We start from the raw sequence: 230686 nt of genomic DNA on the forward strand, positions 1-230686 counted from the left end.
ATCTCCACGCATTTGCCAAACAAACTGGTGAAGAAACTCAGATAGGCTGGCTGGCGCGCTGGATGCAAAAACGGAAAGCCCGTTCCAAGCAGTGCATGCTCCACGCTATTGACTCCGCTGACCCGGATGCGCCGGTCATTGAGCTGTGCGCCTTCGCCGCGTGATGCGCTGAACATCTCCTGCCGAATTGGATCGTAAACCAGCCCCGCTTCGAGCCGGTTTTTATGGCGAAAGGCGATGGAGATGGCGAAGTGTGGGATGCCGTGCAGGAAATTAGTGGTGCCATCCAGTGGATCGATGAGCCATTGATATTCATCCTGCCCGGTTTGCGCGCCGCTTTCTTCGGCCAAGATGCTGTGGTTGGGGTAGGTCTTGTGCAGGATCTGGATAATCTCCCGTTCAGATTGTACGTCCGCTTCACTAACGAAATCATTGCGTTTTTTTTCAGTGACGTTGAGCCGCTCAAGATGGTCAAAATGGCGGAGCAGAATACGGCTAGCGCTCAGTGCGGCGCGTTTGGCGATGGTCAGGACTGGATGCATAGCAGGCTAGGGGTGGTTGAATAACAAGAGCAGCCGGAATATCCGGTGTGGAACTTCATGATAGCAGAACAGGGTCGTCCTCGAACGCCAAAGGCATGGTCTTTCTCCCGAAACAGAAAATTTTGACACAAGAGTCGATTTGAACCAGTTCTTCAGACTGTTTATCGCTTTTGAAGCCATCTATTTCAGATGATATTCGATTATACAAATTTGATTCAGCCACTAATATGCTACGATAATAATGAATGATAGGAATCTCATAAAGTTGAGATTTTTGAAGTTTGATAATTTATGTGGCATGTAGATTGCTTACATACAACCTGACACAATGTCTTGATTCAATCCAGATTTAACCTAGGTTAGGGAGCGTATCGATGAAACTGAATAACATCATGATCACCGTATTGTGGATTTCTCTACTGGCTATTCCCCCTTCCACCCAAGCAGGCAATGATGAAATACTGCGGGGATTCATGGGCATCATGCAGGAGATGCAAAAACAGTCGGGAGCTGACGCGGATCCAAACAGTAAGGCGATTATGGACGCGTTCGGTAAGGCAATGGGGGGCAAAGGCGACCGTGACCGTCAGAGAAAAGGCAAAGGTGACCGTGACCGTCAGGGCAAAGGCAAAGGTGACCGTGACCGTCAAGGCAAGGGCAAAGATGACCGTGACCGTCAGGGCAAAGGCAAAGGTGACCGTGACCGTCAAGGCAAGGGCAAAAAACGTCAGGCAAAAGGCGACCGGCAACGTCGTCAGAATTAACTCCTACCACAAAATTCGCCATCCCGGCGAATTTTTTCAAAGTTTTAATTAAACACTGTTCATATAAAAATTTCCCCACTATACTCAAGACTGTTTCCTTCCCCTGTTACTTAAAGCGCCCGGAGGTGTTCCATGGCTAATTTATTCAAGCGTATTAGTGATGTACTCACCGCAAATCTGAATGATCTGGTTGATCGGGTCGAGGATCCGGAGCGGATGATCAAGCAACTCATTCGTGAAATGGAGGAGAACGTCAACAGCGCTCGCGAAGGCGTTATCGACGCCCTCGCCAGTGAGAAGCAGCTTGCCAAGGAGTTGGATCACCAGCGCCGGCAGGCGGATGACTGGTACAACCGGGCGCGACGAGCAATGGAGAATGGCAATGAGATCCTGGCGCGGGAAGCGCTGATGAGGAAAAAAGAACACGATGACATTGCCAGTAACCTCCAGGCCTCCTGGGAATCCGCCAAACGGACCAGTGAACGGCTAAAAGCCCAAATGCGGGCGCTGGAAACCAAGTTGGAAGAGGCGCGACTGAAAAAAGGCAGTCTGGTGGCGCGACAGCGGGCTGCCCAGGCTCGTGAGCAGATGGATCGAATTAATGACCGGTTTCAGACCGGTCTTGATCTCAATCTTTCTTTTGATCGAATGTCGGGGAAGGTGGATGAAATGGAGGCGCGGATGGAGGCGCGAGCGGATCTGTATGGGGAATACAGCCAGGTTGAAAAGGAATTCCTGAAAATGGAAGTAGATAACGAGGTTGAAACGGAACTGGCGATTCTTCGGCAGGAAGTGCGAAAGGCAAATTAGGAGTTTTCAGTTTTAAGGGTTTTCTCACCTGATGGGGGTGATCATGGACTGGACGATTCTCATTGTTTTGGTCGGGCTATGGCTGGTTTCGCCGATTGTGCTGTTGATCGCCCTTATCATCTCGCGCCATCAATTGGCCGAGGCGCGGCGGCAGTTGGCAGCCTGGAAGCAACAGGTGCGGGATGAATTGCTCGATAGGGAACGATCTTCCAGCCCGGCAAACGCGCTTCGATCCAGCGCCAGCGTCACAGAGCCTTCACAACCCATCCCGCCTATACCTCGTTCGCTGCCGATTCCACCCGCTCCCGTTATTCCATCGCAGCAAACTGAAGCTGCTCAGTCTCCTCTTTCAACCCCTCTCCCGTCTGCACCCAACGAACAACTAGATGCCGATTGGCGTCCGGCGGAACCGGGGCCTTTGGAAAAGGCGTTGCAGACGGTGTCCGGTTGGCCGGGATTGATCGCGCCATTTCTGGTCCAGAATATTGGCTGGTTTATCGGCGGATTCTGTTTCGTAGCCGGAGCGCTGTTTCTAGTGGCTAACACCAGCGGTTTTATCAATGCCTTGGTCGTGTTCGCCAGTCTGCTTACAGCGACTATTTTTCTCATTTGGGCGGGTTACCAGTTCCGTCGCGCCCGCCCGGAATTGGTTGTCGCCAGTAACGTATTGCTCACTCTGGGTTTAATGTTGGGGCCGCTGGATTTGGCGGTCACCGTGCGCTTGTTCAACGCCAGCAATGGACAAATTTTATGGCTGGCCCTCAGCGTGGGGTTAGCGTTGTTGGCGCTGGCCGCATTTGCCTGGATGGCGCGGTTAGCCAGCGCACTGATGGATCGGGCATTGCCGGGACGCTACACCGGTTTATTGACCGCGCTGGCGGGGATGCAGCTCGCTGCGCCCCTGGCGGCGATCCTGCCGGATTGGCGGGCGTTGGCGGTGTTGCATATTGCGTTGCTGGGTCTGCTGGGTGACGGGTTACGACGCTTCGTCAGCGAATGGCTGCGACAGATCTTTCTGGATCGTCAATGGACGGGCTATTTCGCTGCCGGGATGCTGGTGTATGCGGGGACGGTCTCTTTCGTCCATTTGACCTGGATTTGGCCGGATTCATTGCCGGTGGGCTATTCAGGGCCATTTCTGATGGTGTTATGCCTGCTGCTGTTCCCGGTGGACGCTGCACTCAAGGAATGGATGCGCCAATACGCCTTCCTGTCCCGATTCAGCTTTGCCCTGTACGGCTTGTCGGTGGTTGCCATCGTTATGGCCATTCCGGCGACCCCGACAGCGCTGTTAACCCTGGCGCTGGGGAGTGCGTTGTATGGCTGGATGACCTGGCGCTATTTGACCCTGTTGCCGCTCTATCTGCTGTTGGGCTGCGTCGTAGGACTGTACGGATATGGAATTTTGCAGTGGTTGCCTCCGGGCTGGCATTTACTGGCGAGCCTGCCGGGCCTGTTCGCCTTGCTGGCGCTGAGTCGCTGGGCGCACCTGAAAATATGCTCCTCGCAGAATTCCGGTTTCCTAACCATCGCCTGGCAATGCCTGCTGGTATTTGGGGCGCTGCTGATCGGCTTAACCATCTGGAGTCTGGTTTGGAGTGCGCCAAGCTGGCTTGGATTTGCCACTGCCGCGGCCGCCGCGCTACTGGGTTATGGCGCAACCCGCTGGGCGCTGGGATGGCCGGACGCTGATCCGCAATGGGCGTATGCCGATGCCGGCGTTGCGGCGCTGGCGGCAATTGCGATCGCTTACACGCCAGACGGATTGTTGTTCGGTTGGGTCCTGCAAACCGCGCTGGGTTGGCTGGCGCTGGCGGCGTTATGGACGGGGTTGGGTTTGCATGATCAACGACAGTCGCCGATCAGCCGGCGGGTTTGGATCAAGAGTGCCCTATTGGCTATCGTCGCGGCGTTGACGTTAGCAGGCGTCAATCTTTGGCCATTCTGGCTGGGCCGGTTGGAACCCATCTTCTTGCTGGCGTTGGCCAGTGGAATTTTATTATGGATGAGCCTGGGTTTGCGCCAGCAATCGTTGTTCTATGGTACGTTGGCGCTAATCGCTGCAATCGGGGTTTTGCTGAAACGCGGCTATTTTCCCGCTCCCGGCGCCGGACTCATCGAGTTCCTACTGGTTTTTGCGCTGTGGTCGATTTTGTGGTGGCTGGACTGGCGCGCGGAGATACGTGAAATTTTGCGCGCTGAGGTCGGAGTCGATGAAAACCAACTGGAAGTCAGTGTAACTTCGATTATTCGCGGACCGCTGGAACAAGCGATGGCCTTGTTATGGACCATCGGATTGATGCATCTGGGGTCACGCTTGCTGACGGGCTATCCGTCGCCAACATGGCCTTGGATCGCTGGACTGGCGGCGATCAGCGGCTTGTTGCTCATCGGGTGCCTGCGCTGGTTTTATGGAGTCGCGTTACCCATGCTGCTGGGTTTGGCGGGATGGCTGACGGGATTGGTGTATCTGGAGCTATCGTTGCCCGGAATAGCTGCGGCGGGGGTTCTGTACGTCCTGGTCGTCTGGCGCTTGAGCGTTGTCGCGCTGGATCAGCCATTGACCTGGCGATGGGCGCGGCTGCTGCGTTTCACCGTACCGGGCGGCGCAGGCGGTCGCCAGCGCGTCGAGGCGAGTTTGCACGCTTGCGCCATGCTGGTCGCCACCATACCCGTGGCGGTCAGTCTAGCGCTGGGGATACTGGGTCATGTTGCGCCGCAACTGTGGCCGGCCCTGGGTGTCAGTCTGACGTTATTCGTGCTGGCGGGTAATCGTTACCGGACTGCAACGCATGTTGGCGCGGCATTGATGACATTGACGCTCGGTGTCTGGTTGGTGAGCGCCTGGCTGAACCCGCCTGAGTTATTCATTCTGGGTCAACCGCTGGTCAATGTAAGTTTAAGTCTGCTCATGGCGCTGGCGGCGGTCAAGTTGCAATCGCAGCGCGCTGCGCCTTTCGCCCATTACCGTCACCCCTTGTGGATGATGGGCGGACTGCTGTATGGACTGGCGCTGGCCGGAGCTACACTAGGCATTTTGGTCAAAGCGCCCGGTCTGCCGCTGCTATTGGCGTTGCTCTGTGTCGCGTTGTTCCCGGTGACGCGTCCGCTCGCGAAGGGCGCTATGTGGCGTGGCCTGGGATTAGTGATCTTGATCAGCGCCCTGGCGTGGCGCGTTGCTGATCTGGTTGGATTTGCAGTCTGGGACGAAGCCTGGTTCAGTCTGAGTTGGGGCTATGCGCTCTGGAGCATCGGCAAATTTCTGTTGCCGTCCTGGAACGCGCGCTTTCCCGACTGGAAGGTCACAGTCAATCCCTGGCCCTGGCTGGGACTGATAGCTGTTTTATTCGGCGCATGGACGGGGTTCGTCGCTGGGGAACCTGCGCTGGCCATATTATTGGCAGGATTGGCGCTTTACACCTTCCTGATGGGCTGGCAACGGCAGGAACGATTCTGGTTTAAGGTTGGACTATGGTTTGCGCTGGCCAGCAGTTATGCGCTCTGGTTGTGGGATCAACCCTTGACTTGGCCAGCGGTGATCGCGGTGTTGCCCTGGCTGGCCTTGCAAAGCGGTTTGCTGTGGCTGTTACTCATACGGAGTCAGCGGACGTTGACCGTTTGGCTCGATGCCCACGATCTTCAAGCCGGCGCCAAACGGTTTCGGCGCTGGCCGGATATCGCGGAAGCGATTGGCGAAACGACGTCCTGGCTATGGCTGGCGACTTTGCTGAGCTTAGGGCTGCATATCGCCGCCGTGGCGGCCTGGCAACTGGGACTTGGAGTCTGGCCGTGGTATTTCGGCCTCTTCACCGATGCGCTGGCGGTGGGCGCGACGTTAACCCTGTTGCTAATTTTGACTGGGTTAAGGGCTTGGCGGAGTCGGGATGAACCGAACCGAATTTACACGACCGTGTTGTTGCTTTGGGTGTTGGCGGGTTACGGGCGACTGGTTGTATTTGGCCTGACGCCCTGGACGCCTTGGGATACTACTGGATTGCTGGCCGGGGCGGGCGCGGCTTTCCTGTTGTACCAGTGGACCGGGTTACGGCCCTTTTATCATCTGGCCCTGGGATTGCCGTTGCTGGCTTTGACGACCGCGCCCTGGCAACTCGCCTCGCCGTGGACGGGTGGGACGTTGTTGGCCGGAGGTCTGCTCTACTTGTCGCTGGCTGGGACAATGCGCAATCCATTGCCCTTTTATCTGGGCGTGTTAGCTTTGAATGGCGCGATTTACCTCTGGGCGCCGCTTTGGGCGCAACAGTATGGATTGTGGCAGTTCTATCTCATCCCGGCAGCGGTGTCGGTGCTGGCCTTGCTGCATCTGCATCGGCGGGAGTTGCGGCCCCGGGTGCTGAATGGGGCGCGACTGGCGGCGTTGAGTGTGTTGTATGCCGGGGCAGGACTGGATGTGTTCCTGCAACCGCAATTGTGGGTGTTCGCGCTGGCGTTGGCGTTGGCGCTAGCCGGCATGTTAATCGGTATCGCCTTGCGTATCCGCGCTTTTCTCTATGCGGGTGTGGCGTTTCTAGTGCTGAATATCAGTGGGCAACTGCTGCGCTTTTATCCGGAACAAGGCATGAGTCGGGCGCTGATTCTGCTGGGTCTGGGTGCATCGATTACCATGGGGATGGTGCTGTTCAATCTCAAACGCGAGGCGATTTTGCAGCGAATTCGGATTGCGCGGGCTGATTTGGCCGGGTGGGAGTAGCCGATCCATAGGCTTGCCAACGATTATCCCTACATTATCAACGAACTGAGCGTTAATCAAATTGTCTAATAACTATAGAAGACCTCTTTAGAGACTCTAAATTTATAGAGGAGGTGCGGCAATGAACGCGGAATGGATGTTTGATGCACGTAAAATACCGGATGAAGTGATGAATTACATCCGGCGTATTGCGGTTCGCGCGGTCGAAGAGAAGCATTATGGTCCGGAGCTTGTTGCTGATTTTTTGGGTATCGACCGAACGAGTATTTATGATTGGCTTCGCAACTATCGTTATGAAGGAGAAGAAGCCCTGGATACCCGGAAAGCGCTCGGCGCCACGTGTGTGATGACTCCGGATATTGATCGATGGTTAAAAGAAACGATACTCAATACGACGCCGGCGGATCATGGCTATGATACGGTTTTATGGACTTTAGAGATCATGGTTAATTTATTGAAAGAGTACTTTGGTTTATGGGTATCGGATGCCACGGTTCGTCTGCATTTACATCAATTAGGACTGAGTTGTCAAAAACCTTGTTATCATGCCTTAAACCAGGATCAGGAGGAAGTTAAAAAGTTTATTAATGAAGAATTTAAAGAGATTCAGAAGCGGGCTCAAGAACTTGGAGCGGATATTGCGTTTCAGGATGAGTCATGGGTTCAAGGCCATACGCGTTCTGGACGGACGTGGGGCTTAGTCGGTCATCCGCCTGAAATTAAAGTGAGTGATGACCGGGGTGGGTTTCACATTTTATCGATGGTTACGGCGACGGGCGAGTTAATATTTGAAGTGACCACTCAAAAATGAGTGAGTGGGGTTTTCATTGCCTTTTTAGAGAAGGCATTAGAGGGTCGAGAGCGCCCATTAATTGTCATCACGGACAATGCGTCTTATCATACCTCGAAAGAAGTCAAAGCCTTTCTTGAGACGCATCGAAAACAAATCCGCTTGTTCTTTCTTCCCCCCCACTCGCCAGAGTTAAATCCGGATGAACAGGTTTGGAATGAGATCAAAAATGATCATCTGGAAAAGGAGCCAATTAAAAACCGGGCTGATTTCAGAGCGCGCGTTTATTCTGCTTTGGAAAAGCTAAAAGAATTTCAGGAAAGGGTCAAATCATTTTTTAGGCTCCCTGATACTCAATACGCTAATCCTGAAAAAGCTCCAGCATGATTTTTGTGGGGATAACTATTAGCAAGACAACAGCAACAGATGGACTCACGGCCAGCGGTCACGATCGCACACCCGCCCGATTACATCATCGGCCCGGGTAGTGCTCTAGATTTGGATATGCTATATTTTAGTCTAAAATTGTATTAAGTATTTTAATATTTTTTTAAGGAATTTAAATATGGTTTTAAATCCTGTCCTTTGCCCTGTTTGTCGTCATGAAAAAATCGCAAAGCGTGGAAAAACGGAGAATGAAAAACAACGCTACCTTTGTCAGAATCCAGAATGCTCGGTCAAAACATTTATTTTAGACTACGATTACAATGGCTATTTGCCAGAAGTTAAAAACCAGATTATTAATATGGCGATCAATAGCAGTGGAATTTGGGATACTGCGTGAGTTTTAGAAATCAGTCCGACCACCGTCATTAACGAATTAAAAAAAAAAGAATCTTGCCTTGAATCAATCAATCGAACAGTGCTGAACGGCTTAAATCCATACGAAGTCATCGTTGAGATTCAAAAAGTTGAAGATCAAGAGGCGGAGTTAGACAAGATGTGGAGTTACGTCCAGAGCAAAGCACATCCGCGTTGGCTGTGGCATGCCATCGATCACACGACCAGAAAAATTCTCGCTTATACCCTCGGTGATCACAAAGATGAAGTGTTTTTAAAGCTTAAAGAGCTTCTAGAACCTTTCGGAATAACCCGATTTTACACGGATGACGGGGGAGCCTACGAACACCACTTGCCACCCGAACAGCATACGGTTGGTAAGGCGAATACTCAAAAAATTGAACGGAAACACCTCACCCTACGGACGCGCATTAAAAGATGAGTCAGAAAGACCATTTGCTTCTCCAAACTCGATAAGATGCATGACATCGTTATTGGTCTATTTATTAATCGGTATGAATTCGGGGTTTTAGAGACTAATGGAATGGTCCGCCCCGCTCCTCCAACGAGCCCAAAGCGGGCGAAATAGTGAATGCTGACTCACATCATATTAACCGAGATAACGGAGCGGACCCATGAAAGAGTATACCAATGAGCGCGTCATTAAGGTTGTCGGCATTGATCTGGCCAAGCGGAGTTTTCACGTTTACGGCGTGGACGAGAACGGTCAACGGGTGATCCGCAGGACCTTCAACCGGGTACGTCTGAGTGAATTCATGGCGAATCTGCCCGCCTGTACGGTGGCCATGGAAGCCTGTGGCAGTGCGCACTATTGGGCGCGGCAGTTCCGGGAGGACGGCCATGAGGTACGGTTGATCGCGCCCCAGTTCGTGAAGCCCTTTGTGAAATCCAATAAAAACGACGCCGTCGATGCCGAGGCGATTTGCGAAGCGGCCCAGCGGCCCAGGATGCGGTTGGTGGCGATCAAGAGCGTGGAACAGCAAGATATCCAGGCGATTCACCGGATGCGCAGTTTGGGGGTGGAACGCCGCACCGCCCAGGTCAATCAGATTCGCGGTTTTTTGTTGGAATACGGCATTGAAATCCCGCAGGGGCGTGTGGCGGTGAACCAGCGCCTGCCGGAGATTCTTGAGGATCCAGAGAACGGCCTCAGCGAGCGCTTCCGGGCTGAGCTACGCGAGTTGGCTGACGAACTCCGTCACTTGGATGAACGGGTTGCTCATTATGACGCCCAGATTGAGACCCTGGCGGAAAGCCATCCGCAGGCGCAAGCGTTGATGACGATCCCCGGTCTGGGCGCCAAGGGCGCGACCGCGTTGGTAGCGGCCGTCGGCGAGGATCCCCGACTCTTTAAGAACGGGCGGGGTTTGGCGGCTTGGCTGGGCCTGGTGCCGCGCCAGCACTCCACCGGTGGACGGGACCGCTTACTGGGTATCAGTAAACGGGGGGATGTCTACCTGCGGCAGTTGCTGATTCATGGCGCCCGCGCCGTGTTGCGCTGGGTCGAGCGCAAGGACGATCCGACGAGCCGCTGGGCCCGGGGACTGAAAGGCCGTCGCCATGCCAACGTGGCGGCCGTCGCGTTGGCCAACAAGATCGCCCGGATCGCCTATGCGGTGATGACGACCGGCCAGCCCTATGATGCGGCCAAAGGCGCTCTGGCTCCGGTTTGAGTCTTTCTACGCTTCATCCGCGACCCGGTCGCTACGACCACCCCAGTACCTCCCACCATAAGTTGCGAAGAGTGAATCTCACGGTGATGGCATGAAAGACCAGTTCTGCATTTCCGAAAACCTGATTCGTACAAAAGCCGGCTCTGCCGAGACTGCGAGACTGATAAGGACGGAGATGCGCGCGAATTCCATCAGGGCACGAGGGCAGGCGAGCGCCTCAACACGATGCCGGATATATGGCCGCAACTTTTCCTTCAGCCAAACGGCGATTTCCTCTTGCATCGCGGGGCGGACCATATATGTACGAAAACTTAATATCCTACGCAGCCTCTAAAATGGGTTCCTGCAATAATTCACGATTCTTAAATATTTTTCGCAACATTAATCGAATTGAAGCAAGGTAGACTTGACTTTGACTCGATGCAGGCTTCCTTTCGTAATCTCTACTTAATCGACGAGATCGCCCCAACCAAGCGAGGCTTCTTTCAACAACCCATCGCCGAGGTAAAACCTGAAATCCTTTCTCTTCTTTATTTTTGTTAACAACTTCAATCGTGCAGTTAAAGTTTTTCTCAAGCCATTGAGCCAGGGACTCACCTTGATAAGCACCATCGGCCCAAACTTTCCGGATCGTATTGGCGATGGATAGCCCACCTTGTAATACCTGTGGTGCGCCTTTTACATCCGGAATATTCGCGGCATGCACCCCGACATAAATTAGACAACCCATTGTATCCACTAGAATATGCCTTTTTCTTCCTTTAACTAACTTGCCTCCATCCAATCCTGTTTCATCCGCACATTCCTGGGTGCCTTTCACCGATTGGCTATCAATGATCGCGGCGCTTGGGGTCTCATTTCGCCCTACTTCTTGACGAAATTTTTGGTGAAGCGCCGTGTTAATTTTCTCGAAAACACCGTTATTGATCCATTGATGATAATAAGTGCTGACGGTGGTATACGCCGGAAAATCTTTGGGAAGATATCGCCACTGACAACCCGTTTTATTGATGTAAAAAATTGCATTTAAAATCTCGCGGAGATCCACTTCTCGGGGACGTCCTCGCGTATTTGGCTCGCGTTCTTCCAAAAGGGGTTGAACCCTCTCCCATTCCGCATCGGTGAGATCACTGGGATAGCGATTAAACGGTTTTTCCTTCGGCCAAGACATCGCGTACCTCGAACAAAAATTTCGAAACTAAAATAATTTGGGCTTTTTTGGGTAATTCTATCAAAAAAACAATAAATAAAATAAATATGTTATTTTTCGTACATATATGGTCCGCCCCGCGATGCAAGAGGAAATCGCCGTTTGGCTGAAGGAAAAGTTGCGGCCATATATCCGGCATCGTGTTGAGGCGCTCGCCTGCCCTCGTGCCCTGATGGAATTCGCGCGCATCTCCGTCCTTATCAGTCTCGCAGTCTCGGCAGAGCCGGCTTTTGTACGAATCAGGTTTTCGGAAATGCAGAACTGGTCTTTCATGCCATCACCGTGAGATTCACTCTTCGCAACTTATGGTGGGAGGTACTGGGGTGGTCGTAGCGACCGGGTCGCGGATGAAGCGTAGAAAGACTCAAACCGGAGCCAGAGCGCCTTTGGCCGCATCATAGGGCTGGCCGGTCGTCATCACCGCATAGGCGATCCGGGCGATCTTGTTGGCCAACGCGACGGCCGCCACGTTGGCATGGCGACGGCCTTTCAGTCCCCGGGCCCAGCGGCTCGTCGGATCGTCCTTGCGCTCGACCCAGCGCAACACGGCGCGGGCGCCATGAATCAGCAACTGCCGCAGGTAGACATCCCCCCGTTTACTGATACCCAGTAAGCGGTCCCGTCCACCGGTGGAGTGCTGGCGCGGCACCAGGCCCAGCCAAGCCGCCAAACCCCGCCCGTTCTTAAAGAGTCGGGGATCCTCGCCGACGGCCGCTACCAACGCGGTCGCGCCCTTGGCGCCCAGACCGGGGATCGTCATCAACGCTTGCGCCTGCGGATGGCTTTCCGCCAGGGTCTCAATCTGGGCGTCATAATGAGCAACCCGTTCATCCAAGTGACGGAGTTCGTCAGCCAACTCGCGTAGCTCAGCCCGGAAGCGCTCGCTGAGGCCGTTCTCTGGATCCTCAAGAATCTCCGGCAGGCGCTGGTTCACCGCCACACGCCCCTGCGGGATTTCAATGCCGTATTCCAACAAAAAACCGCGAATCTGATTGACCTGGGCGGTGCGGCGTTCCACCCCCAAACTGCGCATCCGGTGAATCGCCTGGATATCTTGCTGTTCCACGCTCTTGATCGCCACCAACCGCATCCTGGGCCGCTGGGCCGCTTCGCAAATCGCCTCGGCATCGACGGCGTCGTTTTTATTGGATTTCACAAAGGGCTTCACGAACTGGGGCGCGATCAACCGTACCTCATGGCCGTCCTCCCGGAACTGCCGCGCCCAATAGTGCGCACTGCCACAGGCTTCCATGGCCACCGTACAGGCGGGCAGATTCGCCATGAATTCACTCAGACGTACCCGGTTGAAGGTCCTGCGGATCACCCGTTGACCGTTCTCGTCCACGCCGTAAACGTGAAAACTCCGCTTGGCCAGATCAATGCCGACAACCTTAATGACGCGCTCATTGGTATACTCTTTCATGGGTCCGCTCCGTTATCTCGGTTAATATGATGTGAGTCAGCATTCACTATTTCGCCCGCTTTGGGCTCGTTGGAGGAGCGGGGCGGACCATTCCATTAGTCTCTTAGTATAAAAACCATGTCTGGAACACTACCCGGCTAACCTCCGGTAGTCCTCCGGCAGTTCTTGCAAGAAATCTTCAAATGTCGTATCCATGTTTCCAAAGGGCAGGCTCATGGCGGTCGGTCTTCCGGTCGCTCGGGTTAAAAGGAACCTTGAGCCTGCCATTATTTCATATGTTTTTCAATCATTTAACCATTAAGTTGGCGCGTATGGGGAAAAACACCGGGTCCTCTATAACCTTCACCAGAAAGCGGATGCTTCATTCCTCGTTGAAGAGATTGAAGGGATCCGTTCCAGTTCCTTCAGGCGCCACGACGGGCACTGGATGATACACCCGACCGACCGCTTTCTCACCCAGTTGACCCACAGAGTTGTCACCCCAAGTCCAGACCCTCCCGTCGCTGCGCAGGGCGGCGGTATAGCCATTACCCGCGGTGACCTGGATCACGTCGGTCAGTCCCTCCACTGGCGCTGGATCGTTACGCTCGGCGTTGCTTTTATCAACGCCGAGCTGACCGGCGTAATTACTACCCCAAGTCCAGACCAAGCCATCGTCCCGCAAGGCCGCCGCATGATTGTCGCCCGCCGCGATTTGGCGAACATGCGTCAAATCAGGAACAGGTGTCGGCATGGCGTATTGAGTATTTCCACGCTGACCCCATTGCCAAACAGCACCGTCCTGGCTTAATGCCAAGGTTTGATTCGGCCCGGCAGCGACGCTTTTAATCGCCTCCAGCGAGGGTGCCCGGTAAGGCGAAAGGCGGTTTATATTGCTGCCATCCCCGATTTGCCCAGCGTAATTACCGCCCCAGGTCCAAACGGTTCCCTGATCGTCGACAGCCGTCGTGTGAATGTCTCCCGCGGCGATCGCCACGCTGCCCGGCAACTCGGGGACCACGCCAGGGATCGCCCGGTTCATGGTCGACCCATCGCCCAACTGCCCCATGAAGTTGGCACCCCAGGTCCAAATCGTTCCATCTTGGCGCAAGGCTACGCTATGTCCCGCACCCGCGGTGATGGTAGTCACTTCCGTCAGCGCCGTGACGGCGACCGGATCGGCGCTCAGGGTCCCGCTGTTTCCATCGCCCAGTTGGCCGTCGAAATTAGCGCCCCATGCGCGGAGGGTGCCATCGCGGCGCAACGCCAGCGTATGATTCGCGCCGGCGGACACCGCAACCACGTCATCCAAACCTTCTACAGAGCCGGGAAGGAGACCCTCCCAAGTCTGTATGCCATGACCTAACTGAAAAGTGTCATTCGATCCCCAGGACCACACGGCGCCGTCACGCCGCAGGGCCACCACATGCCTTGCCCCACCGTCCAGGGCGATCACTTCCGTCAGACCCGCGACCGGTTGGGGGGTATGGCGGGCGAAAACTGACCCATCGCCTAGTTGGCCATTGTAATTAGCACCCCAGGCCCACACCTCGCCATTGGCGCGAACCGCCAGCGTACTGTCGCCACCGGCGGTCGTGAGCACGATATCCTCCAGCGCCGTAAAGGACGTCGGCAGCAAGAGACTGTTTGGCTGTTCGTTCCCCAACTGGCCACTATAATTGGCTCCCCAGACCCAAAGCGTTCCTTCGTGATCCCGTGCGACGGTATGAGAGGCGCCTGCAGCGATCGCGGCGATCGGCGGTAAGCCTAAGGCGCGGACCGGCCTCGGTTGTCTCCGAGCTGTTGTGCCGTTGCCTAACTGACCGTCCCAATTGGCGCCCCAGCCCCACACGGCGCCATTGCGACGCAAGGCCATGGAATACTCAACGCCGGCCGTAATCCGGGCCACCTGATGGATGCCCCGCACGCGCGCCGGGATCGCGCGGCTGGTGATCCCCCGTTCCCCCAACTGTCCAGAATTATTGGATCCCCAACTCCAAACTGTCCCATTGCGACGCAACGCCAGAGTATGCATAGAACCAGCGGCAATCGCTACGACATCGCGCAAGCCCGCGACTGGCATCGGGGAAGGATGCGCAGTCGTTGTGCCATCGCCGAGTTGACCCATGTCGTTAGCGCCCCATACCCACACGGCGCCGTCCCGGGTCAAGGCCACGCCATGGCGATCCCCCGCGGCAATGGCTGTAACATTGGTCAAACCAGCGATAGGTTGTGGCTGTAAGCGAAGATCTCCGTTCGCATCGCCCAATTGACCGCTGAAGTTGTCACCCCATGCCCATACCACGCCATCCCGGTGCAAAGCGAGGGAATACCCACTGCCTGCCGAGACAGCGACGATCCCCTGCAAGCTCTGTACAGGCGCGGGGATCGCACGACTGTTCGTCGTGCCATCGCCGAGTTGGCCCCTGTCATTACCACCCCAGGTCCAGACTGTACCGTCTGCACGCAAGGCAATCGTATGCGTCCATCCCGTAGCAATGGACGCCTCTATCCGGGTTGAAGCGATCGATTCACCCACCCCCGCCGTTTCCACCGTGACCGGAGCGGCAACGAGTACGACCGCGAACAGCGTCGTTAGCAGACGCGCCAAATAGGATGCGCAAAGACACTTCTCTTGAGGCTGCTGACCAGAAACTGTTTTCATGACCTATCCTCCATAAGCAGGCTCCCACCGTGGCTATATGAACGCTCGTCAGAACCACCGGGGATGAAATCAGCGCATTTCGACCTGGCCCTGCCGGTTGGTTTCGTCTTGCGTCCTTTAACCCGGCAGAGGGTTCCTTGCTCCGTCGCTCCCATCATTCGCCCGATAAAAAAGCCGAATCATCGAGAGCCACCCCTCACAGGCCGCTCACGGCAATCCGGCTGTCCTGGCATCGCGTCAGGATCCGCGACTTTCCGCCCCTACCTTACAGTAGGTTTAGCTTTTAACGTATCATTTATATAGCACAAAATCCCATAAAAAGCATCAGGATTTTTCGCATTTCGAATGGTTGCAAGACAGATCGCTGCTATGCCGATTTCAGCAGGGTAGGGTATCGTCCGGTCGCTAGCGATTGGAGCGGCGACGGCGTTGCCAGGATTGGGGTCTTCCGTAACGGTAACTGGTATCTGAATGCCAATGGCAACGGCCAGTGGGATAGCTGTTGGCAGGATGGTGGCCAAGATGCCTGCTTCAATTTCGGCCAAGCCGGAGACTGGCCAGTAGCGGGCAAGTGGTAACCAAAAAGGTAAAAAGGCCCGCCGACTCACATCGACGGACCTCTTGCTAACACGCCTGAGCTACAGCGCCTCGAAAATCCCTGCCGCGCCCATGCCGGTGCCGATGCACATGGTCACCATGCCGTACTTGCCCCCACGCCGGCGCATCCCATGCGCCAGCGTCGCCACGCGAATCGCCCCGGTCGCGCCCAGCGGGTGACCGAGCGCAATTGCGCCGCCCAGAGGATTGACCTTCGCCGGATCGAGATTTAGCTCACGGATCACCGCCAGACTCTGCGCGGCGAACGCTTCGTTTAACTCGATCCAGTCCAAATTCTCCTGACGCAATCCCTCTAGTTCCAGCGCCTTGGGAATCGCCGCGATCGGCCCAATGCCCATGATCTGTGGCGGCACTCCAGCCACCGCGTAACTGACAAAGCGAGCCAGCGGCTTCAGATTCAACTGCTTGACCATCCGTTCGCTCATCACCAGCACTGCCGCCGCTCCATCACTCATCTGCGAACTGTTGCCAGCGGTCACGCTGCCTTTCGCGGCGAACACCGGTTTCAATCGGGCCAGCGCTTCCAGCGCACTGTCGGGACGCGGGCCTTCATCATTCTCGATCACCCGCTCGCGCACCTTGACCTGAACCGCCTGTATATCCGGCGACCGGTCCAGCACGGTATAAGGCAGAATTTCCTGGCGGAACTCGCCATTGGCGATCGCGGCGACGGCCCGGCGGTGACTTTCCACGGCAAAGGCGTCCTGATCCTCGCGCGATACCTTCCACTCTTGCGCCACCTTCTCGGCGGTCAACCCCATGCCGTAGGCGATGCCGACATTTTCATCGGCGGCAAAGACCGCCGGATTGAGGGCGATCTTATTGCCGCCCATCGGAATCATGCTCATGGTTTCCGTGCCGGCCGCCAGCATCACATCCGCTTCACCCAAACGGATGCGATCGGCGGCCTGCGCCACCGCCTGCACCCCGGAAGCGCAGAAGCGATTAATGGTCATGCCCGGCACACTGTCCGGCAATCCGGCCAGCAGCAGACCGATGCGGGCGACATTCATGCCCTGTTCGCCTTCCGGCATGGCGCAACCGACGATGACATCACCAATCTGTTGCGGGTCCAAACCTGGGCACTGGGCCACGACCCCACGCAGGACATGGGCTAGCAGGTCGTCCGGGCGGGTGTTGCGAAAAACGCCGCGCGCCTTGCCCACCGGAGTGCGTACCGCGGCAACGATGTAAGCATCCTGAATCTGTTTGCTCATAGCGTATTTCTCCTGCAATCAGTTGCGCAACGGCTTGCCGGTGCGGAGCATGTGCTCGATCCGGGCATGAGTCGGCGGGGCCTTGGCCAGCGCCACGAAATTGCGCCGCTCCAGACCGAGCAGCCAGTTTTCATCGACCAGCGTGTTAGGGTCGAGGTCGCCGCCGCACAGCGCCTCGGCAATGTCCAAACCCAGGCGGTAATCGTGGGCGGAAATGAAACCACCGTCGCGCATGTTGACCAGCACCATCTGGCAGGCGGCGATGCCGGTGCGACCGGCCACGCGAATCTGACGCGGTTGCGGTGGGCGGTAACCCGCTTCCGCCAACGCCCGGACCTGAGCCTTGGCGACGTGCAACAGTTCGTGGGGATTGAAGATGATGATGTCGGACGGCTTGAGATAGCCGAGTTGCTTGGCCTCCTCGGCGCTGCGCGAGACCTTGGCCATGGCCATGGCTTCAAAGTACGGCCGCAGGAACGGCAGCAGGTCGCTGCCCTTGGCCTCAGTCATGGCGCGCAGGGCGAACTCCTTGCAGCCGCCGCCCGCCGGGATCAGGCCCACGCCGACCTCGACCAGACCGATATAGCTTTCCAGCGCCGCCACCACCCGGTCGCAGTGCATTAAAAACTCGCAGCCGCCGCCCAGCGCCAGGCCCTGCGCCGCCGCGACCACAGGAATCGCGGAATAACGCAAGGCCGCGGTGGTTTGCTGGAATTGCGCGACGATGCGCTCGAAGGCGTCGAAATCGCCAGCCAGCGCCACCGGCACCGCCTCGGCCAGATTCGCTCCCGCGCTGAACGGCGCGCTGGTCTGCCATAGCACCAGGCCGCTGAACCGCTGCTCGGCGATCCTCAAGGCTTCCTGTACCCCGGACAACACATCGTTGCCGATGACATGCATCTTGGTCTTGAAACTGACGATGCCAATATCATCGCCGGTGGTCCACAACCGCACGCCGGGATTCTCGAACACCGTTTCGCCGTAGTGATGCGGCGCTTCGCCTAACACCTGCTCAGGATAGAGTTGACGCTGGTAAACCGGTAGCGTGGAGCGCGGTTTGTAGGCATCTTCCGCTGCGGAGTAGGAGCCTTCCGGGCGATGCACGCCATCGACTTGGCGCACCCAGGCCGGCAGCGGCGTTTTGGTCATGGTCTTGCCAGCGGCGATGTCGTCCTCGATCCAGGCGGCCACCTGCTTCCAGCCAGCGACTTGCCAGATTTCAAACGGCCCCATGCTCCAGCCAAAGCCCCAGCGGATAGCGAAATCAACATCGCGCGCGTTGTCAGCGATTTCCGCCAGCAGCACGGCGGCGTAATGGAAGACATCGCGATGAATGGCCCACAGGAATTGCGCCTGGGGATGGTCGCTGGCGCGCAAGGCGGCGAATTTTTCCGCTGGGTTCTTGATCTTGAGAATGGCCTGCACGGCTTCATCCGGTTTGGCGCCGGCGTCCCGATAATCCCCGGTCGCTGGGTCCAGCACCTGTTTGCCCTTGTTGGCGTAAATGCCGGTTTTGGTCTTTTGCCCCAATGCGCCTTTTTCAATCAGCGCCTTCAGCCAGTCCGGCGCAGTGAAATATGACCGCCACGGATCGTGTTGCAGCGCCAGCGCCGAACCCTGGATGACATGGCCCATAGTGTCCAGGCCCACCAGATCAGCGGTGCGATAAGTCGCGCTCTTGGGTCGGCCAATCGCCGGACCGGTCAGCGCATCGACCAGATCGAGACTCAAGCCAAACGCCTGGGTATGATGCATCGCCGCCGCCATGGAAAAGACGCCGATGCGGTTGGCCACAAAATTCGGCGTGTCCTTGGCGCGCACGACGCCCTTGCCCAAGGTGCTGACCAGGAAAGTTTCTAACTGATCGAGAATCGCCGAATCGGTGGCAGCGCAAGGAATCAGCTCGGCTAGGGCCATGTAGCGCGGCGGGTTAAAGAAATGGATGCCGCAAAAGCGTGGACGCACGCTTTCCGGTACTGACTCAACGAGCAGGTTCAGGCGCAGACCAGAAGTGTTGGTGGCCAGAATCGCCCGGTTATTCAGATAGGGCGCGATGCGCTGGTAGAGATCGGCCTTCCAGTCCGGGCGCTCGGCGATCGCTTCAATCAGCAGGTCACAGCTTCGCAATTCCTCCAGATGCTGATCGTAGTTGGCCGGTTGAATCAGCGCCGCCCGTTCCGAAACAGCCAACGGCGCAGGGTTCATTTTCGTCAGGTTAGCGATGGCTTTGGTGGCGATCCCATTGGAATCGCCGTCCCTGGCCGGCAGGTCGAACAACATTACTGGCACATCGGCGTTGGCCAGATGGGCGGCGATTTGCGCGCCCATTACACCTGCGCCCAGAACCGCCACCCGGCGGATCGATGCGGCACTCGTCATGGGTTGAAATCCTCGTTAGGGCAGTCATGAGTTTAAAAAATAAAGCCGGGAATGCGTCCCGGCTTTCTCAATTTGGCTAATCCTCCCTTTACGACCTTACATTCCCCATACTTGAATAGAGTGGGAGCCATAGGATTCGCGGCGCTGAAATATTTTTTCTTCCCATGAGACGCCCGGTCTCCGATCGAAAATCAGGAGATGACCATCAGTCGTTCCCACCTGATCCAGGTAAGCAGCGGTCTGCTCCAAACCTTGTTGCAGGGTGGCGTCGAGCGATTTATTCAGCAGTTTCAGCTCAAGCACGACCCACTGCATCGGGCCGAGAAAACCCTGCTGCGCATCCAGCGGCCATTGCAGCAACAGGTCGGTGCGCCGCCGCCCTAGCCCGTATTCCCGGTCAATCCGCCCGCCACCGTTGACGATCCGTTGCAAAAAGGCTTGCAGCAACAGTTGTGGCCCGGCTTCTTTGTATTGGAAACGCTCGACCCAATGTTCGGCATGTTCCCGGAAAAATTGCTGGAATGCGGTCAGCAATTTATGCATATCCAGCCGATGATCGGGTTGTAAATACCAGACGCTCTCCTGGACGGTCATCTCTTCGGTGCTGGCGGTCAGTTGCCGGGGGATCACTTCCCGATAAATCGGGTTGGCGATGCGCAAGGGTTTGTCCAGGGCGACCAAGCCCAGGTCCCGGACATAGTCAATATCATCCAGCGGCAGGTCTAGCGCGCTGTCCTGGCCGGTCAGCAGCGGTTCGATCACGCGCTGCACCCGTTCCTCACGCAGTTTGTCGGCCAATTGATCCAGGTGAGTTTCACGACGCAAGATCAAGTTCTCCTTCGCTTGAACGATCTGCTCCACCGTGATCGGCTGTGTTCGATCTCGCCCGGCTTTCATCTTGAAACAGGCTTCGTAGCCCAGGGCATTGACCAACCACGGTTGCCCCTGCGTCAAGTCCCATACTTGCGCCAACACGCCCTCTGCAAATTTCTGGCTCGTGGCTTCAGTATGTTGCTGATAGAGCAGGGTGACCTCAGCGGCGCTAAAACTGCCTAAGCGCAAAGATTCCGCCTTGATGTTGAAGGCCGACCCTCCAGTGATAATCGCCTGGCCTCCCGTGTGGATGCGGTAATCGCGCACATCGCGTACCCCGCATAGGACAACAGTCTGTGGGAAAGCATGGGGTCGTTGAACGTAGCCAGCGCGAATTTGCCGCAGCAGGGAAATCAGGGTATCGCCTACCAGGGCATCGACTTCGTCCAGTAATAACACAATTGGCTTGTCGTTCTGCTGCGCCCAATTTGATAGCAGTACGTTTAACGCACTGCCGCCTTGTTCCGCCCATGCCGTTGGCGCCCAGGCTCGGAGTCGGTCATCCTGCAAGTAGAGAGCAGCAGCAGCGGTGATTTGCGTCACAATCGTATGCATTGCCGCGTCGACGTTGCCGCGATACGCTTGCGCCGCTTCGATATTGGCGTACAGACAGCAATAACGTCCCTCGCGATTCAGGCGTTCCATCAGCGCCAGCAGCACCGAGGTTTTACCAGTTTGGCGGGGCGCATGAAGGACAAAATATTTTTGCTGCTCAATCAGCATCAACACATCGTCAAGATCAATGCGGGAGAGCGGCGGCAAGGTGTAATGCCGAATGGCATCGACTGGACCAGCCGTATTGAAAAAGCGCATGGCGGATTTTCCGTACAATGAATGAAGAAAGCGCAGGTCCACGAGTCATGGTGGTTCAGTCTTCGGCCAAATCCAAACGGTGCTCGATATGTTCGGCAAGACGATCAATGTTATAATTTTAATCCTACTTGCGCATTATCCGCTCACTCCCTAGTTTTATAATCATCGGAAGCTGCTGATTTGAACACTTCGGAATCGGACAACGCTTCTTCTTAGCAATCTATCCCCACGGGCGAGACTAAGCAACCGTAAAAAAGTAAGGTTCTTCGAGGGTTCTTGTGGAATTAATGCAGCAAAGCTGCAGGTCAGGCCTTCGCGCTGTGGATAATCTATCCACAACAAGTAATATAGAGAATTATGATTAAAAATCAAGAATCAGTTTATTGCTCTGGTGCTGGGAGCGTGGTGATGGCGACGACTTGCCAGAATCTGGAGACCATGGGCCGGGAAAACCACCTGGAGGATACGATGACTGCCTTTACCGATTTGGAACAGATCTTTGCGCAAGCCTGTGAAACGTTGATCACTTTGCCCGAGACCCCAGAACTATCCTTACCATATGTGTGACATTTAATCTCACTCTCAGGCCGCCAAGGGACCCATCACATGAACGCCAATGCCTCTTCCCAACTCTCCAGGGTTCTGGTAGTTGACGACGACGACACGATTCGTTTTCTGGTGAGCTTGGCGCTCGAACAAGCTGGATTTCAAGTTGAGCAAGCCGTAAATGGTCGCCACGCCTTGATGGTCTTCGAAACTGTGGTTCCCGACCTGGTCATCATGGATGTGATGATGCCTGAACTGGATGGATTTGCCGCCTGCGCCGAACTGCGCCGGCGCCCAGACAACACGTTGCTGCCGATTTTGATGATGACCGGTCTGGATGACCATGAATCGATCGATCAGGCGTTCAATGTCGGGGCTACTGACTTCATCACTAAACCGATCAGCTATCCATTGCTTGGACATCGGGTGCGATACTTGCTGCGCGCCAGCGCCGCGATGATGCGTCTGCGTGAAAGCGAGCGGCAGCTTGCGACTGCTCAACGCATGGCGCAACTGGGATACTGGCAATGGAGTCATGGACAAGAATGTCTTCGCCTCTCGGCTGGCGTATGCGCAGTCCTGGGCTTTGACGCCGCGACGCCCGATATTCCATTATCCGTGCTGCTCAACTTCGTTCACGAGGAAGACCGACCTCGGGTCTGGCAGTGGTTTACCGACGTTTGCGAACATGGAAACTCTCAAGAGATCAATTATCGGATTCTGGATGCACGGGGCGTCATGCGTTATGTGCGGCAACAGGTCGAGACATTATTTGATGAAAAGCGCCGCACTCTCCAGTTGTACGGCACTTTGCAGGATATCACCAAACTGCGACAGGCTGAAGAGCGTATCCGTGAACTGGCTTTCACCGACAGCCTGACTCAATTGCCCAATCGCGCCTTATTCAAGGATCGCCTCGGTGAAGCGATCAAACTCGCTAAACGGCATGATCGCCTGCTCGCGCTGCTGTTTATGGATTTGGATAATTTTAAACGCATTAACGATACGCTTGGCCATCACATCGGCGATCTTCTGCTCCGGACCATTGCTGAACGCTTGAGAGAGAGCTTGCGCACCAGCGACTCGATTGGTCGTAAAAGCATGGACAGTCTGGATGACGGCGTGGCGTGGCGGCAATGTAATATCGCACGACTTGGCGGCGACGAGTTCACCGTGCTGCTTGCCGAGATTCGCCGCTACGAAGACGCTGCAGTCGTTGCCGAGCGTATCCAGAAACAACTGTCGCGACCGCTGATGCTCGACAGTCATGAAGTTTTCATCACGCCCAGCATTGGCATCGCTATTTTTCCTCCTGTAAATTTTCCTGTGATGCTCTATGCGTTTGAAACTAACCGCAAGTTTGACGGATCATTCGCGGCTTCTTGAGGAAACCAGACAGAATCCCATTCATTATTGAGTTCGATCACCTTTAAAATGCCTAAACTTCGACTTCCTGCAGGACGCCAACTCATCCCTTTTTTCTTCTGACGACGTCCGATAACTTGATCACAGCCTTTCTCGATAGAACCACTTCCGATGGGTTTGCCTGCAATCTGACGACTTCGATAATCGATAATTTCATGCTGATGTTTTTCAAGATAATTGATCAGTTCAAGATGCTTTTCTGCATTTTTGGGTTGCACCTGCTCGACTAAGTAATTCAAAACCGTGACAACATCACCACGCCAGAGGTGATAGAACATAAACTTTAGATGCTGATTCTTCTCATCCTTATTCAAGGCAATCATACTCATTAAATCACGAATTTTTTTACCAAGATGGTACCAATCCAGGATAATCAGCACGGTGATACCAAATACCGCCCAAAGATGCTCACGAATGATTTTTGCGCCATCTGTAATCGCGATAATCGGCAATGGCTTTTCTTCTTTCCCATAATCTTCAATCACCCGGCTTTTCAGAATATCAGCAACCGGAATGATCGCTTTCCCCTGTCGATCAATCGGTGCGGTCAGGTATTCAAGATCGCCGTCTTTATTTTCAAAGAGAATGACGTCACTCGATACGGCAGACGTCTTCTTCGGTGCGGATTTCTCTGGCACTTCTTCCTTTATAACTGATTGTTTTCTTATACGATTTTCTTTCTGACCACGGACTTGAATGGCATCTTCGAAAATCAGAATTTCCCGACTTTCTGGGTCGTAAATATCAACATCAGGGTCAATGTTGATGACAGAACCACTCGTCTTCGATAAGGTTTCTTCCACTTGCGCGACGCACGCTTGACTGAGCGCTTGCGCCTTTTCAACCACCACATGGTGGATTTTTTGGTCACTGAGTTGTCGGAACCCGGTGACCCTCTCTATTAAATCGGATACATCGATATAGCTTAAGCGATTGCTATAATAAGCGGAGAATTCTTTTAACCGATCACTCACATAATCTTCCTGAAATTGATCCGTCAAATCAAAGTAGGTTCGATGAGGCAAACTAGGGTATTCTCGATCAATAAATCGCTGAAGTCTAAATTCAAAAGGTCCATGAAGCGTCTTAATCTTGATGGGTGTTGTCCCATTGCAAATCAAGTCTTTTTTTTATCCTGAATAAAGATGTTTTGAGCCGCTTCTAACAAATCAGCCTGAAGATCCGGTAGTGCATTTTTCTTAAATTCTTCAACTGCACCTTCAATACAATGCAAGCTTTGATTTCTCCAATCCAAAGAATATGTTCGTGTGGATCGATGATCAATAATACGACCTTCATCATCACGAAGAATCAATTCAACGGTCGGCATGGCGCTTCTCCAGATCAAAGAGGAGGCGTGGTTTTTTACAGAATTTCTGGACGCATCCTCAGCCGCCGCCCGATCGGCAGCCTTCCATGGATTTCGCCCTTTTTCAAAATCAATCAATGCCCTAATAGGCCGGCTCCAAAAGAGTTCTTGAAAAAGCAAAAAGTTAGATATCAGTATACCCTATGGTTTGTCTATCACAGGAAAATTTACAGGACCCTATTTTTCCCCGCGATGGTGATGACGCGGAAGCCTTGCTCAAGAACGCCGACATGGCTATGTATTCGGCCAAGCATCAGGGCAGAAACCTCTATTGCTTTTATGATGTTTCCCTGAATGAAACCGCCTTGCAGCGTTTAAGCATAGAAAACCAGTTGCGCAAGGCCATTGATCGGCATGAATTGTCCTTGCACTACCAACCGCAACTGGACTTGCCCAGCGGTCGTATCTGCGGTGTCGAGGCGTTGGTGCGCTGGCAAAATCCGGTGCTAGGTTTTGTTTCCCCTATCGATTTCATTCCACTGGCGGAGGAAACCGGTCTCATTATTCCCATCGGCGAATGGGTGTTGCGCACCGCCTGCCAGCAGGCCCGCATCTGGCAGGATGCTGGCTGTGGTTTATCACGCATGGGCGTCAACATTTCGGTCCTGCAATTTATGCAACCCGATTTTCCCAGTCTGGTAGCGCGAATTCTGCAAGAGACCGGTCTCAAGGCTGAAGCTCTGGAACTTGAGATTACCGAAAGTCTGTTGATGAGGGACCCTGATGGCGCTAACCGCACTCTCCAGAAACTCAAGGCATTAGGCGTGCAACTGGCCATCGATGATTTTGGAACCGGCTATTCCAGCCTGAGTCGACTCAAGCAGCTTCCTCTGGACCGACTTAAGATTGACCGGGTTTTTGTGCAGGAAGTCAACACTCGTCCCGATGACGCCGCTATCACTACTGCGGTCATTGCCATGGCGGAAAGCATGGGATTACGCGTTATCGCAGAGGGTGTGGAAAACGAAGCGCAACTAGGCTTTTTGCGGGACAAACAATGTGATGAAATCCAGGGGTACTACTTGAGCCGGCCTCTGCCGGCTGATCAGCTCACCGCACTGTTGCATCAATATCAACGGATGTAGCAAATCAGTACAGACTCAACCCGCCCGCGTTCAGCGGGCGATCGTTGAGTCACCCTATTTCGTGATATCAGGATTTTTCGGGGGTTTGCGCGGGGAGGAAGCGGGAGGACGGGCAAGCCAGGGCGTGCGTGGCATGGGAGCATCCTGGCGTGAATGACCCTGTGATCGCTCAGGCCGACGTTCCGGTGTCAGCCCAACGGCCCTCAGTAATTCATCGATTCCCGCCTCATCTAATTCGTCCCAGCGTCCCGGATGCAGGCCGCGCCGCAAGGACACTGGCCCATAACGCACCCGGATCAGCCGGCTGACTGCAACGCCCTGGGATTCCCATAACCGGCGTACTTCACGGTTACGGCCTTCGCTCAGGATAACGTGATACCAGTGATTCGCGCCCTGACCGCCGGCCTCGACGATCTCGTCAAACTGCGCTACTCCATCATCCAGCGGGACGCCTTGCCGGAGTTGTTGCAGCATGGCCGGCGTGACCTCGCCCAGAATCCGCACCGCATACTCACGTTCGATTTGCGAAGAGGGATGCATCAACCGATTCGCCAGCTCACCGTCAGTGGTCAACAACAACAAGCCCTGGGTGTTGAGATCGAGCCTGCCAACTGCGATCCAGCGCCCGTCATGCAATTGAGGAAGCCGCTCAAACACGGTAGGCCGCTCGGCGTCATCACGGCGGCTGGCAACCTCGCCCACCGGCTTGTAATAGGCCAGCACCCGGCGCCGTTGACCAAAGGCGCGCACCTGCACCGGTTGGCCATCGACGGCGATACGCTCGGCGCCGTTCACTTGAACGCCGAGTTGCGCCGGAGCGCCATTTACGGTGATGCGGCCCTGGCGAATCCAGTCTTCGATCTGCCGTCGAGAGCCGAAGCCGACCCGGGCCAGAAATTTTTGCAGGCGTTCAGACATCGGGAAATTCCGTTTGCGGTCGAGCCTGAGCAGTGCGTTGTTCGAGCGTGGCGCCGATAGCGTCCAAATCGCGCGGCGCAGCTAATGGGGGCAGTTCGCTCAGGCTTTTAAGGTTGAAATAGTCCAGGAAAGCGCGGGTTGTGGCGTACAAGGCCGGGCGGCCTGGGACTTCGCGATGACCGATCACCTTGATCCAGTCGCGCTCCTGCAAGGTTTTCATGATACTACTACTGAGGCTGACGCCACGCACTTCTTCGATTTCGCCCCGCGTGATCGGTTGACGGTAGGCGATTAACGCCAGGGTTTCCAACAACGCCCGCGAATAGTGGGCGGCGCGTTCTTCCCACAGCCGCGAAACCCAGGGCGAATAGAGGCCAGGCACCTGCAAGCGAAAGCCGCTGGCGACTTCGATCAGCTCCATGCCCCGCTCGGTATAGTCGCGCATCAATTCCAGCAATGCCTTGCGCACAGCGTCGCGTTCGGGGCGCTCGCTTTCAGGAAAAACATCCAGCAATCGCTCCAGCGACAACGGTTCGCCAGCCGCCAGCAGCACGGCTTCCAGGATCATTTTGAGTTCCGGCATGGCGACGGTTCAGATGCGGCGGCGCAAATGAATAGATGCGAACGGCTCCACCTGGACCAACTCCAAAAGCGCTTCACGCAACAATTCCAGCACGGCCATGAAAGTGACGACCACGCCGCGCCGCCCTTCCTCCGGGTGAAACAGTGCGGTAAAGGGGGTAAATTGCAGGGCGTCGAGACGTTCCAGCACCTGGCTCATGCGCTCGCGCACCGACAGGGCTTCCTGCTGAATATGGTGGCGACCGAACAATTCGGCGCGGGTCATCACCTCGCGTAAGGCATTCAGTAAATCGGCCAGGCTGACCGGAGGCGGTTCGCGCTGGAGTTGTCGTTCCGGCGGCGCGGCGCTGGCGGTGAATAGATCGCGCTCCAGGCGCGGTAAAGCGTCCATTGCCAAGGCGGCCTGCTGGAAGCGCTCATATTCCTGGAGACGACGGACCAACTCAGCACGGGGGTCCAGTTCCTCGGCTTCGGCCTGCGCCGGACGCGGTAGCAACAAGCGTGATTTGATTTCGGCCAGCCAGGCGGCCATCAATAAATATTCCGCCGCCAGTTCCAGTCGCATGGTCTGCATCAGCGTTAGATACTCCATGTATTGCCGGGTGATCTCGGCAATGGGAATATCGAGAATATTGATGTTTTGACGGCGGATCAGATACAGCAGCAAATCCAAGGGGCCTTCAAACGCATCCAGGAATACTTCCAGGGCGTCGGGCGGAATGTAGAGGTCCTGCGGAATCTGGGTCCAAGACTGGCCGCCGACTTTGGCGACAGGCGAACTATCGGCGACGGCATTCATTACTCGTTTGTTGGTTTACCCCTGACCCAATGGCCAAATCCCCACGGCTCGCCGCAGCTCTTGCAAAAACGGCGCGCTGTATTCCCGCGCCCGAGCTGCGCCGCGTTTGAGAATCTGCTCGATATAATCCGGCGTTTGCAAAAGTTCCAGATAGCGCTGGCGCGGTTCGCTCAATCGCGCGTTCAAATACTCGAACAACAGTTGCTTCATTTCACCCCAGGCAATGCCTTGCGCATAGCGTTCACGCAAGGCAGCGGTTTCTTCCACGGTCGCAAACGCTTGGTAAATCTGGAACAGCGTACAAGTATCCGGGTCCTTGGGCGCTTCCGGCGGCAATGAATTGGTTTTAATCCGCATAATCAGCTTGCGCAATGCCTTCTCCGGTTCAAAGAGCGGAATAGTGTTGCCATAGCTCTTGCTCATCTTGCGCCCATCCAGCCCGACCAGCACCGCCGCCCGTTCATCCACGACCGCCTCGGGCAGCACAAAATGCTCACCATATAAGTAATTGAAGCGGGCAGCAATGTCACGAGCCATCTCCAGGTGCTGCACCTGATCCTTACCCACAGGGATCTTACTGGCCTTGAACATAAGAATGTCCGCCGCCATCAGGATCGGGTAACAGAACAGGCCCATCGTCACGCCCTTGTCCGGGTCCTTGTCGGGATCAGCCATATTTTCGGCGACCGCTGCTTTATAAGCATGGGCGCGGTTCATCAAGCCCTTAGCGGTTACGCAGGTGAGCATCCAGGTCAATTCCAGAATCTCCGGAATGTCGGTCTGGGCGTAGAAAATGACGTTCTCGACATCCAGGCCCAGCGCCAGCCAGGTCGCAGCAACCTCCAGGCGGGAACGATGCACCAGCGCCGGGTCCTGGCATTTGACCAGAGCGTGATAATCCGCCAGAAAATAGAACGATCGCACATCCGTGCGCCGGCTGGCCTCGATAGCCGGCAGGATCGCGCCGACATAGTTGCCCAGATGGGGGGTTCCAGTGGTGGTAATGCCAGTCAGGGTAATTTCCATGGGATGACGATGAGACTTAAATGCAATCAGAAAAAGAACAGGGTCAGAATGAAATGACGGATGCTGGTGATAATCGGCATCAGTGCGTTAAACAGGCCCAGCGCCATCAACCCCACCAAGATGATCAGTCCATAAGGCTCCATCCGCGCCATGGCTTCGCCAGCTCGATTTGGCAACATTCCCGCTAACACCCGTGAACCATCCAGCGGCGGAATCGGCACCAGATTGAGGACACCGAGCATGACATTGACGTCAATACCGGCGACGCCCATCATCAACAAGGGTTCACCCAGCCAGGGTAATCCAGCCTGCAAGTGATAGCCAAGCGTCATAACCAGCGCCCAGCCGATCGCCATGACCAGATTGGCGCCTGGCCCAGCCAACGCTACAAACGCCATGTCGCGCTTGGGCTGGCGCAGGCGATGGTAATTGACCGGCACCGGCTTAGCCCAGCCGAAAATGAAGCCGCCGAAAATCGCTAGCAGCGCAGGCACCAGCACCGTACCAATTGGATCGATATGCCGCAATGGATTGAGGCTGAGCCGGCCCTGAGACTTGGCCGTGTGGTCGCCGCAGCGCAGCGCAATCCAGCCGTGGGCTACTTCGTGCAGAGTGATCGCCAGCAGCAACGGCGGCGCCAGCACAATCAGGAGTTGAATCGTATTGAGTTCTTGCATCGTATGATTATACGCAGCCTATCCAGTCGTGGACTATAGCGTTTGTAGAAATTCAGACGCGTCGCTGGACAGCGGCGCATTTTTCAAGCGCCTTCTCGCGCCCAGGCGATCAATTCGAGGGGAGTGCCTTCAGCCCTTCCGAATCAGCTTGGAGACGGAAGCATCTCGTGATCATCCAGCTTGAAGAATGCCATGAGGCGTTGGAGGTTGCGGGCTTGCTCACCCATGGCCTGACTGGCCACAGCAGTCTCTTTCACCAAGGAGGCATTCCGTTGGGTAGCCCGATCTATTTGCAAAACGGCTTTGTTGACTTGCTCGATCCCCAGGGCTTGCTCCCGAGCCGCCACTGTCATCTCGGCCACGATATCACTGACTTTCTTGACGGACGTCACGATTTCCTGAAGCGTCTTGCCAGAACGCTCGACCAGTTGGCTCCCATCTTCCACCTTGGTCACGCTGTCGGTGATCAGCGCTTTGATTTCCTTAGCGGCATCGGCGCTGCGTTGGGCGAGTTTGCGCACTTCGCCGGCGACCACGGCAAAGCCACGCCCTTGCTCGCCGGCGCGGGCTGCTTCCACGGCGGCGTTCAGGGCCAGCAGGTTGGTCTGGAAGGCGATGTCATCAATCACGCCAATGATGTCGACAATCTTCTTGCTACTGTGGTGTATGGCGCTCATAGCGGTGACCGCCTGGTCGACGATCTGGCCGCCTTGTTCGGCTTGGGTGCGAGCGGCGCTAGCCAGTTGGTTGGCTTGTCCGGCATTGTCGGCGCTGTGCTTCACGGTCGAGGTCAGTTCTTCCATGCTAGAGGCGGTTTCCTCCAAGGCGGAGGCTTGCTCTCCGGTGCGTTGCGATAGATCGGTGCTGCCTTGGGCGATCTCCGCTACCGCCACATTCATTTGCACCGTCATTTGCTTGATTTGGCTGACCGTGTTCTTTAGCTGAGCGCTCATGGCCTGGATAGCCTGGGCCTGTTTACCGATTTCATCGCCTCGGGCTATGAGTTCGGTAGGTATTTCGCAGCGCATGTCTCCCTCGGCAAGCGTACCCAGGATCGCGTTGCACCGATGGAGCGGAACCGTCACACCACGGGTTATGAACCAGCCTAACAGTGCGGCAATGACAACACTCAAGGCTATGGCGGCTATTGATTGAATTTCCAATTCCTTTGCCATGGCGCGATCTTCATTGATCATTTTTGTCGTTATCATAGCGTTTTGTTTGATGATCGCGTCGAGAGATCCTCCCATCGCGTTGGATATAGGCACCATGCGGTTCACGGCTTCGCGGTATTGGGCATGCAGCGCATGTCGTTGATCGGCACCGGCGGCTTCGACGAGGCGGGCAATGAGGTTGTCCAGCTCTACATAGATGGCTCGCCAGGCGTGGTACTCTCCTTTGAGCTGCTCAACCATGGCCCGACCCCGTTCACTGCCCCGTGGGATCGCGATGAATGTATCCCACGCTTGATCAATGGCTTGCCAACTTGTTCGGCGTTCTTTCTGGATATCGCGAAATCGCTCGCGTGCGTCGTCTTGTGTTTCCTGTGCGAGGACCGCCAATGTCTGAGCGCGAATCGCGATGCGCTCGCGGCTGAGTTCAGCCAGCAACAACATTCCTGGAAAACGATTCGCGGTGATATTGTGCATACCAGCAGACAGCGTTTGCATCGCGAATATCGCCATAACGCCAAGCAGCAATACGATGATGGCCATAGCGCCAAACCCCATGGTCAGTCGTACGCCGATTTTTAGACGGTTGATGTTCATGTTTGCCTTATCTGTTTGCCTTATCTTATGGACTCAGCCTTTCTTTTTGGATTTCTCTGGAGCATTGACGCGAATTTTCATCAAAGCGCCTGCGGGAAGGAGTCATTTCAGCGCTTTACTCAGTTCTCCAGGTGGTTAGGGTTAATGCCCAGTGTGCGCAAGCGTTCAGCCAATCGTTGCGCACGTGAGTGTTCTTCCGTGGCTCGTTGGGCTTCCTGCTCGGCCCGCGCCTCTGCAGATTGCGCCCAGCGAGCCAGCTCCACAGAATTCAAAAAGGGGCGACCGTCCGGGTTATAAATTTCGAGGGTCTGCGGCGTCAAGGCCAAGCGGATGCCCAGGCGCGGACTTACCCAGCCTTTCAGGTGCGTCGCCCGTTTCAGGGATTCTCCTTGCCGCAGCCAGATTTCCAGATGATTCTTTTCTGGATCATACAGATAGTATTCTTCGACGCCAAATTGGTCGTAAAAGCGCAGCTTGTTGGCCATCTCCACTTGGCTATTCGATGGCGACAACACCTCGAAACGACTTGCGGCGCGATCCCTTCTTCTTGCCACTGCAAGTAGGAACCACGCCGTCCTTTGGGTCGGCCAAATGCAACCAGCACATCCGGCGCTATGGGTCCAGACAGTCGCCGATCCGGCACGGGATACCACAGCAGGTCTCCGGCGATGAATACATCGTCGTCATCGGCGAAGAGAATTTCCAAATTCTCCTTGATTTTGACAATCCAGTCATACTGTTCTGTGTTCTCTGCCATAGGCTGGCCATCGCTCTCAGGATAGGGGTCGCCAGGATCAATGTAGGATAAAGGATTCATCGGTTTACCTCCATCTCAACAGGGGACGGACGGTCGCCTTCATGATCTCATGTTGCTGCAATTGTGGACTGAGCGGCGCTGAAAGAACGTCAGGTTAAAGGAACGGACTAGCGTCGCCCAGCCCTTGGCGGATCAACTGCGGCGCATCGCCGGTCAAATCGAGAACCGTGGTGGGTTCATGCTGGCCAGCACCGCCGTCAATAATCAGATTGACCTCATTAGCCAGACGGTCGGCAATTTCTTCCGGGTCGGACAGTGGCCAGTCATCGCCAGGCAGCATCAGCGTACAACTCATGATCGGTTCGCCTAACTCCGCCAGCAGGGCGCGCACAATGACATGATCGGGAATACGGATGCCGATGGTCTTGCGCCGAGGGTGTTGCAAACGGCGCGGCACCTCGTGCGTCGCTTGCAAAATGAAGGTAAATGCCCCCGGCGTGGCGGCCTTGAGCAATCGGTAACGGCGATTGTCGACTTTGGCGTAAGTGGCGATTTCCGAAAGATCGCGGCAGACCAAAGTGAAATTGTGGTGACGATCGGTTTGGCGAATGGCGCGAATCCGCTCCGCCGCTGCCTTGTCGCCGAGTTGGCAACCGAGCGCGTAGCTGGAATCAGTCGGATAGACGATGACGTTGCCTTCCCGCAACCGGGCGACCGCCTGCGCAATCAATCGCGGTTGCGGATTAACAGGATGAATTTGTAAAAAATGGCTCATGGCCTTATATTCTCATAACAGTATGCAATGCAAAGCGACCCGGCAATCTGCCTGTCTGGCGCTGTCCAGTCAAGAGAATGGCCGCAAGGCCGCTTTTCTTTTGTCCCGTTTTCCTTCCGGTACGCAACAGAAATTAGCAACCCGTATGAAATTGCTCTTCGACTTCCTGCCCATCCTGTTGTTCTTCGTCGCCTACAAAATGGCCGATATTTATGTCGCTACTGGGGTGCTGATCGTCGTGACTCTCGCGCAAACTGGCTGGATCTGGTGGCGGCGGCATCGGGTTGAGAAGCTGCCGCTGATTACCGCCGGACTCGTGCTAGTGCTGGGCGGCGCGACCCTGCTACTCAAGGATCCGATGTTTGTCAAATGGAAGCCGACCGTAGTGAACTGGTTGTTCGCAGTGGCGTTTCTGGGTAGTTGCTTTATCAGCCAGAAAACGCTGTTGGAACGGATGCTGAGCGGACAGTTGGAACTTCCCGCATCTGTTTGGGTCAAGCTGACACTGGCCTGGGCGGTTTTCTTTATCGCCATGGGCGTGGCCAATCTTTATGTCGCCTTCACGTTTGACGAGAACACCTGGGTGAACTTTAAGCTGTTTGGCATGTTGGGCCTGACCGTGGTGTTCGTACTGGCGCAGGCGGCCTACATGAGCCGTCATCTTAAACTTGACGATACCCCCCCGGAGGAGTCCTGAACATGCTCTACGCCATCCTGGGCCGCGATGCGCCTAACAGTCTTGAGCAGCGCTTGGCCGTTCGTCCCGCTCATCTGGAGCGTCTGCATCCATTGCTCGCTGAAGGCCGCCTGATTCTGGCTGGCCCCCTGCCAGCGATTGACAGTCCCGACCCCGGTCCGGCGGGCTTCCACGGCAGCCTGATGGTTGCCGAATTTGCCTCTCTCGAAGAAGCTTGCGCCTGGGCGAACGCCGATCCTTATGTTAGCGCTGGCGTGTGGACGACGATTGAAGTCTATCCTTTTCGCAAGGTGTTGCCCGCATGAGCGAGCGGGTTGCGTTAATTGAGGAACGGCTGCGGGCCGCGCTGGCGCCGGATGCGTTGGAAATCATCGACGATAGCGCAACCCACGCCGGCCATGCCGGAGCGCGCGAGGGCGGCCACTTCACTGTCCACATTGTCTCCACTGCCTTCGCGGGCAAAACCCTGATTCAGCGCCACCGTTTGGTCTATGCGGCGGTGGCCGATCTGATGCGCGGGGACATTCACGCCTTGAGCATCGCCAAGGCCCGAACCCCCGATGAAACCCGACCCTAAACCTGTAACCGAGCCTGTTCCTGGAAATGATGATGAATAAACCGAACAAACTGACCTTCCCGCTGTTGGCCTTCTCTTCGGCGCTCCTGCTGGCTGGGGCCGCACTGGCCGCTGACGACAAAAAGCCTGAAGCCGCGCCCGCTCCAGCCGCTACGGCTGCGCCTGCTGCTGCGCAACCGGTTGAGTTTAACATTCCCGATCCCGTCGCCGTGGTTAACGGTAAACCGATTTCCAAGGCGACTTTTGAACAGTACGCTCAACAGTTGCGCAATCGGGCTAAAACGGACACGCCAGAGGCCAGTAAGGCGCTCGTTGATCAATTGGTCATGGAAGAATTGCTGGTGCAGGAAGCCAATAAGGAGAAGCTGGCGGATGATCCGCAGATCAAGCAGCAGCTGGAGATCGTCAAGCGTAGCCTGTTGGCCAGCACCGTGGTGCGGCGGATGCTGAGTGAGAATGCGCCTAGCGAAGACGCTATCAAGAAGGAATATGAAACCGCCACTGCGGCGATGAAAGGTAAGGAATACAAGGCGGCCCACATCCTGGTGGATTCCGAGGACAAGGCTAAGGAAGTCATTGCCGAACTGAAAAAAGGGGGTGATTTCGCTGAGTTGGCCAAAACCAAATCCAGCGACAGTTCCGCAGCCAATGGCGGCGATCTGGGCTGGTTCACCCCAAGCATGATGGTGCCGCCCTTCGCGCAGGCGGTCGCCAAGATGGAAAAGGGCAAGTTCAGCGAGGAACCGGTGCAGACGCCCTTTGGCTGGCATGTCATCCTCCTGGAAGATACTCGCGACGCCACGCCGCCGTCACTGGATGAACTGAAACCACAGATTCAGCAGATGTTGCAAAGCAAGATGGTCAATGATTATCTGGAAAAGCTGAAGTCCGGGGCCAAGATCGAGATCAAGGAAATCCAGGTCAGCGAAGCCAAGCCGGCGGCAGCCCCGGTAGCGGCTCCAGTGGTTAAGGAAGAGAAGAAGTAGTACCTAATATCCATAAGCATAGAAGCCGGCTTGTGGGCGATAACTTGTCGAATCGCCGACAAGCCGGTTCCTACATGTGTGTATTCACCCATGCCCTCTTTCTCCACCCAGTCCGCTTTATGGCAGGCAGCTCTCCTGTCCTTGGGGCTTTACCTGACCCCTGCAATGGCCTCTCCCGATTCAATCACCGTTCCGTCTCCCGCGACTGAAACCTCTTCTCGAAAAACGCATCTCCTCGACAATTTCGAGGACTTAAGTGGCTGGAGCGTCGTGACCTCGCCCGGCGCCCGGCTGGAAATTGCGCAGGATGATGGCCTCGATGGCCGGCGGGCCATGCGCCTGGATTTCGAGTTTGCGGAAGGCGCTAGTTTCGTGATCGCTCGCAAGGTCTTCCGATTGCCGTTGCCGGAAAACTTCGTCTTTCGCTATGCCATACGCGGCGCGGCTCCACGTAGTGACATCGAATTCAAGATTGTCGATTCCCGCCAGAATGTCTGGTGGTTCAAGCAACGCGATCATGTTTTTTCCACCGACTGGCAGCCGGTCGCCGTCCGGAAACGGCATCTCCAGCGCGCCTGGGGACCCGGTGGACCGTTGGAAGAGGTTGCAGTCATCGAGTTCGCCCTGTCGGCGAATGAGCTAGGTAAAGGTTCGATTTGGATCGATGATCTGACCTTTGAGGCGCGCGAACCCTTGCATGCGTACACCCTGAATCCCACGGTGCGCGCTTCGACCTCGACCGAAGGCCATCCGCCAGCGGCAGCGCTCAATACCGATCCTGCGGCATCCTGGCGCAGCGGCGCACTTGCGGAAAATCAGTGGTTGTTACTGGACTTTCTCACGCCTCGTGAATATGGCGGATTGATCATCGACTGGGATGCCGACGACTACGCAACGGATTACCAGGTGCAGATCTCCGACGATGGCGAGCAGTGGGAGACTCGCTACACGGTGCGCGATGGCAACGGTGCGCGGGATTATCTCTACCTGCCCGATGTGGAATCCCGTTATCTGCGCCTTAACCTGGAGCGCAGCAGTCGCCGACAGGGCTACGCTATTCGCCAGGTTGCCGTGCAATCCTACGAATTTTCCACTTCACCAAACCGGTTTTTCGAAGCCATTGCTCGCGCCGCGCCGCGTGGCTGGTATCCTCGCTACTTTCAGGGCGAACAAAGCTATTGGACCGTGGTGGGGGTCAGCGGCGACGGCAAGGAAGCCTTGCTCAATGAGGATGGCGCGCTGGAAATCGACAAGAGCAGCTTCACCATTGAACCTTTCCTGTTCGCCAATGGCCGATTGATCACCTGGGCGGATGTGGAGCCGGTTCAGGACTTAGCCGAGGGTTATCTACCCATTCCCACCGTGCGCTGGGAACTCGAACACTTCTGGTTCGCTGTGACGGCCTTCGCCGCCGGCTTGCCGGAAAAGTCAGCGCTGTACGCCCGCTACCGGGTCGAGAATCTGAACACTGAAACCCGACATCTGACGCTGTTTCTGGTTGTGCGACCGTTTCAGGTCAATCCACCCTGGCAATCGCTGAATATCAGCAGCGGCGTTTCACCCATTCGCGGTCTGCATTACGCCGACCGCGTGCTCCAGGTGAATCCTTCCGGCAAGAAGATCTTCGTTCTGACAACACCGGACCGATTCCGCGCCGCCACCTTCGATCAGGGGCCGATTCTCGCAGACCTGGCGACCGGTCGTCTGCCCCGTCAGGAGCGGATTGAGGATGCGCCGTTTGGTTATGCTTCCGGGGTTTTGGAATACGGCTGGGATTTGCCGCCCGGCGAATCTCGGGAAGTCTACCTGCACATTCCCTTCCACGACCGTCCAGACCCCGCGCCCACGTTGCCGGATGCGGACGCTGCTGCAGAAGCGAATCAACTGCTGGAACAGACCCGTCGCGACTGGGCAACGCGGCTGGACCGCGTCGCGCTGGAACTGCCGCCGGTTGCTCAACGATTGGCGAACAGCATCAAAAGCAATCTGGCCTACATTCTGATCAACCGCGATGGCCCCGCGATCCAGCCCGGTTCGCGCGCTTATGCCCGCTCCTGGATCCGCGATGGCGCGTTGACCTCCGCAGCCTTGCTGGGCATGGGTTACACCGAAGAAGTGCGGCAATTTTTGCAATGGTATGCGCCTTATCAGTTCCCGGATGGCAAAGTGCCTTGCTGCGTGGACGGGCGCGGCGCTGATCCGACTGCTGAGCATGACAGTCATGGCGAGCTGATCTATGCCATTATGGAGTATTACCGCTATACCCGCGATGTCGGCTTTTTGCGCGAGATGTGGCCCCATGCGCTCAAGGCGGTCGGTTACATCGACTTCCTGCGCCAGCAACGCTCGAACGGCAAGTACCGCACCGACCCCACGTATATTCCCTACGGCGGGCTGGTTCCCGAGTCGATCAGTCACGAAGGCTACGCCAACCAGCCGCGGCATTCCTACTGGGACAATTTCTTTACTCTGCGTGGATTAAAGGACGCCGCCGCCATGGCCACGATTCTGGGCGAGGATGCGGAAGCAGAACGGATTAGCACCCTGCGCGATGCGTTTCGTCGGGATTTGTGGAACTCGCTGGACGCTACGCTGCACCTGCGCCAGATCGACTTTATTCCTGGTGCGGTAGAGTTGGGCGACTTCGATCCGACGTCAACGACCATCGCAATCGATCCGGGAGGAGAACTGGGCTGGTTGCCACAGCCAGCCCTGAATCGTACTTTTGAACGTTATCTTGAGTTTTTCGATCAGCGTCGCCAGAACCCGACCTGGGAAGCCTATACCCCTTATGAATGGCGGTCAGTGGGCACGCTAGTCCGGCTTGGTCTTCGCGACCAGGCGTTGGAAGCATTAAATTTCTTCCTGGAAGGCCAGCGCCCCGCGGCTTGGAATCACTGGGCGGAAGTGGTCTGGCGCGAACCGCGTCTCCCGCGCTTTATCGGTGACATGCCGCATACTTGGGTCGGTTCCGATTTCATTCGAGCGGTGCGCAGTCTCTTCGTTTACGAGCGCGAGATGGATCAGGCGCTGGTGATCGGCGCGGGCATTCCTGCTGCTTGGGTGGAAAGTCCGGAGGGTGTTGCGGTCAAGCGGATGCCAACCTGGCATGGCGCCCTGAATTACCGGATGGCAATGACCGATTCGAACACACTAAAGGTGCGCTTGTCCGGCGATGTCATTGCGCCGCCAGGCGGAATTATTCTGCATTCTCCAGTCGACCGCCCGTTGCAGGAGGTGACGGTCAACGGTCGGCCAATCACAACCTTCACCGATCACACGGCAACGCTGCATCAGTTCCCGGCGGATGTGGAGTTGCGTTATTAAGTATGCGAGAAGTAATAGCGATGACCGATGACAATTTAACTCGCTTCATTGCGCTGGACGGACTGGACGATAGCCGACAGGCCCTACTGGAGTTGCTGGAGAGCATGCAGCGCACCCTTTATTGGTACACGCCGCTGGTGCGTCCGGAATTGTATGATGATCCCGAGATCATCGACGCTATCCGCGCCCGGGTAGTCGAGCAGTCTAAGGTGCGGTTGCATCTGATTTTGCCGCCGGCGCAGGAATGGCGCAATGGTTGCCCTCGCCTGGCGCGATTGGGTGAGCGGTTGACTACCGCCCTGCTTCTACGCACCCCAAACCGGGAGGAAGTCCCAGCCCGATTAGAATTGAGTCAAGCTTTTGTTATTTCGGATGAACAAGCCTTGCTGCGCTTTAGCGATCCCCGCCGCTTGCTGGGCCGTTACGAGCCGCAACCCAGCGAACGTATGAAGGAACTGCTGGAATTATTCCACGCGGTTTGGAATCGCTCACAGCCCGATCCCGATTTGCGCTGGCTGGGGATTTAATCGAAGTCCGTCACTAACGCTCCAGCAACTATTGTCCGGTTCCACGGTGTGCGGCAACAGCGCATCCAGCTCGAACCAAAGGCTTTGCAGCCAGGGAACGATGTTGGGGGTGAGCGCAGGACCAGCACAGGCTGTAGAGTCATTCTCCATTTCGAGTGAAATGAACAATGCGCCGACGATCCTGCTTAGTGGGACGCCCCTCGAGTCGAGGAACGGTCATGGCGTTCAAGCGGCGCTGTTCAGCGTATTCCTCGCGTCGTTGATGGCTTTCAGCCGTTTCCTCGTACAACAGGGCCGCTTCTTTAGCCGGTCCACGCCGGTCGCTAAGTGCGCGGACTATCACAACATATTCACTGGCATCGCGCTGAATACGCAAGGTTTCGCCTGGATGAATCGCCCGGGCGGGTTTAACCCTTTGACCACCGACATGAACCCGCCCGCCATTCACGGCTTCGGTCGCCAGGGCTCGGGTTTTGAAGAATCGCGCTGCCCATAACCATTTGTCGAGGCGAACCCGAACCTCTTCGCTGGCCTCAGCCCGATGTTGATTCTTATGTGTATCGGTCACGGCGCCACCCGTCTATGCTCCACCACCATTCGGACGCGGTTGAGCCACACGCTGTTCTTCTTCCGGCAGGGTAATGTTCAACTCCAACACCTCATAGCCATCCTCACGATCCAGATGCACTTTGACCTGACTTTGATCGATAGGCACATACTTGCGCACGACCTCTAGCAGTTCCTTTTTGAGCGCTGGCAAATAGTCAGGACTGTTGCGTCGATTACCCCGCTCATGGGTCACAATGATTTGCAACCGTTCTTTGGCGAGCGCAGCGGATTTGCTGGGAGGCGCGCGGAATATCGAGTCTAGCAGTCTCATGACTCAGCTCCCGCCAAACAGACGCCGAAGAAAGCCCTTTTTTTGGGCCGAGGTAAATCGATGCGGCAGATCCTTGCCAAGAAAGCGATCCACCAGATCGCTATAGGCTGCGCCGGCTTCACTGCTGTCTTCCAGAATCACCGGAACCCCGGCATTCGAGGATTGCAAGACGGTCTGAGATTCAGGGATAACGCCTAGCAGTGGGATCCCCAAAATCTCCAGCACATCGTCCACGCTCAGCATATCGCCACGATCGGCTCGTTCCGGCGCATAGCGGGCCAGCACCAGATGCTCCTTGACCGGCTCATCGCCCTGTTCAGCACGCAGCGACCGACTGGCCAGAATGCCGAGAATCCGGTCAGAATCACGCACCGACGAGACTTCCGGATTAGTCACCACTAGCGCTTGATCAGCAAAGTACAGCGCCATCAGCGCGCCGCGCTCAATGCCTGCCGGTGAGTCGCACACAATATAATCGAATCCCACCTTAAGTTCGTTCAGCACCCGCTCCACACCTTCCTTGGTTAGCGCTTCCTTGTCGCGCGTCTGCGAAGCCGGCAGGATATACAGATTTTCCACGCGCTTGTCACGAATCAGCGCCTGATTGAGGTTAGCTTCGTTGTTGATGACATTAACAAAGTCATACACCACCCGCCGTTCGCAACCCATGATCAAATCCAGGTTGCGCAATCCCACATCGAAGTCGATGACCACAGTCCGATAGCCACGCTGAGCCAGACCGGTAGCGAAGCTTGCGCTGGTCGTTGTCTTGCCCACGCCTCCCTTGCCGGAGGTCACGACGATAATGGTTGCCAAGCGATTATCCTGCTAAGGTTGTATGCCATAATCAAATAACCGGTGAGTCTAATCCGATTTTGTTACAACGTGACTCATTAGCGGTTTAAATGTTCAATAATCAATCGGTCTTCCACCAGATGAATCTGTGCGGCCTTACTTCGGTCAGATGATTCGATCTGTTCGCTGATTCGATAGCGACCGGCGATAGAAACCAGCTCTGCCTCTAGACTTTGACAGAAAATCCGGGCCTCGGCATCGCCCCTGACGCCAGCAAGGGCGCGTCCACGCAGCACGCCATAAATATGAATATTGCCATCAGCAATCACCTCAGCCCCAGCGCTGACCGCTCCCAATACAATCAAATCACCTTCTGGCGCGTAAAACTGCTGACCCGAACGAATTGGATGATTGACGATCCGGCTGTGCATCGGCGCGGCTTCAGCTCGTTCGGTTTTTTTGCCATTGTTAGCGGCGCGACTCTCCGGTAGCACAGGCAACCCGGCCAGGCGGGCGGCGGCCTGCTGCATCGGCGTCCCATTGCGAATCCCGACCGGCACCATGCCATGCGCACGCAACAGTTCGTACAAGCCATTAAAATCCAGACCATCCGGCGAATCGGTCATCCCCTCCAGATCAATTACGACCGGAGTATTGTTGAAAAAGCTGGGGGCTTGCTTGATCTTCTCCGCCAAGTGCCGCTCGATAGCAGCTCGATCCAGTTGGAAAAGATGCAGAACCGTTAGCGTGAACAGGCTCCCTTTGAGTTCAAAGGGCGGTGCTTCCTCGCCGGCGAAATGAAAGGATCGCAGCAACATGATGGCGCGAGAGACCTCAAACTGAACGCTTAATTTTCCAGGTTTATTCTACATATCCATTCACACAAGGGAACAGTCCCCGCGCGTTGGATCAGGTGAACGCCTAATGGTCGTGGCCATGCGCATGCACATGGCGATGGGCCAATTCCTGATCAGTCGCCTGCCGCACTTCCAGCACTTCGACTTCAAAATTTAGGGTTTTGCCAGCCAATGGATGATTGGCGTCCAGCATGACGCCCTGATCGTTTGCGCTTAAGACCGTGAAATTTACGATTCCCTGGGGACCTTCGGCTTGGACGCGCATGCCGGCCTGAATATCTTCGCCCGGTGGGAACTGATCGCGCGGCGCCTCGAACACTCCTTGAGGATCGTATTCGCCGTAAGCATCCGCTGGCGGCACCCTCACGGATCCGCTGAAACCTGCTTCGCAACCCTCGAGCGCAGATTCCAGGCCCTGGATGATATGACCATGACCATGCAGATAAGCCAACGGGTCGCGCCCACGACTGGAGTCGAGTAGCAGACCATGGTCATCAGTAAGCGTGTAGTGCAATGATACGACTCTATCTTGAGTTGCCTTCATTCGTTCCTCTCGGAGGGATTGGCGAGAACGCGTGTGTTGGATTAAGGTGTTTTTACTATAGATGATCTTGTCCGTGTCCGCGCGAAAAGTATATGCCTGACTCCTGGAATATCCAGTTCTATATTTTGGCGAGATGCGAATCGCCTTCTATAATAGGCGAGGCAATACGGATGGTCACCCCTTTGGGTGTGGTGATCGACCCTGAAACCAACCGGAATAGCCCTTATGTCGATACCGCTGCATTCTAACCGCCTCTCTATTATTCTGCTGCTGCTTACCGGGCCGTTGTGGCTTGGTGGATGCGCGACCCCTTCGGTTTCTACACATGATCCTCATGCGGTAGTTCGCCAACGCATTGTTGCCACAGCGGAACGGTTGATCGGTGTGCCTTATGTCCTTGGCGGCGAATCGCCAGACGGGGTCGATTGCAGTGGTTTGGTGCAATATGCTTACCTGCAGGCGGGCATCTCGTTACCGCGCACCTCGGTGGCGCAATTCCAGGCGGCGCAACCGCAGCGTCGGGTGCTTCCGGGCGATCTCTTGTTCTTTCGCACAGGACGCAGCGGCCAAGTCTCTCATGTAGGTATCTATGCAGGCAACGGCCAAATGATTCATGCCTCCTCGAGCAGCCGAAAAGTGCGCAAGGTCAAGTTGAATCAGCGCTATTGGCGCCAGCGTATGGTCAGTGGCGCGACGTTCCTTGGCGTTGGCGACGTTCCCGTCGCGCGCCGCACATTGGTTAGCGACAAGCCGAGTGGTTAGCGGTTCAGCTCCAACGCGGTCCGAGCGACAGTAATCCGCTGGATGGCGCTTCGATGTCTCGTTCGCGACGGAGGTAATCCAGATAGGGATTGGTTTTTAATTCCTGTTCCAGCGTGGTCACTGGTCCATGTCCGCTGCATACCATTAGATGACCGGGCAGTTCCAGCAAGCGGCGAAGGCTCCGCCACATTAATTCCGGATCGCTTAGAGGAAAATCGGTGCGGCCGATGCTGCCCGCAAACAGAGTATCGCCAACAAAAACATAGGTGTCGTCGTAATAGCAACCCTGGCCAGGCGTATGACCGGGCGTGGACAGAAATTTGAAACGCAGGGGACCCACGTCAACCGTTTCCCCATCCTGCGTTTCCCGGTCGATCCGCCCACAGGGCCGATCGAAATCCGGCATCCCGAACAGTAGCGAACCTTGCTGGGGCAGGGCGTCGAACATTGGCCGCTCCAGCGCAGGCAACCAGGTGACCGCCGCGGGGAATTCCTGTTGCAGGTCCGCCAATCCTCCGGCATGATCGAAGTGGGCATGGGTCAGTAAAATCGCCTGTAGATTCGGACGCGGCGTCATACTGGCCAGGGCATGAGCCAATTGCGGCCCTTCGCCGGTATCCACCACAGCGCAGGCTCCAGTTGCCGGGTCTTCCAGCAGATAAGCGTTGACCTGGAATGAACCCAGCGTCAGACAACGGACTTTCATGGCGCTCGCTCCAAAATATGATCTTCCAAACGACGGACCCGTCGTTCCGGCGCCGCCCAGTGAATGATGCTCATGCCGGCGCGCTGCGTGGAGTGTGGATCGCCGGTTCGCAGTGGATGCCAGTCAGGCAAGGGTTGGCCCTCTGCCCGAAGGCGGTAGGCGCAGGTGGCCGGCAGCCAGCGAAGTTGTCGCACTTCGGCAGGGGTGAGTTGCACACAATCCGGAACCCAGCGGAACCGCTCGGCATAGTGGGTGCAACGACCGCTGCGCAGATCCAGCAAACGGCAAGCGACGTTGGTGTGGAACAGCTGGCCAGTTTCCTCCTCTTCCAGCTTATGCAGGCAGCATTTACCACACCCATCGCATAGCGCTTCCCATTGAGCTTTGGTCAGATCAGCGAGTGTTCTGGTTTCCCAGAAACGCTCTTCACCGGTGGTTGCCATTGATTGACGCGAAGAACCGGTGGTCATGTTCCAGTCCATGCCTCTGGAGGGGTTTCAGGCCGTGATGTATTCACGCAGCGCTTGCGCTTCCTGGGCGGTTTCCTCCAGTTTAGCCTTGACTAGGTCGCCAATGGAGACCACGCCTGTGAGTTTACCATCTTCCACCACGGGTAGATGGCGGAAACGTTTAGCCGTCATGACCGTCAATGCGGCGCTGATGGTCTCCTCGGGTTGGCCCATGGTGATATCGCAGGTCATGCAGGGCCGGATCGACATTCTGGCGAAATCGGTCCGGTTTTCGGCGCACAGGTTCAGTACGTCGCGCTCGGTGAAAATACCCGCTGGCGCGCCGCTGGCTTCCAGCACCATGACCGAACCGACCTTACGCTCGTTCATGGCGTGAATGGCGTCGGCGACGCTGGCGGTGGTGGGTACGGTGACCGGCTGGTCGCCTTTTCTCTTCAGGATTTCCTTCAGCTGCATCATGTTCGGACTTCTCCCTGGGTTGATTAATTGGGATCGACTGGCGATGGTCGATAATAATTTAGCAAAACTGTCGGTTTTCGCCCACCGATCTGATAAAAAAGCCCCGGCTTGCCGGTTTGCTGCAGGCCGGGGTTTTATTCAGGAACGCTAAATTAGCTGATGATCAAACGCTTGTAGCGCCTGAAGCAAACGTTCGTGAATGCCGCCAAAACCGCCGTTGCTCATGATCAGAACATGAGTTCCCGGTTTGGCCTGCGTCTGGATCGCCGCCAGGGTCTCATCAAGAGAGTGGCTGACTTGTCCCTTTGATCCAAGCGCTGCCCCTACCTCCGCGAGATTCCAACCCAATTCCGGCGCCTGGTAAAGCACGACCACATCGGCGACTGCCAGCGCTGGGGCGAGGCTGTCCTTGAATACACCCAGTTTCATGGTGTTGGAACGCGGCTCCAGCACGGCGATGATCGGTTCTGCGCCAACTCGGGCGCGCAATCCGGAGAGTGTAGTAGCAATAGCCGTTGGATGATGGGCAAAGTCATCGTAAACCGTGACCCCATGAACCGCGCCACGCACTTCCAGACGGCGCTTGACTCCCTGAAAACCCCGTAACGCCTCAATGGCGGTCGCGGGAGGGACGCCCGCATGGCCGGCGGCGGCGATGGCCGCCAGCCCATTGTGGATGCTGTGCATTCCCAACTGACTCCACTCTACGCGACCCTGTGACTTGCCTTGCAAGACCACATCAAAAGCACTGCCATCGGGGACAATCTCACGCGCTTCCCAGTCGCCGGTTCCGAATCGTTGTACCGGGGTCCAGCAACCCATGGCCAGCACCTCGGCCAGATGAGCGTCCTGGCCATGGGTGACGATGAGTCCGGCGCCAGGCACCGTGCGCAGTAGATGGTGAAACTGCCGCTGGATCGCCGCCAGATCGGGGAAAATATCGGCGTGATCGAACTCCAGGTTGTTAAGAATCAGGGTGCGTGGTCGGTAATGCACAAACTTCGAGCGCTTGTCGAAGAATGCCGTATCGTACTCGTCCGCTTCGACAACAAAGAAAGAGGCTTGACCCAACCGCGCCGAGACGTTGAAGTTGGCGGGAATGCCGCCAATGAGAAAGCCTGGCTCCAGCCCGGCGTATTCAAGAATCCAGGCCAGCAGGCTGCTAGTCGTGGTTTTGCCGTGGGTGCCAGCGACCGCCAGGACTTTCCGGCCTTGTAATACATGCTCCGCCAGCCAGGCCGGTCCAGATGTATAGGGCCACCCCTGGTTTAGCAGTTCCTCGATAATCGGCCGTCCCCGGCTCATGACATTGCCGACTACGACGGCATCCGGTCTGAATTCGGTCAGCTGCCCGGGATCGTAGCCTTCTCGCAACGCAATGCCGGCTTCCGCCAGTTGAGTGCTCATGGGTGGATAAACGCCGGCATCGCAACCGGATACGGTGTGTCCCGCGGCGCGGGCCAGCAGGGCGATTCCGGCCATGAAGGTCCCACAGATGCCCAGGATGTGAATATGCATTACGGAAAAATCTCGCTGTCCGGGTTGATAACGTCGCAAAGACCTGTTCAACCGGCTTCCGGGCCGATCCAGCCGGTCAAGGTCCACGACAGGAAGGTATAGCCCAACGCATATAACGCGCCAATCCAGATCGAGGTCTCGAAAGCGTAGCGCAGGATGTGAGCCATGATGGCGATGCTCCAGACCATGAGCACCAGCAACAGCAACAAAGGCAGTTGGGTATCGCCGTCCGGTTGCTGATGGACGATCCAACTCATCAGTGGTAGGGCCAGCAATCCTATCAGCGCGCCCGCGCCGGTCAGGGCGCTCAGCGTTTGCTCAAAGCGTCGAGGGCGTCGATACAGTATTAATGCTAAATACAGTAATCCGCTGAGCAGCACTAAATCCAGCAGAATTTGCAGGAGCGCGACCGGAACGGGAGTGCTGAGAATTAGGACCACCAGACCGGATAAGCCATAGGCCAGCAGACACATTTTGAGCAACGCCACCGAGAAAGGCACATGTTGCGGACCTTTACGGAACAGACAGATATCCAGGAACAGGTTGAACAAGGCTTGCATGGAAAATTAACGATGAATGGCAGATAGCATGAAATTACCTGGTAGTCACAACTTTAACAAGACATGACGAGGGTTAAGGTTGTTATGTCGGCTAACGGGCTGTTTTGGAATTGTCGCATATTCGGGTGGTGTCCCTCAGTTTACGTGATGAGCATCGTCGAGTGCGGGGAACAAGTGTTTGATGGTTTCCAAGGTATTCAGAAACGGTGCGGGTACCCGAAAGCCCAGCAACTCCGCCGTGGTCCAGATATGATCGGTCATCCCCGCCGCCATGGCCGGCGTGACAGGCCGCCATTTACGGGGCGATCCGTTGCCTCGGGTCGGTTCCGGGGTGGGCAATTCCTCACGCAGGCTCAGGTGGGGCAAGCAGAAATGGTAGTAAGCCAACGACAGCCACACCTGCTTTTCCATCCACGACCGTTGCTTGGAAAACGCGGTCGTCTTGCGAGCCAACCGCCGATTGTGTTCGCGCCAGGCCAGGTTATCCCGCTCCACAAAGCTCGTGTTGATCGTCGTGCTGGTGGCGGATGCGGCCAATCGCGCCTGAAGCTCGTCCGCGCTTCCCCAGACCCTCTTACGGGTCACCTCGACCACCCGTCCTTTTTCACGTCGCTTAACCACTTGAGCATACAGCAAATTCGGCGGTGGGCGGCACCGTGGGGCCGGATATCGTCCTCGCGTCCCTTGGCGCTCGGGCTGATACCATTCCCCATAGGCATGGAGCAAGGCGCTGGGATAGCCCGGCCATTGGTCGCTAGTAAAGAAGGGGACGTGATCGTCGGTCACATACACCACGCGCTCCAGGAGCAGGTTCGCCTGAGCCTGCGTGCGCTGGCCCACGACAAACCCTACCACCAGGCGCCATTCGGGCGCAAAGGCGACCCACACCCAAGCATCGCCATCCGTCTCGCACCATTGCTGCGCCATCGGCAGATTCTGGTCCTTGGTATGGACAAAGCTCCACAATTCATCCAGTTGACACTCGGTCACCGTCAGCTCGCGCCAATGGGACAAAACCACCAAACGACATTGCTGGGCGGCCCGAGTCAACCACGCACAAACCGTATCCTTGTCGATCTGGACGATTCGTGCCGTACCCTGGATGGAATTTCCCTCCGCCAACGCCCGCATCGCCAGTTCGAAAACGGCGGGGTCGGCCTCGAGGTCAAAATACGCAGTTCCGTACGTCAAGGACACTCTCCTCCCGCACGAACGACACAACGCCTGCTTTTTCCCGTGACTGGAACCATTTTTGACCAACAACCCTTGACCAAAGGGCCGACCGTAGTGGTGACAGGAACGATTGGGGCAGTAGAGCGTTTCCCACTTCATAAGATCCCCGGTCAGTGATTAACACCACAATCACAATGAGGATACATGTTGTCGTCGTCACTGGCTTAGCTCATCACGTAAACTGAGGGACACCACCCATATTCGGATAATTTCAGGGTCGTAAAACATTTCGAGTCGGATCGCTTAATGAAAAATTTGCTGGCTACTGATTGTTAATCAATGTAACTGATTATATATAAAGTTTTTTTGATAAATCGACTACATGGATTTTCTTGACAGTATAGGGTAACCCTTCCTATAGTTTAGTGGTAGAAAGTGGGGGGAAGTGGGGCGCACGGGCGCCTAGGCGGGTGAGAGGGATGGGCGTATTTCGGGGTATCACTCCACTATCGCTGGATGCCAAGGGCCGGTTGTCGATGCCGGTTCGCTACCGTCAATCTCTGCTGGATGCAGCCGAAGGTCGATTGATTCTGACGGTGGATATCGATCGTTGCCTGTTGCTGTATCCATTGCTGGCCTGGGAAGACGTTGAGCGTAAGCTCCTTCAGCTCTCAAGCACCCACCCGCGCGCCCGTGCCCTGAAACGACTGCTGTTGGGGCATGCTGAGGAATGCGGTATGGACGCCAGCGGCCGAATTCTGTTGCCAGGGCCATTGCGGGAATTTGCCCATCTGGATAAGCGGGTCGTGTTGGTGGGGCAAGGTAACAAATTTGAAATCTGGGATGAACCCGCCTGGAATACCTGGCGCGAGATGCTGTTAGCGGGGGGTGGAGATGATGGCAACGAACCGTTGCCAGATCTGGATTCACTGGCGTTCTGAGGCGTGAATACCACCGGAGAACGGCTGCATCGTCCGGTCCTGTTGACCGAGACGCTGGAAGCCCTGGCAATCCTGCCTGACGGGCGCTACGTGGATGGCGCCTTTGGCCGGGGCGGTCATACGGAGGCCATTCTGGAGCAGCTGGGTCCGGATGGACAATTGCTGGCCCTGGACCGGGATCCCGCGGCGGAAGAGTACGCATACCTCCGTTTTGGCAAGGATCGCCGACTGATCTTCGCGCGGCGCCCCTTCAGCCAGTTGGTTGAAGTGGTGGCTGAACGGGGGTGGATCGGTCGGGTAAACGGCATCCTGTTTGACCTCGGCGTATCGTCACCGCAGCTGGACGACCCAGCGCGCGGCTTCAGCTTTACCCGCGATGGGCCGCTGGACATGCGCATGGACCCGACGAGTGGCTATAGCGCGGCGGAATGGTTGGCGTGCGTCACGGAAGCTGAACTGGCGCAAGTATTGGCGCAATTTGGCGAGGAGCGGTTTCACCGACGCATTGCTCGCGAGATTATCGCCGCCCGTCAGCAGTCGCCGATTACGACGACAGGGCGTTTGGCCAGGATTGTTGCAGCGGCGGTCCCGACCCGCGAACCCGGCAAGCATCCGGCGACGCGCGTTTTTCAGGCGATACGGATTGTGGTTAATGACGAATTAAGGGAGTTATCGACAGCCTTGCCGCAGACGGTGCGGATTCTGGTGCCGGGTGGACGATTGGCAGTGATCAGTTTTCATTCGCTGGAGGATCGATTGGTTAAGCAATTCATGCGGGAACAGGCGCATGGGCGGGAATGGCCGCTCGATTTGCCGGTCACCGGCGAGCCGGAAGGCAAAACTTTGCGGTTGGTGGGGCGACCCTTGCGGCCCGGCAAGGTCGAGGCGGCGGCCAATCCACGCGCGCGCAGCGCGCTCCTGCGCGTGGCGGAGCGACTGGCATGATCAGTCCATTCAGTCAGATTGTGTTATTGACTGGCGCCGTGTTCGCTTCTGGAGTGGGTGTGGTTTACACGCAACATACGAACCGGCAACTATTCATTCAACTTCAGAAACTGCAAGGGGAACGGGATCAGCTGGAGATCGAATGGGAATTGTTGCAGCTCGAGCAAAGCACGCTGGTGACCGATATCGCTGTGGAAGATGCAGCGCATACCCGGTTGAACATGCGGATCCCGGACCCAGGTGAAGTTTTATATATCGCGCCCTATGAACCCAATCAACCGAAGCGCCCAAATGAAACGGGCAAAAAATAGCGTCTTTAATCGCTCTGGAAGCCGGATGCCCAGAGTTCTTTCAGGAGAAACTCTGTTCCGGATGATGACCCGCGCCGGACTGGTTTTGAGTTTATTAGCGCTGGCGACCGGGGGCATTTTTGCGCGTGCGGCTTACTTGCAACTGTTCCACAAGGATTTTCTGCAGGGGCAGGGCGATGAGCGCTTCCTGCGAGTCGTCGAGGCGCCCGCCCACCGGGGCATGATCGTCGACCGTAATGGCGAACCGCTGGCAGTGAGTTCACCGGTGGATTCCATTTGGGCGGAACCGAAGGATTTTCTCGAGCAGCGCGCCCGCTGGCCACAACTGGCAGCGGCGTTAGGGATGACGACAGGCGATCTGGAGAAAAAACTGGCACCGGATATTGAACGACAGCAGACCAATGAAAAACCGCGCCAGTTTGTTTATCTGCGCCGGCATCTGGCGCCTGACGAGGCGCAGCGCATTCTGCAACTCAACATTCCTGGAGTCTATGCGCAGCGCGAATACCGCCGTTTCTACCCCGACGCCGAAGTGACTTCACATCTCTTAGGATTTACCGATATCGACGACGTGGGGCAGGAGGGTTTGGAAAAAGCCTTTGACGCTCAGTTGCGAGGCATTCCTGGCCAAAAGCGAGTCATCAAGGATCGACTGGGGCGGATTGTCGAGGATGTCGAGAACATCCGGTCGCCGCAACCGGGCCAGAAACTGACGTTGAGCATCGACCGGCGTTTGCAGTACCAGGCGTATCGCGCCCTCAAGGAAACCGTTGTCGAGCATAACGCCAGCGCTGGTTCCGCAGTGATCGTGGACGTGAAGACCGGAGAAATTCTGGCGATGGTCGATCAACCGGCCGGCAACCCCAACAATCGCGCCGATCTCAAGAGTAGTTTATTGCGCAACCGGGCGGTTACGGACGCTTATGAACCGGGATCAACCATCAAGCCCTTTACCATCGCGATGGCCCTGGAGAGTGGTAAATGGACGCCGACCAGTCTGGTCGATACGCGGGGTCCATTGCGGATTGGCCGCTTTGCGGTGCGCGATGTCCATAATTACGGAACTCTCGATGTGACCCACATCATCAGCAAATCCAGCAATATCGGCACCACCAAGATCGCCCTGTCGCTGCCGGCGGAACGATTGTGGAAAGTGTTTAAGGATGTTGGCTTTGGCGCGCTGACCGGTTTGGGGCTAGTTGGCGAACAGCCGGGCGTACTGCGCCATCCGAGTAAGTGGGGCGGCGAAATCGGCCATGCCAACCACTCTTTCGGGTATGGCCTGTCGGTTAATATGCTGCAATTGGCTCAGGCTTATACCGTACTGGCGGCGGATGGCGTCCGCCGACCGTTGACCATTCTCAAGCGCGAGAAGCCGCTTGATCCAGCCGATGAACGGCGGGTGCTGTCGGCCAAGGCCACACAACAAGTGCGAGTGATGCTGGAGCAAGCGGTAACGACTCACGGCACCGGTGCCAAGGCCGATGTCCCTGGCTATCGGGTGGCGGGCAAGACCGGCACGGTGCATAAGATTGTCAACGGTCGCTATGCCAAACACCGCTATTTTTCGCTGTTTGCCGGGATGGTTCCAGCCAGCGATCCCCGGCTGGTGATGGTCATCATCGTGGATGAACCTAAGGGAGGCGCGTACTACGGCGGCGCAGTGGCGGCGCCGGTGTTCGGTCGAACCATGGGCGGCGTGCTGCGCATTTTGAACATCACGCCGGATGATATGCCGACCATGAAAATCGCTGGGACGGATCAACCCGTAGCAAGGACGACCCCATGAGCCGCTTGACTTCGCTGACATTGGGCGAATTGCTGACGGGGTTTGTCGAGACGCCAGCGTCATGGGCTGACCAGCGCGTGGCCGGTTTAGCGACTGATAGTCGGTTTGTCCATCTGGGAGAGGTGTTTTTCGCAGTGCGCGGCGGACAGCGTCATGGCCTGGAGTTCCTGGAGACAGTACGTTCCGCCGGGGCGCTGGCGGTGCTTTGGGAACCGCCCTGGGATGAGGTATTGCTGGTAGACGATTCGTTACTGCTGCTGGCCGTGCCTGAACTGCGACGGAAACTAGGCCGGATCGCCAGCCGGTTTTACGGTGAACCCTCCCGGCATATCCCCGTGGTAGGCATTACCGGCACTGACGGCAAAACCTCCTGCGCACATTTTCTTGCCCAGGCGCTGAGCGATGCTGAAACCGGACCCTGCGGTATTTTGGGTACAGTCGGCGGTGGCGTTTACGGTCAGACGCAACCTTTGACGCATACCACGCCGGAAGTGCTGACAGTGCAGTGCTGGTTGGCGGAGCTGGTCGCAACTGGTCGACGCCATGCGGTTATGGAAGTCTCTTCCCACGCGCTGGATCAGGGCCGAGTGAACGGCGTCGAGTTCGCCGTGGCGGTGCTGACTCAGTTGAGTCGTGATCATCTCGATTACCACGGGACGCTGGAAGCTTACGCCGCCGCCAAGCGCCGGTTGTTCGTTGAACATCAACCGGCCTGGGCGGTGGTGAATGGCGATGATGCTTTTGGTCGGGAACTGGCGCTGGAGGCGCGGGCGCGCAGCGGAATCATTGTTTATGGTCTCGGCGTGCGTCCGGCCTCGGTCGAGCGCTTTGTTTGGGGCGAGCATCTGGAACTGACGGCCAACGGCTTACGTCTGCAAATCCATTCATCCTGGGGCGATGGCGAGTTGCAGGCAGGATTGCTGGGCCGGTTCAACGCCAGCAATCTGCTGGCGAGCCTGGCCACGCTGCTGGCGCTGGACCTACCCTTCGCCGAGGCGCTGGCGCGGCTGGCGCGGACCGAAACTGCGCCGGGGCGGATGGAACGATTGGGCGGTCAGGACGGCCAGCCGCTGATCGCGATCGACTACGCCCACACGCCATATGCCCTGGAACAAACCTTGCGCGCCTTGCGCGAGCATGGCGGTCGTAACCGGTTGTGGTGCGTATTCGGCTGCGGCGGCGACCGCGATTCCGGCAAGCGGCCCTTGATGGGCGCGGCGGCTGAACAGTGGGCGGATCGGGTGATCGTGACGAACGATAACCCACGCACTGAAGACCCGGCGCGTATCGTCGCGGACATTCTGGCCGGGATGCAGCATCCCTCTGCGGCCCTGGTCATCCATGATCGGCGCGCTGCGATTCACCGGGGGCTGGCTGAGGCGGGAGCCGGCGACATCGTGCTGATCACCGGCAAGGGTCATGAAGACTATCAAATTATTGGCGGCGAGCGCTTGCCGTTCAGCGATCAGGCGGTGGTGTGTGAATCTTTGTATGCAACCGAGCGCGAGGCCGCCTAAGTGACTGACATTTTTTCACCATTGCGCTTGCGGGAGGCGGCGGAACTGCTGAATGGGCGGTTAACCGGCGACGATTTAGCTTTTTCCGGAGTCAGCACCGACACTCGCCAGTTACCCTCCGGCGCATTGTTTGTCGCGCTGACCGGGCCAAATTTCGACGGCCATGATTTTGTTTCCACTGCTCGTGAGCGGGGTGCCTGCGCAGCGCTGGTCAGCCGTCCAGTGGTGGACTCATTGCCCCAGATGCAAGTCGCCGACACTCGGTTAGCACTCGGGCAACTGGCGGCGGCGTGGCGTTCCCGGTTTACGCAACCCCTGATCGCATTAACCGGCAGCAATGGCAAGACCACGCTCAAGGAAATGATCGCCGCTATTTTGCGGGTGCGCGGGCCGACCCTGGCGACCGAGGGCAATCTGAATAACGACATCGGCGTTCCCCTGACCCTGTTGCGTTTGCAAGGAGAACACGCTTACGCGGTGATTGAAATGGGCGCTAATCATCACGGCGAAATCGCCTACCTGACCGGATTAGCCCGGCCAGATGTGGCGATTATTAATAATGCCGGCCCCTGCCATTTGGAGGGTTTTGGCGATATCGCTGGCGTGGCGCGCGGCAAGAGCGAGATTTTTCAGGGACTGGGCACAGACGGTGTAGCGATCATCAATCGTGATGATCCTTATGCGAATTACTGGCTGGATTTGAATACAGGACGGCAGGTCATCGATTTTGGACTGGATCAAACAGCCGTGGTGCGTGGGCGGATTCTGGATGCGGCGACGGCGCGCTTTCAATTGACCACGCCTGCAGGTGAGACCGAGATTCATTTGCCGATACCCGGCGCGCATAACATCCGTAATGCCTTGGCGGCGGCGGCGGCGGCACTGGCGGTGGGCGCGACCCTGGATGAGATGCGTCAGGGTTTGGAAGAGTTGCAGGGCGTTAGCGGCCGGATGCAGCGTTTGCGCGGCCAGCATGGCGGCGTGGTGATTCATGACGCCTACAATGCCAATCCCGCCTCGCTCGCGGCGGCGTTGCAGGCGATCGGCGCTGAACCCGGCAACAAATGGCTGGTGCTGGGCGATATGCGGGAATTAGGTCCAGCAGCGGAGGCGTTGCACGCGCAATCCGGACAGGATGCCCGCGCGGCAGGGTTCAAGAAAATGTATGCGCTGGGCGAGTATAGCCGGGCGGCGGTCGATGCCTTCGGCGTGGGCGGAGCGCATTTTACAACGGTGGAGACGCTGATCGCGGAACTGGATCGCGCGCTCCAAAATGAAGACGAAGCGCCAGTGGTGCTGGTAAAGGGTTCACGGGGGATGCGAATGGAACGGGTAGTCATGGCGCTGGCAGCGCCGGGTGAATACAGGGAACAGGGGGGACACGGCTGATGCTGGTCTTGCTCACCGAGTGGCTGACAGAAAATATCTATACCGGTTTCAATGTTTTTCAGTATCTGACCTTACGGGGGATTCTCGGTACGCTGACAGCGCTGTTCATTTCCCTGATCATCGGGCCGGCCATGATCCGGCGCTTGAGCCGTTATCAGATCGGCCAGCACATCCGCGAGGACGGACCCAAGAGCCACTTTTTCAAGGCAGGCACGCCGACCATGGGTGGGGCGCTGATTTTGGTGGCCATCGCGGTGGCGACGTTGCTCTGGGCGGATCCGCGCAACCGCTACGTCTGGATTGTGCTGCTGACCACGCTGACCTTCGGCGCAATTGGCTGGGCGGATGATTACAAGAAGTTAATTCTTCGCAACTCCAAAGGCTTGTCAGCGCGCACTAAATATTCCTGGCAATCCTGCGTCGGCTTGTCGGCGGCGTTGTTGCTGTATTTCACTGCGCAGACTCCGGTGGAAACCGATTTGATCGTCCCTTTTTTCAAGAGCGTGGCGGTTAATCTCAGCTGGCTGTTCATCCCGCTGACTTACTTCGTGATCGTCGGCTCCAGTAATGCCGTCAATCTCACCGACGGTCTGGATGGCCTGGCGATTGTGCCGACCACGATGGTGGCCGGGGCGCTGGCGGTCTTTTGCTATGCCTCGGGTAACCGGATTTTCGCCGAATATCTGGGAATTCCGCATGTACCAGGCGTTGGCGAACTCATGGTGTTCTGTGGAGCGCTGGTGGGCGCCGGATTGGGATTTCTCTGGTTCAACGCCTATCCAGCCCAAGTGTTCATGGGTGATGTTGGCGCACTAGCATTGGGCGCAGCGCTGGGTGTGGTCGCGGTGGCGGTGCGTCAGGAACTGGTGCTGTTTGTAATGGGCGGGGTGTTTGTCATGGAGACGGTGTCAGTGATCCTGCAAGTCGCCTCGTTTAAGCTCACCGGTCGGCGCATCTTCCGCATGGCGCCTTTGCATCACCATTTCGAGCTGGAAGGTTGGCCGGAACCTCGGGTGATCGTTCGCTTCTGGATTATCACCATTGTGCTGGTGCTATTTGGGCTGGCGACGCTGAAAGTTCGATAGCGCCTTAAAACTCAAAACTTGAAGTTTTTATCCATGTTGCAACTGGACGGAATGACCCTAGTGGTTGGACTCGGCAAGAGCGGTTTGTCGATGACGCGGGCGCTACAGGCGTTGGACGCATCGTTCGCCGTGGCCGACAGCCGGGTTGCTCCTCCCGGTCTGGCTGCTTTTCAGACAACGTTTCCCAAGGCCCCCTGCCATCTTGGAGACTTCGATCCAGCGCTGTTTGCTCAAGCGACGCGGTTGCTGGTTAGTCCCGGCGTCTCGGTGAAAACACCGGTCATTGCTGAAGCGGCGGCGCGCGGCGCGCCCGTTTGGGGAGACATCGAATTACTGGCGCGTTTGACCGATGCGCCCATCGCGGCGATTACCGGCTCCAATGGCAAGAGCACCGTGACGACTCTGCTGGGCTTGATGGCCGAACGGGCCGGGGTGCGGGCGTCGGTGGGCGGCAATCTTGGAACGCCAGCGCTGGATTTGTGGTTAGAGACGGGTCGACCTGAATTATATGTGCTGGAGTTGTCCAGCTTTCAACTGGAGACGACGCATAGTCTGAATGCGCATGTGGCGACGGTGCTGAATATCAGTCCCGATCACCTGGATCGCTACGACAGTCTGGACGATTACATCGCCGCCAAGCAGCGGATTTTTCGGGGCCATGGCGCGATGGTGATGAATGCCGATGATCCGGTGGTCATGACGATGATGGAGCCGGGTCGTAAGAAAGTGTGCTTCACGTTGGAAGAACCGGATGAAGGCGGCTTTGGTCTGCGCCGGGCGAGCGGCGAGACCTGGCTGGCTTGCGGTCAGGAACTGTGGATTGAAGCGTCGGCGTTAAAAATCAGTGGCGACCATAACCTGGCTAACGCCCTGGCGGCCCTGGCGATGGGACACTCACTCGGCTTGGAGCGAAACGGAATGCTTGCGGCGCTGCGGGAATTCACGGGCCTAGCGCACCGCACGGCTCTGGTGCGGGAGCGTGATGGCGTGCGCTGGTTCGACGATTCCAAAGGCACGAATGTTGGCGCAACTGTGGCGGCGGTGCGCGGTCTGCCAGGTCAGGTGGTGCTGATTGCCGGGGGCGAAGGCAAGAGTCAGGACTTTACGCCATTACGCGCAGCGTTGACCGGCAAGGCGCGGGCCGTGGTGCTCATTGGTCGTGATGCGCCGCTGATCGCTACCGCGTTGGGTGACAGAATTCCGCTGCATCGCGCTACTGATATGCAACAAGCGGTGGCGCAGGCGGCGGCGCTGGCTCAACCCGGCGATAGCGTACTCCTTTCCCCCGCCTGCGCCAGTTTCGACATGTTCAGCGGTTACGAGGAACGCGGCGCCGTGTTCGCTCATGCGGTGAGGGAGCTTGCGTCATGCTGAATGTCGCTGCGGTCTTGCGCCGAGACAAAACGCCGCCAGCCGGTGAGAGCCGGGCCGCGTTACCGTTTCCCGATCCGTGGATTCTAATGGCAGCCCTGCTGTTGTTGACGCTGGGCCTGTTAATGGTGACTTCGGCGTCGATGCCGATTGCCTCTCGCGAGACCGGCCAACCGTTCTATTTCCTGATTCGCCAAGGCGCTTTCGTCCTGATTGGCCTGTTCGCGGCCAGTGTGATCTTTCAGATTCCGCTGGTGCGCTGGCGGCAGGTCAGTCCCCTGCTATTAATGGCGGCCATAAGTTTACTGGTGCTGGTGCTGATACCAGGCATTGGCACGGAGGTAAACGGTAGTCTGCGCTGGATTCGCATCGGTCCGATCAATATCCAGGTATCGGAAATCGCCAAGCTGTTCACAATGATTTATGTGGCCGACTACCTCAAGCGGCATGGCGAAGAATTGCGGACCGCCGATTTTCGGGTTTCGGCGCTGGCGCTCCTGCGGCCCATGGCGGTGCTGGCGGTGCTGGCGGTGTTGCTGTTGCTGGAGCCGGATTTTGGCAGCGTGGTGGTGTTGATGGCGGCGGCGATGGGTATGGTGTTTCTGGCCGGAGTTAATCTCTGGCAGTTCGGAACCCTGATGATCGGCACTTCGGCGGTGATGGCGGTGCTGCTTTGGTCTTCGCCTTACCGGCGGGCGCGGCTGGTGAGCTTTCTTGATCCCTGGGCGGATCCTTTCGCGAGCGGCTTTCAACTGACCCAGTCATTGATTGCGATCGGGCGCGGCGAACTGTTCGGGGTTGGACTGGGCGAGAGTGTGCAGAAATTGTTTTATTTGCCCGAGGCTCATACCGACTTCCTGTTCGCGGTGTTGGCCGAAGAGTTAGGACTAATGGGTATTTTGACCATCATTGCGTTGTTCACGATTCTAGTCTGGCGGGCGTTTCATATCGGCCAGCGAGCGGAGCGGTTGGGGAAAAAATTCTCGGCCTGGTTGGCTTATGGCATCGGCTTATGGTTCGGCATCCAGTCGCTGTTCAACATGGGCGTCAATATGGGCGTCTTGCCGACCAAGGGTTTAACTCTGCCCTTGATGAGTTATGGCGGTAGTAGCGTCGTGGTGATGTGCATGACGCTGGCGCTGTTGTTGCGGGTCGATACGGAAACCCGGGCTGGCAAAGTGGTGCTTGAGGAATGAACAGGCAACCGGCGATCCTGATCATGGCGGGCGGTACAGGCGGGCATGTGTTCCCGGCGCTGGCGGTGGCCGAGCGGTTGCGGGCGCGTGGCGCAGCAGTGACCTGGATGGGCGCCCAGCGTGGTTTGGAGGCGACTCTAGTTCCAAAGGCCGGCATCCCCATGGAATGGATTGAGGTCGCAGGCTTGCGCGGCAAGGGTCTGCGCCAGTATTTATTAATGCCCATCATGTTAAGCCAGGCGTTGTGGCAAGCCGGTGGAATCCTGCGCCGTTTGCGGCCTGCCGTCGTGTTGGGCATGGGTGGGTTCGCGAGTGGTCCCGGTGGCATCATGGCGCGGTTATTGGGAATTCCATTGGTCGTGCATGAACAGAACGCCATTGCCGGTTTGACGAACCGCTGGTTAGCGCGGGTCGCCGGACGAGTATTCGAGGCGTTTCCAGGGACATTTCCCTCGGCCCGGCAAGCGGTGACCGTGGGCAATCCAGTGCGGGAAGTCATTGCCAACCTGCCGTTGCCGGCAACGCGATTCGCCAGTCGTGCAGGACAGCAGCGCTTACTGGTGTTGGGGGGCAGTCAGGGCGCGTTGGCGCTGAATCAACGGGTTCCGCAAGCTTTGGCGTTACTGGAGGAGCGTGAACGCCCGGAGGTCTGGCACCAGGCGGGGGGGCAGTTGCATGAAGCCGCTGAGGCTGCGTATCAGGAAGCAGGGCTTATCACTCGCCACTCGCCGCTCGCCACTCTCTATCGGCTGACGCCGTTTATTGAGAACATGGCCGAGGCTTATAGCTGGGCCGATTTAGTGCTGTGTCGAGCCGGAGCGTTGACGATTGCCGAACTGGCGGCGGCGGGCGTTGGCGCGGTGCTGGTGCCGTTCCCCTTCGCAGTGGACGACCATCAAACCGCAAACGCCCGGTTTCTGGAGAAGGAAGGCGCAGCCCTGATTGTTCAGCAGGCGGAATTGACGGCTGAACGATTGGCCACGCTACTGCGGGAATTATTGAGCGACCGTGATCGATTGTTACGGATGGCCGAAGCGGCGCGGCGCTTGGCCAAGGTAGACGCCGCTGAACAAGTGGCGCTGGCTTGTTTGAAATCCATTGCCTGACTCCTGACTCCTGACTCCTGACTCCTAAAAAAAAATGGACAAACCCGTACTAGCCACTATCCCGGAAGCTTGGCGCGATATGCGCCGGATTCGCCATCTGCATTTCGTGGGCATTGGCGGATCAGGCATGAGCGGCATTGCCGAAGTATTGCTGAATCTGGGCTACAGCGTATCCGGTTCAGACCTGCGCGCTAGCGCAGTGACCGCCCGTTTAGCGCAACTAGGCGCGACCATCCGTCCGGGCCATGTCGCCGAGCATATTGCCGGTTGTGACGCTGTGGTGATTTCCAGCGCAGTGGCCGAGGACAATCCCGAAGTCGTTGCGGCGCGAGCGGCCCGGATTCCTGTAGTACCTCGCGCCGAAATGCTGGCTGAACTCATGCGCTTTCGCTATGGCATCGCCGTCGCTGGCACGCATGGCAAGACGACCACGACCAGCTTGATCGCCAGTCTGCTGGCTGAAGGCGGATTGGATCCGACCTTCGTTATCGGTGGACGGCTGAACAGCGCGGGGGCGAACGCTCGATTAGGCGCAGGTCATTTTCTGGTCGCCGAGGCGGATGAAAGCGATGCTTCATTCCTGTTCCTGCAGCCGATGCTGGCGGTGGTTACTAATATCGACGCCGATCATTTGCCGACGTATGGCGGCGATTTTGAACGGTTGCGCGAGACGTTCATTGAATTTCTCCATCACTTGCCATTTTACGGACTAGCGGTGCTGTGCGCTGATGATCCCCAGGTGCGGGCGATTTTGCCGTTGTTGAGCCGTCCGGTGTTGAGTTATGGCTTTGATGAAGATTGCGATGTGTGGGCCAGCGACATCATGCGGGAAGGGCTGCGCACCCGATTTCTGGCGCACTTGCCGCACCTCACGGGGCCATTGCCGATCACTTTGAATCTGCCAGGCCGGCATAGCGTACTCAATGCGCTGGCGGCCATCGCAGTCGCGCATGAACTGGGCGTATCGGAAACCGCTATTCGCCGGGCATTGATGAATTTTCAGGGGATCGGGCGGCGTTTCCAGCAACACGGCGAACTGACCCTGCCGGATGGCGGCTGCGCGACAGTGATGGAAGATTACGGGCACCATCCCCGGGAAATCCAAGCCGTGCTGGAGGCAGTGCAAGGCGCCTGGCCGGAGCGGCGGCTGGTGCTGGCCTTTCAACCACACCGCTTTACCCGCACCCGTGATCTGTTCGACGACTTCGCTCAGGTACTTTCCGAAGTGGACGCGCTGATTTTGCTGGAGGTGTATCCCGCCGGGGAAAAGCTGATCGCTGGCGCTGATGGACGCAGTTTGAGTCGGGCGATCCGCACCCGGGGCAAGGTCGATCCGGTGTTTGTGGAACAAGCGGCTGATCTGTCAACTGTGTTGCCGGACCTGCTGTGCGACGGTGATTTGCTGTTAATCATGGGCGCAGGCGACATTGGGGCAATGGCGGCGCGGCTCGTGAATGGCTAGGGGGATCAATGCAACAGAGACAACAACGCACAGCGACCTACCCGACTGAGTTCGGCAAAGTCGCTGTTTTAATGGGTGGCTGGTCGGCGGAACGGGAGGTCTCGCTAAAAAGCGGCCAGGCGGTGCTGAACGCCTTGCAGGCGCGCGGCGTGGATGCTCATGGGATCGATGCTGACCGGCAAATTTCCCGAGTGCTGGCCAACGGCGGCTTTGATCGCGTTTTCATCGCCCTGCACGGGCGCGGCGGCGAGGATGGCGAGATTCAAGGCGCGCTGGAAATCCTGAACCTGCCCTATACCGGTAGCGGGGTGCTCGCCTCGGCGTTGGGGATGGACAAATTGCGCACTAAACAGATTTGGCGAGGCATCGGGTTGCCGACCCCTGCTGGTCGGTTAGTGGAGAGCGTGGCGGATTTAACCGCCGCCGCCGATGAACTCGGTCTGCCGCTGGCGGTAAAGCCGTCCCGCGAAGGCTCCAGCATTGGCATCAGCCGGGTCAACGCGCCGTCGCAGTTCCAAGCGGCCTGGGAACGGGCAGCCGGCTGTCACTCGCCGATCCTGGCGGAACCGTGGATTCAGGGCCAGGAGTACACTGGCGCTTGGCTGCAAGGCGAGACACTGCCGCTGATCCGGTTGGAAACGCCCCGAGAATTTTATGACTATCAAGCCAAGTACCACGCAAATGACACTTGTTATCGCTGTCCCTGCGGGTTGCCCACGGCGCGAGAAGCCCAATTGCGGAATTTAGTGGACCAAGCCTTTGTCGCGGTCGATGGTTCGGGTTGGGGACGGGTGGATTTGATGGTGGATGATCAGGATCGGCCCTGGCTGCTAGAAGTCAACACCGTGCCCGGCATGACCGATCACAGCCTCGTGCCCATGGCGGCTCGGGTCGCCGGCCTGAGTTTCGAGGATCTGGTCTGGCGGATTCTGGAAACCAGTTTGTCATCATCGGACTGAACGGAGTGCATTATGTGGTTCGCCAAGAAGCGGCGCCGACGGGGCGCAACCACGCTTAAGTCCCGGTCAGTGAATGCGCCCGGTCAGTGGAAAGCGCTTTGGGGAGCGCCGTTGCGTTGGTTGGGCGTGGCGCTGGTGCTGACCGGCGTGGGTTATGGTTTGTGGGTCGGCGCTGAGAAATTGCGCGATCCCAATGCTTTTCCATTGCGCCATGTGCGCATTGAAGGCGAGTTGCGCAACCTGGCCGAGACGGATTTGCAACCGGTCGCTGCTGGAGTGCTCGGACAGAATTTTTTCATGGCGGATCTGGATACGCTGCGCGCGACGCTGGCCGAAAATCCCTGGGTGGAAAAGATTACCGTCCGCCGCTGGTGGCCGGATGTCGTGGAAATCGAACTGCGCGAGCGGATTGCTTTTGGTTATTGGGGCGAGGATGCGATGGTGGATGTGAACGGTCAGCGCTTCCAGCCGCCAGTGGTGCGTCAACCGGGTCCCTGGCCGCGTTTGTCAGGTCCTAGCGGTCATGAAAAGGCGTTGATCAAAGCTTACGAGGAAATTCGCGCGCTGTTTGAGCCGATGGGGTTGCGACTGGCGACAGTGCGGCAGGATGAACGACGGGCCTGGTGGCTGACTTTTGATAATGGCCTGGAGGTGTATGTCGGGCGCGATCAGTTTGAACAACGTTTACAACGGTTAGCACAACTTTATCCGCGCATTCTATCGGCCCGGATCGACCAGATCGCGGTCGTGGATTTGCGTTATGGCAACGGCTTTGCCGTGCGGTGGAAAGCCGGGAAAGCGCCAGCAGCCCCGACCGCCAGCTAGGTTGTTGCGCAAAATGGAGCGGTTATGTCTAAAAAAGAAGATAAGAGTCTGATTGTCGGTCTGGATATCGGCACCTCGAAAGTTGTCGTGATCGTCGGCGAAGTTGATGTGGATGGTCGTATCGAGGTCGTCGGCATCGGTAGCCATCCTTCGCGGGGTTTGAAAAAAGGTGTAGTGGTCAACATCGAGTCGACCGTGCAGTCGATCCAGCATGCGATTGATGAAGCCGAACAGATGGCGGGGTGCCGCATTCATTCAGCCTATACCGGCATTTCCGGCAGTCATATTCGCGGGCTGAATTCGCATGGCGTCACCGCGATCAAGAGTCAGGAAGTCACCCCGGAAGATGTGGAGCGGGTTATTGAAGCGGCGCGGGTGGTGGCGATTCCAGCGGATCAGAAGATTCTGCACATCCTGCCGCAAGAATTCATCATCGACAATCAGGAAGGTATCCAGGACCCGGTCGGCATGTCCGGCGTACGGCTGGAGGCACGGGTGCATATTGTCACTGGAGCGGTCAGCGCCGCTCAGAATATCGTCAAGTGCGTGCAGCGCTGCGGACTGGAGGTGGATGACATCATTCTGCAACAACTCGCTTCCAGCCGGGCAGTGCTGAATCCGGACGAAAAGGAATTGGGCGTTTGCCTGCTGGATCTAGGCGGCGGCACCAGCGATCTGGCGGTGTTCACTCACGGCGCGATCAGCCATACCTCGGTCATTCCCATCGCCGGCGATCAGGTGACCAACGATATTGCCGTCGCTTTCCGCACCCCGACCCAGTCGGCGGAGGATATCAAGATCAAGCACGCCTGTTGCCTTAAGCATTTGACCGGACCCGATGAGCGGATCGATGTGGCTAGCGTTGGCGACCGGGCGGCCCGGTCATTTTCCCGGTACGACCTGGCCGAAGTGGTTGAACCGCGCTATGCCGAATTTTTCGAGTTTGCCCAGAAGGAGCTGCAGCGCAGCGGTTTTGAAAATTTGATCGCGGCGGGCTTGGTGTTGACCGGCGGCAGCGCCAAGATGGAAGGTGTGGTGGAATTGGCCGAGGATGTGTTTCACATGCCGGTGCGCTTGGGATTGCCGCATGATGTAACGGGCATGGAGGATCGGGTGCGGAATCCAGTGTACTCCACCGCGGTAGGGTTATTGCTGTTTGGTAATGAGAACCGGCCACTTAAAGTGGGGCCGGTGTCGAGAGTGGGCCGCAAGGGTCTGTGGGCGCGGATGAAAAGCTGGTTTCAGGGGAATTTCTAGCGGTTGGGTCGACGAACGTTTGGGTTGAGAACCATTGATTGAGGAGAGTACGGTTATGTTTGAGCTGGTGGATAGTAAATCGCAGAATGAGGTTATCAAAGTGATTGGCGTGGGCGGCGGCGGCAGCAATGCCGTGCAGCATATGCTGGGCGCTAACATTGAAGGCGTGGAGTTTATCTGCGCCAATACCGATGCACAGGCGCTGAAGACCTCGTCGGTGCCAGTAACTTTACAAATTGGCGGAAATATCACCAAGGGACTGGGCGCCGGGGCTAATCCAGAGGTCGGTCGGCAGTCGGCCCAGGAAGATAGCGAACGCATCCGGGAGATCCTGCAAGGCGCCGACATGGTGTTTATTACCGCGGGCATGGGCGGCGGCACTGGAACAGGCGCGGCGCCGGTCGTGGCGGAGCTGGCCCGGGAAATGGGCATTCTGACCGTGGCGGTGGTGACCAAACCGTTTCCGTTCGAGGGCAAGAAACGCATGGAAGTCGCGGTGCGCGGCATTGCCGAACTGAGCAAGGCGGTCGATTCCCTAATTATCATTCCTAATGAGAAATTGCTGACGGTGCTGGGCAAAGCCGCCAGTCTGCTGGATGCTTTCAAGGCCGCCAATGACGTGCTGTTGGGCGCGGTGCAGGGCATTGCCGAACTGATTACCAAGCCGGGCCTAATCAATGTGGACTTTGCCGACGTGCGCACGGTGATGTCGGAAATGGGCATGGCGATGATGGGCACTGGTCGGGCTGTCGGCGATGGCCGCGCCCGCGAAGCAGCGGAATCGGCCATTAACAGTCCATTACTGGAAAATGTGAATCTGGCGGGCGCGAAGGGATTACTGGTCAGCATCACCGGCGGCATGGATATGACCATTGGCGAGTTTGATGAGGTGGGGAACACGATCAAGGAACTGGCCTCTGATGACGCCAATGTAGTGGTCGGCACGACGATTGATCACGAGATGCAAAACGAGTTGCGCGTAACCATTGTCGCAACCGGCATTGGTCAGGGTGCTCCGGCGGCTAAAACGGCGACGGGGCGTGAGCGGGAATCGAGAATTCCCCACATTAATCTGGTTCGCGATCCGGATTCGTATCCACCGCGTGAGTCGGCGCGGTCGCCGTCAACGCTGCCTCGGGCCGTTGGAGATGGGTTGAGTCCGCAACGCAATACTACTGGTGAAGCTGATCTGGAATATCTGGATATTCCAGCGTTCCTGCGCCGTCAAGCTGAATAGTTTGGTGTCCCTTGTCCCCCGTTATTGTTCGGCCATGGTCGTGTAAATCGTGCGATCATGACCGGATAACGACTTGAAGCATAGAATTTTCGCAAGTTAACAACAAATGCCGTTGCGAAAGAGAAACAAAAGTTGCCGTCTCGCCACGTAATGTGGTAGATTCGTTGCAGTGCATGAAGGTACGGTGACAGCGAACTGGCGTTACTAACCGCCCGGGTTCATTGAGCAAAGACCATCGATATCCGGGACGATCATTTACGGCATCATGCTTCAGATCAATTGACGTGTTGGGGGACCTAAGATGATTAGGCAGAGAACCTTGAAAAACGCCATTCGGGCGACCGGGGTCGGATTACATACCGGCGAAAAAGTCTACTTGACCTTGCGGCCAGCAGCACCCGACGCTGGTATTGTATTCCGGCGCACCGATCTGCCTGAACCGGTAGAAATCAAGGCCTGTCCGCAGAATGTTGGAGATACGCAGCTTTCCACATCACTGATCAAGGGAAAAGCCCGCATTTCTACGGTCGAGCATCTGCTGTCAGCTTTTGCAGGATTGGGCATCGATAATGCTTACGTTGATGTGAGCGCCGCCGAGGTGCCGATCATGGATGGCAGCGCTGGGCCGTTCGTCTTTTTGATTCAGTCCGCCGGTATTCAGGAACAGAACGCGCCCAAGCGGTTTATCCGCATCAAGCGGTCTGTCCTGGTTGATGACGGCGACAAACAGGCGCGGTTTGATCCCTTCGATGGCTTCAAGGTCGAGTTTACCATTGCCTTTGATCACCCGCTGTTCCGAGGGCGCAATCAAAACGCCGTGGTGGATTTTTCAACGACGTCGTTCGTCAAGGAAGTCAGTCGGGCGCGTACTTTCGGGTTCATGCGCGATATCGAGTACCTGCGCGAGCAGCGGCTGGCGCTGGGCGGCACCCTGGACAACGCCATCGTGGTGGATGATTACCGGATCCTCAATGAGGATGGGCTGCGCTACGAGGACGAATTCGTTAAGCATAAGATTCTGGATGCGATTGGCGATTTGTATTTGCTGGGCTGCAGTCTGATTGGCGCATTCACGGGCTACAAATCCGGTCATGCGTTAAATAACCGGTTGCTGCGCACCTTGCTGGCTGATCGCGCCGCCTGGGAAGAAGTGACGTTCAGTGACGAACGGCAGGCGCCGATTTCCTACCTTCAACCGGCCCAGGCGACGCGCTGAACACGGCTGGCTAGTGTCTTTAACTTCCCCCCATTTTTTAACGGCTTTCCGGGAACCAATCCCGGAAAGCCGTTTGTCTTTTTATGCGCATTTCAGCCAAAAACCCGCTATTGGGGTATCATTGCTCCCTGCCTGACCCGTGATCTTTCGTAGCATGTCAATTGTCGCCCCCGCCACGCTGAACCCCCTCTTTGCGAGAGTCTTTGATGAATATTTTGAAAACCCTGTTTGGTAGCCGCAATGACCGCGTACTCCGTCGGATGCGTAAGGTCGTTACGACCATCAACGCCCTGGAATCGGGCATTGCCGCCCTGAGCGACGCTGATTTGCGCGCCAAGACCGACGAATTCAAGAACCGTTACACCAAAGGCGAAACCCTCGATGCTCTCTTGCCCGAGGCCTTCGCCGTAATACGTGAAGCCAGCAAGCGCACTCTGGAAATGCGCCATTTCGACGTGCAGTTAATCGGCGGTATGGTGCTGCACGAAGGCAAGATCGCCGAAATGCGCACCGGCGAAGGTAAAACCCTGGTGGCGACTCTGGCGGTTTACCTCAATGCGCTAACGGGCAAAGGCGTTCATGTCATCACGGTCAACGACTACCTGGCTCGCCGCGATGCGGACTGGATGGGCCAGATCTATCGTTTTCTGGGCATGACCGTCGGCGTGGTGATCGCTGGCATGAGTCCCGAGGAAAAACGCGCTGCTTATGGTTCCGATATCACCTACGGCACCAACAATGAATACGGCTTCGACTACCTGCGCGACAACATGGCCTTCAGTCTGGAGCAAAAGGTGCAACGGGAACTGCACTACGCGCTGGTGGATGAAGTGGACTCGATCCTGATTGACGAAGCGCGCACTCCACTGATTATTTCCGGTCCGGCGGAGGAAAGCTCTGAAATGTACCGGCGGATCGATGCGCTGATCCCGGCGCTGACTCGCCAGAAAGAGGAAGAGGGACCGGGCGACTACTCGGTGGATGAGAAAGTCAAGCAGGTCTACCTCACTGAGGACGGCCACCAGAAAGTCGAGGAGTTACTGCTGGAAGCCGGCTTACTCCGTGAAGGCGAAAGCCTGTATGACGCCGCTCATCTTGGCGTCTTTCATCACCTGAACGCCTGCCTGCGCGCTCATTCCCTGTTCCACCGTGATGTGGAATACATCGTGCGCAACGGCGAAGTGATCATCGTTGATGAATTTACCGGGCGCACCATGCCAGGCCGGCGCTGGTCAGACGGTTTGCATCAGGCCATCGAAGCTAAAGAGGGCGTGCCGATTCAGGCGGAAAACCAGACCCTGGCCTCGATCACCTTCCAGAACTACTTCCGCCTGTACGGCAAACTGGCGGGTATGACCGGCACCGCTGATACGGAAGCTTTTGAATTCCAGCAAATCTACAACCTGGAGGTCATCGTTGTACCCACGCATCTACCGATGATCCGTAAAGATATGGGCGATCTAGTGTTTCTCACCCAGGAGGAGAAGTACCAGGCGGTGCTGGAAGATATCCGCGATTGCCAAAAGCGCGGTCAACCGACCCTAGTGGGAACCACCTCGATCGAGGTGTCTGAACTGCTTGCCAAGATGCTGGATAAAGCGAATGTTCCTCACCAGGTACTGAACGCCAAGCAACACGAACGGGAAGCTGAAATTATTGTGCAAGCCGGTCGGCCCGGCGCTGTTACGATTGCCACCAACATGGCGGGTCGCGGTACTGACATCGTCTTGGGCGGTAACCTGCAAGCTGAACTGAAGGCGCTGGGACTGGACGCGAATCAATCAGCCCACGACGACGTTCGCCAAGCCTGGCAGCAGCGCCATGAACAAGTGGTGGCCGCTGGCGGTCTCCATGTTATCGGCACCGAACGTCATGAATCGCGGCGCATTGATAACCAGTTGCGCGGGCGTTCCGGTCGCCAGGGCGATCCAGGATCGAGCCGCTTCTACCTGTCGCTGGAAGACAATCTGCTGCGCATCTTCGCGTCTGACCGGGTCGCCGGGTTGATGCAAAAGCTGGGCATGGAGAAGAATGAGGCCATTGAACATCCCTGGGTGACCAAGGCGATTGAAAACGCCCAGCGCAAGGTCGAGGCGCACAACTTCGATATCCGCAAGAACCTGCTGGAATTCGATGACGTGGCCAATGACCAGCGCAAGGTCATGTACCGCTGGCGCAACGAATTAATGGAAGCGGAAGACATCTCGGCAACTTTGCAAGAGATGCGCGCCGATGTGCTTAAACAGACGATTGATCACTATGTCCCACCACAGAGTCTGGAGGAGCAGTGGAATATCCAGGGTCTGGAAGAAGCGCTGGCCAGGGACTTTGATTTGCAGTTGCCTCTCCGCGCCTGGCTGGATGCGGATCATGATCTGCATGAGGAACCCCTTCGAGAACGCATTCACGCCGAACTGGAACAAGCATATACTGCGAAGGAAGCGCAGGTCGGCGGAGCCTGGATGCGGCAATTTGAGAAGGCCGTGTTGTTGCAAGTGCTGGATAGCCATTGGCGCGAGCATTTAGCGGCGATGGACTATTTGCGCCAAGGCATTCACCTGCGCGGCTATGCCCAGAAGAATCCCAAGCAGGAGTATAAGCGCGAATCCTTCGAGATGTTCCAGGCGTTGGTGCAGCGTATTCACCAGGAAGCGGTCAGCTTCCTGGTGCGGGCGCAATTCCAGGCCGAACCGGAACCGATTCCCGAACCGCGCCGAACCGCGCCAGGCGCCATGCATTTTGTTCATGCGGAGGCTTCAGCCCTGGCGGAAGGCGACGAAGACGATTCCGGCATTGAAATCCACCAGCAAACGGAGGAGGCCGCGCATACTCCATTTGTTCGCGATGGTCGCAAGATCGGACGCAACGAACCCTGTCCTTGTGGTTCGGGCAAGAAGTACAAGCATTGCCACGGACAGTTAGACTAATTGCGCCCCTCTTTGCCGGGAGAGTTTATGGAACCTTTATCGGTTGCTGGCATTCGGCTGGGCACAGCTTGCGCTGGCATTAAATATCCTGATCGGGGCGACCTGGTGATCATTGAGGCCGCTGCTGAAACCCAAGCCGCTGCTGTATTTACGCAAAACGCCTTTTGCGCCGCCCCGGTTACCACTGCACGGGCGCATTTGCATCAGGCTGCGCCGCGTTACCTGGTCATTAACACCGGCAACGCCAATGCGGGTACTGGCGTTAAGGGCGTAGCCGACGCTGCAACGACCTGCCAGGCGTTGGCTGAACATGCGGGTTGCCGGGCTGAAGAAGTCCTGCCCTTCTCCACTGGAGTGATCGGCGAACCTTTGCCATTGGAACGATTGGTTGCAGGGTTGCCAGCGGCGCTAGCGGCGCTGCGACCGGATGGCTGGACAGAAGCAGCGCAGGGCATCATGACCACCGATACCCGGCCCAAGTGGGCGTCACGGCGGATAAATTTTGGCGAACATGACGTAACGGTGACCGGCATCGCCAAGGGCGCTGGCATGATCTGCCCGAACATGGCCACCATGCTGGCCTTCGTCGCCACAGACGCCGTTGCCGATCAGGCATTGCTCCAGCAGACGCTGAATGAGGCGGTCGCTAATTCCTTCAACGCGATCACCGTGGATGGCGACACCTCGACCAATGACGCTTTGGTGCTGCTGGCGACCGGCCAATCCGGGGTGAACATCCCCCTGGAAGGCGAGGACCGCGACCTTTTTGCCCGCACCGTGCGTGAAGTGTGTATTGAATTGGCTCAAGCGATTATCCGTGATGGTGAGGGCGCAACCAAGTTCATCGCCATTCAGGTTGAAGAGGGACGGGATGTCGCTGAATGTCGGCAGGTGGCTTACACCATCGCCCATTCGCCGCTGGTTAAAACCGCTTTTTTCGCCTCCGATCCCAACTGGGGACGAATCCTGGCGGCGGTAGGCCGCGCCGGGCTGGCCGATCTCGATCTGGAGCAGGTGACCATCTATCTGGACGAGGTCTGCATCGTTCGTGCTGGTGAACGAGCCGTCGATTACACTGAGGCGCGTGGACAAGAAGTCATGGCGCGCTCCGACATCGCTATTCGGATTGAGCTTGGGCGTGGGATGGAAACAGCGCGGATTTGGACGACCGACCTGTCTTACGATTATGTGCGCATTAATGCCGAGTATCGGACGTGAAGGCGGTTCATGTCGCGGTGGGAATTCTCATCAATGCCGCCGGCGCAGTGCTAATTACCCGCCGACCGGAACACGTCCATCAAGGTGGATTATGGGAATTCCCTGGCGGCAAGGTGGAGGAAGGCGAACCGGTCGCCGCGGCGCTGAGCCGGGAATTGCATGAAGAACTTGGCGTCACGGTGGAATCCGCTGAACCCTGGCTGCACGTGCGGCATGATTATTCCGACAAGCGTGTATTCCTGGATGTGTGGCGGGTCATGACCTGGCGGGATGAGCCGCAGAGCCGCGAAGGTCAGCCGTTGCTCTGGGCGTCGCTGATGGAACTGGAAAAGTTTGCGTTTCCTGCCGCCGATGAACCGATTATTGCGGCGCTTAAAACTTAAAACTTGATGCTTTCACCTTCAAATCACGCAGCAGGCCAGGTCAAACGCGACGTTGTCTGAGCAGGAAGCGGCCCGGTGGTGAGGATCAGGCTGTTTCAGAAAATGGATGGTGAAACGATGGCGGCCCCCGCTGATTTCGGGAAAAAGGGGATCGCCACAGGGCAACCAGACCCGGATTAATTGATTCGGCGCATTCGCGTCCAACCCGCGTTGAAAAAAACCCCGGATGGCAGTTTCCGGATGGGGCGTTGCGCTGTCGCGAATCAGCCGCAAAACCAGGGACACCGCATTTCGCATGGGCGTAAACGGCGCCAACCATTCCTGCAAGTCATGATGCCGTATCTCCGGTTCCTGCTGCAGCCAGCGATGGAGCGCAGGCAGGTCAAAGCGGCAGGTGCCGCCGGGAATTTGAATCCGGTTCTGAATGGCGCCGAGAAATTCGTTTTGCCGTACAGTATCCAGCGCCAAGTTGTTCGGACGATGGATCTGGCTGATGACTTCACTGATTTCCGTCAATACTGAAGATAGAGTCATCGCATCGATGCCCGGGGTCTGGCGTAATCGCCCAAGTGCGACCGCGTGTCGCTCCAACTCCTTGAGCAATTCCTTCTTGAATTCATTGCGCCCGGTCACAGCAAGAATGTCGAATAAACCATGCAATGCCGCGCGACTGTCCCAAGTCGATGGACCCGTTAGCGTATGATTGATTTTCTGGAACAGAAATTCCAATCGCAACAGGGCGCGGGCGCGCTCATTGAGTGGCTGTTCGTAGCAGATAGACTGGGACACGGGAAACCCTCGTAGGAACGATGATCGGTCACCGCCGACCGCACGTCATCATGCCAGCGGGTAAGGTTTACAAAGATTGCGTAGCGGCCAAGCATAGATAATGCTGATGGAGTTCGGCGATCGGTAATTCCAGTTTTGCCAGGTCCCCAGAATTTTCCAGTACGTCGTCGGCCAGCGCCAGCCGTTGGTCGCGGCGAGCTTGTGCGGCCAAAATGCGTCGCGCCTGAGCTTCTTCAACTTGATCACGGGTCATTACCCGACGGATTTGTTCCGCCTCGGGCGCATCGACCACCAACACCCGATCGACCAGGTCCGTCATTCCAGTCTCCGCTAACAAAGGGATGACCAGCAGGCAGTAGGGCGTAGACAGCGCCGCAATTCTGTGCCTGGCGACGGCCCGGATGCGGGGGTGCAGGATTTCTTCCAGTTTGCGTCGCCCGGCGTCATCCACGAACACTCTTTCACGCAAGCGACCGCGATCCAGGCGACCCTGATCATCCAGGCAATCCGCCCCGAATTCAGCGGCAATTTCCGCGAGCGCGGGCTGTCCAGGTTCGACCAGTTCGCGAGCGATCAGATCGGTATCAATGATTGGAATGCCAAATAGGGCAAACCGGTCGCTGACCGCGGTCTTGCCGCTGCCGATGCCGCCGGTTAAGCCAACCACCAACACCCTCAGCCTCCCAGCCAGCGCAAGTAGGCGCTGTTGATCGGTCCGCCCCATAGCAACGCAATCCAGCCGGCGGCCGCCAGAAAGGGACCAAAAGGCATCGGAATCTGGCGATCCCGCTGGCGAAACAGCACCAGCGCCAATCCGCACAGCGCGCCAACCAGCGATGACAGAATGATGATGATAATCAGGTATTGCCAACCAGTCCAGGCGCCCAGCGCCGCCAGCAGCTTGAAATCGCCAAACCCCATGCCTTCTTTGCCGGTGAGCAGGCGAAATGCCTGATAAACCGACCAGAGCGCCAGATAACCGGCCATCGCGCCGATCACTGCGCTGGGTAAATCGGCAAACAGCCCAAACAGTGCGATGCCCAATCCCAGCCAGAGCAACGGCAAGGTTAGATCATCGGGCAGCAATTGATGGCGAAAATCAATCACACTGGCCGCCAGCAGCGTCCAGGTGAAGATCAGCGCTGCTGCTGCTGGCCAGCCAAAACCGAACTCCCAGGCGACGATACCTGCTAACAGTCCACTTGCTGCTTCCACGAGCGGATACTGAATACTAATCGCCGCCTGGCAGTGAACACAACGGCCGCGTTGCAGCGCGTAACTCAGCAGCGGAATATTCTCCATCGCTCCAATCAAATGCCCACAGTGCGGGCAACGCGAGCGAGGTCGCCACAAATTGAGAGGTGTTTGATCGCTTTTTGGCGCCGGCTGGCTCAGTAACTCCGCGCATTGACTCCGCCATTCCCGCTCCATCATGAGTGGCAGACGATGAATGACCACATTGAGAAAGCTGCCAACCATCAAGCCTAGCAGAACAGCCAGTAATACGAACAACCCCGGCGAGTCAGCCAGAAGTTCCATAATCGTCATGGCCAGACCGGCGTCAGACCGCTGCAGCCAGCTTGAAGATGGGCAGGTACATGGCAATGACCAACGTACCCACCACACCCGCCAGGAACGCCATCAGCAACGGTTCGATCATGGTCGTCAACGTATCCACTTTCTGATCGACTTCAGCCTCGTAGAAGTCGGCTACCTTGGCCAGCATGTCGCCCAAAGAACCCGCTTCCTCGCCAATGGCCACCATCTGAATGACCATATCCGGAAACAGACTGCTCTGGCGCATGGCGAAATTGAGTTGCTGGCCGATGGAGACTGCTTCGCGCATCTCCAGCACGGCTTTTTCATAGACGTAGTTACCGGTCGCGCCGGCCACGCTTTGCATGGCGTCGACCAGCGGCACACCGCCGCTGAACAGAGTGGACAGGGTGCGGGCGAACCGCGCGTTGGCGGAAGTAGCGACCAGATCGCCAATCAGCGGCAATTGCAGAACGATGCGGTCCAGCCACTGATAGAAGGTCCGCGAGCGTTTGCGGGCCTCCAGAAAGCCGACAATGGCGACCACCGGTCCACCGAGGATGAGATACCAGTATTCTTGGAAAACCCCGGAAACTTCGATCACAAACTGGGTGAGCGCTGGCAACTCTGCGCCAAAGCCCTTGAACAGATCTTCGAAGGTAGGAATGACGAAAATTAGCAAGATAGCCGTGACGACGAAGGCGAATATCAGCACGATGGCCGGATAGGTTAGTGCTTTCTTGACTTTGGCTTTCAGCGCTTCGGACTTTTCCAGATAGGTCGCGATCTTGTCCAGCAACACTTCGAGAACACCGGCTTCCTCGCCGGCATGCACCAGACTGCAATACAGATCATCAAAATGGAGATGATGCTTGGCAAAGGCTTTTGACAGCGCGGTGCCGCTTTCTACTTCGGCCTTGACATCAAGAATAAGCTCTTTGACCTTAGGTTTGCGGTTACTGTGTCCGACCATGTCCAGCGCCTGCACTACGGCAATACCCGATTGCAACATGGTGCAAAGCTGGCGGGTGAACAGCATAATGTCCTTTGGAACGATGTTGTCGCCAAAGGTGAAGAGTGGCTTGGGCTTTTTTTTAACGCTCAGCGGGACAATACCCTGCCGGCGTAGTTCGGCCTTGATCAGACTTTGATTAGCGCCGCGCAATTCGCCCTTGATCCGGACGCCCCGCTTGTCGGTGCCTTCCCATTTGAAAGTTGGTTCTTCGTCTTTCTTCTTGGCCTTTTTCGCTAACGTCGGTTGTCTAGCCACAGCGATTATTCCGTTGTTACTCGGTTGATTTCTTCGAGACTGGTCATTCCCAGGCGGACCTTGTTCAGTCCCGACTGGCGCAGATCGTTGACCCCCTCGCGTCGCGCCTGATCGGCGATCTGGATCGAGTTGCCGCCTTCCATAATGATTCGGCCCATCTCCTCGGAAAGCGGCATCACCTCGTAGATGCCAACCCGGCCTTTGTAACCGCGATTGCATTGGTCACAACCTGCGGCTTTGTAAATAGTGAGGGTTTTGAGTTCATCTTCGCGGAAGCCTTGATGGATCAGTTCCTCCGGCGGGATGTGGATTTCCTCCTTGCAGTTGGCGCATAGCCGCCGTCCTAACCGTTGGGCAATGATCAGCGTGACGCTGGAGGCGATGTTGTAGGCGGCTACCCCCATGTTCATCAAACGGTTCAGGGTTTGCGGCGCACTGTTGGTATGTAGGGTGGAGAGCACCATGTGACCGGTTTGCGCTGCCTTGATGGCGATCTCGGCGGTTTCCAGGTCACGGATTTCACCGACCATCACAATGTCCGGGTCCTGGCGCAGAAAAGCGCGCAGGGCGCTGGCGAAGGTCATGCCCACCTTGGGGTTGACATTTACCTGGTTGATGCCGGGGAGATTGATTTCCACGGGGTCTTCGGCAGTAGAGATGTTGACCTCGGCGGTGTTCAGAATGTTAAGGGCGGTGTAAAGCGACACGGTTTTACCGCTGCCGGTCGGGCCGGTAACCAGCACCATGCCCTGCGGTTTGTGAATCGCCTTCAGGAATAATCCCTTTTGATGTTCCTCGTAACCGAGCGCGTCGATGCCCATCTGGGCGCTGGACGGATCGAGCAGGCGCAGCACCACTTTTTCGCCCCACAAGGTGGGCATGGTGTTAACGCGAAAATCGATGGCCCGTTGTTTGGTCAGGTACAGTTTAAGGCGTCCGTCCTGGGGCACCCGACGTTCCGCGATATCGAGTTGCGCCATAATTTTGAGGCGAGCCGCCAAGCGCGGCGCCATAGTGACCGGCGGTTTATAGATTTCATCCAGCATGCCGTCCTGACGGAAGCGCACCCGGTAAATTTTTTCATAAGGCTCAAAGTGAATATCGGACGCGCCGCGATTGATGGCTTGCAAAATGACCTGATTGATGAAACGTACGACCGGTGCGTCATCGGCATCCGATTGCGTCAGGGTTTCGACCTTGGAAGTATCGCTTTCGGTGCTAAAGTCAAGATCACCGATGTCCTGGTCGACCATTACTGCGCCTTGGCTGTCGATGACGTTCTCGATCGCCTTGGCCCACTGTGTCTCGCTAATGATGACTGGTTCAATATCCAACCGGGTTTGGAACTTGATATCTTCGAGCACCCGCTGGTTGGTGGGATCGCTGACCCCGACAAACAACCGCCGCCCGCGCAAGTGCAACGGCAGTGCGTGATGTTGACGAAGCAGTTTTTCATCGACTTTCTGGACAATCGCCTTATCGATTTCCAGAGTGTCGATGTCGAACAGCGGCAGATTGAAGCTGCGCGCCGCTAGGCGGGCAATGTCCTTATCCCGGGCCAGTTTATTTTCAACCAGGTAGGCGACAAAAGGGAGATTTTCCCGGCGGGACTGCTCAAGGGCCTTAAGCGCGGCGGTTTCGTCAAGTAAATGATTCATGACGAGTTGCCGGGCGAGCCCACTGAGTTGGCCACCGGGCTGGGTCATAACAGTGTTGGGGTTGGTCGCCATGGCTTATCTGCGAGGTGATGTCCGAGCCACATCGAAACGGTTGTCTCCGTCGATTCGACGTTTCAACTTTAGACCATATGAAGCGGGTTGGAAAGGGGAAAAACGCTGCGCGCCAACTTGCGGGCGATAACCCTTAAGGATCGCCCGCTGTGAAATTTCATCGTAACAAGTCTATCGTTTAGAAGCGGTGCGTTAGACTGCTTCTCAGTCATTTCATTGCTTTCGCCACGCAAGGTGACAGATGTGGAGCTTGCAGCAGGGCCTCGCGGTCGATGCTAACGCTTTTCCACTTCGGGTGACCGGTGCGACCCAGTTCTTCCAGATTGTCATACACCATCCTGGCAAACTGTCCGATAGCCTGGCAGCTTCCCTCATCTTGCGCATGATTGCTGGTGAAAAGTATGGTGCCGACCGCCAGAGTGGGAACCGCCTGTTTCTGCCAGGTATAGGTTCCATCTGCAAGGGTTGCAGGGTGGTAGAACGTCTGGAAGAGTTCATTTTTGGCCAGATCCGCCGGAGCTTCGATAGGAACCAGGTGTAGCGTGTCACCCACGGCTAAGGGGCCGGTAAACAGCTTGGCCGGCGCCCCTACCACGTAGATCAGCGCATCGATTTCGCCTCGTTGCAACGCCTCCAGTGCGGTCACAGCATCCATTTCCAGTTGCTCAGCCGGTTTGATCTGGAACAGGTCCAGTAAAATCGTCGCCGTGCCGTAGGTGCCGCTGATCGCATCGCCAATCGCAACCGTTTTTTCGTTCAGGTCGGTCAGTTGCTTGATCTCCGGCGCCTTGGCTAAAACATGCACCTCCTCATAGTACAGTGGCAGCACCAGCTGTAAGGAGTTAACCACTTTGTTTAATTCATCAGCATCTTCATCATCGCCGACAGAGGCTTCGAGCGCGACCAAGCTCAGGCTGTCAAACTGACTAAACCCGAGTTGCAGGCTGGGGTATTCATAGACCTTGAAAATGTTTTCCAGCGAACCGGCCGAGGGAACCACCGACAGATCGATCTGATGTCGACGGGCCAGTGTTTTCAAATCCCGGCCCAGTTGATAATAAGCGCCGGCTTCGCGGCCGGTCACCAGACCGAGTTCGGTGTTGGTGGGCGCTGTTGCAGCTTCCTCAGCTTGGAGTGGACTGGCCAGCCAGAAAAGACTCAGGCAGAGACTAGCGTTGATAAGTAAGCATTTAATCGAAAAAACTTTCATTGGATGTGACACCTTGGTTAGTTGTTACCCGGCTATTTGAACCGCCGCCACTTCTACCGGTATTAAAGTGTGGGGAAAATCAATCCTCGATTAAAAATCAATTATAGTGTGGCACTGCGGATCGCCAGCACCGGGGTTCGTGCGGTAAATAGACTGATGGAGGTTAGGAACCATGCCAAAAACTGCCATTGTAAACGTGATTGGATTTCCAGAAAGGGATCGCCGGATGATCCGCAATATTTTGTCGGTAGCCAGTAACCAGGATGTAGCCTACCAGATGGCGGACGACGGTGGAAAATCGACCGGTATTTTTATCGTTAATGCTGACGATCCAGGGGCTATGCTGTTTTGGAATGAATTCCAGCAGGATGCGCCAGGGGCTCACAGCATTCTGGCGTCAGCGAATCCAATGCTGGAATCCGAGCATGTGTGCATCAAGCGGCCGTTGATCGCCAGTCAGCTACATGGAGCGCTGACCCTGGAAAGCACAGGGGCGGCGCCTAAGCAACAACGGACCGATATTCTGCGTAAATGTTTCCTGTTCCGCAACTTCTCGTCAAGCCATGTGGAAAAAATCGTAGCGATGTCGCGTGTAGTGACCTTGCCCAGCAATTATGTCATTTTCGAGAAAGGCTCCAGCGGCGATGAAATGCTGGTCGTTCTGAATGGGCGACTCAAGGTGAGCGTAGCCGATGGAGAGGGACGGGAGATTGTATTGGGCACTGTTGGAGCGGGGGATATTGTTGGCGAAATCGCCATGCTAGATGGGCGGGGCCGCTCGGCGACTGCGACTACTCTGGCGCCCTGCGAACTGATGGTTATTCATCGCAAGGATTTCATGCCCTTTCTGGAGCAGAATCCCAAGGTAGCTATCGATCTGGTTATGGTGCTGGCGTTGCGGCTAAGACTCAATACCGAGCAGTTAGCTGACCTGCTTGATCAGTAATGTCCCCTTTTGCTCCCGCATCCTAATCAAACAACCGGTTTATGCAAGTATACAAACCCGCGAACCACAGGAGATTCTTATGGAACTGGCTTGCCTGGACCTGGAAGGGGTCCTGATTCCCGAAATCTGGATCAATGTCGCCGAACGCACTGGTATTGAGGGATTGCGACTGACCACCCGCGATATTCCCGATTATGACCAACTCATGCGGGGACGGTTGGAACTGCTGGATCAGCATGGATTAAAGCTTTCAGACATCCAGCAGGTGATCGCCGGGATGGGGCCGCTGGAAGGAGCGCGCGAGTTTCTCGACTGGTTGCGTGAGCGGTTTCAGGTAGTGATCTTGTCGGATACCTATTATGAGTTTGCGCTGCCATTGATGCGGCAGCTGGACTGGCCAACCTTGTTCTGCCATCGCCTGGAAGTCGTCGATGACCATGTGGTGGGGTATGTCCTGCGGCAGCCTGACTCCAAGCGGCAGGCGGTGCGGGCTTTTCATCAGCTCAATTTCCGGGTGATCGCCGCCGGGGACTCCTATAACGATACCGCGATGCTGGCGGAAGCGGAGGCCGGAATTTTGTTCCGTCCACCGCAAAATGTGATCGACGAATTTCCGCAGTTCCCGGTAGCGCGAACGTTTGCTGAGATGCGCGAGGCGTTTCGCCAAGCTAGTGTACGGTCGCTTTGAGTCCGAATCACGCATTCATCGGATGATGCGGATTTCGCTGTTGACTTCCTCCCCGACCTGAAGGCCGGGGTCTCTCGCAGAGAAAGATGAGCGGCGACGCCTTAACCATCACCTCAACTGCGGTGGCACTGGTTTTAGCACCACCCCACCGAGTGGCGGCAGATCCAGCACTAGCGAGAACGGAAAACCGTGACTTGAATATTCCTCTGCCTGAGCTTTGCCGCCTGGCAGGGTCAAACCGGAGCCGCCAAACTCTCGGGCGTCGCTATTCAATAATTCCCGATATTCCACCGGATAGGGTACGCCGATCCGGTAATGTGGACGCGGCGCATCAGCGAAGTTGAGCACGAATACCAGCGCATCGCGCGGGTCGCGAGCCTTGCGCTGGAATGCCAGCACATTGGTCTCCGCACCACTGGGATCGATCCAGTCAAAGCCCGCCCCGTGGAAATCCACCTGGTAAAAAGCCGGCTCCCGGACATACAGCTTGTTCAATGCCGCCAGAAAGCGCTGTAAGCCCTGATGCGGGGGCAGGTTGGCCCGGCTCCAGTCCAGTTCGCCGTCATGGTTCCATTCGCTAGGTTGGCCAAACTCGCCGCCCATGAACAGCAGTTTTTTGCCGGGATGGCTATACATGAAAGCGTATAGCAATCGGAGATTAGCGAACTGTTCACGTTCGCTGCCCGGCATCTTGCCCAATAGCGATTTCTTCAGATGCACTACCTCGTCGTGCGATAGCGACAGAATAAAGTTCTCATTGAAGGCGTAAACAATGCCAAAGGTCAGCTTGTCGTGGTGGTAGCGGCGATGCACGGGGTCTTTTTGCATGTAGAACAGCACATCATGCATCCAGCCCATGTTCCATTTGAAACCAAAGCCCAGTCCACCGATGTCCGTGGGCCGCGATACATTCGGCCAGGCGGTCGATTCTTCGGCGATCATCATCACGCCGGGGAAGCGAGCGTGAACCACTGAGTTGGTATGCCGTAGAAATTCAATCGCCTCCAGATTTTCGTTGCCGCCGTACTTGTTGGGAATCCAGTCCTTTTTGGAATAATCCAGATACAGCATGGACGCCACCGCATCGACCCGCAGCCCGTCGAAGTGGAAAGTATGCAGCCAGTACAGGGCGTTAGTGATCAGGAAATTCTCCACCTCATGCCGGCCATAGTTGAAAATCAGCGTCCCCCAATCAGGATGTTCGCCCTGACGCGGATCGGCGTGTTCGTAAACACAGGTGCCGTCGAACCAGGCCATGGCATGGGCGTCTTTCGGGAAATGCGCCGGCACCCAGTCGAGAATCACCCCGATGCCATTCTGGTGGCAACGGTCGATCAGTTCCATCAGATCATCCGGGCGGCCAAACCGGGCGGTGGGCGCGTAGAAGTTGGAAATCTGATAGCCCCAGGACGGACCGTAGGGATGCTCAGCCAAGGGCAGGAATTCGATGTGAGTAAAGCCCATCTTTAATACGTAGGGAATCAACTGATCGGCCAACTCCCGGTAGGAGAGGAACTCTCCATTGGGCTTATGTCGCCAGGAACCGGCGTGAACCTCGTAAATCGCCACCGGTCGGCGCCAGACCGGTTCCCGCATCCGTTGCTGCATCCACTCGCCATCGCGCCAGACATGTTTACCGGCCTGGTCATAGACCACGCTGGCGGTGCCGGGCGGCGTTTCGGTATGGAAGGCAAAGGGATCAGTCTTCAGAAAGACATTGCCGTTGCGGGCCAGGATTTCAAATTTGTATAAATCGCCTTCCGCCAGACCCGGCACGAACAATTCCCAAATCCCGGAACCCGGACGCAGGCGCATGGGGTGGCGGCGGCCATCCCAGTGATTGAACGTTCCCACCACGCTGACGCGCTGCGCATTGGGCGCCCAAACCGCGAAATTGACGCCGCGCCGCCCATCGACTTCGCAGGGATGCGCGCCCAGATTCTCGTAAATCTGGTAATGATTGCCTTCCGCAAACAGGTAGCAATCCTGGTCGCTGAGCATTGAGAAAGTCGTCGCATAAGGATCGGCGAAGGTATGGAATTGCCCATGCTCGGTAGCGCCGATCTGGTAGCGAAACGGTTCCAGACCAGCGACCACCGTGGTTTCAAACAGCCCGCCGGCATACAGCGGCAGCAGGGGATACAACCGTTGTGGGCAGTCGTCGGGTAACAGATAGGGCGATTCCGCATCGGGCAAGAAGGCGCGCACCACATTCAAGTCGGTCTCGCCAAGTGGGTGGGGTCCCAGAACTTCATGAGGATGGGAATGCCGCCCCTGGATCAGCGCATCTCGCGCGCCGGCCTCCAGCGTGGGCCAGGCCGGATCCTCCTGCAGCAGGTACAACAGGTCTTGTGCGATCGGCGATTGCGCCAATCGAGCGGTAAAGGTGCGGGCATCCGTACGCAGCGCGTCCACATGATAAACCTGCCGCCAGAATCGGGCATTGGCTGCCAGGAAATTGCGGACTGCCGGCTTTTCCAGGTCGAAGGCCAGCTTGTCCGGTTGATCCGGTGCGTCCGCGTCATAAATGCGCGTCCCATCGAACCAGCTCAGTTCCTGCCCCTCGCGCGGAATGAGCGGCGGAATCCAATCGAGAATGACGCCAATACCCTGCTGGTGGCAAGCGTCAATAAACGCCATCAATTCTTCGGGTCGACCATAACGGGGATTGGGCGTGAAATAGCTGGCGACCGTTTCGCCGGGTGCCCAACAGACGAATTCAACATGAGTTGGCTTGCTTTCCCGCCACTGGGGAAGTAGATCGTTCAGTAGTTGGCGATAGCCAGTGCTTTCATCCAGGGTGACCCGATGAATAGTGACCGGCAGTTTCCAGGCTGATGTTTCACTGGCCTGCGCCATCCAGACGTGGTCACTCCATTGGTGAAACTTCTGAAGATCACAGACCAGCGCGGCGGTGCTGGGATAGACTTCGGTCTGAAACGCTAGCGGATCGGTCTTGAGGAATACTGCGCCTTCGGCGTTGCGGATTTCGAACTTGTACAGGTCGCCGGGACCGACCCTCGGCACAAACAACTCCCAGACGCCGGAGGCGTGATGCTCCATTGGATGGCGACGCCCATCCCACTGGTTGAAAGTTCCCACCACGCTGACCCGGCTGGCGTGCGGCGCCCACAGCGCAAAATTGACCCCGGCGATCCCGTTCTTACTGACCGGATGTGCGCCCAATTGCTCATACAAGGCGTTCAGCGCCCCCTGTTGCAGCGCCCGCCCATCAGCGTCGGTAAAGGAGGAGGCATGGATAGCGTAGGGATCGTGGAGTGTGCAGGATTGGCCGTCGGCCTCAACAACCATGAACTGATAATCCAGTTTTGCAGTCCCCGGAAGCTGGAGAGTGAAGAAACCGTCAGGGTGCAGCCGCTGCATCTCACGCTTGCCGGTCCCATCCGCCAGCAGGACGTGAACGCGCGCTGCCTGGGGTAGAAAAGCGCGAATCGTCAGCGTCCGCTCCCGGCTATCGTAGTGAGGTCCCAGAACCTCATAGGGTGCGTCGTGACGCAATTCAATTATTTTCCGAATATTTTCTTCCAGCATCATCCTTACCTTCTCATGAGAGGGAGCGGGTTCAGGCTCAAGATGAAAGATCAGCCCGAGACCTGTTGCGCCGCTTGTGCCGCCAATTCGATTAACATAACAAATTTGCGGATTTATGTGGACTGCCAGATGCGCTTTAAACCCGGTGGAGCAAGGAAAAATTCACAGGGTCGACAAAAAATCAGGGGAAGCGCCCGAAAGCACCTCCCCTGTTAACGCCTCCACCCCCCACCCCGCGCCCATCTGTGGGCGGGGGAAGTGAGCGGTCACAAATCAGGTTAGTCGTTGTCGTCTGCTGGTTCGGCGGGAGCATTTGCCGATGGCCCTGGGCCAGCTGCCGGACCACGTCCGCGCCCCATCGGTCGGTCGGTGAAAAATTTGTCCATGACCTGTTTCTGGTGAGGATCCAGGGCGGCGTACAGGTCGCTGGTCGCCTTGATCATCTCTTTCATGCTGGCCAGATTCTGCTCCATGAATTGCGCCTGTTCCTCAAAATGAGCCAGCGCGGTCTCATCCTGGTCGCGCATTGCCTGTTTAGTTTTGAACATCATCGCATGATGGGCATCCTGTGCGGCCAGAAAACCTTTCCAGGCGGCTTCCTGTTCGGGTTTCAGTTTGAGCCGCGCTTCGAGCAGCTCCATCCGTTCAGCGTGATATTGTTGCATCATGGCATAGCGCTGACCATGACCACCGCCATGACCACCGCCGCCCTTCATCATCGGGCAATCACCACCACCGCCCATCATCGGGCCGTGACCACCCCAAGGGCTGGCAAACGCAATAGTGGATAAACCCAGACCAGCGACAACAGCGGCAGCTAATAGATTCTTGTGCGATTTCATGATTGAACTCCGTGGTTTCTCGTTGAAGATGGGGTTATTAGACGCCTTTCTTGTAACCAGAGTTTTGCTGAGAGGGAAGTTTTGTATCAAATTGTAATACCAATTCCCGGTAGGTTTTATATTCCCCGCGTAGAGCGGGTTAGCGGAGCGTAACCTGCCGAAATCACAATTGAATTGGCGGGTTACGGGCTGACGCCCTAACCCGCCTGTAACCGTTCAGTCCCCCCTTTTTCAAAGGGGGGAGACTCCGCAGTAACGTCATTTAACACAATGGGAATTGGTATTAGAGCGTGAGGACATTTGCGCTCAAAACCCCAGATACCCCATGAAGTCGGTGAATTCCTGAGAGTAGAGGAAGAAGGTCATGACATCGTTGCGGGGGTTGCCGCGGGCCAGGTCGGCCAGCCAGAAGGCCAGTCCGTCCTCTTCGGGGTCGCGCTGGAAGAAGGTACGGTAGAGGTTGTCGATGAAGGCGGGGTTTGTGGTGTGGCGCGCCAGGTATTCGGGGCTGTTGAAGAAGAAGTAGGCCATGTTGCGAAACACCGGTTTGGCGTCTTGTCCCTGGGCTTGCAGGGCGGTGATTTGGTCTTTCCAGAAGGCGACGCCGTCGTCCTCGGGGGCGCGGTCGAGGATGGAGCGGTAGTAGTGGGTGATGAGGGTGACGGCGGGGTCGTCGGCGATGACTTCGATGCGATAGTCTTGTTGGACGAAGACCTGGCCGTGGGTGGGGTCGATGACCTGGAGCGTGAAGAAGTAAACGCCGACTTGGGTGGGGACGCCGCTGAGCAGGGCGTCGAGGCCGTCGGGGGTGGCGGTTTCCAGGGTGAGACCGGGCGGCAGTGCGCCTTCCGTCACACTCCAGCGGTAGGCGGGGTCGTCCGCTGCGGTAGCGGGTGGGGCAGGGCCTTCGTAGCGCGCTTGCAGGGTCGCACGGTAGGGTTGGTTGACCGGGGTGCGGCTGAGGATGCCGCCGCTGATGGCGAGGTTGGGTAGGCCGCGCCCGCCGGGGTCGGTGATGTGGGCGTCGGTGAGTCCGTCGGCGTCGCCGAGGTGACCGTCAATCAGGGTGAAGGTGGCGGTGTTGCCGGCGAGGTCGGCACCGTTGAGGAGATACCAGTGCGGGTCGGGGTCGGTGGCGGTGGGGCCGTATTTCCAGTATTGCGCGCCGGCGGGCAGGGGGTCGCCGTAGGCGAGGGTGACGGTGGCAGGGATGCCGTTGGTGGTGCAGTTTTGCAGGACGACTTGCAGCAGGCCGTCGGTGAGGGTGATGCCTTGGGGGCCGGTGGCGGGGGCATTAGGGCTGCCGAGAGGGACTGTGAAGATGTTGGGGTCGTCGAGTTCGCAACTGCGGCCATCGGGGTACTGGACGGCGGCGCTGAGGGTTTGGCCGGGTTTGACGGGATTATCGCGGGTGAAGGCCACTTCACGAATGGTCAGCCCGACCGGTGACGTGATGGTTTGCTCGTCTTGATCCTGGACGGTGACTTGAATCGGGGCGTTGTAGGCTTCAGTCGGCGTGCCGCTGATCGCGCCATTAACTGCTAAGGTCAGGCCGGGCGGTAAACCGGTGGCGGTGAAGGTGTACGGCGGTTGGCCGCCCAGGGCGGTGAGGGTTTGTTCGTAGGGTGCATCCCGCACGCCAATCGGTAAGGTGCGCTGCGCCAGCACCAGCGGGGCGACGGTGATCGCGTAGTCGCGGGTTCCGGTGTGGCTTTGGGCGTCGGTGACGGTGATGGTGACGGTGTAGTCGCCGGCGGTGTCGGGCAGGCCGCTCAGAAGGCCGTCGTCCGCAGTCAGACGGAGACCGGGCGGTAGGCCGGTGGCGGTGAAAATGTAGGGAGCCGTTCCGCCGGCGGCGGTGATCACCGTGGCGTAGGGGACGTTCGTGACTGCGCCGGGGAGGTCGCGGGCGGTGGGCACGGGGAGCGTGGCCGTGGGGGTGGGGTCAGCACCGAAACTAACTTCTACGAGATCCGTAAAATCATACCAGAAGCCAGCCGGAAGCTGACCATCTATATACGGTGTTCCGGGATTATTTACACGAATACCGAATCGAGTAGAATCAACAATGTCCGCTTCTATTTCGTACCTTTCAAATGCAAATTCCCAAATTCGATGTGCCGTAGGATAATCTGGAGTAGGATCAAATCCTTCGCTATACAACGAAAGCGGTTGACTACAACCGGTCCAGGTACCTCCTGAAATATAGTATTGGATGCATAATGAAATACCAAATGTTCCATAATTAACATCAACATAGGGAGTTATAAAGCTATCCTGATCGACGTCAAAGGAGAACCAAAAATAGTCTGATGAATCGTCAACCGTGTGCCCGAAAAAATCGACGAGTGCATATAGAAAGTGATCGTCGTAATATAGCGAAAGCGAGCTGTTATTGAGGTGGATAACATAAGCGCCAGACCATTCAGTAGTTCCTACGTTACCGTCTATAGTGGGAGGATTTGTCGCGTAGGGAACCTGAGCATGCACCGAAATGCTAGCGGATACAATCGTACTCGCGATAAGTAACTGAAAACGAGTCATTGGATTTACCTCACAATTAGGGTTGGGCGAGGACCTGGCCGTGGGTAATTTGCGAAAATGGGTTTCGATAAAAACATGGGGTCAATGCTCTAGATGGACGATGAGACAAGTCTGGAATTTGGATTCTGTCCTGATCGATGGCGTCACTTGACGCAGTCTTTTCCATGACGTTCGGAGAGTCCACCCCTAATTGTTGGTGTACTCGCGTAATTGGGTGACAGGCCAATTTCAGCCATTGCGCGCTTCGCCGCTTCGTGTGAGCGCTGAAAATAGTCATGGATATCCGTCGCCGACTCCGAGAGCATGGTTTGAACCCGATACTTTTCTCTTAATGCTTCATCAATACTCATTCTTTGTCCTCCACCAATTCATCACATTTCACGGTTGCAAATGCGAAGCCCGAGGCTTGAACCAGGTGAACGCCTGCGCGAAGCCGTGGCTTCCCGGTTTACAACGCCAACGACCAAGTTAGCCCACACTATCAGGGTTATTAATGTCACTTATCTGAATTACGGCGCTACGGCACTTATTTTTTGCGAAGTGCGTTAATCCATGAGGTGCTTAACAGTAGCAGCAACCACAGGATTCTCGAGTAACTGCTTGTCCCCAAAGTACTCCAGCTTTTGCTCTGATCGAAATACAGCAAGCAACCCGCCCTGCTTGCTATAAAAGGCAGCTCCAGCGTGACCGTTAGCATGGGGAATGCTTCCTAAAACAATCAGAACGTCGTTTTTTATTTCTATGGGAGCCTGAGTCTCCATATTGTTCATAAAATCCGAGTACTTGGCTCCCAACAATTTTTGGAGCGAGGGCTTCAAAATAGCTGCTGCGTTCATTTCATCATCCTCGGACCAATACTCGCTTTTATCGTATAGCACTTTCCCTTTCTGTTGCACCAAAGTTGCCCAAGGAATGCCATGTCCGTTATTGCTTTTTTGTGCAACGGGTTGACGAGTTGGAGCTGTCGAAACGTTCATCAACACGCCCTGCCGGCATTCCCGAAACAACTGCCGCCGCTCTTCACGGTTGCGCCCCTGTTGAGCTTGCGCCCGGCAGGTTACCCGCTCTTCCGGGGTCAACCGTTGTCGCGCAGGCGCTGAAGAGTGAGTGTTTGAAGCCGTTGCCGGTGGTGTGGCGGCGGTCGATACTGTTGCAGGCTGAGCGGTTACGGGTGTCGTCGCCGTCACCGGTTGCCATTGGTTGCCGCGTAAAGCCACCCGCATCCAGCCGATGTGTTGAGATTCCAGCGTACCTTCATCCACGGCTAATAATTGAGGAAATTCAAAAGTCGTTTCATTCAACCAGTACACTAGCCCCGGCCCCCATTTTGCCGACTGGCTACCTTCATCGAGGTTCATCCCCCAGACTTTTTTGAACGAAGTCGCCCTCGAAGCCCGGACGATTTCCCAGAGTTCAATTTTGTTGTCACTAAGACCGACGGTATTCCAATTTGAAGCAGCTACATAGCGACGATTTGGAGAAAATACCGGGGGGCCGGGCATATCAATTTTGCTGCCTGAATCGCTCACCAGAATGTACCATTGCGATTCAACGGCATAGCCTTTGACAAGATAGCCGGGCAATTCAGGAATGAATTTGCAAAAGGCGTATGAAGTGGAAGACTCAAAATTTTCTTTGTTATCCACAAACTTCACAGGTTTCTTGCTTGTGGTGATCGTTAGAACCTTTCCCCGCCGCGAAACTGCGTTTTGTCCATCGGCTCGGATCCGACCGGCTTCATTATCGTCTTCGCACAATTCAGGGTTGACCAGACTCCTGCTGTTACCCCCGGCTTGTTGAGCGTGACTCGAATCCTGGGCAAAGGATGTGGATTGAGCACATCCAAAAAACCCTGCAATCGATAAAGAAACGGCAAAGGGTAATAAAATACGGTGGGTCCGATTCGACATGCCTTGCTCCTGTAAAGATTGTGAAATGTGCTTTGTGACTGACTTGCAAAAACTTTTGTACCACTATTGCACTCATTACAGTATTATCAATGTAGTATCATCTCATCACTCATAGATTACATCAAGTCATTGGAAATTCCCCGCCTCGGATAAGGAGGGATACCCGCCGCAAGCTGCTGATTGGCATTCAGACCTTTACTCACATCATTAGCGAAGGCTACTACTACGTGGATAAAACCCCGCTGGCCTGGCGTCTCGCTGAAGACGGCAAGTATTACTTTCTCTCCCGTCCGCGCCGCTTTGGCAAGAGCCTGTTTCTCGATACCTTGAAGGACTCACCACCGGTTCCTCATCCCGACCGCTCTTTTAGCGGAAACTCTTGACAGACAGCCCATCATTTTCAAAATAGTGAAAGTATGAAAAAGCTGGATGTATTGAAAGCGCTCGGCGCGCTGGCCCAGGAAACGCGCCTGGATATCTTTCGCTATCTGGTCGGAATCGGCGCGGCGGGCGCGTCAGCCGGGCAGATTGCCGAACATTTTGGTCTGCCGCTACCGACCCTGTCATTTCATCTCAAAACCTTGCAACACGCCGGCCTGGCGCAACGCACCCGGCAAAGCCGTCTGCTGATCTATTCCGCCAACTTCACCGCCATCAACGCCGTGCTGGGGTATTTGACCGAAAATTGCTGTGCTGGACGTCCTGAAGACTGTGGGATACCGGCCCCCCGTAAAACGCGGTCGCCCCGGAAGTCTTCCTCCTGAAAAATCCTCACTATTCACTGGAGCCGCTATGACCCAAAACACGTTTAAAGCCTTGATGCTGACCCAGGAAGATAAGAAAACGATCGCCACAATCAAGCCACTCACCGTTGATGATCTGCCCGAAGGCGACGTGCTGGTGGCGGTGGAATACTCCTCGCTCAATTACAAGGATGGTCTGGCGGTAACCGGCAAGGGCAAGATCGTGCGCCAGTTTCCGATGGTGCCGGGCATTGATCTAGCCGGTACGGTGCTGGAATCCTCTTCAGCCGATTACCACCCTGGTGACAAAGTCGTGTTGACCGGTTGGAGCGTCGGCGAGCGTTACTGGGGCGGCTACACCCAGAAAGCCCGCCTCCAGTCGCGCTGGCTCGTGCCGCTACCGGCGGGAATGGACACCCAAACCGCCATGGCCATTGGCACCGCCGGCTTCACCGCTATGTTGTGCGTCATGGCGCTGGAAGACGTGGGCATGACGCCCGGTGGCGACAAGCCCCTTCTGGTAACCGGCGCCAGTGGCGGCGTCGGTAGTGTAGCGGTCGCGCTGCTGGCCAAGTTGGGTTACACAGTGCATGCGGTCAGTGGTCGTCCGGAAACCGAGAGTTATTTGCGCGAACTGGGCGCGACCGGTTTCATCAGCCGTGAAGAAATGAGCCAGCCACCCAAGCCACTGGAAGCGCAGCGCTGGGCGGGTGCGGTAGACACCGTCGGTAGCACTCTGCTGGCGCGGGTGCTGGCGGAAGTCGACTACGGTGGCGCAGTGGCGGCCTGTGGCTTGGCCGGCGGGGCGGATTTGCCGACAACCGTGATGCCCTTTATCCTGCGCGGCGTCAAACTGCTCGGCGTGGATTCGGTGATGTGCCCAGTAGCCCGGCGCAAGCAAGCCTGGGAACGCCTGGTTCGGGATCTGCCCAGCAACGCCCTGCAAAGCATCTCCCATGTCGCCTCGCTGGAAGCAGTGCCCCAATTGGCTGCGGACATTATCGCCGGTCGGGTGCGTGGCCGGACGATTGTGGATGTCAACGCTTAAGCCTGTATAAACGTGGAATCCCCCAGCCCCCCTTTGAATGATCTTTAAAAATTTAATCCGGTATAGTAAGGGAGCGATTCTACCCCTGTCCGAGGAGCCGATGATGCCGCGACGCCAGCTTGTGTTGAATGAGACCGAACGCCAGGAATTGGTTCAGATGCGGGATCATGCCCGTCAGCCCTATCTGCGCGAGCGGGCGGCCGCGCTGTTGAAAATCGCCGATGGGATGCCGGCGGCATTCGTAGCGCGACATGGCTTGTTAAGGCCGCGGCGACCCGATACGGTTTATGACTGGTTAGATCGCTATCAAGCCACCGGCAGCGCCGGCATGAAGGTCCATCCAGGCCGCGGGCGAAAGCCTGCTTTTTCCCCCTCAGCATTCGACGGCGGCGGTGGCCCATACGGAGTTGCAACACCTTTGTCAACGGGATCCGCGGGTCTGCGGCGTGGCGCAGACCCGCTGGACCTTGGCGGGCCTCCAGCAGGCGTGTGCGTGGCTGGGCGGTTTGACGCTGGCGGGGGTGCATACGGTGCTGCGGCGCGCCCGCATTGTGTGGAAGCGGGCGCGGGCGGCCATCCGCAGTCCTGATCCCGACGATGATGCCAAATTGGCCGATGTCCAGGCGGCGGTCGCCGCGGCGCAGGCCCAACCGGGGCGGGTCGTGACGGTCTACCTGGATGAAGTGACGGTGGAACGGCAACCGACGGTCGCGAATGCCTATGCACCCAAGGGGTCATCCGAGCAAGCCCAGGCGGTGCGCAGTCCGAAATCCAATACGGTCACCCGGGTGCTCGGGGTCTTGAATGCGCTGACCGGTGCGGTCTTCCATCAGCGTGCCAGCAAAATCACCGTCGCCTTTTTGGTGATGTTTTATCAGGCCCTGTGCCGGGCCTATCCCGACGCGGAGCGTATCTACGTCATTCAGGATAACTGGCCCGTGCATACCCATCCGGACCTTCTGGTGGCCTTGGAATCTCAAGAGACCCGCTGGCCGTGGTATCGCCCACCGAATTGGCCCACGGAACCGAGTGCCGCGGCGATCCGACGATGGGGCGAACTGAAACTGCCGATCCAAATCGTTCCCCTACCCACCTATGCCCCCTGGTGCAATCCGATCGAAAAACTCTGGCGCAAATTGCGCCAGGACGTGACCCACCTGCATCGCTGGGCGGAGGACCTCGACACCCTCCGCACCGAGATCGACCGCTTCCTCAATCAGTTTGCCCAAGGTTCCTTGGAACTACTGCGCTACGTGGGGCTAGAAGTACCGGATTAAATTTTTAAAGATCATCTAAAGGGGGGTAACCGTTCAGTCCCCACCTTTAGCAAAGGGGGGTGAAGGGGGATTTTGGCCCCGTCGCTCGTGCGAAATCCCCCCCGGCCCCCCTTTTTCAAAGGGGGGAGCTTCTGCGCTGACCCTATCAGCTATATTCGCTAACATAACGAGAATTGGTATAAGATTACCGGCAAGCAGGCTCCTCAAAGGGAATATTCATTATGGCCTACAGCGACTTCACGTTAAAAAGGGTCAAATCGGAATTAAACCTGAAAGTTATTGAAAATCAATCCATATTCTTCGATGTTCAGAGTATCGGAATCAGTGATTACCTCAAGGAAACTTTGAAGAGAAATGTACCTTTAGCATTGGCCATCAATACTGAAAAGGCTCGATCAGAACTGATTATTATCAACATTCTTATGGAAGTTAAGCAGATGTTTTCAGATCGGGTCAGCCTGTTTTCTGGAATTGATTTTAGTATCGATAAAGAGAGAGGATTAGCAGGGTTCTGTGATTTTATCCTCAGTAATTCCCCCGAACAATTGTATTTGGATAGCCCGGTCATCGCCATTGTGGAAGCCAAGAATGAAAATATCATCGCTGGCTTGGGACAGTGCATTGCCGAAATGTATGCTGCTAAAATTTATAATGAAAAGGAAGGACGCGATTTGTCCTGCCAGTATGGAGCCGTCACCACCGGGGATGAATGGAAATTCATCAAATTGGAAAACGACATGGCAGCTATTGATCTGGATTTTTATTATGTCATTGAAATAGATAAAATCATCGGGATTTTAGCTGCGATGGCTCAGCAGCGCGTTTAACTGGCCGTCCGTATTCTTCTCGCATCACCTCCGCCGCTGGCGCATGAAAAACCGGTACAGCACCGGCACGACAAAGAGCGTTAGCACTGTCGAGAACGCCAATCCCCAGACGATGCTAGCCGCGACCGGTCCCCACAGCAGCGACTTGCCCGCCAAACCGAACGCCAGCGAGAACAGCCCGGCGATGGTGGTGCCGGTGGTCATTAAAATAGCGATCACCCGCCGCCGCGCTGCATAGAGCGTGGCGTGCAATGTTCTCATGCCACTGGCCCGGCGGGCGTTGGCTGCGTCGATCAGCACGATCGCCGCGTTGACCGCGATTCCGGTCAGGGCGATCACCCCATAAAGGGTGTACAGAGACATGGGATTACCGGAAACCAGCAGGCCCAGGGTGACCCCGGTGAACGCCAGCGGCACGGTGACCAGGATCAGGAAGGGTTGGAAATAGCTGCGGAACTGGGCAGCCAGGATCAGGTAGATCAAGCCTACTCCGAGCAGAAACAACGGCCCCATGGCGTCCAGCGATTCATTGATGTCGTCCAGTTCGCCCGAAAAATCGAGATCAGCATTGGGATAGCGCGCCCGAATTTTTTCCCACTCGGCGCGTAGCTCGTTATTGGCCGACAGGGTGTTGTTCAATTCCGGGTCGAGATCAGCCTCCACGGTAATGGCCCGGCGCAGGTTCCAATGCCGGATCAGGCCGAGACTCTCGCCTTCCTCGGCGATCAATAGCGCTCCTAAGTCCGTGATTCCGCCGCTGGGCAGGGCGATGGGGTCGTCCAGCAATTCCTCGACTCGAACGACAGTGCGTGGCGCGGCGCGCACTCGCAGTTCCACTTTCTCACCCTGGTCGCGCAGATCAGCGACGACTTCACCATCCAGATGTAACCGCACCAATTGAGCGACCAACCCCGGATCCAGCCCGGCGTTCCGCGCGGCGTTTACATCGACTTTTAAACTCAATTCCGCCCGTCCGGTGATGTCGTTATCCACTACGTCGCGAGCGCCGGGAATCCGGGAAACAATCGTTTTGACCGCATCGGCGGCGGCGCGCAGTTCCTGACGATCGTCAGCGCGCACCTTGACGCTGATCGGCTTGGCGGTGGGCGGACCGCCGGACAGCTTGAGAAAGGAAATCGTCGCCCGGCCCGGAGTGCTGGTGACCATTTCGCGCATGTCTTCGATGATGGCGTCCAGTCCACGCATACCCGGTTTCGCCGGATTGAGCGACACGGCGATTTGGCCATACTGATCGCCATATAGCACCTCGGTCTCCGTGAACTGAACGCCCGCCAGCGAGATGACCGAACGCGCCTCACCCGCGCGCAGCTCAGAACGCACCCGCGCTTCCACCACCTGGGCCTGGCGCAAGGTCTCCTCCAGCGGAGCATCTGCCGGCATGTCGACATTGACGTAGTACAGGCGGATGGGATCGAAGGCGAAAAACTGGAACTTCACCCATCCTGCGCCGACCGCCGCGCCCGCGCCGATAAATAACGCTAAGGCCAGACCCAGATAGCGCACCGGATAGCGCATAACCCGTATCAACATCCGGGTGTATTTGAGACGCACCCAGTGAGTTCCTCGTTCGCGCAACCGCTGGGTTTTTGAATGACTGATGGCGCGACGACCGAGCGCGCTCACATGGGCGGGCAGCATCCAGAATGCCTCAATCAAACTGACCGCCAGTCCCACCGTTACCACAAAGGGAATAACAAACATGAATTTGCCGACGATGCCCGTGAGCAGCATCAAGGGCAGAAAGGCGGCGATGGTCGTGGATACCGCAGCGGATACCGGCAACCCGACCTCGCGCAACGCATCGAGCGCGGCGTCAAGGGCCGCCATGCCGCGCTCCATGCGAAAATAAGTGGCTTCCACAATCACTACGGCATCGTCCACCAACATGCCAAGCACGATGACAATACCGAGCAATACCGAGACGTTCAGCGTCGATCCCACCGCGTCCAGAATCACAAAAGCACCGGCCACGGAAAACACCACGCCCAGCGCCACCAGGGCGGCGATCCGTGACCCCAGAAACAGCCAGCAGAAGCCCAACACCAGTAGGAGACCGATAGCGGCGTTATTCTGCATCACGCTCAGCGCCTGGCGGGTGGGAATGGTCTGGTCGTCGGTCAGGGTCAGTTTCAGACCGCTTCCGGCCAGCACCGCATTCTTGCGGTCGATGTAATCGCGAATCCGCCCCACCAATTCCAGCGTGTTGGTATAGCCGATCTTGGTGATGGACATCATGACGCCGGGTTGACCGTTCATGGCGGCCAGATGCAGCGGATCATCACGACCGCGCCGCACCTGGGCAACAGCGTCTAACGGAACGTGGGTTGCAGTCGCGCTTGGTGGTTGCAGATAGAAGCTGGCCAGCAACTCGGGATCGGCGGTCGTGCCGCTTACTCTGACTAGCCACTCGCCGTGGTCGGTTTGGAGCTTGCCAGCGAACACGTCGCGAAACCACAGCCGCAACCCCTCGGCTAAATCCAGCGCGGTCAAACCCCGCGCCGCGAGTGCGGGAGGATCAAATTCCACCAACAGCTCTGGGTCCTGGAACCCCAGCGCCAGCACTGCATCAACTCCGGGAATCTGTTCCAGATCCTCCTTAATCACTCGGGTAGCGGCACGCAGATGTTCATCGGCAGCCAGGCCGGTCAGCATGACCATGGCCGTGGGAAAACCGTTGGAACTGGTGATTTCCAGAATCTCCGGGTCCTCCGCTTCGATCGGCAGTTCGGCGCTGGCCTGGTTTTGAATTTCCCGGCGCAAATCGTTGACTCGTTTGTCAAACACCCGCAAGGGAATATCACGGAATCGCACCAGGATATTCGACAACCCTTCCCGCGAGGAGCTGATGACGAACTTGGTGTCCTGCACTTTGCGCACGGCGTCTTCCAGCGGATTGGTGACCCGCTTTTCGACATCCTCAGCGGATGCGCCGGGCAAGACCGTGGCGATATTGATCCAGTTGAAATTGATCTCGGGATCCTGCTCGCGGGGCATGCGCGAGTAGGCGATCAGGCCCATCAGGATGACGACCACGAAAGCGATGTTGGCCAGGGGGTGGTTGGTAATTAACGCCCGGATGAAACGCATCTTAGCGCGCTCCATCCACGATTACCGGTTGACCGTCGTTCAAGCCTTGATGGCCGCGCGTGATCATCAAAGTCTGGGGCGGCAGATTCATGATGAAGGGACGGCCTTCCTGGGCACCGGGAGCGGGTTTGAACCAGGCGTGATCCTTTTCCACGACAAATGCGCCCAGGGTTTGATCGCGTTTAACCAGCAACTCAGCGGGCAGTTGGTAGCTGGCGCCTTCCCAGTGCAACAGGCCGCTGCTGCCTGGCGGCGCTGCGGTGTCAGTGAATCGCAGCCGGGCAAGCTGGTTGCGCGCTACAACGTCCACAACCGGGGACAATCGCAGCAAGCGCGCCGGGTAGCGCTGGCCCTGGCTGGTGAAAATCAGTGCGCTGGCCTGGAATAACTCATCGGCTTGAGCCGTGGGAATGTACGCCTCGATCTCGGGTGGGGCCAGATCGACCAGGCGCAGCAGGGTCGTCCCTGGCGCGGCCAGCGCCCCGACCTGCGCCTGGCGTTCCAGCACCACACCGGCGAAGGGAGCGATGATCCGGCATTTCTCGACATTACGCGCCGCCACAGCCCGTTGCGCCTGGGCAACGTCCAGATCGGCCTTAGCAGCCTGGACGCCGGTTTGCAGTTCCAGCACGGCGTCATCGGAGACAAATTGCTTCTTGCGCAGCGACAAAGCCTGCTGAAGCCGGTGTTCCGTTAAAGCCACGCGCGCCTGGGCAGCCTTGACCTGGGCATCAGCCTGGGCCAGCGCCAGCCGGTAATCCGTATCGTCAAGCTCCAACAAGAGTTGTCCCAGTTTAACTGTACCGCCGACCTCGGCGTGAATGCGCGCAACCCTGGCGGTGACTTCTGCAGCAATGCGACTGTCATTTGGGGCGATGACGCTGGCCGGCGCTGTGCCTCGATCAGGTAAAGCAACTTCGCGGAAGGGACGAGCATCGACGGTAACCAGGTCGGCGGTTTGGGCTATGATTATTGGACTAAACAACAGGCTGACGAGAATGAGGGTTAGTCGTGGCATGAATACAATGTCTCGATCATTGTGGTAAAGGTCGTAGTCCGAATTGTTGCAATTCTGCGCTGATTAGCGTGAGCAGCGCAATTTGACATCATAGATTTCATATTCAGCAATCCCCGCGCCCTCTTCTGTTTAGAGGCTAAGGCCGTCAAAACTTTATCTACTGGATTGCCCGCTACAGGCCCGAAATACCGTTTGCATTGGTTAAGTGTTCAGTATCCCGCATAATAAGCCACTTTTTCCGCTACCAGTGAAGGACGGGCTATGGCCATTCGCGTTGCACTCCATCATCAAACCGCTTACCGTTTCGACCGCCCGGTCGGCGTATCCCCCCATGTGATTCGCCTGCGTCCAGCCCCACACGCTCGCACCCCGATTCATGCTTATTCGCTCAAGATCGAACCCGCCGGCAAGTATTTCATCAACTGGATGCAAGATCCCTTCGGCAACTTCCAGGCGCGGCTGGTGTTTCCTGAAAAAGTCCGAGAACTGGGCATTACCGTCGATCTGGTGGCCGAGATGACGGTGATCAATCCTTTCGATTTCTTCGTCGAAAGCTACGCCGAAAAATACCCCTTTACTTATGAACCGACTCTGTTTCGCGAATTGACGCCGTATCTGGAAATTCAGGAAAGCGGACCGTTGCTCAACGAATGGCTGAATGGCGTCGACCGCACACCGAAAACCATTGTTGACTTCCTGGTCGACCTGAACCAGCGACTGAGTCAGGACATCGGTTACATCATCCGTATGGAGCCTGGCGTGCAGACTTGCGAAGAAACGCTAGGCAAGCGCAGCGGCTCCTGCCGCGACACCGGCTGGCTGCTGGTGCAAATCCTGCGGCATTTAGGACTGGCGGCGCGCTTTGTTTCTGGCTACCTGATTCAGCTCACCGCCGATGTCAAGGCGCTGGATGGCCCTTCCGGCACCGAAGTTGATTTCACGGACCTGCATGCCTGGGCTGAAGTGTTCGTACCGGGCGCGGGCTGGATCGGTTTGGATCCGACTTCTGGCCTGTTTGCCGGCGAGGGTCACATCCCATTGGCCTGCACCCCGACGCCCCCTAGCGCCGCGCCAGTCACCGGTTATACCGACAAATGCGAGACGGAATTCGGCTTTGACATGAAAGTAACGCGCATCCACGAGGACCCGCGCGTTACTAAACCTTATACCGAAGAACAATGGCAAGCGATCGAAACACTGGGCTACCTGGTCGATAAGCAGTTACACACGGACGACGTGCGCCTGACCATGGGCGGCGAACCGACTTTTGTCTCCATCGACGACATGGATGGCGCCGAATGGACGACCGCCGCCATCGGTCCCACCAAACGCAAACTGGCGGGCCGCTTGCTGAAAAAACTGCGCGACCGTTTCGCGCCCTACGGCTTCCTGCATTACAGCCAGGGTAAATGGTACCCTGGCGAATCTCTGCCGCGCTGGGCGCTGTCCTGTTACTGGCGCAGCGACGACCTGCCGTTATGGCATGATCCGCGCTGGATCGCCGATGACGAAACGCCGCAAGGCTACGGTCCCGACCAGGCGCGGGCATTTATCGCTGAACTGACCCGGCGGCTAGGGGTAGAAACAAACCACATTATCCCCGGCTATGAAGACGTATATTACTACCTGTGGAAAGAACGCACCCTGCCGGTCAACGTCGATCCGCTGAAGTACGACCTTAAGGACGATGAGGAACGCCGGCGGCTGGCGATCTTGCTGGAGCGAGGACTGAACACGATCACCGGTTACGCGCTGCCGATTCGCTGGCATTACGCGCCGGACGGCGAACGCTGGATGAGCGGGCCGTGGGCGCTGCGCCGCGAGCATCTTTATCTGATTCCCGGTGACTCACCCATGGGCTATCGGTTACCGCTGGCGGCGTTGCCCTGGGTCGGGGAGACGGACCGCGAAGTACCCCATCCCCAGTCATTATTTGAATTCCGCACCGCGCTCGGCGACACGCATGGCGAAGTCATGCGTCGCTACAGCGCATTCCTGCAAGGCCGGGGTGCTGCGCCGCGCGGTGACTTTCAGGAGCAACCGACAGCGGAGGCGGATACCAGCCCGGTCATCCATACTGCCCTGTGTGTGGAGCCGCGCGAAGGGCATATTTATATCTTCATGCCGCCGTTGGGGCAGTTGGAGCATTATCTGGATCTGCTGGCCTGCGTTGAGCAAACCGCCGCTGATCTGGAAATGCCGGTGCTGGTCGAGGGCTACGCCCCGCCGTCGGACTGGCGGTTGCGCAAGTTTGCCGTTACACCCGACCCCGGCGTCATCGAGGTGAATATCCATCCCGCCCGCGACTGGAATGAGCTGAAGCATAATGTTGAAGGGCTGTATGAGGATGCCCGGCAATCGCGGCTGGGTACGGAAAAATTTATGCTGGATGGTCGCCACACCGGCACCGGCGGCGGCAACCATGTAACCCTGGGCGGCGCAACGCCCAGCGATAGCCCGTTCCTGCGTCGCCCCGAAGTATTACGCAGCCTGATTACCTACTGGCAACACCACCCCAGTCTGTCCTACCTGTTCTCTGGACTGTTCATCGGCCCGACCAGCCAGGCGCCACGAGTGGACGAGGCGCGCAACGACAGCTTGTACGAGCTGGAAATCGCTTTCCGTGAAATGCCACCCGGCGAGGCCCCGCAACCGTGGCTAGTCGATCGGTTGTTGCGCAACCTGCTGGTGGATTTAAGCGGCAACACCCACCGCGCCGAATTCTGCATCGACAAGCTGTACTCGCCGGATTCCGCTACGGGTCGCTTGGGATTGGTGGAAATGCGCGCGTTTGAAATGCCGCCGCACGCCCGGATGAGCCTGATGCAAATGCTGTTGTTGCGCGGGCTGATCGCGCGGTTCTGGGAGCGGCCTTATCCGAATAAGGAACTGGTGCGCTGGGGAACGCAAATTCATGATCGCTTCCTGTTGCCGCACTATGTTTGGGAAGACTTTAAGGATGTCATCAGCGAACTGAGCCAGGCGGGGTACCCCTTTGAAAGCGACTGGTTCCTACCGTTCTTCGAGTTCCGTTTCCCGCACTACGGCAACATCGTTCAGCGCGACATTGATCTGGAGCTGCGCCAGGCGTTGGAGCCGTGGCATGTGCTGGGCGAAGAGCAGGCGTTGGGCGGCACCGCGCGCTATGTCGATTCCTCGGTAGAGCGGATGCAGGTCAAGGTGCGCGGGATGACCGGCGAACGGCATGTGGTGGCTTGCAATGGTCGGCGGATGCCGCTGCGACCGACCGATATTCCCGGTGAATATGTCGCCGGAGTTCGTTATCGGGCCTGGCTGCCGCCATCAGCTCTACACCCGACCGTGCCGATTCACACACCATTGGTGTTCGATATCGTCGATACCTGGAATCAACGCTCCATCGGCGGCTGCACCTATCATGTCCAGCATCCCGGTGGGCGCAATCCCGATACATTCCCAGTCAATGCTAATGAAGCGGAAGCGCGGCGTTTCGCCCGGTTCTGGCCCTATGGCCACACGCCGGGGCCGATGACCGCGCCAACGGAAGAACCCAACCCCAATTTCCCTTATACTTTGGATTTGCGACGGCGCGAGGGATAAATCACTGACGGAGTCGACCATGTTCAAAGTTGGCTCCGTTTACTGCTTAATGTTCTAAAAAAACTTGCGGAATCCGGGCATGAACTTTGGGGATCACATCCGGCGAATTCGCCAAAGACGTTATCAATTTAACCAACAGTACTCCATAGAGAGCATCGCTGGGCGCATTGGCGTGGAGCCAGTCGATCTTGAACGGATCGAACGCAATCACAGGCCGCCGGATGAACAAATACTACGGCGACTGGCGGACGATTTAGACGAGGACATGGATGTATTGCTTGCATTGGTGGGCGAAATCGCCAGTGATATTCGCGAGACGATTATCCGCCGCCCTGTCCTGTTTTCGGAATTGGTTCGGGGAGCGAGCGATTTGCCCGATGAAAAGCTGATCATGATGATCCGTAAAATTGCGAGTGATCGATCCAGGCGCCGCTCTAAACCTTCAAGAGTCGTCAATCCATGAAGGTTGTACAGAGCTGGGATGACGGGATTGTCGATGACGTCAGGCTGACCGAACTGCTGCGGCGGTTCGGGGCCAAGGCAACCTTTAATCTGAATCCGGGCCTGCATCAAAACCAGCGGTCGTTCAGTTTTCAGTATGGAGATAAGGAGGTCTGGCGTCTTGGCCGCGCTGAATTGATTGATGTGTACGCTGGTTTCGAAATTGCCAATCATTCCCTGACCCATCCTTATTTACCCGACCTGTCTCCAGCGGATTTAACGCATGAGGTGCAGGACAGCCGGCATCTTTTGCAAGACTGGTTTCAACAGCCGGTTCGGGGGTTCTGTTACCCGTTCGGCGCTTTCAATCCGGCAGTTAAGGATGCAGTACGTGCGACCGGTCATGTTTACGCGCGCACCGTGGCTGCACTTGAATCGGTGTTTCCGCCTGTCGATCCATTGGAGTTTGGCGCGAATTGCCATTTTACCGATCCCGCTTTCTGGACTCGTTACGAACGCGCCAAGGCGTCAAATAGCGTATTTTTCTTCTGGGGCCACAGTTATGAGCTGGTCAATGAAACCCTGTGGGCTGATCTGGAGAATAAAATTGCGGGTATCAGCGCCGATTCCGCAGCGGAGTGGGTGAATCTCGAAACTCTGTTTGTCCAAGAGGGATGATAATGGCGCGTTAGCCCTGACTGATCCAGGGATGATAGTGAAAATACAGTAACAGCAGACCGCCGAACACGATCCGATACCAGGCGAAGGGCGCGAAGCTGTGTTGCCCCACATACCCTAACATGAAGCGCACCACTGCCAGTCCGCCCAGGAAAGCTGCGACGAAACCGACTGCGAATATCGGTATATCCGCCAAAGTCAAATGGCCCCATTCTTTAAGAAGACTGTATAAGGTTGCCGCAAACATGGTGGGAATCGCCAGAAAGAATGAAAATTCAGTTGCTGCAAACCGCGATAACCCACCCAGCATTCCTCCCATGATGGTCGCTCCTGATCGCGACACTCCCGGAAACAATGCAAAGCTCTGGGCAATACCGACCAGCAAAGCGTCTTTCCAGGCCATGTCGTCCACGGCTTGCACTCGACTGGCTTTTGCATAACGTTCGATCAGCAGAATCGCTATGCCGCCGACGACCAGAGCGCCCGCGACTGTGACCGGATTGAAAAGATAGTGGGTAATGTATTTGTGCAACAGTAAACCGAGCGCTGCCGCCGGCGCGAAGGCAATGATCAGGTTCAGAACTAACCGCTGAGCCTTGCGGTCCCGGTTCAGATTCAGGGCCACATTGAATAGCCGTTCCCGGTAAATCCAGACCACCGCCAGAATGGCGCCAAGCTGGATGAAGATTTCAAAAGTCTCGGCGCGCGGCCCGGTAAAATTCAGAAAATCCCCTACAATAATTAAGTGACCGGTGCTGGAAATAGGCAGGAATTCCGAGGCGGCTTCCACCAAGCCCAGAATCAGCGCTTTTAAAATCAATAGAATATCCAAAAGTACTCCTTCAGACCCTGGCTGAATAATGGAGTTATATTCTAGCAGTTCGCTTCATAGCATTCGACACGCCAACAACGTGTTGGGAAGAATTGACCATGAATCACAAGATTTTGTTTTTCATGATTATTGCGCTAGCGTCGCTGACGCTGAGCGGGATCGCTGACGCCCAGGAAGTTTATAAGTGGACGGACGCCAGCGGGCAAGTGCATTACAGCCAGAAAAAACCGGAGACGACCGATCAGGTGCAGACTCTCGATATTCCATTGCCGCCGCCGGCGGATCCTTCCAGCGCTGACGTAGATGCCGAGGTTGCCCGCCTTAACGCGCTGTCTGAACAAATGGCCCGCGAGCGTGAGGAAGCGGAAAAAGCCCGCCAGGAACAGGCGATTCGCGATCTGGAGCAAAAAAATAAGGCATTGGAGAATGCATTGCTGAAACAGAAACTTGAACAACAGCAATCGGAAGAGGATGACCGCAACCCCTCGAGCAGCAGCTATCCCCCGGTTTATTCCTATCCTTTTCCCTATCCGCCCTATTATCCGCCTTCCTACCCGCCTGGCCCTCCGCGTCCTCCCTATCACCGGCCTTGTCAATCGCCCGCCTGTCAGCAACTCATGCCGCCATCAAAACCGGCGTCTGCTCTGGCCAAACCCAATCCGCCGTTCAGGCCGCCGCCGGCGGGTCTTGCGCCAACCACGCAGGGCGTGTTCCGGGGACAATAAGCAAAGGGCGCGATGATGCAGGTCTAGGCTAAAATCTTTTTGGAAAAGGCGCATCGTGTTGCGCGAAGCAACGCGGTCAACGATGAGACCCTGTGGAGCAGTTAATCGTGGAAGAGACTTATGCCTTGGGATTTGATGTTTACGGTACGCTGGTAGACCCACTGGCGCTCGCCGAACCTTTGCGCGCCTTGGTCGGCGAGCAGGCTGCGCAATTCGCCAGTGTCTGGCGAACCAAACAACTGGAATACTCCTTCCGGCGCGGTTTGATGCGGCGCTATGCCGATTTTGATGTCTGCACCCGGCAGGCGTTGCGCTATACCCAGCAAACCTTGCGTTGCGAACTTCCCGAGTCCGACCAGGACCGCTTGCTGGAAGCCTATCTTTATCTACCCATGTTTCCGGAAGTCGCCGCCAGTCTGGCCACCCTCAGGACGAACGGTCTGCGTTTGGTGGCGTTCTCAAATGGTGTGGAAGCCAGTATCCGGGCCTTGCTCGCCAATTCCGGAGTGCTGCCCTTGCTGGAGGACGTGGTCAGCGTGGACGATTTGCGCACCTTCAAGCCCGATCCAGAAGTCTACGCCTATCTGGCAAGGCGGACGGGACGAGCGCCCAACGAAACCTGGTTGGTGTCCAGCAACGCCTGGGATGTGATCGGCGCGAAAGCCGCCGGGTTACGCGCTGTCTGGGTAAAACGCCAAGCAGACATGATTTTCGACCCCTGGGAGGTCGAACCGGATATTGTGGTGAGCGGTCTGGATGAATTACCGGCCCGGTTCGCCAGGCCAGTAGAATAAAACGTATCGAAATCCTTGAAAAAGCCCTCACCTCTAACCCCTCTCCCGCAAGCGGGCGAGGGGAGCGAACGGTTTGGCTTCCTAGACAATAAACGGCACCAGAATCAGCGATACGATGGAGAGCAGCTTAACCAGAATATTCATTGCTGGACCGCTGGTGTCTTTGAAGGGATCGCCGACGGTATCACCGATCACCGCCGCCGCGTGAGCATCGCTGCCCTTGCGCTCGCCTTCCAGCTTGCCGGCTTCGATCGCCTTCTTAGCGTTATCCCAGGCGCCGCCAGCGTTGGACATCAACAACGCCATGGTCATGCCAGTTAGCAAGGCGCCTAGCAACATCCCGCCTAGCGCTACTGGTCCGAAAAAGAAACCGACAATGACCGGTGAGATAATGGCCAACATTCCCGGTGGAATCATTTCCCGTAACGCGGCATCGGTCGAGATCGTCACGCAACGCGCAGTGTCCGGTTTGGCGGTGCCTTGCAGCAAACCGGGGATTTCGCGGAACTGGCGGCGAATCTCCGTCACCATCTCCATGGCTGCCCGACCTACCGAACTCATGGTCATAGCCGCTGCCAAGAGGATGACCATGCCGCCCAGGAGAACGCCAATGATGACCTTGGGTTCGGTGATATCCATCGGCAGAGGTTGCCCCATTTTCAGTTCAACTGCTTGTTTGTACGAAACAAACAGCGCCAGCGCGGTCAGCGCCGCCGAGCCAATCGCGAAACCTTTACCGGTGGCGGCAGTGGTATTGCCGATGGCGTCCAACTCGTCAGTAATCGCCCGTACTTCCGGAGGTTGATGCGACATTTCGGCGATGCCGCCCGCGTTATCGGAGATCGGACCTGATGCGTCGATGGTCATAGTGACGCCGGCAGTCGCCAGCATACCAACCGCCGCAATAGCGATACCATACTGACCTGCGGTCTGATGCGCCACAAAGATGGCCAGCACGATGATTAACATCGGCACGGCGCAGCTTTCCATGCCCACGGCCAAGCCAGTGATGATGTTGGTGGCCGGTCCGGTTTTGCAGGACTGCGCAATGCGCGTGACCGGCTTGGACGAAGTGTAGTACCAAGCGGCCCGGCCAATGGCTACTCCCGCCAGGTTACCCGCCAGAATAGCGAAGAACAACGGCCAGCCGTAGCCAAACACCAGTATGGTCAGCAATGTCAGCGTCAGGAAGACCACTGCGGCGCTGGTTTCGGAAATCGCCAGCGCCTGTTCCGGCCCATACTTTTTGAAGGTATTCATGCCGTAAATGCCGACCAGGGAAGAGATCAGCCCAATGACCGCCAGCGTCAGCGGCAGCGCCAGCAACATGGAGCGGCTGACATCGCCGCCAAAATATTGGGTCAATTCAGCAGCGGTAAGAGTCGCCGCGAGCGTAACCGACGCCACCATCGCACCTACATAGGATTCAAAAATATCCGCGCCCATGCCGGCAATGTCGCCGACGTTATCGCCGACATTATCGGCAATCACGCCCGGATTGCGTGGATCATCTTCGGGAATGCCCGCCTCGACCTTGCCAACCAGGTCCGAACCTACGTCGGCAGCCTTGGTGAAAATGCCGCCGCCGACCCGGGCGAACAGCGCAATCGATGAGGCGCCCATGGAAAAGCCCCAGATGACTGAAACCGAATGGGGATCAACAGCCAGATCGGAAGCCAGTCCGGTATACAGCAGACCTAACCCCAGCAGTCCAAAACTGGCGACGGCCAGACCCATCACCGCGCCGCCGTCGAATCCCACCAACAACGCCTGTCCCGCGCCATGCTCCCGCGCTGCTGCGGTAACGCGGACATTGGCCTTGGTCGCGGCGTACATCCCGATCAGACCGGCCAGCCCCGAAGCCGCCGCGCCTAACAGGAAGGAGAGACTGGCGCCAAAACCGTATTGCACCGACAGCAGAATCGCAATAACCAATGCAAAGATGGCGATCTTGAAATACTGCGCTTTTAAGTAGGTCATCGCCCCCAGGTGAATCTCATCAGAGATCGCGGTCATCACCGCGTCCCCCGTGGATTGGCGAACGATTCCTTTGTAGAGCATCATGGCGGCGCCCAGCCCGAGCAGGCCCGCCAATAGTGATATGATTCCCAAGACCATAGAGTTCTCCACAACAGGGTTTGAATTCGGCGCCGCCCAGCCAAACGGACGGCATGTTATTGAATACGGGTAGTCAGTTACCGACGTAGCCACCCAAGCGAGCAAAAAACATGCCCTTTGCCCAAGATGCTCCGACCATCCTGGCCAACCCGTTTATACATCCACGTTAAAGTGGTTGAATTATAAGCCGACCTGACCAGACGATGAGCGAATCAATAAAAAATGACGAGCAGGATGGAGCTCAAAAGCGCATGATCATGAGCAGGTTGCGCCCAATTGGTCAATAATATCTTACTGAGGCGTCTCGAAACGGACAATTTTCGAGGCGCGCCCTTGCAGGGAGGCTGAAACCAGGCGGGCGCCGCGACGATCGCGTTGTATTCCGTAGCCCTGCCTTGAAATAAGGCGGGGAACGCCCTTTGATGGAACATCACCAGGAGAGATGCAAAGATGAAGTGCAAACACTATATGGTATCCGCGCCGACGTATGTGCTCGATACCGAGCCGCTGTCGGAAGCCGTATCCATCATGGTCCGCAAACACATGCAGGATTTGATGGTGGTCAACGATCAGCATGAATTCATTGGGACTATCAATTCCTTCATGTTTTCGAAGATGTTGTTGCCGTCTGAGCCGCAATTGCCGGACGACGCCGAGAATGAATCCGCCGAGGATGTGGACAACCGGCTGATTCCCCACTTGCACCGCAAGGTGGGCGACTTTGCTGCTTCTCACCCGGTGGTCGAACCGGAAGCCCCGTTGTCGGATGCGTTGCGACTGTTGTCAGAAGGGTATATCCGGTTGCCGGTGGTGGGGCCGGATCGCAAGTTGGTGGGTTCACTGTCCTCCCTCACGATTCTCCGACGGTTCCGGTTTTAACTCTCCGGTCGGGCAACGCTCTGCTTTTGCCCGACCGGCTTTGCTTAGCAGGGCAATGATTTTTTATAACCTTGCGCGAGGAGGCCCTCGATCATGCAACGCAGACATTTTCTGAAAGCTCTCGGGGTGGGGGCATGGGCGGGCGCCGGAACCGCGCTGAGTGGTTATGGTCAGCGGTTATACGCCGGTGATGCGAAAACGGATATTCCCGATCTGGTGGCCGTCAAAAACGGGGAGCCGGAAGCGCTGTTTGATTGTGGTATCGAAGCATTGGGCGGAATCAGGCGCTTTGTCAAAAAGGGCCAGACGGTGGTGATCAAGCCGAACATCGGCTGGAATACACCCCCGGAGCGGGCGGCCAATACGAATCCCCGGCTGGTGCGTCGCATCGTCGAACATTGCCTGCAAGCGGGGGCCAAAGAGGTTTATGTCTTTGACCATACCTGCGATGCCTGGCGCGACAGTTACCGCGCCAGCGGCATCGAACAGGCGGTGAAGGAAGCGGGCGGCAAATTGGCGCCGGGCAATAGCGAGAGTTATTTCCAAACGGTTGCGGTTACTCAAGGTCGCCGATTGCGTGAAGCGAAGGAACATGAATTAATCCTGCAATCCGATGTATTCATTAATGTGCCGGTGCTGAAAAGTCACGGCGGCGCGCGATTATCAATAGCGATGAAGAATCTGATGGGCATTGTCTGGGATCGCGGCGAGTGGCATTCCAATGACTTGCATCAGTGCATTGCTGATTTCACGACTTACCGCAAGCCTGACCTGAACGTAGTGGATGCCTGGAATGTGATGATGCGTCATGGGCCGCGCGGCGTATCGACGGCGGATGTCGCCAACCTGCAATCGCAACTGCTATCGACGGACCTGGTCACGGTAGATGCGGCGGCGACCCGGTTGTTTGGATTAGACCCGGATACGATCGGCTATGTGCGCATTGCCAGCGAGATGGGCGCAGGACGCAAGGATTTGGAAAATCTGGCGATCCGGCGCATTGTGCTTTGAATGATTGAACTCATTGCCGTCAACAAGGTTTTTCATCAGGGCCAGCCCAATGAATGCCGGGCATTGCACGAGATCAGTCTGACTTTGAAGCGCAGCGGGATTACCGTATTCAAGGGACCGAGCGGCTCCGGTAAGACGACCTTGCTGACCCTGATTGGTGGGTTGGCGCGCCCAACGAGTGGACGCATCAGACTTGATGGACGGTTGCTTTCCAATCTGCCGGAGCGCTTTTTAACCGAGATCCGCCGACATACTTTCGGCTTTGTATTTCAGCAATTCAACTTGATCCGGGGTTTGAGCGTCCTGGAGAATGTGATGTTGCCGGCCTATCCACTGGGCCGGCCTCATCGAGAACTGGTCAACGCAGCGAAGGGGTTACTGGATCGTTTCGGATTGGGCGCCAAGGCCGCGAGCCGAGTTGAATGGCTATCCGGCGGCGAGGCGCAACGCACCGCTTTGGCGCGCGCTTTGATCAACGATCCGGTGGTGATAATCGCCGACGAACCGACGGCGAATCTTGACAGCGCCTTGTCGCGGGAAGTGTTAGCGTTGTTGAATGAATTGGCGGGACAAGATCGCATGGTGCTGATCAGCAGTCACGATCCCCTGGTGTTCGAGGCGAGTTGCGTGAATCGGGTCATCGAATTGCATGATGGGCGGTTAATGGCTGATTCGATCATTAACGGTTCGGACCATTTTCAGGCGACGACCGGCTGACAATCGCCGGATTGTTTGGCGCTGGTTCAATATGTGACAATGAGGCCGAACCCGTATCTGCTGGCAAGGTTGCCGCCGGCGAAAGCGTATTCACCACTAAAGAATAAGGTTCCCCGCCATGCAAGCCTATTTTTGTTCCCAATGCGGTAATCCATTGAAGACGGCGGAAGTCGCCGGCCACGCTCGGCAATGCTGTAGCGCGCCCAACTGCTCTTATGTGTACTGGGATAATCCGGTTCCCGTAGTCGCCGCCATTGTTGAGGTGGATGGCGCGGTGATTCTGGCCCGAAACCACGGCTGGCCAGAAAAGATGTTTGGTCTGATTACCGGCTTTCTGGAAAAAGGCGAAACACCCGATGCAGCAGTGCTGCGTGAAGTGCGGGAAGAATTGGGCCTGAATGCTGAAACTGCTCGCTTTATCGGTTATTACCCGTTCTTCGAGATGAATCAGTTATTGCTGGCCTTCCATGTTCCGGCCAGTGGGGAGATTGTTCTTGGTGAGGAACTGGCCAGCATCAAACGCGTACCGGTTGAGAGGTTGAAACCGTGGACGATTGGCACGGGTCCCGCTGTTCGCGATTGGCTGGCGAACCGCAACAACTCAGAGTTTACTGAAGCCAGGATAGAGTCGGCAGCGGACTGAAATCGAGAAACAGTGCGGTTAATTGTGTTGCAACGTCGTAACTGTTCAGTCCCCCCTTTGGCAAAGGGGGGTGAGGGGGGATTTTGGCCCCGTCGCCCGTGCGTAATCCCCCCCAGCCCCCCTTTTTCAAAGGGGGGAGGTGAACGCTTATGCAACGCCCAAAGTTGCAAGCGCCGTTTTCAGGGTGAAGTCACTGTAGGCTATGAGGCATTTTTAGTTGGCGCGTTTGCGCCTATTTTTTTGATCGAAAACAGATAATAATCGCTTTTTTCTGTTGCGAAGGGTTTCTACAAACGCTATATCCGCTCGCTGGCTGAGCAGTCCAACAGGCGAATATCCCGAGGCAGTCGCTCGGATCATCAGGATACTCAGTAAGATGATGCTGATGGTTGTGTTTTGCCAACCCACCAGCGGCCACTGACCAGACCAGGACAATTCATAGGCCGTTGTGAACGGCGCGAAGTAGTAAATACCCCAAATATCTTCTGCGGTTGTTCCTCGTGCGCCAATTACATCGCAGAGCAGATGTAAATGAACGCTAATGAACGCCCAAATCGCCACCCAAAACCGCCGTATGCCAAGCATACCCACTGCTGCTGCAATCAGGATCGCCCCCGGCAGACCGTGGCCATACATGCGGTGGAAACTTTGGTAGTAATCTGTTTCGGGCAATCCAAGGATACGGGTGGCAAAGTCAACTACGATTCCTAAACCGTCTAAATCCGGAATAATACCGGCAATGACAACAAGAGTTTTGTCGCGTTGACTAGCTTGAAACCGCTCAAAGCCGACCCAACTGGCCAGAAAATGGGTGATCGGGCTCATCACAAATGACCTGTTGATAATCCAGTCAGTGGCAACCTGATATTGCAAATCCTCTCAGACCCTCTCCACCTGGGAGAGGGTGTTATTGGAATGCCTAGAACCCGTACAGCGCCTTATACTCGGCGTCGCGGCTGGCGATGAGTTGCGCCAGATTTAGCACGACCTTGCACTGTTTCCAAGTGGCGTCATCCTGCATCTTGCCATCGATCATCACTGCGCCACTGCCATCGGGCATAGCTTCCACCACGCGCTTGGCCCAAGCCACTTCATCCGCTTTCGGACTAAACACCCGCTTGGCGATGGCGATCTGGTTAGGATGCAGCGACCAAGCGCCGACACAGCCCATGAGATAAGCATTGCGGAACTGATCTTCACAGGCCACCAGGTCGGCGATGTCGCCGAACGGGCCGTAGAACGGCAGTGCGCCGACGCTGGCGCAAGCATCGACCATCTTGGCCATGGTGTAATGCCACAAATCCTGTTGTGCGGTAGGCCGAGAGGCATCGGGATTGCTCGGATCAGGATCGGTGCGCACGACATAATCGGGGTGTCCGCCGCCCACCCGTGTGGTCTTCATCCGCCGCGAAGCCGCTAGATCGGCAGGGCCAAGGCTCATCCCCTGCATCCGGGGGCTGGCGTTGGCGATTTCATCGACATTCGCCACGCCCAGCGCGGTTTCCAGAATGGCGTGAATCATCAATGGTTTCTTCACTCCGTACTTGGCTTCCAGTTGCGCCAGCAACTGATCGGCGAAATGAATATCCCACGCGCCCTGAATCTTGGGCAGCATGATCACATCCAGCTTGTCGCCGATCTCGCCCACCAGCCGAATCAAATCGTCCAGGAACCAGGGGCTGTCCAGGCTGTTGACCCGGGTCCAGAACTGGGTGTTGCCGAAATCGACGTTCTTGCCGATCTGCACCAGCCCTTCGCGAGCGGCTTCCTTGCGGTCAATCGGCACGGCGTCTTCCAGGTTGCCCAGCATGATGTCCACGGTCTTGGCGATATCCGGCACTTTGACCGCCATCTTGGGATTGCTGGGATCGAAGAAGTGGATCATCCGCGAGGGCAATACCGGAATCTCGCGGAGCGGCTCGGGAGCGCCAACGACCTTGGGTTTAAAGAAATCGCGGGGACTGCGCAGCATGGGATTTTCTCCTGTGGTTAGTAACGACCTTCATATTTATGGATCAGTTGTTGGGCGGCCACGGTCGGTGGGATATGGCCATTGATCACGGCTTCCTCGATCTCAGCGCGAATACTGTCCACGCCGGCATGATTAAAGAAGCTGGCGCGTAGGTGCTCCTCCACCATGGAATAAACCCAGTCCAGCGTTTGCCGTTGCCGGCGTTTCTCAAAGACGCCGCTGCCTGTGGTTTGTTCGCGGAACTGCCAGATCACTGACCAGATGGCGTCGATGCCTTCGCCGGACCTAGAGGAACAACTATACGCTTTCGTGCGCCAGCCTTCGGTGGCCGGAGCCAGAAAATGCAAGGCCCGATTGTACTCTGCACGGGCTGCGTTAGCGCGAATCTTGTTGTCGCCATCGGCTTTGTTGACCAGCAGCGCGTCGGCCAGCTCCATGATGCCTTTTTTAATGCCCTGTAATTCATCGCCAGCCCCGGACAGCATGAGCAACAGGAAGAAATCCACCATCGAACGCACGGTGGTTTCGCTTTGGCCCACACCGACTGTTTCCACCAGAATGACGTTATAGCCTGCCGCCTCGCAAATGAGCATGGTTTCACGACTCTTGCGGGTGACGCCGCCCAGAGTGCCACTGGAGGGCGAAGGGCGGATGAAAGCGCGCAGGTCACGGGACAACAGCTCCATCCGGGTTTTGTCGCCGAGAATGCTGCCGCGCGTCACGGTGCTGCTGGGGTCGACCGCTAGCACGGCGACCTTATGACCCTGTTCGCACAGGTGCAGGCCCAAGGCTTCGATAAAGGTGCTTTTGCCCACGCCGGGAACGCCGGTGATGCCGATCCGCACCGAGTGGCCGGTATTGGGCAGGAGTCGCCGCAGGACTTCCTGGCCCATATCGAAGTGCGCCTGAGCATTGCTTTCAACCAGGGTAATAGCTTGCGCCACGATATTGCGGTCACTGGCCAACACGCCGGCGACATATTCGTCGACCGTCAGCCGCCGCCGCCGTGGAGTCGCTGGACGCGGTACAGCAACGCTGGCTTGGCCAACGATGCCATCGTGACCGCCATCGACGCCAGCCATTACGGAGGTGGCGAATTCGGAACCAGCATTTTGGGGAACCCAGTCGGGTCTTTGTCTTGAGTCGTTCATGGGTTAGATCGTCACGCACTGGGGTGGATTGATGAGAGAGAGGCGCTCATTTTCAACAGGACGCCGGGAATTTGGTCAGTATGTTCGATGTAGATTTTTGTAGGGTCAATAAAAATCCTAAACAAATTATGGAGTCCGCACTATTTTCCAAAACTCAAAAAGGATTCTTACAGTACTTCACCATTAATCCTGATTCAAACTGCGCAACTGCCCGGCAGTCAATGCCCATTGCAGGTAACCCTCGCCAGCAGCGGGGCGGCCATCGAACTCAATCAAGGCCACGCCGCCCTTGCGGAAGGCCACCAGCGGGCGCGTCACATCCGCCAGCAACAATCCGGTCAGCAAACTCAGTTGCGGTTCATGGCCTACCGCCACCACAACGCCAGCGGTCGAGTATTGCGCCAGCCAGTCCAGCACCGCTTCCGGCGGATAGCGATAGTCCAGTTCAGGCCGCTCAATGATTGGCAGATCGCCATAAGCGCGGGCAATAATGTCCGCCGTCTCGCGGGCGCGCACTAGCGGGCTGCAAATCAACAAATCAATCTGCTCCAACTGCGAGCGCAGCCGGTTGGCGCCCTTGCGCATTTTCTTACGCCCGGCATCGGTCAACGGCCGCTGGGCATCAGTACCCCCCGCAGCCATGAAAGTTTCCGCATCCTCGGCGATCGCGTGGCGAACCAGTAACAGTTTCATTAGGGACTCCTCAAGATCACAATAACCGCCAGTGTATCATCGACAGGCGCTTTCATGATGCGCTGATGCCAATACGGGTTCTGCCCGCAGTTCTGACGGAAAATCACAGGTAAACACACTACCTGCGCCCAGTTCGCTGATGATCTGCAACTGGCCGCCATGATGGTTGAGTATATGCTTGACGATGGACAAGCCCAGTCCGGTTCCGCCGCTGCCGCGCGAACGGTCGCGATTCACCCGGTAGAAGCGCTCGGTCAGACGCGGCAAATGCTGAGGAGCGATCCCTTCGCCATTATCTTTGACGGCCAAATGAATGCCACTCGCGTCAGCCCACCAGCGCAGTTCAATCTGTCCTTCTGCGGGCGTGTAGCGCACGGCGTTGAACACCAGATTGGAAAAAGCGCTGCGAAGCTCTTTCTCACAACCGCAAATCCACAGTTCAGGATCGGCGATGACCTCGATCCGATGCCCCAGGTCGCCACTGAGCGCCAAGGCGTCATCAGCAATGTCCATCAAGAGCTTTGGAATCGCAATGGGTCGACGCGGTGATCGTTCCCTTTGCGACTCCAACCGCGCCAGCAGCAACAAATCTTCGATGATATGCAACATTCGGCTGGATTGCTGTTGCATGCCCCGCAAGGGTTGCCGCCAATGATCCAGCGCCACATCCTCGCTATCGAGAAGCGTCTCCAGATAACCGGTGATGACTGTTAAGGGTGTGCGCAATTCATGGGAAACATTGGCGACAAAGTCGCGCTGCATCTGCTCCAGACGCCGCATTCGGGAAATATCGGTGGCCAGCAGCAACCGCTGTTTCTTGCCATAAGGCACGATGCGCGCGCCCAGCAGCAGGCCATCATCGACCGGAGAAGGGAATTCCACGCGGTCACTGTCATGCGGGGCACGTGGATTTAGAAACGCTACAAAGGCTGGATGTCGCAACAAATGGGTAATCGGCAGACCCACATCCTGGCCTGGAGACAACCCAAGCAGGGTTTGGGAAGCGTTGTTGCACCACACCACCCGATCATCTTCGGCCAGTACGACCGCCGCGTCGGGTAAAGCAGCGGTCGCTTGCTGAAATTGCTGCAACAGGCGGCTGAGTTTGCGTTTGCGTTTGCGGCTTTGCCGGCGCAGGCGGGCGGTATGCGCGGCGACCTCTTGCCAGACCGGGCTGGCCCACGGTGGACTGGTGGCGGGGTCGCCGTGGAGCCAGCGATCCAACCGGTAGAGTTGCCATAACTGCCAAGCCAGGCTACTCAGCGCCGCCAGCAACAGACATAGCGTCAATTGACCCGTTATCCAGCCCAGCAATCCAGCGCCCGCAAAGATCAGCGCCAGCCGCTGGCATAAGTTCCACCAGGATTTGGACAAGACGCTAAACCCGAGTGGAAAACCGGTAACCCGCGCCGCGCACGGTTTGGATCAGGGCATCATAACCCTGTGGCTCCAGCACCTTGCGCAACCGGCGAATATGCACATCTACTGTGCGTTCCTCGACATAGACGTTGCTGCCCCAAACCCGGTCCAGCAACTGGCCGCGACTGTAGACCCGTTCCGGGTGCGACATGAAAAACTCCAGCAACCGGTATTCGGTCGGTCCCATCTCCAGTAATGATTCGTCAGCGCTGACCCGATGACTGGCCAGATCCAGCGAAAGACCATTCGCGCGCAGAATTTCATCTTCGGCAGCCGGACCGCCCCGGCGCAGCACCGCCCGGATGCGCGCCACCACCTCGCGCGGCGAAAACGGCTTGGTCACATAATCATCCGCGCCGCTTTCCAAACCCTGCACCTTGTCTTCTTCCTCGGCGCGGGCCGTCAACATAATGATGGGTAGTTCCCGGGTTAGATCGTCCTTTTTCAACCGGCGCGCGTAGTCAATTCCGCTAATGCCAGGCAACATCCAGTCCAGCAGGATCAAATCCGGCAGTTGCTCGACGATGCTGGCCTGCGCCTGTCGGGCGTCAGCGGCCTCTTCCACCTCATAACCGGCGTTAGTCAACGCAAACACGACCATTTCCCGGATCGGCTGCTCATCTTCCACGATTAAAATGCGTTTTGTGTTCATGCGCCCTCTTGAATTCGCTCGAACCGTCCCAAATGTATCCCAAAGTCGTTGCTATGGATTTCTGTATTTAAGGCAATTTGATGACAGGGAAGTGACAAGACGCCAGGCGGACGGATTTTCATAGCCAATCGCTATGAGGTCATTTGAATGATTCAATTTCCATAATGAATTGGCCTCGCTTAAGCTTTGCGCCACACTAACCCACGGCATTTCGCCACCCACTGTTGAGGAGATATTCCATGAGCGTTCTGGTTGCCCAACAAGCCCCTGATTTCACCGCCGCCGCCGTTATGCCCGATGGCTCGATCAAGGAGAACTTCAAGCTCTCCGAGCTGCGCGGCAAATACGTCGTGTTGTTCTTCTACCCCCTGGACTTCACTTTTGTCTGCCCATCGGAAATCATCGCCCATGATCATCGCATCGCCAAGTTCAAGGAACTGGGCGTGGAAGTGGTGGGCGTCTCCATCGACTCGCAGTATTCGCATTATGCCTGGCGCAATACGCCGGTTAACAAGGGCGGCATTGGCCCGGTGCAGTTTCCGCTGGTCGCCGATGTCAAGCATGAGATCACCCAGGCTTATGGCATCGAGCATCCCGCCGGGGTGGCGATGCGCGGCTCGTTTCTGATCGACAAAGCCGGCGTGGTGCAGGCGCAGATCGTCAACAACCTGCCGCTGGGCCGCGAAGTGGATGAAATGGTGCGTCTGATCGAAGCTCTGCAATTCAACGAGCAGTACGGCGAAGTCTGCCCAGCCGGGTGGAAGAAGGGCGACAAGGGAATGAAGCCGACGGCTGAAGGCGTGGCCGCTTATCTGGCCGAGAATTCTGCGGCGCTGTAAGAACTGTATAGAAATGCTCCTCTCCCCTTGGGAGAGGGGTTAGAAGTGAGGTAGTACCCGCACGCCAGCGCCCGGCCTTGGACGCTTGCGTTCCGGCATTGCCCGTTACCAATGAAAAATCAGGAGACGCCCCGATGAGCACCTCAAAGCACTGTCGCGTATTAATTCTGGGTTCCGGCCCCGCTGGCTACACTGCCGCCGTTTACGCCGCCCGCGCCAATCTTAACCCGGTCCTGGTCACCGGTTTGCAGATGGGTGGGCAACTGACCACGACGACCGAGGTCGATAACTGGCCAGGCGATGTGGAAGGACTGATGGGTCCCGACCTCATGGAGCGGATGAAACGGCACGCCGAGCGTTTTAATACCGAGATTATTTTCGATCACATCCATACGGCGCATCTACAAGAGCGGCCCTTTCGACTGATCGGCGATTCCGGGGAATACACCTGCGATGCGCTGATCATCGCCACCGGCGCCAGCGCCCAGTATCTGGGGCTACCTTCCGAACAGGCGTTCATGGGCAAAGGCGTGTCCGGTTGCGCCACTTGCGACGGTTTCTTCTATCGTAATCAGAAAGTCGCGGTAGTGGGCGGCGGCAATACCGCCGTTGAGGAAGCGCTGTACTTGGCTAATATCGCCAGCGAAGTGACTCTGATTCATCGTCGTCAGCAATTCCGCGCCGAGAAGATCATGGTCGACAAGCTAATGGAGAAAGTGAACAGCGGCAAGGTGCATCTGGAACTGGACTCCACCCTGGATGAAGTGTTGGGCGACGACAGCGGTGTAACCAGCATTCGGGTACGCAATGTCCAAACCGATGCCAAGAAAGATATTCCGCTTACAGGCTTGTTCATCGCGATTGGCCACAAACCCAATACGGACCTCTTTGCGGGCCAGTTGGAAATGCGTAATGGCTACATTCTGATCAAGACCGGTAGTGAAGGCGGCGCGACCTCAACCAGCATTCCAGGCGTATTTGCCGCTGGTGACGTAGCCGACCATGTCTATCGACAGGCGATCACCTCCGCCGGCAGCGGTTGCATGGCGGCTCTGGATGCGGACAAGTATCTGGATGGGTTGAGCTAAAAACGGTCTGCGACTGGCAAACTAAGATGTTCGGCGGGTTACGCTCCGCTAACCCGCCCTACTATTTGCTAACCTGCTCGACCAAGCTCAAATCAGCGGCTTGGCCCATTCCTGGTTCGTGCTGTCATCCACTGGAACAACCAACACTGGACGCTTCGACAGATGGGTGACCCGACGAGTCGTTGAACCCAACAAACCACCGGTTCGCAGCCCTGAACCGGTGTGCGTACCCATAATAATCATATCCACATTGTGCCGCTCCGCCTCGTACAGAATAACTTCCGAAGACTCGCCGCTAGCCACCCGCACTTCGGAAATCACTTCAGTTTGTTCCAGTGTTGCGCCCAGTTCTTCTTCGCAAAACGTCTCCATACGTTTATGAATCTTTTCTAAAATATCCTGGCTCGATACGTGATGGAGATGTTCGGCAGCCTCCGGTTGCAAGTAGGAGTCGATCAAAAACCGCACCGAATTACTCAACGGCTCCACGACATGCAGCAGGATGATGCGGGCGTTTAACTGCTTGGCCAGCCCAATGGTAAAGCGAAATACCGGTCGAGTGTGGCTGCCCAGCGCCGTGGTGTACAAGATGGTTTTGACTTCGGGAACCATGGATTCACTCCAGAACAAGAGTTACAAAGCCTTGCGACCCGGTCGCCGCGCACCTGTTTCCACGACCGATGACGTGCAAGAGAAAATGACGCCTTCTTCATACAACAAATATTTTTCTTTGAAAACCCACCTCTCTTTCATCCATTATGTTGCGCTGACTTTCCGCTCTGCGCCGACTGCGCTAACCTAGTCGGCATCCGAAAGGCAAAATTCCCTACCACACAATCCATAAACAGGAGAATCCTGCCATGCCTAAATCTGCACGCCCTCGCCGCAGTGTGTTGTATATGCCCGGTTCCAATGCGCGCGCCCTGGAAAAAGCCCGCACCCTGCCCGCCGATGGCCTGATTCTCGATCTCGAAGACGCCGTTGCGCCTGACGCCAAGGAACTGGCCCGCAAGCAAGTCTGTGAAGCCGTCGCCGCCGGCGGTTTCGGTATGCGCGAGATCATCGTTCGCGTTAACGCGCTGTCGACGCGCTGGGGCTATGAAGACATCGCCATGGCCTCGAAATCCGGCGCTGACGCTTTGCTGCTGCCCAAGGTGGAAAGCGCCGATGCTATCCACCACATGGAGGCGATCATGGAAGCCAACGGCGCCCCGGATAAGATGACGATCTGGGCGATGATGGAAACTCCACGCAGCATTCTTGAATCCCAGTCAATCGCCAAGGCGTCGCCACGCATGGAATGCCTGGTCATGGGTACTTCCGATCTGGCCAAGGAACTGGACTGCGCTCACACCCACGAACGGCTGCCATTTGTCACTTCGCTCGGTCTGTGCTTGTTGGCCGCCCGCGCCGCAGGATTGGGTATTCTCGACGGCGTCTATCTTGATTTGAACGACGAGTCCGGCTTTGATTTCGCATGCCGGCAAGGCAGTGAATTCGGCTTCGACGGCAAGACGCTCATCCACCCCAAACAGGTCGGCCCCTGCAATCAGGTCTTCACGCCAAAATCAGAAGATGTCGCCTGGTCGCGGCAAATCATCGAGGCGCACGCCGCCGCCGCCGCGCGTGGCGAAGGGGTCGTCGTGGTCAATGGGCGGCTGGTCGAGAACCTTCACGTCGAGAGCGCCCGCCGCGTGGTTAGCATGGCCGACGCCATTGCGGCAATGGAAGCCGCCGCTAAGGGTTAAGACCCATCTCCCTTTCCTTCTCCCCCAACCCCTCTCCCACCAGCGGGCGAGGGGAGTTCTTCATGATGAAAAAACTCTCCACTCCCTTCTATTCCGCGGCGCTATTACTAGCGATTCTAATACCGTTTACCGATAGATTTTGAATCTTCCTTTTCCGTAGTGAGCTTGGCGGTTCATCAGTTTTTTCGAGTTAAACCTAACGGTAATTGGTATAACCTTCGCCGCTTGTAAACCGACGCCGCCTGATCCGACCGTGCGCTTCACCGGCGCGACCATGGGGACGAGTTATGACCTCAAACTGGTTCCCACACCGAGTGAAACCCTGCCCACCGACTTCCAGACGCAAGTCGGCACTTTCGGCAGCACTAAACGGTTCTGGCTGTGCCGCCGCACCATGGCTCGAATCCAGATTGCAAAAATTCGCTTGAGTTCGGGATTATCGTCCAACCAGTCATTCAACAGGTCGATCAATCCGATCAGCGATGCTAAAGCCCCCGAAACACAGGAAGAGCCTTATTGTTTTCCACCATAAACTTGCTCTTTGGAAAACACCTTTTCAGCAATTAGAGTACTATCAATATTATCCTTGGTAATCAAAACAACAGGAGTAATAACGGTTGGAATCTTGGCGAACCCGTTATCGATCATGGCAAATCGCAGATCTTCCTTGCCGAACTCCTTGCCAATATCAACAGGGGATTTACCGGGGTTCCTGGCGATCTCGACGGCTATCTCAGCAGCCGCGAATGCCAATGGCTTGATCTTTTTCCAAATTTCGACCGCCTGCTTGCCTTGAACGATATATTGAATATTCTTCAAATCCGCATCCGATCCCGCTACAAAAACTTTCTCCACATCAGCCAGTTTTTCCAAGTCCAGCGCCGCGATTACTCCGCTGGCCAAGCCACTATTATTACAAACAAAAGCATCTACTTTATTATTATACTTGAGTAATAAAACACCTGTAGTTTCCATGGCTCGGTCAGGAGACCAATCGACGTGGGATATCTGGGCGATCAGTTGTAATCCAGGATTTTTTTGAATCGTTTCCAGAACGCCCTGGCTCATGGCGGCCGCATTGGAATCGCCTGGTTGCCCCATGATTAATGCAACCTTGCCTTCAACCTTGCCGTGGTGTTGCTGGAACCACTTAACCATGGCTTCTCCCTGCAACCGACCGACTGCCCAGCTATCCTGCATAACCATGATATCCAGAGGACCGTTGACCACCAGCGAGTCATAGCCGACCACTTTGACGCCTTTTCGATTCGCCAGGCGCACAAGCGCTCCGGCGGTTCCGGTATTGACGGGCTGGAGAACGATAACCTGAACCCCTTCATCCAGCATTTTTTCAAACTGCTGCAATTGAGTGAGTTCGTTGTTCCCGCTGGAGTCGAACAGAACTTGCGCACCCAGTGACTCGGCGTGGGTTATAAACTGGCTCTTGTCGGTTTGGTAGCGCTCTTCCTGCAAGGTCTTCAGAAGAAAACCAATCTTGACCGATGGTTCAGCCCCCATCCCAAGGGACGGAAATATCGCCGAAGCCATGATCAACAGAATTAGCACAAGGGTTCGGGCCATGACGGATGGCCCATTTGAGTTTACAGGCGGCGGCTTTGCCATATTCGTGATGTCCCCAAGGTAATAATGATGGGTGAATTTGAGCATGAGTACGCTCGGCTTCCTGCTCGTCGAATCCACTTTTACCCACGTTTCCTCTTGCTCAAAACGTCGAACCATACCGCCAGGATAATGATAAATCCCTTGATAATGAGTTGGTAAAAAGTCGGTACTTCCAACAGACTCATGCCGTTGTTGAGCACGCTGATGATGAATGCGCCGATGACCGTGCCGATGATGGTGCCTACGCCGCCGGAAAAGCTCGTTCCACCAATAATCACAGCCGAAATTGCATCGAGTTCGAACATGATGCCCAAGTTTGGGGAGGCGCCGTTAAGCCGCGATGCCAGCAGAATGCCAGACAGGGCCGAGAGGGTGGTGATAATGCAGTAAATGCCAAGCTTCATGCGGAAGATATTAATTCCGGATAGCCGCGCCGCCTCTTCATTGCCACCCATCGCATAAATTCGGCGTCCGAATTTGGTGCTCTGAAGTATGAAAGTACCTATAAATGCAATCACCGCGAAAATCGCGACTGGATAAGGTAGACCGCGATAGGTGAAGGCATACAGGGTCACGCCGCCAGCGAGCAGCATGACGACTACAGCGGTGATTAATTCCTGCGGTTTGACTTCGACGCCATATTTTTGTTTTTGTTTCAGATCGCGATATTCAGAGAAGAGCAAAAATCCGAGAATCACCAATATCGCGACTGTGGAAATCGTTACGGAAAAGTATCCGCCTCCAATCTCCGAAAAAATTGAGTTGGTCACGGGCACGGAGCCGCCCTTGGAAAGAGTCAGGGCCAAACCCCTGGCAATTGTCATCATCCCCAAGGTAATAATGAAAGGTGGAATATTGTAATGCGCGATCCAGAAACCATTCCAAAGCCCAATGAGAACACCGGTCAGAAACAAGGTGATGATGATCGCCGCCCAGATATTGACGCCGGACTGCATCAGAAGGGTCACCACAATCGCGGCCAGTCCAACAATCGAACCGACCGACAGGTCGATTCCGTTAATGATGATAACCAGGGTCATGCCAACCGCGATAATGCCAACAATCGTTGTTTGCCGAGCTAAATTAGTCAAATTTCTCGGCGTAAAGAAAGCATCATCCCAGAAGCTAAAAATGACCATTAACACGATCAAAGCGACTAGGGTTCCATTATCCTTCAAAAACTTGAGAAAGGCCCGAACCCCATCGCTTTGTAGAAATCCTTGCGCGCCTTGATCGTTGGTTACGCTGTTTGTCATGTTGTTATCCTCCTTATTTTCGGCTACCAGTAGCATAGGCCATAATCTGTTCCTTGGTTGCTTCCTCGCGTGTCAACTCAGTCACGATCTCCCCTTCGCACATCACCAAGATACGGTCGCTGATTCCCATGACTTCCGGGAGTTCCGAGGAAATAATAATCACTGTAACTCCATCCTCAACCAGCTTATTCAATAAATTGTAAATCTCGACTTTCGCGCCCACATCGATGCCACGAGTAGGCTCGTCGAGGATCAGAACTTTTGGTTTGGTGTTAAGCCATTTGGCCAAAATGACTTTTTGCTGGTTACCGCCGCTGAGCGTATCAATTTTGACGTCGAGTCCGGGGGTTTTGATCGACAATTGCTTTACGTAATTCTGGGCCAGGTTTCGCTCCCTGGCTTGATTAATCACGCCCAGATAATTGGCAACGGTTTCCAGTGAACTGATCATCATATTCTGGACGATGCTTTGCCCCAAAATCAGTCCGATGCGTTTTCGGTCCTCGGTAACCAGAGCAATACCCTTTTCAATCGCATCATGTGGGGAGCGAAAATGCACAGGCTGATTACTCAAGTAAATTTCACCCCGAGCCGGACCTGGCGGCGCTCCGAAAATCCCCGAGACCAACTCGGTTCGTCCCGACCCCATCAATCCGGAAAAACCAAGAATTTCCCCCTTATATGCACAGAAGGATACGTTTTTGACTTTCTTCTGACCCGGCAAATCCGGGTTGTCGATCTCAAAATTCCTGACTTCCAGCATTTTTTCACCGCGCTGACATTTCCCCTTGGGAAACATATCCTTGACATCACGCCCGACCATACGGCTAATCAGTTGATCCAGCGTGATCTCGGCGATTGGCGTCACATCGCCGATGGTTTTCCCATCCCGCAGCACCACCACGCGATCCGCGATTTGCTGGAGTTCTTCCATCTTGTGCGAAATGTAGGACATGCAAACGCCTTGGCGCTTTAACTTCCGAATAATCTCGAACAATGCCGCAACTTCCTTATCGGTCAAAGCGGAGGTAGGCTCATCGAATACCAATACATCAGCCTTTTTGGATAAGGCCTTGGCAATTTCCACCATTTGTTGTTTTCCGACAGTCAAGTTCTTGACTTGATCGGTCGGTTTGAAATCCTTGATATTGAGTTCATCCAATAAGCGCTGCGTTTCAGCGAACAGTTTGCTCCAATTGATCATGCCAAACGCATTGGTAATTTGGCGATCCAGAAAAATATTTTCAGCGACCGTCAATTCCGGGATCAGATTCAACTCCTGATAGATGATGGCGATCCCCGACGCTTCCGCCTCTTTGGTGTTATAAAACCGTTTAAGCTTTCCCCGTAGATAAATATCTCCCTGATAGGTTGGATAGGACCAGACTCCGCTCAAAACCTTCATCAAGGTTGATTTTCCTGCTCCATTTTCACCCATCAAGGCCAACACTTCTCCTGATCGCGCTTCGAAATTGACATCGTCCAAGGCGCGCACACCAGGAAAATCCTTAACGATGTTTTTCATTTCCAATACGATTTCGCCCATTGAATTCACCGTCCCGTCTTATATCAAGTTTTAATTATTAAAGCCCACTTTTATATTGACCATAAAAATGGGCTTCAACAGATGATCCCGTCGTGCGAAGGAAACTCGATCAGAACCGGTTAACTATTATTTACTGCCGTAGACTTGCTCCTTGGTATAAAGCCCTCCCGCGATAACGGTGGAGTCCAGGTTCTCCTTGGTGACCGGAACGATCTCGGTGACAACGGTTGGCACATCGACCGCACCGTTATTGATCGTTTTGTCGATTTTGACCAGCTCGGCGGGTTTCTTGTCAGGGTTTTGCGCCAGTTTGACCGCGATTTCCGCGGCGGTCTCTGCCAGTGGCTTCACTTTCTTCCAGATTTCGAGGGTTTGCTTACCCTGCGCCACATATTGAATATTGGCCAGATCGGCATCGGAGCCGGCGACAAACACCTTGTCAGTGTTGGCAAGACCTTGCGCGTTGAGCGCCGCGACCACGCCCCTGGCCATGCCGCTGTTGTTGCAGAGAAACGCATCAACCTGGTTCTTATACTTGGTCAAAGCATTTTCAGTCGTGGCCATCGCCTTATCGCTGGACCAGCCTTCGTGGGATTGCTCCACCACCAGTTCCAAGCCTGGGGTATTCTTGATGATCTCCAAGGCACCGCTGCTCATGGCGGCCGCGTTGGAATCGCCCGGCTGTCCCATAATGAGTGCGACTTTCCCTTCGACTTTTCCCTTGTGTTTCTTGAACCAGTCCAACATCGCCTCACCTTGAAGCTTCCCGACCGCCCAGCTATCCTGCATGACCATGATGTCGAGTGGGCCATTGACCAGCATCGAATCATAGCCGACGACCTTTACGTCTTCTTCATTCGCCGTCTTGACCATGTTACCAGCCGTTCCAGTATTCACCGGTTGTAGCACGATGACCTTGCAGCCCTTGGACAGCATGTTTTCAAACTTGGATAATTGCGCCTGTTCATCGTTGTTGGCTGAATCAAACACGACTTCAGCACCCAGGGATTCAGCTTTCGCGGTGAAATCGGCTTTATCGCGCTGATATCGCTCTTCCTGCATAGTTTTCAATAAAAGGCAGACTTTGACCGGCTTGGCGCCAAACGCCTTGCCGCCCACGGCAAAAATCGCCAAGGCAGCCACGATGAACAGAATCTTGAGATTTTTTTGGTTCATTGAATCCTCCTTATATAATGAAAATTATTTGATCAACCAACCGAACGAACGCTTGACCGGCATCGTCGGCCAGGGAAGGCGGATCAGGGTTATTCGGATGTTCAATTTGAAGTGTAGTCCCTTTTGAAAGTGTAGTTTCTTTATTTTGAGGGTTTTCCTTGGAGGTAGTCCTGCAGGATATAGTGACAACAAATATTTAATTATTAATAATTTTTTCAGATAAGCGGCAAGAAGCATTCCGGGTGACATCGATTCGAAGTGCCTGATTGCTATCGTGGCGCCGGCCGCCAGAAGCTCGATTTCCAAGATATACTTCACCATTGATTATAACTTAACCATCGAAGATTGACGGGATAGCTAGTCGGCATCCGAAAGGCAAAATTCCCTACCACACAATCCATAAACAGGAGAATCCTGCCATGCCTAAATCTGCACGCCCTCGCCGCAGTGTGTTGTATATGCCCGGTTCCAATGCGCGCGCCCTGGAAAAAGCCCGCACCCTGCCCGCCGATGGCCTGATTCTCGATCTCGAAGACGCCGTTGCGCCTGACGCCAAGGAACTGGCCCGCAAGCAAGTCTGTGAAGCCGTCGCCGCCGGCGGTTTCGGTATGCGCGAGATCATCGTTCGCGTTAACGCGCTGTCGACGCGCTGGGGCTATGAAGACATCGCCATGGCCTCGAAATCCGGCGCTGACGCTTTGCTGCTGCCCAAGGTGGAAAGCGCCGATGCTATCCACCACATGGAGGCGATCATGGAAGCCAACGGCGCCCCGGATAAGATGACGATCTGGGCGATGATGGAAACTCCACGCAGCATTCTTGAATCCCAGTCAATCGCCAAGGCGTCGCCACGCATGGAATGCCTGGTCATGGGTACTTCCGATCTGGCCAAGGAACTGGACTGCGCTCACACCCACGAACGGCTGCCATTTGTCACTTCGCTCGGTCTGTGCTTGTTGGCCGCCCGCGCCGCAGGATTGGGTATTCTCGACGGCGTCTATCTTGATTTGAACGACGAGTCCGGCTTTGATTTCGCATGCCGGCAAGGCAGTGAATTCGGCTTCGACGGCAAGACGCTCATCCACCCCAAACAGGTCGGCCCCTGCAATCAGGTCTTCACGCCAAAATCAGAAGATGTCGCCTGGTCGCGGCAAATCATCGAGGCGCACGCCGCCGCCGCCGCGCGTGGCGAAGGGGTCGTCGTGGTCAATGGGCGGCTGGTCGAGAACCTTCACGTCGAGAGCGCCCGCCGCGTGGTTAGCATGGCCGACGCCATTGCGGCAATGGAAGCCGCCGCTAAGGGTTAAGACCCATCTCCCTTTCCTTCTCCCCCAACCCCTCTCCCACCAGCGGGCGAGGGGAGTTCTTCATGATGAAAAAACTCTCCACTCCCTTCTATTCCGCGGCGCTGCTGCTGGCAGTTCTAACCTTCGCTGCTTGTAAACCAACATCGCCTGATCCGACCATGCGCTTCACCGGCGCGACTATGGGGACAAGTTATGACCTCAAACTGGTTCCCTCGCCGGGTGAAACCCTGCACGCTGACTTCCAGACGCGAGTCGAAGCCCTGCTGACGCGCATCAACAAAACGCTATCCACCTATGACCCCGATTCCGAGCTTTCCCGCTTCAACCAGAATCCCAGCACTGAGTGGATCGCGGTATCATCCGAATTGCAACAAATCGTTGCCGAGGGACTGCGGATCAGCGAATTAAGCAGTGGGGCCTTTGACATCACCGTTGGGCCGCTGGTGAATCTATGGGGCTTCGGCCCGGCGCCGCGCCGTGACCAGGTTCCCGGCGATGCCGAAATTGTCCAGGAGCGCGAGCGGGTCGGCTATTGGCATTTAAGCGTCCGCGAGGAGCCGCCAGCGCTCAAGAAAGACCGTCCCGACCTGTATGTGGATCTTTCCGCGATCGCCAAGGGCTACGGCGTCGATCAATTGGCGGCGCTGGTCGAGGCGGCGGGCATTGAGAACTACCTGGTTTCCATTGCTGGCGAGATTCGCGCAAAGGGCCACAACGGCCAAGGTCAACCCTGGACCCTTGCCATTGAAAAGCCGGTCGCGGGCCAACGCGCGGTGGAACGGCTGATTCAACCAGGTGATCACAGTGTCTCGACTTCGGGCGATTATCGCAATTTTTTCGAACAGAACGGCCAACGCTACTCACATATCATCAACCCACGCACCGGTCGGCCCGTGCCGCAAACCCTCGCGTCAGTGACTGTAGTTACCAATCGATCCATGATCGCCGACGCCACCGCCACCGCTCTGATGGCCTCGGGTGCGGAATTTGGTTTTCAACTTGCAAGCGCCCACCGTTTGGCGGCTTTTTTTATCACTGTCGACCCCAAGGGAGAGTTCCAGGAGCGCTATACGTCGGAATTTGAACAGTATCTGATGCAATAGGCTAAGCACCCCTGACCTTGTTCATTGCCCCCTAAAACATTAGAATTTTCTAATATACAAAACCTGACATCCATCCGGCTTGAGAGGGACTGCCATGTCCACGCTAATTCGCCCCTTGCTCTTGCTCATCCTGCCCAGTTTTCTGGCCATCCCGTCCATAACCGCGATCGCTGCGGAACTCCCTTTTCCGGTTGCTGAAGCCCGGCAACAAACCCTGCCCGATGAGCAGGTGCTTGACGGCGTCGTCGAGGCCGTTAACAAAAGCACGGTTTCCGCCCAGACAGCGGGGCGGGTCGAGGAGATCATGGTCGATGTTAATGACTTCGTTCCGCAAGGAGCGCCGATCGTCCGTATCCGCAACATCGAACAACGCGCCGGTCTGGAACAGGCACAGGCCGCTTTGCGCGAGGCGCAGGCCCGTTTCATTGAAGCCGACGCTGAATACAAGCGCATTCGCGGCGTGTATGAAAAACAGTTGGTATCCAAGGCGCAAATGGATTCCGCCACCGCCACGCTCAATGCCGCCAAGGCGCGTCTGGAAGCAGCGCAGGCGGGCGTTGCGCAGGCCAAGGAGTCGCTGGGCTACACCACGATCAATGCGCCCTACAGTGGCATTGTCCTGGAGCGCCATGTGGAGCTGGGCGAGACTGTGCAACCGGGCAAGCCGTTGATGACCGGTTTCTCACTGGATGAATTGCGCGTGATCGTCAACGTACCGCAGCGCCTCATTGGGCCGGTGCGCCAGTACAGTCAAGCGCGGGTGTTGCCACCGAATGGCGGACCTGGCATTCCCGCCGAGAAGCTAACCTTTTTCCCCTACGCTGATCCGCAGAGCAATGTATTCAAGGTGCGCGTGTACCTGCCGCCCAAAACCGAGGGGTTCTATCCGGGCATGTTCGTCAAGACCGCGTTCCGGGTGGGCGAGGATCAACGGTTGACCGTGCCGCGCGCCGCGCTCGCGCAACGCGGCGAAGTGAGCGCTGTTTACGTGGTCAAGAACGATCGGGTCAACCTGCGCCAGGTGCGGCCTGGCCGAACCGAAGGGGATCAGGTGGAAATCCTGGCCGGGCTGGACGCCGGCGAAACGGTGGCCCTGAACCCGATCCAGGCTGGCGTTTATCTCAAGGAACAGGCGCGGAGCGGAGGTCAATGATATGAACGAGGCCGCCGAACCCCGTCTCGGCCTGTCCGGGGCGATTGCAAAAAAATTCCTGCGCAATCAGATTACGCCCTTGCTGGCTCTGGTCGGGTTGTTGATGGGCTTGTTCGCAGTGCTGGTCACGCCCCGCGAGGAGGAGCCGCAAATCAACGTGACCTTCGCCAATGTGTTCATTCCCTTCCCCGGCGCTACCGCCCAAGAGGTGGAAAAGCTGGTGAGCAGTCCGGCGGAGCAGATGCTGGCGGAAATCGAAGGCGTGGAGCATGTCTACTCGATCTCCCGGCCCGGCATGGCGGCGCTGACTGTGCAGTTTTTCGTCGGCGAACCACGCACTGACGCCATCGTCCGGCTGTATAACAAATTGTATTCCAACGCAGACTGGTTACCACCGAACCTCGGGGTGGGACAGCCGATTGTCAAACCCAAGGGCATTGACGACGTGCCGATTGTCGCCCTGACCCTGTGGACCGAAGACCCTACGCGCAGCGCCAACGATCTGGCGCGGGTGGCGCATACCCTGGAAACCGAATTGAAGCGGGTCGCTGGCACCCGCAATCTGTACACCATCGGCGCGCCGGATCGCGTCGTCCATGTGCTGTTCGATCCGGCCAAGCTGTCGGGCTATGACTTGTCGCTGGCCGAATTGCGCCGCTCGTTGCAAGCTGCGAACGCTTCGGCAGACGCCGGCGCGCTGGTGAGCGATAACCGGGAGATTCCGGTCCAGGCCGGCAGTTTCCTGGTGAATTCTGGAGAGATCGGCCAACTGGTGGTCGGCTTGCACCAGGGAACGCCGGTCTATTTGGCCGATGTCGCCGAGGTCCGGCTAGGGCCGGATTCGCCAGAGCACTATGTCTGGCTGGGAACCGGTCCAGCGGCGGCGGCTAACGGCATTGCAACGCGCGGAGAATTTCCGGCGGTGACCTTGGCGATTGCCAAGAAGCCGGGCGAGAACGCCGTGCAAATCGCCGATCAACTACTGAAACGGGTTAAAGAGTTGCGGGGTACGTTCATTCCGGAAGGCGTGAATCTTACTGTGACCCGCAACTACGGAGTCACCGCGAATGACAAGGCGATGGCTCTGATCGCTAAGCTCATGTTCGCCACCGGCCTGGTGATCGTGTTAGTGCTGATTGCGTTGGGCTGGCGCGAGGCGTTCATCGTCGGCGCGGCGGTGATTTTGACCTTGACTATCACACTGTTTGCCTCCTGGGCTTGGGGTTTTACCCTCAACCGGGTGTCGCTGTTCGCGCTGATTTTCTCCATCGGCATCCTGGTGGACGACGCCATCGTGGTGGTGGAGAACATTCACCGGCATATCCATCTGGGCGGGCGCACGTTGGTTGAGGCGATTCCGCGGGCGGTGGACGAAGTGGGCGGCCCGACCATTCTGGCGACCTTCACGGTCATTGCCGCCCTGCTACCTATGGCGTTTGTGTCCGGGTTGATGGGACCGTACATGAGTCCGATTCCGATCAACTCCAGCATGGGGATGTTGATTTCGCTGGCGGTGGCCTTCGTGTTCACCCCGTGGCTGACCTACAAGGTATTGCATCGGGCAAACTCACCGTCGAACCACCCCGGCGCTGACGCGCCACCTCTCCTTGGCCAAGGAGGGGAAAATGCTGGGACGGAAGACTTCGCCCATCGCCTGTTCCGCCGGGTGGTTGGTCCATTCCTGCGCGGGCGGCAGGGCCGGCCACTGCGCTGGTTGTTGGGCATTGCGGTGCTGGTCATGATCGGTGGTTCGATCAGCCTGGCTTATTTCCAACTCGTGGTGCTGAAGATGCTGCCCTTTGACAACAAGTCGGAGTTCCAAGTGATCGTGGATATGCCGGAAGGAACCACGCTGGAGCAAACCGCCTGGGTGCTAGGCGAACTGGGCCGCTATCTGACCACGGTGCCCGAGGTGACCGATTATCAGGTCTATGCCGGAACTTCCGCGCCGATCAATTTCAACGGTCTGGTGCGTCAGTACTATCTACGCGAAGGGGCAAACGTCGGCGACCTTCAGGTAAATCTGGTGGATAAGAAACACCGTCACCGGCAAAGCCATGAGATTGCCCTAGCTGTGCGCGGTCCCTTGCAGGAAATTGGCGCGAAGTATGACGCCAATGTGAAGGTTGTCGAAGTGCCGCCCGGTCCGCCGGTTATGGCCCCGCTCGTCGCGGAGGTTTATGGATTGAATTACCCTGGGCAGATCAAAGCTGCGCAGCGCGTCCGGCAAGTGTTCAGCGCCACCCCGGACATCATCGATGTCGATGATACGGTGGAGACTCCTTCCGAACGCTTGATCGCCCATGTCGACCGAGCCAAGGCGGCATTGCTTGGCGTATCGCAACAAGCAGTTGCCGCTGACATCAATACCGCCTTACGCGGCGAGGATGTCAGCTATCTGCATTCCGAAACCGCTAAGTACCCGATTCCGCTGCGTCTGGAGTTGCCCGTCGCTGACAAGGCGGATATGGCCTCAGTGCTGGATTTACGCATGCGCAGTCAGGCTGGCCCCCTCGTGCCGCTGTCAGAGATTGTGGATATTGAAACGACGCAGCGCGAGAACGCAATTTACCACAAGGACTTGCTACCTGTGGTGTTCGTCTTTGGCGATATGGCGGGACGGCTGGACAGTCCTCTCTATGGGATGTTCGAGATTTTTAGCCGTCTGCGAGACACGCCGATTGCCGGGGAACCGGTTGAACAATTTTTCATCCGCCCACCGGATAATCCCTACACTTATAGTTTGAAATGGGATGGCGAATGGCAGATTACCTATGAAACTTTCCGCGACATGGGCATTGCCTACGGCGTCGGAATGATTCTGATCTACCTGCTGGTGGTGGCGCAATTTCATTCCTACCTTGTGCCGCTCATCATCATGGCGCCGATTCCGCTGACCATCATCGGCGTGATGCCTGGCCATGCCTTGCTGCATGCGCAATTCACGGCGACCTCGATGATTGGCATGATCGCGCTGGCTGGGATCATTGTCCGCAACTCGATTCTGCTGGTCGATTTCATCAATCTGGAGGTCGAGAATGGCGTACCGTTTCAGGAGGCGGTGATCCGTTCCAGCGCGGTGCGGGCTAAGCCGATCATACTGACCGCGCTGGCGGCGATGCTGGGGGCATTGTTCATTCTCGATGATCCCATTTTCCGGGGTCTGGCCATCTCACTGATTTTCGGGATTCTGGTCTCGACCCTGCTGACGCTGGCGTTCATCCCGGTGCTGTATTACGCTGCGTTTCGGCGGCGGCTAGAAAAATGATTAAGCGACTGCCTGGAGGAGTAAGCTGTGGAGAAAAAGCTTTTTTTAACGCGCATCCTGCATCCGAGCATCCGCCTGCGGCTACAGCTTCTGGTTGGAGCCTTCATGCTGGCGTTATTCGCCATGACGCTGCACGGTCTGTACGATATCCGGGTGCAGCTGATGGAAGACCGGATCACCGCTACTAAACAGCTGGTTGAATCCGTCTATAGCATCCTGGCTCGCTATCATGATCTGGCGGCCAGTGGGAGTATGAGCGAGACGGACGCCCAACGAGCCGCCCTGGACGTGATCAAAGACCTGCGCTATGACGGTAACAACTACTTCTGGATCAATGATTCATTGCCACGCATGGTCATGCATCCCTTCAAACCGGAACTGGATGGCCAGGACTTGCGCGGATTGCAAGATCCAACCGGGAAACATCTGTTTGTCGAGCTTGTAAAAGCGGTCAAACAGGCAGGAAGCGGAGTGGTGCCTTACTTATGGCCAAAGCCTGGCGCTGAGCAGCCCGTTCCTAAAATTTCTTATGTTAAACATTTTAAACCCTGGGACTGGATTATCGGCACCGGCATTTATATCGATGATGTTGACCGGCTATTTCAAGGACAATTGGTGGAGAACGGTGTTCTGGCGTTTGGCGCATTCTTCTTCTTGGCGTTGTTGAGCTACTGGGTCACCGGCAGCATTGTTAAACCGTTGCACCAGGCAGTAGATATGGCCCATAACGTTGCCAATGGCGATCTGAAAGTCACAACGACGATTACCGGACGTGATGAAGTTGCACAGCTATTGAGCGCCATGAGCGAAATGGCTGCACGTCTTAATGGCATCGTCTCGAACGTTGCACGTCTGTCCGGGCGCATGACCGCTATCGCCCATGAGCTGGACGACGACAGCAGTGGCCTGTCAAAACGCACTGCAGAGCAAGCGGCGGCGCTAGAGGCCAGCGCTACTGCAATGGAGCAATTGACGGCCACGGTCAAAAACAGTGCTGAACATGCTCGGCAGGCCAGTCAACTCGCGGCGGCAGCGCGCACGCAAGCCGAACAAGGCGGACAGGTGGTGGAACAGGCTATCGCCGCTATGGACACGATTAATCAGAGTAGCGGTCGGATCGCTGACATCATCGGCGTGATTGATGAAATCGCCTTCCAAACCAATCTGCTGGCGCTAAACGCCGCTGTCGAGGCCGCTCGCGCTGGCGAACAAGGTAGAGGATTTGCTGTTGTTGCCAGCGAGGTGCGCAAACTGGCGCAGCGCAGCGCTGACGCAGCCAAGGAAATCAAAGCATTGATTACCGACAGCGTGGCCAAGGTCAGTGATGGCAGTCATCTGGTCGAGCGTTCCGGCCATACCCTGCGTGAGATCATCCAGTCGGTCAAAAAGGTCAGCGACATTGTTGTCGAGATCGCTGCCGCCGCCAGCGAGCAAGCCAGTGGCATTGAACAGGCCAGTCAGGCGATCGTGCGGATGGATCAGGTCACCCAGCAGAACGTAGCTCTTGTGGATCAAACCGGGACGGTCAGCCGCACCATGAATCAGGAAGCGGACGAATTGCATCATTTAATGGAATTTTTCAAGCTGGATGAAGATACGCTAGCCGCGCTAAATGCGCCGGAGAACGACCAACGAGTTGTTGACCTGATCACATGGAGTGAGGACTTCAGCGTGAACGATCCCGAGATCGATCAGCAGCATCAAAAATTAGTGAGGATGATCAATGCGCTGCATGAGGCAATGCTGGTTGGGAAGGGCAAAAGCGTGATGGGCAAGCTGCTGGATGAGTTGATTGAATACACCGCTCAGCATTTCAAATATGAGGAAGAACGCATGGAGGCTGGTCATTATCCGGACTTAGCCGAGCATCGCAAGAAACATGCGGACCTGGTTAGCAAAGCGCTCGAAATCCAGAAGAAAGTGAAGAGCGGCAAACATATGGTCGAGATGGAGACGATGAGGTTCCTGAAGGCGTGGTTAACCGAACACATTCAACGCAGCGATAAGAAGTACGCGCCCTATATCCAGCGTAAACCGGAAATAAAACGGGCTGGATCGTCCATGGAAAACAGGGTAAAACCACGCATCGCCACCGTAACCAAGTCCGTAGCAGCCCAACATTTGGCGGCAATTCCAGCCAGAAAAACTCCAGCAGTTACGAGCGGCGCTGCCGACGAGTGGGAAGAATTTTGAGATAATTGCAAAATTCAAAAAGCTGAGCGCTTGACTCATAATGCTAGTGAGCGCTCGCTCGCCGCCAGCATCGCACCATCAAAGGAAACTTCGCATGACTTTTTTTCGTATCCTGCACACGATTATCGCGAATTTGGCGATGTTAGCCTTCACTAGCGCCGCGCTTGCCGAGGAATTGATCATTCCCGGCAGCGGCAATCCCGAATATGTCTTGACACAACTTGCCAAGGCCTTTAACCAACAGCAGAGCGAGCACATCGTAACAGTGCCGTCGTCTACGGGAACTGCTGGCGCGCTACGCGATGTCGAGGCGGGTACGGCCAGCATGGGGCGGGTTGGCCGCCCGCTCAAGGAAAATGAGCGCAACAAGGGAATAAGTTACGTCGCCCTCGGACGCGATCCAGTGATATTCGCGGCTGGGGCAGGCGTCACAGTGCATAGCATTACGTCAACGCAAGCAGTGGACGCCTTCAGCGGCAAGCTGACCGATTGGAGCGAACTGGGCGGCAATCCCGGCCCCATCCGGGCAATTGGACGCGAAACGACCGATGCTTCCAGACAAGCGCTCAGTCGCCTGATCAAACCGTTCGAGAACATCGTGTTCGGCGAGAACGTTAAGGTTGTGCATCTCGATCCGGAGTTGATTACCTTGCTTGACCGGTATCCGACCAGCCTCGGGTTTCTCAATAAATCAGCCCTCGGCGCTTGCAACAGCAAAATTGTCTATCTGGCGTTCAATGGCGTCGAACCAACATCGGAAAATGTGGAAAAGGGACGTTATCCGCTTTGGTTGGAAATCGGATTGATTTACAAGCCCGACGCGCTGACGCCGGCGGGCAGAACATTTCTTGAGTTTGCCCGCTCTCCCGCCGGGAGCGAGATCTTGCGCGAGCATGGCGTCCTCCCTGCCGCCACCGAAAATTGACCGCAATTGATTGACGCCGCGCCCCATGGTGGGAATCTAACCGTGAACGACCGAGCATCTGGCCTATGAAGCTCCGTCTCAGCACCAGCATGACGCTAGTCTTCTTGTTCGCCCTGCTGGCCACGCTTTCGCAATGGGTTGCCTTCCGGGTATCGAGCGATCTGCTGGATGAGACGGTGCGCAAGGGCGAGATCGACAAGATCAAGTCCGTTAGTCAGATTATCAACGGTTTGATTGCGCGCCAGAGTGCTTATCTTCAGGAGATAGCGCGATTGGCGGCGGCTGGAAACGAGTTGCCCGCCGCGCTTCAGCGCAAGGAGCCAGACCGCGCCGCCATGATTGCAGCGGTTCTCGGCCAGGTTCAAGACATTGTCAAGACAAACCTTTTAGAGATCACCGACGATAAGGAGATCGTGATCTATCGCTCCAAAGACCCAGCGCGTCGGGGCGATCACGCCATGGCGTGGGGGGTATATGAAGCGCTGACCGGTAACTCTATGCTGTCCAGCACCATTGATGCAGAGGGTGTGGCCATCCGCGCCATCGAACCCTTGCAGACGAAGGGTAGGATCGTCGGTACGCTGAGCGTTAGCCTGCGCCTGAACGAGAGTTTTATCAGGGCCTTGAGCCAGGACGTAGGCGCGGAGCTTGCGATCCTGTCGCGATCCGGTCAGGCGTTGGTTTCCAGCTCTCCGCTCGTCGCCGAGCTAGATGCCCAAACCGTGACCGAAGCGTTTCATAAGAAGATACCGATCTATCGGGAAGATATTGCTTTGCGCCACACCCGCGTCTACCTGCCCATACTCTTGGTCGATCAGGCCGTCGTGATCCTGGTTCAGCTCGACAGCGCCGCCGCCTATCAGTTGTTGGAGCAGGGCCTACAACGCTCGGCGGCGTATGGGGCGCTGATTCTAGTGGTCAGCATCTTGCTCGGCATTCTAGCCTTGCGCTGGGTCATGTGGCCGTTGCGCCGGCTACGCGCACAAGCTGAACAGATCGCTATCGACGTGACTGGCGAATCTATTTCCAGTTCAGACCGAGATGAGGTGGCCGCCGTGGTTCAAGTGCTGAAAACGCTAACCGAGCGCTTGGTCAAGCGCAACTCGGAACTGGCCGAATCCAAAGCAGTAGCCGAATCGGCGAGCCTTGCCAAGTCGCGATTTCTAGCCACCATGAGCCACGAGATCCGCACCCCGCTGAACGGCGTGCTGGGGATGTCGGAGCTATTAAGCAAGACTGCGCTGAACGCCCAACAGCGGCGGTTTGCCAGCATTATCCTGCACTCAGCGCAAGCATTGCTGGCGGTTATCAACGACATTCTGGATTTCTCCAAGATTGAAGCAGGCCGGCTAGAGCTGGAAACCGTAACCTTCGACTTGCGGGAACTCGTTGAGGAAACCGCCGTACTGCTGGCCGAGCGGGCTCACCACAAGGGACTGGAACTGGCGGTCGATCTGGATTCGGACCTGCCAAGGACGCTGCAAGGCGATCCAGGGCGGCTGCGGCAGATCTTGGTGAATCTGGTGGGCAACGCCATTAAGTTCACCGAGCGGGGCGAAGTGTTGATTCGCCTGCGGCTGCTGGAGCAAGACGCTAAAACAGCGCGGTTGCGGATAGCGGTGAGCGACACGGGGATTGGAATCGATCCGGCGGCCCAGGCTAAAATCTTCGAATCGTTTACCCAGGCGGACGGTTCTACCACCCGGCGTTTTGGCGGGACCGGTTTAGGGCTGGCCATCACCAAACAATTGGTGCGGTTGATGGGTGGCGAAATAGAAGTTGAGAGCGCCCCGGGAGCGGGCACAACGTTCTGGTTCACGCTCGCGCTGATTCAACCCAGGGTGGTCTCGACTCCCGTCCCGCCACCCCGGGCTGATTTACGGGGCTTGCGAGTATTGGTGGTGGACGACAACGCCACTAACCGTGAAATCCTTCATTATCAGTTAGGCGGCTGGGGGATGCGCGAAACCGGCGTGGCGAGCGGGCCGGAGGCGCTCGCTGCTCTGCGCCAGGCGGTGCAAGCGGGGGCGGCTTACGACCTGGCGATTCTCGATTGGCACATGCCCAGGATGGATGGTCTGGAACTTGCCCGTCAGATCCGCGCTGACCCCACCTTGAACACACTGCGTCTCCTCATGCTGACATCGAGCGGTTCGAGTGATGATGATCCTCAGGCGGCGTCAGCCGGGATCGACCGTTATTTACCGAAGCCCGTGCGCCAAACCGAATTTTACGATGCCTTGTGCCGGCTCGCACGACCAGCCGCCCCGCTAACGGCCCCTGTGACCAGCCGATCTATCCCACTGGGGAAATCACCGCGCTTCAATGCCCGTGTGTTGGTGGCCGAGGATAATTTGGTCAACCAGCAAGTGGCGCTCGCCATCCTCGAAAATCTGGGTTGCCGGGTCAAGTTGGTCAACGACGGGCGCGAAGCTATGGATGCATTGGCGCGCGAGCCGTTTGATCTGGTGCTGATGGACTGTCAAATGCCGGTGCTGGACGGCTTTGCCGCCACCACGGCTTGGCGGCGACGCGAAATCGCCGAGGGCGGTCGGCGAGTACCGATCATCGCCTTGACCGCTGACGTCATCAAGGGGGTGCGAGAGGAGTGCTTGGCGGCTGGGATGGACGATTACCTGAGTAAACCGTTCGAGCCGGCGCAACTGGCGGCTGTACTAGATCGCTGGGTGCCCGCCGCCGTCCCGCCTCAGTCGCGGGTCGCGGATTCCGTGACGAGTGACGCCGTGGCGGCCCTGCCGGCAGCTCCGCCTCCTGCGCCGTTGCTTTCTCCGGCTGATTCGCCGTTGGACGAGCGCGCCCTGGCCGAAATCCGCGCATTGCAACAACCCGGCCAGCCCAGCTTGTTGGGCAAGATCATCAGTATGTACTTCGCTAGCTCGCCGGCCTTGCTTCAACGGTTGCGGGAGGCGGTCGCCGCCGATGATGGCGAGGCGCTGCGCCAAGCGGCGCATAGTTTCAAGTCGGGCAGCGCCAACCTGGGGGCAACGCAATTAGCGGCCTTGTGCAAGGAGCTAGAGCAACGGGGTCGGGACCGGTGCCTGGAAGAGGTTCCCGCGCTGCTGCAAGAGGTAGAACGCCACTATGCAGGGGTTCAGGATGCGTTGACCGCGGAAATAGAGAAAGAAGAACGCACCCTTTAGCCACCCCCAGACAAAATAAAAACGCGCCACTTTGGCAACGCCAAAACCTGACTCGGATTCCATATCGTTAATTTTGTTGCTTTGCACAAATTTTTGTTGTAACCTTTTGATTCTATTTTTCAACCTTAAAAGAAAGAGTGGTCTGATCCCCCCTCATGGTTGATGGATCGCAAGGACAATTGGCGTTTGTTAAGGTCAATATCAACATTATTTTTAATCACAGGCAGGTGGAATATGTCCGAAGAGGCTATTCAGCTTTATCAAAAGCGCATTCATATTCATCCACGCTCAGTCAAGGGGCCGTTCCGTAATCTCAAGACCGGCATTCTGACCTTGGCGATGACCATCTACTTCCTGTTGCCCTGGCTGCGCTGGGATCGGCCCAACGCCCCGGATCAGGCGGTGCTATACGATTTACCCGGTCGACATTTCTATATCTTCGGCCTGACCATTCAGGTGCAGGACATTTTCTGGCTGGCCGGAGTCCTGATTATCTTCGCCATTCTGCTGTTCTTCGTCACCGGACTAGCTGGGCGGGTATGGTGCGGTTACTTCTGTTTCCAAACCCTGTGGACCGATCTGTTCATGATGATCGAACACTGGGTGCAGGGTGAACGACCGGCGCGTATGCGTCTGGATCGCAAGCCCTGGAGTAACCGGGATAAGTTGATCAAGAAGGGCGGGACCTATGCCCTGTGGCTGGTGGTCGCCTTTTGGACCGGTCTAAGCTTTACCATGTATTGGGTCGACGCTCCAACCCTGGTGGTCGAGTTCTTCACCGGTCAGGCGCCTTACGCGGCCTATTTCACCACGATCTTCCTCACCGTAACGACCTTTGTCATGGCCGGTCTGGCGCGTGAACAGGTGTGCATCTACATGTGCCCCTACGCCCGTTTCCAAAGCGCTATGTTCGATCACGACACCTTGATCATTTCCTACGATCAGAAACGAGGCGAAGGACCGAATGGTCGGGCCAAGCCGCGCCGGGGGTTCAAGACGCCCGAAGAGCGCAAGGCGAAAGGCGTCGGCGAGTGCATCGACTGCGGACATTGCGTCCTGGTCTGTCCGGTGGGGATCGATATTCGCGACGGTTTGCAATATCAATGTATCTCCTGCGCGCTGTGCATTGATTCCTGCGAACAGGACTTGATCAACTACACTTCGGAAAATGCCCTGAACGGTGGCAAGACCCGGTTCCTGCGACCGAAAACCGTTGGTTACGGGGTGATTTTGACCGCGGCGACGGCAACGTTGGCATGGAGCGTTCTTACCCGTTCACCCTATACCGGAACGGTGGAGCAGATTCGCCAGCCTTTGTATACCCAGCTTTCGGATGGCGGGATTCGCAATGCCTACGAGATCAAGCTGAACAACAAGCTGACTGAACCGATGAAGGTCGGCATTCGGATTGAGGGCCTGCCTGGCGCAACCCTGGACATGAGCGGCATGGAGGAGCTGGAGCTGGCCCCGCAGGAGCGGATCAAGCTGTTTGCGCGGGTGCAGGTTCCGCCATCTCGGCTCGATAGTGCGTCCGGCGACAAAATCACTTTCATTATTGAAGCCTTGGATGGTGCATCGGTCAAACCGATCCGTCAGCAAGCGCCGTTCTACATCCCGGAACATCGGGGATGAACCCGCTGTTGCTTGGCCTGGCAGTGGGCGCTGGGCTGATTGTTCTCGTCAATCTGCTTCTGGTGCGCTTTACCCGCATGAGCGCCCAGCAGGCGGCGATGACGGTCGCTTTAACGACGTTGGGTCTGTATGCGCCCTATGCCATTGTGCGCTGGCCGGGCGGAGATATCTTCGCTATTCATGTGGCGATTTACCTGCTGGCGTCGCTGGGCTGTGGCATGGTGTTGAGCGCCCGCGCCCACGGTCGGGGTTTACACTGGGGGCCAGCGGTGATCGGTGGCTTTTTCGTGTTCGTGGTGGCGTCGGGTGCGGTATTCATCGCAGTCGCCGAGCGTGGGTTGACTTCCTCTCTCTGGGATCGGCTGTTGCCTAAAGCCGACAGCCAGCGCGCGGTCACCTCGGTCTTTCCCGGGGTGGTTTCGCACGATTTTCACAAGAAGGAATCGCTGTATAACCAGTATCTACAGCAGGTGGAGCGGCAGCGGCAGCGGGGTTGGCAGGTGCAAAAAGGTTGGCTGGGCCGACCTGTCGTTGATGAACCGGCATTGTTCCGGGTCGCAGTGCGTACTCGTGAAGAGGAGCCAGTGACCGGCGCGAACGTGGCCGGTCAATTTCTCCGGCCCGCCACGAAAGCGCTGGATGTCGATTTTACCCTCCAGGAAACCGCGCCGGGCATCTATGAATCGAAAGTGACCCTGCCTGCCGCCGGGCGCTGGAATCTGGCGTTAAGTATCCGTAAAGGCGAGGAATTGCACGAGATCCAGGCCAACACGTCGGTCCTGGCGCACTCGTCGGCGCAATAATCCATGTCTGTCACGGCTGAACCGCCGACCGCTCCACCCGCCGCTGATTCCACAGTCGAATGTTTTCATTGCGGTCTGCCGGTTCCACCGGGCGCGCATTACGCGGTGGCGATTGACGGTCAACGCCAGCCGATGTGTTGTCACGGTTGCCAAGCTGTGGCCGAAGCGATTGTCGCTGCTGGACTGACTGATTTCTACCGGCATCGCACCACTCGTTCCCAGCGAGCGGAGGATCTGATTCCCGAGCAGTTGCGTGGTCTGGAACTCTACGACCGAGCCGATTTGCAAAAGAGCTTTGTTCGGGTCGAAAGTGAACAGGTTCGCGAGGCGGCTCTGATCCTGGAAGGCATCGTTTGCGCTGCCTGTGTCTGGCTGAATGAGCGGCATGTGAACGCTCTGCCTGGCGTTCTGGAATTCCGGGTTAATTATTCGACCCACCGCGCGCGGGTGCGCTGGGACGAAAGTCAAATCAAGCTCAGCGAGATTCTCGCCGCCATCGCCGCTATCGGCTATATCGCCCATCCTTTCGATCCTGGTCGCCAGGAAGCCCTGCACCAGCGCGAGCGCACCGTTGCCTTGCGGCGTCTGGCCGTGGCCGGATTGTTCGCCATGCAGGTGATGATGCTGGCTGTGGGTCTGTACGTGGGTGAATACCAGGGCATGGAGGAATGGATTCGTCAGTTCCTGCGCTGGGTGTGCCTGATCCTGACCGCACCGGTCGTCGCCTATTCGGCGCAACCCTTTTTCACGACTGCCTGGCGTGATCTGCGTCGCCGGCAATTGGGCATGGATGTCCCGGTAGCATTAGCCGTTCTGGCCGCCTTTACCGCTAGCATCTGGCATACCGCGCAAGGTCATGGCGAGATTTACTACGACTCGGTGACCATGTTCGTATTCTTCCTGTTGACCGGCCGGTTCCTGGAAATGGCCGCCCGTCACCGGGCCGGACAAGTCTCCGAGGCGCTGGTGCGGATGCTGCCGGCAACTGCGACGCGATTGGATCGCATGGGTGGAGAGGAAATCGTTCCCGTTGCAGAACTGGCGGTTGGCGATCAGGTGCTGGTGCGTCCGGGCGAGACGATTCCCGCCGATGGCCGGGTGGAAGAGGGCGCCAGCCATGTTGATGAATCGTTGCTCAGCGGGGAAAGTTTGCCCTTGCCTAGGCAGGCGGGCGAAACGTTGATTGGCGGTTCAGTCAATGTGGAAAGTCCGCTGGTGATGCGGATTGAGAAAGTTGGCGCGGAAACGGTGCTATCGGCGATTGTCCGGTTGCTGGATCGCGCTCAGGGGGAAAAACCGCGTTTAGCCTTGCTGGCCGACCGGATCGCCGGTTGGTTTATCGCCGCATTGCTGGTTGTGGCCGCTGGCGTGTTTTCAGTCTGGTGGTGGCTGAGCGACTTCGACACGGCCTTTCGCGTGACTCTGTCGGTGCTAGTGGTGACTTGTCCCTGTGCGCTGTCGCTGGCCACGCCGACCGCGATGGTTGCCGCGACCGGCGCATTGACCCGATTGGGGGTGCTGACCACCCGGGGACATGCTTTGGAAACCCTGGCGCGGGTGACGCAGGTTATTTTCGATAAGACGGGCACCTTGACCTATGGCCGACCGCAGGTGGTCGCCATAGAGTCGGTGAACGGTTTGGAGCCAGACCGCTGCCTGGCACTGGCGGCGGCGCTGGAACGAGGTTCGGAACATCCAGCAGGTCGCGCCTTGGCGGAAGCCGCTGGTTCGGTCGTAAGCGGTCACCTCCCCCCTTTGAAAAAGGGGGGCCGGGGGGGATTCCGCACGGGCGACGGGGCCAAAATCCCCCCTCACCCCCCTTTGCCAAAGGGGGGGGCTAAACAGTTACGTTCGGTCATTCCCGAAGCGGTGGAATTGCGCAATACGCCAGGCAGCGGCGTGGAAGGCTGGATTGAAGGGCGCTGTTACCGGGTGGGTCAGCCTGAATTTGTGCAGGCATTGCAGCCTGGCGCCTCCCGCCCGCATCCAGGTGATGAATTGGAGGAGAGGAGCAGGGGAGCCGAAAGAGCAGTTGACGCCGCCAGCACCTGGGTCGCGCTGGGCGATGAGACCGGCCTGTTGGCCTGGTTTCAGTTGACCGATGCGCTACGTCCGGGTGCAGCAGAAACTGTGGCAGCCTTGCAGAATCGTGGTCTAACTGTGGAATTGTTGAGTGGCGACCAGCCCGATACTGTGGCGCGAGTCGCTCGGGAAGTGGCTATTGTTTCAGCGCATGGGGGACTTTCACCGCAGAATAAACTGAACCGGTTGCGAGAATTGCAAGGGCAAGGCGCGGTTGTGGCGATGGTCGGCGATGGCGTCAACGATGCGCCGGTGCTGGCGGCGGCCCAGGTCTCGCTGGCCATGGGCAGCGGGACGCAGTTGGCGCACGCCACGGCAGACATGATTCTCTTGTCGGAGCGGTTGGAACATCTGGTGCGAGCAGTCGATAAGGCTCGACGCACATTGTTTATCATGCGTGAGAATTTTGCCTGGGCGATCGGTTACAATCTGGTGGCGTTGCCGCTGGCGGCGGGCGGTTGGCTCACGCCCTGGATGTCGGCCATTGGCATGTCATTCAGTTCGTTGCTGGTGGTAGTCAATGCCTTGCGACTCCGCCAGAATTGAGAGAGAGGTGCGCGCCTGATGCGAATCCTGTTATTTTTAATACCGATGGCTTTGGGAGTGATTGGCGTGGCGCTATGGGCTTTTCTCTGGGCCGTGCGCACCGGGCAGTTTGACGACCTGGAGGGACCGGCTCATCGTATCCTGATGGACGACGATGATCCGCGCATTCCCCGGTATTCCCGCCGGCAGAATAACAATCAATCCCTGGATGATTGAGAATTTTCAGTTACATTTTTACATAAACCGTAAGGAGAATCCTGATGTTTACTTTCCAAAACTTCCCGCTTGTTGTCATCATCATCCTGCTCATCATATCGTGGTTGAGCTTTTTCTCGGTTGTTCCATGGGGTCAGTTATTCTAATTGCCTGCTTTGCAGAAACCCGTTGTGGACCTGCTGGACCGGGATTGCATTCTGGCCGGATTAACGGAGGCCGCCCGCACTGCGTTGCATCGGCTGGAAGTACATCCGATCCTGGACTCGACCAACCGCTATTTAATGTCTGGAGCGCAGGCGCACTGGCCGAGTGGCGTCGTGTGTCTGGCCGAACAGCAAACGGCGGGCCGAGGCCGGCAGGGACGCAACTGGTTGACTCCCTTTGGCGCTAGTCTGGCGTATTCGCTGCTCTGGCGGTTCACGGTTCATCCAGCGGCGTTGAGCGGTTTAAGTCTGGCGACCGGTATTGCCGTTGCGCGTACCCTGAGAAAGGTGGGCGCCGCCGAAGTCGGGCTGAAATGGCCCAATGACGTGTGGTGGCGTGAGCGCAAGCTGGGCGGCATTTTGCTGGAGTCCGGCGGCGCATCCGGAGATTTTTACGTGGTGGCGGGCATCGGGGTCAACGTGTCGTTGCCGCGCCAGGAAGCCGCCATCATTGATCAACCCTGGGTGGATTTGCAGGAAATCCTGGTTGGCGAGTCCATTTCCCGTAACTCGTTGGCAGCCTGCCTGATCAGTGAGTTGCTGGAAACTTTCTTGTGTTTTGAACAGACTGGATTTGCCGATTTGGCGGCGGAATGGGCGCGCTTTGATCGAGTCAAAGGACGCCGGGTTTGCCTGCATCTGCCGAATGCAACCATGACGGGAGTCGCGCATGGCGTGGATGCGACCGGAGCGTTATTGCTGGAAACTGCAGATGGGGAGATCAAACCCTACATCGGCGGCGAGATCAGTTTGAGAGTCGAAGCGTGATCTTGTTGGCGGATGTCGGCAATAGCCGGATCAAATGGGCCATTTTCGATGCAGGCGGTTTCCAGCAACGTGGCCAAGCCGGTCATGGTGAGGGAAGCTGGGTGGATTTGCTCGAAGACCAATGGCTTGAGTTGATCCGACCGACCCGGGTTCTCATTGTCAGCGTGACGGGTTCTGAAACGCGGGCGGCGTTGACGCACTGGATTCGGCGGGCCTGGGGCATTGAGGCCGAATTTGTGGTCTCGACGGCGGCGGCCTGCGGTATTCGCAATTCCTACGCCGAACCGGAACGAATGGGCGCGGACCGTTGGGTGGCCATGATCGCCGCCCATGCCCTGATCGGTCAGGGCTGCTATATCGTGGATTGCGGGACAGCAGTGACCATTGACGCCCTGACGGTCGATGGCCAGCATTTGGGCGGGGTCATCATGCCGGGAATGCGTTTGATGCGCGAAGCGCTGTACCGGGAAACACGGCAGATTCCTCCCGAATCCGGCGAGGCGCTGCTGTTCGGACAGAATACCCGCGATGGTGTTTGGGGTGGGGCGCTGTATACGGTTGCTTCGGCGATTGACGGGATTACCGGGCGGATGATCGCCAATCACGGTCCGGGCGTGCGTCTGTTGACCGGCGGCGATGCGCAGGCCGTGTTGCCCTGTTTGCAAGCTGAATATCGCTGGGAGCCGGATTTAATTTTCACGGGACTGCAGGTGATCGCTGACCAAAGTTAGCGCACAAACTGTGTTCGGTTGTGGCAAAATCATTTCAGACCTATCGCTATTGGAGCTATTGTCATGTCCATGCAACCGAAGCCTCATTTGACGCCGGAAGATTATCTGGCTATCGAGCGCAGCGCCGAATTCAAAAGCGAATATTTTGATGGTGAAATGTTCGCGATGAGCGGCGCAAGCCAAGCGCATAATCTGATTGTTATTAATACAGTTATCGAACTCGGCAATCAGCTTAAAAAACGCCCCTGCAAGCTCTTCGCAAATGATATGCGGGTCAAAGTCAGTCCAACGGGCCTGTACACCTATCCCGATATGATCGTGGTCTGCGGTAAGGCGCAATTTGATGATAGCCACTTTGACACCCTGCTGAATCCGACCTTAATCGTTGAGGTATCGTCAGACTCGACTGAAGCCTATGACCGGGGCCGCAAGTTCGAACACTACCGCAGTCTGGAGTCGCTGGCCGAATATGTGCTGATTGCCCAGGATCGTCCACATATTGAGTCTTACCGGCGGCAACCGGATCAGCAATGGTTGTTCACGGAGAGCCGTGGTCTCGAAAGTACGCTCAAACTCTGCTCTATCGACTGCGATCTGGCGCTGGCGGAGATTTACGACAAAGTCGAGTTTTAAACAGGTAATAGGATTCTTGTCACTTGACAAGGGAACTCGCCTCATCATGACAAGTTTCAACGGAGCCGCTCTGTATGTCCAAAGAATCTGATTGGCCTAGTAATCGCTTCCACTTGTCAGCGCCCAATGCGCTGAACGCCGTACCTGTGGTGCAGGCGTTTATCAAGAGCTGCGCCATCGCCATGGATTTTCAGGAACCGGAATTGACGCATCTGGAAATCGTCGCCGAAGAACTCAGCATGAATATTCTGCAGCATGCTTACGCGGCGGGCGAAGCAGTGAGTTTCACTGTCGAGTGTTTGCAGGAGCCAGAGCATTTAGAGATCGTCTTTCGCGACCGGGGCCGTCCCTTTGATCCAGAATTATTACCCGACTTTACCGGGGTTGATCCAACCACTTTGGAGGCACCAGCGGGTTTGGGCCGTTACCTGGCGGCGCGTTTGGTCGATGTGTTCCAGGCGCGTAACCTGGGCGGGCGCGGCAAGGAGATTCGCTTGCTAAAACGCCTGCGGGGTTCCTGGCAACCCCCGGAAGAGCAGCCGGATTTCCGCCAGGCGACCCGACTGCCGACCGCCGAGGATTTCGCAGCATTGCAAGTGCGGCCCATGCAACCCCAGGAAGCCGTGGAGGTCTCGCGGCTGATCTACGACGCCTACCGCTACACCTATATGTCCGATGTGCCCTACTATCCGGACCGCCTGCGCCGCTTGCAGGCTGAAGGGCAACTCCATTCTTTCGTTGCTGTACTAGGCAACGGCATGGTTGCTTCACACATTGCTCTGCTACGTTCTCCAGAGATGCCGACCTTGGCGGAACTCGGGCTGGCGGCGACCCGACAGGAAGCGCGCGGTCATGGCCTGGCGGAAAAGGTCGGTATGGCGGCCTTGCAAGCGGCGGTTGAACAACTGGGGCTGGCCGGAATTTATGTTAACTTCACCACTGCGCATACGGCTTCGCAACGGGTGAAGCGGCAGGGCCTGGGCGTGGCGGTTGGATTATTACCGGCGCGTAGCCCGGAAACGGTGGAATTCAAGGGTATTGCCGATCAGGTTCCCCAGCGGATTTCCACCCTGTTGGTGTTTCAGACCCTGGCGGAGCGAGCGCCGGTTACCCTGTATGTTCCGGAAGCGCACCGTGATTTCATTGCCGATATTTACGAACGCTGCGAGTTGCCCGCTGAACTGGATGCTACCGTCGCTCCGTTGCCAGAGGCAGCGAGTCAACTGGAAATCGTCGTCGAGCGGGAGCGCAATCTGGCGCAATTGTCGGTGCGCGTTGCAGGGCATGATCTACTGGCTCAGATCAAGGAGCGCCTGTTTGGCCTGCGTTTGAACAAGACGCCGGTGGTTTTCTGTTTCCTGAACCTGCTCGACCCGAACACGCCGGCAGTCGCCGCAACCCTGCAACAAGTTGGATTTTTCTTCACGGGCCTGTTGCCGGGTGGAATGCGCGAGGGCGACGCCCTGCTGATGACCTGCCTGCTCGGTTGCGCAGTGGACTATGACCGGATCGAGGTCGCGGAAAAGGACAGCCGCGCCCTGCTGGATTATGTGCGTCGCCAAGACCCGCATTATCAAGCAACGCCGACTGCCTGAAATGATTTACCCTATTCCCGGGGCGTCGCCACAAAACTGGGGACGATGCTGGCGCCTTGGGAGACATTGGTGATGGGGGTTGTGGCCAGACGCGTCAGGTAACCGGCCAATTCGCCATCCGCAATGAAAATATTCTGGTCAGCGTACAAATCGACGTTGGGCAGACCTTCGGCCAGGGTAGGATGGGTTTGCGGAATCAGTGTTACTCGTTGTTGCAACAGCGAACCGCCGCGTTGCATCGCCTGTTCCAGATGCGCGCGCCATTGCGCCTCCTCCACCATCCAGCCCAGGATAACGCCCGCGCCGCCATAGCCGGACACCGGCTTGCATACCAATTGCTGACGCTGAGCAACGGCCCACGGCAATAGATCGATACGCTGGCCCGAGGGATCGCGGGTCGGTCCATCAATCAGCAGACGGGTCCAAGGGACATACGTTCGCACCAAGTCGCTGACTGTGGCGGGCAATCCCAAATCGATATCGGGATCGGTAATCAGAGCGAATAGCGCTTTATGGCCGAGCAGCGTATTGCGGAAGGCTGTGACCATGCAGACCGCCCTAGCCCGCACTGCTGCGAAAATGCCGCGCAGACGGTCGCCCAGCCCCGGAATCATTTCCGGCAGGAAGACCCGGATCAGCACGCCAACGGGATCACCCTGATGACGCAACGCTCCATCGGCGAATTCCAGCTCGCCGGGATCAGCGATGCGCGCGTTTAGCCCAGTGCTTGCCAAGGCGTCGATAGTGATCTGGACTTGGCCGATAAAATCCTTTAACTCATGCGGCACGGCAAAAATCAGCAACGGCGCGCCCGATCCACCCCAGGCTTGATAGGTTTTGATGATCGCGTCGCGCACAGCGGGCAATACCAATAGCGGATGAATTTGCCAATCGCGATCAAAGCCGATTTGACCGGCGAGTTGCTGGAACAGGACGCTCAATTGATCGCCCGGTAGGATACCGCCTGGGGTAGTGTTATATTCAATCACCTTCGGTCCCTCGACAGTCGGCAGCACATCCATCCGGGCCAGCACCGCGCGCTGGGGATAGCCTGGATCCAGGGTCAGCAGGTCGCCAAACCGGTCCACCCAGTCCCCTAAATACCGCCGGGCTAATGCCTGATCTTGCTCCAGCCGCTGGCTGGCGTGGACCAGCGCCATCACTACGGCCCGCGCCATGCGCTGGTCACGCTCCAATTGCGCCGGTTCCAGCAGGTGAGGGCGCAAGGTGCGCGCTCGGGGTTTCTCCTGTAAAAATAGCCCCGCATCGCGTTGCCATTGCTGTAGTCGGACAATATCTTGACTGTTGAGGCGATGGGCTTCCAGCAGGCGATCCCAGCTTTCCTGGGGCGATAAAGTATCGATGGTGGACATTATTCAGGCTTTCCTCTCGAAGAGTGAAGGGAAAATACAGAATGTACAACTTGTTAAGGACATTCCAGGAACGCAACTATGCGCTTTTTTTCACCGGGCAGAGTCTTTCCTTAATTGGCTACTGGATACAGAGTACAACGTTTAACTGGCTACTCTACCAATTGACCGATTCCGCGCTGTGGCTGGGTTACTTCAGCGCGGCGATCAACCTGCCGGTGCTGGTGCTGCTACCCTTTGCCGGTTCGCTGGTGGATCGTTTTGATCGGCGGCGCTTGTTGCTGATTCTGCAATTCTTGTTTATGTTGCAGGCTCTGGCGTTAGCGGTATTGACGCATTTCGATTTATTAACCCTGGCGCTCATTGTCGCTATGGGCTGTTTGCAAAGCATTCTGACCGCGTTCGACAGTCCGGCTCGCCAGGCGTTTGTCCCCCGGTTGGTCACGAACCGGGAGCATCTGCCTGCGGCGATTTCGCTGAATTCGATGCTGTTCAATACCTCCCGCGCGATCGGGCCGCCCATCGCTGGCTGGGTCATGGCGCAAACAGGGCCTGCGCCTTGTTTTCTGCTGAATGCGCTCAGTTATCTGTGCATCATCAGCGCCTTGCTGCTCATGCGGCTGAGCGCGCCGCCGATCCCGGTCAAGTCAGCACGGCGTCAAGGCGCTGTGGACAATCTGCGATTGATTCTTGGCGCGCCGCCCTTACGCTATTTGATTTTGTCCTATACCTCGGTAGCGGTCGCCACCATGTCGATCTATGTGTTGTTGCCGATCTGGGCGCGCGAGGTGCTCGGGACGGGTCCGCAGGGCCTGGGCTGGTTGATGGGCGGCATCGGCGTGGGCGCATTGATCGGCGCCGCCCTGGTTGGGACTCAACGCCAACCGGCGCGATTGTGGCCATTGTTTCGCCAAGCCGCCGTATTGTTGGGATTAGCGCTCATCCTGCTGTCGCAAGCCGAAGGGGTAGGGCCGGCTTTAGTGGTTACCGTATTACTGGGCCTGGCGTATATTGCCCAGGGCGTCGCCGCTAACACCTTGTTACAACTCAGTATCGATGACGACCATCGGGCTGGCGTCATGGCGTTTTACCTGCTGGCGGCGTTCGGTTCGATTCCGGTAGGCAATCTGATCGGCGGCTGGCTGGGCGAATGGCGGGGACCGCATGGCGCAGCGCTGATGAGCGGCATTGTGGTGCTAATAGTGACCGCATTGTTTTGGCCGACCAGCAATCGGGTCATCGCGCATGTAGCACGGGAATCGCCGTCGCCAACCGCGTAGTCCGATCAGGATCGGTTGGAAAAGGTATGGATTGCACTGAGGATATCCGCTTTTCGTCCGGCGATGGCCTGTCGACCCGTCTCGATAATTTCCGGGATATGGTGAACGTCCCACATATTGATCGGGTTCTTGAACGGGACTTTAATCATGATGATTTCATGTTCATGCATATCGATGGACAGCGCCAGTTGAAACCGGGTGATGGCGTCGCCCTGAATCGTGTAATAGTTGGACAGGCACGCCATGTAACTGTTGGCCTGCGTGTTGATCGGGTCGTGAAAAATGACGGCGATGATCACATCCATGCCGCGCTTTACCGCCTCCATGACGGGCAATGAGGACGTGTAGTAGCCATCGCCCAGCCAGCGGCCCTTCATCTGAATCGGGGGCAACAAGGGAAACACGGCGCTTGAGGCGTAAACCGCGTCGACCAGCGGGCCTTGTTCCATGATGATCCCTTCACCGGTTTCAATATCGGTGGCCTGGAGCAGGGTTTTAGGATGGAGTTCCTCAATCCGGCGCTGGCCGAACATCTCGTAGAGCGCCTGTTTGAGGTTTTGCGGACGAATCAGGCCGGTTTGTGTATTGAATCGCCCAAAAGGCAATCCGGCCATGCCCAGCACCGCCCGGAAATCAATGGGGGTAAACAGATCGCGCCGGGCGACCTTGGCAATCAACTCCAGGATTTTTGCTGTGCCATAGCCTGAACCGCGCAAGGCGCTCATGACGCTGCCGCCGCTGCATCCGACCAGCAAATCAATGGGCAGATGCTCCTCGTCCAGAAATTCAAACAGCGGAATGGCGGCCAGGGGCTTAATGCCGCCACTGGACAGCACGACAGCGATTTTCGGGCGTGGGGGTTCCTGGGATTGTAAATCAGTGGTGGGCATTGGAATTCCTGACTTTGCCAACAATCGCGCCGTCAGCTTGATGAATGGCTGAACATGCGGGGAATTAATTTGGCAAAGCTTAACAGACCGCGCCAGCGCTCGCCAAACTCATGGCTATACAGCAACTGTAACGCGCCCTTTAAACCCGCGTAGAGCGTTGCGTCGTAGGGATGCCAGAACAGGTTGCGCCGGGCAAAGGGCAGCAGTTCAGTGGTGACCACCTGGGGTTGGGTCATCTCATCAAAACCCGGTTCGCCATGACTGCGGCCAATGCCGGACTCCTTGAATCCACCCCACGGCGTTTCCGCCATGCTGTGGGTCAGCAAATGGTCGTTGATGGTAATCACTCCCGCCTGGATGCGCCGACCCAAAGCTACCGCTGCCGATGTGTTGTTCGACCAGACCGAGCCAGTCAAACCCAGGCTGGAATCATTGGCCAGTTCAAGCGCTTCTTCCATGTCCCGGACTTGCATGACCCCCAGCACCGGACCAAAGGTTTCCTGGCGCATCAGTTCCATGCGATGATCGACGTTGACCAGCACGGTGGCTGGGTAAAACTGGGCGTGGGCATGAGCCGGATCAATGGTGACTTGGGCGAGAATAGCAGCTCCCTTGGTGAATGCGTCGTCGACCTGGCGCTGAATGGTTTTGATCTGGCGTTCGGTGCACATAGCGCCGATATCCACATTGTGCTGAACGTCCGGTCCCTGGCGGAGCGTTTCTACCCGCTCCTTCAGGCGCTGGGTAAAAGGTCCATACACCTCCTGATGGACGTAAATGCGTTCGACGCCGCCACAGGACTGGCCGCTGTTCTGCAAACCGGCCCAAATCGCGCCATTCACCGCGCGCTCCAGATTGGCGTCCGGGCAAACCAGCATGGCGTCATTACCGCCCAGTTCCAGGGAAACCGGGGTCAGCGTTTCCGCCGCTCGCGCCATCAGGAGTTTGCCGACCGGGACGGAGCCGGTGAAGAACAGTTTGTCGACGTGATGGCCGGGTTCCAGCAACACCTCACCGGCAACCGCGCCCGGCAGGTTGAGATGAGTAAATACCCCTTCCGGTAACCTGGCGGCTTGCATCATTTCCTCAATGACGCGCCCAACCCTTTGCGTTTCCGGGGCGGTTTTGAAAATCACCGTGTTGCCAGCCAGCAAGGCCGGGACGATTTCATGTATGGGAATGCCCAGCGGATAATTCCACGGGGCGATGATGCCGATCACGCCGAAGGGAACCCGATAAAGCCGGCTGCGCTTGTTCAGAAACAGCAGCGAACCGTTGCGGATCTTGCGCGGTTTGAGAAAGCGCCGGGCGTTTTTGGCGTAATAATCGGTTGCCAGAGCGCTGGGCAACACTTCGGTGGCCAGCGCCTCGATTCGGGTTTTGCCGACATCCTGGGAGATCATCGCGCTGATCGCGTCGGCATGATCTACCAGATCATCGCGCAGTCGCAGAAGATAAGACATCCGTTCCGCCAATGGCAGCGCGGCCCAGACCAGTTGCGCGGCCTGGGCGCGGCGGAGGGCCTCGCGGGCTTCCTCTGGCGTGTTGATCGGGGAATGGCCGGTCACTTCACCAGTTGCGGGGTTGACGCAGACGGTTTGTCGCGCATCGAAAGTCTGGGAGATGCTCATGAGACGTTCCTCAAAACCCGGATAATGACTCATATAGCCGGTTTAGAGTGAATTTCGCTTGTAAGAGCTGGTTTTGTCGAGCAGGGAATTTGCCCGTTTTAGCGAATCGCGTTAGATTGGCAAGCCTCCAACAGCAGCCCGAAAGCCCATGTCCAAAATCACTAAAAGCATCTATCGCGTCCTTTTTGTTAACCAGGGCAAACTTTACGAACTCTATGCCCGCAATATTCATCAAGCCGATTTGTATGGTTTCATCGAAGTCGAAGAACTCATTTTCGGCGAGCGCTCCAGTGTGCTGGTCAACCCTGCCGAGGAGCGTTTGCAGAATGAGTTTGCCGGGGTGCAACGGACTTTTATTCCCGTGTACTCAGTCATGCGCATTGACGAGGTGGAGCGCGAAGGGGTCAGCAAGATTCGTCCGGCGGAAGGCGGCGACAACGTGACGCCGTTTCCGCAACCCGCGTTTCCCCCCGGTGGCAACCGGGACAAGAATTAAGCAATCCTGACAACGATTTCTCAAGCGGAGGCAATCTATGGAAAGCGCAGCATGGTGGGAAGTGCTACTGGGCGGAGTGGTGGCGTTACTGGTGATTTTATGGTTCCGGCCCGGCATCAAGGCCGCTCTTGAACGCGGTAAAACCGCCAAAAAGGATTGGCCAGCGGCGTTAATCCCGATTGGCTTGGTCGTGTTGTTTGTGTTCTTTTTGATCCAGATGGTGCGTTGAAATTGCTCATCGCCGCGAAGCAGGCCGCTTGGCTGTTCAATCCGTTACTGACTTACCGCTTCGAGCATCATGATCGGTTGTGACCTGATAGATAGTAGTAATCTTTGCAAAAACTCGCATAATCAGGCAATGTCAATAAAATTAAGAAAAGCTTAATTGCGTCGGATTGTCGGCGCCTTGGTGATTCCCGATAATTTTTCGTGTTCGCGCGAAAATACCCTGTACATAACCCACACCCAAGGAGTGCATTGATGAATCAACCTTCCTTCTCGCGTTGCCTTTTGGCGGTCGCTTTGGCCGGCGGCCTGGGCTTAGGCAGTCTGGCGAATGCCAAAGACACCATCAAGATCGGCGTGGCGGGTCCAATGACCGGCGGCTACGCGGCGTTTGGCGAACAGTTCTGGCGCGGCGCCAGCCAGGCAGCCGAGGACATCAATGCCGCTGGCGGCATCGACGGCAAGCAAATCGAACTGGTTAAGGGTGATGACGCCTGCGAACCCAAGCAAGCGACGGCAGTGGCTAACCGTTTGCTGGATCAGGATAAAGTGGCGGCCGTCGTCGGCCACTTCTGTTCTTCATCGACGATCCCGGCTTCCGAAGTCTATGCCGACGCGGGCGTCCTGATGATCACTCCCGGCTCCACTAATCCTCAAGTGACCGAGCGCGGTCTGCCGACCGTATTTCGCATGTGTGGACGTGATGACCAGCAGGGTCCTTTGGCCGCCGACTTCATCGTCAACGAACTCAAAGCCAAGAAAATCGCCGTGGTGCATGACAAGGACACCTATGGCCAGGGCATCGCCGACGCCATGCGCGCCCGGCTGAAAGAGTTGAATGCCGACGACCGGGTCGTGTTATACGAGGGACTGACGCGCGGCGAAAAGGACTTTAATGCGCTGGTGACCAAGATTAAAGCGGCTGGCGCCGACACCGTGTATTTCGGCGGCTTGTATAACGAAGCGGGACCGTTACTGCGTCAATTGCGTGAACAGGGTCTGAAAGTCAACTTTCTTTCCGGCGATGGCAGCCTTGATCCGGCCATCGTCACTACTGCGGGTGGCCCGCAGTTCGTTGAGGGCGCTTACATGACTTCAGTCCGCGAGGCGCGCAACATTGCTTCCAGCCAGGAAGTGGTCAAGAAAATGAAGGCGGCGGGCTTTGACCCCGCGGGCTTCACGCTGTATGCCTACGCTGCGCTGGAAGCCATCGCCGCCAGTATGAATGGCGCCAAGACGGGGGACGGTATGAAATTGGCCGAATGGCTCAAATCCCACACCGTACCCACCGTACTGGGCCCCAAGACCTGGGACGCCAAAGGCGATCTGAACGAAACCAGCTTCTCGTTGTTCGTCTGGGGGCCGGACGGTAACTATACGGAAATGCAGAAGTAATTCTTGCCTCCCTTGCTCTCCCTCCTTGTGGGCAGGGCTGTTAAATTCTGTGTAGGGCGGGTTGGAGCGTCAGCTCGTAACCTGCCGATTTTGCTGGACTTCAGCGGTGGTGGGTTACGCTACGCTAACTCGCCCTGCCCATCAGAATCAGCAGAACTTAACGGCTCTACCTCCTTGTGGGGGAGAGTCGCCGCCTTTTCCTATCACTCACCCGGCAATCTGATACGCATGGACTGGCATATTCTTGCCCAGCAACTGGTCAATGGCCTGACACTGGGTTCCATCTACGGCCTGATCGCCATTGGCTACACCATGGTGTATGGCATCGTCGGCATGATCAACTTCGCTCACGGCGATGTGTACATGGTCTCGGCCTATCTAACCGCGATCTGCCTGGCAGTCCTGTTCTCCTTTGGCATTGACTCGCTGCCCTTCGCGCTGTTGGCGACCCTGGCGACGACCATGCTGATCACCGCCGCTTATGGCTGGACCATTGAGCGGGTGGCTTACCGCCCGTTGCGCAGCGCGCCCCGGTTGGCGCCGCTGATTTCCGCTATTGGCATGTCGCTGGTGCTGCAAAACGGGGTGCAATTGAGTCAGGGCGCTAAAACCCAGGGCGTGCCGAGCCTGATTCCAGCCACGCTGCGTTTTGGCGAAGGCAATGATTTCGTGCAAATCACCCTGGTGCAGTTAATGATCATCGTGGTTTCCCTGACCAGCATGGCGGCGCTGACCTGGCTCATCCAGCGCACTTCGCTGGGCCGGCAATGCCGCGCGACGCAACAGGACCGACGGATGGCGGCGATTCTTGGCATTAATACTGACCGCATCATCTCCACTGTATTCGTGATCGGCGCGGCTATGGCGGCGATCGCTGGAGTGCTGGTTACCCTGAATTACGGTTCTTTCGATTTCTACATTGGCTTCGTGACTGGAATAAAAGCCTTCACCGCAGCGGTTCTGGGCGGCATCGGCTCGTTGCCCGGCGCGATGCTGGGCGGCTTGATTCTCGGTTTGTCGGAAGCGCTGTTCTCCGGCATGGTGAACACGGATTATAAAGACGTGTTCGCTTTCTCGCTGCTGGTGCTGGTGCTGATCTTCCGCCCCACCGGCCTGCTGGGTAAACCGGAAGTAGAGAAGGTGTAAGTCATGCCGTCGACTGCTGCTTCACCCGCTGCCAGCGAGGTTCGCTGGAATCTGGTTTTTCGTCAAGCCGTCCTGGAAGCCGCCGCTGCCTTCGCGCTGGCGCTCCTGCTGCTTGGCCCCATCGTCGGTCTGGTGCTGGATGGTTATCAGGTCAAAAATGAATTGCAGCGCCCGTTGCTGATCGCCGCGATCATTGCCGTGGGCCGGTTCCTGGTGACGTTGGCGACGCATACTCCGGCGGGGCAGGCCGCGCTTGACCGGTTCAACGCCCGTCGCCGGCAACCGGGCGTGCTGGTAGTCAGCGCCGCGGAAAGCGGCAGGCAGCGTTGGTGGTTGTTGGCCATTATCATCCTTGGCCTGACTCTGCCGTTTCTAGCCAGCAAATACTGGCTGACCGTACTGATCCAGGCCATGATCTACGTGCTGCTCGGTCTGGGCTTGAACATTGTGGTTGGACTGGCCGGATTGCTGGATCTGGGCTATGTCGCTTTTTACGCTGTGGGCGCTTACGGTCTGGCCTTGGGCGCACAGTATCTCGATCTCGGTTTCTGGAGCGCACTGCCATTGGCCGCGATGCTGGCGGCGCTGTTCGGCGGCGTACTCGGTTTTCCGGTGCTGCGTATGCACGGCGACTACCTGGCGATTGTCACCCTGGGTTTTGGCGAAATTATCCGCCTGGTGCTGAACAACTGGCTGGAGTTCACCGGTGGCCCTAACGGCGTCTCTGCCCCCGCTCCGCAGTTATTTGGTCTGGAGTTCACCCGCACCGCCCGGGATGGGGGTGTGCCCTTTCATGAATATTTCCAGATCAGCTATGACCCCCTCCACCGTTTTGTCTTCATTTACCTGGTCTTATTTCTGATCGTCTGCCTGATGGTCGTAGTGGTTACCCGCCTGCGCGACATGCCGGTCGGTCGCGCCTGGGAAGCGTTGCGCGAGGACGAAATTGCCTGTCGCGCCCTGGGTATTAACCACGTCCTGGTCAAACTGTCAGCCTTTATGATGGGCGCCACGGTCGGCGGTATCGCTGGCGTCTTTTTTGCGACCTACCAAGGTTTCATCAACCCGATGTCCTTCAATTTCTTTGAGTCGGCGTTGATTGTCGCCATCGTGGTGCTCGGCGGACTTGGTTCCACAACCGGAGTGATTGTGGCGGCGGTGGTGCTGACGATTCTCCCGGAACTACTGCGCGCCTTCGCCGACTACCGGGTATTTGCCTTTGGGGCGCTAATGGTGCTGATGATGATCTGGCGACCGCGCGGCTTGATGCGCCCCCGGCGGCGCGCTTTCGAGGTCAAGGGGTTATGCCCATGACCATTGATCCGATCCATCCGCCGATTCTGGAAGTGACCGGGTTGACCATGCGCTTTGGCGGTATCCTGGCCCTCAACGACATCAGCTTTGCGGTCAAGTGTAATTCGATCTCTGCGCTGATCGGTCCCAATGGCGCTGGCAAGACCACGGTATTCAATTGCTTGACCGGCTTCTACAAAGCCACGGAAGGCCGGATTGCCTTGCATACACCGCGCGCTGCCATTGATCTGATTAGTATTCTTGGCCAACCCTTCAAGGCGAGCGACTTTATTAACCCAGCGGTCTTTGCCGACCGATTGTATTACAAAATGTTTGGCGGCACCCACCGGGTGACGCGGGCCGGAGTGGCGCGCACTTTCCAGAACGTAAGGTTATTCAAGGAAATGACGGCGATTGAAAACCTGCTGGTCGCCCAGCATTTGCAACTCAATCGCAACCTGCTGGCCGGTTTATTGCGAACTGCAGCTTATCGCCAGTCGGAACGGGATGCTCTGGAGCGCGCTTATGCCTGGCTCCAGGTATTTGGATTGGCTGAAGACGCGAATCGCTTGGCCGGAGAATTGCCCTACGGCCATCAACGTCGGCTGGAAATCGCCCGCGCCATGTGTACGAGTCCCCGATTGTTGTGTCTCGACGAACCGGCGGCGGGTTTGAATCCCCGCGAAACGACGGAACTCAGTCAGTTGATTCGCCAGTTACGTGATGAACACGGCGTTACGATTCTACTGATTGAACACGACATGAGCTTGGTGATGGATTTATCAGAACACATTGTGGTGCTGGATTATGGCGAGGTCATTGCTGACGGCGATCCGCAGACTGTGGCGCATCATCCCGCCGTGCTGGCGGCTTATCTGGGAACCGAGGCGGTGAACGACGATGAGTCCCGTTGAGCCGTTGTTGCAAATTCACGAACTGGATGCCCGCTATGGCCCGATTCAAGCGTTGCGTCAAGTCTCTTTGTACATTAATCCAGGCGAGATCGTGACCCTGATCGGCGCGAATGGGGCCGGCAAATCGACCTTATTGATGAGCCTGTTTGGCGATCCACAACCGGCGGGAGGCTGGATTCGCTATCAGGGTCAGGATATCACCAGCCTGCCCACGCATGAAATCGCCAAGAGAGGCATTGCGCAAGCCCCGGAAGGACGACGAATCTTTGCGGCGATGAGCGTGGAGGAAAATTTGTTGATGGGGGCGATTCCCATCGGGATCGATCATGTGGACGCTGACCTGATTAAAGTATTTGAACTGTTCCCGCGTCTGAAGGAACGGCGCAATCAGCGGGCCGGCACGCTCTCCGGCGGTGAACAGCAGATGCTGGCGATTGGCCGGGCGCTGATGAGCCGGCCCCGGTTATTGCTGCTGGATGAACCCAGTCTGGGGCTGGCGCCGCTAATGGTGCAACGCATTTTCGCCACGATTCAGGAAATTCGCGATAGTGGCGCAACGATCTTTTTGGTGGAACAAAATGCTCATCACGCGCTGAAACTGGCCCAGCGCGGCTATGTGCTGGTCAATGGCGAAATTCACCTGTCGGGAACAGGCGAGGAGCTGCTGGCTGACCCGGAAGTAAGGCGGGCTTACCTGGGCGGACGAGGGTGAGATTTCCATTTCTGGGTAGCCCTAAAGGTAGTCCTGTAGAAAAAATTGATCCAGATCAACGTATCGACCCGAATCATACGGCGGGGTCGAACGGTTTTTTGGCGTCGGTTACAATTGCGGTTCGTTGCCGCCCGAGCGCTGGACGCTTTCACGTTCGACATGACGGTGCAGCAACCAATGTTTGTAAAAATGCTTGACGATCTCGTTGATGATCACCATGGCGGGCAGCGCGAAAATCACCCCAACGACTCCACCCAATGTCCCACCGAGATAAATGGTTAGGTACACAAACAATTCATAGACCTTAACCGTGCGGCCTATAATAGCGGGAGTCAGGATTTTATGGTCGATGGTGACACCTAATGTCACCGTGATCAGCAAGGCGATATAAATCCACAAAACTTCAAATTTAAAAGTCATCAGCGCCAATACGCCAGCGACCAATCCACCCATCGGCACCCCGATATAGGGCAGTATATTCAGATAGCCGGTGACGATGCCGATCAGCATCCAGACACTGAAAAAACGCAAATCTCCCTCAGCCAACGTCCCCAGAATATGGAACGCCAAACCATAATAGATCGCCAAAATGCTGCCAATCTGCAACTGTCCGCGGATCAGGCGCGAAATTGACTGACCGATTTGCATGAACAATTGATCGATCTCATCGTTCCAGGCATCCGGAGTTAAATCGTAAAAAATGGTTCGCAGGGTAGCGATAATCCGTTCCCAATCGCGCAACAGAATAAAGGCGATCACTATGAACAGTAGTGCATACAAGTTAAATTTAAGAATGCTTTCAAAGCTGTGTGTCAGATAATCTGTAGACCAGCGCGGTAGATGGTCCATCACCCAGCTCCAGTCCAGTCGCACTCCAATCCGACTTTCAAGAATGGGTGCCAACGCCTGATCATACAAGGCAGGGAAGCCTTTTGTGATTATTATCAGTTGATTAAGGATATCAGGTAACACGAATAAAAACCATAACAACAGCAGATTAGGAAGAATAAAGGTTAAAATAAAAGCGCTGAATGATCGCCGACAGATGCGCTTCTCCAACCAATTGACAATCGGATCTAACACATAAGCCAGCAACATTGAACCCAGCAACACCAAGCCAAAACCAGGAATGAACCACATGATTAATAATGTTGGCAAGAGTAAAGCCAAAATTAAAGCTAAAGCATATTTGATCATTCGACCTTGATCCTGTTCTTAAAAATTTAAACTTTAAAATTTCTATATCTTGTATATTTTATATATTTTATATATTTTATATATTTTAATTGTGACATAGCAACTGTTCTTATGCATTACGATACTAATGACGATCCATGATTTTTGAAGTATTTAAAACTTCCTCTTCCTGTCAGAGAGGCATGGGGATAAGGGTTGCTCTCTTTAAAACTATGTTATATTAATCGCCCCGTTTGAAATGCAGCATATTCCTCAAACCGGGAATTGATGCAAGCGGTCGGAAAAAACTACTTTAGGAGAGAGAAAAAAGTATGTCTGAACAAAAACTTGGTAATCCAGCAGTGGTTGGGCTAGCTGGATTTGGTTTGACCACCCTGGTTTTGCAATTCCACAATGTTGGCTGGATGCCCAGCATCGGCCCTGTGGTTTGGCTGGGATTGATGTTCGGTGGAACCGCGCAGCTGATTGCCGGTCTCCAGGAGATGAAAACCGGTAACAATTTCGGTTACTGCGCTTTTACTTCCTATGGCGCATTCTGGATTGCTCTGTGCCTGATGTTGCTCGGCAATAAGTACGACCTGTTCAAGGCCAGCACCACCGATGTAGGCTGGTTCCTGGTCGCCTGGACATTGTTCACCGCGATTTTGTGGGTTGGGTCGCTGCGGGTTCATGGCGCGATGGCCTTTACCTTCACTACACTGCTCATTGGGTTCATCCTGCTCGATCTGGCGCATTTCGGCTATCCGGGCCTGACCGTGGTGGCTGGCTATGAACTGATGGTCTGCGCCCTGGCCGCCTGGTACATGATGGCGCGGGTCATTCTGAACGAGATTTACGGTAAGGAGCTCTTGCCAGCGGGCAAGCCCTGGGTTTCCTGATCACGGATTTCTTGCCCCCATCACTCATTTCGAGAGGATTTTCAAGATGCGAAAGAAATTGTTGAGTTGCGCCAGCCTGGCGCTGATGCTCGCCGCGCCAGCATGGGTTGGAGCCAGCGGTCCCGACGCCGCCACCGCCGAGGAAGTCATCGCTAAAGTTCACGAAGCAGCCAAGTACCTGCATGACAAGGGCCAGGCCGGTTTTCCGGACTTCAATAACAATGCGCGCTGGGTATGGAAGGACAGCTATGTATTTGTCTTCAGTTGTCGGGATAACAAGATGATCGCTCACCCCCTGCGCCCCGATTTAGTGGGCAAACCGATTCTGCAAATGGAAGATGACAAAGGAAATAAGCTCTTCCAGAAGTTGTGTGATGTGGGTAAAAAAGCGGATGGCGGCTGGGTCGAATACTGGTGGCCAAAGCCTGGCGAAGCTAAAGCCTCTCGTAAGATTTCCTACACCCAAAGCACCGAGGTGTCTTTTCAACCAGACGTAAGAGTCGGCGCAGGTATCTACGATGATACAATGAGCGTCGAGGAATTGAACAAGCTGGCGCAACAAGCGGTCGAGCCGAAAAAGGATGCGCCATAGCAGTATCGTTCATTCCCGTGCTTTTGATCCCTGCTCTCTGAAACAAGCGATACAAGGCGTCTGGTGAGGAGAGCTGTAAACTGTTTTTTCAGGATTTAGGTTGGGTTGCTGGTCTTTTGGCAGCCCAACTTTTCACGGTTTTTGTGGCGGCGTCACATTCGTATCGCTGCGATACTGGACAATATTGTAAGGTCGGTCCCGGGGTGGTTTATCGGTGATCTGCACTTGTCCCCCATCATCGCGCCACTGGTAGAGCGGCCTCGTATACTCGGGCATTCCCGGCAACCAGTCGCGTATCCAAGAGGGCGTCTCCCGGGGCGTCGTGTACCAGTACAACAGAATTCCCCCCAGAAGAATGCCTAGCGTAATCAACAACCACATTGGAACAACGCCGGACTGTCGCCGCGCGCATTTCCAGTTTTTTCTCGAATGTTCTTGCTGCATAAACCCTCAGTTCCTCCTCATCCCCTCCAGCCGGTGCCTGCAAGATTGGAAGAATAATCAATTCTCCTGTAAATAGCAGTCATCGACCCTGCAATTTCGGAGAGTCCTGCTGCATGTCCACCGGCAACGAGTTTACCCTGTTAAAAGAACGGCGATTCCTACCGTTTTTTATGACCCAGTTTCTGGGCGCGTTCAACGATAATGTCTTTAAGAACGCCCTGATTATCCTCATCGCTTTCCAAGCCGCCGATCCGGCCCAGGCGAATGTGCTGGTCAACGCCAGCGCTGGCCTGTTCGTGCTGCCGTTCTTCTTGTTTTCGGCCACTGCCGGACAACTGGCCGATAAGTACGAAAAATCCCGTTTAATGCGCTGGATCAAACTCCTGGAAATTCTGATCATGTTAGGCGCAGCGGCGGCATTTATTCTGGACAGCGTGCCTCTGCTAATCGGCCTGCTGTTCCTGATGGGCGCGCAATCGACTTTGTTCGGTCCGGTGAAATACAGCATTCTGCCCCAGCACTTGAAACCGGAAGAACTGGTCGGCGGCAATGGCTGGGTGGAAATGGGGACGTTTCTGGCTATCCTGATCGGCACCCTGCTGGGCGGAGTGCTAATCGCTATCCAGGACAATGGTCCCTGGCTGGTCGCGAGCGCCGTCGTGATTCTGGCCATTCTGGGCTTTCTTTCCAGTTTGTTCATTCCGCGCGCAGAACCCGATGCGCCTGATCTGCGCATCAACTGGAATCCATTCACCGAAACCTGGCGTACTATCAACATTACTCGTCGCAATCGCACCGTATTTTTATCGGTGATGGGCATTTCCTGGTTCTGGTTCCTGGGTGCGACTTATCTGGCGCAATTGCCCAACTATACCAAGCTGAACCTGGGCGGCGATGAACATGTCGTGACGTTGCTATTGACGACCTTCGCTCTAGGGATTGGCATCGGCTCTATGTTATGCGAGCGACTGTCAGGGCGGCAGGTGGAACTGGGTTTGGTGCCGTTTGGCTCAATTGGCCTGAGCCTGTTTGGCATTGATTTGTTCTTCGCGGTTCCTTCCGTTGCCATCGATGCGCCGCTGATCGGAGCGCAGGAATTTCTGCGCAGCGCTTCCAGTTGGCGAGTGCTGTTGGACATTCTGCTCATGGGGACATTCGGCGGTTTCTATATTGTGCCGTTGTATGCCCTGGTGCAGCAACGCAGCGAACCGGCCTTCCGTTCGCGGGTCATCGCTGGTAACAACATTATTAATGCCCTGTTCATGGTGCTGTCGGCGGTCCTGGCGATCCTTTTTCTCGACAGGGTGGGATTGAGCATTCCACAGTTCCTGCTGCTAACCGCTATTTTCAACGCCGTTGTGGCGATTTATATCTTTACTCTGGTGCCGGAATTCCTGATGCGCTTTATTGTCTGGATTCTGGTCAACACCGTTTACCGGTTACGCACCCAGGGACTTGAGCACATTCCCGAAGAGGGGCCAGTGGTAGTGATTTGCAACCATGTCAGCTACATGGACGCCTTGGTGGTGATTGGCTGTTGTCGGCGACCGATTCGCTTTGTGATGGACTATCAAATTTTTCAAATCCCAGTGCTCAGCTTTGTCTTTCGCACAGCGGGGGCTGTTCCCATTGCTCCGGCGCGAGAAAATTCTGCAATTCTGGAACAAGCTTATGAGCGGGTCGCCCGCTATCTGGAGGAAGGCGAGGTGGTGGGAATCTTTCCGGAGGGGCGCTTGACCGGGGATGGCGAGATTGGTCCGTTCAAGGGCGGCGTTCAGCGTATTATCCGGCGTAACCCGGTTCCGGTCGTGCCGATGGCGCTGCGCGGGTTATGGGGCAGTTTCTTTAGCCGACGGCTTGGCAAGGCGATGAGCCATTTTCCAAGGCGCTTCTGGTCGCGGATCGAGCTGATAGTCGGTGAACCGGTCCCCCCGAATCAGGCGGCCTCTCCCCTGTTGCGCGAAAAAGTGGTTGCCTTGCGGGGGGATTGGCCCTGATCCAGCCGTTCACTCCCCTTGCCCGCTTGCGGGGAGGGGAGTTAAGGGGAGGGGGGCGCTGATTCTATCCAAACAGAGTGCGAGGGATATAATCTATTCTGGACGCGGCCAGATCGGACAGGGGCTGCGGTTTGCCGACTCCATAGCCTTGCGCATAATTTACGCCGATCATGCGCAATTTATTGAGAACCTCATCGTCTTTCACGAATTCGGCAATGGTTTCCATGCCCATGACATGCCCGATCTCATTGATAGAATTCACCATCGCCAATGAGACTGGATCATCGATGATGTCCTGGACAAACATGCCATCGATCTTGAGAAAGTCCACAGGAAGTTTTTTGAGATAGGCGAATGAGGAAAAGCCGCTGCCAAAATCATCGAGGGCGAAGCGGCAGCCAATATCTTTCAGAGTATGAATGAAATGCAGGGCGCTGGAAAGATTGGCAATCGCAGCGGTTTCGGTGATTTCAAAGCAAATTTTGCGCGTCAGCGGCGGTTGCGGCGCCAGACGCCCTACGAGATAGTTCAGCAAATAGTCGTTGCCCAGGGAATGACCGGACAGGTTGATGGAGCACAGGGAGAGATCATTAAGATGACCAGGATTGCTGGACAGCCAGTCTAGAGCGGTTCCCACCACCCATTGATCGAGCTTTCCCGCCAGGTGATAGCGTTCAGCCGCCGGTAAAAAAGCGCCTGGCATTACGAGCTGGCCGGTCTCGTCCTTCATGCGTAGGAGCAGTTCGTAGTGATGGCCACCGAGCGGCCCCAAAGTGGGGACAATCGGCTGGAAAGCCAGTTGAAAGCGATTGTCTTCCAAAGCCTGATTAATGCGGGACACCCAGCGCATTTCGCCCTTGCGGCGCGCTAGCTCCAGGTCGTTCTCCTTATACAGGTGGACCCGGTTGCGGCCCGCGTCCTTGGCGGCGTAACAGGCGCTGTCAGCGGCGCTCAGGACGCTGGCGCAACTTTCGCTGTTTTCATTAATCGGCACCACGCCAATACTGACGCCCACATGGAACGTCTTGTTATCCCAGGTGAAGCGGAATTCGCTAATTGCAGCGCAGAGCGTGTTGGCCACGCGCAAGGCGTCGGACAGGGAACAATGCTCCATGAGCACCCCAAATTCGTCGCCGCCTAACCGCGCCAGCGTATCCTGTCGACGCACCCGTGTTTGCAGAATCCGTGACAACTCGCGCAGCAAGGCATCGCCCGCTATATGCCCGCAGGTATCGTTAATAATCTTGAACTGGTCCAGATCCAGATAGAACAAAACATGTTCTGCGCCTTGACTCCGGGCGCTTTCCAGCGCCTGCTGAAGACTGGTTTCAAAAGCTCGCCGATTGGCGAGCTCCGTGAGTGAATCATGGCTGGCCTGATGGGTCAGCTGCTCGGCAAGTTGTTGCGCCTCGGTGTAGTCCAGCCAGGAGCCGACCCGCTCCAGGGGGCGCCCCTCGTCGTCGAAAATCAGGCGCACCGTATCCCGTATCCAGCGCCATTCGCCATTCCGATGCTGCACTCGGTATTCGCAGCTCACGGGATGGTGCTTGTCCAGGTTTTCCAGGGCTGCGTCCAGGCGCATCCAGTCATCCATATGAATCAAACGCTCCCATAGGTGGTGATCAGCGAGCAATTCTTCCGCATGATAACCGATCAATTCATATATGTTAGCGCTGACAAAATTGATCGGCATGCCCGGACCGGGGTGGCGTGAGTAAATGACCGCCGGGCTGGCACCAACGACATGCTCCAGACGGGCGCTGGCCCGGCGCAGGGCTTCTTCGGCCCGGCGGCGTTCGGTGATATCGTGGGCGACGATATGGCTGCCCATGCAGCGCGACGCCTGCAAGTTTTCTTCGATGATCGCCAGTGCGATGACTTCCACAATCACCAGCGGCGGCAAGCGGGGATAATGACGACGGAATTCGGGATCGCGCGCCAGGCAAAGTTCAGCAGAAAGAGATTTTGTCGGTCCATCGGCCAGATCGGCCAAAAGCTGCTTGACCTTTCCGCGGTCCATGGGCGTGACCAGCTCCAGCAACGATTTTCCGACCAAAACCTCGGGTTCGAAACCCAACAACGTTTTGATGCGGTGATTGAGATAGGTAAACCGGCCTTCCACGTCGAGCACGAAGATCAGGTCGGGAGAATGCTCAACGATGAAGCGGTGCAGGCGCTCGGAGGCTTCCAGGCGCTGACTCATGCGCCGGTTAGCGCGCTCTAGCGCCCGTTTATGGGCGGCATTGGCTACGCTGCCCAGCAGTTCCTCGGGACCGAAGGGCTTGCGCAGAAAATCGATGGCGCCTCGCCGCATGGCGGACGTCGCTTCAATCACCGAGGTGGTGCCGCTAATGACAATAACCGCGATATCCAAACTGTGTTCGGTGATAAAGTCCAGCACCCGGGCGCCGCTGACGCCAGGCATGGCCAAATCCAGCAGCAACAAATCGTAGCGGATTTCGGCAAGATACGCTAAAGCCTGTACGCCGCTGGCGGCGACGGTCACCTGATAACCCTGCATCCTGAGCAATTGTTCGAGGCTGACCAGTAAGCCCAGTTCATCATCCACTACGAGTATGGATAATATCTCGTTTTCATCCATTCCCTTATTTCCCCCTGTTTGTCGAATCCTAGTTCCCCCAGGGTTAACAGTCCTGGCGCTTTAAAACGCTCTAATAGAAGATCGCTTCGCTTACAATTTATTAGTATTAACTAATTCAGGGCAAGATGACAGTTACGATCTGTAAAGTGACCCATCGTTATAATCGATTTGCCGGGAATTTTGCGCGGGGAGAGAGGGAAAATATGAAAAACGCGAGATTAAACATTAGCTTGTGGCAGTAATATTAGAAAGACCGTACCGCCTCCCGGATGGGGACGACAGCTTATTAGACCGCCCAGCTCGTCAACGAGATTTTTGACAATCGACAACCCTAGGCCGGCGTGTCCTTCACCCTTGGCGCTGGTTACCGGTTGGAAAAGCCGGGCGCGTAATCCTTCGGGGAAACCCGGGCCGTCGTCAGCGACAGCGATTTCCACATACAGACGCCCGTGCAGATTGATATCGTCCTGGGTCGTCACGCTAATATGGCCTCGTTCTCCCAAGGCTTCGGCGGCGTTGCGCACCAGATTCAGCAGCATTTGCCGGATGGCGTCGCGTCCCTGCGTGAGCGGCGCCAGTCCTTCTTGGAGATGCAAGCTCAAGTCGATGCCGTGTGGCCGACACAGCGCTTCATCGAGCACCCGCGCCAGGTCGTAGATCGTTGTGTTTAAATCGAAGCTGGATTCCGCCAGTGATTCTTCTGGTTTAGCAAGACGCTGCAAAATGCGACTCGCGCGTTCGGTTTCTTCCCTCAATACTCGCAGTTCTTCAGCGGCTTGCTCGCCGACTTTTGCAGCCAGCATGTAAAGCGAATTGCGAATGATGGTCAGAGGATTGGAAGCTTCATGCAGGATCGCGCGCAAATGTTGTCGTTGTATTAATTCCCGATCTTCACGGACCCGGCGTTGCTGGATTTCCCGCCGGTTCAGATTGTCGATCGTCGTTGCCGCAGTCGCCGCGAAACGGCGCAACAGGCGCTCCCGGGCTTGCAGACGGGGCAATTGAATCCGTGAAACACCCGCGCCGAGTATGCCTGCGAGTCGATCTCCGGCATGAAGCGGCAAACACCACACCCCTGCGCTTTGCCACTGTCTGGCCAGTTGCTGGTCAATAATGCCTGGCGGGATTTCCGGTTCCAGCGAATGATGGATTTGCTGCTCCTGCGCTGCGCGCTGGAAGGCATTGGTCGCTCCAGCTAGGTCGATAGTGAATGGATCGGGCCATTGCGCCGAAGGATGATGGCGCAGCAGGCCGGTCTGTGCGTCGTAATGAAAAAAATGAGCCTCGGTCAGATCAAAGAGCAGCGTTGCGCATCGAGCGATCGCTTCCTGTATTTGCGATGCATCTTCGGCGCTGTTGAGTTCGCTGCGGATAGCGTCAATCAGCGCCAGTTCATGAATGACATCGGGCAGCGCTCCACGCACGGACGCAGGCCCCGCCCGATGCTCGACATCGGTCGCCGCGATTCCCAGCTCGTTGATCAGTGGTTCAATCAGTGACTCTATTCCGACGTGTGCGTGTTCCAGTGCGGATGGATTCAGGTACAGCAATTCACTCTCTTCAGCCAGCGCCGTTTCCGAACATCCGGTTTCCTGACTCAGGGCATTCGCGACATGTAGCAAACACAGCAGGGGATGAGCGCCGCGCAACTCGTGAGCGTTCAAGTGATGGTAGCGGATCGCGTCGCTCAATAACGGAGGCAATTTCCAGTTATCCAGCAGCGCTGCGCCCAGTGCGCAATGATCAGCGCCCAGCAAGCGCTGCTCCAGCTCGAGAGCTTCATTCAGAGTTCGGGCGGTGCGGCTTAGAGTATGGATTTCATCGAGCGCCGTGGCCTGACGGGCGCTGAGCGCCAATTTGCCTAGATCGTGCAGTAACCCGACTAAATAGGCGGTTTCCGGATCAGGGAAACTTGTAATCTCAGCCAACCGGCGGGCGAGATGAGCGCAACGCAGGGAGTGACGCCAGAATCGTTTCAGCGTCGAGGCCGGAAAACCGGCCTGCTGGATTGCAGACTGTTGAAGCGCATTAGCGACTACCAGGGTTCTCAAGGTGGTTGGATTAATGATCGCCAATGCGTTTTGGAGGTTTGGCGATTGCGAGGTCTGATCTGGCGCATGCTGCATGGTCAGCAACCGCAGGCTTAAAACCGGGTCGCAACCCATCCATTGCGCCTGCTTGTGGATATCGATATTCCTGCTTTCACTGACTTCCAGTAATTCTTCCATCACAGTTGGCAAAATCGGCAGCGCTAATAAATCGCTTGCATCAAACTGATCCTGGAAAACTGACATTTCCAACAGGGGAGAATCAGACACTTTATCGGTTTAACCGTTTCAATTTCATGGCTTGTGTTTGGAGAACTGCTGTTATATCCCTTGCAACGGATGTGCCTTGTTTTTTTATTTTTTTTCATTCGCTTTCGTATCAGATTGAACGCAATGGGCTTGCAGACCGACAGTTGTCCGCCAAAAAATAACACTTACTTGTCAGAAATAACGAAGGAGAAATCAATCAGGTCAAGTTGGCCCGATTGAGAACAGATAAAAGCGGAGCCAGGATGAAATCACGGGAAAGGCGGGAAAAGAGGGTATAGTCAAACAGTGTTACGTTAATTGACTTTTATAAAATAAACTATTGTTATTATTAATTAATATAAAAATATCAAAACTGTTCGACTATAGAAAATAGGTGGTGTCCCTCAGTTTACGTGATGAGCATCGTCGAGTGCGGGGAACAAGTGTTTGATGGTTTCCAAGGTATTCAGAAACGGTGCGGGTACCCGAAAGCCCAGCAACTCCGCCGTGGTCCAGATATGATCGGTCATCCCCGCCGCCATGGCCGGCGTGACAGGCCGCCATTTACGGGGCGATCCGTTGCCTCGGGTCGGTTCCGGGGTGGGCAATTCCTCACGCAGGCTCAGGTGGGGCAAGCAGAAATGGTAGTAAGCCAACGACAGCCACACCTGCTTTTCCATCCACGACCGTTGCTTGGAAAACGCGGTCGTCTTGCGAGCCAACCGCCGATTGTGTTCGCGCCAGGCCAGGTTATCCCGCTCCACAAAGCTCGTGTTGATCGTCGTGCTGGTGGCGGATGCGGCCAATCGCGCCTGAAGCTCGTCCGCGCTTCCCCAGACCCTCTTACGGGTCACCTCGACCACCCGTCCTTTTTCACGTCGCTTAACCACTTGAGCATACAGCAAATTCGGCGGTGGGCGGCACCGTGGGGCCGGATATCGTCCTCGCGTCCCTTGGCGCTCGGGCTGATACCATTCCCCATAGGCATGGAGCAAGGCGCTGGGATAGCCCGGCCATTGGTCGCTAGTAAAGAAGGGGACGTGATCGTCGGTCACATACACCACGCGCTCCAGGAGCAGGTTCGCCTGAGCCTGCGTGCGCTGGCCCACGACAAACCCTACCACCAGGCGCCATTCGGGCGCAAAGGCGACCCACACCCAAGCATCGCCATCCGTCTCGCACCATTGCTGCGCCATCGGCAGATTCTGGTCCTTGGTATGGACAAAGCTCCACAATTCATCCAGTTGACACTCGGTCACCGTCAGCTCGCGCCAATGGGACAAAACCACCAAACGACATTGCTGGGCGGCCCGAGTCAACCACGCACAAACCGTATCCTTGTCGATCTGGACGATTCGTGCCGTACCCTGGATGGAATTTCCCTCCGCCAACGCCCGCATCGCCAGTTCGAAAACGGCGGGGTCGGCCTCGAGGTCAAAATACGCAGTTCCGTACGTCAAGGACACTCTCCTCCCGCACGAACGACACAACGCCTGCTTTTTCCCGTGACTGGAACCATTTTTGACCAACAACCCTTGACCAAAGGGCCGACCGTAGTGGTGACAGGAACGATTGGGGCAGTAGAGCGTTTCCCACTTCATAAGATCCCCGGTCAGTGATTAACACCACAATCACAATGAGGATACATGTTGTCGTCGTCACTGGCTTAGCTCATCACGTAAACTGAGGGACACCACCAGAAAATAGATCCCGGCCAGATCCTGGATAATCCGGATTCCAGGCGCTGGCTCACTGCCATTAAGTTACTCCTCAGTCGTAAGTTCTCGGTCTAATCGTCGAACAAGACCGCCCCTGACTGAAGGTTAATCAGCCAAGAATACATTATTTAACCGAGTGATTTGAGCAAGGATTCAGACGATCGAAGGCGGGTCGGCCGGTTCCTCCTCCGTGGTACCTTGGAAAGCGTGTCGGATCTGCGCGATGAGACTGTTTGGTGGGAGATCGAGAAGTGGTTTGATCACCTGAGGAGCGAGGACTTGCCGGACTGTTTTCTCCGAGGGCAGGTCGCGGGAACGGGTGCGCAGATAGAACCGATGTTGTTGCCAGACTTCAGGGCCAAAGCGCAGAGCGATCAGCTGCAACAAGCCTTGGGCGACCACGGCGCAGAAGACGAAGACTTCATAGGCTTGCCAACAGGCGGCGACCGTGGGCTGACGCTCAATCACCGGGGCCTTGAGCGACCGATTCCGGGTCGGACGGCGGGCATGGCGTGGTAGGTGTGAAGTCCAGAAGTGAAAACAAAAAGCGCCCAGGAGCTGCTTTAATACCGCGAACAGAATTTCGATGCGGGTGCGGACACAATAGAGTTCCAACGCGGTGATGGGTGAGAGGCTCAGATCGGAGCACATGAGGACCAAAGGGCCGCGCGAGGTGATCGCGAAGATGAACAGGAGGGCGTCGCCGAGGGGCTTCCAGAGTAAGGGGACGCTCATCAACCGCACCCGTTCCCGCTGGCCATAGACGCAACACTCGACCTCGTCAAAACCTTGTGGATAATCAAAAACTTCTATCAGATGGACTTTCTCGCCATAACGGGGTTGTGGTCCGGGCCGGCCGGCCGGCTTCGGGGTCGCCGGAAAATAGGCGACGTAATTTTTCTTGGCCCGGGCCACGATCACCAAATACGGTTGCTTCAAGGCGATGGAATAAACGGATTGGGCCAAGCGAAAGACCCCCGCGATCGAGAAAAAGGCATCCAAGACTAAAAATGCGGGGCCATCCTGATCGATGGTCAACGTCAGGGCCATCTGCACCACCCGCTCGGGCAGGCTCGGGTCCGCGCCCCTTTGGGGTGAAGTCGGTTCCACCTGACCTAAATGGCAAAAGCCTTGATGCATGCGCAGGGCTAAAGGCAAACAAAAACAAGCATCGAGTGCGCCAACCACCACCCCGATCGCGCCCCAGCAGTGCCCGCGGAAGTACGATGGCTTGTGCTGGGTTTCTGAAGCGTCATGTAACGACACGACGCCTGGCATACGCCCCCCATCCTTGACCACCAGCGTATGATCACCCAACAAGACAGCCCGCCCGGCCACCTGGACGGCGACGGCCTGACGCCACACATAACCCTGCCACGTCGCCAACAGGGTCTCTAGATCATAAGCTTTGGAGCGACAGAAATGCAGAAACCGGTGATAGACCGCTTCATTCCCCTGCCAGAACCGGCACATTGACGTCACCCCGATCATTTCCGGGGCGGCGAGAAAGCTCAACACCACCGCGCAGAACAGCAGCCAACTGCGCTGCCGCGCAAAGGCGCTGCGAAAACTTTCTCAAGCATGGTATACATAAATCAGCATGGATTCTCCTCGGGCGACCGGGTTGTTCAGGCGCGGACCGCTGAGGGGAATTCATGCTGCTCTTGAGGAGCGGCCGTCAAGGCTTTTCAGGGAGAGAACTTATGACTGATGAGTAAGTTAAGAGAATCTTTGTTTACAATACCCTCGCCAAAAAAGGAGGAGGGCGGCAGGCTAGGGTGATAGAGTAAAAAGTGACGACCAATCACTTACTCTGTCAGGAGCGAGCCGCCCATGCCGAACATTATGCTGCTATAGTCAAACAGTTTTATGTTAATCGATTATTCAAAAATAAGTATTTGTAATTAATTAAAAATTTATAAATTATCTAAAAAACGGTTTGACTATATTGAGTTGCCTAAGCCAGAGCCTCGATCAAACGAATGTGCGTCGCTTGGCGCGGATTGTCGAAGCGATGTTATCGGTCACCGGTCGGGTGACGATGCTGGGGCTATCACGCTGGAGCGAGCGCGGAAGCAGCTATCGGACGATGCAACGATTATTCAGCACGACGATGGACTAGGCCGAGGTGCATTGGCAGTTGGTCCGCACGCATCTGCTGGGTGAGGACACGGAATGGGGACTGGCCGGTGATGAGGTGGTGGTCACCAAATCGGGGAAACAGACCTATGGACTGGGCCGGTTTTTCAGTTCCTTGTACGGCAAGACGGTGCCAGGGTTGTGTTTTCTGAACCTGTCACTGCTCAATGTGGAACGAGGTTGTTCACATACCCTACGTCTGGAACCGATGGTCAAAGAGGCGACCGACAGCAGTCCCAACGGCAAGAAACCCGGTAAGAAGAAAACCGGCCAGAAGCAGTCAAGCGCGAACCGCACAGCGAGCCCCGCTCAAGGGACGCCCCAAGGGCAGTCGCAATCGCAACCGTCAGGAGGTGACGCTATCGCCTTATTTATTGTTTGTACAGGAAATGATCCGGCAAGTGTTACGCCTGTTAGGTTCCTCGGTTGTGCTACAGTACGTCCTCTATAGTCAAACCGTTTTTAGATAATTTATAAATTTTTAATTAATTACAAATGCTTATTATTGAAAAATCGATTAACATAAAACTGTTTGACTATAGAGCCTGAGCTACGGTGATTTGGCGAGGGTATTGTCTTTTACAGCCTGTTTTTTCTATCCAATATTTAGGAGAGAGTCGCTTATGACCGCAATTCGCGTAGATACTGGACGTGGCTGGGGATGGATCGTCGAAGGCTGGCAATTATTCGCCAAGGCGCCAGGCGTGTGGATCGTTATTCTGCTCATCTACCTGGCGATCAGCGTCGTGTTGTCGCTAATTCCGTTGGTCGGCATGATCGGCCATACCCTACTCAATCCTGTGCTGGCCGGCGGCATGTTGTATGGCGCGGCGGCCCAGGCGCGAGGCGAAAACCTGGAAATCGCCCATCTGTTTCAGGGCTTTCGTGATCAGGAGCGGATGGGGCCATTGATTATGCTCGGCCTGTTCAGCGTCGGTGGCTACATCCTGATGTTCATCGTGTTCATGATCTTCATCGGCGGCGGTCTCGCCACCGGGCTGGCCCTGAACAGCACTGGGGCTAATGTGCCCAACGAGGCGATGGGCGGTATTCTCGCTGGGGTCGGTCTGATGGTCATATTGGTCGTGATCACTATCGGTATTCTGATCGCTATGGCGCTTTTCTATGGCGTTCCATTGGTCATGCTGGGCCGGCAAAACGCTTGGCCTGCGGTGCAAGCCAGCATCGCCGCCTCCTGGATTAATATGTTGCCGTTGCTAGTGTTCGGATTGATCTATATGGTCCTCGGGATCATCGCCGTTATCCCCTTTGGCCTAGGGCTCCTCGTGCTGGGTCCGGTGACCGTTTGCGCCATCTACGCCAGCTATCGGGAAATCTTCGAGGAATCGCCATCGACGACGGGCATCAATCTGGCCAAATAATCTTCGGATGCCTACCGTGCCGCCAGGATCGCCGCCCGCAACCGTTCCAGATCACTATCGCCATCGGTCTTCAAGGGATATTCATCGGGAGCGGGCGGTTCAACAAACTGGAGTTGTCGTTCCAGCACTTCGACATCGGCTTCAGCGGCGTCATCGCCGCGCTCCCGCCGTGCGGCGACCCGTTTGCGCAACGTATCCGCACTAGCGCTGCATTCCAGAAGAATGAACGGTACTCCACGCCGGAACGCTAACCCGCGAAATGGCTCTCGATGGGCGCGTTTGAGAAAAGTCGCGTCGACCAACACCGGATGACCCGCTGTCAGTAACGCATCGGCTAATTCAAATAACCGTTGATAGGTGCGAGCGCTGGCCTCGGAGGTGTACAGCCCTTGACCGAGACTGGAGCGGCTGTCGTCCAGCGGACCCAATCCAAATAACCGCTTGCGCTCGACATCAGCGCGAAGGCGAATGGCGCCCGGCAATACTTCCATTAACTGACCGCTCCGGCGCGATTTCCCGGAACCAGAAACTCCATGCGTGATCAATAGAAACGGCGCTGGCTCCTGGGTCAGCGTCAGCGCTAGGCGCAGATAGTCCTGACAATGTTTGCGGGCGGCAGAGCGATCCGTATCCGGAATTCCCTCCTGACTGGCTTGGATCGCGTTGACTTTCGCTCGCACCATCGCCCGGTAAACCTGGTAATAGGTCAGTAGCGCCATACCGGCAAAATCGCCGCTGTATTCCAGCCAGGTATTGAGTACGCGCTGTGCAAAGCGGCCAACGCCGCGCGCTTGTAAATCCATGGTCAGAAAGGCCAAATCATTGATGACATCAATCCAGCGCAGCGCGTCATTAAATTCAATACAATCGAATATCGTCACCTGACCATCATCCGTCAGAATCATGTTGCCCAGATGCAAATCGCCATGACCTTCACGAATCCAGCCACCGGCCTTGCGCTCTATCAACCGGCCTCGCAAGCGCTCGGAAGTGTCCAGCGTCCAATGTTCTACCTCGGCCAAAATCGCCAGATCGTCCACGTCATTCAACCGGGGCCGAATCACGGTAAAATCATCCAGCATTGGCTGAAGAACCTGATCCGGCTCGCCAAACGACGTACCGGAATCAGCAACGGGAATCGTCTGATGAAAGCGGGCCAACTGGCGAGCCAACCCCTCAAAATGGCGGGATTCCAGCCGGCCCGCAGTCAACGCCCGATCCAGCAACGCCTCCTGAAAAAAGCGGCGCATCCGCACCGCATACTCGATGGCTGGCTCCGCTCCAAATATCGGATGGGTTACATCGCCGCCAATCGCCAGACAATCCAGGTACAAATCTGGCGCCAACCGTCTGTTCAGGCGCAGTTCCTGTTGGCAGTAATAATAACGTTGTTCCAGACGGGTAAAATCCAGAAAACCCAGATTAACCGGTTTTTTGATCTTGTAGGCATAATCACCGGCCAGCAGGAGATGGGAAATATGCGTCTGCAAATGTTCGACCGTGGTTGCCGGATGCGGATAACCGTTTGGTCGCAGCAGCGCCGTGATCAACGTCGACTGATCAAAGGGTTTATCAAGGGAAGACACTCGCCGGACTCCAGGATGGTCGTGAAAACTGAAACTTTGGTATTAAGACAGAATGACCGGCGTCCGCCAAGCGGATGGGCCGTAATCGTTGACGCTGGAATGGAATAAAGATGATTAAAGCTCGATCTGTGCGTAAGTTGGGCGCATTGCCGCTTCATGTAGTCCGCGCCCTGCTGTCGCTGATTTTTTCGCTGTTTTTAGGCAGTGTGTTGCTCGGAGCGCTGGGTCTGGGTCTATACATGCTGTACCTGGATTCGGTGATTCGCACCGAATTCGATGGGAAGCGCTGGGCCATGCCCGCCCGGGTGTATGCCCGGCCACTGGAACTGTTCGAGAGCATGTCGCTGAGCGCCGATGATTTTGCTCAGGAACTCAAGTTGCTTGGTTACCGCGATGTGAATTGTCCGGAAGCGCCGCCCGAACCGGTCGAGAAGAACAAACGCCGATTCAAACGCAAAGCGCCTCCCACGCCTGTTCAGGACTGTACGCCGCCATCGAACGGTGGTGAATCTCCCACTACCCCTGGAACCTACGCGCGTCGAGGTGAAATCTTCGAGGTGGCAACCCGGGATTTTACCTTCTGGGACGGTACCGAACCCACTCGCAAGGTGCGACTCACCTTCGCCGGAAATATTCTGGCTGAACTGGCCAGTCTGGACAGCCAGGATACACCTGGATTGCTGCGGATGGATCCCCCGGAAATCGCCGGTATCTATCCTTCTCATTACGAAGACCGCATTCTGGTCAAAGCTCAGGATCTGCCGCCTGCCCTAGTGGATACCCTGATGGCGGTTGAGGACCGTTCATTCTTCGAGCACGCTGGCATCAACCCCAAGGGTATTTTCCGGGCGCTGTTAGCGAATTTGCGGGCTGGACGCACTGTGCAGGGCGGTAGCACCCTGACCCAGCAATTGGTCAAAAACCTGTTTCTCAGCAACGAGCGAACCTTCAAGCGCAAGATCAATGAGATGCTGATGGCGATCCTGATCGATGCGCGTTATAGCAAGGATGAAATTCTCGAGGCTTACAGCAATGCGATTTATCTCGGTCAGGACGGTAGTCGAGCAATCCACGGCTTTGGTTTGGCCAGCCAATTTTACTTTGGCAAACCGCTTGGAGAATTGGACCTGCACCAGATCGCCCTGTTGGTGGGAATGATTAAAGGTCCGTCGCTTTACGATCCACGCAAACATCCCGAGCGCGCCAGGGAGCGCCGGACCCTGGTGTTGGAAGTTATGGTTGAGCAGAACCTGATCAGCGCTGAGGACGCCACGCTTGCCAACAATATGTCGCTGGATGTGTTGCCCAAGACCGCCAGTGGCATTACCGCTTATCCCGCCTTCCTCGAACTGGTGCAACGCCAATTACGTCAGTACTACAAGCCGGACGATCTGTTATCCGAAGGTCTGCACGTGTTTACAACCTTGGATCCTCGCGTTCAGGCGGTGGCGGAAAACACCATCGCCAACAAACTGGCGGGGCTTGAAAAAAGCCAACGCCGAGCGCGGCCCTTACAGGGCGCTGCGGTGGTAACCGATACCCAGACGGGAGAGGTCCTGGCGATGGTTGGGGACCGAGAGCCAAAGAGGCTGGGGTTCAATCGAGCGCTTGACGCCAAGCGGTTGGCGGGTTCGCTGGTCAAACCGATCGTCTATCTGACGGCGTTGGAACAACCGGATCGTTATACTCTGATGACCCGGCTTAACGATAGCCCGCTGGTCTATACCTCGGGCGGTCAGCGCTGGGCGCCGGCTAATTACGATCATCGTTATCATGGCCGTGTCGTTCTACGAGATGCGCTGGCGCGTTCTTACAATATTCCTGCGGTGCGGGTTGGCCTGGACATGGATGTCATTAATGTAGTGGAAATGTTGCGGCGACTGGGATTTGAACGAGATCTGAAACCCTATCCCTCGTTACTGCTAGGTGCGTTCGGAGCCTCGCCGTTCGAAATTGCCCAGGTCTATGCGGGCATCGCCAGCGGCGGCTTCCGCATTCCCCTGCGGGCAATTCGTGAAGTGACCGATTCTGCTGGACAATCGCTACAGCACTACAGTCTGGATGTAGAAAAAGCGGTCGATCCGGGACCCGCTTATCTGATTACCCACGCCATGCAACGGGTGGTTAAAGCAGGCACTGCCAGCGCAGCCAAGAGCAAGCTGTCACCGGATCTGAACCTGGCCGGCAAGACCGGCACCACGGATGACTATCGGGACAGTTGGTTTGCGGGTTTCAGCGGCAACCGCTTAGCGGTGGTCTGGGTTGGGCGCGATGACAATAAACCGACGGGACTCAGTGGCTCCAGTGGCGCGTTGCGCGTCTGGATTGACCTGATGGCCGATTTATACCTGGAACCGCTGGATGCGCCGCCGCCAGCGGATGTCGAAGAAATCCGTGTGGATCCGCGGAGCGGATTGCGGCTTGGATCCGGTTGTGGACGCGGCCAGCCGGTGCCGTTCCTGATCGGATCCGGCCCCAAACGATCCAGTTCCTGTAGCAGCGGCGCTGCCACGCGCCGTGTTAAAAAGCCGGCTGAACCAGACCCATCAGCGGATAGTGATGGCGGAATGAGCGACTTTTTCAGACGATTAATGGAGTAGGTCAGCGTTTCCGCCACATAGCCGGATCGCACCCTCGAATTCCCGGTCGCGTCGGCCATATAGAGGCTTCAGGCATCAGGCATCAGTTACAGATCACTGCTATCACAGAAAAAACCGCACATCGCCCATAACATCGTCACCGGCATCCTGGGCGGTAGTTTGACGGTGTCCAGCGAAGAAGGCCAGGGTTGTGAATTCGCGATGTTGCTGCCCAAACAAGCGCCGCACACTGCGCAAAGCGCCCTGCCCGATTAAACCCACATTTCGCAAGCCATCCGCTGGCCGGTTGCGGTATGCTTGCGTCATGAACCTGACCGATGCCCTGCTTCCCGCCGACCTTCTCTTTTTCGCCAACTTCGTCTGGCTGGCGATTGGCGTTTACGCCGTGCGCGCCGCGCCCTGGCGCGCATTACTAGCCAACCCCGGACTTCAGCATGTTTTTCTGGGCGCGTCGGTAGCCTTGTTCCTGATGTGGATTTTTGAGGCTGGCGTGCGTCCAGCGCTGGGTTTTCACCTACTGGGCGTGACAGTTTATACTCTGATGTTCGGCTGGTCGCTGGGAGTCATTGGCGCCAGCCTGATCATGCTGGCGGTGACGGTCACGAACGGCGATTGGGCGGCGTTCGCGGCAAACGCCCTGTTGCTTGGCGCATTGCCAGTCTCGATCAGTTATGGCGTGTATGCTCTGGTGGATCGCTATCTGCCCCGGCATCTTTTCATCTATATTTTTCTGTGCGCCTTCTTCAACGCCATGCTGGCTGCCGGTGTGACGGTCGGGGCGTTGGTCGCCCTGCTCGTCGTCACCGAAACCTATACCTTTGCCCGCATCAGCAGCGAGTATCTGCCCTTTCTGCCGCTCTATCTGTTCCCGGAGGGTCTCATCAACGGTATGGTCATCACAGTATTAGTGGGACTACGGCCAGACTGGCTGAAAACTTATGATGATGAACGGTATTTGAAATCTTGAATGGCGCGGATGACAAACGAGGCTTTGATTAAGCGTGTTCGGAAAACTGTTTGGCGGAACTTTTGGCTTTATGGTCGGCGGGCCGCTGGGCGCATTGCTGGGCGCGGCGGTTGGTCATAATTTTGATCAGGCCCAATGGAAAACCGCTGCATCGTCAACGTCCGAAACTTCAAGCCACGATCAGGCGCGGAACGTGTTCAACGCCACGGCATTCCAGATCATGGGCCATATAGCCAAAGCCGATGGCCGGGTTTCGGAACGCGAAATCGGCGCGGTGCGCGCAATCATGGATCATTTGCGATTAAACGCCACGCAACGCCAGGCGGCGATGGAAGGTTTTACCGCGGGCAAGCAACCGGAATTTTCGGTGGAAACGGCGATTGAGACGTTCCAGCGCGCCTGTCGCGCTTATCCGGCGATGCTGCAACAATTGTTGGAATTACTGTTGAATGTAGCCTATGCCGATGGCGGGCTGCATCCTCAGACCCATGCGCGTCTATCAGCAGTGGCTGAACGCCTGGGTATTCACCGTTTGCAATTTGAAACCCTGCATACCCTGTTTCGCGCGCAGCGCTGGGCGCATGAGTCTAGCCAGAGCGGATTTGGCGGCGCCGGGACTGGCGGGCAACGCGAACGCCGGGCGCATGGTCAACGGCCAACTACTGCGGTCAACTCATTGAACCATGCCTATAGCCTACTTGGCCTGAAGCGCGAAGCCAGTCCCGAAGAAATCAAGCTGGCCTATCGCCGCCTAATCCGGCAACACCATCCTGACAAACTGGCGTCCAGTGGCGTTTCACCGGCAGAGATGGCGCGCGCCACCGAACGAACTCGGGAAATCACCGCTGCATACGAGTGCATTCGAGAAGCGCGAGGATTTTAGAGGCTGTATTTCTGTACATGACAAAAATTATTTGTTTCTATATTTATAGGGATGATTTAATGAAGTGACTCCATAGGAAATCACTATGTCCATTCGTGATTGGCCCGATGACGAACGTCCTCGGGAGAAGTTACTGCAACGGGGCGCCGCCGCACTTTCTGATGCTGAACTACTGGCGATTTTTCTACGGGTCGGCGTACCCGGCCGTAGCGCGGTGGATCTAGCACGCGACATGCTTAAGCAACATGGCGGTCTTCGCCAGCTGCTGGAACTGGATCAGGCCGCATTCTGCGCAACCCCTGGATTGGGACCCGCCAAGTTCACGCAATTGCAAGCCGTATTGGAGTTGGCTCGCCGCCACCTGGAAGATACCCTGCAACGAACCGACGCCATTCAAAGCGTGGCTGATACCCGACGCTATCTGATGGCGAAGATGCGCCATCACCCGCACGAAGTTTTTTCCTGCCTGTTTCTGGATAACAAGCACCGGGTCATTCAGTATGAAGAGCTGTTTTTCGGAACCATTGACAGTTCCGCCGTGCATCCCCGTCAGGTGGTGAAACGCGCTTTGCACCATAACGCCGCCGCAGTAATCGCGGCTCACAACCATCCTTCCGGGATCGCCGAACCGAGCCGGGCCGATGAGGCGATTACTTTGAGATTGAAAGACGCCCTGGCTACAGTTGATGTCCGCTTGTTGGACCATGTAGTGGTCGGCGATGGACAGGCCGTATCGCTGGCGGAGCGGGGGGTGTTATAGCTTCCGCTCGACTCGTCGGGTGAGCAGAATCAATCTGTTATTTTTCGCGCAATTTCTCAATAGAAGAATTGACCCCCAGTCGGCTCAAATCCAGCGCTGGAGGTCAGTTCTACATCGCATTTCATGAAAAACCCATCAGAAATTTTTCGACAGCCTATCAAAACAGTTTGCCGAGCAACATGTACATCGACGTATTGCCTCCCTCGGCGTAACCACCCGCGAAATAAAAGGGACCCAGTGGGGTATCCACGCCCAGGAACAGACTGCCCGCCGGAATCAATGAATCAAAGTCGATATCCCGATACTTATTCCACACGCCGCCGACTTCCAGCGATCCGCCCGCATAGAGCGGTATGGTAAACGCTGAGGAAGCGCTATCCAGCCGGTACATAAAAATCACCTCGCCAAGCGCAGCGTATTCGCCAGACAGGTGAGCGGGTTGATAACCGGACAGATTCAGAAAACCGCCCAACAGAAACAAATTCTGAATGTCCATGTCGCCCGCCAGCCGTCCGGCTAGATAGATGCGGGGAATGATCGAATACTTGCCCCAAGTGTAGGCGTGGGTATAGTTCAAGCGCAGAGTGCTGAGATTCTGGTCGGCGCCGAGAGCGGTCAGCGAATCGCGAAAAGTCAGGTCAGCAGCATAACCTGAATTGGGGAAACCAATGTTGTCGAGCGTATCTGCTTCCCAGCGCAGCGAGTAACCCGCATCGTCAAACTGTCCCTCATAGTCGGAAGGCTGACCCAGACGCAGATCGTTGCGACCCCGAGCATAGTGCAATCCCAGGGACAAGCGTCCCCAATGCTTCAGGTTGCGGCCAATGCTGAGGCCCACTTCATTGCGATAGATCCGGAAACTGCTGCTTTCTCCATAGATGCCATTAAACAAATCCAGATTGTACTGCTCATAACGCAAATAGGGATCGATGAAATATCCCTGATCGGCGTCCAACGGCTGATAGAAATCGCTGAACAGGGCGATATTGCTGCCTAGTTGGATGAAATTGCGCCATTGACCGCCCAGGTCGTTGAGTTCCGACATCATGTAGGCGGCGCTGATATCAAATGTCGAATCGCCCTTGAGATTGGCGCCGAGAAACAACCCGAGCTGCAACGTATCCGTGCCGATATCCTTGGGTACAACTTCGACAACCAGGCCGGTTTGACTGTGCTCTTTAACCAGCGTGTAGTTAACCCGCTGGAAGTCGCCCATACCATAAATTTCGTTCAGGTTGCGATTGAGCTTCTGTGGATCAAGCCGGTCGCCAGGCTTAATCTGCAATTGTTGCTCAATCACTTGATCGGACAGTCGAGAGCCGTTATTAATGCGAATAAAATCGATGACTGGTTGATCGGAACCTGGCACCGGCGGCAGGGTGGCGAGGTAAGCCCGATAACCGTCTGGAGAGAGAGATAATCGGTTTAGATCGCTTCTTTTGCCCTGGGCAGCGATATAACCGAAGCGGAAGGCATCCGAGAAACGATCAAAATCGATGCTGGACACATCCTGAAGATCCGGCGTGATCAAGATATCCTTCTTTCCCAAGGTCTTGACCTGTTCTATGACATTACGCACGGTCAGGATGGTAGTGAGTTGATTGGTGACCGACAAGACGGAATTCAGTTCACTCGCCGACGCCAGAGGCGCGCCGACATCCACGGCAATAACGACATCGGGACGGCAGAGTTTTCGGACAACGTCGATGGGCAGATTGTTGGAAACACCGCCATCCACCAGGATTTTTCCATCCAGCTCCACCGGCGCCAGGGCGCTGGGGATGGACATACTCGCACGCATCGCCTTCGCCAGTTCGCCAGAACCGAGTACAACCGGTTCGCCGGTCACCAAATCGGTAGCGACTGCCCGATAGGGAATGCGCAGCTGATCGAAATCATGAATGCTCGCCGCCGGTAGCGACAGCTCTTCCAGCAACAGCAACAAATTTTGACCTTCAAGCAGACCTTTGGGCAAGGTGACGCCTTTAGCATTCAAACCTACAGTGGCGTCAATCAGCACCCGCTGCTCCTGTTTCGTGCGAAAAGGCAGATCCGCGCGCGGCGGACCATCCTTGAAGACTTCCGGCCAGTCGATCTGCGAGAGCGTCTCCTCCATCTGCTCGGGCGTCATGCCTGATGCATACAACCCACCGATGATCGAACCCATGCTTGTGCCGGCGATACAATCAATCGGAACGCGCATCTCCTCCAGGGTCTTGAGCACGCCGACATGGGCTATGCCGCGAGCGCCGCCGCCACCCAGCACCAGCCCAATGTGCAGACGGTCCTTGGCAGCTTCGGCGGTTGCGACAATATTTGGAATCGGCGCAATGCCAAATCCCAGCAATAAAATGATTACCCAGGGCAATCGGTGAAGGAATAAACTTAAACTGGACATGGGAAGCAACCGCGATGGGCGAAGGTTTGACGGGATATTCAGCGAAAATTCAGACAGTGTATGCCAAATTTCAATGGCAATATGAAGTAATAGGAGACGGTCATGACTGATCAAGAAAACGATTTCTTACCGAATGAAGCCGAAATTGTAGAGCCGGAACTTCGTGAACGCCGAAATTTTCTCGTAGGTCTGGGTAAATGGTCAAAGGCAGTGATCGGCGGCGTGTTGCTGGGTGGGTTACTCGCCCCTGGGCGTGACGCTGAAGCCGTAGGCTGGGCGAATCGCGATGGTGGCAAGGGCAGTTGGGTGAACTTCCCAGGCGGCTGGGGTTGGGGTCCCGGCTGGTATAACCGGCGACCGGGCGGCTGGTATAACCGGCGACCGGGCGGCTGGTATAACCGGCGACCGGGCGGCTGGTACAACCGGCGACCGGGCTGGTATAACGGCCCCGGCTGGGGCGGCAGTTGGTTCAATCGCTAACTCATGCCTATGAATGAATTCATCCATAATATTCCACTGCATTGTCTGCCGCTTGGCTCAAAGGAACAGATCATCGTCCGCACCCATGAACCGGCGGCGCTTCCTGCTGCTTTAGCGAGCGAGAATCCTGAACGGGTCATCGCGGTGCAACTACTCTCGTTAGCCGCTGATTCCGAATCTCTGAACGCCTGGGCGCCGGGTTTGCCGGTAGAACTGGTCATGGCGGATCCGGCTACCGAATTTCCCCTGTTGTACCGCCACACTCCGTTGCTGGACCAGCACCCGGTGCGCGTGGTTGTCCCCGTTCGACCCGGATTCTTTAACGCGGTTAAAACAGCAGTGGCGCTGGATTTCGCAGTGCAACTGGACGTGGGGCAGCCTGATCCGGCGTTGATTGAAGAGCTGGCGGCAGTGTTAAAATTTTATCTTCACCAATCGACGGTAGCGCAACCGATTGAGTATTTTCAGGGAGCGCTGCTCGGCTTTTACCACGAAGAACCGGTGCCGTTATGGGCTATTCTCGATGAAGATCCCCAGTGGCTGCGCTATGTTGCCAATGATGGCGCAGAGTCGCTGAACGGACGGCTGGCCGGAGCCGGGATCAAGACATTGGCACCCGAGGTCGAGTTGGATGTTTGGATCGAGCAGGTTCTGGCGACACACGAGGAATGCCGTAACTGCGCGTTTCTCCGCCATTGTGGCGGCTACTTCAAGTGGCCGCGCCGGGATTATGATTGCACCGGAGTTAAACGGTTGTTCAGTGAATTACGAGAGGCTGCTAGCGAGTTGCGCCGCGATATCGAAGCAGCTCCGGTTTCGGAATAGCAGCGGTCAAATGGTGATCAATTATCAGTGGTCACTCTTGAGTTGGGTTACAACGAGCTACCATCGACCGATGATCTCCGCCACTGTGCCAGTTCTCGGCGCAGCACCTTGCCGTTAGCGGTGCGCGGCAGCGCATCGGTGAAAATAATCTCACGGGGACATTTATAGGCGGCTAAATGTTCATGGGCGTAGTTCAGCAACGGTGCGGCATCCAGCCCATCCGGCTCATCGGGATCACGCGGCACAACAAAAGCCGCGATCACGCTGACCTGCTCGCGCACCCGCAATTCGGTCACCGCGACCTCTAAAACCGCCGGATGCTGGCTCAGGCAATGCTCCACTTCCAACGGCGACACCCGGTAACCCATCGCATTCATGACATCATCGTTGCGCCCGTGATAGAACATGCAACCGTCCGCATCGAAATGCGCCAGATCACCGCCGATGAACCAGTCGCCCCGGTATACCAACGCTTCCTCGTCCGGTCGATTCCAGTAACCGAGCATCAAGCCTGGATCGCTGCGATGCACCGCCAGCAGACCCATTTCGCCGGGCAACAGTGGTTCATCACCCGCTTCTCGATCGACGGGCAACGCCGCAACGCAACGACCGGGTTGGACTTTGCCCGGACTGCCCGGCCTAACCGGTGCTTGCGGCGATGAGGAGATATAGGTGGAACACTCACTCATGCCCAGTGCCTCGTACAGTTCTTTACCGGTTACCGCCCGCCACTGTTCCAGCAGCGCTACGCTCAGCGCCTCGCCCGCGGTCAACCCATGGCGCAAGCTAAACAAGTTAAAGGTGTGCAAATCATTGTATTTCAAAATTTGCCGATACAACCCTGGCACGGCGGCAAACAGGGTCGCCTGGAACTGCTCCATTAACACCGGCCAGACCGTGACATCACGCGGTCCGTTGTACAGCACCGTTGTCGCTCCATTCGCCCAGGGATCGGTCAGACCTACCCCCAGGGTATAAGTCCAGTTAAACGCCCCGGCATGGAGCATCACATCATTCGAGCGGATGCCATACCAGCCTTGGTACATAGGCCGCCGTCCCCAAGCGGAACGCTGGGCGTGCAATACCCCTTTGGGCTGGCCGGTGGTGCCAGAGGTATAGATCAGAAAAGCGGGATCATCGGTGGCAGTGTCTGCATAATCTACGGGTTCGCCCGTGCGCAACGCCGCGATGTCCGCGGGGTGCAGAACCCGAACTCCGGGCGGCGGCGTAATTGCCAGTTCATCCGACACGGCCAGTAATTGAGCGCCAGAATCCGCCAGCAGGAAATCCGCTTCCTCTTCAGTTAATTGCGCGGAGGAGGGTAACGGTACACAACCAGCGGCGATGGAGCCGAAAAACAACAAAGCATAATCGCTGGTGTTGCCCATGCGAATCATGACCCGCGCGCCCGGCTCCAGACCCAGACCATGCAACCCCGCGGCGGTTCGCCGCACTGCATCGTCCAGTTGCCGATACGTCCAGCACTCCGCTTCAACCACCGGCGCATGGGCATCGGACACCACGATGAGCGCCACCTTATCCGGGGTCACCTGCACCGCCGCCTCCAGACAGTACCGCGCCATGTTGAACCGCGTGGGCGGTAATTTGCCGGTATAACCCCGTCGACTTTTCACCTCTCCTCCTCGCCTTTCACCTTTCGCCTTCATCCTTCGTTTTATTTCCAGAAATCCGGATGGAACAATAACAACACCGGGAACACCTCCAACCGACCGACGATCATGGACACGGTCAACAACACAGTCGCGGTGTCGCTGATTGAACTGAAATTCGACGCGGTGCCTCCAAGCCCGACTCCCATGTTATTCAGCCCCGCTGCTGCGGTGCCAAATGCTGTCACCAGATCCAGGCCCGTCCCCACTAGCGCCAGCGACAGGGCGCAGTAGCAGAAAATATAGAGATAGTAAAATCCCCACACTGCCTGCATGACCCGATCAGGAATCGGGCGATTACCCAATTTGACGGCGATTTGCGCGGTGGGGCGAATCAGCAACCGGATCTCGCGCACACTCTGTTTATACAACAATAGAAAACGGATTGCCTTGATGCCGCCGCAGGTCGATCCAACGCAACCGCCGAAAAAGCTGCCCAACAGCAATAACAAGGCAACGAAAAACGGCCAGTCCGAATAGCTAGCCGTTGTATGACCATTGCTGGTCACAATGGAAAGACTCTGGAAAAAGCCATGATGAAGCGACTCCCACAGCGGAAATGCGCCGCTGAAATAGAGGTACGCGCAAGTAACCGCGACAATTCCGCCGATCACGGCCAGGAAAAACCGAAACTCCGCGTCCTGAAACACGACCCGCAGGCTACCGGCGCGCAAGGCCATAAAGTACAGCGCGAAATTAACTGCGGCGATCAAGGTGAAGATTCCCGAGATCAGTTCAATATTCAGGCTGTGGAAATAGCCGATACTGTCATCGTGGGTGGAAAATCCGCCAAGCGCCAAAGTGGAAAAGCTGTGACAAACCGCATCAAACAAGCTCATACCGGCCGCCCAAAACGACAGCGCACAGGCTACATTCAAACCGAAGTAGATCACCCAGAGGTTCTTGGCGGTCTCGGTGATGCGCGGCGTCAGTTTCTCATCTTTCATCGGCCCCGGCGTCTCCGCCTTGTAGAGTTGCATCCCGCCCACCCCCAGCATGGGCAGCAAGGCGACTGCTAATACCACTACCCCCATGCCGCCAAGCAGATTCAGTTGCGCCCGATAGTACAAAATAGCTTTGGGCAACGCATCGAGACCGGAAAGAATGGTGGCGCCCGTCGTCGTCAAACCGGAAGCGGTTTCAAACACCGCGTCCACCAGACGCATGTGTGGATGTTCAGCCAACATGAACGGTATCGCGCCCAGGAAGGACAGCAACACCCAAAACGCAACGACCACCACAAAACCATCCCGGTTGCGCAGGTCTGCTTTGAGCCGGCACACCGGCAACCAACAGAGTAGCCCGAATCCCAGGGTTGCCCCGAGAGTTTCCGCAAAAGGGGTGACTACGTCATAGCCGTCATACCACCAGGCGACCGCAATGGGCGGCAGCATGGTGGCGCTGAACAAAATCATCAACAACCCTACCATGTATAACGCGGTTTTGAATGGCGCGCGTCGCTGCAAGGTTTGCTGCGTCTTCCAACCGGCTCTAGCGGGCGTCACTTCTTTTTCATCAAGCAATGCGCCTTCCGTGCCTGGTGGCTGTCCGGCTTCTCTCTCGCTATCAAGCCTGCTTCCATTACCAGGCTGGTGCGAAGATAAATCTAACCTTGTTCCGTTACGATCCGCCTGATTATTCATGCTCAATACTCAACTCCAAAAGCGCGGCACAAATAGCAACAACAAGGGAAAGATCTCCAAGCGACCCACCAGCATCGATAACGTCAACAACCAGGTCGCCGTATCATTCAGGGGCGCAAAATTGGACGAGGTTTCACCCAACCCAACCCCCATGTTATTCAGACACCCTGCTACTGAGCCAAACGCTGTCACCAAATCCACGCCAGTCGTCGCCAGCGCCAGCGAGAAAAAGCAGTAACTGAGAATGTACAGAAAATAAAATCCCCATACCGCCTGCATGACCCGATCAGGCATTGGACGGTTGCCAACCTTGACAGTGATTTGCACGCTAGGCCGAATAAGTAACTGAATTTCGCGCCAGCTTTGCTTGAACAACAACAGAAAACGGAAGGCTTTGATACCGCCACAGGTCGATCCCACACAACCGCCAAAGAAACTGCCCAACAACAGCAACAGAGGCACGACAAACGGCCAGTCTCCTGGATAGCCGGCAGTGGTCAAGCCATTGTCAGTGATAATGGAAGCCGCCTGGAAAAAACCATGATGAATCGAATCCAACAAGGGAAACTTGCCACTGTAATAAAGGTAAAAGCAGGTCGCAGCGATGATGCCCCCCATCACTCCCATGCAGAATTTGAATTCGGCATCGCGGAATACGGCTTTGAGACTGCGTGAGCGCCATGCTAAAAAGAACAGAGCGAAGTTAACCGCCGCGACCAGCGAGAAAATACCAGAAATCAACTCAATAGCCGAGCTATGAAAATAACCAATGCTAGCGTCGTGGGTGGAAAAGCCGCCCAACGCCAAAGTAGCGAAGCTATGGCAGATGGCGTCAAAGAAACTCATGCCCGCTGCCCAAAATGACAGTGTGCAAATCACATTCAGTCCGACATAGATGTACCAGAGATTCTTGGCGGTCTCGGTGATGCGCGGCGTCAGTTTCTCATCCTTCATCGGTCCCGGCGTCTCCGCTTTGTAGAGTTGCATCCCACCGATGCCTAACATCGGCAATAAGGCAACCGCCAACACCACGATGCCCATCCCACCCAGGAAATTCAGTTGCGCCCGATAGTACAGAATGGCTTTAGGCAGATCATCAAGACCGGAAAGAATGGTAGCGCCCGTCGTCGTCAAACCAGAAACAGTTTCAAACACGGCATCCACCAGGTGCATGTGTGGATGTTCAGCCAACATGAACGGTATCGCGCCCAACAAGGAGAGTAGCACCCAGAACGCGACGACCACGACAAAACCATCACGGTTGCGTAGATCTACCTTGAATCGGCATACCGGCAACCAACACAACAGGCCCATTGCCAACATTGCTCCCATCGCCTTCGCGAATGGCGCGACCACTTTGTCACCATCGTACCACCACGCCACCGCGATAGGCGGCAACAAGCTGACGCTGAACAGGATCATTAACAACCCGACCATATACAGCACCGCCCTGACCGGCGCCCGTCGCTGAACTGCTGTCCACCCTTGCCCGACAGTTATTGCCTGCATTGCTATTATCTTGATATAAATTGAGTTTAAACGCCGTCACCAAATCTACAGCTAATCCATTCCATCATCGGATCCTGGAAATAGCCAATGCTAGCGTCATGGGGCGCGAAACCGCCCAACGCCACAATGGCAAAACTACTTCAATACCGTCATACCACCCAGCCACGGCCATGGGCGGCAGCAGGGTAGCGCTGAACAGCATCAGCAACAATCCTACCATGTACAACCAGGTTCTGAACGATGAGCGCTGGTAGGCCGGTCGCCGCAATGGTTGCACCATCCACTGCTCAGCCGATTCATTATGGACGACGTGTTTACCTGAAGGCAGGTTCTCGGAAACTCCACTCTGCGAGGCTTGATCGTTCATCAAGTATTCCTGACCATTCGGTGATGACGTAGCCTGGACACCTTACTGATTTTCCGGCGCGGCGAATTTATCGTGTTAGTGAGTCTATGAGTTATTATGTGTTGCATATCGAACTGATCGCTAATTCCAGTGATGTGATGCTGCCTTGCTAAAGGAGAAACTACATGAAACTGACCAGCCCCGTTCTGCGCGACCGCCAATCCATCCCCGCTGATTATGCCTTTGGCGTTGCTGATCCTGAACAGCATGTCGTGCTAGGCTCCAACACCAACCCGCCGCTGGCTTGGAGCGAGTTGCCGCCGGAAACCCAATCCTTGGTTCTGATCTGTCATGATCCGGACGTGCCAACCCAAGCGGATGATGTGAATCAGGAAGGGCGGCAGGTGCCGGCCGACTTGCCGCGCACCGACTTCTACCACTGGATCCTGGTCGATTTGCCGCCGACGCCCGATCATATTCTGGCCGGCGAATTCTCGGAAGGCGTCGCCCCAAGAGGCAAACCGGGACCGGAAGCCCCACGCGGCGCGCGTCAGGGCATCAACAATTACCGGGAATGGTTCGCCAGCGATCCGGCCATGGCGGGCCGCTATTTCGGTTATGATGGACCCTGCCCACCCTGGAATGACAGCATTGTTCACCACTATATTTTCACTCTGTACGCGCTCGATGTGGAACGCTGCCCTGTAGAAGGCGATTTCACCGGCCCGGATGTGCTGGCCGCGATAGCAGGTCATGTGCTGGATCAGGCCAGTCTGACAACCACGTATAGTCTCAACCCGGCCGTACCGGCTTGAATCCTGGGCAATCCCCGCCCTTTTTCATCGTATTTACCAGGAGGTTGCCATGAGTCCCACCGATTCCATCAACGCCGACAAACGCCGACTCAAGCGTTGGTATCTGATCATGTACCTGCGAGTTTATGATCAGGATACCCAGGAGTTGTTAGGCCATATTGTAGACATTAACAAGGAAGGCATCCGCCTGGTCAGCGACAAACCGATTGCGCTGAACCGGACATTTCGTCTGTGGCTGGATGTTCCCAAGGAGAACAGTTCGCATCAGCGCATTTTTCTCGATGCAGAAAGCCTGTGGTGTGGCCGGGATATCAACCCGGACTTCTACGACACAGGTTTCCGTATTCTGAACATTGGCACCTCGGCGTTGCTGCAATTGCAATTGCTTATCGAGGAATTCAAGTTCTGATGTCTGGTCTTCACACATAGGAGTCCGGTTGTGGGCGATAAACCGTTAAATCGCTGGCGATCTGGCTCCTATAAACAATTCAATGTCTCTGAAAAACAGTATGATGCAGGAACTTAATCCCTACTTTAACCAGATTCAGGATCTCCAGGAGCGCTGCGCGTCCCTGAGGGGGTATCTTTGACTTTGAAACCCGGCGTGAGCGGCTCATCGAAGTCAATCGTGAATTGCAGGAACCCAACATCTGGAACGATCCAGAGCGCGCCCAGGCTTTGGGCAAGGAGCGTGCGCAACTGGAAGCGGTCGTGGAGCGCTTGGAAAGCCTCGGTCGTGGCCTGAACGAATCTGCTGAATTGCTCACGTTGGCCGGCGAGGAAGGCGATGAAGCCGCGATTGCCGAAGTCGCGCACGACCTGCAACAACATGAACACATCGTTGCCAATCTGGAATTTCAACGGATGTTCTCCGGCGAGCTGGATTCCGGCAATGCTTTCCTCGATATCCAGTCCGGTTCTGGCGGCACTGAAGCGCAGGATTGGGCGGAGATGCTGTTGCGCATGTACCTGCGCTGGGGAGAGCGGCGCGGCTTCAACACCGAGTTGCTGGAAGCCTCGCCAGGTGAAGTCGCGGGCATCAAAAGCGCCAGCGTCCGTTTTGAAGGCGCTTACGCGTTCGGCTGGCTGCGCACGGAAACCGGCGTTCATCGCCTGGTCCGCAAATCGCCGTTTGATTCGGGCAACCGTCGCCATACCTCATTTGCTGCGGTCTTTGTCTCCCCGGAAATTGATGACAGCATTGAAGTGGACATTAATCCAGCCGATTTGCGCGTCGATGTCTACCGCGCTTCTGGCGCCGGCGGCCAGCACGTCAACCGCACTGAATCCGCGGTGCGCATCACTCATCTGCCCACCGGTATTGTGGTGCAATGCCAGAATGACCGCTCCCAACACAAGAACCGCGCTACCGCCATGAAGCAACTTAAGGCCAAGCTCTATGAACTGGAACAGCAAAAGCGCAATACTCAGGCTCAGGCGCTGGAAGACAGTAAATCCGACATCGGCTGGGGTAGCCAGATTCGCTCGTATGTCCTGGATCAGTCGCGTATCAAGGACTTGCGTACTGGCGTCGAGACCGGCAATACCCAGGCCGTGCTGGATGGCGACCTGGATGACTTCATTGAAGCCAGTTTAAAGAGCGGACTGTAAGATAATGAATGAAGCCATTGATTCTCCTAGCGTGTTGCTTGAAGAAAACAAGCTCATCGCCCTGCGCCGGCAAAAGCTCCAGGAATTGCGCCAGCAGGGCAACGCCTATCCCACCGATTTCCGGCGCGATGCGCTGACGGCTGAACTGCATACCGCTTATGGTTGCCACGATAACGCCCGGTTAGAAGCCGAACCCCATCGGGTGCGGGTGGCCGGGCGGATGCTGGCCCAGCGGATCATGGGTAAAGCCAGCTTCGTGCGGCTGCGCGATCAGTCCGGCGATATTCAACTGTTTGTTCAGAAAAGCGCGCTGCCGGAAGGATTATACGAGGCGTTTAAGACCTGGGATCTAGGTGACATTCTCGGCGCCGAGGGTGTGGTGTTCAAAACCAAAACCGGCGAACTGTCCATCAAGGTCGATACCCTGCGCTTGTTGACCAAATCGCTGCGCCCCTTGCCGGAGAAGTTTCACGGGTTGGCTGATCAGGAAATCCGCTATCGCCAGCGCTATGTGGACCTGATCATGAACGAAGCGACCCGTGCGACCTTCCAGTTGCGCTCAGCCCTGGTCGCCCATATTCGCGACTTTTTCAACCGGCGCGGCTTCCTGGAGGTCGAGACGCCGATGATGCAACCTATCCCAGGCGGCGCGGCGGCCCGGCCATTCATCACCCATCACAATGCGCTGGATATGCAACTTTACCTGCGCATCGCCCCGGAATTGTATTTGAAACGATTGGTAGTCGGCGGTTTTGAGAAAGTCTATGAGATTAACCGCAATTTCCGCAACGAGGGGCTGTCTACTCGCCATAACCCCGAATTCACCATGCTGGAGTTCTATCAAGCCTATGCGGATTACCGCGACCTGATGGATCTGACCGAGGAACTGCTGCGCGGCTTGGCGCAGGCGCTGCTCGGCGACGCGGTTATTCAATATCAGGGCGAGCATTACGACTTCGGCCAACCCTTTCGACGCTTGACGGTGCGGGAAGCGGTGCTGCATTTCAATCCGGCGATCACTGCTGTCGAACTGGATGATCCGGCGTCTGCCCGGCGCATCGCCCAGGACTTGGGCGTGAATGTGCAACCGGAACACGGTCTGGGCCGGATGCAACTGGATATTTTTGAGCAGACGGTCGAACATCAGTTGCGCGATCCAACTTTCATTACTGCCTATCCCACCGAGGTCTCGCCGCTGGCCCGACGTAATGACGCCGATCCGACGATCACTGACCGCTTTGAACTGTTCGTCGGCGGACGAGAAATCGCCAATGGTTTTTCCGAGCTAAACGATCCCGAGGATCAGGCCGAGCGCTTTCGCAAGCAGGCGGAGGCCAAGGCTACCGGAGATCATGAGGCGATGCACTACGACGCTGATTATATCCGGGCGCTGGAACACGGCTTGCCGCCGACCGCTGGCGAGGGGATTGGCATCGACCGGCTGGTCATGCTGTTCGCGGATGCGCCTTCCATTCGCGACGTGTTGCTGTTTCCGCACCTGCGCCCGGAGTAAAGGGTTTACGCTTCCGCGTGATCAGGCTGCCTCCGCTGGGGGCGCTGGTTTGAGCGGAGGATTCACAATTGCGCTGCGCATCGGCACTACAACGCCATGCTCGGCGCAATGTGCGCGTGGCTGCTCGCGTAACGCGACCACGGGCCGCTTGCAGTGCGGACAAACCGTATGAACAGGATGTGAAGTCGTCATGGCTTAAGGTCCTTAGAAAAGGGAGTATTGCTTTCTTGGACTCCTTCATACCGGTTTTGTTTTTGCAACGCAACATAAATTTGCTGCTTAGCAACATCAAGTAGTAAAAAAACCTTTTTGTCAGCATTTTATCTTTACTACAACGATAAACGCCTTATGTCGATCTACGCTTTTTTCCGGCGATGCCCACGTATCGAAAATCCCAGAGTGATCATGACCCTGCTGGTGCGGGATGAAATCGATATCATCGAGCGGCATCTGCGCTATCACACCGGTTCAGGCATCGACGGTTTGATCGTGACCGACCATCAGTCCCGGGATGGTACGCGCGAGATTCTGGAAGAGCACCGGAAAACCGGGTTCATTCTGGAATTAATCGACGAACCGAGTCCCGCTTTCGATCAAGTCGCCTGGGTGCATCGGATGATTGAGCGGGCGCGCGACCACTATGGCGCGGACTATTGCATTAACAGCGACGCCGATGAATTCTGGTATGCAAAGGACGGTTTATTGCGTAGCGAACTCGCGCGCAGCCGAGTCAGCAAAATCAAGTGTCCGTCTTACAGTATGCTGCCGCCTGCGGAGGGCGGGTTCTGGACTGCGACGGATTGCGTTCAGCGCGGCATACCGAAACGCTTTCCACTCGATGGCTTCAATGTGCTATTCCATAAACCGACGCACAAAGTCATTCATCGGACCCAGAGCTATCGCCGAATCACACCGGGCAATCATGGCGTGGAGATGGCGGACGATATCAGCGAGCGATCCAGGACCATTCGCCTTTACCATTACAACATTCGTAGCCGGGAGCAATTCAAGCGCAAGATGTTGCAGGGCGGTGCGGCGATGGAGGCGAATACCAGTAGTTCGGAGAAGCAGGGATCGCACTGGCGGCATTTTTATCGCGGCTACCAAGCCGGACTGATTGATTTCGATGAAGAGTTCGACAAGGTGATAGGCCGACGTCAACTGGCGGAATTGCGCCGGTTGGGCTGTGTTGTCACCGACCCGACCATGCGGGATATTTTTGCAACCCTGTAATGCCAGAGTCTGATGTGCACGAGACCACTTGCGGGCGATTTGGCGAATCAGCGCCCACCAGCGGTCTTCCTGCCTCAAAATGACAACCTCTCAGCTTCTGACCCGCTCCAGGATAGCATTGATTATCCCTTCGCTGGAGGGAGAATCTACGGTAAGCAACATTCCTTCCTGCCGGTAAAAGTCAATCAGCGGCGCGGTTTTCTGGTTGTAGGTGTCAAGGCGATTACTGATAGCTTGCTCGGTCTCATCGTCGCGCTGCACGATGGGGCTACCGCATTTGTCGCACACTCCCTCGACCTTGGGAGGTTGGCTCCGGACATTGTAAATGGCCTGACATTGCGGGTTCACGCAGGTGCGGCGGGTGGTGAGACGGTTAAGAATCTCCTCACGCGGGACTTCAATATTGGCCACCACGTCCAGCTTAATGCTCAGCTTGTTCAGCAACGTCTTGAGCGCCTCAGCTTGGGGGATGGTGCGCGGAAAGCCGTCCAGCAAAAAACCCTTGGCGCAATCAGATTCCTGCAAGCGCGTTTCCATGATGCCCATGATCAGATCATCCGGCACCAGATCGCCAGCTTTCATGTAGGCTTCCGCTTTTTTACCCAGTTCCGTGCCGGCCTGCACTGCACCGCGCAAGATATCGCCAGTGGAGATTTGGACGGAACCATCGACCTGGGTCAAGAGTTTGGCGATGGTGCCCTTGCCTGCGCCGGGGGCGCCTAATAGAATGACTTTCATAATATTTTCCTCGATTATCGGTCAATTGTGAGAGTAAGTCGCAGTCAGTTCCAGCGCCAGGCACTGACTGCCAAATGTTTAATGATAGTCCATGATGACGGTCTTGCCTGATGGACTGAAATCAGAGAACGGTCGAATCGCCATCCTTATTACCGACTTCATGGGGTACTTGGGGTTTTGAGCGCAACCGACCCGTCGGGTGGACAAACGGCGCAGGATAGATCGTCATTCTGCGCCGTTGATGGATAGACTTCGTGATTGGGAAAACGCAGGCGGTAGAAATAAGCGCTGCCTAATAGTTCCTCCCAGTCAATCGTCAGATAGCCGGTTTAGAACAGCAACGCCTCGGTGGGCATGTCGTTAACGTCGAAGGTGGCCAGCAATTCGGCGTCCGATTCCAATTGCTCGAGCATTGGCAACCAGGTTTGCCGTTCGGTGAGCAATCCTTTCCAAAAAAGATCGAAAATCAGTTGGTCGTTAATCCTCGCCGCGATTTTCAATCATCAGCCGCTCCCCATCGGCACCCTCCCCCACCAGAGGGGAGAGGATTTCGAGGAAAGTTTAACAGCCCTGGCCCCCAAAAGGGGAGTGAGCATTGATGAATGAGGAAGCGCTTGGGAGACTTACTGAGCGCCGCCTAACTGATAGACATAAACCGCTAGGAGTTTAATGTCGGTGGGCGACAGGCGATCCTGCCAGGCCGGCATGATTCGAGTATTGTTCACACCTTTGGCCACAAACTCCTTAATCGCCGCCTTCTTATCCTGGAGAGTCTTATGAGCCGGCACGTTAGCAATCGTCCAGATCTTGTCCGTCAGATTGGCTGAACCCAGCACAGGGAGACCTTTAGCGTCGGCCCCGTGGCAATAGTAGCAACCGCCCACTTGCCCCTGGAAAATCGCCTGGCCCCGCTCAGACGCTTCGCTCTTTGGCGCTTCATCCGAAAGAGTCAGGACATACTCGGCCACATCATCTAGTTGTTCCGGTTTGAGCACTTGACCGAAGGCTGGCATAAACCCTCTGCGGCCCTGTACCAGGGTTTCATGAATTTTGTCGATGCCGCCGCCCCATAGCCAGTCATCATCGGTCAGGTTGGGATACAGACCCACCACGCCCTGCCCGCCGCCGCCATGACACGCTGCGCAGTTATCGCCGAACAGGCCCTTGCCGACCGAGCGCACGAATTCCACCATTTTCGGGTCTTTGGCGATTTGCTCGTAATCCGCCGCCTGCACCTTGGCCAACATCTCCTTGCGCTGTGGATCATTCGCCGCGTCGCCCAACGCTTCGAGTAACAGAGCGCGGGTGTTCCAGCGGAATTCCTTTTCCTGTTCCTTGCCGGTCGCCTTGTCTACGGTCGTATATTCAACCTTGCCAAAACCCTTGATCCAGGTATCTCCGACCGGCCAGGAAGGGTAAACAAACCAGTAGAAAATCGAGAACACGACGGTTCCGTAGAAAGACCACAGCCACCAGCGCGGTAGTGGATTATTGTATTCCTGGAGATCGCCATCCCAGGCATGGCCGGTGGTTTGCACCGCGCCGGAAGGTTGGGAGGTATTCGTATTATCAGTCATTGTCCGTCACCATTGCAGGATTGGGTTTCAATCCGCGCCCGTTGATCATCGCGGGCGAAACCATGAAGCTCGGACTGCCGGGGTTCATCCTCATCGAACGGTATGTACTTGTAGGACTCCAGCCGCCGAGCGCGCTGTTTACCGGTGAATACATAAAGCAGGATGCCGCAGAATGCGCTAAAGAAGATCACCAGCGCCAGCGGCTTGGAGTTTTCCATGTGGGTGAACCACATCAGCCAGTCGAACATGGGCCAGGCTCCACTCCGTTCCTCTCGCAACATAGAGAGGAACGGGTTCAGATTATTTAGCGGAATTCGACGAAATAGCCTTCGTCGTACTGGTTAAAGTCCACCATCGTGCCAAGCACCTGTAAGTACGCGACCAGCGCCTCCATCTCGGTGATACGGTCCGGAAGACCGTCGAAGTCCTTCTCACGCGCCTGTTGGAGCAGGCTATCCTGCGCCTTGCCGATATCCAGTTGATCGGCGATAGCCTGGCCGTAACGCTGGACATTGGCGTCGTATTCAGCCTGGGTTACGGAATACGGTACGCCGGTTACTCGCAAAGCGCGCATCCGGCTGTCCACATCTGCGTAGTCCAGATCGCTGTCCAGCAACCACGGATAATTGGGCATGATGGATTGTGGCACCACCGAACGCGGCGCCACCAGATGCTGGACATGCCACTGATTGGAATACTTGCCGCCCAGTCGCGCCAGATCGGGACCAGTACGCTTCGATCCCCACTGGAAAGGATGGTCGTACTGTGATTCCGCCGCCAGCGAGTAGTGTCCATAGCGCAACCATTCATCGCGGAACGGACGAATCTGCTGGGAATGGCACAAGTAACAACCTTCGCGGACGTAGATGTCGCGACCGCGAATCTCCAGCGGCGTGTAGGGACGCACCCCGTCCACTTTTTCAATCGTTTCGTTGATGTAAAACAATGGGACGATTTCCACCAAGCCACCGATACTGATAACCAGGAGGATGAGCACCAGCATCAACGCTGAATTGGTTTCGATTTGTTCATGTCGCATGGTTTTGCTCTCCAGCGCTCTCAGGCTTTCGCCAGTTTGGCCGCCAGTTTGGCCTCAAGCGCCGCCTGCTCGCGCCGGCCAGCCTGCACGGTCATATAGATGTTGTACACCATGACCAATACCCCTGCGACAAAGAACGCGCCGCCCAGCGCCCGCCAGATATACGGCGTATGCATAAACTCCACCGTTTCGATGAAGGTGTAAGCCAAATTGCCGTAGTCATCGAAGCTGCGCAGCATCAAGCCCTGGCCGATGCCGGCCACCCACATCGAGGTGATATAGAGCACGATGCCAATTGTAGCCAGCCAGAAATGCACATAAATCAAGGTCTGGCTGTACATCCGTGTGTCGTACAGGCGCGGAATCAGGTGATAGAAGGAACCAAAGCTGACCAGCGCAACCCAGCCCAGCGCGCCGGAATGAACATGGCCAATCGTCCAGTCGGTGTAGTGCGACAAGGCGTTGACGCTCTTCAGCGACATCAATGGCCCTTCAAAGGTGGACATGCCATAGAACGACAGCGACGTAATCAGGAACAGCATGATCGGGTCGGAGCGCAACTTGTCCCAGGCGCCCGACAGAGTCATGATGCCGTTGATCATGCCGCCCCAAGACGGCATCAGCAGCAGGACAGAGAAGGCAGCGGACAGCGTGGACACCCAATCGGGCAGCGCGGTCCAATGCAAATGATGGCCGCCAGCCCACATGTACAGGAAGATCAGCGCCCAGAAGTGAATGATGGACAGTCGATAGGAGTAAACCGGTCGCCCGGCCTGTTTGGGAACAAAGTAGTACATCATGCCGAGAAACGCAGCGGTCAGGAAGAACCCGACGGCATTGTGGCCATACCACCACTGGGTCATAGCGTCCTGCACGCCGGCGAACAAGCTGTAGGATTTGGTCAGACTGATCGGCACGGCGAGGTTGTTAAAGATGTGCAACAGGGCGACCGCCAGCAGGAACGCCATAAAAAACCAGTTGGCGACGTAAATATGCGGCTGGCTGCGCCGACGAATGGTTTCAACATACACCACGATATAACTCACCCAGACCACAGCAATCGCCAAGTCGAGTGGCCACTCAAACTCGGCGTATTCCCTGCTCTGAGAAAAACCCGCCATGTAGCTGAGTACGCCGAGGGTTACGCCGCCGGTCCACCCCCAGAAGGTGAACTCGGCCAACCAGGGAAAGGCCAGCCGCGCCTGGCAAGTGCGTTGTACGATGTAATAGGAGGTGGCGAACAGAGCGCTACCGCCGAAACCAAAAATAACCAGCGTTGTATGTACGGGACGCAAGCGTCCGAAGGTCAGAGCAGGAATATCGAAATTCAGGAACGGCCAAGCCAGTTCGCAGGCAATATAGACGCCGACCGACATGCCGATCACCGCCCATACCATGGCTATGATCGTGAATTTGCGGACGATATCATAATTATACTGCTCGGCTGGCAACGCTGAACTCAGGGCCATAATCCAAGTCTCCTTAGCAAGCCATAGATTAAGATGTTTTTAGCGTTTTCCAATCAATATTGTTGTCAGCATTGGAAATGCGCGCCGGGGTCAGTCTGGAAGACATGGCATTCTACTAGGATTTACCGGGTTTTCTCAATCAGAAGAAGCTAATATTCTGGAATGGAAGCGTCCCGCATGAAATAAGGTTAGGGTCGGATCAGGATTCACGGAGCCGGTCGTCTTTTTGCGTACTCACGGGCAAAGGCGAAGTCCCATGTGGGCGCGATGCAAAATGACCTGGCAACTCAAGCACACTTATGGGAATCGATCTTCCGGGGCGCGCCATGCGGGAGGCGCGGCCTGTGAAATCACATGGGCCGGGCCGCGCCGGATGCGCTCGAAATAGGAAACATGAGCCGGTGATGCGGGCGGCCAACGCTTTAGAAACTCACGCTCCCAGCGGTCGGCATCGAAGTCAAGCGCTAGGGCGTCGATGTGAATCGGCCCTGGATTTGCGCCATACAATCGCTGATGCGGGCTGGGCGTCGTACTGATTCGGGTGATAACGCCAAATCGCGTGTTCGCAAAATTGGGCATTCCTGCTGCCCCATTATTGATAATCCAACCCAGTCGTCCTTCAAGACCAAAGCAACGGCAACCGGGCAAACAGGTATGGCTGCTGGCAAAAACCTCGACATTTGCTTGCAGAAACGCGGATGTCAGCCATTCATGATTCACTTTATTGTCCAGCGCATTGACATCAAATCGCCAACCGGCGAGCGCCTCGGCGTCGCCATGCACCACTCCGATCCGTGCGTCGCCCACTCGATAACAGACGTACATCGGCAATTTACGCAGACTGGCCAGGGCATCGGGATGGCGTTGAGCGGTGGCCTTGAGATAGGCATGAATCTGATTGGAGCGTTCCACGACTTTTGCGTCGACCGTTTCCGGGTAGGCGCAACCGCAACCGGCTTCCGCTGCTCCTTGGGTCAGCAATTCCGCTTCCACGTTGCCGAGCAGGGCGTCATGGCGAAGCACGCGCGCGTTGATTTCGACGAAGGCGCTCTCATCGGCATCAAACCAATGAAAGTCGCCATTGAAACACAGCGTTACCGGACCCGATTCAGTCGCGGCCAGCACCTCCACAGCGTCAAGCGCAGGTCGGTTGCCATACAGGCCGCCGATGACATACAGGGTTTCCGCTTGCCGTTCAGGCGCGACAGCCAGCGCCGCTGGGCCGTAGCGGTAACGCAGGGGACAAACCCGGCCCGGCGCGTTCATGCAGACGCACTCTGCGCTACAGGCATCCCACGCCACCGACGCAAAAGCGCAGGTAACAAATAACCTGTCGTACAGATCAGCAATCCGTAAAGATTGGTTCCCAGAAGAAGCGCGTACTTGCCTTCGCCGATCGCCCAGGCCGCAGGAATCCAGCCGATTGCAAGCAGGACGCCAAGGAGCAGACCTGGCCAGAAGCTCAGATGAAAACTCCAGGGAGAATAACCCACCCCGCATTGCAACAAAAACACGGGCGCTAAACCCATGACCATCGTACCGCTCAGGGTTGTGGCGGCAAGAATCTCCGCGCCAGCGATCATGGGCAGATTACCGAGTACAGCAATGACAATCATCGCCACGGTACCGTAGCGCAAAGCAGAAACTGTCGGCTGTCGCCCGGCGATAGCCGGCAGTTCTTGCGCAACCACTTTGGAAAGAGAGGCAAAGGTCGAATCCAGAGTGGAGCCAGCGGCGGCGATCATCAACACTGTCATGACGAACAGCGCGCCAATCCCCAGCGCCTGGGCGACCGCTGCCGGCGCATTGCCGCCCACAGCGAGTCCGCTTAACCGGGCGTCGATGCCCACAAAGCTAAAGACCAGAATGGCGAAGAAGCCACCGACGCCCGCCAGGATAAAGGCTTTCAACATCGCCTTTTCCTCGGTAATGAATCCGCGATCGGTCAATACCGGATCGTGGAACGGATAGCTGAGGATTTGCAAGCCGGCGACCCACAATAAATCCATACCAGCCGCCAGCTTGAATTCACCAACGCTCAACAGGTTCGCTACCCCGTGCTTGGGCAATACCAGCAGCAGCACCGCTGCCAAAAAGACCACGAAAACCGCCGCCTGAATGACATCAGTGACGATTGAACCACGCAGCCCTCCCTTGACGCTGTAGAACAAGGTCGCTGCGGTGAATAGCAGCGCCGCGCTAATAAACTCCGGGCTGCCCGCTGGACCATAGTAGCCACCGACCACCGCCGTGTTGCTCCATACCTCGTTATAGAGCCGGATCAGAATGGCGGCGGTAAAGGCCAATGCCGCGGCGCGACCGTACTTTCCGGTCAGGAAACCCACCAGACTGGTTGCTCCGGTGCTGCGGCGCAGATAGTAGATAACGAAGCCCGCCAACGGAATCGACAACCAGTATGTCGCGTAGGCCAGTCCGCCAACAATGCCGTAACTCGCTCCCAGATTAGCCGCGTTCGTTACCGACTTCGCAAAAATCCACGAAATGAAGATACTGGCGGTCAGCGCCCACTGACGGGCTTCCCGTCCATTGTTATCCTCACCCCGAAAGAAGGCGCCGACGGTGCGCGCGTTCGGCGTCACCGCATACAGCGCCGCGCCGTAAAAAATCAGAACACCCCAGAACGTCAGGCCAAAAGCCGTGGACAGCATGATTGAATCTCTCAGTCGATGGTTGGGAGGGATCAGATAGCGGTGTTAGCGTCACTGACTGCTGTTTCCAGTGAGCGGGTCGGACCCCGCCGCCAGGCATGAAAGCGCTCCACCCAGGCCAGCAAATTCTGTGGAGCATGGGCTTTCTTCCAGACGCCGGCAACGTACTTGTTGGCTTCCGCCAGGGTCGGGTAAATGTGAATCGTGCCGAGAATTTTATTGAGACCAATGCCGTGGCGCATGGCGACCACGTACTCAGCGAGCAGATCGCCCGCATGTTCGCCGACAATGGTCACGCCCAGGATTTGGTCCTTGCCGGGCGTGGTCAGTACTTTAACGAAACCGTGCGCCTCTCCATCGGCAATCGCGCGATCCAGATCATCGATGCCATAAACGGAAACCTCATAAGAAATGCCTTTTTCTTTGGCATCCTGCTCATTAAGGCCGACGCGCGCCACTTCTGGATCGACAAAGGTCGACCAGGGAATCACTGAATAATCGGTGCGAAACTTCTTGAGCGGATCGAACAGGGCGTTGACGGCAGCGTACCACGCCTGATGAGCGGCGGTGTGGGTAAACTGGAACGGCCCCGCCACATCACCAGCGGCGTAGATGTTCGGATAGAGCGTTTGCAGATACTCATTGGTCTCCACGGTGCGAGTGCGCGTCGTGGGAATGCCCAGTTCCTCCAGCCCGTAACCAGTCGTGTTCGCCACCCGTCCAACCGCGACCAGCACCGCATCAAAGGGAATGCGCACATCCTGGCCTTCATGTTCGGCGATCAATAATTTTTCACCGTTTTCCACCAGAAACTGCTTGGCCCGGTGATTGACCAGCACGTTGACGCCTTCCGCGCGAAAACGCTGGGTTACTAACTCCGAGACTTCCGGATCTTCGCGAATCATGATGCGCGGCGCCATCTCGACCTGCGTCACCTGCGCGCCGAAGCGGGCAAAGGTCTGGGTCAGCTCCGAACCGATCGGGCCGCCGCCGAGCACTACCAACCGGTGAGGCAATTCCCGCAGCGCCCAGACATTATCGGAAGTCAGGTAGCCGACCTCTTCCAGTCCGGGAATCGGCGGTACAAACGGCCGGGCGCCGGCGGCAATGACCATGCTGCGCGTCGTCAAAGTCCGCGTTCCCTCAGCAGTAGTCACTTCCACTGACCAGGGTGAAGTGATTTTGGCCGCGCCTTCCACCACGTCGACGCCCAATTCGGTATAGCGCTCCACGGAATCATGCGGAGCAACCTCTTTTATTACCCGCTGAACCCGCTCCATCACTTCGGCAAAATCAAAATCCGCTTCGGCTTTACGAATGCCAAATTCTGATGAGCGGCGGATATGCGAGAGGAGCTTAGCTGAACGGATCAGCGCCTTGGAAGGAACGCAACCGGTGTTCAGGCAATCGCCGCCCATCTGATGTTTCTCGATCAGCGTCACCCTGGCTTTGACCGCCGCAGCAATGTAGGCTGTGACCAACCCGGCGCTGCCTGCCCCGATGACCACCAAATTACGGTCGAAGCGAGTCGGCTTGGACCACTTTGCATAGACCCGCCGCGCTTTCACGACGGCAACGATCTTTTTGGCGATCAGCGGAAAAATGCCGAGCAGGGCGAAGGAAGCCAGTAGTTCGGGCGATAGAATGCCCTTTAGCGAATCGATATGCGCCAATTGCGTACCCGCGTTCACATAGACCAGCGTACCGGCCAACATGCCGATCTGGCTGACGCCGTAGAAAGTCCAGGTGCGGATTGGCGTCAAACCCATCGCCAGGTTGATGACAAAGAACGGGAAAATCGGAATCAAGCGCAAGGTGAACAGGTAAAAGCCGCCCTCCTTTTCCATTCCGGCATTAATCGCTTTCAGCTTGTCGCCAAATTTTTCCTGCACCCAGTCGCGCAGCACAAAGCGGGCGGCGAGAAAAGCCAGGGTTGCGCCGATGGTTGAAGCAAAGGAAACGATGATCGTTCCCCACAGTAACCCGAAAATCGCGCCAGCGGCCAATGTCATGATCGCCGCGCCTGGCAACGACAATCCCGTTACCGCCACGTAAATAGCGAAGAAGATTCCTGCGGTCAAAGCAGGATACGCCGTTCGATAAGCGTCGATGGCCGCTTGCTGATTTTTTACATAGTCCAAGCTAAAAAAACGCCCCAAATCGAGGATAAAAAAAATTGCTATTATCAGAGTAATTGCTAATGCTAATACAATCTTGCGCATATTCATGAAGTGGCTCCAGTGCCTGCGGGTGCGGTGGTTGTGCGATAGATCAAGCGTTGGTGGGCGAACGACGAATGAGTGACGCTACAAGGGCTTTTACGCAGCGCCCCCGGATCTGGATGCAGCGAAATGCAGTAAACCGGCAACCAGAAAGAAGCGCGGTCGAGTTTGCAGCTGGAAATTAGCCTGATTATTGATGCTGATACAACCATGCCACAGCGTAATTCCAGGATGGGTGCGCCATGTCGGAAAAACTTGACGTTTTGCCAGCCATAGACTAGCTTTTCGTTGGCTTGGTCTGGGGTCAGAACGATTAGGTAATAGTGCTATACAAGAAAATTTTATGTATGACACATTGGTTTTTATCTAGTGATATATCGACCCATTTGATTTATTTCACTGTTGATGAATGATGGAGATGCAATGCAGCAAAATAAGATTTATGTTGGCAACTTCCCATATACTGTTGATGAATCACAGTTACGGGAACTGTTCTCGCCTTATGGGGATATTGAAGATCTCGCCCTGATCATGGACCGGGAGACGGGACGACCCAAAGGATTTGCTTTTATCACCTTCGCCGCACAACACGCCGCGGAAAAGGCCCTTGAACAAAATGGTAAATCCCTGGGGGGACGGCCGCTCAAAGTGAACATGGCGACCGAGAAACCGGCGCGTGGAGGGCGCGGCGGCGGTAGCCGGTCACGGTGGTGACAGGCTGACATCTTCGGCGCCCTGACGATTTTTATAAGCGCTGCGAAAAACTGTAGATCCGCTTGAAAGCGGGCTTTACAGGATTTTTGGGTTCATTTTTGGTTCTTCAACCTTATCTTTGGAGTGAGTTCCGTAAGGTAACCAGTTCCATAAGAATCGTCGAAGAACCAAGTTTTTACACAGACATCAGACTGGATTCCAGCGCCCCGCCGCAACTACTGCCTTGCCCAGCGGTGCAGCCATAGCAATGGTCAGCGACCTGAATTCGGGTGCCGGTCAGATCGCAGTCCAGCAATTCGCCAAGATGGGTGCGTTCCAGTTCGCTGGCGCCTAGGGGCAGTTTCAGCATCTGGTTGAAGTCACAGTCGTACACATACCCCTGCCAGTCCACTGAAATCAGATTTCGGCACATCACTGCATCCAGATTCTCGGCGCGGTGCGCGGACTTGAGCAATTGCATATAGGGCGCGAATTGTCCTTTTGAGATCAACTGGCTGCCAAAACGCTGAATGGGCATATTGGCCAACGCCAGCAAGCGCGAGAAAACTATCCCGTAACGGGTCAGTAGCTCCTGTTTGTAAGCGGCTTCCAAACCCACTTGGTCAGGCGGCAGGATCGGACCGAGCGGGTTATAGACCAGATTCAGCGTGAGTCCGCTATCGAGTTGGCCATAGCCTTGGTCATTAAGTTGCCGCAAACCCGCCAGACTGGATTCGAATACACCCTTACCACGCTGCTGATCGACGTTTTCTTCCAGGTAACAAGGCAGAGAAGCGGTAATTTCAACGGCGTGCCTGGCCAGAAATACTGCCAAATCCTCTTGGCCAGGCTCCTTGAGGATGGTCAGATTGCAACGGTCGATCACCCGAACGCCTTGACTACGGGCATGGGTCACCAGGGAACGGAAATGCGGATTCAGTTCAGGAGCACCGCCCGTCAGATCCAGTGTCGTCACCTGACGCAACTTCATATAGCGAAGCAATAGCTCCATTGTCTCCCATCTCATTTCCTCAGTGCGTTGAGGGCCGGCTGCAACGTGGCAATGGGTGCAGGATTGGTTGCAACGATAGCCCAGATTAGCCTGCAAGGTATCGATGCGGGCACGGTAAACCGTGGGGAAATCGGTTTTCACCAGAAGTGGAAAAGTATCACGCATACCTGTTCTCTCGAACGAATCAAGGGATTTGCTGGCTTAGTCGTAGTAAGGAAGATCATTCTTACATCCAGACTGATTTCAGGAAGCATCCTGGATCGTTAATCGACCTTGCGTCTCGGCTTCATCGGTAGTCAGGGCGTTGCCGGAGACATCCTGCCACTCGATTCCCCCCCCACCATAGACGACTGGCGTGAGTTCAGTCTCCACGATAACGGGCAGGTAATCAATATCATAGTAGGGATTAGGCCCGCCTTCATCCTGGGGTTCGTTGTAGAGATCCCAGCGCGGCCAGTTATCGGGGTTATCCGCGCCAGCGCGCAAAACAGCGCGGCGCTGATAAAGCGTATGTTGCGTTTTCATGGGCGGACTCCTCATTATTTTGTGCTGCAAATGTGGTGAATACCGGATAAATGCTTGTCGTCGCTTCCATTGCTTCTTACACTGGCGACCGGGAACCGACTGCGGTAAGTGGTTCAGCGTAACCGACATCAGCATTTTATAGAAAATACTATGACCCAAACGCGATGTTCGACTTTTTCGAGGGGAGATGAGGGCAGGCGGATGCGGCATAGCGATGTAGGCTAAGCGGAGAGGAACCAATCACCTCAACCTCACGGAGAGATCACCATGCCGCTCGAAGATTTTATTATCACGGTGTTTTGTTGGGTAGAAGAACACACGACTTCCGTGCTTGGGGATCACCGCTTACGCTCCCGCGGCTTTGCCCCCAAACTGATGGATAGCGAAGTGATTACGATGGAAGTGGTCGGCGAGTTTTTGGGTTTGGATACCGATGTGGGCATCTGGAAGTACTTCAATCGACATTGGTTGTCATGGTTTCCGAAACTCGGATCGCGGACCACGTTTGCCCAACAAGCGGCAAATCTGTGGGTCATCAAACAGCGGTTCCATCAGCAGCTACTCATGGATTTAGGCACCGCGGCTGATCCGATTCATCTGGTGGATGGCTGTCCGATGCCGGTGTGTGTGTTGACCCGCGCTCCTCAATGTCGGTTGTTCCCCGCGGCGGCGGACTTCGGTTATTGTGCAGCAAAAAAGCATTATTATTATGGACTTCACGGTCATCTGATGGTCACGGCCCATGGCGTGATCACCGCTTGCACGGTGACGCCGGCTTCCGGTGATGAGCGCGAGGCACTGTGGGATTTGACCGACGGCGTTCAGGGCCTCGTGATTGGCGACAAAGGTTACATTAGCGCCTTTCTTCAGGCAGAGTTAGTGACAGTCGGCATTGATCTGCAAACCCCCTTGCGGGCCAACATGACCGATCCTCGTCCTGCTTGGGTCGTCCGGCAATTGACGAGCACCCGCCGTCTCGTAGAAACGGTCATCGGTCAACTTGTCGCGCAGTTCCATTTTGAAAAAATCCGGGCGCGAGATGTTTGGCCTTTGACCCGTCGGGTCGCCCGAAAAATCTTGGCGCATACCTTGGGTATTTTCATCAACCGGCAAGTCGGTCGTCCCGACCTGCAGCTTGAGAGCCTAATCGCCTGAAAGTCGAACATCGCGTATGACCCAAGTTATTGGGCACATCAGCATTAACAACATTATTGCTGACCTGGAAGCCCTTATGGGCAGCAGCGTTGCCAATCAAGCGGGGTCGCGCAACGAGCCTTTATGTTGTGCACATACCGATTGTCGCTATACCCTTTTTCACCCCGCCCGTCGGATGAGTCCCTGATTAAGAGAAAGACCATTTTTTCGACAGCCCCCAAGATTTTTCCTCATCCATGAACACGCCGGCAAAGCCCTATAATCTGCTCCGCTCATTTTCAGCGCTCAGCCTGCTAACTATCGTTATCATCAGCACCGCATCGGCGGTGTTGTTGTCCCGGTTCCTGCGCGAGACCTTGCTGGAACGAAATGGATTGTTGACCTTGGAGTTCGTCCAGGGCATCGCTCAGTCACAAAACACCAGCCTGTATTTCAGCGAACCGGACAATAAACGTCAGGGACCACTTGACGATTTTTTCAACCGAATCGCCCACATGCCCGATGTGGTCCGCGCCAATGTCTACTCCCGCGACCGCGTGGTGCTCTGGTCCACCGAAAAGCCGCTGGTGGGCCGGCAATTCCCCGAAAATAACCCGGAACTGGACGAAGCCCTGCGTGGCCACTTGGCGCTGCACACCGGACGGGTCGAAGCCCACAGCAAAAGCGAGCACATCCTGTTCGCCCCGGACGTAGAAGAATTCGTCGAAAATTACATCCTTATTTACGGGCCAGGCGGCATGGTGGTCGGAGTCATCGAGCTTTATAAACTACCGCGCATTCTCTGGGAAACCATTGCCCGGGGCCAGCGGCTGGTCTGGATGAGCGCGGCATTGGGCGGATTGTTTCTCTACACGGTGCTCTTCTGGATCGTGCACCGCGCCAGCCGAACGATCACTCACCAGCAACAAGCGCTGGTCGAGGCCGAACAGTGGACGCTGGTCGGCGAGTTGACTGCTGCGGTCGCGCATAGCCTGCGCAATCCGCTGGCCGCTATCCGCTCTTCTGCTGAATTGGCCGCTGAAACCGAAGATGTCGCGAGCCGCGAATGCCTTGGCGACATCATCGTCCAAGTGGACTGCATGGAACGGTGGATTCGTGATTTGCTGCTCTATTCGCATCAACCCGACGGCAACACCCAGACCGCCAATTTAAGTGAAACGCTGCGGCAGAGTCTGGCTGGCTTCAGCGACCGCTTCACCCGGCAGGGCATCATCTTGCAGGTCGCCTTGCCGGAACCGTCGCCCCGGGTATGCGCCGATCCTCAACTGTTGAGGCAGGTGTTCAACAGTCTGCTTGCCAATGCTCTGGAAGCGATGCCGAAGGGGGGGCAATTGCGCGTCACCGCAGAACGACGCGGTCGCCAGCTAACCTTGGCTTTGCGCGATACGGGGACTGGCCTGTCGTCTGAACAACTGGCTGGAGTTTTCAAACCCTTCGTCAGTCATAAGCAGCGAGGCTTGGGGATAGGTCTGGCGCTGGCGCGGCGCATCGTCCAGCGCTACGGCGGTCACCTTGAATTGCATAGCCAGCCCAGCAAGGGCGCAACCGCTGTTTTGCAACTGTCCCTGGCGGAGTGAACGCCATGTCACACGCGGTCCTGATCATCGACGATGAAGAAACCCTGGCCAGAAATATCCGCACCTACCTGACTCGCCACGGTTATGAAGCCCGCATAGCCGGCAGTGGTGAGGAAGGCCTGGCTGCGTTGGACAGTTTTAATCCCGATCTGGTCTTGCTCGATTTCCAGTTGCCGGGCATGGACGGTCTGGAGATCCTGCGCCGTATCCGCACTGCCGCTCGTCATGTCAAAGTAGTGATGATGACCGCTCATGGCGGGGTGCCGGTCGCGGTGGACGCTATGAAAGCCGGCGCTTACGACTACCTGACCAAGCCATTGGCGCTCAGCGAACTCAAGTTGCTGCTCGACAAGGCGATCGGCCAGGAACAACTGGAAGGCGCGCTCGCTTACTATCAGAACCGGCAGGCGGAGCGCAGCGGACTGAATAAACTGCTTGGGGAATCGCCGCCCATGCAGGCGCTCAAGCGCAAAATTCAGCAGTTCATCGACGCAGAGGAGCGGCTGACGGAGGGCGAGCCGCCGGCGGTGTTGATCACCGGCGAAACTGGAGCCGGCAAGGAACTGGTGGCGCGCGCCTTTCATTTCGAGGGACCACGCCGCGACCGACCCTTTGTCGAATTGAACTGCGCGTCTATCCCCACGCCACTCCTTGAAGCCGAATTATTCGGTTTCGAGCGCGGCGCTTTCACCGACGCCAAGGAACGCAAACTGGGATTGGTGGAAACCGCGAACGGCGGCACCCTGTTTCTGGACGAAATTGGTGAGATGGAACCGGTGCTGCAAGCCAAGTTGCTCAAATTGCTGGAGGATCGTCGCCTGTGCCGGTTAGGCGGTCTGCGCGACCAGAAAGTGGATATCCGCGTAATTGCCGCTACTCATCAGCCTCTGGAAGAACGGGTTCGGCAAGGGTCGTTTCGCTCGGATTTGTTCTTTCGCCTGCGCATCATTTTGGGGTGCCGCCGCTGCGCGAGCGCGGCGAGGACATCGCTCTGCTGACCCAGGCTTTTCTAGTTCATCTGGGGCGACGCTATGGCCGCACCGGGTTACAGCTGACCCCGGCGGCTGAGCAGGCGCTGCAACGCTATACTTGGCCGGGCAATGTGCGGGAATTACGCAACAGCATCGAACATGCCGTGTTACTGGCGGACGAGGGCGTAATCGACGTGGGTCATCTCGCGCTCTGCCCGGCGCTGTCATCAGCGCTGCCTCGTGATGACTCCGCCCTGATTCCCGGTTCAGACTTTCCTGAAGAGGGCATCGATCTGGAAAAACTGGAGCAACGGCTGATCGTGCAGGCGTTGCGCAAGACAGGCTGGAACGTCACTCGGGCCGCCAAGCTGCTAAGCTTGTCGCGGGACACGCTGCGCTACCGGATGGAAAAGTACCGGCTGTCGGCTGAGGAAAACTGACGGTATCGCCGCTTTGTTTTCTGCTCACAATGGGCCGGCGTTATCCCCCAACCTGGGGCCATTCCCCCAGACAGCCGGGGTATATCCCCCACCCCACTTCATTCTCTCCCTGCTTCATCACTGATAAATAAACGGCGTCTTCATTGAAAAACAAGCCATTAGCCTGATGGCTTTTGCCAGGTTGCATTTGGCACATGCCTTGCCATCACTCTATCAGACCTGACTGTTTCTCTGACTGCGAGTGAAATCCATCATGTATAGTCAAACAGTTTTTTATTAGTTAATATATAATGAAGAAATTAGCTCAATAAGGAGTATTGCAATGTCCAAGCCGTATAGTGAAGATTTAAGAACAAGAGTGATACAGAGTTACTTGAATGGTCTGTCGAAAATGGATATCGTTACGCTTTTCAAAATAGGGATGGATACTTTGAATCGTTGGATTCGTCAGTATTTGCAAACGGGGGATATTAAACCAAAAAAAAGGACTCAGTTTCGTGCAAGAAAATTCAGTGACTCTGATTTAACGGATTACATTAGAAACAATCCTTCGGTGACCCTCAAACAAATTGCAGAACATTTTTCGGTTAAACCCTCATCGGTTCAAGCAAGATTGAAAGCACTCAATATTACATATAAAAAAAACAATTTCTCTACGAAGAAAGGGATGAACAACAAAGAATGGAGTTTATTCAACAATTAGCGGCGAATGCATCCCGGGGAGATGATGCACAACAAATTGTTTATGTAGATGAATCTGGATTTCATAATAATGTAAGAAATGAATATGGCTGGAGTCCAAGAGGCGAAATTATTTTTGGTGAAAGGAAAAGCAGACCCACTGAAAAACTAAATTTATTGGGTGGACTACTCAACAATGAAATCATTGCGCCACTTGCCTATCAATCTTATACAGATACGGAGATATTTAATACTTGGCTTGAGAAATTCTTAATCCCTGAACTTCCAAAAAATTGTATTATCGTGATAGATAATGCTCGTTTTCACAAATCGGAAGAAACACGAGAAATCATTGAAGACAATGGCCACCAACTGTTGTTTTTGCCTCCTTATTCACCGGATTTAAATCCCATCGAAAACTACTGGGCACTTCTTAAGGAAAAGTTGAGGAAAATTGTTACAAATTTTCAAAATATTTTTGATGCGTTAGTTGCGGTTTTCCAAACTATCTAAAAACTGTTTTACTATATGTCGTTGACCGCTGGCTGCGCCAGCCCGCGGCGCTGACGCCAGCGCTGGCTGGACCGACGCTGGGATTGATCTGCGCTGCAGCCATCCATGCCTGGCTGCGATTGCGGGAACGGGTGGACGCCGAACAGTTGGGGCAGGATTACGCCTACCGGGTGCGACTGGCCTTGTTCGACCGTCTGAGCACCTTATCGCCTCGTCTAGCGCAGAAACGCAGGCGCGGCGGTCTCCTGCTGCGTTTCATCGGCGATTTGACCGCACTGCGGCAGTGGGCCAGCCTGGGGTTGGCCCGGCTGAACGTCGCGGGAACAACTGCGCTGGCCGCACTGCTAGGGCTGGCCTGGCTCGATGCGGGGCTGGCGCTGGCCATCGCTATCCCGCTGATGGCCGCCGTCAGTGTGGCACTATGGCTTGGTGGACCGCTGCGGCGAGCGGTACAGGAAAGCCGACGCCGGCAGTCGCGATTGGCCAGCCAGATTCATGAGCAGATCACTGCTCTCCCCGTAGTGCAGGTGTGCAATCGAACCAAAGGTGAACGACAGCGACTGTCCCGACAAGGTCAGCGTCTGCGTGACGCCATGCTGGCGCGAGCCGCCATCAGCGGTCGGTTGCGAGCGATCACCGAAGCGACCACCGCCTTGGCAACGCTGATGGTGTTAATGGTCGGTGTGATTGAAACTGCTCATGGTCTGACGACGCCGGGGACGGTGATCGGCGCCATGGCCATTGTCCACCTGCTGTTGCCGGGCTTGCGCGACCTGGGCCGTGCTCACGAATACTGGCATGGTTATCAAGTGGCGCTGGAAAAAATCCGACAATTCATGGAGCTGCCCAGTCTGGCGGCGGAAAAGCCCGGCGCACAGGCATTGGTTCCAGCCAAGGGCTGGCTGGCGTTCGATCAAATCAGTGTGGAGGGCGTACTGGAGGCGTTGAGTGCGAGCGCCGGACCTGGGCAGGTGATCGCTATCATCGGTCCCAATGGCGCGGGCAAATCCACTTTGCTGGCGCTGGCCGCCCGGCTGTTTGATCCGGATCGTGGAGCAGTGCGCGTAGACGGGCAGAACCTGGCGGACTGCACCCTGACTTCGATCCGGCGGGCTATCGGCATGGTCAGCGACGAACTTCCATTGTTGAAAGGCAGCATTGCCCGCAATCTGCGTTACCGTTGGCGGAATGCGCCAGATGACGAGGTGGCGCGAGTTTGCGCCCTGTGTGGCGTGGATAAGTGGCTGCAAACCTTGCCAGCGGGCGAACGGACCATGTTGCAGGAGCGTGGTGTGAACCTCTCGCTCGGCCAACGACAGCGCATTGCCTTGGCGCGGGCGTTGCTCGGCGCTCCGAGCCTGCTGCTGCTTGATGAGCCTGACGCCCATCTGGACGCGGATTTCAGCGCGGTGCTGGATCAGATGCTGGCGCAGTATCAGGGTACGGTGTTGATGGTGACCCATCGTCGCGAACGGCTGTTTCATGCTGATGAAATCTGGCATTTGGCGGATGGACGCCTGATTGAAGCAGGTCCGCCGCTGCGATTGCTCAACAGCGACGGCCCGACCCGCCGCTTATTCGCGACAGAAACCCGACTACAAGCCGTAGCAGGGTAAGAGGATGTGGTTGATGTCGTATGATGCGCCTCCGGCGTCGGTAATTATGGAAATGACCGTCGCCGCTTCCGCTCCGGTTGCTTTGCAGACGGCCTCTCCGCCTTCAACCTTGCCGTCCACGCGCGGCATCGTCCAATGCAAGCTGAAGACCGATCCAGCACAGACTTACTATCTGTATGTTCCGCAGGGAATTCGCTCTGATGCGCCCATACTGGTCACCGTTCATGGTGTGTCCCACAACGCTGAAGAACAGGCGCGGCGCTTTCGACGATTGGCCCGCCAATATGGGATCGTGCTGGTCGCGCCGTTATTCACTGCCGATCGCTTCGCTGACTACCAGCGGTTGGGTCTGACCGGGCAAGGCCAGCGTTCCGACGAAGCGCTACAAATGATTTTGACCGAGGTGAGGCAACAAATCGGCGTCACTGGCCGCCGTGTTTACCTGTTTGGTTACTCGGGTGGCGGCCAGTTTGTCCACCGCTACGCGATGGCTCATCCCGACCAGGTGGAGGCGGTTGCTATCGGTGCGGCCGGCTGGTATACCTTTCCCGATCCCAAGCTCCGCTTCCCGCAAGGTCTGAAGCTCAACCGCCGAATGGCGATACGTCTCCGGCCAAAGCAGTTCTTACGTATCCCAATGGCAGTTTTCGTTGGCGAGCATGATATTCGACGCGGTCAAGATCGGCCTGAGCTGCGGCAGACCGGAAAGGTGGATGCACAACAGGGATTGACCCGGGTGGAGCGCGGGGATCGCTGGATCGATGCGATGCGCGCCGCCGCCCGGCAACGAGGACTGAACACGCTTTATCATTACCAAGTCTTACCGCACGCCGCGCACTCGTTTGCCGCCAGCATGAAGCGCGGTGGGTTGGGAGAACGGGTCTTCGACTTTCTGTTCGGCCCACCGTCTCGAATTCTCCTGCGATAACGCAGTCTGGCAGGGCGGCTCAGTCAGAGCGCCATGATCCGCCGAAGTTCCTGGCTGGAAACAACATGGCAGTAAATCATATTAATAATTTCTAGTTCCCGCTGATGCAACTCATCGGTCCCGGCTGCGCAACAATCCTCCACGACGATCACGTTAAAACTCTCATCGGCCAGGCTGCGCACGGTGGATGAGACGCATTGATCGGTAAAAATGCCGGTCATAACCACGTTGCGGATGCCCATGTTGGAGAGAATCAGCCGCAGGTTGGTACCGGTTAACGCGCTGTCCGTAGTTTTGGTGACCACGATTTCACCCGGTCTTGGCGCGAGTTCATCGATCAATTGGCTTTCCTGACTCTCCTTGGGCAAGAGCAGGTTGTTCCAGCCCGGCTTTTTCTGGCTCAGCGAGCGGTCACGGCCATCTTCCAGCAGGCAGGCAATACGGGCGTGGATAACATCGATGCCTTTGGCGCGAAACGCATCTTGAAGCGCGCGGGTGGCGGGAATGACGATCTCGCGCATCCGTTGCTGGAAGGGTTCCCAACGCGCTGCCTCCACCGGGTTATCGGAAATTTGCGCATAGGTGTTTTGCACATCGATAGACAGCATCGCTGTTTCCACCGGATTCAGGATCAAATCCTCGGGTTCGGGCGCGTTTTCATAGTAAAACGATCGATAGGCTGTTTTCCAATTCATGTCATCGCTTCCTAATTGTAAAATATTCAAGGAAGTGCACAGCTGTCCCGTTGGTCGCCAAGCGGAGCCATATCAGATTAGAATAGCAATGCGGGAACCGGAACGTCACTAACACCGTTTTTTTCGGCGCAGCGCCTTTGTCTCTTCTCCCGCTCCGATGAGGCGCAGGGCGTTTTCATACCGATTCTCACCCTGGATTATCCAGCCCATGCGTTTCTTGTTCAGATTTTTCAAATTCCTGTTTTACGCGCTCCTACTGAGCATCGTGGCTGGCCTGCCGGTGCTGCTTTGGCTCATGGTCGAAGATACTCCACGGGTTAGTGCGAGCGATCAACTTGCGGTAGAGGATGTCGAGAAGGTCAGGCGCTTGTTGCGCGATCTCGATCCGCGTCAACTCAAGGATGGCGAAACCCGCCGATTGACCTTGACCGAACGCGACGCCAGCCTGCTGGTCGACCAGACGCTGTCACGCTGGCCAGGCGCCGCTCAGGCCAAGGCGCGCGTACGCTTTATCCCGGACCATGCAGAGATTCAAGCGACTCTACCTTTGCCAAACAATCCGCTAGGCCGCTATTTGAACGCAAGCGTACAGCTCACACCGGGTGAGTCCGGACCGCTCCTGACCAAAGTTCAAATCGGGCGTTTGTCGATCCCGGGCAATCTGTGCCGATGGGTCATTGACCAGGCCAGCGGCTATTTGCAAGGCCGTCCGCAATACCAGGAACTGAAGCAGGTTTGGGCCACCCTGTCGGATATCCAAATTGAAAATGGAGCGATTGCAATCACAGTCCGTTATGACCAAGCTCTCGCCCGTCGCCTGGAAGCCCGTGGGCGTGAGTGGGTGTTGCCCAAAACCGATCGCATCCGTCTGGACGTTTACCATGACGTGCTGGTGACAGCAACCCGCACGGTTCCCAAGAACAGCTCACTGATTTTTCTGTTAAAACCACTATTCGCTCGCGCAGCCGAGCGCACCGCGCTAGACGGCGATCCGGTGGAAGAAAATCGCGCCGTCCTGGTCACGCTGGCGCTTTATCTGTCTGGCAAGGATCCATCACGCCTGTTGGGTGAGAAATACCATGCGCCGACTTCTATTCATCCGACTCTGGCGGGACGCCGCGACCTGGCTCAACATTTCGCCATTTCCGCCGCCCTGACCGGCGTAGCCGATAGTCATATTGCCAATGTCATCGGGATATTCAAGGAAGTCCAGGACTCACAAGGCGGCTCCGGTTTCAGTTTTGCCGATTTGACCGCTGATCGCGCGGGCGTGCGGTTTGCGGAACAAGCGATCGCGTCAGCAACTTCGGCCCGCGATGTTCAGCGGCGTGTTGCGTCACTCGATGTCGAATCTGCCATCATGCCATCCATTACCGCCCTGCCTGAAGGGTTACAGGACCCGGAATTTCGCCGGCGCTTTGAACGGCGCGATAGCGCGGCTTATAACGTGATCAAGGATGAAATCGAACGCCGCCTGAATCAGTGTGACTTCTATCGTCCCGCATCCTGATAAGCTGACCCCGCTTAATGCATGCCATCCATTCATGTATTGCCCAATTCTCAACTGCTGGATAAGCCCATGTCCGACTCCAATATCGCCGGTCTGACCCTGTTAGGCCGATCGCAAACCGATTATCCGCGCGAGTATGCCCCGCAAATCCTGGAGCGCTTCGCCAACCGCTATCCCCAGCACGAATATCTGGTGGAATTAGATTGCCCAGAATTTACCTGTCTTTGCCCGGTCACCGGTCAACCCGATTTGGCCCGGATCACCATTCGCTACAGTCCGCGCGACTGGCTGGTGGAATCGAAGTCATTGAAGCTGTATCTGTTCAGTTTTCGCAATCAGGGTTCCTTCAGCGAGGACAGCATCAACCGTATTGCCATTGATTTATTTGCGTTATTACAACCGCACTGGTTGGAGGTGCGCGGCGATTTTGCGCCGCGCGGGGGCATCGCCATTAAGCCCAGTGTGCGGCTCGATAACAAACCAGAGTGACTGGGAGGCGCAAAGAGGGGCTTTCTACCTTGGGGCAGGCCATAGTTTTTGTTTCTTTATATTAAAATTTAAAATTCTATAGCAGAGAGGCGTCCATCATGCGCAAGTTCATGATCATTCTGACAACCATCACTGCCGTTCTAGTGTTGATGGCGGGTGGCATTTGGGGCTATCTATGGTACAGCACCCAACAGCAGGTTCAGCAATTGGTTGCGGCCGCCGAGCCTTTCGCCGAAATTAATTACGATGGCGTTAGTGTTTCGCCAATGGGTTCGGTCGGCGTCAAGCAAATCAGGATTATCCCCAACTTGGTCGATGATGTTATTGCCATCGGCGCTATCCGCCTCAAAGCACCGAACATCCTAGCGCTGTTGAATATGCGTCGCCAGTTAAACCAGGGAGAACTTCCAAAAGCATTATCCCTGTCGATCCGTCAGTTGGAACTGCCGTTATATGGTGCCCTTCTCGGCGGCAAACCGCCCTCTCCCTCGGAACGAACGCCGTTTGATGATCTGGATACCCTGGGTTGCGGCCCGGTCACTCACTTTGGCGGCGCTCAGTGGGAAGAAATGGGTTACGACAGCTTCATCAGCAACATGGATATGGGCTATCAGCTTGCAGCCGCCGAGAACCGCATCAACCTACAGGTCAGCAATAATACCCGGGACTGGGCCAGCCTGTATCTCGACATCGGGTTCGCTCTGAACACGTTGTCCACATCGATTACGCAGTTAGCCGCGTCACTGACACCCAAAGTCGCCAGTCTGAATATCGTTCTTCAGGACGATGGCTACAACACTCACCGTAATAACTACTGCGCTGGCAAGGCAGGCAAATCGGTTGATGCATACATCGCCGACCATGTGCGGCTGGTCGTCGAGCGCCTGCGCGCCAATGGCGTCAACCTGGGGCCTGGGTTGATTGCCGCTTACCAGCGCTACCTGACCGATGGACGCCAAATCACCATTACCGCTAACCCTCCTGCGCCGATTGATCCCGCTGAATTGCAGTTCTATAAAGCCGAGGATGTTGTCAAACTGGCAGGCTTAACGGTTAAAGTCAACGACGAGGCGGTTACTGACCTGAGCATGGATTGGGATGCTGCTCAAGTCACGCAGGCGTTGGGAATAGGCCGGCAACGGGCACCCCGCGCCGAGGAGCCGGAGGAACCCATCGCGCCCGCCGCGCTAAAACCGGTCGTTATCGAGAAGTCCTTTCACACCACGCCGGTCAGTCAATTAAACCAATACGTCGGCAAAATCGCCAGGCTGAAGACCAGCACCGGCGCGAACTATCTCGGTAAGCTGGAAGCAATTAGCAAGGCAGGTACCGTTAGAATTACCATCCGCAGATCCGGCGGTACTGCGACCCTGTCGCTGCGCAGCGAGGATATCACCAAGGCGGAAGTGCTGTATTGACATTAGCGCGTATCCTTTTCGAGATCGCGCTCCAGTAACGCCTCGTAAATCGGCACATCCGGCCACCACTCGGCGATCACGTAAGCCGAGAAGCAGGCGGTGAACAAGGGCAGGATCAGCGAATAGTTACCCGTCATTTCGACGATCAGCACAATGCCGGTCAGCGGCGCGCGCACGATGGCTGTGAAGTAAGCGGCCATGCCTGCGACCGCGACGGTCAGCGGTTCCGGCGCAACCAGCGGGAACCACTCGCGCCCCAGTTCTCCAATGCCCAGACCGAGCAGCGCGCCCAGCACCAGCAAGGGTGCGAAAATCCCCCCCGCGACACCGGTACCGTAACTACCCATGGTCAATACGAACCGCAACCCGAACAACAGGGCCAGCGTCCAGGGATTAATGTATTCATGCCCACCCAGAATTCGCGCCACGATCAGATGACCGCCACCGCAAACTTCGGGCGCCCACCAGCCCATTAAACCGATAATTACACCCCATGCAACCCATTTACTCGCCAGTTTCCAGCGACTCTGGACATCGCCCAAACGCTGTGTCGCCAGCAGGGCGCGGTTGAAAAGAACGCCAAGCACCCCGGCCAGGATGCCCAGCGCCAGGAAGAGCGGCAAGCTGGCGAGATCGGGAATGGCGGTGACTGTGACATGAAACACTGGGTTTTGCCCCATCAACCAGCGGGATAGCACATCGGCGGTCATCGAGGCGATCAGCGTGGCGAAGAACACCGGCGACGCGAAATTTCCCTGGAGTTCCTCAAGGACGAAGACCACGCCAGCTAAAGGCGCATTGAAGATCGCCGACAGTCCGGCGCCAGCGCCCGCAGCAATGAGGATGCGTTGTTCCAGAGCATCGCTGTGCGAACGGCTACCGAACGCCTGACCCAAAGCGCCGCCCATTTGCACCGTCGGCCCCTCGCGGCCAAGGGTCAGCCCCCCCGTTACACCCATTACGCCGCTGAGGAACTTTACCCATAAAATGCGATGCCAAACCATCGACCGATAGCCGAGCAATACCCCTTTAAGATGGGGAATGCCACTGCCAGCGGCAGCTGGCGCGAAAAAGCGCACCAGCCAGCAAGCCACACTGATCGCAACGACCGAGAAGAGAATGGACAAGGCCATGCTGCCATAGTCGCCAAATTGGCGCGCAAATTGAAGAAACTCCATGTGCGACGCTTCACCGAATTCCAGAACCGTTGCAAAAGCCACGGCCATCAACCCCGAAAGGATGCCCAGCGCCAGCGCGCGCGGTAAGAGACGCAAGCGTTGACGATTCAGTTTCTCCATGCGCCGCTTAGCGCGGAGCAGATGATTTTCTTTATGGGATGTCGTTGAATGCGTTACGGGCGTCATGAGTTAACATACTGGCGGATCCACCAAGCCCGGCGATGGCTTAGCGTTGCTAAAGCGGATTAAAGATAATGAAATAAATCCAGGGGATAACGGTGACCCGCCAGATAGTCATCGATACAACGCAGCACCATCGGGCTGCGCAATCTGGGTCCTAGAGCAACCATTTCCTCTCGGGTCAGCCAGATCGCCCGCTGAATCCCGTGATCGAGTGGTTGGTCGGTGTGATGGTGCAAAGCAACGCCTGAGAAACAGGTGCGAACGAAAGTATGTCCCTTGGGATGGGTCCAGTAGTAGATTCCAACAATAGCATCCACTTGAACCTCCCAAGCGGTTTCCTCCAGGGTTTCCCGGATCGCCGCCGCCGCCAGCGTTTCATGCTCATCCAAATGACCGGCGGGCTGGTTATAGACCAGATCATCGCCATCCGCATACTCCTCTACCAGCAGAAACCGGCCATCGCGTTCAATGATCGTAGCCACTGTCAAGCGCGGACTCCATTCCAAATGATTATTCATCATGGCGTCTCCTTCTGTGGCAACGGCTTGGCAATGGTAAACGCCCCGCGCAGATCGCCTTCCCTGAAACCACGCGCCTGATCATAAGGATATAGTTTCTTGAGTTCAGCATCGACTTCGGGAGCAATCTTTTCGCCGTGGCAATTGAGACACAGGCCAGCGGTGGGAATAGCCTTCATATAACGGAAGGTTTGCTGACCCTGATCGTCGTCGATCACCGCAAAGAATTCCAGTCGGTCAACCGACTCACCCTGGGCTTTACGCGCCTCGAACTGCTTGAGCACCGCCGTTTCCCAAGCGTCTGGCGTATGATTGGGATTACGCACCTTGAGGCTAGTGCGCCCCACCAGCATCTCCAGTTCTTCGGACAAGCGGGCAGCGATCTGGTCGGCCTGATCATGGCAAACCGTGACGCCATTCGCCGGCCCCCCCACCTTAATGGCCTGCTGAAGCGCCTCTTTCAGCGTCTTACCAAACTTCTGAGCCGCGGCGCGGCTGGCCATGACTTCCGCATCCACTGCAATTTCCGCATTATCTTCGGGTTCCTCAGCAGCGCCTGGCGACTGCGCAGAGGCAAAGCTCGTCGTCAAGGCCGCGCTCAGTGCAACAAGCAGGGCGTATCGCATGCAAATTCTCCAGTTTGGGTCAATACTTGAACGGTTAGTATAAGCGAACAGCCGAATGCAGGCGGATTTTTCCCCGCATTGGCGTTCCAAAAAACCACAGTTCATGGTTTTTTAACACGTCATTGGAGGTGTCTGATGGAATGGTCCCAAAAAACGTGCACACCCTGCCAAGGCGGTATTCCCCCACTTGCCTTGAGTGAAGCAGAGGCGTTATTACCACAGGCGCCCGACTGGCGATTACTGGAAAGCGGAACCCGGTTGGAGCAGCGCTTCGCCTTCAAAAACTTCGCGGCCGCCCTGGCCTTCGTGAACCGGGTTGGCGATCTGGCTGAAGCGGAAGGACATCACCCGGACATTACCTTCGGCTGGGGATATGCCAATATCCTGTTTTACACCCACAAGATCGGCGGGTTGCACGAAAACGACTTTATTATGGCCGCCAAGGTTAACACCTTATATACCGATGAATATTCAACGGCTTGATCCTTAATCCAGCGCCGCCGCCACGCCACGCAGGGCCGGATTGGCGGCGGTAATCACCCAAGTGGGAATTGCCGCCAGATAGCCGCTAAACCGCCCGCGCTCCTCGAAGCGCCGCCGGAACGCCGATTGGTTAAAAAATTCTCCCAGACGCGGCGCGATGCCGCCGCCAATATAAACGCCGCCCCGCGCGCCCAGCGTAATCGCCAGATTGCCCGCCGCCGTGCCCAACGCCCCGCAGAACAATTCCACCACTTCACGACAATGCGGGCAGATTCCCGCTAGCGCGCGGCTGGTAATATCGGCGGGCGTTAACGTTTCCGGCGACCAGCCGTCCAGCTCCGCCAAGGCATGGTAGAGATTAACCAATCCCGGTCCTGACAACAGCCGTTCGGGCGAAACATGGCCAAATTGCCGTTGCAAAATCCGGCTGATTCGCCACTCTCGTTCATCGACAGGAGAAAATGTGACGTGGCCGCCTTCGGTCTGTAAGGGAATCCAGCGTTCCCCGGACCACACCAACCCCGACACGCCCAGGCCGGTGCCGGGGCCAATCAGGGCAATCGGCGCCCCCACCACCGGCTCACCCTCGCCAATCGCATGCCGTTCATCCGGCGCCAGCAGCGGTAACGATAAAGCCAGGGCCGTAAAATCATTTAAAATCAGTAATTGCTCCAGACCCAGTTCCTGCTGCGTGGCTTCAATTGAAAACGACCAGGGACTATTCGTGAATTCAATCCGGTCGCCGGTAATAGGCGTAGCCACCGCAACCGCCGCCCGCCTTGGGTGCGGCCCGGCAACTTTTTGCAAATAATAGGCGACAGCAGCGATCAGCCCTGGAAAGTCAGCACAAGCCAGCGTGTGCTCTGCATAAGGTTGACGATTAGCTTTGACCAAGGCAAACCGGGCGTTGGTGCCGCCGATGTCAGCGATCAGATCGGGTACAGAGCTTTGATTTTTCTGCATTAACCTATTTCCAACTATATTTGAATGGCAAACGGCGCCGACCCTCTCTCCCAAATCCTGCCTGCCGGCAAGCACGGCCTCTCCTGCCAGTGGATGAGAGGAGACGGGTAGGTCGGGCGAAGGCGGAGCGCTGCCCGACAGCGCATCTCTACAGATGATTCTAGCAGCGGCGCCAAAATTCGCACGACCGCAGAACCTGAAAAACTCTCTCCATCAATCTGCTGTAACCACCTTGTAAAATGCTGCATAGCCACATTAGAATAGTTGAAATTACTGACAACCCCGTCAACCTCAAAGAGGATTACTATCATGGCGTTTTTAAGCGTTGAAGAATTGAAAAAAGACTGGGCCGAGAACCCTCGCTGGAAAGGCATCAAGCGCGGTTACACGGCTGAGGATGTCGTGCGGTTACGCGGCAACGTACCGGTCGAATACAGCCTCGCACAACGAGGAGCCGAGAAGCTGTGGCAACTCATTAACAACGAACCCTACGTTAACTGCCTGGGCGCGCTGACCGGCGGACAGGCCATGCAACAGGCCAAGGCCGGCGTCAAGGCCATCTACCTTTCGGGCTGGCAGGTCGCGGCGGACAATAACACCTATATGTCCATGTACCCCGACCAGTCGCTGTATCCGGTCGACTCGGTGCCTGCCGTCGTCGAACGCATCAATAATAGCTTCAAGCGCGCCGATGAAATCCAATGTGCGCGCAATATTCATCCCGGCAACAAGGATTTCGTCGACTATTTCCTGCCCATCGTCGCCGACGCCGAGGCCGGTTTCGGCGGTGTGCTGAACGCCCATGAACTGATGAAGTGCATGATTCGTGCAGGCGCCGGCGGCGTGCATTTCGAAGACCAATTGGCTTCAGTCAAGAAGTGCGGCCACATGGGCGGCAAGGTGTTGGTGCCGTCTCAGGAAGCGGTGCAGAAGTTGATCGCCGCCCGGCTGGCGTCTGATGTTTATGGCGTACCGACCGTGATTCTGGCTCGCACCGATGCTGAAGCCGCCGACTTGTTAACCTCGGACGTTGACGAGAATGACAAGCCGTTCTGCACTGGCGAGCGCACCCCGGAAGGTTTCTACAAGACGAAAAAAGGTCTGGAGCAGGCGATTTCCCGCGGTCTGGCCTACGCGCCTTACGCCGACATGGTCTGGTGTGAGACCGGCACTCCCGATCTCAACTTCGCCAAGAAGTTCGCCGAAGCCATCCGCGACCGGTTCCCTGGCAAGCTACTGGCCTACAATTGCTCGCCGTCCTTCAATTGGAAGAAGAACCTGGACGACGCCACCATCGCCAAATTCCAGCGCGAGCTGGGCGCGATGGGTTACAAGTACCAGTTCATCACGTTGGCCGGCATTCACAATATGTGGTACAACATGTTTGATTTAGCTCAAGATTATGTCAAGCGCGGCATGTCCGCTTATGTCGAGAAGGTGCAGGAGCCCGAATTCGCGGCGCGCGACCGTGGGTACACCTTCGTTTCCCACCAGCAGGAAGTCGGCACCGGCTACTTTGACGACATGACCACTGTGATTCAAGGCGGTGCGTCCTCGGTGACGGCGCTGACTGGTTCTACCGAAGAAGAGCAGTTCCACTAAGCGCTCACCTCCCAAAATCCCCCTAACCCCCTTTGGCAAAGGGGGAATTGAATGGTTACGCAAGGACAATAACCCGGAGGCGAACCCTTCGGGTTTTTGCCATTCAAACCGCGTTAAAATAACGCTTGTTTACTCTGCAAAAATTCCACACCCGAACATTCCAAGGAGCAGCCGTGAGCCTGAATCTGCCTGCTGGCGTGCAAATCAACGCCCCTATTCATCCCCGTTTCGACGAGGTTCTTACCCACGACGCACTGGCCCTGGTCGCCAAACTGCATCGCGCTTTCGAGCCGCGCCGCCAGGAATTATTGAAAGCCCGCGTCGAGCGCCAGGCCCGCATTGACGCAGGTGAAATGCCGGATTTTCTGCCGGAAACAAAGCACATTCGAGAAGGCGACTGGAAGGTCGCGCCCCTGCCCAAGGCGCTGGAGTGCCGCCGCACCGAAATCACCGGTCCGGTGGAGCGCAAGATGATTATCAACGCTTATAACTCCGGCGCTGATTCCTACATGACCGACTTCGAGGATTCCAACAGTCCCAACTGGTTTAACCAGATTCAGGGCCAAGTGAATCTGGTCGACGCGATTCGCCGCCAAATCAGCTATGTCAACGAGGCCGGCAAGGAATACCAACTCAACGAGCAGATCGCCACCTTGCAAATTCGCCCGCGCGGCTGGCATCTGGACGAGAAGCATGTGACCGTGGATGGTCAACGGGTCTCCGGCGGTATCTTTGACTTTGGCTTGGTATTCTTCCACAACGCTAAAGAGCAGATCGCTCGCGGCACCGGACCTTTTTACTATCTGCCGAAGATGGAATCCCATTTGGAAGCCCGGTTGTGGAATGACATCTTTGTCATGGCGCAGAATGAATTGGGCCTTCCGCAAGGAACCATTAAAGCCACGGTGCTGATTGAAACCATTCTCGCCACCTTTGAGATGGAGGAAATCCTCTACGAATTACGCGAGCACAGCGCCGGTTTGAACGCCGGTCGCTGGGACTATATTTTCAGTTGCATCAAGAAATTTAAAAAGAATCAAAACTTCTGCTTGGCCAATCGCGGCGCGATTACGATGGAAGTGCCCTTCATGCGCTCCTATGCCCTGCATCTGGTCAAGGTCTGCCACAAGCGCGGCGCGCCAGCGATGGGCGGCATGTCGGCGCTGATTCCCATCAAGGACGATCCGGCCGCCAATGAAAAGGCGCTGGCCGGCATTCGCCATGACAAGACCCGCGACGCCAACGACGGGTTCGATGGTGGTTGGGTCGCTCATCCTGGTCTGGTGCCCATCGCGCATGAAGAGTTTGTCAAAGTTCTAGGCGACAAGCCCAACCAATGGGAAAAACAGCGCGATGAAGTCTTCACCGCTCAGGATTTCCTGAGCTTTCAACCCGAGCAGCCCATTACCGAGGTCGGTCTGCGCAATAACATCAATGTTGGCATCCATTACCTGGGGTCTTGGCTGGCCGGCAACGGTTGCGTACCGATCCATAACCTGATGGAAGACGCCGCCACAGCGGAAATCAGCCGCTCGCAGGTCTGGCAGTGGGTGGTTAGTCCCAAGGGCAAGCTGGACGATGGGCGCAAAGTCACCGCTGATCTGGTGCATGGCCTGATCCCCGAAGAACTGGCCAAGGTCAAGGCAACGGTCACCGCCCAAGGCGAGGACACGGCGACCTATGACCAGGCAGCGGGCATCTTCGAGAAAATGAGCCTCTCTCCGGATTATCCAGAGTTCCTGACCCTGCCGTTGTATGAGGCGATGGATTGATAGCAGAGAATGAGTAGCAGGGAAACGTCGTAGGGCGGGTTAGCCATAACCCGCCGCTTGGGAGTGTCAGTTATCAGCGATAATGCTTCGTTCCCGCCGTTCTACTTGGAGAAATAGTGAACGGATATTAGAGCCTTCTGCTGGGAGTTGAATGCATGTCAAAAACTGCAACCGTTTCTGCTTCTGAAACCCTATCACTGAACTGGCGCGCGATAGGCCGCATGGCGCTGCGCGCCCTGGGCCGCGATTGGCAGTCCGGCGAATTGCGCGTACTGGCCATTGCTCTAGTGATCGCTGTCGCCAGCGTCGCTGCTGTCGGCTTCTTCACTGACCGTATCCAGCAAGCAATGGAGCACAAGGCCAGTGAATTGCTGGGCGCTGATCTGGTCGTTGCTTCAGCCAGTCCCATTCAGCCGGAGTTGGCGGAGACGGCTAAACGACAGGGGTTGCAGACTGCCGAAACGCTGAGTTTTCGCAGCGTGGTGCTGGCGGGTGATGTCACGCAGCTGACCGAGGTCAAAGCGGTGGGTCCTGGTTATCCGCTGCGCGGCGCGTTGCAGGTCAGCGATAAACCCTTTGACCCGCCACGCACCGTTGACGCTATCCCTAACCCTGGCCAAGTCTGGGTGGACGAGCGCCTGTTGCAGATACTGGGACTCCAGGTCGGCGATTCCGTGAATTTAGGCGCGCGCTCCTTCCGCGTAGCGCAGGTGCTGGCCTATGAACCGGATCGCGCCGGCGACCTGTTCAGCATTGCCCCACGTCTGATGCTCAATCTGGCGGATATTCCCTCGACTGAACTGGTGCAACCAGGAAGCCGCGTGGCCTACCATCTGTTGCTGGCCGGGGAACCGATGCGGTTGGAAGGCTTCAAGACCTGGGTGCAAACGCGGCTGGCGACCGGTGAAAAACTGCAAGGGGTGCGCGACGCGCGGGTCGAACTGCGTTCCGCGCTGGAACGGGCGGAGCGTTTTCTGAATCTGGCGGCGCTGGTCAGCGTGATTCTGGCGGGGGTCGGCGTGGCTATCGCCGCCCGGCGCTTTGCGGGCCGGCACTGGGACAGCGTGGCCATTCTGCGCTGCATCGGCGCAACCGAGGCGCTGATTGTTCGCCTGTTCGTACTGGAGCTGTTGGCGCTGGCGGCGCTAGCTGGCGTGGCCGGACTGCTGGCCGGTTATCTGGCGCAATATGGGTTAAGCGGGGTGCTCGGTCAATTGGTGAGTCGTGTTGAACTGCCTGCGCCCTCGCTGTGGCCCGTGCTGCCGGCGCTGGCCACCGGGTTCGTCACTCTGTTGGGCTTCGGGTTACCGCCCTTGCTGCGCTTGCGGGAAGTGCCGCCGCTGCGGGTGTTGCGCCGTGATCTGGGGCCGGTTAATCCTCGTCTGCTGGCTCTGTACGGGCCTGCCGTGGCGGCGACTTTGGCGCTGCTGGTCTGGCAAGCGGGCGAATGGCGTTTAGCGCTATATGTCTGCACTGGAGTGGCGGGAACCGTGATCGTCCTCTCCCTGGCCGCCTGGGGACTGGTGAAGGTGCTGAATCTGCTGCGAGGCCAAGTGGGCGTGGCTTGGCGTTTCGGTCTGGCCAATATCGCTCGGCGTGGTCCCGGCAGCACAGTGCAGGTTGTAGCGCTGGGTCTGGGCCTGATGGCCTTGCTGGTGTTGACCCTGGTGCGCACAGACCTGTTGACTCGTTGGCGAGCCAGTCTGCCCGCCGACGCGCCGAATCATTTCCTGATTAACATCCAAACTGCCGAGGTGACACAGGTTCAGCGCTTCCTGCGCGAACGGGGCTTGCGCGACGCTGCTTTGTTCCCCATGGTGCGCGGGCGTTTGACCGCGATCAACGGACGTGATGTCGGACCGGATGATTACCAAAGTCCGCGCGCCCAGCGTTTGGTGGCGCGGGAATTCAATCTGTCCTGGACAGATGTTTTACAAGAAGATAATCGCATTCTTGCGGGCCGCTGGTGGCGACCCGGCGATCAAGGTCAGGGCATTGCCTCGGTGGAAATCGGTTTAGCTAAGGAACTAGGGATTGTCTTGGGCGATACGCTGCGTTTCCAGATCGCCGGACAGGATTTGCAAGCAACAGTGATCAGTCTGCGCAGCGTCGAATGGGATTCGTTTCGACCCAACTTTTTCGTAGTCTTCCCCTCTGGCGTGCTGGACGCCTATCCAGCGACCTGGATCACCAGTTTCCACCTGCCGGTTGACCAGAAACCAGTGATGGCGGAACTGGTGCGGCAACATCCGTCGATCACTGTACTGGATGTCGAGGCGTTGATGACCAAAGTGCGAGAGATCATGGATCGGGTGATCGCCGCCGTCGAATACGTGTTCCTGTTCACCTTAGCTGCGGGACTGGTGGTGTTGTACGCGGCGATTCAGGCCACCCAGGACGAGCGGCGGTTTGAGAGTGCGGTGTTGCGGACTCTGGGCGCGCAGCGGGCGGTGGTGCGGCAAAGCCTGCTGGCGGAATTTGCTACGCTGGGCTTGCTGGCCGGGGTGCTGGCGGCTGCCGCTGCGACGTTATTAAGCTATGTGCTGGCAACTCAGGTGTTCGACTTCCCCTATTTCTGGAATTCGTGGATCTGGGTGCTCGGCGGCGGCGCTGGCGTCGTGGGCGTCGGTCTGGCTGGACTGATCGGCGCGCGTTCGGCGTTGGCCCAACCGCCGTGGCGGGCGTTGCGGGAGCTGTAAATGGAGCGTCGCTAATGCCGCGAACGATTGGGAATCACATGGCCCAGAGCGAATAAGGCCGCCGCCGCAATAACCACTGAAGGTCCCGCCGGGGTGTCCCAGCGCAGCGAGGCCCATAATCCTGCGCCCACCGCCGCGCAGCCTAGACCACTGGCTAGCAGCGCCATGCTTTCCGGCGACCGGGCGAAACGTCGCGCCGCCGCCGCCGGGATGATCAGTAATGAAGTAATCAACAAAATACCGACGACCTTCATGGCCACGGCGATCACAATCGCGATCAACAGCATGAATGCCAGGCGGACGGCGAACACCGGTACGCCTTCCACTTGCGCCAGTTCCTCATGCACGGTCGCCGCGAGCAACGGGCGCCACAGCCAAGCCAGCGCTATTAGCGCCACCAGCGCACCGCCCCATATCCAGTACAAATCGATAGGGCTGATCGCCAGAATATCGCCGAACAGATAGCCCACTAGATCGACCCGCACCGTTTCCAGAAAAGCCAGGGTAACCAAACCCAGTGACAGGCTGGTGTGAGCGAGAATGCCCAACAGCGTGTCAGCGGCCAGCCAGCGCTGGCGTTGCAGCAACACCAAGGCCAAGGCTACAGTCAGGCAGGTGGCGACGACCCCCAGTTGCGGATTGATATTCAAAATGATGCCGAGCATCACCCCCAACAGGCCCGAGTGCGCCAGGGTATCACCGAAATAGGCCATGCGCCGCCAGACGATGAAAGCGCCCAGTGGACCAGCGGCGAGCGCCACGCCTAGACCGCCCAGCAGGGCGCGCATTAGGAAATCATCCATGTGTATTTTCCTCAACAACAACCACGCTGCCATGCAAATCATGGCGATGGTTGTGGTGATGATGGTAAACCGCCAGCCGCCGCGCGCCGTCAATACCAAATAACTCCAGATAAGCCGGGTCTTGAGCAACCAGGTCGGGATGACCGGAACAGCAAACATGCCGGTTCAGGCACAACACATGATCGGTAGCCGCCATGACCAGATGCAATTCATGCGACACCATCAAAATGCCACAGCCTCGCTGGCGCCGCAAATTGCTGATCAAGTCGTACAATTCGTATTGACCGGTCAGGTCGACACCCTGGATCGGTTCATCCAGCACCAGCAAATCCGGTTCTCGCAGTAATGCTCTGGCCAATAGCGCCCGCTGCGTTTCACCACCGGAAATCACCTGCATCGGCGCATCCAGGACATGCGCCGCGCCCACTTCTCGAAGCGCTGACTGGACTCGCTCCCGTGACGCCGTAGTACCCAGGGTCACGAAGCGTTGTACCGTCAATGGCAGGGTATCGTCCACCATTAACCGTTGCGGCATATAGCCGACCCGCAATCCGGGCTTGAGATGAACCCGGCCACGATCCGGGCGCAGCAAACCGAGTACGATACGGACCAATGTGGATTTGCCGGCGCCGTTGGGGCCAATCAATGCGACAATTTCGCCGGACGATACCTGGAGATTGACCGCTTGCAGAATCGGGTTGCCGCGAATGGCGAAATGGACGTTTTCAACAGTGAGCAAGGGTTCAGTGGACATGGCGCGGCATTTTCCTTTGGCAAGTGAGGCAACCACTGGGCGCTTCCATAGTCTCAGCGAGCGATTTGGAAATCGCGCGTGATCGCCTCGGCGCGCACTCTATAACATAACCACAGGATTCATGTCATGTTGCCTTATGGACGCTTTTTGAACAGGCTGCGAAGAGGAGTAGGCAGTTTGTTGTTGCTATTGCCGTTAACCGGATGGGCCGCCGGATTGCCCGTCGTGGCCAGCATTAAGCCGGTGCATTCCCTGGTCGCGGGCGTTATGCAAGGGGTTGGCGAACCCTATTTGTTATTGACCGGTGGCGTTTCCCCGCACGACTACCGGTTGCGGCCTTCGGATGTTCGCGTGATCGAACAAGCCAAGGCTGTGTTCTGGATCGGACCGGATCTGGAGACCTTTCTGATCAAACCTCTGGCAAACGTTAAGGGCCAAGTCCGCGCAGTCGCCTTGCTGGAAGCGCCTGGAATCAAGTTTTTATCCTTGCGGGCGGGCGGCGCGTGGGAAGCGCACCGTCACTCGCAAACCGAATCGGATGAAGATCATGATACGCATGATCATCACCACGACCACGAGGTCAGCCACGATCCGCATCTCTGGCTGGACCCGATGAACGCCATCGCCATGACCCGCCAGATCGTCGCAATCCTGAGTGAGGTTGATCCAGATCATCAACCTGATTATCAACGCAATGGCGCGGCGCTAATCGAACGCTTAAACCGATTGAACCAGCAATTAGAAGCCGATCTGGCATCTGTCAAGGATCAGCCTTATGTGGTGTTCCACGACGCTTATCAGTACTTTGAGCAACGCTATGGTTTGCCAGCAGTCGGTTCCGTGGTGCTGGACCCGGAGCAGCGGCCTGGCGCGCGGCGCATCGCGCAAATCCAGGCGCGCATTCGCGATCTAAAAGTCCGTTGCGTTTTCAGCGAACCGCAGTTTGAACCGGCGCTGGCGGCCACCCTGGTCAGCGGCAGCGATGCGCGACTTGGGGTTCTCGATCCGCTGGGCGCCGAATTATTGGCGGGTCCCGACGCTTACTTCCAATTGCTGGAGGGTTTGACCCATGCTTTGCAGGCTTGTCTGAGCGCGGATTGAATCCGGCTGCTTCAGGGAATGCCAGCGGCATTCACGAGCAAGATGTTCTATGCTGTTATGCGCATCCGCTGGCGCCAAGCCGCCATTTTGGACGGTCTGGCTCGCAGATGACTTTTAAATCATAAAGTTAATCCGTATGACCGATAGAAGGGCGAATGATCATGGCTGACACGTTTGCAGGCTTCAAGCCTTACAGCGCGGAACCGGACGAGGAATACATGAATGACCGGCAGAAGGCTCATTTCCGCGCCATCCTGCTGGCCTGGAAGGAGGAATTAATGGAAGAAGGCCGGCGCACCGTCAACAACATGCAGGATGAAGTGCTCAATCTGCCCGATCCAAATGATCGCGCCAGTCAGGAAGAGGAGTTTTCCATTAGCCTGCGGGCGCGGGATCGGGAACGCAAGCTTTTGCACAAGATCGACAAGGCGTTCGGTCGCTTGGCCAATGACGAATACGGTTATTGCGAAGGGTGTGGCGTGGAAATCGGCCTGCGCCGGTTGGAGGCGCGACCTACCGCCGAATTATGCATCGACTGTAAGCACCTGGAAGAACAGCGGGAAAGAAGTCAGGCGACTTGAATGTAAAGCAACCGTCTGGTTCGCCTTTAATAAGGAGTGTAGCCCGGATGGGATGTCGAAATCCCCCCCGACCCCCCCCTTTTTCAAAGGGGGGAGACTCCGCAGTAACGTCATTTAACACAATGGGAATTGGTATTAGAGCGTGAG

Annotated in this window: 199 protein-coding genes, 4 pseudogenes and 1 riboswitch (1 of these 204 running past the window's edge); of the genes and pseudogenes, 113 read left to right on the top strand and 90 right to left on the bottom strand. The window is 56.4% G+C overall.

Annotated elements, in window-relative coordinates; all coding sequences use genetic code 11:
* Nucleotides 1-542: the 5' portion of an inositol monophosphatase gene (locus H6973_14630; protein MCP5126822.1), read on the bottom strand. The gene continues 256 nt to the left of window position 1, outside the view; only the first 542 of its 798 coding nucleotides appear in the window; the start codon lies at nucleotides 540-542; its stop codon lies beyond the left edge, outside the window.
* Between the two features lie 374 nt (nucleotides 543-916).
* Between H6973_14630 and H6973_14635 the strand changes: the two genes are divergently transcribed.
* The 7 genes and pseudogenes from H6973_14635 (at nucleotide 917) to H6973_14665 (ending at nucleotide 10088) form a co-directional block, all read left to right on the top strand.
* Nucleotides 917-1306 carry a hypothetical protein gene (locus H6973_14635; protein ID MCP5126823.1) on the top strand — a complete coding sequence of 130 codons (390 nt, stop codon included), beginning with the start codon at nucleotides 917-919 and terminating at the stop codon, nucleotides 1304-1306.
* Nucleotides 1307-1438: 132 nt separating this feature from the next.
* Nucleotides 1439-2116, top strand: coding sequence for a PspA/IM30 family protein (locus tag H6973_14640; protein ID MCP5126824.1), 678 nt, complete (start codon nucleotides 1439-1441; stop codon nucleotides 2114-2116).
* 43 nt (nucleotides 2117-2159) lie between these two features.
* Entirely contained in the window at nucleotides 2160-6824 is a 4665-nt protein-coding gene (locus H6973_14645; protein MCP5126825.1) for a hypothetical protein, read from the top strand.
* A 121-nt stretch (nucleotides 6825-6945) separates the two neighbouring features.
* Nucleotides 6946-7635: an IS630 family transposase gene (locus tag H6973_14650; GenBank protein MCP5126826.1), complete on the top strand. Its 690-nt coding sequence runs from the start codon at nucleotides 6946-6948 to the stop codon at nucleotides 7633-7635.
* Nucleotides 7636-8001, top strand: coding sequence for a transposase (locus tag H6973_14655; protein MCP5126827.1), 366 nt, complete (start codon nucleotides 7636-7638; stop codon nucleotides 7999-8001).
* A 178-nt stretch (nucleotides 8002-8179) separates the two neighbouring features.
* Nucleotides 8180-8983, top strand: a pseudogene (locus tag H6973_14660) (IS1 family transposase).
* Between the two features lie 46 nt (nucleotides 8984-9029).
* Nucleotides 9030-10088: an IS110 family transposase gene (locus tag H6973_14665; protein MCP5126828.1), complete on the top strand. Its 1059-nt coding sequence runs from the start codon at nucleotides 9030-9032 to the stop codon at nucleotides 10086-10088.
* 319 nt (nucleotides 10089-10407) lie between these two features.
* On the opposite strand, the gene H6973_14670 is transcribed toward H6973_14665, so the two are convergent.
* The 7 genes from H6973_14670 to H6973_14700 form a co-directional block, all read right to left on the bottom strand.
* Nucleotides 10408-11259, bottom strand: coding sequence for an IS5 family transposase (locus tag H6973_14670; GenBank protein MCP5126829.1), 852 nt, complete (start codon nucleotides 11257-11259; stop codon nucleotides 10408-10410).
* 403 nt (nucleotides 11260-11662) lie between these two features.
* Nucleotides 11663-12721 carry an IS110 family transposase gene (locus tag H6973_14675; GenBank protein ID MCP5126830.1) on the bottom strand — a complete coding sequence of 353 codons (1059 nt, stop codon included), beginning with the start codon at nucleotides 12719-12721 and terminating at the stop codon, nucleotides 11663-11665.
* A 361-nt stretch (nucleotides 12722-13082) separates the two neighbouring features.
* On the bottom strand, nucleotides 13083-15365 hold the full coding sequence (locus H6973_14680; GenBank protein MCP5126831.1) for an RCC1 repeat-containing protein: 2283 nt from the start codon (nucleotides 15363-15365) through the stop codon (nucleotides 13083-13085).
* 208 nt (nucleotides 15366-15573) lie between these two features.
* Nucleotides 15574-15656: riboswitch (cyclic di-GMP riboswitch) on the bottom strand.
* A complete protein-coding gene (locus H6973_14685) occupies nucleotides 15626-15910 on the bottom strand; it encodes a hypothetical protein (protein MCP5126832.1) in 285 nt (94 codons plus the stop codon). It overlaps the preceding riboswitch by 31 nt.
* A gap of 93 nt (nucleotides 15911-16003) precedes the next feature.
* The gene (locus H6973_14690; protein MCP5126833.1) at nucleotides 16004-17200 is read right to left on the bottom strand and encodes an acetyl-CoA C-acyltransferase; all 1197 of its coding nucleotides are present in this window, start codon (nucleotides 17198-17200) and stop codon (nucleotides 16004-16006) included.
* Between the two features lie 18 nt (nucleotides 17201-17218).
* A complete protein-coding gene (locus H6973_14695) occupies nucleotides 17219-19579 on the bottom strand; it encodes a 3-hydroxyacyl-CoA dehydrogenase/enoyl-CoA hydratase family protein (protein ID MCP5126834.1) in 2361 nt (786 codons plus the stop codon).
* 96 nt (nucleotides 19580-19675) lie between these two features.
* Nucleotides 19676-21265: an ATP-binding protein gene (locus H6973_14700; protein ID MCP5126835.1), complete on the bottom strand. Its 1590-nt coding sequence runs from the start codon at nucleotides 21263-21265 to the stop codon at nucleotides 19676-19678.
* Between the two features lie 408 nt (nucleotides 21266-21673).
* On the opposite strand from H6973_14700, the gene H6973_14705 reads away from it, so the two are divergent.
* Nucleotides 21674-21832, top strand: coding sequence for a hypothetical protein (locus H6973_14705; GenBank protein MCP5126836.1), 159 nt, complete (start codon nucleotides 21674-21676; stop codon nucleotides 21830-21832).
* A 39-nt stretch (nucleotides 21833-21871) separates the two neighbouring features.
* Nucleotides 21872-23197 carry a diguanylate cyclase gene (locus H6973_14710; GenBank protein ID MCP5126837.1) on the top strand — a complete coding sequence of 442 codons (1326 nt, stop codon included), beginning with the start codon at nucleotides 21872-21874 and terminating at the stop codon, nucleotides 23195-23197.
* On the opposite strand, the gene H6973_14715 is transcribed toward H6973_14710, so the two are convergent.
* Nucleotides 23146-24261 carry a hypothetical protein gene (locus H6973_14715; GenBank protein ID MCP5126838.1) on the bottom strand — a complete coding sequence of 372 codons (1116 nt, stop codon included), beginning with the start codon at nucleotides 24259-24261 and terminating at the stop codon, nucleotides 23146-23148. The genes H6973_14710 and H6973_14715 overlap by 52 nt on opposite strands.
* 92 nt (nucleotides 24262-24353) lie before the next feature.
* Nucleotides 24354-24683, bottom strand: a complete 330-nt coding sequence (locus tag H6973_14720; GenBank protein MCP5126839.1) for a hypothetical protein — start codon at nucleotides 24681-24683, stop codon at nucleotides 24354-24356.
* A 65-nt stretch (nucleotides 24684-24748) separates the two neighbouring features.
* Here H6973_14720 and H6973_14725 point away from each other — a divergent pair, with 65 nt between their 5' ends.
* Nucleotides 24749-25690: an EAL domain-containing protein gene (locus H6973_14725; protein MCP5126840.1), complete on the top strand. Its 942-nt coding sequence runs from the start codon at nucleotides 24749-24751 to the stop codon at nucleotides 25688-25690.
* A gap of 54 nt (nucleotides 25691-25744) precedes the next feature.
* Here the strand turns inward: H6973_14725 and H6973_14730 are convergent, their stop codons facing one another.
* From H6973_14730 to H6973_14765, 8 genes and pseudogenes are all read right to left on the bottom strand, one after another.
* Nucleotides 25745-26608, bottom strand: a complete 864-nt coding sequence (locus H6973_14730) for a pseudouridine synthase (GenBank protein ID MCP5126841.1) — start codon at nucleotides 26606-26608, stop codon at nucleotides 25745-25747.
* A complete protein-coding gene (gene scpB, locus H6973_14735) occupies nucleotides 26601-27191 on the bottom strand; it encodes an SMC-Scp complex subunit ScpB (GenBank protein ID MCP5126842.1) in 591 nt (196 codons plus the stop codon). The genes H6973_14730 and scpB overlap by 8 nt, the downstream gene beginning before the upstream one ends.
* A 9-nt stretch (nucleotides 27192-27200) precedes the next feature.
* A complete protein-coding gene (locus tag H6973_14740; protein ID MCP5126843.1) occupies nucleotides 27201-27989 on the bottom strand; it encodes a segregation/condensation protein A in 789 nt (262 codons plus the stop codon).
* A gap of 15 nt (nucleotides 27990-28004) precedes the next feature.
* Complete coding sequence (locus tag H6973_14745; GenBank protein MCP5126844.1) at nucleotides 28005-29015, bottom strand: tryptophan--tRNA ligase; 1011 nt, start codon at nucleotides 29013-29015, stop codon at nucleotides 28005-28007.
* Nucleotides 29016-29041: 26 nt separating this feature from the next.
* On the bottom strand, nucleotides 29042-29692 hold the full coding sequence (locus tag H6973_14750) for a site-2 protease family protein (GenBank protein MCP5126845.1): 651 nt from the start codon (nucleotides 29690-29692) through the stop codon (nucleotides 29042-29044).
* Nucleotides 29693-29835: 143 nt separating this feature from the next.
* Nucleotides 29836-31461, bottom strand: coding sequence for an MCP four helix bundle domain-containing protein (locus tag H6973_14755; GenBank protein ID MCP5126846.1), 1626 nt, complete (start codon nucleotides 31459-31461; stop codon nucleotides 29836-29838).
* Between the two features lie 119 nt (nucleotides 31462-31580).
* Nucleotides 31581-32278 (bottom strand): annotated as a pseudogene (locus tag H6973_14760) (Uma2 family endonuclease).
* 94 nt (nucleotides 32279-32372) lie between these two features.
* Complete coding sequence (locus H6973_14765) at nucleotides 32373-32993, bottom strand: threonylcarbamoyl-AMP synthase (GenBank protein ID MCP5126847.1); 621 nt, start codon at nucleotides 32991-32993, stop codon at nucleotides 32373-32375.
* A 145-nt stretch (nucleotides 32994-33138) separates the two neighbouring features.
* Between H6973_14765 and H6973_14770 the strand changes: the two genes are divergently transcribed.
* The 6 genes from H6973_14770 (at nucleotide 33139) to H6973_14795 (ending at nucleotide 39107) form a co-directional block, all read left to right on the top strand.
* Nucleotides 33139-33690: a septation protein A gene (locus H6973_14770; protein ID MCP5126848.1), complete on the top strand. Its 552-nt coding sequence runs from the start codon at nucleotides 33139-33141 to the stop codon at nucleotides 33688-33690.
* A gap of 2 nt (nucleotides 33691-33692) precedes the next feature.
* On the top strand, nucleotides 33693-33995 hold the full coding sequence (locus H6973_14775; GenBank protein ID MCP5126849.1) for a YciI family protein: 303 nt from the start codon (nucleotides 33693-33695) through the stop codon (nucleotides 33993-33995).
* Complete coding sequence (locus H6973_14780) at nucleotides 33992-34267, top strand: BolA family transcriptional regulator (GenBank protein ID MCP5126850.1); 276 nt, start codon at nucleotides 33992-33994, stop codon at nucleotides 34265-34267. Before H6973_14775 ends, H6973_14780 begins: the two co-directional genes overlap by 4 nt.
* Nucleotides 34268-34299: 32 nt before the next feature.
* Complete coding sequence (locus H6973_14785) at nucleotides 34300-35253, top strand: peptidylprolyl isomerase (GenBank protein MCP5126851.1); 954 nt, start codon at nucleotides 34300-34302, stop codon at nucleotides 35251-35253.
* 90 nt (nucleotides 35254-35343) lie between these two features.
* Nucleotides 35344-38580, top strand: coding sequence for a discoidin domain-containing protein (locus tag H6973_14790; protein ID MCP5126852.1), 3237 nt, complete (start codon nucleotides 35344-35346; stop codon nucleotides 38578-38580).
* Between the two features lie 20 nt (nucleotides 38581-38600).
* Complete coding sequence (locus tag H6973_14795; protein ID MCP5126853.1) at nucleotides 38601-39107, top strand: hypothetical protein; 507 nt, start codon at nucleotides 38601-38603, stop codon at nucleotides 39105-39107.
* Nucleotides 39108-39246: 139 nt separating this feature from the next.
* On the opposite strand, the gene H6973_14800 is transcribed toward H6973_14795, so the two are convergent.
* From H6973_14800 to H6973_14820, 5 genes are all read right to left on the bottom strand, one after another.
* A complete protein-coding gene (locus H6973_14800; GenBank protein ID MCP5126854.1) occupies nucleotides 39247-39675 on the bottom strand; it encodes a hypothetical protein in 429 nt (142 codons plus the stop codon).
* A gap of 12 nt (nucleotides 39676-39687) precedes the next feature.
* Nucleotides 39688-39987: a cell division topological specificity factor MinE gene (minE, locus tag H6973_14805; GenBank protein ID MCP5126855.1), complete on the bottom strand. Its 300-nt coding sequence runs from the start codon at nucleotides 39985-39987 to the stop codon at nucleotides 39688-39690.
* Between the two features lie 3 nt (nucleotides 39988-39990).
* The gene (gene minD / locus H6973_14810) at nucleotides 39991-40803 is read right to left on the bottom strand and encodes a septum site-determining protein MinD (GenBank protein ID MCP5126856.1); all 813 of its coding nucleotides are present in this window, start codon (nucleotides 40801-40803) and stop codon (nucleotides 39991-39993) included.
* A 77-nt stretch (nucleotides 40804-40880) separates the two neighbouring features.
* A complete protein-coding gene (gene minC / locus H6973_14815; GenBank protein ID MCP5126857.1) occupies nucleotides 40881-41594 on the bottom strand; it encodes a septum site-determining protein MinC in 714 nt (237 codons plus the stop codon).
* A gap of 109 nt (nucleotides 41595-41703) precedes the next feature.
* Nucleotides 41704-42183, bottom strand: a complete 480-nt coding sequence (locus H6973_14820) for a peptidylprolyl isomerase (protein ID MCP5126858.1) — start codon at nucleotides 42181-42183, stop codon at nucleotides 41704-41706.
* A 225-nt stretch (nucleotides 42184-42408) separates the two neighbouring features.
* Between H6973_14820 and H6973_14825 the strand changes: the two genes are divergently transcribed.
* Entirely contained in the window at nucleotides 42409-42945 is a 537-nt protein-coding gene (locus tag H6973_14825) for a C40 family peptidase (GenBank protein ID MCP5126859.1), read from the top strand.
* A gap of 4 nt (nucleotides 42946-42949) precedes the next feature.
* Here the strand turns inward: H6973_14825 and H6973_14830 are convergent, their stop codons facing one another.
* The 6 genes from H6973_14830 to H6973_14855 all read right to left on the bottom strand — a co-directional run bounded on the left by H6973_14830 (nucleotide 42950) and on the right by H6973_14855 (nucleotide 47879).
* Nucleotides 42950-43651, bottom strand: coding sequence for an MBL fold metallo-hydrolase (locus H6973_14830; protein MCP5126860.1), 702 nt, complete (start codon nucleotides 43649-43651; stop codon nucleotides 42950-42952).
* Nucleotides 43648-44094, bottom strand: coding sequence for a YcgN family cysteine cluster protein (locus tag H6973_14835; protein ID MCP5126861.1), 447 nt, complete (start codon nucleotides 44092-44094; stop codon nucleotides 43648-43650). The genes H6973_14830 and H6973_14835 overlap by 4 nt, the downstream gene beginning before the upstream one ends.
* A 54-nt stretch (nucleotides 44095-44148) precedes the next feature.
* Nucleotides 44149-44580 carry a CBS domain-containing protein gene (locus H6973_14840; GenBank protein ID MCP5126862.1) on the bottom strand — a complete coding sequence of 144 codons (432 nt, stop codon included), beginning with the start codon at nucleotides 44578-44580 and terminating at the stop codon, nucleotides 44149-44151.
* A 147-nt stretch (nucleotides 44581-44727) separates the two neighbouring features.
* Nucleotides 44728-46098, bottom strand: coding sequence for a UDP-N-acetylmuramate:L-alanyl-gamma-D-glutamyl-meso-diaminopimelate ligase (gene mpl, locus H6973_14845; protein MCP5126863.1), 1371 nt, complete (start codon nucleotides 46096-46098; stop codon nucleotides 44728-44730).
* Nucleotides 46099-46145: 47 nt separating this feature from the next.
* A complete protein-coding gene (locus H6973_14850; protein MCP5126864.1) occupies nucleotides 46146-46658 on the bottom strand; it encodes a hypothetical protein in 513 nt (170 codons plus the stop codon).
* Between the two features lie 135 nt (nucleotides 46659-46793).
* Nucleotides 46794-47879, bottom strand: a complete 1086-nt coding sequence (locus H6973_14855; protein ID MCP5126865.1) for a helix-turn-helix domain-containing protein — start codon at nucleotides 47877-47879, stop codon at nucleotides 46794-46796.
* A gap of 431 nt (nucleotides 47880-48310) precedes the next feature.
* Here H6973_14855 and mraZ point away from each other — a divergent pair, with 431 nt between their 5' ends.
* The 19 genes from mraZ to mutT all read left to right on the top strand — a co-directional run bounded on the left by mraZ (nucleotide 48311) and on the right by mutT (nucleotide 70965).
* Complete coding sequence (mraZ, locus tag H6973_14860; GenBank protein ID MCP5126866.1) at nucleotides 48311-48772, top strand: division/cell wall cluster transcriptional repressor MraZ; 462 nt, start codon at nucleotides 48311-48313, stop codon at nucleotides 48770-48772.
* Between the two features lie 24 nt (nucleotides 48773-48796).
* Complete coding sequence (rsmH, locus tag H6973_14865) at nucleotides 48797-49717, top strand: 16S rRNA (cytosine(1402)-N(4))-methyltransferase RsmH (GenBank protein MCP5126867.1); 921 nt, start codon at nucleotides 48797-48799, stop codon at nucleotides 49715-49717.
* Nucleotides 49714-50028 carry a cell division protein FtsL gene (ftsL, locus tag H6973_14870; GenBank protein MCP5126868.1) on the top strand — a complete coding sequence of 105 codons (315 nt, stop codon included), beginning with the start codon at nucleotides 49714-49716 and terminating at the stop codon, nucleotides 50026-50028. The genes rsmH and ftsL overlap by 4 nt, the downstream gene beginning before the upstream one ends.
* Before the next feature lie 61 nt (nucleotides 50029-50089).
* Nucleotides 50090-51817 carry a penicillin-binding protein 2 gene (locus H6973_14875; GenBank protein ID MCP5126869.1) on the top strand — a complete coding sequence of 576 codons (1728 nt, stop codon included), beginning with the start codon at nucleotides 50090-50092 and terminating at the stop codon, nucleotides 51815-51817.
* The gene (locus H6973_14880) at nucleotides 51814-53334 is read left to right on the top strand and encodes a UDP-N-acetylmuramoyl-L-alanyl-D-glutamate--2,6-diaminopimelate ligase (GenBank protein ID MCP5126870.1); all 1521 of its coding nucleotides are present in this window, start codon (nucleotides 51814-51816) and stop codon (nucleotides 53332-53334) included. Before H6973_14875 ends, H6973_14880 begins: the two co-directional genes overlap by 4 nt.
* The gene (locus H6973_14885) at nucleotides 53335-54723 is read left to right on the top strand and encodes a UDP-N-acetylmuramoyl-tripeptide--D-alanyl-D-alanine ligase (GenBank protein MCP5126871.1); all 1389 of its coding nucleotides are present in this window, start codon (nucleotides 53335-53337) and stop codon (nucleotides 54721-54723) included.
* On the top strand, nucleotides 54723-55808 hold the full coding sequence (locus tag H6973_14890; protein ID MCP5126872.1) for a phospho-N-acetylmuramoyl-pentapeptide-transferase: 1086 nt from the start codon (nucleotides 54723-54725) through the stop codon (nucleotides 55806-55808). The genes H6973_14885 and H6973_14890 overlap by 1 nt, the downstream gene beginning before the upstream one ends.
* A gap of 33 nt (nucleotides 55809-55841) precedes the next feature.
* On the top strand, nucleotides 55842-57182 hold the full coding sequence (locus H6973_14895) for a UDP-N-acetylmuramoyl-L-alanine--D-glutamate ligase (protein ID MCP5126873.1): 1341 nt from the start codon (nucleotides 55842-55844) through the stop codon (nucleotides 57180-57182).
* Entirely contained in the window at nucleotides 57176-58375 is a 1200-nt protein-coding gene (gene ftsW, locus H6973_14900) for a putative lipid II flippase FtsW (protein MCP5126874.1), read from the top strand. Before H6973_14895 ends, ftsW begins: the two co-directional genes overlap by 7 nt.
* Nucleotides 58372-59481 (top strand): undecaprenyldiphospho-muramoylpentapeptide beta-N-acetylglucosaminyltransferase, encoded by a 1110-nt coding sequence (murG, locus tag H6973_14905; GenBank protein ID MCP5126875.1) that lies wholly within the window; start codon nucleotides 58372-58374, stop codon nucleotides 59479-59481. The genes ftsW and murG overlap by 4 nt, the downstream gene beginning before the upstream one ends.
* 34 nt (nucleotides 59482-59515) lie before the next feature.
* Complete coding sequence (gene murC, locus H6973_14910; GenBank protein ID MCP5126876.1) at nucleotides 59516-60943, top strand: UDP-N-acetylmuramate--L-alanine ligase; 1428 nt, start codon at nucleotides 59516-59518, stop codon at nucleotides 60941-60943.
* An 8-nt stretch (nucleotides 60944-60951) separates the two neighbouring features.
* Nucleotides 60952-61902, top strand: coding sequence for a D-alanine--D-alanine ligase (locus H6973_14915; protein ID MCP5126877.1), 951 nt, complete (start codon nucleotides 60952-60954; stop codon nucleotides 61900-61902).
* Between the two features lie 12 nt (nucleotides 61903-61914).
* Nucleotides 61915-62727 carry a cell division protein FtsQ/DivIB gene (locus tag H6973_14920; protein MCP5126878.1) on the top strand — a complete coding sequence of 271 codons (813 nt, stop codon included), beginning with the start codon at nucleotides 61915-61917 and terminating at the stop codon, nucleotides 62725-62727.
* Nucleotides 62728-62751: 24 nt separating this feature from the next.
* The gene (gene ftsA, locus H6973_14925; GenBank protein MCP5126879.1) at nucleotides 62752-63984 is read left to right on the top strand and encodes a cell division protein FtsA; all 1233 of its coding nucleotides are present in this window, start codon (nucleotides 62752-62754) and stop codon (nucleotides 63982-63984) included.
* A gap of 55 nt (nucleotides 63985-64039) precedes the next feature.
* Complete coding sequence (gene ftsZ / locus H6973_14930) at nucleotides 64040-65221, top strand: cell division protein FtsZ (protein MCP5126880.1); 1182 nt, start codon at nucleotides 64040-64042, stop codon at nucleotides 65219-65221.
* Nucleotides 65222-65522: 301 nt separating this feature from the next.
* Complete coding sequence (locus H6973_14935; GenBank protein MCP5126881.1) at nucleotides 65523-66437, top strand: UDP-3-O-acyl-N-acetylglucosamine deacetylase; 915 nt, start codon at nucleotides 65523-65525, stop codon at nucleotides 66435-66437.
* Between the two features lie 203 nt (nucleotides 66438-66640).
* Nucleotides 66641-69364, top strand: coding sequence for a preprotein translocase subunit SecA (gene secA / locus H6973_14940; GenBank protein MCP5126882.1), 2724 nt, complete (start codon nucleotides 66641-66643; stop codon nucleotides 69362-69364).
* Nucleotides 69365-69391: 27 nt separating this feature from the next.
* On the top strand, nucleotides 69392-70582 hold the full coding sequence (gene argJ, locus H6973_14945) for a bifunctional glutamate N-acetyltransferase/amino-acid acetyltransferase ArgJ (protein ID MCP5126883.1): 1191 nt from the start codon (nucleotides 69392-69394) through the stop codon (nucleotides 70580-70582).
* A complete protein-coding gene (mutT, locus tag H6973_14950; GenBank protein MCP5126884.1) occupies nucleotides 70579-70965 on the top strand; it encodes an 8-oxo-dGTP diphosphatase MutT in 387 nt (128 codons plus the stop codon). Before argJ ends, mutT begins: the two co-directional genes overlap by 4 nt.
* An 18-nt stretch (nucleotides 70966-70983) precedes the next feature.
* Here the strand turns inward: mutT and zapD are convergent, their stop codons facing one another.
* The 6 genes from zapD to H6973_14980 form a co-directional block, all read right to left on the bottom strand.
* A complete protein-coding gene (zapD, locus tag H6973_14955) occupies nucleotides 70984-71754 on the bottom strand; it encodes a cell division protein ZapD (protein ID MCP5126885.1) in 771 nt (256 codons plus the stop codon).
* Nucleotides 71755-71821: 67 nt separating this feature from the next.
* Nucleotides 71822-72478 carry a dephospho-CoA kinase gene (locus tag H6973_14960; protein ID MCP5126886.1) on the bottom strand — a complete coding sequence of 219 codons (657 nt, stop codon included), beginning with the start codon at nucleotides 72476-72478 and terminating at the stop codon, nucleotides 71822-71824.
* Nucleotides 72430-73302: a prepilin peptidase gene (locus H6973_14965; GenBank protein MCP5126887.1), complete on the bottom strand. Its 873-nt coding sequence runs from the start codon at nucleotides 73300-73302 to the stop codon at nucleotides 72430-72432. The genes H6973_14960 and H6973_14965 overlap by 49 nt, the downstream gene beginning before the upstream one ends.
* 13 nt (nucleotides 73303-73315) lie before the next feature.
* Nucleotides 73316-74566 (bottom strand): type II secretion system F family protein, encoded by a 1251-nt coding sequence (locus H6973_14970; protein MCP5126888.1) that lies wholly within the window; start codon nucleotides 74564-74566, stop codon nucleotides 73316-73318.
* Nucleotides 74566-76266, bottom strand: coding sequence for a type IV-A pilus assembly ATPase PilB (gene pilB / locus H6973_14975; GenBank protein MCP5126889.1), 1701 nt, complete (start codon nucleotides 76264-76266; stop codon nucleotides 74566-74568). Before pilB ends, H6973_14970 begins: the two co-directional genes overlap by 1 nt.
* Nucleotides 76267-76498: 232 nt before the next feature.
* Complete coding sequence (locus H6973_14980) at nucleotides 76499-77500, bottom strand: TAXI family TRAP transporter solute-binding subunit (protein MCP5126890.1); 1002 nt, start codon at nucleotides 77498-77500, stop codon at nucleotides 76499-76501.
* A 172-nt stretch (nucleotides 77501-77672) separates the two neighbouring features.
* Between H6973_14980 and H6973_14985 the strand changes: the two genes are divergently transcribed.
* Together H6973_14985 and thrH are read left to right on the top strand one after the other, a co-directional pair.
* A complete protein-coding gene (locus tag H6973_14985) occupies nucleotides 77673-78446 on the top strand; it encodes a cyclic nucleotide-binding domain-containing protein (protein ID MCP5126891.1) in 774 nt (257 codons plus the stop codon).
* Nucleotides 78447-78525: 79 nt separating this feature from the next.
* The gene (thrH, locus tag H6973_14990) at nucleotides 78526-79134 is read left to right on the top strand and encodes a bifunctional phosphoserine phosphatase/homoserine phosphotransferase ThrH (protein ID MCP5126892.1); all 609 of its coding nucleotides are present in this window, start codon (nucleotides 78526-78528) and stop codon (nucleotides 79132-79134) included.
* Nucleotides 79135-79242: 108 nt separating this feature from the next.
* Here thrH and glgB read toward each other — a convergent pair whose 3' ends face one another.
* The 5 genes from glgB to H6973_15015 form a co-directional block, all read right to left on the bottom strand.
* Complete coding sequence (gene glgB / locus H6973_14995) at nucleotides 79243-82689, bottom strand: 1,4-alpha-glucan branching protein GlgB (protein MCP5126893.1); 3447 nt, start codon at nucleotides 82687-82689, stop codon at nucleotides 79243-79245.
* A 275-nt stretch (nucleotides 82690-82964) separates the two neighbouring features.
* Complete coding sequence (locus H6973_15000; GenBank protein MCP5126894.1) at nucleotides 82965-83528, bottom strand: Spy/CpxP family protein refolding chaperone; 564 nt, start codon at nucleotides 83526-83528, stop codon at nucleotides 82965-82967.
* 306 nt (nucleotides 83529-83834) lie between these two features.
* Nucleotides 83835-86072: a DUF4214 domain-containing protein gene (locus tag H6973_15005; protein MCP5126895.1), complete on the bottom strand. Its 2238-nt coding sequence runs from the start codon at nucleotides 86070-86072 to the stop codon at nucleotides 83835-83837.
* Between the two features lie 143 nt (nucleotides 86073-86215).
* Nucleotides 86216-86422, bottom strand: a complete 207-nt coding sequence (locus H6973_15010) for a hypothetical protein (GenBank protein ID MCP5126896.1) — start codon at nucleotides 86420-86422, stop codon at nucleotides 86216-86218.
* 195 nt (nucleotides 86423-86617) lie between these two features.
* Nucleotides 86618-87982, bottom strand: a complete 1365-nt coding sequence (locus H6973_15015) for a hypothetical protein (GenBank protein ID MCP5126897.1) — start codon at nucleotides 87980-87982, stop codon at nucleotides 86618-86620.
* A gap of 149 nt (nucleotides 87983-88131) precedes the next feature.
* On the opposite strand from H6973_15015, the gene H6973_15020 reads away from it, so the two are divergent.
* From H6973_15020 to H6973_15040, 5 genes and pseudogenes are all read left to right on the top strand, one after another.
* A complete protein-coding gene (locus tag H6973_15020; GenBank protein ID MCP5126898.1) occupies nucleotides 88132-88365 on the top strand; it encodes an AAA family ATPase in 234 nt (77 codons plus the stop codon).
* A gap of 33 nt (nucleotides 88366-88398) precedes the next feature.
* Complete coding sequence (locus tag H6973_15025; protein ID MCP5126899.1) at nucleotides 88399-88746, top strand: helix-turn-helix transcriptional regulator; 348 nt, start codon at nucleotides 88399-88401, stop codon at nucleotides 88744-88746.
* A gap of 28 nt (nucleotides 88747-88774) precedes the next feature.
* Complete coding sequence (locus H6973_15030; protein MCP5126900.1) at nucleotides 88775-89773, top strand: oxidoreductase; 999 nt, start codon at nucleotides 88775-88777, stop codon at nucleotides 89771-89773.
* A 100-nt stretch (nucleotides 89774-89873) separates the two neighbouring features.
* A pseudogene (locus H6973_15035) lies at nucleotides 89874-91050 on the top strand (IS630 family transposase).
* A gap of 221 nt (nucleotides 91051-91271) precedes the next feature.
* Complete coding sequence (locus H6973_15040; protein MCP5126901.1) at nucleotides 91272-91877, top strand: hypothetical protein; 606 nt, start codon at nucleotides 91272-91274, stop codon at nucleotides 91875-91877.
* 24 nt (nucleotides 91878-91901) lie between these two features.
* On the opposite strand, the gene H6973_15045 is transcribed toward H6973_15040, so the two are convergent.
* Nucleotides 91902-95000, bottom strand: coding sequence for an efflux RND transporter permease subunit (locus H6973_15045; GenBank protein MCP5126902.1), 3099 nt, complete (start codon nucleotides 94998-95000; stop codon nucleotides 91902-91904).
* Nucleotides 94987-96003, bottom strand: a complete 1017-nt coding sequence (locus H6973_15050; protein MCP5126903.1) for an efflux RND transporter periplasmic adaptor subunit — start codon at nucleotides 96001-96003, stop codon at nucleotides 94987-94989. The genes H6973_15045 and H6973_15050 overlap by 14 nt, the downstream gene beginning before the upstream one ends.
* A 261-nt stretch (nucleotides 96004-96264) precedes the next feature.
* Here H6973_15050 and H6973_15055 point away from each other — a divergent pair, with 261 nt between their 5' ends.
* From H6973_15055 to H6973_15065, 3 genes are all read left to right on the top strand, one after another.
* On the top strand, nucleotides 96265-99582 hold the full coding sequence (locus H6973_15055; protein ID MCP5126904.1) for a transglutaminase family protein: 3318 nt from the start codon (nucleotides 96265-96267) through the stop codon (nucleotides 99580-99582).
* A gap of 79 nt (nucleotides 99583-99661) precedes the next feature.
* Nucleotides 99662-100045, top strand: coding sequence for a helix-turn-helix domain-containing protein (locus tag H6973_15060; GenBank protein MCP5126905.1), 384 nt, complete (start codon nucleotides 99662-99664; stop codon nucleotides 100043-100045).
* Nucleotides 100042-100701 carry a polysaccharide deacetylase family protein gene (locus H6973_15065; GenBank protein MCP5126906.1) on the top strand — a complete coding sequence of 220 codons (660 nt, stop codon included), beginning with the start codon at nucleotides 100042-100044 and terminating at the stop codon, nucleotides 100699-100701. The genes H6973_15060 and H6973_15065 overlap by 4 nt, the downstream gene beginning before the upstream one ends.
* Before the next feature lie 10 nt (nucleotides 100702-100711).
* Here H6973_15065 and H6973_15070 read toward each other — a convergent pair whose 3' ends face one another.
* Complete coding sequence (locus tag H6973_15070) at nucleotides 100712-101533, bottom strand: undecaprenyl-diphosphate phosphatase (protein ID MCP5126907.1); 822 nt, start codon at nucleotides 101531-101533, stop codon at nucleotides 100712-100714.
* 98 nt (nucleotides 101534-101631) lie between these two features.
* On the opposite strand from H6973_15070, the gene H6973_15075 reads away from it, so the two are divergent.
* Nucleotides 101632-102258: a DUF4124 domain-containing protein gene (locus H6973_15075; protein MCP5126908.1), complete on the top strand. Its 627-nt coding sequence runs from the start codon at nucleotides 101632-101634 to the stop codon at nucleotides 102256-102258.
* A 107-nt stretch (nucleotides 102259-102365) separates the two neighbouring features.
* Nucleotides 102366-103052, top strand: coding sequence for a haloacid dehalogenase type II (locus H6973_15080; GenBank protein MCP5126909.1), 687 nt, complete (start codon nucleotides 102366-102368; stop codon nucleotides 103050-103052).
* 81 nt (nucleotides 103053-103133) lie between these two features.
* On the opposite strand, the gene H6973_15085 is transcribed toward H6973_15080, so the two are convergent.
* Complete coding sequence (locus tag H6973_15085; protein ID MCP5126910.1) at nucleotides 103134-105170, bottom strand: sodium-translocating pyrophosphatase; 2037 nt, start codon at nucleotides 105168-105170, stop codon at nucleotides 103134-103136.
* A 450-nt stretch (nucleotides 105171-105620) separates the two neighbouring features.
* Between H6973_15085 and H6973_15090 the strand changes: the two genes are divergently transcribed.
* The 4 genes from H6973_15090 to H6973_15105 all read left to right on the top strand — a co-directional run bounded on the left by H6973_15090 (nucleotide 105621) and on the right by H6973_15105 (nucleotide 108420).
* Complete coding sequence (locus H6973_15090; GenBank protein MCP5126911.1) at nucleotides 105621-106049, top strand: CBS domain-containing protein; 429 nt, start codon at nucleotides 105621-105623, stop codon at nucleotides 106047-106049.
* Between the two features lie 93 nt (nucleotides 106050-106142).
* Complete coding sequence (locus H6973_15095) at nucleotides 106143-107060, top strand: DUF362 domain-containing protein (protein MCP5126912.1); 918 nt, start codon at nucleotides 106143-106145, stop codon at nucleotides 107058-107060.
* A complete protein-coding gene (locus tag H6973_15100; GenBank protein MCP5126913.1) occupies nucleotides 107061-107777 on the top strand; it encodes an ABC transporter ATP-binding protein in 717 nt (238 codons plus the stop codon).
* Between the two features lie 118 nt (nucleotides 107778-107895).
* Complete coding sequence (locus H6973_15105; protein ID MCP5126914.1) at nucleotides 107896-108420, top strand: NUDIX domain-containing protein; 525 nt, start codon at nucleotides 107896-107898, stop codon at nucleotides 108418-108420.
* A 213-nt stretch (nucleotides 108421-108633) separates the two neighbouring features.
* Here H6973_15105 and H6973_15110 read toward each other — a convergent pair whose 3' ends face one another.
* From H6973_15110 to phoB, 6 genes are all read right to left on the bottom strand, one after another.
* Nucleotides 108634-109293: a metal-dependent hydrolase gene (locus tag H6973_15110; GenBank protein ID MCP5126915.1), complete on the bottom strand. Its 660-nt coding sequence runs from the start codon at nucleotides 109291-109293 to the stop codon at nucleotides 108634-108636.
* Nucleotides 109294-109339: 46 nt separating this feature from the next.
* A complete protein-coding gene (locus H6973_15115) occupies nucleotides 109340-110389 on the bottom strand; it encodes a CoA ester lyase (protein MCP5126916.1) in 1050 nt (349 codons plus the stop codon).
* A gap of 20 nt (nucleotides 110390-110409) precedes the next feature.
* A complete protein-coding gene (gene meaB / locus H6973_15120; protein ID MCP5126917.1) occupies nucleotides 110410-111543 on the bottom strand; it encodes a methylmalonyl Co-A mutase-associated GTPase MeaB in 1134 nt (377 codons plus the stop codon).
* 183 nt (nucleotides 111544-111726) lie between these two features.
* Entirely contained in the window at nucleotides 111727-112236 is a 510-nt protein-coding gene (locus H6973_15125; GenBank protein MCP5126918.1) for a histidine phosphatase family protein, read from the bottom strand.
* A gap of 36 nt (nucleotides 112237-112272) precedes the next feature.
* Nucleotides 112273-113610 carry a phosphate regulon sensor histidine kinase PhoR gene (phoR, locus tag H6973_15130; GenBank protein ID MCP5126919.1) on the bottom strand — a complete coding sequence of 446 codons (1338 nt, stop codon included), beginning with the start codon at nucleotides 113608-113610 and terminating at the stop codon, nucleotides 112273-112275.
* 4 nt (nucleotides 113611-113614) lie between these two features.
* Nucleotides 113615-114307 carry a phosphate regulon transcriptional regulator PhoB gene (phoB, locus tag H6973_15135; protein MCP5126920.1) on the bottom strand — a complete coding sequence of 231 codons (693 nt, stop codon included), beginning with the start codon at nucleotides 114305-114307 and terminating at the stop codon, nucleotides 113615-113617.
* Nucleotides 114308-114546: 239 nt separating this feature from the next.
* On the opposite strand from phoB, the gene H6973_15140 reads away from it, so the two are divergent.
* Together H6973_15140 and trxB are read left to right on the top strand one after the other, a co-directional pair.
* A complete protein-coding gene (locus tag H6973_15140) occupies nucleotides 114547-115146 on the top strand; it encodes a peroxiredoxin (protein MCP5126921.1) in 600 nt (199 codons plus the stop codon).
* A gap of 134 nt (nucleotides 115147-115280) precedes the next feature.
* Nucleotides 115281-116234: a thioredoxin-disulfide reductase gene (trxB, locus tag H6973_15145; GenBank protein ID MCP5126922.1), complete on the top strand. Its 954-nt coding sequence runs from the start codon at nucleotides 115281-115283 to the stop codon at nucleotides 116232-116234.
* Between the two features lie 87 nt (nucleotides 116235-116321).
* On the opposite strand, the gene H6973_15150 is transcribed toward trxB, so the two are convergent.
* Entirely contained in the window at nucleotides 116322-116846 is a 525-nt protein-coding gene (locus tag H6973_15150; protein MCP5126923.1) for a universal stress protein, read from the bottom strand.
* A 248-nt stretch (nucleotides 116847-117094) separates the two neighbouring features.
* Between H6973_15150 and H6973_15155 the strand changes: the two genes are divergently transcribed.
* Nucleotides 117095-117982 (top strand): CoA ester lyase, encoded by an 888-nt coding sequence (locus tag H6973_15155; GenBank protein MCP5126924.1) that lies wholly within the window; start codon nucleotides 117095-117097, stop codon nucleotides 117980-117982.
* 253 nt (nucleotides 117983-118235) lie between these two features.
* Nucleotides 118236-118514 carry a hypothetical protein gene (locus H6973_15160; GenBank protein MCP5126925.1) on the top strand — a complete coding sequence of 93 codons (279 nt, stop codon included), beginning with the start codon at nucleotides 118236-118238 and terminating at the stop codon, nucleotides 118512-118514.
* On the opposite strand, the gene H6973_15165 is transcribed toward H6973_15160, so the two are convergent.
* From H6973_15165 to H6973_15180, 4 genes are all read right to left on the bottom strand, one after another.
* A complete protein-coding gene (locus H6973_15165) occupies nucleotides 118496-119605 on the bottom strand; it encodes a substrate-binding domain-containing protein (GenBank protein ID MCP5126926.1) in 1110 nt (369 codons plus the stop codon). The genes H6973_15160 and H6973_15165 overlap by 19 nt on opposite strands.
* Nucleotides 119606-119685: 80 nt before the next feature.
* Complete coding sequence (locus tag H6973_15170) at nucleotides 119686-120861, bottom strand: inner-membrane translocator (GenBank protein MCP5126927.1); 1176 nt, start codon at nucleotides 120859-120861, stop codon at nucleotides 119686-119688.
* Nucleotides 120862-120874: 13 nt separating this feature from the next.
* Entirely contained in the window at nucleotides 120875-122407 is a 1533-nt protein-coding gene (locus H6973_15175; protein MCP5126928.1) for a sugar ABC transporter ATP-binding protein, read from the bottom strand.
* 126 nt (nucleotides 122408-122533) lie between these two features.
* A complete protein-coding gene (locus H6973_15180; GenBank protein MCP5126929.1) occupies nucleotides 122534-123583 on the bottom strand; it encodes a substrate-binding domain-containing protein in 1050 nt (349 codons plus the stop codon).
* A 419-nt stretch (nucleotides 123584-124002) separates the two neighbouring features.
* Here H6973_15180 and H6973_15185 point away from each other — a divergent pair, with 419 nt between their 5' ends.
* The 15 genes from H6973_15185 (at nucleotide 124003) to H6973_15255 (ending at nucleotide 145902) form a co-directional block, all read left to right on the top strand.
* Complete coding sequence (locus tag H6973_15185; protein MCP5126930.1) at nucleotides 124003-124890, top strand: CoA ester lyase; 888 nt, start codon at nucleotides 124003-124005, stop codon at nucleotides 124888-124890.
* 65 nt (nucleotides 124891-124955) lie between these two features.
* Nucleotides 124956-125993 (top strand): FAD:protein FMN transferase, encoded by a 1038-nt coding sequence (locus H6973_15190; protein ID MCP5126931.1) that lies wholly within the window; start codon nucleotides 124956-124958, stop codon nucleotides 125991-125993.
* Between the two features lie 94 nt (nucleotides 125994-126087).
* The gene (locus tag H6973_15195) at nucleotides 126088-127146 is read left to right on the top strand and encodes an efflux RND transporter periplasmic adaptor subunit (protein MCP5126932.1); all 1059 of its coding nucleotides are present in this window, start codon (nucleotides 126088-126090) and stop codon (nucleotides 127144-127146) included.
* Between the two features lies 1 nt (nucleotide 127147).
* A complete protein-coding gene (locus H6973_15200; protein MCP5126933.1) occupies nucleotides 127148-130414 on the top strand; it encodes an efflux RND transporter permease subunit in 3267 nt (1088 codons plus the stop codon).
* Nucleotides 130415-130441: 27 nt separating this feature from the next.
* Entirely contained in the window at nucleotides 130442-132607 is a 2166-nt protein-coding gene (locus H6973_15205; GenBank protein MCP5126934.1) for a bacteriohemerythrin, read from the top strand.
* A 94-nt stretch (nucleotides 132608-132701) separates the two neighbouring features.
* Nucleotides 132702-133532, top strand: a complete 831-nt coding sequence (locus tag H6973_15210; protein MCP5126935.1) for a substrate-binding domain-containing protein — start codon at nucleotides 132702-132704, stop codon at nucleotides 133530-133532.
* Between the two features lie 65 nt (nucleotides 133533-133597).
* The gene (locus tag H6973_15215) at nucleotides 133598-136693 is read left to right on the top strand and encodes a response regulator (protein ID MCP5126936.1); all 3096 of its coding nucleotides are present in this window, start codon (nucleotides 133598-133600) and stop codon (nucleotides 136691-136693) included.
* A 234-nt stretch (nucleotides 136694-136927) separates the two neighbouring features.
* Nucleotides 136928-138325: a cytochrome c oxidase accessory protein CcoG gene (gene ccoG / locus H6973_15220; protein ID MCP5126937.1), complete on the top strand. Its 1398-nt coding sequence runs from the start codon at nucleotides 136928-136930 to the stop codon at nucleotides 138323-138325.
* Nucleotides 138322-139128 carry a FixH family protein gene (locus tag H6973_15225; protein MCP5126938.1) on the top strand — a complete coding sequence of 269 codons (807 nt, stop codon included), beginning with the start codon at nucleotides 138322-138324 and terminating at the stop codon, nucleotides 139126-139128. Before ccoG ends, H6973_15225 begins: the two co-directional genes overlap by 4 nt.
* Before the next feature lie 3 nt (nucleotides 139129-139131).
* Nucleotides 139132-141756: a heavy metal translocating P-type ATPase gene (locus tag H6973_15230; GenBank protein ID MCP5126939.1), complete on the top strand. Its 2625-nt coding sequence runs from the start codon at nucleotides 139132-139134 to the stop codon at nucleotides 141754-141756.
* An 18-nt stretch (nucleotides 141757-141774) separates the two neighbouring features.
* Nucleotides 141775-141972, top strand: coding sequence for a cbb3-type cytochrome oxidase assembly protein CcoS (gene ccoS / locus H6973_15235; GenBank protein ID MCP5126940.1), 198 nt, complete (start codon nucleotides 141775-141777; stop codon nucleotides 141970-141972).
* Nucleotides 141973-142142: 170 nt separating this feature from the next.
* On the top strand, nucleotides 142143-142943 hold the full coding sequence (locus H6973_15240; protein ID MCP5126941.1) for a biotin--[acetyl-CoA-carboxylase] ligase: 801 nt from the start codon (nucleotides 142143-142145) through the stop codon (nucleotides 142941-142943).
* Complete coding sequence (locus tag H6973_15245) at nucleotides 142940-143674, top strand: type III pantothenate kinase (GenBank protein ID MCP5126942.1); 735 nt, start codon at nucleotides 142940-142942, stop codon at nucleotides 143672-143674. Before H6973_15240 ends, H6973_15245 begins: the two co-directional genes overlap by 4 nt.
* Nucleotides 143675-143737: 63 nt before the next feature.
* Nucleotides 143738-144307 carry a Uma2 family endonuclease gene (locus H6973_15250; protein ID MCP5126943.1) on the top strand — a complete coding sequence of 190 codons (570 nt, stop codon included), beginning with the start codon at nucleotides 143738-143740 and terminating at the stop codon, nucleotides 144305-144307.
* Between the two features lie 74 nt (nucleotides 144308-144381).
* Nucleotides 144382-145902 (top strand): ATP-binding protein, encoded by a 1521-nt coding sequence (locus H6973_15255; GenBank protein ID MCP5126944.1) that lies wholly within the window; start codon nucleotides 144382-144384, stop codon nucleotides 145900-145902.
* Nucleotides 145903-145913: 11 nt separating this feature from the next.
* Here H6973_15255 and H6973_15260 read toward each other — a convergent pair whose 3' ends face one another.
* Nucleotides 145914-147275: a hypothetical protein gene (locus H6973_15260; GenBank protein ID MCP5126945.1), complete on the bottom strand. Its 1362-nt coding sequence runs from the start codon at nucleotides 147273-147275 to the stop codon at nucleotides 145914-145916.
* Nucleotides 147276-147316: 41 nt separating this feature from the next.
* On the opposite strand from H6973_15260, the gene H6973_15265 reads away from it, so the two are divergent.
* On the top strand, nucleotides 147317-148552 hold the full coding sequence (locus H6973_15265; GenBank protein ID MCP5126946.1) for an MFS transporter: 1236 nt from the start codon (nucleotides 147317-147319) through the stop codon (nucleotides 148550-148552).
* Nucleotides 148553-148557: 5 nt separating this feature from the next.
* On the opposite strand, the gene H6973_15270 is transcribed toward H6973_15265, so the two are convergent.
* Both H6973_15270 and H6973_15275 read right to left on the bottom strand, forming a co-directional pair.
* Nucleotides 148558-149442, bottom strand: coding sequence for a patatin-like phospholipase family protein (locus H6973_15270; GenBank protein ID MCP5126947.1), 885 nt, complete (start codon nucleotides 149440-149442; stop codon nucleotides 148558-148560).
* A 32-nt stretch (nucleotides 149443-149474) separates the two neighbouring features.
* Nucleotides 149475-151073 (bottom strand): aldehyde dehydrogenase family protein, encoded by a 1599-nt coding sequence (locus H6973_15275; GenBank protein ID MCP5126948.1) that lies wholly within the window; start codon nucleotides 151071-151073, stop codon nucleotides 149475-149477.
* A 148-nt stretch (nucleotides 151074-151221) separates the two neighbouring features.
* On the opposite strand from H6973_15275, the gene H6973_15280 reads away from it, so the two are divergent.
* The 7 genes from H6973_15280 (at nucleotide 151222) to H6973_15310 (ending at nucleotide 157254) form a co-directional block, all read left to right on the top strand.
* Nucleotides 151222-151569 carry a DUF1820 family protein gene (locus H6973_15280; GenBank protein MCP5126949.1) on the top strand — a complete coding sequence of 116 codons (348 nt, stop codon included), beginning with the start codon at nucleotides 151222-151224 and terminating at the stop codon, nucleotides 151567-151569.
* Nucleotides 151570-151606: 37 nt separating this feature from the next.
* Entirely contained in the window at nucleotides 151607-151798 is a 192-nt protein-coding gene (locus H6973_15285; protein ID MCP5126950.1) for a hypothetical protein, read from the top strand.
* 251 nt (nucleotides 151799-152049) lie between these two features.
* Complete coding sequence (locus tag H6973_15290; GenBank protein MCP5126951.1) at nucleotides 152050-153189, top strand: branched-chain amino acid ABC transporter substrate-binding protein; 1140 nt, start codon at nucleotides 152050-152052, stop codon at nucleotides 153187-153189.
* 228 nt (nucleotides 153190-153417) lie between these two features.
* A complete protein-coding gene (locus H6973_15295) occupies nucleotides 153418-154335 on the top strand; it encodes a branched-chain amino acid ABC transporter permease LivH (protein ID MCP5126952.1) in 918 nt (305 codons plus the stop codon).
* Nucleotides 154336-154338: 3 nt separating this feature from the next.
* On the top strand, nucleotides 154339-155649 hold the full coding sequence (gene livM, locus H6973_15300; protein MCP5126953.1) for a high-affinity branched-chain amino acid ABC transporter permease LivM: 1311 nt from the start codon (nucleotides 154339-154341) through the stop codon (nucleotides 155647-155649).
* A gap of 11 nt (nucleotides 155650-155660) precedes the next feature.
* On the top strand, nucleotides 155661-156542 hold the full coding sequence (locus tag H6973_15305) for an ATP-binding cassette domain-containing protein (protein MCP5126954.1): 882 nt from the start codon (nucleotides 155661-155663) through the stop codon (nucleotides 156540-156542).
* Nucleotides 156529-157254: an ABC transporter ATP-binding protein gene (locus tag H6973_15310; GenBank protein MCP5126955.1), complete on the top strand. Its 726-nt coding sequence runs from the start codon at nucleotides 156529-156531 to the stop codon at nucleotides 157252-157254. Before H6973_15305 ends, H6973_15310 begins: the two co-directional genes overlap by 14 nt.
* A 108-nt stretch (nucleotides 157255-157362) precedes the next feature.
* On the opposite strand, the gene H6973_15315 is transcribed toward H6973_15310, so the two are convergent.
* A complete protein-coding gene (locus H6973_15315; protein MCP5126956.1) occupies nucleotides 157363-158451 on the bottom strand; it encodes an AI-2E family transporter in 1089 nt (362 codons plus the stop codon).
* A gap of 311 nt (nucleotides 158452-158762) precedes the next feature.
* On the opposite strand from H6973_15315, the gene H6973_15320 reads away from it, so the two are divergent.
* Nucleotides 158763-159329: an acetate uptake transporter gene (locus H6973_15320; protein MCP5126957.1), complete on the top strand. Its 567-nt coding sequence runs from the start codon at nucleotides 158763-158765 to the stop codon at nucleotides 159327-159329.
* 46 nt (nucleotides 159330-159375) lie between these two features.
* Nucleotides 159376-159921: a cache domain-containing protein gene (locus tag H6973_15325; GenBank protein MCP5126958.1), complete on the top strand. Its 546-nt coding sequence runs from the start codon at nucleotides 159376-159378 to the stop codon at nucleotides 159919-159921.
* A 132-nt stretch (nucleotides 159922-160053) separates the two neighbouring features.
* Here the strand turns inward: H6973_15325 and H6973_15330 are convergent, their stop codons facing one another.
* On the bottom strand, nucleotides 160054-160302 hold the full coding sequence (locus H6973_15330; GenBank protein MCP5126959.1) for a DUF4124 domain-containing protein: 249 nt from the start codon (nucleotides 160300-160302) through the stop codon (nucleotides 160054-160056).
* Nucleotides 160303-160478: 176 nt separating this feature from the next.
* Here H6973_15330 and H6973_15335 point away from each other — a divergent pair, with 176 nt between their 5' ends.
* Complete coding sequence (locus H6973_15335) at nucleotides 160479-162362, top strand: MFS transporter (protein MCP5126960.1); 1884 nt, start codon at nucleotides 160479-160481, stop codon at nucleotides 162360-162362.
* Nucleotides 162363-162426: 64 nt separating this feature from the next.
* Here the strand turns inward: H6973_15335 and H6973_15340 are convergent, their stop codons facing one another.
* From H6973_15340 to H6973_15355, 4 genes are all read right to left on the bottom strand, one after another.
* Nucleotides 162427-164964 (bottom strand): EAL domain-containing protein, encoded by a 2538-nt coding sequence (locus tag H6973_15340; GenBank protein MCP5126961.1) that lies wholly within the window; start codon nucleotides 164962-164964, stop codon nucleotides 162427-162429.
* A gap of 218 nt (nucleotides 164965-165182) precedes the next feature.
* On the bottom strand, nucleotides 165183-167282 hold the full coding sequence (locus tag H6973_15345; protein MCP5126962.1) for an HDOD domain-containing protein: 2100 nt from the start codon (nucleotides 167280-167282) through the stop codon (nucleotides 165183-165185).
* A 383-nt stretch (nucleotides 167283-167665) separates the two neighbouring features.
* The gene (locus H6973_15350; GenBank protein MCP5126963.1) at nucleotides 167666-168751 is read right to left on the bottom strand and encodes a helix-turn-helix domain-containing protein; all 1086 of its coding nucleotides are present in this window, start codon (nucleotides 168749-168751) and stop codon (nucleotides 167666-167668) included.
* Nucleotides 168752-169132: 381 nt separating this feature from the next.
* Nucleotides 169133-170497 carry a transposase gene (locus H6973_15355; GenBank protein MCP5126964.1) on the bottom strand — a complete coding sequence of 455 codons (1365 nt, stop codon included), beginning with the start codon at nucleotides 170495-170497 and terminating at the stop codon, nucleotides 169133-169135.
* A 430-nt stretch (nucleotides 170498-170927) separates the two neighbouring features.
* Between H6973_15355 and H6973_15360 the strand changes: the two genes are divergently transcribed.
* The 3 genes from H6973_15360 (at nucleotide 170928) to H6973_15370 (ending at nucleotide 172500) form a co-directional block, all read left to right on the top strand.
* Nucleotides 170928-171101 (top strand): transposase, encoded by a 174-nt coding sequence (locus H6973_15360; protein MCP5126965.1) that lies wholly within the window; start codon nucleotides 170928-170930, stop codon nucleotides 171099-171101.
* A gap of 6 nt (nucleotides 171102-171107) precedes the next feature.
* Nucleotides 171108-171569 (top strand): transposase, encoded by a 462-nt coding sequence (locus H6973_15365; protein MCP5126966.1) that lies wholly within the window; start codon nucleotides 171108-171110, stop codon nucleotides 171567-171569.
* A 172-nt stretch (nucleotides 171570-171741) separates the two neighbouring features.
* Nucleotides 171742-172500, top strand: a complete 759-nt coding sequence (locus tag H6973_15370; protein MCP5126967.1) for a hypothetical protein — start codon at nucleotides 171742-171744, stop codon at nucleotides 172498-172500.
* Nucleotides 172501-172511: 11 nt separating this feature from the next.
* On the opposite strand, the gene H6973_15375 is transcribed toward H6973_15370, so the two are convergent.
* Complete coding sequence (locus tag H6973_15375; GenBank protein MCP5126968.1) at nucleotides 172512-174086, bottom strand: AAA family ATPase; 1575 nt, start codon at nucleotides 174084-174086, stop codon at nucleotides 172512-172514.
* Between the two features lie 110 nt (nucleotides 174087-174196).
* Here H6973_15375 and mrcB point away from each other — a divergent pair, with 110 nt between their 5' ends.
* The gene (gene mrcB, locus H6973_15380; GenBank protein ID MCP5126969.1) at nucleotides 174197-176686 is read left to right on the top strand and encodes a penicillin-binding protein 1B; all 2490 of its coding nucleotides are present in this window, start codon (nucleotides 174197-174199) and stop codon (nucleotides 176684-176686) included.
* Between the two features lie 102 nt (nucleotides 176687-176788).
* Here the strand turns inward: mrcB and H6973_15385 are convergent, their stop codons facing one another.
* The gene (locus H6973_15385; protein MCP5126970.1) at nucleotides 176789-176992 is read right to left on the bottom strand and encodes a hypothetical protein; all 204 of its coding nucleotides are present in this window, start codon (nucleotides 176990-176992) and stop codon (nucleotides 176789-176791) included.
* Here H6973_15385 and H6973_15390 point away from each other — a divergent pair.
* The 3 genes from H6973_15390 to radC all read left to right on the top strand — a co-directional run bounded on the left by H6973_15390 (nucleotide 176991) and on the right by radC (nucleotide 179296).
* Entirely contained in the window at nucleotides 176991-177653 is a 663-nt protein-coding gene (locus tag H6973_15390; GenBank protein MCP5126971.1) for an energy-coupling factor ABC transporter permease, read from the top strand. The two genes, H6973_15385 and H6973_15390, sit on opposite strands and share 2 nt — an antisense overlap.
* 34 nt (nucleotides 177654-177687) lie before the next feature.
* The gene (djlA, locus tag H6973_15395; protein ID MCP5126972.1) at nucleotides 177688-178536 is read left to right on the top strand and encodes a co-chaperone DjlA; all 849 of its coding nucleotides are present in this window, start codon (nucleotides 177688-177690) and stop codon (nucleotides 178534-178536) included.
* Between the two features lie 85 nt (nucleotides 178537-178621).
* The gene (radC, locus tag H6973_15400) at nucleotides 178622-179296 is read left to right on the top strand and encodes a DNA repair protein RadC (GenBank protein MCP5126973.1); all 675 of its coding nucleotides are present in this window, start codon (nucleotides 178622-178624) and stop codon (nucleotides 179294-179296) included.
* A gap of 157 nt (nucleotides 179297-179453) precedes the next feature.
* Here the strand turns inward: radC and H6973_15405 are convergent, their stop codons facing one another.
* On the bottom strand, nucleotides 179454-181694 hold the full coding sequence (locus H6973_15405; GenBank protein ID MCP5126974.1) for a patatin-like phospholipase family protein: 2241 nt from the start codon (nucleotides 181692-181694) through the stop codon (nucleotides 179454-179456).
* 144 nt (nucleotides 181695-181838) lie between these two features.
* Here H6973_15405 and H6973_15410 point away from each other — a divergent pair, with 144 nt between their 5' ends.
* Both H6973_15410 and H6973_15415 read left to right on the top strand, forming a co-directional pair.
* Nucleotides 181839-182174, top strand: coding sequence for a hypothetical protein (locus tag H6973_15410; GenBank protein ID MCP5126975.1), 336 nt, complete (start codon nucleotides 181839-181841; stop codon nucleotides 182172-182174).
* 9 nt (nucleotides 182175-182183) lie between these two features.
* Nucleotides 182184-182999: a hypothetical protein gene (locus H6973_15415; GenBank protein MCP5126976.1), complete on the top strand. Its 816-nt coding sequence runs from the start codon at nucleotides 182184-182186 to the stop codon at nucleotides 182997-182999.
* A gap of 47 nt (nucleotides 183000-183046) precedes the next feature.
* On the opposite strand, the gene H6973_15420 is transcribed toward H6973_15415, so the two are convergent.
* The 4 genes from H6973_15420 to H6973_15435 all read right to left on the bottom strand — a co-directional run bounded on the left by H6973_15420 (nucleotide 183047) and on the right by H6973_15435 (nucleotide 188188).
* On the bottom strand, nucleotides 183047-184666 hold the full coding sequence (locus tag H6973_15420; GenBank protein MCP5126977.1) for an acyl--CoA ligase: 1620 nt from the start codon (nucleotides 184664-184666) through the stop codon (nucleotides 183047-183049).
* 8 nt (nucleotides 184667-184674) lie between these two features.
* Nucleotides 184675-186099, bottom strand: coding sequence for a potassium transporter (locus H6973_15425; protein MCP5126978.1), 1425 nt, complete (start codon nucleotides 186097-186099; stop codon nucleotides 184675-184677).
* 222 nt (nucleotides 186100-186321) lie between these two features.
* Nucleotides 186322-187821 carry a potassium transporter gene (locus H6973_15430; protein ID MCP5126979.1) on the bottom strand — a complete coding sequence of 500 codons (1500 nt, stop codon included), beginning with the start codon at nucleotides 187819-187821 and terminating at the stop codon, nucleotides 186322-186324.
* A 64-nt stretch (nucleotides 187822-187885) separates the two neighbouring features.
* A complete protein-coding gene (locus H6973_15435) occupies nucleotides 187886-188188 on the bottom strand; it encodes a hypothetical protein (protein ID MCP5126980.1) in 303 nt (100 codons plus the stop codon).
* A gap of 164 nt (nucleotides 188189-188352) precedes the next feature.
* On the opposite strand from H6973_15435, the gene H6973_15440 reads away from it, so the two are divergent.
* The 4 genes from H6973_15440 to lysS all read left to right on the top strand — a co-directional run bounded on the left by H6973_15440 (nucleotide 188353) and on the right by lysS (nucleotide 192106).
* Nucleotides 188353-188982, top strand: coding sequence for a YbhB/YbcL family Raf kinase inhibitor-like protein (locus H6973_15440; GenBank protein ID MCP5126981.1), 630 nt, complete (start codon nucleotides 188353-188355; stop codon nucleotides 188980-188982).
* Nucleotides 188983-189031: 49 nt separating this feature from the next.
* Nucleotides 189032-189391, top strand: a complete 360-nt coding sequence (locus H6973_15445; protein MCP5126982.1) for a PilZ domain-containing protein — start codon at nucleotides 189032-189034, stop codon at nucleotides 189389-189391.
* A gap of 103 nt (nucleotides 189392-189494) precedes the next feature.
* Nucleotides 189495-190593, top strand: a protein-coding gene (prfB, locus tag H6973_15450) for a peptide chain release factor 2 (GenBank protein MCP5126983.1) whose coding sequence is annotated in 2 segments (ribosomal slippage) — nucleotides 189495-189569 and nucleotides 189571-190593 — 1098 coding nt in all. Because the reading frame shifts where the segments join, the coding sequence is not laid out codon by codon here.
* 4 nt (nucleotides 190594-190597) lie between these two features.
* On the top strand, nucleotides 190598-192106 hold the full coding sequence (lysS, locus tag H6973_15455; GenBank protein MCP5126984.1) for a lysine--tRNA ligase: 1509 nt from the start codon (nucleotides 190598-190600) through the stop codon (nucleotides 192104-192106).
* A 21-nt stretch (nucleotides 192107-192127) separates the two neighbouring features.
* Here the strand turns inward: lysS and H6973_15460 are convergent, their stop codons facing one another.
* Entirely contained in the window at nucleotides 192128-192298 is a 171-nt protein-coding gene (locus H6973_15460) for a hypothetical protein (GenBank protein MCP5126985.1), read from the bottom strand.
* Nucleotides 192299-192454: 156 nt separating this feature from the next.
* Between H6973_15460 and H6973_15465 the strand changes: the two genes are divergently transcribed.
* Entirely contained in the window at nucleotides 192455-193339 is an 885-nt protein-coding gene (locus tag H6973_15465; protein MCP5126986.1) for a glycosyltransferase family 2 protein, read from the top strand.
* A gap of 90 nt (nucleotides 193340-193429) precedes the next feature.
* Here H6973_15465 and H6973_15470 read toward each other — a convergent pair whose 3' ends face one another.
* The 9 genes from H6973_15470 to H6973_15510 all read right to left on the bottom strand — a co-directional run bounded on the left by H6973_15470 (nucleotide 193430) and on the right by H6973_15510 (nucleotide 203059).
* Complete coding sequence (locus H6973_15470) at nucleotides 193430-194077, bottom strand: adenylate kinase (GenBank protein ID MCP5126987.1); 648 nt, start codon at nucleotides 194075-194077, stop codon at nucleotides 193430-193432.
* Between the two features lie 329 nt (nucleotides 194078-194406).
* A complete protein-coding gene (locus H6973_15475) occupies nucleotides 194407-194577 on the bottom strand; it encodes a hypothetical protein (protein MCP5126988.1) in 171 nt (56 codons plus the stop codon).
* 123 nt (nucleotides 194578-194700) lie between these two features.
* Nucleotides 194701-195654, bottom strand: coding sequence for a cytochrome-c oxidase, cbb3-type subunit III (ccoP, locus tag H6973_15480; protein MCP5126989.1), 954 nt, complete (start codon nucleotides 195652-195654; stop codon nucleotides 194701-194703).
* On the bottom strand, nucleotides 195651-195872 hold the full coding sequence (locus H6973_15485; protein MCP5126990.1) for a cbb3-type cytochrome c oxidase subunit 3: 222 nt from the start codon (nucleotides 195870-195872) through the stop codon (nucleotides 195651-195653). The genes ccoP and H6973_15485 overlap by 4 nt, the downstream gene beginning before the upstream one ends.
* Before the next feature lie 86 nt (nucleotides 195873-195958).
* Nucleotides 195959-196693, bottom strand: coding sequence for a cytochrome-c oxidase, cbb3-type subunit II (ccoO, locus tag H6973_15490; protein ID MCP5126991.1), 735 nt, complete (start codon nucleotides 196691-196693; stop codon nucleotides 195959-195961).
* A 20-nt stretch (nucleotides 196694-196713) separates the two neighbouring features.
* Nucleotides 196714-198162, bottom strand: coding sequence for a cytochrome-c oxidase, cbb3-type subunit I (gene ccoN, locus H6973_15495; GenBank protein ID MCP5126992.1), 1449 nt, complete (start codon nucleotides 198160-198162; stop codon nucleotides 196714-196716).
* Between the two features lie 297 nt (nucleotides 198163-198459).
* Nucleotides 198460-199428 carry a hypothetical protein gene (locus tag H6973_15500; protein MCP5126993.1) on the bottom strand — a complete coding sequence of 323 codons (969 nt, stop codon included), beginning with the start codon at nucleotides 199426-199428 and terminating at the stop codon, nucleotides 198460-198462.
* Nucleotides 199425-200831 carry a sodium:solute symporter gene (locus H6973_15505; GenBank protein MCP5126994.1) on the bottom strand — a complete coding sequence of 469 codons (1407 nt, stop codon included), beginning with the start codon at nucleotides 200829-200831 and terminating at the stop codon, nucleotides 199425-199427. The genes H6973_15500 and H6973_15505 overlap by 4 nt, the downstream gene beginning before the upstream one ends.
* Before the next feature lie 32 nt (nucleotides 200832-200863).
* Nucleotides 200864-203059, bottom strand: coding sequence for an FAD-dependent oxidoreductase (locus tag H6973_15510; GenBank protein ID MCP5126995.1), 2196 nt, complete (start codon nucleotides 203057-203059; stop codon nucleotides 200864-200866).
* A 417-nt stretch (nucleotides 203060-203476) separates the two neighbouring features.
* Between H6973_15510 and H6973_15515 the strand changes: the two genes are divergently transcribed.
* Nucleotides 203477-203767 (top strand): RNA-binding protein, encoded by a 291-nt coding sequence (locus tag H6973_15515; protein MCP5126996.1) that lies wholly within the window; start codon nucleotides 203477-203479, stop codon nucleotides 203765-203767.
* A 175-nt stretch (nucleotides 203768-203942) separates the two neighbouring features.
* Here H6973_15515 and arsS read toward each other — a convergent pair whose 3' ends face one another.
* Both arsS and H6973_15525 read right to left on the bottom strand, forming a co-directional pair.
* Nucleotides 203943-204923 (bottom strand): arsenosugar biosynthesis radical SAM protein ArsS, encoded by a 981-nt coding sequence (arsS, locus tag H6973_15520; GenBank protein MCP5126997.1) that lies wholly within the window; start codon nucleotides 204921-204923, stop codon nucleotides 203943-203945.
* Between the two features lie 78 nt (nucleotides 204924-205001).
* Nucleotides 205002-205283 carry a hypothetical protein gene (locus H6973_15525; GenBank protein MCP5126998.1) on the bottom strand — a complete coding sequence of 94 codons (282 nt, stop codon included), beginning with the start codon at nucleotides 205281-205283 and terminating at the stop codon, nucleotides 205002-205004.
* 267 nt (nucleotides 205284-205550) lie between these two features.
* On the opposite strand from H6973_15525, the gene H6973_15530 reads away from it, so the two are divergent.
* The 7 genes and pseudogenes from H6973_15530 (at nucleotide 205551) to H6973_15560 (ending at nucleotide 213164) form a co-directional block, all read left to right on the top strand.
* Nucleotides 205551-206438 carry an IS982 family transposase gene (locus tag H6973_15530; protein MCP5126999.1) on the top strand — a complete coding sequence of 296 codons (888 nt, stop codon included), beginning with the start codon at nucleotides 205551-205553 and terminating at the stop codon, nucleotides 206436-206438.
* Between the two features lie 236 nt (nucleotides 206439-206674).
* The gene (locus H6973_15535; protein MCP5127000.1) at nucleotides 206675-208015 is read left to right on the top strand and encodes a GHKL domain-containing protein; all 1341 of its coding nucleotides are present in this window, start codon (nucleotides 206675-206677) and stop codon (nucleotides 208013-208015) included.
* A gap of 5 nt (nucleotides 208016-208020) precedes the next feature.
* Nucleotides 208021-209426: pseudogene (locus tag H6973_15540) on the top strand (sigma-54-dependent Fis family transcriptional regulator).
* Nucleotides 209427-209748: 322 nt separating this feature from the next.
* Nucleotides 209749-210129, top strand: coding sequence for a transposase (locus H6973_15545; protein MCP5127001.1), 381 nt, complete (start codon nucleotides 209749-209751; stop codon nucleotides 210127-210129).
* Nucleotides 210108-210620 (top strand): IS630 family transposase, encoded by a 513-nt coding sequence (locus tag H6973_15550; GenBank protein ID MCP5127002.1) that lies wholly within the window; start codon nucleotides 210108-210110, stop codon nucleotides 210618-210620. Before H6973_15545 ends, H6973_15550 begins: the two co-directional genes overlap by 22 nt.
* Before the next feature lie 83 nt (nucleotides 210621-210703).
* On the top strand, nucleotides 210704-212236 hold the full coding sequence (locus H6973_15555) for an ABC transporter ATP-binding protein (GenBank protein MCP5127003.1): 1533 nt from the start codon (nucleotides 210704-210706) through the stop codon (nucleotides 212234-212236).
* 13 nt (nucleotides 212237-212249) lie between these two features.
* Nucleotides 212250-213164, top strand: a complete 915-nt coding sequence (locus H6973_15560) for a hypothetical protein (GenBank protein ID MCP5127004.1) — start codon at nucleotides 212250-212252, stop codon at nucleotides 213162-213164.
* Between the two features lie 23 nt (nucleotides 213165-213187).
* Here the strand turns inward: H6973_15560 and H6973_15565 are convergent, their stop codons facing one another.
* Entirely contained in the window at nucleotides 213188-213859 is a 672-nt protein-coding gene (locus H6973_15565) for a cysteine hydrolase (GenBank protein ID MCP5127005.1), read from the bottom strand.
* A gap of 208 nt (nucleotides 213860-214067) precedes the next feature.
* Between H6973_15565 and H6973_15570 the strand changes: the two genes are divergently transcribed.
* The 3 genes from H6973_15570 to H6973_15580 all read left to right on the top strand — a co-directional run bounded on the left by H6973_15570 (nucleotide 214068) and on the right by H6973_15580 (nucleotide 217276).
* The gene (locus H6973_15570) at nucleotides 214068-215369 is read left to right on the top strand and encodes a hypothetical protein (GenBank protein ID MCP5127006.1); all 1302 of its coding nucleotides are present in this window, start codon (nucleotides 214068-214070) and stop codon (nucleotides 215367-215369) included.
* Between the two features lie 69 nt (nucleotides 215370-215438).
* Nucleotides 215439-215858: a preQ(1) synthase gene (queF, locus tag H6973_15575; protein ID MCP5127007.1), complete on the top strand. Its 420-nt coding sequence runs from the start codon at nucleotides 215439-215441 to the stop codon at nucleotides 215856-215858.
* A gap of 98 nt (nucleotides 215859-215956) precedes the next feature.
* On the top strand, nucleotides 215957-217276 hold the full coding sequence (locus H6973_15580; GenBank protein MCP5127008.1) for a hypothetical protein: 1320 nt from the start codon (nucleotides 215957-215959) through the stop codon (nucleotides 217274-217276).
* A gap of 2 nt (nucleotides 217277-217278) precedes the next feature.
* Here H6973_15580 and clcA read toward each other — a convergent pair whose 3' ends face one another.
* The 3 genes from clcA to H6973_15595 are packed head-to-tail and all read right to left on the bottom strand — an operon-like array spanning nucleotide 217279 to nucleotide 219781.
* Complete coding sequence (gene clcA, locus H6973_15585) at nucleotides 217279-218640, bottom strand: H(+)/Cl(-) exchange transporter ClcA (GenBank protein ID MCP5127009.1); 1362 nt, start codon at nucleotides 218638-218640, stop codon at nucleotides 217279-217281.
* A gap of 59 nt (nucleotides 218641-218699) precedes the next feature.
* Nucleotides 218700-219143, bottom strand: a complete 444-nt coding sequence (locus tag H6973_15590; protein ID MCP5127010.1) for an NUDIX hydrolase — start codon at nucleotides 219141-219143, stop codon at nucleotides 218700-218702.
* Between the two features lie 11 nt (nucleotides 219144-219154).
* A complete protein-coding gene (locus tag H6973_15595; protein MCP5127011.1) occupies nucleotides 219155-219781 on the bottom strand; it encodes a DUF3365 domain-containing protein in 627 nt (208 codons plus the stop codon).
* Between the two features lie 135 nt (nucleotides 219782-219916).
* Here H6973_15595 and H6973_15600 point away from each other — a divergent pair, with 135 nt between their 5' ends.
* Nucleotides 219917-220264: a 4a-hydroxytetrahydrobiopterin dehydratase gene (locus tag H6973_15600; protein ID MCP5127012.1), complete on the top strand. Its 348-nt coding sequence runs from the start codon at nucleotides 219917-219919 to the stop codon at nucleotides 220262-220264.
* Between the two features lie 3 nt (nucleotides 220265-220267).
* Here the strand turns inward: H6973_15600 and H6973_15605 are convergent, their stop codons facing one another.
* Nucleotides 220268-221227, bottom strand: a complete 960-nt coding sequence (locus tag H6973_15605) for a glucokinase (GenBank protein ID MCP5127013.1) — start codon at nucleotides 221225-221227, stop codon at nucleotides 220268-220270.
* A 309-nt stretch (nucleotides 221228-221536) separates the two neighbouring features.
* Between H6973_15605 and aceA the strand changes: the two genes are divergently transcribed.
* The 3 genes from aceA (at nucleotide 221537) to H6973_15620 (ending at nucleotide 227300) form a co-directional block, all read left to right on the top strand.
* Nucleotides 221537-222829, top strand: a complete 1293-nt coding sequence (gene aceA, locus H6973_15610) for an isocitrate lyase (protein MCP5127014.1) — start codon at nucleotides 221537-221539, stop codon at nucleotides 222827-222829.
* A gap of 173 nt (nucleotides 222830-223002) precedes the next feature.
* The gene (locus H6973_15615) at nucleotides 223003-224601 is read left to right on the top strand and encodes a malate synthase A (protein MCP5127015.1); all 1599 of its coding nucleotides are present in this window, start codon (nucleotides 223003-223005) and stop codon (nucleotides 224599-224601) included.
* A gap of 155 nt (nucleotides 224602-224756) precedes the next feature.
* Complete coding sequence (locus H6973_15620) at nucleotides 224757-227300, top strand: ABC transporter permease (protein ID MCP5127016.1); 2544 nt, start codon at nucleotides 224757-224759, stop codon at nucleotides 227298-227300.
* A gap of 11 nt (nucleotides 227301-227311) precedes the next feature.
* Here H6973_15620 and znuB read toward each other — a convergent pair whose 3' ends face one another.
* Both znuB and znuC read right to left on the bottom strand, forming a co-directional pair.
* Nucleotides 227312-228103, bottom strand: coding sequence for a zinc ABC transporter permease subunit ZnuB (gene znuB, locus H6973_15625; protein ID MCP5127017.1), 792 nt, complete (start codon nucleotides 228101-228103; stop codon nucleotides 227312-227314).
* Nucleotides 228096-228857 carry a zinc ABC transporter ATP-binding protein ZnuC gene (gene znuC / locus H6973_15630; protein ID MCP5127018.1) on the bottom strand — a complete coding sequence of 254 codons (762 nt, stop codon included), beginning with the start codon at nucleotides 228855-228857 and terminating at the stop codon, nucleotides 228096-228098. Before znuC ends, znuB begins: the two co-directional genes overlap by 8 nt.
* A 126-nt stretch (nucleotides 228858-228983) precedes the next feature.
* Here znuC and H6973_15635 point away from each other — a divergent pair, with 126 nt between their 5' ends.
* On the top strand, nucleotides 228984-229958 hold the full coding sequence (locus H6973_15635; GenBank protein MCP5127019.1) for a zinc ABC transporter substrate-binding protein: 975 nt from the start codon (nucleotides 228984-228986) through the stop codon (nucleotides 229956-229958).
* A 155-nt stretch (nucleotides 229959-230113) separates the two neighbouring features.
* Entirely contained in the window at nucleotides 230114-230539 is a 426-nt protein-coding gene (dksA, locus tag H6973_15640) for an RNA polymerase-binding protein DksA (GenBank protein ID MCP5127020.1), read from the top strand.
* Nucleotides 230540-230686 lie beyond the last annotated feature (147 nt).

The sequence above is a fragment of the Gammaproteobacteria bacterium genome (assembly GCA_024235095.1).
Taxonomy (GTDB): Bacteria; Pseudomonadota; Gammaproteobacteria; order Competibacterales; family Competibacteraceae; genus UBA2383.

Excerpts from the sequence above, each read along its gene's own strand:
- H6973_14635 (MCP5126823.1), top strand. The coding sequence starts at position 917 with ATGAAACTGAATAACATCATGATCACCGTATTGTGGATTTCTCTACTG.
- H6973_14640 (MCP5126824.1), top strand. The coding sequence starts at position 1,439 with ATGGCTAATTTATTCAAGCGTATTAGTGATGTACTCACCGCAAATCTG.
- H6973_14645 (MCP5126825.1), top strand. The coding sequence starts at position 2,160 with ATGGACTGGACGATTCTCATTGTTTTGGTCGGGCTATGGCTGGTTTCG.
- H6973_14650 (MCP5126826.1), top strand. The coding sequence starts at position 6,946 with ATGAACGCGGAATGGATGTTTGATGCACGTAAAATACCGGATGAAGTG.
- H6973_14665 (MCP5126828.1), top strand. The coding sequence starts at position 9,030 with ATGAAAGAGTATACCAATGAGCGCGTCATTAAGGTTGTCGGCATTGAT.
- H6973_14670 (MCP5126829.1), bottom strand. The coding sequence starts at position 11,259 with ATGTCTTGGCCGAAGGAAAAACCGTTTAATCGCTATCCCAGTGATCTC.
- H6973_14675 (MCP5126830.1), bottom strand. The coding sequence starts at position 12,721 with ATGAAAGAGTATACCAATGAGCGCGTCATTAAGGTTGTCGGCATTGAT.
- H6973_14680 (MCP5126831.1), bottom strand. The coding sequence starts at position 15,365 with ATGAAAACAGTTTCTGGTCAGCAGCCTCAAGAGAAGTGTCTTTGCGCA.
- H6973_14690 (MCP5126833.1), bottom strand. The coding sequence starts at position 17,200 with ATGAGCAAACAGATTCAGGATGCTTACATCGTTGCCGCGGTACGCACT.
- H6973_14695 (MCP5126834.1), bottom strand. The coding sequence starts at position 19,579 with ATGACGAGTGCCGCATCGATCCGCCGGGTGGCGGTTCTGGGCGCAGGT.
- H6973_14700 (MCP5126835.1), bottom strand. The coding sequence starts at position 21,265 with ATGCGCTTTTTCAATACGGCTGGTCCAGTCGATGCCATTCGGCATTAC.
- H6973_14705 (MCP5126836.1), top strand. The coding sequence starts at position 21,674 with ATGGCGACGACTTGCCAGAATCTGGAGACCATGGGCCGGGAAAACCAC.
- H6973_14710 (MCP5126837.1), top strand. The coding sequence starts at position 21,872 with ATGAACGCCAATGCCTCTTCCCAACTCTCCAGGGTTCTGGTAGTTGAC.
- H6973_14725 (MCP5126840.1), top strand. The coding sequence starts at position 24,749 with ATGGTTTGTCTATCACAGGAAAATTTACAGGACCCTATTTTTCCCCGC.
- H6973_14730 (MCP5126841.1), bottom strand. The coding sequence starts at position 26,608 with ATGTCTGAACGCCTGCAAAAATTTCTGGCCCGGGTCGGCTTCGGCTCT.
- scpB (MCP5126842.1), bottom strand. The coding sequence starts at position 27,191 with ATGCCGGAACTCAAAATGATCCTGGAAGCCGTGCTGCTGGCGGCTGGC.
- H6973_14740 (MCP5126843.1), bottom strand. The coding sequence starts at position 27,989 with ATGAATGCCGTCGCCGATAGTTCGCCTGTCGCCAAAGTCGGCGGCCAG.
- H6973_14745 (MCP5126844.1), bottom strand. The coding sequence starts at position 29,015 with ATGGAAATTACCCTGACTGGCATTACCACCACTGGAACCCCCCATCTG.
- H6973_14750 (MCP5126845.1), bottom strand. The coding sequence starts at position 29,692 with ATGCAAGAACTCAATACGATTCAACTCCTGATTGTGCTGGCGCCGCCG.
- H6973_14755 (MCP5126846.1), bottom strand. The coding sequence starts at position 31,461 with ATGAACATCAACCGTCTAAAAATCGGCGTACGACTGACCATGGGGTTT.
- H6973_14765 (MCP5126847.1), bottom strand. The coding sequence starts at position 32,993 with ATGAGCCATTTTTTACAAATTCATCCTGTTAATCCGCAACCGCGATTG.
- H6973_14770 (MCP5126848.1), top strand. The coding sequence starts at position 33,139 with ATGAAATTGCTCTTCGACTTCCTGCCCATCCTGTTGTTCTTCGTCGCC.
- H6973_14775 (MCP5126849.1), top strand. The coding sequence starts at position 33,693 with ATGCTCTACGCCATCCTGGGCCGCGATGCGCCTAACAGTCTTGAGCAG.
- H6973_14780 (MCP5126850.1), top strand. The coding sequence starts at position 33,992 with ATGAGCGAGCGGGTTGCGTTAATTGAGGAACGGCTGCGGGCCGCGCTG.
- H6973_14785 (MCP5126851.1), top strand. The coding sequence starts at position 34,300 with ATGAATAAACCGAACAAACTGACCTTCCCGCTGTTGGCCTTCTCTTCG.
- H6973_14790 (MCP5126852.1), top strand. The coding sequence starts at position 35,344 with ATGCCCTCTTTCTCCACCCAGTCCGCTTTATGGCAGGCAGCTCTCCTG.
- H6973_14795 (MCP5126853.1), top strand. The coding sequence starts at position 38,601 with ATGACCGATGACAATTTAACTCGCTTCATTGCGCTGGACGGACTGGAC.
- minE (MCP5126855.1), bottom strand. The coding sequence starts at position 39,987 with ATGAGACTGCTAGACTCGATATTCCGCGCGCCTCCCAGCAAATCCGCT.
- H6973_14820 (MCP5126858.1), bottom strand. The coding sequence starts at position 42,183 with ATGAAGGCAACTCAAGATAGAGTCGTATCATTGCACTACACGCTTACT.
- H6973_14825 (MCP5126859.1), top strand. The coding sequence starts at position 42,409 with ATGTCGATACCGCTGCATTCTAACCGCCTCTCTATTATTCTGCTGCTG.
- H6973_14830 (MCP5126860.1), bottom strand. The coding sequence starts at position 43,651 with ATGAAAGTCCGTTGTCTGACGCTGGGTTCATTCCAGGTCAACGCTTAT.
- H6973_14835 (MCP5126861.1), bottom strand. The coding sequence starts at position 44,094 with ATGGCAACCACCGGTGAAGAGCGTTTCTGGGAAACCAGAACACTCGCT.
- H6973_14840 (MCP5126862.1), bottom strand. The coding sequence starts at position 44,580 with ATGATGCAGCTGAAGGAAATCCTGAAGAGAAAAGGCGACCAGCCGGTC.
- mpl (MCP5126863.1), bottom strand. The coding sequence starts at position 46,098 with ATGCATATTCACATCCTGGGCATCTGTGGGACCTTCATGGCCGGAATC.
- H6973_14850 (MCP5126864.1), bottom strand. The coding sequence starts at position 46,658 with ATGCAAGCCTTGTTCAACCTGTTCCTGGATATCTGTCTGTTCCGTAAA.
- mraZ (MCP5126866.1), top strand. The coding sequence starts at position 48,311 with ATGGGCGTATTTCGGGGTATCACTCCACTATCGCTGGATGCCAAGGGC.
- ftsL (MCP5126868.1), top strand. The coding sequence starts at position 49,714 with ATGATCAGTCCATTCAGTCAGATTGTGTTATTGACTGGCGCCGTGTTC.
- H6973_14875 (MCP5126869.1), top strand. The coding sequence starts at position 50,090 with ATGATGACCCGCGCCGGACTGGTTTTGAGTTTATTAGCGCTGGCGACC.
- H6973_14880 (MCP5126870.1), top strand. The coding sequence starts at position 51,814 with ATGAGCCGCTTGACTTCGCTGACATTGGGCGAATTGCTGACGGGGTTT.
- H6973_14890 (MCP5126872.1), top strand. The coding sequence starts at position 54,723 with ATGCTGGTCTTGCTCACCGAGTGGCTGACAGAAAATATCTATACCGGT.
- H6973_14895 (MCP5126873.1), top strand. The coding sequence starts at position 55,842 with ATGTTGCAACTGGACGGAATGACCCTAGTGGTTGGACTCGGCAAGAGC.
- ftsW (MCP5126874.1), top strand. The coding sequence starts at position 57,176 with ATGCTGAATGTCGCTGCGGTCTTGCGCCGAGACAAAACGCCGCCAGCC.
- murG (MCP5126875.1), top strand. The coding sequence starts at position 58,372 with ATGAACAGGCAACCGGCGATCCTGATCATGGCGGGCGGTACAGGCGGG.
- murC (MCP5126876.1), top strand. The coding sequence starts at position 59,516 with ATGGACAAACCCGTACTAGCCACTATCCCGGAAGCTTGGCGCGATATG.
- H6973_14915 (MCP5126877.1), top strand. The coding sequence starts at position 60,952 with ATGCAACAGAGACAACAACGCACAGCGACCTACCCGACTGAGTTCGGC.
- H6973_14920 (MCP5126878.1), top strand. The coding sequence starts at position 61,915 with ATGTGGTTCGCCAAGAAGCGGCGCCGACGGGGCGCAACCACGCTTAAG.
- ftsA (MCP5126879.1), top strand. The coding sequence starts at position 62,752 with ATGTCTAAAAAAGAAGATAAGAGTCTGATTGTCGGTCTGGATATCGGC.
- ftsZ (MCP5126880.1), top strand. The coding sequence starts at position 64,040 with ATGTTTGAGCTGGTGGATAGTAAATCGCAGAATGAGGTTATCAAAGTG.
- H6973_14935 (MCP5126881.1), top strand. The coding sequence starts at position 65,523 with ATGATTAGGCAGAGAACCTTGAAAAACGCCATTCGGGCGACCGGGGTC.
- argJ (MCP5126883.1), top strand. The coding sequence starts at position 69,392 with ATGGAACCTTTATCGGTTGCTGGCATTCGGCTGGGCACAGCTTGCGCT.
- H6973_14960 (MCP5126886.1), bottom strand. The coding sequence starts at position 72,478 with ATGGGGCGGACCGATCAACAGCGCCTACTTGCGCTGGCTGGGAGGCTG.
- H6973_14965 (MCP5126887.1), bottom strand. The coding sequence starts at position 73,302 with ATGACGATTATGGAACTTCTGGCTGACTCGCCGGGGTTGTTCGTATTA.
- pilB (MCP5126889.1), bottom strand. The coding sequence starts at position 76,266 with ATGACCCAGCCCGGTGGCCAACTCAGTGGGCTCGCCCGGCAACTCGTC.
- H6973_14980 (MCP5126890.1), bottom strand. The coding sequence starts at position 77,500 with ATGAAAGTTTTTTCGATTAAATGCTTACTTATCAACGCTAGTCTCTGC.
- H6973_14985 (MCP5126891.1), top strand. The coding sequence starts at position 77,673 with ATGCCAAAAACTGCCATTGTAAACGTGATTGGATTTCCAGAAAGGGAT.
- thrH (MCP5126892.1), top strand. The coding sequence starts at position 78,526 with ATGGAACTGGCTTGCCTGGACCTGGAAGGGGTCCTGATTCCCGAAATC.
- glgB (MCP5126893.1), bottom strand. The coding sequence starts at position 82,689 with ATGATGCTGGAAGAAAATATTCGGAAAATAATTGAATTGCGTCACGAC.
- H6973_15000 (MCP5126894.1), bottom strand. The coding sequence starts at position 83,528 with ATGAAATCGCACAAGAATCTATTAGCTGCCGCTGTTGTCGCTGGTCTG.
- H6973_15005 (MCP5126895.1), bottom strand. The coding sequence starts at position 86,072 with ATGACTCGTTTTCAGTTACTTATCGCGAGTACGATTGTATCCGCTAGC.
- H6973_15010 (MCP5126896.1), bottom strand. The coding sequence starts at position 86,422 with ATGAGTATTGATGAAGCATTAAGAGAAAAGTATCGGGTTCAAACCATG.
- H6973_15015 (MCP5126897.1), bottom strand. The coding sequence starts at position 87,982 with ATGTCGAATCGGACCCACCGTATTTTATTACCCTTTGCCGTTTCTTTA.
- H6973_15025 (MCP5126899.1), top strand. The coding sequence starts at position 88,399 with ATGAAAAAGCTGGATGTATTGAAAGCGCTCGGCGCGCTGGCCCAGGAA.
- H6973_15030 (MCP5126900.1), top strand. The coding sequence starts at position 88,775 with ATGACCCAAAACACGTTTAAAGCCTTGATGCTGACCCAGGAAGATAAG.
- H6973_15040 (MCP5126901.1), top strand. The coding sequence starts at position 91,272 with ATGGCCTACAGCGACTTCACGTTAAAAAGGGTCAAATCGGAATTAAAC.
- H6973_15045 (MCP5126902.1), bottom strand. The coding sequence starts at position 95,000 with ATGGAGCGCGCTAAGATGCGTTTCATCCGGGCGTTAATTACCAACCAC.
- H6973_15050 (MCP5126903.1), bottom strand. The coding sequence starts at position 96,003 with ATGCCACGACTAACCCTCATTCTCGTCAGCCTGTTGTTTAGTCCAATA.
- H6973_15055 (MCP5126904.1), top strand. The coding sequence starts at position 96,265 with ATGGCCATTCGCGTTGCACTCCATCATCAAACCGCTTACCGTTTCGAC.
- H6973_15060 (MCP5126905.1), top strand. The coding sequence starts at position 99,662 with ATGAACTTTGGGGATCACATCCGGCGAATTCGCCAAAGACGTTATCAA.
- H6973_15065 (MCP5126906.1), top strand. The coding sequence starts at position 100,042 with ATGAAGGTTGTACAGAGCTGGGATGACGGGATTGTCGATGACGTCAGG.
- H6973_15075 (MCP5126908.1), top strand. The coding sequence starts at position 101,632 with ATGAATCACAAGATTTTGTTTTTCATGATTATTGCGCTAGCGTCGCTG.
- H6973_15085 (MCP5126910.1), bottom strand. The coding sequence starts at position 105,170 with ATGGTCTTGGGAATCATATCACTATTGGCGGGCCTGCTCGGGCTGGGC.
- H6973_15090 (MCP5126911.1), top strand. The coding sequence starts at position 105,621 with ATGAAGTGCAAACACTATATGGTATCCGCGCCGACGTATGTGCTCGAT.
- H6973_15095 (MCP5126912.1), top strand. The coding sequence starts at position 106,143 with ATGCAACGCAGACATTTTCTGAAAGCTCTCGGGGTGGGGGCATGGGCG.
- H6973_15100 (MCP5126913.1), top strand. The coding sequence starts at position 107,061 with ATGATTGAACTCATTGCCGTCAACAAGGTTTTTCATCAGGGCCAGCCC.
- H6973_15105 (MCP5126914.1), top strand. The coding sequence starts at position 107,896 with ATGCAAGCCTATTTTTGTTCCCAATGCGGTAATCCATTGAAGACGGCG.
- meaB (MCP5126917.1), bottom strand. The coding sequence starts at position 111,543 with ATGAACGACTCAAGACAAAGACCCGACTGGGTTCCCCAAAATGCTGGT.
- H6973_15125 (MCP5126918.1), bottom strand. The coding sequence starts at position 112,236 with ATGAAACTGTTACTGGTTCGCCACGCGATCGCCGAGGATGCGGAAACT.
- phoB (MCP5126920.1), bottom strand. The coding sequence starts at position 114,307 with ATGAACACAAAACGCATTTTAATCGTGGAAGATGAGCAGCCGATCCGG.
- H6973_15140 (MCP5126921.1), top strand. The coding sequence starts at position 114,547 with ATGAGCGTTCTGGTTGCCCAACAAGCCCCTGATTTCACCGCCGCCGCC.
- trxB (MCP5126922.1), top strand. The coding sequence starts at position 115,281 with ATGAGCACCTCAAAGCACTGTCGCGTATTAATTCTGGGTTCCGGCCCC.
- H6973_15150 (MCP5126923.1), bottom strand. The coding sequence starts at position 116,846 with ATGGTTCCCGAAGTCAAAACCATCTTGTACACCACGGCGCTGGGCAGC.
- H6973_15155 (MCP5126924.1), top strand. The coding sequence starts at position 117,095 with ATGCCTAAATCTGCACGCCCTCGCCGCAGTGTGTTGTATATGCCCGGT.
- H6973_15165 (MCP5126926.1), bottom strand. The coding sequence starts at position 119,605 with ATGGCAAAGCCGCCGCCTGTAAACTCAAATGGGCCATCCGTCATGGCC.
- H6973_15170 (MCP5126927.1), bottom strand. The coding sequence starts at position 120,861 with ATGACAAACAGCGTAACCAACGATCAAGGCGCGCAAGGATTTCTACAA.
- H6973_15175 (MCP5126928.1), bottom strand. The coding sequence starts at position 122,407 with ATGGGCGAAATCGTATTGGAAATGAAAAACATCGTTAAGGATTTTCCT.
- H6973_15180 (MCP5126929.1), bottom strand. The coding sequence starts at position 123,583 with ATGAACCAAAAAAATCTCAAGATTCTGTTCATCGTGGCTGCCTTGGCG.
- H6973_15185 (MCP5126930.1), top strand. The coding sequence starts at position 124,003 with ATGCCTAAATCTGCACGCCCTCGCCGCAGTGTGTTGTATATGCCCGGT.
- H6973_15190 (MCP5126931.1), top strand. The coding sequence starts at position 124,956 with ATGAAAAAACTCTCCACTCCCTTCTATTCCGCGGCGCTGCTGCTGGCA.
- H6973_15195 (MCP5126932.1), top strand. The coding sequence starts at position 126,088 with ATGTCCACGCTAATTCGCCCCTTGCTCTTGCTCATCCTGCCCAGTTTT.
- H6973_15200 (MCP5126933.1), top strand. The coding sequence starts at position 127,148 with ATGAACGAGGCCGCCGAACCCCGTCTCGGCCTGTCCGGGGCGATTGCA.
- H6973_15210 (MCP5126935.1), top strand. The coding sequence starts at position 132,702 with ATGACTTTTTTTCGTATCCTGCACACGATTATCGCGAATTTGGCGATG.
- H6973_15215 (MCP5126936.1), top strand. The coding sequence starts at position 133,598 with ATGAAGCTCCGTCTCAGCACCAGCATGACGCTAGTCTTCTTGTTCGCC.
- ccoG (MCP5126937.1), top strand. The coding sequence starts at position 136,928 with ATGTCCGAAGAGGCTATTCAGCTTTATCAAAAGCGCATTCATATTCAT.
- H6973_15225 (MCP5126938.1), top strand. The coding sequence starts at position 138,322 with ATGAACCCGCTGTTGCTTGGCCTGGCAGTGGGCGCTGGGCTGATTGTT.
- H6973_15230 (MCP5126939.1), top strand. The coding sequence starts at position 139,132 with ATGTCTGTCACGGCTGAACCGCCGACCGCTCCACCCGCCGCTGATTCC.
- ccoS (MCP5126940.1), top strand. The coding sequence starts at position 141,775 with ATGCGAATCCTGTTATTTTTAATACCGATGGCTTTGGGAGTGATTGGC.
- H6973_15250 (MCP5126943.1), top strand. The coding sequence starts at position 143,738 with ATGTCCATGCAACCGAAGCCTCATTTGACGCCGGAAGATTATCTGGCT.
- H6973_15255 (MCP5126944.1), top strand. The coding sequence starts at position 144,382 with ATGTCCAAAGAATCTGATTGGCCTAGTAATCGCTTCCACTTGTCAGCG.
- H6973_15260 (MCP5126945.1), bottom strand. The coding sequence starts at position 147,275 with ATGTCCACCATCGATACTTTATCGCCCCAGGAAAGCTGGGATCGCCTG.
- H6973_15265 (MCP5126946.1), top strand. The coding sequence starts at position 147,317 with ATGTACAACTTGTTAAGGACATTCCAGGAACGCAACTATGCGCTTTTT.
- H6973_15270 (MCP5126947.1), bottom strand. The coding sequence starts at position 149,442 with ATGCCCACCACTGATTTACAATCCCAGGAACCCCCACGCCCGAAAATC.
- H6973_15275 (MCP5126948.1), bottom strand. The coding sequence starts at position 151,073 with ATGAGCATCTCCCAGACTTTCGATGCGCGACAAACCGTCTGCGTCAAC.
- H6973_15280 (MCP5126949.1), top strand. The coding sequence starts at position 151,222 with ATGTCCAAAATCACTAAAAGCATCTATCGCGTCCTTTTTGTTAACCAG.
- H6973_15285 (MCP5126950.1), top strand. The coding sequence starts at position 151,607 with ATGGAAAGCGCAGCATGGTGGGAAGTGCTACTGGGCGGAGTGGTGGCG.
- H6973_15290 (MCP5126951.1), top strand. The coding sequence starts at position 152,050 with ATGAATCAACCTTCCTTCTCGCGTTGCCTTTTGGCGGTCGCTTTGGCC.
- H6973_15295 (MCP5126952.1), top strand. The coding sequence starts at position 153,418 with ATGGACTGGCATATTCTTGCCCAGCAACTGGTCAATGGCCTGACACTG.
- livM (MCP5126953.1), top strand. The coding sequence starts at position 154,339 with ATGCCGTCGACTGCTGCTTCACCCGCTGCCAGCGAGGTTCGCTGGAAT.
- H6973_15310 (MCP5126955.1), top strand. The coding sequence starts at position 156,529 with ATGAGTCCCGTTGAGCCGTTGTTGCAAATTCACGAACTGGATGCCCGC.
- H6973_15315 (MCP5126956.1), bottom strand. The coding sequence starts at position 158,451 with ATGATCAAATATGCTTTAGCTTTAATTTTGGCTTTACTCTTGCCAACA.
- H6973_15320 (MCP5126957.1), top strand. The coding sequence starts at position 158,763 with ATGTCTGAACAAAAACTTGGTAATCCAGCAGTGGTTGGGCTAGCTGGA.
- H6973_15325 (MCP5126958.1), top strand. The coding sequence starts at position 159,376 with ATGCGAAAGAAATTGTTGAGTTGCGCCAGCCTGGCGCTGATGCTCGCC.
- H6973_15330 (MCP5126959.1), bottom strand. The coding sequence starts at position 160,302 with ATGTGGTTGTTGATTACGCTAGGCATTCTTCTGGGGGGAATTCTGTTG.
- H6973_15335 (MCP5126960.1), top strand. The coding sequence starts at position 160,479 with ATGTCCACCGGCAACGAGTTTACCCTGTTAAAAGAACGGCGATTCCTA.
- H6973_15340 (MCP5126961.1), bottom strand. The coding sequence starts at position 164,964 with ATGGATGAAAACGAGATATTATCCATACTCGTAGTGGATGATGAACTG.
- H6973_15370 (MCP5126967.1), top strand. The coding sequence starts at position 171,742 with ATGACCGCAATTCGCGTAGATACTGGACGTGGCTGGGGATGGATCGTC.
- mrcB (MCP5126969.1), top strand. The coding sequence starts at position 174,197 with ATGATTAAAGCTCGATCTGTGCGTAAGTTGGGCGCATTGCCGCTTCAT.
- H6973_15390 (MCP5126971.1), top strand. The coding sequence starts at position 176,991 with ATGAACCTGACCGATGCCCTGCTTCCCGCCGACCTTCTCTTTTTCGCC.
- H6973_15385 (MCP5126970.1), bottom strand. The coding sequence starts at position 176,992 with ATGACGCAAGCATACCGCAACCGGCCAGCGGATGGCTTGCGAAATGTG.
- radC (MCP5126973.1), top strand. The coding sequence starts at position 178,622 with ATGTCCATTCGTGATTGGCCCGATGACGAACGTCCTCGGGAGAAGTTA.
- H6973_15405 (MCP5126974.1), bottom strand. The coding sequence starts at position 181,694 with ATGTCCAGTTTAAGTTTATTCCTTCACCGATTGCCCTGGGTAATCATT.
- H6973_15415 (MCP5126976.1), top strand. The coding sequence starts at position 182,184 with ATGAATGAATTCATCCATAATATTCCACTGCATTGTCTGCCGCTTGGC.
- H6973_15420 (MCP5126977.1), bottom strand. The coding sequence starts at position 184,666 with ATGAAGGCGAAAGGTGAAAGGCGAGGAGGAGAGGTGAAAAGTCGACGG.
- H6973_15425 (MCP5126978.1), bottom strand. The coding sequence starts at position 186,099 with ATGGTAGGGTTGTTGATGATTTTGTTCAGCGCCACCATGCTGCCGCCC.
- H6973_15430 (MCP5126979.1), bottom strand. The coding sequence starts at position 187,821 with ATGCAGGCAATAACTGTCGGGCAAGGGTGGACAGCAGTTCAGCGACGG.
- H6973_15435 (MCP5126980.1), bottom strand. The coding sequence starts at position 188,188 with ATGAACGATCAAGCCTCGCAGAGTGGAGTTTCCGAGAACCTGCCTTCA.
- H6973_15440 (MCP5126981.1), top strand. The coding sequence starts at position 188,353 with ATGAAACTGACCAGCCCCGTTCTGCGCGACCGCCAATCCATCCCCGCT.
- H6973_15445 (MCP5126982.1), top strand. The coding sequence starts at position 189,032 with ATGAGTCCCACCGATTCCATCAACGCCGACAAACGCCGACTCAAGCGT.
- lysS (MCP5126984.1), top strand. The coding sequence starts at position 190,598 with ATGAATGAAGCCATTGATTCTCCTAGCGTGTTGCTTGAAGAAAACAAG.
- H6973_15460 (MCP5126985.1), bottom strand. The coding sequence starts at position 192,298 with ATGACGACTTCACATCCTGTTCATACGGTTTGTCCGCACTGCAAGCGG.
- H6973_15465 (MCP5126986.1), top strand. The coding sequence starts at position 192,455 with ATGTCGATCTACGCTTTTTTCCGGCGATGCCCACGTATCGAAAATCCC.
- H6973_15470 (MCP5126987.1), bottom strand. The coding sequence starts at position 194,077 with ATGAAAGTCATTCTATTAGGCGCCCCCGGCGCAGGCAAGGGCACCATC.
- ccoP (MCP5126989.1), bottom strand. The coding sequence starts at position 195,654 with ATGACTGATAATACGAATACCTCCCAACCTTCCGGCGCGGTGCAAACC.
- H6973_15485 (MCP5126990.1), bottom strand. The coding sequence starts at position 195,872 with ATGGAAAACTCCAAGCCGCTGGCGCTGGTGATCTTCTTTAGCGCATTC.
- ccoO (MCP5126991.1), bottom strand. The coding sequence starts at position 196,693 with ATGCGACATGAACAAATCGAAACCAATTCAGCGTTGATGCTGGTGCTC.
- ccoN (MCP5126992.1), bottom strand. The coding sequence starts at position 198,162 with ATGGCCCTGAGTTCAGCGTTGCCAGCCGAGCAGTATAATTATGATATC.
- H6973_15500 (MCP5126993.1), bottom strand. The coding sequence starts at position 199,428 with ATGAACGCGCCGGGCCGGGTTTGTCCCCTGCGTTACCGCTACGGCCCA.
- H6973_15505 (MCP5126994.1), bottom strand. The coding sequence starts at position 200,831 with ATGCTGTCCACGGCTTTTGGCCTGACGTTCTGGGGTGTTCTGATTTTT.
- H6973_15510 (MCP5126995.1), bottom strand. The coding sequence starts at position 203,059 with ATGAATATGCGCAAGATTGTATTAGCATTAGCAATTACTCTGATAATA.
- H6973_15515 (MCP5126996.1), top strand. The coding sequence starts at position 203,477 with ATGCAGCAAAATAAGATTTATGTTGGCAACTTCCCATATACTGTTGAT.
- arsS (MCP5126997.1), bottom strand. The coding sequence starts at position 204,923 with ATGCGTGATACTTTTCCACTTCTGGTGAAAACCGATTTCCCCACGGTT.
- H6973_15525 (MCP5126998.1), bottom strand. The coding sequence starts at position 205,283 with ATGAAAACGCAACATACGCTTTATCAGCGCCGCGCTGTTTTGCGCGCT.
- H6973_15530 (MCP5126999.1), top strand. The coding sequence starts at position 205,551 with ATGCCGCTCGAAGATTTTATTATCACGGTGTTTTGTTGGGTAGAAGAA.
- H6973_15535 (MCP5127000.1), top strand. The coding sequence starts at position 206,675 with ATGAACACGCCGGCAAAGCCCTATAATCTGCTCCGCTCATTTTCAGCG.
- H6973_15545 (MCP5127001.1), top strand. The coding sequence starts at position 209,749 with ATGTCCAAGCCGTATAGTGAAGATTTAAGAACAAGAGTGATACAGAGT.
- H6973_15550 (MCP5127002.1), top strand. The coding sequence starts at position 210,108 with ATGGAGTTTATTCAACAATTAGCGGCGAATGCATCCCGGGGAGATGAT.
- H6973_15560 (MCP5127004.1), top strand. The coding sequence starts at position 212,250 with ATGTCGTATGATGCGCCTCCGGCGTCGGTAATTATGGAAATGACCGTC.
- H6973_15565 (MCP5127005.1), bottom strand. The coding sequence starts at position 213,859 with ATGAATTGGAAAACAGCCTATCGATCGTTTTACTATGAAAACGCGCCC.
- H6973_15570 (MCP5127006.1), top strand. The coding sequence starts at position 214,068 with ATGCGTTTCTTGTTCAGATTTTTCAAATTCCTGTTTTACGCGCTCCTA.
- queF (MCP5127007.1), top strand. The coding sequence starts at position 215,439 with ATGTCCGACTCCAATATCGCCGGTCTGACCCTGTTAGGCCGATCGCAA.
- H6973_15580 (MCP5127008.1), top strand. The coding sequence starts at position 215,957 with ATGCGCAAGTTCATGATCATTCTGACAACCATCACTGCCGTTCTAGTG.
- clcA (MCP5127009.1), bottom strand. The coding sequence starts at position 218,640 with ATGACGCCCGTAACGCATTCAACGACATCCCATAAAGAAAATCATCTG.
- H6973_15595 (MCP5127011.1), bottom strand. The coding sequence starts at position 219,781 with ATGCGATACGCCCTGCTTGTTGCACTGAGCGCGGCCTTGACGACGAGC.
- H6973_15600 (MCP5127012.1), top strand. The coding sequence starts at position 219,917 with ATGGAATGGTCCCAAAAAACGTGCACACCCTGCCAAGGCGGTATTCCC.
- H6973_15605 (MCP5127013.1), bottom strand. The coding sequence starts at position 221,227 with ATGCAGAAAAATCAAAGCTCTGTACCCGATCTGATCGCTGACATCGGC.
- aceA (MCP5127014.1), top strand. The coding sequence starts at position 221,537 with ATGGCGTTTTTAAGCGTTGAAGAATTGAAAAAAGACTGGGCCGAGAAC.
- H6973_15620 (MCP5127016.1), top strand. The coding sequence starts at position 224,757 with ATGTCAAAAACTGCAACCGTTTCTGCTTCTGAAACCCTATCACTGAAC.
- znuB (MCP5127017.1), bottom strand. The coding sequence starts at position 228,103 with ATGGATGATTTCCTAATGCGCGCCCTGCTGGGCGGTCTAGGCGTGGCG.
- znuC (MCP5127018.1), bottom strand. The coding sequence starts at position 228,857 with ATGTCCACTGAACCCTTGCTCACTGTTGAAAACGTCCATTTCGCCATT.
- H6973_15635 (MCP5127019.1), top strand. The coding sequence starts at position 228,984 with ATGTTGCCTTATGGACGCTTTTTGAACAGGCTGCGAAGAGGAGTAGGC.
- dksA (MCP5127020.1), top strand. The coding sequence starts at position 230,114 with ATGATCATGGCTGACACGTTTGCAGGCTTCAAGCCTTACAGCGCGGAA.